Annotated in this window: 195 protein-coding genes, 4 tRNA genes, 3 rRNA genes and 1 pseudogene (2 of these 203 running past the window's edge); 90 read left to right on the top strand and 113 right to left on the bottom strand. The window is 72.6% G+C overall.

Annotation, left to right across the window (positions count from 1 at the left end; all coding sequences use genetic code 11):
• Positions 1 to 126, top strand: partial view of a hypothetical protein gene (locus AC3CCI_RS09475; protein ID WP_488626996.1) — the end only. It extends 210 nt beyond the left edge of the window; only the last 126 of its 336 coding nucleotides appear in the window; its start codon lies off the left edge, out of view; the stop codon is at positions 124 to 126.
• Positions 127 to 193: 67 nt separating this feature from the next.
• Here the strand turns inward: AC3CCI_RS09475 and AC3CCI_RS09470 are convergent, their stop codons facing one another.
• The 8 genes from AC3CCI_RS09470 to AC3CCI_RS09435 all read right to left on the bottom strand — a co-directional run bounded on the left by AC3CCI_RS09470 (position 194) and on the right by AC3CCI_RS09435 (position 11,874).
• Positions 194 to 1,204, bottom strand: coding sequence for a glycosyl hydrolase (locus tag AC3CCI_RS09470; protein ID WP_488626995.1), 1,011 nt, complete (start codon positions 1,202 to 1,204; stop codon positions 194 to 196).
• On the bottom strand, positions 1,201 to 4,014 hold the full coding sequence (locus AC3CCI_RS09465; RefSeq protein ID WP_488626994.1) for a carbohydrate binding domain-containing protein: 2,814 nt from the start codon (positions 4,012 to 4,014) through the stop codon (positions 1,201 to 1,203). Before AC3CCI_RS09465 ends, AC3CCI_RS09470 begins: the two co-directional genes overlap by 4 nt.
• 165 nt (positions 4,015 to 4,179) lie before the next feature.
• Positions 4,180 to 5,148 (bottom strand): ROK family protein, encoded by a 969-nt coding sequence (locus AC3CCI_RS09460; RefSeq protein WP_488626993.1) that lies wholly within the window; start codon positions 5,146 to 5,148, stop codon positions 4,180 to 4,182.
• A 2-nt stretch (positions 5,149 to 5,150) separates the two neighbouring features.
• A complete protein-coding gene (locus AC3CCI_RS09455; protein ID WP_488626992.1) occupies positions 5,151 to 7,649 on the bottom strand; it encodes a beta-mannosidase in 2,499 nt (832 codons plus the stop codon).
• Entirely contained in the window at positions 7,646 to 8,503 is an 858-nt protein-coding gene (locus AC3CCI_RS09450) for a carbohydrate ABC transporter permease (RefSeq protein ID WP_354594982.1), read from the bottom strand. The genes AC3CCI_RS09455 and AC3CCI_RS09450 overlap by 4 nt, the downstream gene beginning before the upstream one ends.
• Positions 8,500 to 9,468 (bottom strand): carbohydrate ABC transporter permease, encoded by a 969-nt coding sequence (locus AC3CCI_RS09445; RefSeq protein WP_488626991.1) that lies wholly within the window; start codon positions 9,466 to 9,468, stop codon positions 8,500 to 8,502. Before AC3CCI_RS09445 ends, AC3CCI_RS09450 begins: the two co-directional genes overlap by 4 nt.
• Entirely contained in the window at positions 9,465 to 10,760 is a 1,296-nt protein-coding gene (locus AC3CCI_RS09440; protein ID WP_488626990.1) for an ABC transporter substrate-binding protein, read from the bottom strand. Before AC3CCI_RS09440 ends, AC3CCI_RS09445 begins: the two co-directional genes overlap by 4 nt.
• 199 nt (positions 10,761 to 10,959) lie before the next feature.
• Positions 10,960 to 11,874 carry a LacI family DNA-binding transcriptional regulator gene (locus tag AC3CCI_RS09435; protein WP_488626989.1) on the bottom strand — a complete coding sequence of 305 codons (915 nt, stop codon included), beginning with the start codon at positions 11,872 to 11,874 and terminating at the stop codon, positions 10,960 to 10,962.
• A 114-nt stretch (positions 11,875 to 11,988) separates the two neighbouring features.
• Here AC3CCI_RS09435 and AC3CCI_RS09430 point away from each other — a divergent pair, with 114 nt between their 5' ends.
• On the top strand, positions 11,989 to 13,218 hold the full coding sequence (locus AC3CCI_RS09430) for an ROK family transcriptional regulator (RefSeq protein WP_354594986.1): 1,230 nt from the start codon (positions 11,989 to 11,991) through the stop codon (positions 13,216 to 13,218).
• Positions 13,219 to 13,410: 192 nt separating this feature from the next.
• Here AC3CCI_RS09430 and AC3CCI_RS09425 read toward each other — a convergent pair.
• Both AC3CCI_RS09425 and AC3CCI_RS09420 read right to left on the bottom strand, forming a co-directional pair.
• Positions 13,411 to 13,483: transfer RNA gene (locus AC3CCI_RS09425), tRNA-Arg, on the bottom strand.
• Between the two features lie 88 nt (positions 13,484 to 13,571).
• Positions 13,572 to 13,862 (bottom strand): hypothetical protein, encoded by a 291-nt coding sequence (locus tag AC3CCI_RS09420; RefSeq protein WP_354594998.1) that lies wholly within the window; start codon positions 13,860 to 13,862, stop codon positions 13,572 to 13,574.
• 159 nt (positions 13,863 to 14,021) lie between these two features.
• Here AC3CCI_RS09420 and AC3CCI_RS09415 point away from each other — a divergent pair, with 159 nt between their 5' ends.
• The 3 genes from AC3CCI_RS09415 to AC3CCI_RS09405 all read left to right on the top strand — a co-directional run bounded on the left by AC3CCI_RS09415 (position 14,022) and on the right by AC3CCI_RS09405 (position 17,011).
• Positions 14,022 to 14,609 (top strand): helix-turn-helix domain-containing protein, encoded by a 588-nt coding sequence (locus AC3CCI_RS09415; protein WP_354594999.1) that lies wholly within the window; start codon positions 14,022 to 14,024, stop codon positions 14,607 to 14,609.
• 8 nt (positions 14,610 to 14,617) lie between these two features.
• A complete protein-coding gene (locus AC3CCI_RS09410; RefSeq protein WP_488626988.1) occupies positions 14,618 to 16,078 on the top strand; it encodes an MFS transporter in 1,461 nt (486 codons plus the stop codon).
• A gap of 72 nt (positions 16,079 to 16,150) precedes the next feature.
• Entirely contained in the window at positions 16,151 to 17,011 is an 861-nt protein-coding gene (locus tag AC3CCI_RS09405; protein WP_488626987.1) for a phosphatase PAP2 family protein, read from the top strand.
• A 192-nt stretch (positions 17,012 to 17,203) separates the two neighbouring features.
• Here AC3CCI_RS09405 and AC3CCI_RS09400 read toward each other — a convergent pair whose 3' ends face one another.
• Entirely contained in the window at positions 17,204 to 18,361 is a 1,158-nt protein-coding gene (locus AC3CCI_RS09400) for a VIT1/CCC1 transporter family protein (RefSeq protein ID WP_488626986.1), read from the bottom strand.
• A gap of 299 nt (positions 18,362 to 18,660) precedes the next feature.
• Between AC3CCI_RS09400 and AC3CCI_RS09395 the strand changes: the two genes are divergently transcribed.
• The 3 genes from AC3CCI_RS09395 (at position 18,661) to AC3CCI_RS09385 (ending at position 20,629) form a co-directional block, all read left to right on the top strand.
• Positions 18,661 to 19,524 carry a DUF429 domain-containing protein gene (locus AC3CCI_RS09395; protein WP_488626985.1) on the top strand — a complete coding sequence of 288 codons (864 nt, stop codon included), beginning with the start codon at positions 18,661 to 18,663 and terminating at the stop codon, positions 19,522 to 19,524.
• A 201-nt stretch (positions 19,525 to 19,725) separates the two neighbouring features.
• Positions 19,726 to 20,238 (top strand): GNAT family N-acetyltransferase, encoded by a 513-nt coding sequence (locus AC3CCI_RS09390; protein ID WP_488626984.1) that lies wholly within the window; start codon positions 19,726 to 19,728, stop codon positions 20,236 to 20,238.
• 16 nt (positions 20,239 to 20,254) lie between these two features.
• Positions 20,255 to 20,629 (top strand): hypothetical protein, encoded by a 375-nt coding sequence (locus AC3CCI_RS09385; RefSeq protein WP_488626983.1) that lies wholly within the window; start codon positions 20,255 to 20,257, stop codon positions 20,627 to 20,629.
• Positions 20,630 to 21,124: 495 nt separating this feature from the next.
• Here the strand turns inward: AC3CCI_RS09385 and AC3CCI_RS09380 are convergent, their stop codons facing one another.
• Entirely contained in the window at positions 21,125 to 21,544 is a 420-nt protein-coding gene (locus AC3CCI_RS09380; RefSeq protein ID WP_488626982.1) for a YchJ family protein, read from the bottom strand.
• A 1,116-nt stretch (positions 21,545 to 22,660) separates the two neighbouring features.
• Between AC3CCI_RS09380 and AC3CCI_RS09375 the strand changes: the two genes are divergently transcribed.
• The 3 genes from AC3CCI_RS09375 (at position 22,661) to AC3CCI_RS09365 (ending at position 25,403) form a co-directional block, all read left to right on the top strand.
• Entirely contained in the window at positions 22,661 to 23,056 is a 396-nt protein-coding gene (locus AC3CCI_RS09375; RefSeq protein WP_354595007.1) for a hypothetical protein, read from the top strand.
• Positions 23,057 to 23,361: 305 nt separating this feature from the next.
• Positions 23,362 to 24,228 carry a metallophosphoesterase family protein gene (locus AC3CCI_RS09370; protein ID WP_488626981.1) on the top strand — a complete coding sequence of 289 codons (867 nt, stop codon included), beginning with the start codon at positions 23,362 to 23,364 and terminating at the stop codon, positions 24,226 to 24,228.
• Between the two features lie 158 nt (positions 24,229 to 24,386).
• Positions 24,387 to 25,403 carry an NAD-dependent epimerase/dehydratase family protein gene (locus AC3CCI_RS09365; protein WP_488626980.1) on the top strand — a complete coding sequence of 339 codons (1,017 nt, stop codon included), beginning with the start codon at positions 24,387 to 24,389 and terminating at the stop codon, positions 25,401 to 25,403.
• Positions 25,404 to 25,490: 87 nt separating this feature from the next.
• Here the strand turns inward: AC3CCI_RS09365 and AC3CCI_RS09360 are convergent, their stop codons facing one another.
• The gene (locus AC3CCI_RS09360; RefSeq protein ID WP_488626979.1) at positions 25,491 to 26,144 is read right to left on the bottom strand and encodes an HAD-IA family hydrolase; all 654 of its coding nucleotides are present in this window, start codon (positions 26,142 to 26,144) and stop codon (positions 25,491 to 25,493) included.
• 58 nt (positions 26,145 to 26,202) lie between these two features.
• Between AC3CCI_RS09360 and AC3CCI_RS09355 the strand changes: the two genes are divergently transcribed.
• From AC3CCI_RS09355 to AC3CCI_RS09345, 3 genes are all read left to right on the top strand, one after another.
• On the top strand, positions 26,203 to 26,607 hold the full coding sequence (locus AC3CCI_RS09355; RefSeq protein ID WP_488626978.1) for a hypothetical protein: 405 nt from the start codon (positions 26,203 to 26,205) through the stop codon (positions 26,605 to 26,607).
• A 410-nt stretch (positions 26,608 to 27,017) separates the two neighbouring features.
• Positions 27,018 to 27,950 (top strand): aminodeoxychorismate lyase, encoded by a 933-nt coding sequence (locus AC3CCI_RS09350; protein ID WP_488626977.1) that lies wholly within the window; start codon positions 27,018 to 27,020, stop codon positions 27,948 to 27,950.
• A gap of 363 nt (positions 27,951 to 28,313) precedes the next feature.
• Complete coding sequence (locus AC3CCI_RS09345; RefSeq protein WP_488626976.1) at positions 28,314 to 28,583, top strand: hypothetical protein; 270 nt, start codon at positions 28,314 to 28,316, stop codon at positions 28,581 to 28,583.
• A gap of 142 nt (positions 28,584 to 28,725) precedes the next feature.
• On the opposite strand, the gene glgX is transcribed toward AC3CCI_RS09345, so the two are convergent.
• Positions 28,726 to 30,783: a glycogen debranching protein GlgX gene (glgX, locus tag AC3CCI_RS09340; RefSeq protein ID WP_488626975.1), complete on the bottom strand. Its 2,058-nt coding sequence runs from the start codon at positions 30,781 to 30,783 to the stop codon at positions 28,726 to 28,728.
• A gap of 203 nt (positions 30,784 to 30,986) precedes the next feature.
• Between glgX and AC3CCI_RS09335 the strand changes: the two are divergent.
• Both AC3CCI_RS09335 and AC3CCI_RS09330 read left to right on the top strand, forming a co-directional pair.
• A pseudogene (locus AC3CCI_RS09335) lies at positions 30,987 to 31,544 on the top strand (hypothetical protein); the annotation flags it as partial.
• Positions 31,545 to 31,760: 216 nt separating this feature from the next.
• Complete coding sequence (locus AC3CCI_RS09330; RefSeq protein ID WP_488628711.1) at positions 31,761 to 32,105, top strand: hypothetical protein; 345 nt, start codon at positions 31,761 to 31,763, stop codon at positions 32,103 to 32,105.
• A gap of 98 nt (positions 32,106 to 32,203) precedes the next feature.
• On the opposite strand, the gene AC3CCI_RS09325 is transcribed toward AC3CCI_RS09330, so the two are convergent.
• From AC3CCI_RS09325 to AC3CCI_RS09315, 3 genes are all read right to left on the bottom strand, one after another.
• Positions 32,204 to 34,117 carry an APC family permease gene (locus tag AC3CCI_RS09325; RefSeq protein WP_488628680.1) on the bottom strand — a complete coding sequence of 638 codons (1,914 nt, stop codon included), beginning with the start codon at positions 34,115 to 34,117 and terminating at the stop codon, positions 32,204 to 32,206.
• Between the two features lie 164 nt (positions 34,118 to 34,281).
• Entirely contained in the window at positions 34,282 to 35,058 is a 777-nt protein-coding gene (locus AC3CCI_RS09320) for a response regulator (protein ID WP_488628679.1), read from the bottom strand.
• Between the two features lie 5 nt (positions 35,059 to 35,063).
• Positions 35,064 to 37,652, bottom strand: a complete 2,589-nt coding sequence (locus tag AC3CCI_RS09315; RefSeq protein ID WP_488626974.1) for an ATP-binding protein — start codon at positions 37,650 to 37,652, stop codon at positions 35,064 to 35,066.
• A gap of 334 nt (positions 37,653 to 37,986) precedes the next feature.
• On the opposite strand from AC3CCI_RS09315, the gene AC3CCI_RS09310 reads away from it, so the two are divergent.
• On the top strand, positions 37,987 to 38,652 hold the full coding sequence (locus AC3CCI_RS09310; RefSeq protein WP_488626973.1) for a TetR family transcriptional regulator: 666 nt from the start codon (positions 37,987 to 37,989) through the stop codon (positions 38,650 to 38,652).
• Positions 38,653 to 38,712: 60 nt separating this feature from the next.
• On the top strand, positions 38,713 to 39,462 hold the full coding sequence (locus tag AC3CCI_RS09305; RefSeq protein WP_488626972.1) for a phosphotransferase: 750 nt from the start codon (positions 38,713 to 38,715) through the stop codon (positions 39,460 to 39,462).
• 74 nt (positions 39,463 to 39,536) lie between these two features.
• Here the strand turns inward: AC3CCI_RS09305 and AC3CCI_RS09300 are convergent, their stop codons facing one another.
• From AC3CCI_RS09300 to AC3CCI_RS09270, 7 genes are all read right to left on the bottom strand, one after another.
• Positions 39,537 to 40,445 (bottom strand): glycosyltransferase family 2 protein, encoded by a 909-nt coding sequence (locus AC3CCI_RS09300; protein WP_354595020.1) that lies wholly within the window; start codon positions 40,443 to 40,445, stop codon positions 39,537 to 39,539.
• Positions 40,442 to 41,833, bottom strand: a complete 1,392-nt coding sequence (locus tag AC3CCI_RS09295) for a PIG-L family deacetylase (RefSeq protein WP_488626971.1) — start codon at positions 41,831 to 41,833, stop codon at positions 40,442 to 40,444. Before AC3CCI_RS09295 ends, AC3CCI_RS09300 begins: the two co-directional genes overlap by 4 nt.
• Positions 41,827 to 43,011, bottom strand: a complete 1,185-nt coding sequence (locus AC3CCI_RS09290; protein WP_488626970.1) for an acyl-CoA dehydrogenase — start codon at positions 43,009 to 43,011, stop codon at positions 41,827 to 41,829. Before AC3CCI_RS09290 ends, AC3CCI_RS09295 begins: the two co-directional genes overlap by 7 nt.
• 100 nt (positions 43,012 to 43,111) lie before the next feature.
• Positions 43,112 to 43,444, bottom strand: a complete 333-nt coding sequence (locus tag AC3CCI_RS09285) for a hypothetical protein (RefSeq protein WP_354595023.1) — start codon at positions 43,442 to 43,444, stop codon at positions 43,112 to 43,114.
• 164 nt (positions 43,445 to 43,608) lie between these two features.
• Positions 43,609 to 43,698, bottom strand: a tRNA-Ser gene (locus AC3CCI_RS09280).
• Between the two features lie 470 nt (positions 43,699 to 44,168).
• Positions 44,169 to 45,542 carry an LCP family protein gene (locus tag AC3CCI_RS09275; protein WP_488626969.1) on the bottom strand — a complete coding sequence of 458 codons (1,374 nt, stop codon included), beginning with the start codon at positions 45,540 to 45,542 and terminating at the stop codon, positions 44,169 to 44,171.
• 150 nt (positions 45,543 to 45,692) lie between these two features.
• Positions 45,693 to 46,754: a glycoside hydrolase family 6 protein gene (locus AC3CCI_RS09270; protein ID WP_488626968.1), complete on the bottom strand. Its 1,062-nt coding sequence runs from the start codon at positions 46,752 to 46,754 to the stop codon at positions 45,693 to 45,695.
• A gap of 240 nt (positions 46,755 to 46,994) precedes the next feature.
• Here AC3CCI_RS09270 and AC3CCI_RS09265 point away from each other — a divergent pair, with 240 nt between their 5' ends.
• Entirely contained in the window at positions 46,995 to 47,294 is a 300-nt protein-coding gene (locus AC3CCI_RS09265; protein WP_488626967.1) for a hypothetical protein, read from the top strand.
• 52 nt (positions 47,295 to 47,346) lie between these two features.
• On the opposite strand, the gene AC3CCI_RS09260 is transcribed toward AC3CCI_RS09265, so the two are convergent.
• The 3 genes from AC3CCI_RS09260 to serS all read right to left on the bottom strand — a co-directional run bounded on the left by AC3CCI_RS09260 (position 47,347) and on the right by serS (position 49,698).
• Positions 47,347 to 47,431: transfer RNA gene (locus AC3CCI_RS09260), tRNA-Ser, on the bottom strand.
• Positions 47,432 to 47,581: 150 nt separating this feature from the next.
• On the bottom strand, positions 47,582 to 48,436 hold the full coding sequence (locus AC3CCI_RS09255; protein ID WP_354595028.1) for an HAD family hydrolase: 855 nt from the start codon (positions 48,434 to 48,436) through the stop codon (positions 47,582 to 47,584).
• On the bottom strand, positions 48,433 to 49,698 hold the full coding sequence (serS, locus tag AC3CCI_RS09250) for a serine--tRNA ligase (RefSeq protein ID WP_488626966.1): 1,266 nt from the start codon (positions 49,696 to 49,698) through the stop codon (positions 48,433 to 48,435). The genes AC3CCI_RS09255 and serS overlap by 4 nt, the downstream gene beginning before the upstream one ends.
• A gap of 98 nt (positions 49,699 to 49,796) precedes the next feature.
• On the opposite strand from serS, the gene AC3CCI_RS09245 reads away from it, so the two are divergent.
• Positions 49,797 to 50,822, top strand: a complete 1,026-nt coding sequence (locus AC3CCI_RS09245; protein ID WP_354595030.1) for a diacylglycerol/lipid kinase family protein — start codon at positions 49,797 to 49,799, stop codon at positions 50,820 to 50,822.
• Between the two features lie 67 nt (positions 50,823 to 50,889).
• Here the strand turns inward: AC3CCI_RS09245 and pheA are convergent, their stop codons facing one another.
• Complete coding sequence (pheA, locus tag AC3CCI_RS09240) at positions 50,890 to 51,843, bottom strand: prephenate dehydratase (RefSeq protein WP_354595031.1); 954 nt, start codon at positions 51,841 to 51,843, stop codon at positions 50,890 to 50,892.
• Positions 51,844 to 51,912: 69 nt separating this feature from the next.
• Here pheA and pgm point away from each other — a divergent pair, with 69 nt between their 5' ends.
• Complete coding sequence (gene pgm, locus AC3CCI_RS09235) at positions 51,913 to 53,532, top strand: phosphoglucomutase (alpha-D-glucose-1,6-bisphosphate-dependent) (protein ID WP_488626965.1); 1,620 nt, start codon at positions 51,913 to 51,915, stop codon at positions 53,530 to 53,532.
• A 90-nt stretch (positions 53,533 to 53,622) separates the two neighbouring features.
• Here pgm and AC3CCI_RS09230 read toward each other — a convergent pair whose 3' ends face one another.
• Positions 53,623 to 54,447: a M15 family metallopeptidase gene (locus tag AC3CCI_RS09230; RefSeq protein WP_488626964.1), complete on the bottom strand. Its 825-nt coding sequence runs from the start codon at positions 54,445 to 54,447 to the stop codon at positions 53,623 to 53,625.
• Between the two features lie 148 nt (positions 54,448 to 54,595).
• Between AC3CCI_RS09230 and AC3CCI_RS09225 the strand changes: the two genes are divergently transcribed.
• The 3 genes from AC3CCI_RS09225 (at position 54,596) to AC3CCI_RS09215 (ending at position 57,638) form a co-directional block, all read left to right on the top strand.
• A complete protein-coding gene (locus AC3CCI_RS09225; protein WP_488626963.1) occupies positions 54,596 to 56,425 on the top strand; it encodes an MDR family MFS transporter in 1,830 nt (609 codons plus the stop codon).
• Positions 56,426 to 56,710: 285 nt separating this feature from the next.
• The gene (locus AC3CCI_RS09220) at positions 56,711 to 57,277 is read left to right on the top strand and encodes a MarR family winged helix-turn-helix transcriptional regulator (RefSeq protein WP_488626962.1); all 567 of its coding nucleotides are present in this window, start codon (positions 56,711 to 56,713) and stop codon (positions 57,275 to 57,277) included.
• A gap of 190 nt (positions 57,278 to 57,467) precedes the next feature.
• Entirely contained in the window at positions 57,468 to 57,638 is a 171-nt protein-coding gene (locus tag AC3CCI_RS09215; protein WP_354595037.1) for a hypothetical protein, read from the top strand.
• 114 nt (positions 57,639 to 57,752) lie between these two features.
• Here the strand turns inward: AC3CCI_RS09215 and AC3CCI_RS09210 are convergent, their stop codons facing one another.
• The gene (locus tag AC3CCI_RS09210; RefSeq protein ID WP_354595038.1) at positions 57,753 to 58,613 is read right to left on the bottom strand and encodes a DNA-methyltransferase; all 861 of its coding nucleotides are present in this window, start codon (positions 58,611 to 58,613) and stop codon (positions 57,753 to 57,755) included.
• Between the two features lie 71 nt (positions 58,614 to 58,684).
• Here AC3CCI_RS09210 and AC3CCI_RS09205 point away from each other — a divergent pair, with 71 nt between their 5' ends.
• The gene (locus tag AC3CCI_RS09205; RefSeq protein ID WP_354595039.1) at positions 58,685 to 58,969 is read left to right on the top strand and encodes a GNAT family N-acetyltransferase; all 285 of its coding nucleotides are present in this window, start codon (positions 58,685 to 58,687) and stop codon (positions 58,967 to 58,969) included.
• A gap of 81 nt (positions 58,970 to 59,050) precedes the next feature.
• Here AC3CCI_RS09205 and lplAB read toward each other — a convergent pair whose 3' ends face one another.
• The 8 genes from lplAB to AC3CCI_RS09165 all read right to left on the bottom strand — a co-directional run bounded on the left by lplAB (position 59,051) and on the right by AC3CCI_RS09165 (position 67,053).
• Positions 59,051 to 60,100, bottom strand: a complete 1,050-nt coding sequence (gene lplAB, locus AC3CCI_RS09200) for a lipoate-protein ligase LplAB (RefSeq protein ID WP_488626961.1) — start codon at positions 60,098 to 60,100, stop codon at positions 59,051 to 59,053.
• 9 nt (positions 60,101 to 60,109) lie between these two features.
• Complete coding sequence (locus AC3CCI_RS09195; protein WP_354595041.1) at positions 60,110 to 60,985, bottom strand: alpha/beta hydrolase; 876 nt, start codon at positions 60,983 to 60,985, stop codon at positions 60,110 to 60,112.
• A 141-nt stretch (positions 60,986 to 61,126) separates the two neighbouring features.
• Complete coding sequence (locus AC3CCI_RS09190) at positions 61,127 to 61,648, bottom strand: PepSY domain-containing protein (protein ID WP_488626960.1); 522 nt, start codon at positions 61,646 to 61,648, stop codon at positions 61,127 to 61,129.
• A 249-nt stretch (positions 61,649 to 61,897) separates the two neighbouring features.
• Entirely contained in the window at positions 61,898 to 63,544 is a 1,647-nt protein-coding gene (locus tag AC3CCI_RS09185; RefSeq protein ID WP_488626959.1) for a HAMP domain-containing sensor histidine kinase, read from the bottom strand.
• Positions 63,537 to 64,214, bottom strand: a complete 678-nt coding sequence (locus tag AC3CCI_RS09180; protein WP_354595044.1) for a response regulator transcription factor — start codon at positions 64,212 to 64,214, stop codon at positions 63,537 to 63,539. The genes AC3CCI_RS09185 and AC3CCI_RS09180 overlap by 8 nt, the downstream gene beginning before the upstream one ends.
• Before the next feature lie 132 nt (positions 64,215 to 64,346).
• Positions 64,347 to 65,099 carry an SDR family NAD(P)-dependent oxidoreductase gene (locus tag AC3CCI_RS09175; RefSeq protein WP_354595045.1) on the bottom strand — a complete coding sequence of 251 codons (753 nt, stop codon included), beginning with the start codon at positions 65,097 to 65,099 and terminating at the stop codon, positions 64,347 to 64,349.
• A 141-nt stretch (positions 65,100 to 65,240) separates the two neighbouring features.
• The gene (locus AC3CCI_RS09170; RefSeq protein WP_354595046.1) at positions 65,241 to 65,660 is read right to left on the bottom strand and encodes a VOC family protein; all 420 of its coding nucleotides are present in this window, start codon (positions 65,658 to 65,660) and stop codon (positions 65,241 to 65,243) included.
• A gap of 166 nt (positions 65,661 to 65,826) precedes the next feature.
• Positions 65,827 to 67,053 (bottom strand): multidrug effflux MFS transporter, encoded by a 1,227-nt coding sequence (locus AC3CCI_RS09165; protein ID WP_354595047.1) that lies wholly within the window; start codon positions 67,051 to 67,053, stop codon positions 65,827 to 65,829.
• 111 nt (positions 67,054 to 67,164) lie between these two features.
• On the opposite strand from AC3CCI_RS09165, the gene AC3CCI_RS09160 reads away from it, so the two are divergent.
• Positions 67,165 to 67,617, top strand: a complete 453-nt coding sequence (locus AC3CCI_RS09160) for a MarR family winged helix-turn-helix transcriptional regulator (protein ID WP_354595048.1) — start codon at positions 67,165 to 67,167, stop codon at positions 67,615 to 67,617.
• Positions 67,614 to 68,996 (top strand): MFS transporter, encoded by a 1,383-nt coding sequence (locus tag AC3CCI_RS09155; RefSeq protein WP_488626958.1) that lies wholly within the window; start codon positions 67,614 to 67,616, stop codon positions 68,994 to 68,996. The genes AC3CCI_RS09160 and AC3CCI_RS09155 overlap by 4 nt, the downstream gene beginning before the upstream one ends.
• Before the next feature lie 152 nt (positions 68,997 to 69,148).
• Here the strand turns inward: AC3CCI_RS09155 and AC3CCI_RS09150 are convergent, their stop codons facing one another.
• Both AC3CCI_RS09150 and AC3CCI_RS09145 read right to left on the bottom strand, forming a co-directional pair.
• Complete coding sequence (locus AC3CCI_RS09150; protein ID WP_488626957.1) at positions 69,149 to 70,183, bottom strand: YdcF family protein; 1,035 nt, start codon at positions 70,181 to 70,183, stop codon at positions 69,149 to 69,151.
• Positions 70,184 to 70,293: 110 nt separating this feature from the next.
• Positions 70,294 to 71,157 (bottom strand): cation-transporting ATPase, encoded by an 864-nt coding sequence (locus tag AC3CCI_RS09145; RefSeq protein ID WP_488626956.1) that lies wholly within the window; start codon positions 71,155 to 71,157, stop codon positions 70,294 to 70,296.
• A gap of 174 nt (positions 71,158 to 71,331) precedes the next feature.
• Here AC3CCI_RS09145 and AC3CCI_RS09140 point away from each other — a divergent pair, with 174 nt between their 5' ends.
• Together AC3CCI_RS09140 and AC3CCI_RS09135 are read left to right on the top strand one after the other, a co-directional pair.
• Complete coding sequence (locus AC3CCI_RS09140; protein WP_488626955.1) at positions 71,332 to 72,453, top strand: hypothetical protein; 1,122 nt, start codon at positions 71,332 to 71,334, stop codon at positions 72,451 to 72,453.
• A gap of 48 nt (positions 72,454 to 72,501) precedes the next feature.
• Complete coding sequence (locus AC3CCI_RS09135; RefSeq protein WP_488626954.1) at positions 72,502 to 73,359, top strand: endo alpha-1,4 polygalactosaminidase; 858 nt, start codon at positions 72,502 to 72,504, stop codon at positions 73,357 to 73,359.
• A gap of 199 nt (positions 73,360 to 73,558) precedes the next feature.
• Here the strand turns inward: AC3CCI_RS09135 and AC3CCI_RS09130 are convergent, their stop codons facing one another.
• Genes AC3CCI_RS09130 through AC3CCI_RS09120 form a run of 3 tightly spaced genes read right to left on the bottom strand, consistent with a single transcriptional unit; the run spans position 73,559 to position 77,075 of the window.
• Positions 73,559 to 74,404, bottom strand: a complete 846-nt coding sequence (locus AC3CCI_RS09130) for a transglutaminase family protein (protein WP_488626953.1) — start codon at positions 74,402 to 74,404, stop codon at positions 73,559 to 73,561.
• Complete coding sequence (locus tag AC3CCI_RS09125) at positions 74,401 to 75,327, bottom strand: alpha-E domain-containing protein (RefSeq protein WP_354595055.1); 927 nt, start codon at positions 75,325 to 75,327, stop codon at positions 74,401 to 74,403. The genes AC3CCI_RS09130 and AC3CCI_RS09125 overlap by 4 nt, the downstream gene beginning before the upstream one ends.
• Positions 75,321 to 77,075, bottom strand: a complete 1,755-nt coding sequence (locus AC3CCI_RS09120; protein WP_488626952.1) for a circularly permuted type 2 ATP-grasp protein — start codon at positions 77,073 to 77,075, stop codon at positions 75,321 to 75,323. Before AC3CCI_RS09120 ends, AC3CCI_RS09125 begins: the two co-directional genes overlap by 7 nt.
• A 188-nt stretch (positions 77,076 to 77,263) precedes the next feature.
• Here AC3CCI_RS09120 and AC3CCI_RS09115 point away from each other — a divergent pair, with 188 nt between their 5' ends.
• From AC3CCI_RS09115 to AC3CCI_RS09100, 4 genes are all read left to right on the top strand, one after another.
• Positions 77,264 to 77,476, top strand: a complete 213-nt coding sequence (locus AC3CCI_RS09115; RefSeq protein WP_354595057.1) for a hypothetical protein — start codon at positions 77,264 to 77,266, stop codon at positions 77,474 to 77,476.
• A gap of 141 nt (positions 77,477 to 77,617) precedes the next feature.
• Entirely contained in the window at positions 77,618 to 77,887 is a 270-nt protein-coding gene (locus tag AC3CCI_RS09110) for a GlsB/YeaQ/YmgE family stress response membrane protein (protein WP_043595797.1), read from the top strand.
• 143 nt (positions 77,888 to 78,030) lie between these two features.
• Positions 78,031 to 78,771: a phosphotransferase gene (locus AC3CCI_RS09105; RefSeq protein WP_488626951.1), complete on the top strand. Its 741-nt coding sequence runs from the start codon at positions 78,031 to 78,033 to the stop codon at positions 78,769 to 78,771.
• 131 nt (positions 78,772 to 78,902) lie between these two features.
• Positions 78,903 to 81,653, top strand: coding sequence for a phosphoenolpyruvate carboxylase (locus AC3CCI_RS09100; protein WP_488626950.1), 2,751 nt, complete (start codon positions 78,903 to 78,905; stop codon positions 81,651 to 81,653).
• A gap of 102 nt (positions 81,654 to 81,755) precedes the next feature.
• Here AC3CCI_RS09100 and AC3CCI_RS09095 read toward each other — a convergent pair whose 3' ends face one another.
• The 10 genes from AC3CCI_RS09095 to AC3CCI_RS09050 form a co-directional block, all read right to left on the bottom strand.
• A complete protein-coding gene (locus AC3CCI_RS09095) occupies positions 81,756 to 82,742 on the bottom strand; it encodes an SDR family NAD(P)-dependent oxidoreductase (protein ID WP_488626949.1) in 987 nt (328 codons plus the stop codon).
• A 50-nt stretch (positions 82,743 to 82,792) separates the two neighbouring features.
• Positions 82,793 to 83,116, bottom strand: a complete 324-nt coding sequence (locus tag AC3CCI_RS09090) for a ferredoxin (RefSeq protein ID WP_488626948.1) — start codon at positions 83,114 to 83,116, stop codon at positions 82,793 to 82,795.
• Positions 83,113 to 84,474 carry an NADH-ubiquinone oxidoreductase-F iron-sulfur binding region domain-containing protein gene (locus AC3CCI_RS09085; protein ID WP_488626947.1) on the bottom strand — a complete coding sequence of 454 codons (1,362 nt, stop codon included), beginning with the start codon at positions 84,472 to 84,474 and terminating at the stop codon, positions 83,113 to 83,115. The genes AC3CCI_RS09090 and AC3CCI_RS09085 overlap by 4 nt, the downstream gene beginning before the upstream one ends.
• Entirely contained in the window at positions 84,471 to 85,184 is a 714-nt protein-coding gene (locus AC3CCI_RS09080; protein WP_488626946.1) for a ferric reductase-like transmembrane domain-containing protein, read from the bottom strand. Before AC3CCI_RS09080 ends, AC3CCI_RS09085 begins: the two co-directional genes overlap by 4 nt.
• Positions 85,181 to 86,269 carry an FAD:protein FMN transferase gene (locus AC3CCI_RS09075; protein WP_488626945.1) on the bottom strand — a complete coding sequence of 363 codons (1,089 nt, stop codon included), beginning with the start codon at positions 86,267 to 86,269 and terminating at the stop codon, positions 85,181 to 85,183. Before AC3CCI_RS09075 ends, AC3CCI_RS09080 begins: the two co-directional genes overlap by 4 nt.
• Positions 86,270 to 86,271: 2 nt before the next feature.
• Positions 86,272 to 86,667 (bottom strand): hypothetical protein, encoded by a 396-nt coding sequence (locus AC3CCI_RS09070; RefSeq protein WP_488626944.1) that lies wholly within the window; start codon positions 86,665 to 86,667, stop codon positions 86,272 to 86,274.
• Between the two features lie 136 nt (positions 86,668 to 86,803).
• A complete protein-coding gene (locus AC3CCI_RS09065) occupies positions 86,804 to 87,430 on the bottom strand; it encodes a CDP-alcohol phosphatidyltransferase family protein (RefSeq protein ID WP_488626943.1) in 627 nt (208 codons plus the stop codon).
• A gap of 271 nt (positions 87,431 to 87,701) precedes the next feature.
• Positions 87,702 to 88,136 carry a hypothetical protein gene (locus AC3CCI_RS09060; RefSeq protein WP_488626942.1) on the bottom strand — a complete coding sequence of 145 codons (435 nt, stop codon included), beginning with the start codon at positions 88,134 to 88,136 and terminating at the stop codon, positions 87,702 to 87,704.
• A 147-nt stretch (positions 88,137 to 88,283) separates the two neighbouring features.
• Positions 88,284 to 89,369: an alkene reductase gene (locus AC3CCI_RS09055; protein WP_488626941.1), complete on the bottom strand. Its 1,086-nt coding sequence runs from the start codon at positions 89,367 to 89,369 to the stop codon at positions 88,284 to 88,286.
• 154 nt (positions 89,370 to 89,523) lie between these two features.
• Positions 89,524 to 90,474, bottom strand: a complete 951-nt coding sequence (locus AC3CCI_RS09050) for an NAD(P)-dependent oxidoreductase (RefSeq protein WP_488626940.1) — start codon at positions 90,472 to 90,474, stop codon at positions 89,524 to 89,526.
• Positions 90,475 to 90,973: 499 nt separating this feature from the next.
• On the opposite strand from AC3CCI_RS09050, the gene AC3CCI_RS09045 reads away from it, so the two are divergent.
• Complete coding sequence (locus AC3CCI_RS09045; protein ID WP_488626939.1) at positions 90,974 to 91,450, top strand: hypothetical protein; 477 nt, start codon at positions 90,974 to 90,976, stop codon at positions 91,448 to 91,450.
• Here the strand turns inward: AC3CCI_RS09045 and recQ are convergent.
• The 4 genes from recQ to AC3CCI_RS09025 all read right to left on the bottom strand — a co-directional run bounded on the left by recQ (position 91,411) and on the right by AC3CCI_RS09025 (position 97,668).
• Complete coding sequence (gene recQ, locus AC3CCI_RS09040) at positions 91,411 to 93,534, bottom strand: DNA helicase RecQ (RefSeq protein ID WP_488626938.1); 2,124 nt, start codon at positions 93,532 to 93,534, stop codon at positions 91,411 to 91,413. The two genes, AC3CCI_RS09045 and recQ, sit on opposite strands and share 40 nt — an antisense overlap.
• Positions 93,535 to 93,565: 31 nt before the next feature.
• Entirely contained in the window at positions 93,566 to 94,528 is a 963-nt protein-coding gene (locus AC3CCI_RS09035; protein WP_488626937.1) for a CPBP family intramembrane glutamic endopeptidase, read from the bottom strand.
• Positions 94,529 to 94,738: 210 nt separating this feature from the next.
• Positions 94,739 to 97,060, bottom strand: coding sequence for a bifunctional metallophosphatase/5'-nucleotidase (locus AC3CCI_RS09030; RefSeq protein WP_488626936.1), 2,322 nt, complete (start codon positions 97,058 to 97,060; stop codon positions 94,739 to 94,741).
• A gap of 188 nt (positions 97,061 to 97,248) precedes the next feature.
• Entirely contained in the window at positions 97,249 to 97,668 is a 420-nt protein-coding gene (locus AC3CCI_RS09025) for a GNAT family acetyltransferase (RefSeq protein WP_488626935.1), read from the bottom strand.
• Between the two features lie 151 nt (positions 97,669 to 97,819).
• Here AC3CCI_RS09025 and AC3CCI_RS09020 point away from each other — a divergent pair, with 151 nt between their 5' ends.
• The 3 genes from AC3CCI_RS09020 to AC3CCI_RS09010 all read left to right on the top strand — a co-directional run bounded on the left by AC3CCI_RS09020 (position 97,820) and on the right by AC3CCI_RS09010 (position 99,985).
• Positions 97,820 to 98,695: a shikimate dehydrogenase gene (locus AC3CCI_RS09020; protein WP_488626934.1), complete on the top strand. Its 876-nt coding sequence runs from the start codon at positions 97,820 to 97,822 to the stop codon at positions 98,693 to 98,695.
• A 2-nt stretch (positions 98,696 to 98,697) separates the two neighbouring features.
• Positions 98,698 to 99,537: a type I 3-dehydroquinate dehydratase gene (aroD, locus tag AC3CCI_RS09015; RefSeq protein WP_488626933.1), complete on the top strand. Its 840-nt coding sequence runs from the start codon at positions 98,698 to 98,700 to the stop codon at positions 99,535 to 99,537.
• Between the two features lie 220 nt (positions 99,538 to 99,757).
• Positions 99,758 to 99,985 carry a PLDc N-terminal domain-containing protein gene (locus tag AC3CCI_RS09010; protein WP_354595076.1) on the top strand — a complete coding sequence of 76 codons (228 nt, stop codon included), beginning with the start codon at positions 99,758 to 99,760 and terminating at the stop codon, positions 99,983 to 99,985.
• Positions 99,986 to 99,995: 10 nt separating this feature from the next.
• Here the strand turns inward: AC3CCI_RS09010 and AC3CCI_RS09005 are convergent, their stop codons facing one another.
• The gene (locus tag AC3CCI_RS09005; RefSeq protein WP_488626932.1) at positions 99,996 to 100,466 is read right to left on the bottom strand and encodes a DUF805 domain-containing protein; all 471 of its coding nucleotides are present in this window, start codon (positions 100,464 to 100,466) and stop codon (positions 99,996 to 99,998) included.
• Positions 100,467 to 100,622: 156 nt separating this feature from the next.
• Here AC3CCI_RS09005 and AC3CCI_RS09000 point away from each other — a divergent pair, with 156 nt between their 5' ends.
• Complete coding sequence (locus AC3CCI_RS09000; RefSeq protein WP_354595078.1) at positions 100,623 to 100,877, top strand: DUF6458 family protein; 255 nt, start codon at positions 100,623 to 100,625, stop codon at positions 100,875 to 100,877.
• A gap of 85 nt (positions 100,878 to 100,962) precedes the next feature.
• On the opposite strand, the gene phoA is transcribed toward AC3CCI_RS09000, so the two are convergent.
• From phoA to AC3CCI_RS08985, 3 genes are all read right to left on the bottom strand, one after another.
• Positions 100,963 to 102,900 (bottom strand): alkaline phosphatase, encoded by a 1,938-nt coding sequence (gene phoA / locus AC3CCI_RS08995; protein WP_488626931.1) that lies wholly within the window; start codon positions 102,898 to 102,900, stop codon positions 100,963 to 100,965.
• A 394-nt stretch (positions 102,901 to 103,294) separates the two neighbouring features.
• On the bottom strand, positions 103,295 to 106,297 hold the full coding sequence (locus AC3CCI_RS08990; protein WP_488626930.1) for an AAA family ATPase: 3,003 nt from the start codon (positions 106,295 to 106,297) through the stop codon (positions 103,295 to 103,297).
• The gene (locus AC3CCI_RS08985; RefSeq protein ID WP_488626929.1) at positions 106,294 to 107,583 is read right to left on the bottom strand and encodes an exonuclease SbcCD subunit D; all 1,290 of its coding nucleotides are present in this window, start codon (positions 107,581 to 107,583) and stop codon (positions 106,294 to 106,296) included. The genes AC3CCI_RS08990 and AC3CCI_RS08985 overlap by 4 nt, the downstream gene beginning before the upstream one ends.
• A gap of 250 nt (positions 107,584 to 107,833) precedes the next feature.
• On the opposite strand from AC3CCI_RS08985, the gene AC3CCI_RS08980 reads away from it, so the two are divergent.
• On the top strand, positions 107,834 to 109,045 hold the full coding sequence (locus AC3CCI_RS08980) for a M20/M25/M40 family metallo-hydrolase (protein WP_488626928.1): 1,212 nt from the start codon (positions 107,834 to 107,836) through the stop codon (positions 109,043 to 109,045).
• 142 nt (positions 109,046 to 109,187) lie between these two features.
• Here the strand turns inward: AC3CCI_RS08980 and AC3CCI_RS08975 are convergent, their stop codons facing one another.
• From AC3CCI_RS08975 to AC3CCI_RS08965, 3 genes are all read right to left on the bottom strand, one after another.
• Positions 109,188 to 110,207 (bottom strand): hypothetical protein, encoded by a 1,020-nt coding sequence (locus AC3CCI_RS08975; RefSeq protein WP_488626927.1) that lies wholly within the window; start codon positions 110,205 to 110,207, stop codon positions 109,188 to 109,190.
• A gap of 205 nt (positions 110,208 to 110,412) precedes the next feature.
• Positions 110,413 to 111,312 carry a methylisocitrate lyase gene (gene prpB / locus AC3CCI_RS08970; protein ID WP_488626926.1) on the bottom strand — a complete coding sequence of 300 codons (900 nt, stop codon included), beginning with the start codon at positions 111,310 to 111,312 and terminating at the stop codon, positions 110,413 to 110,415.
• Entirely contained in the window at positions 111,312 to 112,985 is a 1,674-nt protein-coding gene (locus tag AC3CCI_RS08965; RefSeq protein WP_488626925.1) for an MmgE/PrpD family protein, read from the bottom strand. The genes prpB and AC3CCI_RS08965 overlap by 1 nt, the downstream gene beginning before the upstream one ends.
• A gap of 243 nt (positions 112,986 to 113,228) precedes the next feature.
• Between AC3CCI_RS08965 and AC3CCI_RS08960 the strand changes: the two genes are divergently transcribed.
• Positions 113,229 to 113,921 (top strand): hypothetical protein, encoded by a 693-nt coding sequence (locus tag AC3CCI_RS08960; RefSeq protein ID WP_488626924.1) that lies wholly within the window; start codon positions 113,229 to 113,231, stop codon positions 113,919 to 113,921.
• 145 nt (positions 113,922 to 114,066) lie between these two features.
• On the opposite strand, the gene AC3CCI_RS08955 is transcribed toward AC3CCI_RS08960, so the two are convergent.
• The 3 genes from AC3CCI_RS08955 to AC3CCI_RS08945 form a co-directional block, all read right to left on the bottom strand.
• Positions 114,067 to 115,017 (bottom strand): acetamidase/formamidase family protein, encoded by a 951-nt coding sequence (locus AC3CCI_RS08955; protein ID WP_488626923.1) that lies wholly within the window; start codon positions 115,015 to 115,017, stop codon positions 114,067 to 114,069.
• Entirely contained in the window at positions 115,014 to 116,468 is a 1,455-nt protein-coding gene (locus AC3CCI_RS08950) for an APC family permease (protein ID WP_488626922.1), read from the bottom strand. Before AC3CCI_RS08950 ends, AC3CCI_RS08955 begins: the two co-directional genes overlap by 4 nt.
• 133 nt (positions 116,469 to 116,601) lie before the next feature.
• Complete coding sequence (locus tag AC3CCI_RS08945; protein ID WP_488626921.1) at positions 116,602 to 117,528, bottom strand: proline iminopeptidase-family hydrolase; 927 nt, start codon at positions 117,526 to 117,528, stop codon at positions 116,602 to 116,604.
• A gap of 127 nt (positions 117,529 to 117,655) precedes the next feature.
• Here AC3CCI_RS08945 and AC3CCI_RS08940 point away from each other — a divergent pair, with 127 nt between their 5' ends.
• The 3 genes from AC3CCI_RS08940 (at position 117,656) to AC3CCI_RS08930 (ending at position 121,138) form a co-directional block, all read left to right on the top strand.
• Complete coding sequence (locus tag AC3CCI_RS08940; protein ID WP_488626920.1) at positions 117,656 to 118,456, top strand: FadR/GntR family transcriptional regulator; 801 nt, start codon at positions 117,656 to 117,658, stop codon at positions 118,454 to 118,456.
• Positions 118,457 to 118,687: 231 nt separating this feature from the next.
• Positions 118,688 to 120,415: a glycoside hydrolase family 13 protein gene (locus AC3CCI_RS08935; protein ID WP_488626919.1), complete on the top strand. Its 1,728-nt coding sequence runs from the start codon at positions 118,688 to 118,690 to the stop codon at positions 120,413 to 120,415.
• A 39-nt stretch (positions 120,416 to 120,454) separates the two neighbouring features.
• The gene (locus AC3CCI_RS08930) at positions 120,455 to 121,138 is read left to right on the top strand and encodes a hypothetical protein (RefSeq protein ID WP_488626918.1); all 684 of its coding nucleotides are present in this window, start codon (positions 120,455 to 120,457) and stop codon (positions 121,136 to 121,138) included.
• Positions 121,139 to 121,280: 142 nt separating this feature from the next.
• Here AC3CCI_RS08930 and AC3CCI_RS08925 read toward each other — a convergent pair whose 3' ends face one another.
• The gene (locus AC3CCI_RS08925) at positions 121,281 to 122,186 is read right to left on the bottom strand and encodes a siderophore-interacting protein (RefSeq protein WP_488626917.1); all 906 of its coding nucleotides are present in this window, start codon (positions 122,184 to 122,186) and stop codon (positions 121,281 to 121,283) included.
• Positions 122,187 to 122,409: 223 nt separating this feature from the next.
• Here AC3CCI_RS08925 and AC3CCI_RS08920 point away from each other — a divergent pair, with 223 nt between their 5' ends.
• Both AC3CCI_RS08920 and AC3CCI_RS08915 read left to right on the top strand, forming a co-directional pair.
• Positions 122,410 to 122,958: a MarR family winged helix-turn-helix transcriptional regulator gene (locus AC3CCI_RS08920; RefSeq protein ID WP_354595449.1), complete on the top strand. Its 549-nt coding sequence runs from the start codon at positions 122,410 to 122,412 to the stop codon at positions 122,956 to 122,958.
• A gap of 196 nt (positions 122,959 to 123,154) precedes the next feature.
• Positions 123,155 to 123,661 carry a mycothiol transferase gene (locus AC3CCI_RS08915; RefSeq protein ID WP_488626916.1) on the top strand — a complete coding sequence of 169 codons (507 nt, stop codon included), beginning with the start codon at positions 123,155 to 123,157 and terminating at the stop codon, positions 123,659 to 123,661.
• Positions 123,662 to 123,875: 214 nt separating this feature from the next.
• Here the strand turns inward: AC3CCI_RS08915 and AC3CCI_RS08910 are convergent, their stop codons facing one another.
• The 3 genes from AC3CCI_RS08910 to yczR form a co-directional block, all read right to left on the bottom strand.
• Positions 123,876 to 126,008, bottom strand: coding sequence for a DEAD/DEAH box helicase (locus AC3CCI_RS08910; protein WP_488626915.1), 2,133 nt, complete (start codon positions 126,006 to 126,008; stop codon positions 123,876 to 123,878).
• A 531-nt stretch (positions 126,009 to 126,539) separates the two neighbouring features.
• Positions 126,540 to 129,719: an efflux RND transporter permease subunit gene (locus AC3CCI_RS08905; protein WP_488626914.1), complete on the bottom strand. Its 3,180-nt coding sequence runs from the start codon at positions 129,717 to 129,719 to the stop codon at positions 126,540 to 126,542.
• Positions 129,720 to 129,904: 185 nt separating this feature from the next.
• Positions 129,905 to 131,344 carry a MocR-like transcription factor YczR gene (gene yczR, locus AC3CCI_RS08900; protein WP_488626913.1) on the bottom strand — a complete coding sequence of 480 codons (1,440 nt, stop codon included), beginning with the start codon at positions 131,342 to 131,344 and terminating at the stop codon, positions 129,905 to 129,907.
• A 61-nt stretch (positions 131,345 to 131,405) separates the two neighbouring features.
• On the opposite strand from yczR, the gene yczE reads away from it, so the two are divergent.
• On the top strand, positions 131,406 to 132,032 hold the full coding sequence (gene yczE / locus AC3CCI_RS08895; RefSeq protein WP_354595454.1) for a membrane protein YczE: 627 nt from the start codon (positions 131,406 to 131,408) through the stop codon (positions 132,030 to 132,032).
• Between the two features lie 136 nt (positions 132,033 to 132,168).
• Complete coding sequence (locus tag AC3CCI_RS08890) at positions 132,169 to 134,454, top strand: APC family permease (protein WP_488626912.1); 2,286 nt, start codon at positions 132,169 to 132,171, stop codon at positions 134,452 to 134,454.
• Between the two features lie 53 nt (positions 134,455 to 134,507).
• Here the strand turns inward: AC3CCI_RS08890 and AC3CCI_RS08885 are convergent, their stop codons facing one another.
• Positions 134,508 to 135,506 (bottom strand): LacI family DNA-binding transcriptional regulator, encoded by a 999-nt coding sequence (locus AC3CCI_RS08885; protein WP_354595456.1) that lies wholly within the window; start codon positions 135,504 to 135,506, stop codon positions 134,508 to 134,510.
• Between the two features lie 227 nt (positions 135,507 to 135,733).
• Here AC3CCI_RS08885 and AC3CCI_RS08880 point away from each other — a divergent pair, with 227 nt between their 5' ends.
• The 5 genes from AC3CCI_RS08880 (at position 135,734) to AC3CCI_RS08860 (ending at position 142,516) form a co-directional block, all read left to right on the top strand.
• Positions 135,734 to 136,987 (top strand): sugar ABC transporter substrate-binding protein, encoded by a 1,254-nt coding sequence (locus AC3CCI_RS08880; RefSeq protein ID WP_488626911.1) that lies wholly within the window; start codon positions 135,734 to 135,736, stop codon positions 136,985 to 136,987.
• Between the two features lie 210 nt (positions 136,988 to 137,197).
• Positions 137,198 to 138,286 carry a carbohydrate ABC transporter permease gene (locus AC3CCI_RS08875; protein ID WP_354595458.1) on the top strand — a complete coding sequence of 363 codons (1,089 nt, stop codon included), beginning with the start codon at positions 137,198 to 137,200 and terminating at the stop codon, positions 138,284 to 138,286.
• A complete protein-coding gene (locus tag AC3CCI_RS08870; RefSeq protein ID WP_488626910.1) occupies positions 138,283 to 139,209 on the top strand; it encodes a carbohydrate ABC transporter permease in 927 nt (308 codons plus the stop codon). The genes AC3CCI_RS08875 and AC3CCI_RS08870 overlap by 4 nt, the downstream gene beginning before the upstream one ends.
• 64 nt (positions 139,210 to 139,273) lie before the next feature.
• Positions 139,274 to 141,229 (top strand): glycogen debranching N-terminal domain-containing protein, encoded by a 1,956-nt coding sequence (locus AC3CCI_RS08865; RefSeq protein ID WP_488626909.1) that lies wholly within the window; start codon positions 139,274 to 139,276, stop codon positions 141,227 to 141,229.
• A 348-nt stretch (positions 141,230 to 141,577) separates the two neighbouring features.
• Positions 141,578 to 142,516, top strand: a complete 939-nt coding sequence (locus AC3CCI_RS08860) for a hypothetical protein (protein ID WP_488626908.1) — start codon at positions 141,578 to 141,580, stop codon at positions 142,514 to 142,516.
• A 168-nt stretch (positions 142,517 to 142,684) separates the two neighbouring features.
• Here AC3CCI_RS08860 and AC3CCI_RS08855 read toward each other — a convergent pair whose 3' ends face one another.
• Positions 142,685 to 143,827, bottom strand: coding sequence for an NAD(P)-binding domain-containing protein (locus AC3CCI_RS08855; protein WP_488626907.1), 1,143 nt, complete (start codon positions 143,825 to 143,827; stop codon positions 142,685 to 142,687).
• A 140-nt stretch (positions 143,828 to 143,967) separates the two neighbouring features.
• Here AC3CCI_RS08855 and AC3CCI_RS08850 point away from each other — a divergent pair, with 140 nt between their 5' ends.
• Both AC3CCI_RS08850 and AC3CCI_RS08845 read left to right on the top strand, forming a co-directional pair.
• A complete protein-coding gene (locus AC3CCI_RS08850) occupies positions 143,968 to 144,165 on the top strand; it encodes a DUF3073 domain-containing protein (RefSeq protein ID WP_056227242.1) in 198 nt (65 codons plus the stop codon).
• A 13-nt stretch (positions 144,166 to 144,178) separates the two neighbouring features.
• Positions 144,179 to 144,565, top strand: coding sequence for a VOC family protein (locus AC3CCI_RS08845; RefSeq protein WP_488626906.1), 387 nt, complete (start codon positions 144,179 to 144,181; stop codon positions 144,563 to 144,565).
• 134 nt (positions 144,566 to 144,699) lie between these two features.
• Here AC3CCI_RS08845 and AC3CCI_RS08840 read toward each other — a convergent pair whose 3' ends face one another.
• The gene (locus tag AC3CCI_RS08840) at positions 144,700 to 144,921 is read right to left on the bottom strand and encodes a hypothetical protein (protein ID WP_488626905.1); all 222 of its coding nucleotides are present in this window, start codon (positions 144,919 to 144,921) and stop codon (positions 144,700 to 144,702) included.
• Between the two features lie 179 nt (positions 144,922 to 145,100).
• Positions 145,101 to 146,225 carry a phosphoribosylformylglycinamidine cyclo-ligase gene (gene purM, locus AC3CCI_RS08835; protein WP_488626904.1) on the bottom strand — a complete coding sequence of 375 codons (1,125 nt, stop codon included), beginning with the start codon at positions 146,223 to 146,225 and terminating at the stop codon, positions 145,101 to 145,103.
• 71 nt (positions 146,226 to 146,296) lie between these two features.
• On the opposite strand from purM, the gene purF reads away from it, so the two are divergent.
• From purF to AC3CCI_RS08820, 3 genes are all read left to right on the top strand, one after another.
• Positions 146,297 to 147,757, top strand: a complete 1,461-nt coding sequence (gene purF, locus AC3CCI_RS08830) for an amidophosphoribosyltransferase (protein WP_354595466.1) — start codon at positions 146,297 to 146,299, stop codon at positions 147,755 to 147,757.
• 86 nt (positions 147,758 to 147,843) lie between these two features.
• Positions 147,844 to 148,644, top strand: coding sequence for an ABC transporter ATP-binding protein (locus AC3CCI_RS08825; protein WP_488626903.1), 801 nt, complete (start codon positions 147,844 to 147,846; stop codon positions 148,642 to 148,644).
• Positions 148,626 to 150,200 carry a transporter gene (locus tag AC3CCI_RS08820; RefSeq protein WP_354595468.1) on the top strand — a complete coding sequence of 525 codons (1,575 nt, stop codon included), beginning with the start codon at positions 148,626 to 148,628 and terminating at the stop codon, positions 150,198 to 150,200. The genes AC3CCI_RS08825 and AC3CCI_RS08820 overlap by 19 nt, the downstream gene beginning before the upstream one ends.
• 161 nt (positions 150,201 to 150,361) lie before the next feature.
• On the opposite strand, the gene AC3CCI_RS08815 is transcribed toward AC3CCI_RS08820, so the two are convergent.
• Together AC3CCI_RS08815 and AC3CCI_RS08810 are read right to left on the bottom strand one after the other, a co-directional pair.
• Positions 150,362 to 150,790: a hypothetical protein gene (locus tag AC3CCI_RS08815; protein WP_354595469.1), complete on the bottom strand. Its 429-nt coding sequence runs from the start codon at positions 150,788 to 150,790 to the stop codon at positions 150,362 to 150,364.
• A gap of 198 nt (positions 150,791 to 150,988) precedes the next feature.
• Positions 150,989 to 151,369 carry a sterol carrier family protein gene (locus AC3CCI_RS08810; protein WP_488626902.1) on the bottom strand — a complete coding sequence of 127 codons (381 nt, stop codon included), beginning with the start codon at positions 151,367 to 151,369 and terminating at the stop codon, positions 150,989 to 150,991.
• Between the two features lie 163 nt (positions 151,370 to 151,532).
• Here AC3CCI_RS08810 and purD point away from each other — a divergent pair, with 163 nt between their 5' ends.
• The 4 genes from purD to AC3CCI_RS08790 all read left to right on the top strand — a co-directional run bounded on the left by purD (position 151,533) and on the right by AC3CCI_RS08790 (position 155,593).
• Positions 151,533 to 152,801: a phosphoribosylamine--glycine ligase gene (gene purD, locus AC3CCI_RS08805; RefSeq protein ID WP_354595471.1), complete on the top strand. Its 1,269-nt coding sequence runs from the start codon at positions 151,533 to 151,535 to the stop codon at positions 152,799 to 152,801.
• Positions 152,798 to 153,799, top strand: a complete 1,002-nt coding sequence (locus AC3CCI_RS08800) for a phosphoribosylaminoimidazolesuccinocarboxamide synthase (RefSeq protein WP_354595472.1) — start codon at positions 152,798 to 152,800, stop codon at positions 153,797 to 153,799. Before purD ends, AC3CCI_RS08800 begins: the two co-directional genes overlap by 4 nt.
• Before the next feature lie 331 nt (positions 153,800 to 154,130).
• Positions 154,131 to 154,976, top strand: a complete 846-nt coding sequence (locus AC3CCI_RS08795; RefSeq protein WP_488628678.1) for a VOC family protein — start codon at positions 154,131 to 154,133, stop codon at positions 154,974 to 154,976.
• 41 nt (positions 154,977 to 155,017) lie between these two features.
• Complete coding sequence (locus AC3CCI_RS08790; protein ID WP_488626901.1) at positions 155,018 to 155,593, top strand: GNAT family N-acetyltransferase; 576 nt, start codon at positions 155,018 to 155,020, stop codon at positions 155,591 to 155,593.
• 149 nt (positions 155,594 to 155,742) lie between these two features.
• Here AC3CCI_RS08790 and AC3CCI_RS08785 read toward each other — a convergent pair whose 3' ends face one another.
• Positions 155,743 to 157,245 carry a catalase gene (locus AC3CCI_RS08785; protein ID WP_488626900.1) on the bottom strand — a complete coding sequence of 501 codons (1,503 nt, stop codon included), beginning with the start codon at positions 157,243 to 157,245 and terminating at the stop codon, positions 155,743 to 155,745.
• A gap of 50 nt (positions 157,246 to 157,295) precedes the next feature.
• On the bottom strand, positions 157,296 to 157,811 hold the full coding sequence (locus tag AC3CCI_RS08780; protein WP_488626899.1) for a Fur family transcriptional regulator: 516 nt from the start codon (positions 157,809 to 157,811) through the stop codon (positions 157,296 to 157,298).
• Between the two features lie 131 nt (positions 157,812 to 157,942).
• On the opposite strand from AC3CCI_RS08780, the gene AC3CCI_RS08775 reads away from it, so the two are divergent.
• The 4 genes from AC3CCI_RS08775 to purL all read left to right on the top strand — a co-directional run bounded on the left by AC3CCI_RS08775 (position 157,943) and on the right by purL (position 162,886).
• A complete protein-coding gene (locus tag AC3CCI_RS08775; protein ID WP_488626898.1) occupies positions 157,943 to 159,289 on the top strand; it encodes an acyltransferase family protein in 1,347 nt (448 codons plus the stop codon).
• A gap of 284 nt (positions 159,290 to 159,573) precedes the next feature.
• A complete protein-coding gene (gene purS, locus AC3CCI_RS08770; protein ID WP_354595477.1) occupies positions 159,574 to 159,840 on the top strand; it encodes a phosphoribosylformylglycinamidine synthase subunit PurS in 267 nt (88 codons plus the stop codon).
• Entirely contained in the window at positions 159,840 to 160,535 is a 696-nt protein-coding gene (gene purQ / locus AC3CCI_RS08765; RefSeq protein WP_354595478.1) for a phosphoribosylformylglycinamidine synthase subunit PurQ, read from the top strand. The genes purS and purQ overlap by 1 nt, the downstream gene beginning before the upstream one ends.
• A 35-nt stretch (positions 160,536 to 160,570) precedes the next feature.
• The gene (purL, locus tag AC3CCI_RS08760; protein WP_488628677.1) at positions 160,571 to 162,886 is read left to right on the top strand and encodes a phosphoribosylformylglycinamidine synthase subunit PurL; all 2,316 of its coding nucleotides are present in this window, start codon (positions 160,571 to 160,573) and stop codon (positions 162,884 to 162,886) included.
• A gap of 254 nt (positions 162,887 to 163,140) precedes the next feature.
• Here the strand turns inward: purL and AC3CCI_RS08755 are convergent.
• The 11 genes from AC3CCI_RS08755 to AC3CCI_RS08705 all read right to left on the bottom strand — a co-directional run bounded on the left by AC3CCI_RS08755 (position 163,141) and on the right by AC3CCI_RS08705 (position 177,409).
• Positions 163,141 to 163,212 (bottom strand) — tRNA-Gln (locus AC3CCI_RS08755).
• 55 nt (positions 163,213 to 163,267) lie between these two features.
• Positions 163,268 to 164,203 carry an NAD(P)/FAD-dependent oxidoreductase gene (locus AC3CCI_RS08750; RefSeq protein WP_488626897.1) on the bottom strand — a complete coding sequence of 312 codons (936 nt, stop codon included), beginning with the start codon at positions 164,201 to 164,203 and terminating at the stop codon, positions 163,268 to 163,270.
• On the bottom strand, positions 164,200 to 165,690 hold the full coding sequence (gene gltX / locus AC3CCI_RS08745) for a glutamate--tRNA ligase (protein ID WP_488626896.1): 1,491 nt from the start codon (positions 165,688 to 165,690) through the stop codon (positions 164,200 to 164,202). The genes AC3CCI_RS08750 and gltX overlap by 4 nt, the downstream gene beginning before the upstream one ends.
• A 96-nt stretch (positions 165,691 to 165,786) precedes the next feature.
• Positions 165,787 to 165,903: ribosomal RNA gene (gene rrf, locus AC3CCI_RS08740) — 5S ribosomal RNA — on the bottom strand.
• Between the two features lie 174 nt (positions 165,904 to 166,077).
• A 23S ribosomal RNA gene (locus AC3CCI_RS08735) occupies positions 166,078 to 169,200 on the bottom strand.
• A gap of 470 nt (positions 169,201 to 169,670) precedes the next feature.
• Positions 169,671 to 171,190: ribosomal RNA gene (locus tag AC3CCI_RS08730) — 16S ribosomal RNA — on the bottom strand.
• The 16S, 23S and 5S rRNA genes sit together here, the layout of an rRNA operon.
• A 536-nt stretch (positions 171,191 to 171,726) precedes the next feature.
• Positions 171,727 to 172,743, bottom strand: a complete 1,017-nt coding sequence (locus AC3CCI_RS08725) for a YeiH family protein (RefSeq protein WP_488626895.1) — start codon at positions 172,741 to 172,743, stop codon at positions 171,727 to 171,729.
• A gap of 9 nt (positions 172,744 to 172,752) precedes the next feature.
• The gene (locus AC3CCI_RS08720; protein ID WP_354595196.1) at positions 172,753 to 173,523 is read right to left on the bottom strand and encodes a fumarylacetoacetate hydrolase family protein; all 771 of its coding nucleotides are present in this window, start codon (positions 173,521 to 173,523) and stop codon (positions 172,753 to 172,755) included.
• Positions 173,520 to 174,653: a branched-chain amino acid aminotransferase gene (locus AC3CCI_RS08715; protein WP_056260682.1), complete on the bottom strand. Its 1,134-nt coding sequence runs from the start codon at positions 174,651 to 174,653 to the stop codon at positions 173,520 to 173,522. The genes AC3CCI_RS08720 and AC3CCI_RS08715 overlap by 4 nt, the downstream gene beginning before the upstream one ends.
• 8 nt (positions 174,654 to 174,661) lie before the next feature.
• Positions 174,662 to 175,747, bottom strand: a complete 1,086-nt coding sequence (locus tag AC3CCI_RS08710) for a 3-isopropylmalate dehydrogenase (RefSeq protein WP_354595198.1) — start codon at positions 175,745 to 175,747, stop codon at positions 174,662 to 174,664.
• A gap of 117 nt (positions 175,748 to 175,864) precedes the next feature.
• The gene (locus tag AC3CCI_RS08705) at positions 175,865 to 177,409 is read right to left on the bottom strand and encodes an MFS transporter (protein ID WP_488626894.1); all 1,545 of its coding nucleotides are present in this window, start codon (positions 177,407 to 177,409) and stop codon (positions 175,865 to 175,867) included.
• A 170-nt stretch (positions 177,410 to 177,579) separates the two neighbouring features.
• On the opposite strand from AC3CCI_RS08705, the gene AC3CCI_RS08700 reads away from it, so the two are divergent.
• Entirely contained in the window at positions 177,580 to 178,146 is a 567-nt protein-coding gene (locus AC3CCI_RS08700) for a TetR/AcrR family transcriptional regulator (protein ID WP_488626893.1), read from the top strand.
• A gap of 84 nt (positions 178,147 to 178,230) precedes the next feature.
• Here AC3CCI_RS08700 and AC3CCI_RS08695 read toward each other — a convergent pair whose 3' ends face one another.
• The 4 genes from AC3CCI_RS08695 to AC3CCI_RS08680 form a co-directional block, all read right to left on the bottom strand.
• Positions 178,231 to 179,292 (bottom strand): lactonase family protein, encoded by a 1,062-nt coding sequence (locus AC3CCI_RS08695; protein ID WP_488626892.1) that lies wholly within the window; start codon positions 179,290 to 179,292, stop codon positions 178,231 to 178,233.
• Complete coding sequence (locus AC3CCI_RS08690; protein WP_354595202.1) at positions 179,289 to 179,648, bottom strand: chorismate mutase; 360 nt, start codon at positions 179,646 to 179,648, stop codon at positions 179,289 to 179,291. Before AC3CCI_RS08690 ends, AC3CCI_RS08695 begins: the two co-directional genes overlap by 4 nt.
• Positions 179,649 to 179,788: 140 nt before the next feature.
• Positions 179,789 to 180,214 (bottom strand): organic hydroperoxide resistance protein, encoded by a 426-nt coding sequence (locus AC3CCI_RS08685; RefSeq protein WP_123520388.1) that lies wholly within the window; start codon positions 180,212 to 180,214, stop codon positions 179,789 to 179,791.
• A gap of 64 nt (positions 180,215 to 180,278) precedes the next feature.
• Complete coding sequence (locus tag AC3CCI_RS08680; protein WP_488626891.1) at positions 180,279 to 181,565, bottom strand: adenylosuccinate synthase; 1,287 nt, start codon at positions 181,563 to 181,565, stop codon at positions 180,279 to 180,281.
• 156 nt (positions 181,566 to 181,721) lie between these two features.
• Between AC3CCI_RS08680 and AC3CCI_RS08675 the strand changes: the two genes are divergently transcribed.
• Complete coding sequence (locus tag AC3CCI_RS08675) at positions 181,722 to 183,239, top strand: FGGY family carbohydrate kinase (protein WP_488626890.1); 1,518 nt, start codon at positions 181,722 to 181,724, stop codon at positions 183,237 to 183,239.
• Between the two features lie 62 nt (positions 183,240 to 183,301).
• Positions 183,302 to 184,024, top strand: a complete 723-nt coding sequence (locus AC3CCI_RS08670) for a metal-dependent transcriptional regulator (protein WP_488626889.1) — start codon at positions 183,302 to 183,304, stop codon at positions 184,022 to 184,024.
• A 184-nt stretch (positions 184,025 to 184,208) separates the two neighbouring features.
• Here AC3CCI_RS08670 and AC3CCI_RS08665 read toward each other — a convergent pair whose 3' ends face one another.
• Both AC3CCI_RS08665 and AC3CCI_RS08660 read right to left on the bottom strand, forming a co-directional pair.
• Positions 184,209 to 185,435 (bottom strand): ROK family protein, encoded by a 1,227-nt coding sequence (locus AC3CCI_RS08665; protein ID WP_488626888.1) that lies wholly within the window; start codon positions 185,433 to 185,435, stop codon positions 184,209 to 184,211.
• A 31-nt stretch (positions 185,436 to 185,466) separates the two neighbouring features.
• A complete protein-coding gene (locus tag AC3CCI_RS08660) occupies positions 185,467 to 186,237 on the bottom strand; it encodes a ThuA domain-containing protein (RefSeq protein ID WP_488626887.1) in 771 nt (256 codons plus the stop codon).
• A gap of 152 nt (positions 186,238 to 186,389) precedes the next feature.
• On the opposite strand from AC3CCI_RS08660, the gene xylA reads away from it, so the two are divergent.
• The 5 genes from xylA to AC3CCI_RS08635 all read left to right on the top strand — a co-directional run bounded on the left by xylA (position 186,390) and on the right by AC3CCI_RS08635 (position 192,337).
• On the top strand, positions 186,390 to 187,580 hold the full coding sequence (gene xylA, locus AC3CCI_RS08655) for a xylose isomerase (protein ID WP_354595208.1): 1,191 nt from the start codon (positions 186,390 to 186,392) through the stop codon (positions 187,578 to 187,580).
• A gap of 124 nt (positions 187,581 to 187,704) precedes the next feature.
• Complete coding sequence (locus AC3CCI_RS08650) at positions 187,705 to 188,838, top strand: glycosyltransferase (protein WP_488626886.1); 1,134 nt, start codon at positions 187,705 to 187,707, stop codon at positions 188,836 to 188,838.
• 60 nt (positions 188,839 to 188,898) lie between these two features.
• Positions 188,899 to 189,630, top strand: a complete 732-nt coding sequence (locus AC3CCI_RS08645) for a TetR/AcrR family transcriptional regulator (protein ID WP_488626885.1) — start codon at positions 188,899 to 188,901, stop codon at positions 189,628 to 189,630.
• Positions 189,627 to 190,337, top strand: coding sequence for a hypothetical protein (locus AC3CCI_RS08640; protein WP_488626884.1), 711 nt, complete (start codon positions 189,627 to 189,629; stop codon positions 190,335 to 190,337). Before AC3CCI_RS08645 ends, AC3CCI_RS08640 begins: the two co-directional genes overlap by 4 nt.
• Positions 190,334 to 192,337, top strand: a complete 2,004-nt coding sequence (locus AC3CCI_RS08635) for a YhgE/Pip family protein (protein ID WP_488626883.1) — start codon at positions 190,334 to 190,336, stop codon at positions 192,335 to 192,337. The genes AC3CCI_RS08640 and AC3CCI_RS08635 overlap by 4 nt, the downstream gene beginning before the upstream one ends.
• A gap of 88 nt (positions 192,338 to 192,425) precedes the next feature.
• Here the strand turns inward: AC3CCI_RS08635 and AC3CCI_RS08630 are convergent, their stop codons facing one another.
• Complete coding sequence (locus AC3CCI_RS08630; protein ID WP_488626882.1) at positions 192,426 to 192,842, bottom strand: DUF3151 domain-containing protein; 417 nt, start codon at positions 192,840 to 192,842, stop codon at positions 192,426 to 192,428.
• 60 nt (positions 192,843 to 192,902) lie between these two features.
• Positions 192,903 to 193,613, bottom strand: coding sequence for a TrmH family RNA methyltransferase (locus tag AC3CCI_RS08625; RefSeq protein WP_488626881.1), 711 nt, complete (start codon positions 193,611 to 193,613; stop codon positions 192,903 to 192,905).
• A gap of 76 nt (positions 193,614 to 193,689) precedes the next feature.
• Here AC3CCI_RS08625 and AC3CCI_RS08620 point away from each other — a divergent pair, with 76 nt between their 5' ends.
• On the top strand, positions 193,690 to 194,502 hold the full coding sequence (locus tag AC3CCI_RS08620; RefSeq protein ID WP_488626880.1) for an HAD-IIA family hydrolase: 813 nt from the start codon (positions 193,690 to 193,692) through the stop codon (positions 194,500 to 194,502).
• 67 nt (positions 194,503 to 194,569) lie between these two features.
• Here the strand turns inward: AC3CCI_RS08620 and AC3CCI_RS08615 are convergent, their stop codons facing one another.
• The 3 genes from AC3CCI_RS08615 to AC3CCI_RS08605 are packed head-to-tail and all read right to left on the bottom strand — an operon-like array spanning position 194,570 to position 197,759.
• The gene (locus AC3CCI_RS08615) at positions 194,570 to 197,044 is read right to left on the bottom strand and encodes a septum formation family protein (RefSeq protein ID WP_488626879.1); all 2,475 of its coding nucleotides are present in this window, start codon (positions 197,042 to 197,044) and stop codon (positions 194,570 to 194,572) included.
• Entirely contained in the window at positions 197,041 to 197,592 is a 552-nt protein-coding gene (gene pyrE, locus AC3CCI_RS08610) for an orotate phosphoribosyltransferase (RefSeq protein WP_354595217.1), read from the bottom strand. The genes AC3CCI_RS08615 and pyrE overlap by 4 nt, the downstream gene beginning before the upstream one ends.
• Before the next feature lie 2 nt (positions 197,593 to 197,594).
• Entirely contained in the window at positions 197,595 to 197,759 is a 165-nt protein-coding gene (locus tag AC3CCI_RS08605) for a hypothetical protein (protein WP_354595218.1), read from the bottom strand.
• A 205-nt stretch (positions 197,760 to 197,964) separates the two neighbouring features.
• Here AC3CCI_RS08605 and AC3CCI_RS08600 point away from each other — a divergent pair, with 205 nt between their 5' ends.
• The gene (locus tag AC3CCI_RS08600) at positions 197,965 to 198,801 is read left to right on the top strand and encodes an exodeoxyribonuclease III (protein WP_488626878.1); all 837 of its coding nucleotides are present in this window, start codon (positions 197,965 to 197,967) and stop codon (positions 198,799 to 198,801) included.
• 19 nt (positions 198,802 to 198,820) lie between these two features.
• Here the strand turns inward: AC3CCI_RS08600 and AC3CCI_RS08595 are convergent, their stop codons facing one another.
• On the bottom strand, positions 198,821 to 199,741 hold the full coding sequence (locus AC3CCI_RS08595) for an AEC family transporter (protein WP_488626877.1): 921 nt from the start codon (positions 199,739 to 199,741) through the stop codon (positions 198,821 to 198,823).
• Between the two features lie 100 nt (positions 199,742 to 199,841).
• On the opposite strand from AC3CCI_RS08595, the gene AC3CCI_RS08590 reads away from it, so the two are divergent.
• Positions 199,842 to 200,888: a threonine aldolase family protein gene (locus AC3CCI_RS08590; protein ID WP_354595221.1), complete on the top strand. Its 1,047-nt coding sequence runs from the start codon at positions 199,842 to 199,844 to the stop codon at positions 200,886 to 200,888.
• Positions 200,889 to 201,035: 147 nt separating this feature from the next.
• Positions 201,036 to 201,638 (top strand): nitroreductase family protein, encoded by a 603-nt coding sequence (locus tag AC3CCI_RS08585; protein WP_488626876.1) that lies wholly within the window; start codon positions 201,036 to 201,038, stop codon positions 201,636 to 201,638.
• 58 nt (positions 201,639 to 201,696) lie between these two features.
• Here the strand turns inward: AC3CCI_RS08585 and AC3CCI_RS08580 are convergent, their stop codons facing one another.
• Together AC3CCI_RS08580 and AC3CCI_RS08575 are read right to left on the bottom strand one after the other, a co-directional pair.
• Positions 201,697 to 203,043 (bottom strand): sensor histidine kinase, encoded by a 1,347-nt coding sequence (locus AC3CCI_RS08580; protein WP_488626875.1) that lies wholly within the window; start codon positions 203,041 to 203,043, stop codon positions 201,697 to 201,699.
• Positions 203,040 to 203,693 (bottom strand): response regulator transcription factor, encoded by a 654-nt coding sequence (locus AC3CCI_RS08575; protein ID WP_488626874.1) that lies wholly within the window; start codon positions 203,691 to 203,693, stop codon positions 203,040 to 203,042. The genes AC3CCI_RS08580 and AC3CCI_RS08575 overlap by 4 nt, the downstream gene beginning before the upstream one ends.
• 139 nt (positions 203,694 to 203,832) lie before the next feature.
• On the opposite strand from AC3CCI_RS08575, the gene AC3CCI_RS08570 reads away from it, so the two are divergent.
• The 5 genes from AC3CCI_RS08570 to AC3CCI_RS08550 all read left to right on the top strand — a co-directional run bounded on the left by AC3CCI_RS08570 (position 203,833) and on the right by AC3CCI_RS08550 (position 208,054).
• Positions 203,833 to 204,354 (top strand): hypothetical protein, encoded by a 522-nt coding sequence (locus AC3CCI_RS08570; protein WP_488626873.1) that lies wholly within the window; start codon positions 203,833 to 203,835, stop codon positions 204,352 to 204,354.
• Between the two features lie 82 nt (positions 204,355 to 204,436).
• Positions 204,437 to 205,024 (top strand): hypothetical protein, encoded by a 588-nt coding sequence (locus tag AC3CCI_RS08565; protein ID WP_488626872.1) that lies wholly within the window; start codon positions 204,437 to 204,439, stop codon positions 205,022 to 205,024.
• A gap of 26 nt (positions 205,025 to 205,050) precedes the next feature.
• Positions 205,051 to 206,079, top strand: coding sequence for a peptidoglycan-binding protein (locus AC3CCI_RS08560; protein WP_488626871.1), 1,029 nt, complete (start codon positions 205,051 to 205,053; stop codon positions 206,077 to 206,079).
• The gene (locus tag AC3CCI_RS08555) at positions 206,076 to 206,807 is read left to right on the top strand and encodes an ABC transporter ATP-binding protein (RefSeq protein ID WP_488626870.1); all 732 of its coding nucleotides are present in this window, start codon (positions 206,076 to 206,078) and stop codon (positions 206,805 to 206,807) included. Before AC3CCI_RS08560 ends, AC3CCI_RS08555 begins: the two co-directional genes overlap by 4 nt.
• The gene (locus tag AC3CCI_RS08550; protein WP_488626869.1) at positions 206,804 to 208,054 is read left to right on the top strand and encodes an ABC transporter permease; all 1,251 of its coding nucleotides are present in this window, start codon (positions 206,804 to 206,806) and stop codon (positions 208,052 to 208,054) included. Before AC3CCI_RS08555 ends, AC3CCI_RS08550 begins: the two co-directional genes overlap by 4 nt.
• Before the next feature lie 61 nt (positions 208,055 to 208,115).
• Here the strand turns inward: AC3CCI_RS08550 and AC3CCI_RS08545 are convergent, their stop codons facing one another.
• Both AC3CCI_RS08545 and AC3CCI_RS08540 read right to left on the bottom strand, forming a co-directional pair.
• On the bottom strand, positions 208,116 to 208,730 hold the full coding sequence (locus tag AC3CCI_RS08545; RefSeq protein WP_488626868.1) for a phosphoribosylanthranilate isomerase: 615 nt from the start codon (positions 208,728 to 208,730) through the stop codon (positions 208,116 to 208,118).
• A 30-nt stretch (positions 208,731 to 208,760) separates the two neighbouring features.
• Positions 208,761 to 210,953 (bottom strand): ATP-dependent Clp protease ATP-binding subunit, encoded by a 2,193-nt coding sequence (locus AC3CCI_RS08540; protein WP_354595231.1) that lies wholly within the window; start codon positions 210,951 to 210,953, stop codon positions 208,761 to 208,763.
• Positions 210,954 to 211,185: 232 nt separating this feature from the next.
• On the opposite strand from AC3CCI_RS08540, the gene AC3CCI_RS08535 reads away from it, so the two are divergent.
• From AC3CCI_RS08535 to AC3CCI_RS08515, 5 genes are all read left to right on the top strand, one after another.
• Entirely contained in the window at positions 211,186 to 211,317 is a 132-nt protein-coding gene (locus tag AC3CCI_RS08535) for a hypothetical protein (protein WP_488626867.1), read from the top strand.
• Positions 211,318 to 211,614: 297 nt separating this feature from the next.
• Positions 211,615 to 213,570 (top strand): hypothetical protein, encoded by a 1,956-nt coding sequence (locus AC3CCI_RS08530; RefSeq protein ID WP_488626866.1) that lies wholly within the window; start codon positions 211,615 to 211,617, stop codon positions 213,568 to 213,570.
• 122 nt (positions 213,571 to 213,692) lie between these two features.
• Positions 213,693 to 214,106 (top strand): DUF3060 domain-containing protein, encoded by a 414-nt coding sequence (locus AC3CCI_RS08525; protein WP_354595233.1) that lies wholly within the window; start codon positions 213,693 to 213,695, stop codon positions 214,104 to 214,106.
• Between the two features lie 196 nt (positions 214,107 to 214,302).
• Positions 214,303 to 216,426: a hypothetical protein gene (locus AC3CCI_RS08520; RefSeq protein WP_488626865.1), complete on the top strand. Its 2,124-nt coding sequence runs from the start codon at positions 214,303 to 214,305 to the stop codon at positions 216,424 to 216,426.
• A 154-nt stretch (positions 216,427 to 216,580) separates the two neighbouring features.
• A complete protein-coding gene (locus AC3CCI_RS08515; RefSeq protein ID WP_354595235.1) occupies positions 216,581 to 217,015 on the top strand; it encodes a pilus assembly protein CpaE in 435 nt (144 codons plus the stop codon).
• Between the two features lie 65 nt (positions 217,016 to 217,080).
• On the opposite strand, the gene AC3CCI_RS08510 is transcribed toward AC3CCI_RS08515, so the two are convergent.
• The 5 genes from AC3CCI_RS08510 to dnaK all read right to left on the bottom strand — a co-directional run bounded on the left by AC3CCI_RS08510 (position 217,081) and on the right by dnaK (position 222,491).
• Positions 217,081 to 218,205 carry a class I SAM-dependent methyltransferase gene (locus tag AC3CCI_RS08510; RefSeq protein WP_488628676.1) on the bottom strand — a complete coding sequence of 375 codons (1,125 nt, stop codon included), beginning with the start codon at positions 218,203 to 218,205 and terminating at the stop codon, positions 217,081 to 217,083.
• Positions 218,206 to 218,259: 54 nt separating this feature from the next.
• On the bottom strand, positions 218,260 to 218,697 hold the full coding sequence (locus AC3CCI_RS08505; RefSeq protein WP_354595237.1) for a heat shock protein transcriptional repressor HspR: 438 nt from the start codon (positions 218,695 to 218,697) through the stop codon (positions 218,260 to 218,262).
• A gap of 89 nt (positions 218,698 to 218,786) precedes the next feature.
• Entirely contained in the window at positions 218,787 to 219,782 is a 996-nt protein-coding gene (locus AC3CCI_RS08500) for a DnaJ C-terminal domain-containing protein (protein WP_354595238.1), read from the bottom strand.
• A 157-nt stretch (positions 219,783 to 219,939) separates the two neighbouring features.
• Positions 219,940 to 220,599 carry a nucleotide exchange factor GrpE gene (locus tag AC3CCI_RS08495; RefSeq protein ID WP_354595239.1) on the bottom strand — a complete coding sequence of 220 codons (660 nt, stop codon included), beginning with the start codon at positions 220,597 to 220,599 and terminating at the stop codon, positions 219,940 to 219,942.
• An 11-nt stretch (positions 220,600 to 220,610) separates the two neighbouring features.
• Positions 220,611 to 222,491 (bottom strand): molecular chaperone DnaK, encoded by a 1,881-nt coding sequence (dnaK, locus tag AC3CCI_RS08490; RefSeq protein ID WP_354595240.1) that lies wholly within the window; start codon positions 222,489 to 222,491, stop codon positions 220,611 to 220,613.
• Positions 222,492 to 222,695: 204 nt separating this feature from the next.
• Between dnaK and AC3CCI_RS08485 the strand changes: the two genes are divergently transcribed.
• Positions 222,696 to 224,078, top strand: a complete 1,383-nt coding sequence (locus AC3CCI_RS08485; RefSeq protein ID WP_488626864.1) for an MFS transporter — start codon at positions 222,696 to 222,698, stop codon at positions 224,076 to 224,078.
• A 27-nt stretch (positions 224,079 to 224,105) separates the two neighbouring features.
• Here AC3CCI_RS08485 and AC3CCI_RS08480 read toward each other — a convergent pair whose 3' ends face one another.
• On the bottom strand, positions 224,106 to 225,218 hold the full coding sequence (locus AC3CCI_RS08480; RefSeq protein ID WP_488626863.1) for an LCP family protein: 1,113 nt from the start codon (positions 225,216 to 225,218) through the stop codon (positions 224,106 to 224,108).
• Between the two features lie 135 nt (positions 225,219 to 225,353).
• Between AC3CCI_RS08480 and AC3CCI_RS08475 the strand changes: the two genes are divergently transcribed.
• Positions 225,354 to 226,682 (top strand): GNAT family N-acetyltransferase, encoded by a 1,329-nt coding sequence (locus tag AC3CCI_RS08475; protein WP_488626862.1) that lies wholly within the window; start codon positions 225,354 to 225,356, stop codon positions 226,680 to 226,682.
• On the opposite strand, the gene AC3CCI_RS08470 is transcribed toward AC3CCI_RS08475, so the two are convergent.
• Positions 226,673 to 226,948 (bottom strand): hypothetical protein, encoded by a 276-nt coding sequence (locus AC3CCI_RS08470; RefSeq protein WP_488626861.1) that lies wholly within the window; start codon positions 226,946 to 226,948, stop codon positions 226,673 to 226,675. The genes AC3CCI_RS08475 and AC3CCI_RS08470 overlap by 10 nt on opposite strands.
• Before the next feature lie 228 nt (positions 226,949 to 227,176).
• On the opposite strand from AC3CCI_RS08470, the gene AC3CCI_RS08465 reads away from it, so the two are divergent.
• A protein-coding gene (locus AC3CCI_RS08465; protein WP_488626860.1) for a globin domain-containing protein crosses the window boundary here: on the top strand, positions 227,177 to 227,872 show its 5' portion. 687 nt of this gene lie beyond the right edge of the window; 696 of the gene's 1,383 nt are visible here — the first part of the coding sequence; it begins with the start codon at positions 227,177 to 227,179; its stop codon lies off the right edge, out of view.

Below are 227,872 nucleotides of genomic sequence, written 5' to 3'. Positions count from 1 at the left end.
ACCCCGACGCCCGAGACGCTGGCGCGGGCGGCCGACGCGCTGCGCGAGCACCTCGCCTCGGCCGGCCTGTCGGGCGACGACGTCGTGGTGGCGGTCTCGGCCCGGCTGGTCGACGCGCGCCGCTGACCTCGTGCCGGCGCAGCCTGCGCCGGCACCCCGCCTCCTCGCCCAGCCCGTCCCGTCCTGCCCCGTCCTAGGGAATCGCGACGTCTCCCTGATGCAGGACCCGGGGGTTCGCGTAGGTGTCCTTGATCGCCTGGTGCGTGTTCGCGGACTCGAGCTGCTCGGACCAGTGCATGAACCACGTCCAGTTCGGCTGCGCGGCGAGCTGCGCCGACGTGGGCATCTTGCCGACCTCCGCGAGCGCGACGGGCTTGCCGGCCGCGATGGACTGCATCGTCTGGTACTCGCCTGCACTCGGGAACGCCTTGTACCAGGCGTCCAGGGTGACGACGTCGACGTACGAGCTGCCCGGGTAGTAGCCGGCGAGGCCACCGGCCGGGTTGTCCTGCACGTTCCAGGCCCAGATGAGGTTCGTCATGCCCTTGGTACCAGCGAGGTAGTCGCGGGTGATCTGGTAGAGCTTCGCGGAGCCGGCCGACCCCGAACGTCCACCCCACCAGGCCCACTGCTCGTTCATCTCGTGCAGCGGGCGGAAGACGGCGGGCACGCCCGCGTCCTTCAGCTGCTGCAGGTAGGGGACGACCTCGTCGAGTCGTGACTTCCACGCCGAGTTCAGCGCCGTCCCGTTCGTGGTCAGCTGCGTCCACTGCGCGTCCGTCAGGTTCGCGTTGACGTCGTCCCACGAGCACGACGAGCCGACCGTCGGTGGGCAGACGTGCCAGGTGAGCGAGACGAGCGCGCCGTTCTTCCACTCCGTCTTCGCCTGGTCGACGACCCGCTGCCGGTTCGCCACGTCGGAGGCGGCGAAGAGGAAGTCCCCGCCCCAGAGCGCCGGGTAGACCCCGGTGATGTCCTTGACGCGCTGCGTGTACTGGCTCGGCTGCCCGGCGGGTTCCTTGTTGTGCTGCCCGCTGATGGTCTTCTGGCCCTTGATGCTCGCCAGGTAGTTCAGCACCGTGCTCTTGCCGGTCGGGCTGAACGCCTCGGCCGGGGTCGCCGCGGGGGCGCCCACGGCGAGGACCCCCGCCAGGAGGAACGCGACGCCGGCCCCGAGGGCGGTGCGCTTCGGACGTGCGGTCATGATGCTTCTCCTCGCTCGACCACCGAGGTGGTCGTCGATGCGAACCGACGTCGTCGTGCGGCTCGGAGTGCGGCGACACCGGCGATGACCGATGCCAGGGCGGCCAGGGCGAGCGCCGTGGTCGAGGTCGAGCCGGTGGAGGCGAGACCTGTGGAGGCGGTGGTCGCGGAGGCCGGGACGGTGCCGGTCCCGCCGACGGGCACCGCGCCTCCCGCACCCGACCCCGGACCTGCGGCCGGTCCGGCACCGCCGCCGGGCGTGCCCGGCGTGCCCGGCGTGCCCGGCGTGCCCGGATCGACGGGCACGACCGCGGCGGGGTCGACCGTCGTGACGACGTCGTCCACGAGCAACTCGCCCGCGCCGTCGCCACCGAGGTAGAACGCGAGCTGCGTCACGCTCGACGGGTCGAGGACGGCGTCGCCCGCCCAGGCGGGCGGTGCGAACGCGCCGAAGGGCACGTCGACCTGCTGCCAGCCCTCCCCGTCGACCGTGAGGATGGTCTCGAAGTACGACCCGCCCGCCACGATCTGCACGGTGACGTCGTCACCGGCCGGGGCGCGCACCGACAGCGAGAGGCCGGTGTAGCCCCACCAGTCCTGCGGCTCGGCGAGGGTGCGGACGACGCCCGCGTAGCCGGGGCCGGCGAGGTCGTAGGCGAACCGGCCCGCCTGCGAGCCCGTGGACGGGTTCTCGCCGAGGGTGGGCGTGACGGCTCCGCCACCGGTGTTGCGCACGTAGGTGCCGGCGAGGGCCGCGTCGTCGGCGTACTCCTCGAAGTCCTCCACGCCGAGCGCCTCCGTCGGCAGGGGACGCGTGGCGAAGGCCGCCGTCGTGGGCACGGACGTCGTGGTGCCGACGCCGTTCACGGCCTCGACCGACCAGCGGTAGGTCGTGCCGGGCACGAGGGTGACGTCGGGTCGGTGCGACGTGCCGGTCAGACCGTCGGCCGAGGCCACGACCGTGCCCTCGGGGTCCGTGAGCGCGAAGCGGTAGTAGGCGGCGTCGGTCGCGGCCGTCCACGTGAAGTCCGGCGTCGAGGTGGTGCCCGTCGTCCCGTCGAGGGGCGCCTGGAGAGAGAACGCCCCGGGCGACGTGGTGGGGTCGACGGCCGCGGACCGCAGCGTGGCCCGCGTGAGGTGCGCGTCACCGGTCAGCACGACCCGGACGTGGTCACCGGCGAGGCCGTCGGCCACGACCGAGCCCTCGTCGGAGACGACCGTCGCGGCGGGCACCCAGGTGCTGCCGTCCGCGCTCGTCTCGACGCGGGCGGCGGCCGGGTCGTCGACCCGGAACTCGGCCCGTGTGAGCCCGGCACGCTGCCAGGCCACCGAACCGGACGTGCCGTCCGTCGCGACGACGGACCCTCCGTCGGGGTCGGCCGCGACCGTCACGCCGTCGTGCGCGGACGAGAGGCGCCAGTCCTGGACGGGGTCGACGAGCACGTCGCCGCCGTCCGGGCGGACGACGTCGGACGCGGGCCCGGTCGTCCCCGCGCCGTCGAGTGCCCGGACCCGGTAGGAGGCGCCGGCCGGGGACCCGACGTCGGTGACGGTCCCGGCCGACGCGCCCAGCGCCTCCTCGGTGACGGTCGCCCACGGCTGGTCGGCGACCCGTCGCTCGACGACGTAGCCCGTGGCGCCGGCGGTCCCCCGCCAGGTGATCGTCGAGATGCCCTGGGCTCGCTGCACGCTCGTCACGAGCGGAGCCTCGAGAGGCAGGGCGGGCAGCACGACGCCGATGTCGCGGGCGTACTGGCGGATCGCCTCGGCCCGGGACTCCTCGGACGGCGTCCCGCCGGGCAGGTGGAAGGTGAAGCCGTCGTCGTGGGGCACGAGGCCGGCGCGGTCGTCGTGGCCGAACAGCGACCAGGCGAACATCCCGGAGACGGCCGGGTCCTGGGCGATCGGGCCCAGGAGCGCGGGCGTCGCCGCCGTCGAGGCGTACTCGCCGGCGATGTAGACCTTCCCGGCGGCGGTGACGGTCGCGGCGTCCGCCGAGACGCGGGCGGCCGTCGGCGGGTAGTAGTGGACGTCGACGATGTCGAGCGCCGTCGAGGCGAGGGTGTCGGGGTCGACGTCGAACCGTCGGCCGGCGGCCACGAGCTGCGACGGGGCCTGCCGCTTGATGTGGGCGACCTGCTCGTCGATCCACGGCAGGGTCATGCCCTCGAGTTCGTTGCCGAGTTCCCAGGCCATGATGGTCGGGTCCTCGGCGTAGGGCACGCCCGTCAACGCGTTGGTGCGCCCGACGACGTGGTCGACGTAGTCCTGGTACGCGGCGATCGCCCGCGGGTCCGTGTAGAAGTCGGCGGACTCGAGGCCCAGGGGCGTCGTGAAGTCGCGGTGGCCTCCGTGGTAGTACTCCCACTCGTCGGTGAGCGGCAGGACCAGCCGGATGCCGAGCGATCCGGCGTACGCGACGGCGAAGTCGATCGTGGCGAAGGCGTCGTCGTCGTACTCGCCCAGGCTCGGCATCAGCGCGAGCGTGTTCGCGTCGTCCTGGCCGGTCGAGGTGCCCATGTGCGAGCGGACGACGGTGATGCCGGCACGGTGGGCCGAGTCGAGGGTGTCCTTGATGCGGAAGAAGGTGGGGTGGTCGACCCCGCCGACGTTCTCGTCGAGGCCGAGCCAGTAGACGTTGGCCCCGCTGGCCCGGAAGGTCTCTCCCCCGAGCCGGAGGCGTGACGCGTCCCGGGTGACGAACTCGGTGTTCCGGGTCGTCCACTCGGCGCGCGGCGCGGCGGACGCGGCCTCCGCCTGGTGTGGCGTCAGGGGTGCGAGCGAGCCGAGCAGGACGCCCGTGGCGACCACGGCGCACACTCGGATCGACCGCCTCCGTGTCGGTCTCGAGGTCGTGCGGGACGGATGGTCGTGGCGGGGGTGGTCGGGGTGGCTGGTGGCGGTCGGTGTCGTCATCGGTGCTCAGGCTCCTTCGGCTGTGCGGTGACCAGGGCGGCCCGGTCGGGCCGCCCGGTGTCAGGTGGTGCTGACCAGCCGCCGTGTGTCGACCCGGTTCGGGTCGACCATGTCGGGGCGGTGGACGAGTGCGGCGGCTCCCAGCAGGGGAGCGGCGGATCCGAGGGCGGCCGGGACGACGAGCACCTCGGCGGCGTAGGCGAGCACGGTGGCCCGACGGGCCGCCTGGCGCACCAGGTCGACGTAGTCGGGCACGACCCCCGCGAAGCCGCCGCCGACGGCGACGGCGTCCAGGTCGAGCAGCGTGGTCGTGCCGGCGATCGCCTGGCCGACGGCGGCGGCGGACCGGTGGACGGCGGCCAGGGCGGTCGGCTCACCGGCGGCGCACGACCGGGCGAGGTCCTCGCCCGAGGTCCCGGCCCAGCCGTGGCTCCGGGCCCAGCGGACCGCGCTCGTCCCGGACGCGACGGCCTCGAGCGTCGTCGAGTCGGCGTCGCCTGCTTCCCCTCCGAAGCCCGCGACGTGGATCTGCCCGACGTGTCCGGCGTTCCCCGTCCTGCCCGACACCAGGGCGCCGCCGACGATCAGCCCACCGCCGACCCCGGTCGAGACCACCATCGACATCGAGTTCGCGAGCCCGGCGGTCGCTCCGCGCCAGTGCTCGGCGAGGGCGATGCAGGTGCCGTCCAGGCGCAGCCGGACCGGCAGGGCCGGGAGGCGGCCGTCGACTTCCCGGAGCAGGTCGAACCCGGCGAGCACGGGCAGGTTCTTCGGGCTCACCGTGCCCGCGACGAGGTCGACGGGCCCGGCCGAGCCGATGCCGGCCCCCACCAGCTCGCCGCCGGCGGGGAGGGCGGCCAGGGCGCCGTCGACGACGGTGCCGACGGCGTCCCGCAGATCGGCCCGTGAGGCCGCCGGGCCCGTGGCGGCGCGCACCCGACTGCCCCCGACGATCCGGCCGCCCTCGTCGACGAGGGCGGCCTCCACCTTGGTGCCGCCCAGGTCGACGGCCAGGGCGAGCCCCGACATCGTCAGGCCCAGTCGACGACGAGCTGGTTCGACGTGCGCAGCACGCTCGTCGAGGTCAGCTGGTCGGGGGTGAGGTCGGCGTCGCTCGTCACGCGGAACGTGACGGACTCCCCGGGCAGCAGGGTGACCATCATGTCGTCGACGACGGCGTGCACGTCGACCTTGTCGACGAGCAGCGTCACGTCGCGAGCCAGGGAGGCGCTGGTCACCGCGACGTCGTAACCTCCGTCGACCGCGCTGACGGTCGTCGTCAGCTCGGCGGCGGTCAGGGCCGAGTCGCGCTGTTCGACCGGGAACCACAGCCCCCGCTCGGGACCGACCGTGGCGACGACCAGCTCGCGGGCCGGATCGCCGAAGGCGGCGATCTCGACGGGGATGGCGACCGTGGTGGTGGTGCGGGCGTCGAGGGTCAGGTCGACCGTCGCGGAGGCGAGCACCTCGCCCTCGTAGGAGAGCCTCTGCAGGTCGACCTGCGCCTCCCACGGCTCGGGCGAGTCGTTCGAGACGGCGGCGACGAGGTCGTCGCCGCGCGGCTGGATCGTGACGAGGCGGTCGGCGTAGACGTGCTTGAGGGCGTACAGCAGCGGCTTGGCGCGTCCGTTGCCGTCGACGGCGGCCCACGAGGTGACGGGCCAGCAGTCGTTCAGCTGCCAGACGATCGACCCCATCGTGGTGGGGCTCCACGACCGCCAGTGCTCGATCGCGAACGCGACGGCGTGGGCCTGGTTCAGCGACATCGCCCAGTGCCAGTCCTCGGTGTCGTCGGGCAGCGGGAGGTGCGCGACGAGGCCGTCGGTCAGCTTGTCGTTGCCGTCGGTCGCCTTCTGGTGCCAGATCATGCCGGGCGACTCGGGCGTCAGGGGCGAGTCCGAGATCGACTGCCGGATGGTGGACCAGGTCGCGGGGCCCTGCCAGCCGAACTCGGCGACGAAGCGGGGCACGGTGTCGCGGTAGTGCGGGTAGTCGACGCGGTTCCACAGCTCCCAGAGGTGCACCGAGCCGTGCTCGATCTCGTTCGCCGGTCGGTCGGGGTCGCCCGACCAGGGGCTGCCGGGCGTGTAGGAGCGCTCGGGGTCGAGTTCGGCGACGAGGCGCGGCAGCAGGTCGAGGTAGTAGCCGAGCCCCCAGGTGCGACCCTGGAGGCGCTTCTCCCAGCCCCACTCCTCGAAGCCCCAGATGTTCTCGTTGTTGCCGTTCCAGAGCACGAGGCTCGGGTGCGACATGAGGCGCGTGACGTTGTCGCGGACCTCGGCCTCGACCTCGCCACGGAGCGGCTCCTCCTCGGCGTAGGAGGCGCAGGCGAAGAGGAAGTCCTGCCAGGTCATGATGCCGCGTTCGTCGCACAGCTCGTAGAAGTCGTCGGACTCGTAGTAGCCGCCGCCCCAGACGCGCAGCAGGTTCATGTTCGCGAACTCGGCCTGGTCGAGGCGGGCGGCGACGCGGTCACGGGTGACGCGGGTGACGAAGGCGTCGTCGGGGATCCAGTTCGCGCCCCTGGTCCACACCGGCTGCCCGTTGACGACGACGCGGAAGCTGGTGCCCTCGGAGTCGGGCTCGAGCTCGACGACGACCGTGCGGAAGCCGATGCGGGTCGACCAGGCGGCGGCGGGCCGGTCGTCGACCACGAGGTCGACGGCGAGGTCGTGGAGGACGGCGTCTCCGTGGCCGCGGGGCCACCAGAGGGCGACGTCGGCGACGTCGAGTTCGACGACGGCCTCGGTCGCCCCGGGGGCGACGTCGACGGCGGCCGTGGCGGTCTCGACGCCCTCGGGGCTCGTCACGGAACCGGAGACCGTCAGCGCGGCCTCGGACCCGGCCGCCCGCTCGATCGTGACGTGCGCGCGGACGTGGCCCGCGCCTCCGTCGGTCGTCACGACGGGGCGCACGCTCTCGACGCGGGCGCCCGACCAGGAGTGCAGGGTGACGGGCTTGTGGATGCCCGAGGAGGCGGCGTCGAGACCCCAGTCCCAACCGAAGTTGCAGGCCGCCTTGCGGATGGCGTTGAAGGGGTGGGAGTAGGTGTGCGGGCGGTAGCCGATGTCGAGGCTGGCCTGGTCTGCGTGGGCGACGGGAGAGGCGAAGTGGACGACGAGGTCGTTGTCGCCGTCGACGAGCACCCCGTCGGCGGGGAGGCGGTACGTGCGGTGCTGGTTGACGGTGCGTGCCAGCTCGGTGCCGTTGAGGGAGACCGTGGCGACGGTGTCGAGGCCCTCGAACACGAGGTCGTGGCGGTCGTGGCCGTCGGGGCTCCACGAGAACGTGGTGCGGTACTCCCAGTCGCTCTCGCCGATCCAGGTGACCTTCTGCTCGTTGCGGTCGAGGTAGGGGTCCGGGAGGAGGCCGGCGGCGAGGAGGTCGGTGTGGACGAGGCCGGGCACCGTCGCGGGGACGGACGCCACGGCGATCTCTTCGGGCACCGGGCCGCGGGTCGAGCGGACGGACCAGCCGTCGTGCAGCGGGCGACGGGTCTCGGTCGAGGTGGTGGGGAGGATGGTGGTCACTTGGTGGCTCCTGCCGTGAGGCCGTTGTAGATGTATCGCTGGAGGAAGAGGAACGCGACGAGGGTGGGGACGATCACGAGCAGCGTGCCCGCGGCGATGACCTCCCACTGCGCGCCGAAGGGGCCCATGAAGCGGAACAGGGAGGTCGAGATGACGCCGAGGTCCTGCGAGGGCATGTAGAGGAAGGGGATGTAGAACTCGTTGTAGACCGCGATGCCCTTGATGATGACCACCGTCGCGATGGCCGGCTTGAGCAGCGGCAGGACGATCCGCCAGTAGACGGTGAAGCGGCTCGCGCCGTCGAGCATCGCCGCCTCGTCGAGCGAGACGGGGATCGACTGCATGAACTGCAGGAAGATGTAGATCGCGACGATGTCGGTCCCCATGAAGATGAGGATCGCCGCGCCCCGCGTGTTGAAGAGGTCGAGGGCGCTGATCACCTGGAAGGTCGCGACCTGCGTCGTGACCGACGGCACGAGGGTCGCGAGCAGGAAGCCCCCGAGCACGAGCTTCCGGCCGCGGAAGCGGAACCGGTCGATGGCGTAGGCGGCCATCGTGCCGATCAGGATCGTCCCGACGACCGACACGACGAGGATGATCCCCGTGTTGACGAAGCCCATCAGCATGCCGCCCTGGGTGAAGGCGGTGACGAAGTTGTCGAGGTTCAGCCAGTTGCCGGGCGGGGCGAGCGGGGTCGTGGTCCGGTACTCCTCGTCCGTCTTGAACGCGAGCATGACGATGGTGACGAGCGGGACGAGGGCCGCGAGGCACGCGAGCACGAGGCTGACGTACTTGACGGTCGTCCCGGTGCGGGCGAGGGCGCGCGAGCGGTTCGGCGACGCGGTGGTGGTCACGAGGCGTCCTCCTTCTTCTCGTCGGGGAACAGCAGCCGCTGCACCGCCGTGATGACGAGCACGATGACGAGCAGGACCACGGCCATGGCGGAGGCGAGGCCCACCTTCGAGAAGCGGAACGCGGTGTCGACGGTCTGGATGACGAACGTCTCGGACCCGTTGGCGCCCCCGGTCATGATGTACGGCATCTCGAACGCCGAGAGGGCACCCGCGATCGCGAGGATGAACGACAGGCCGAGGATGCGTCGGATGCTGGGCACGATGATGTAGAGGAACTTGTGCCACGACGTCGCGCCGTCGAGGTCGGCGGCCTCGTACTGCTCGGACGGGACCGACTGGATGGCGCCCAGGAAGAGCACGAAGTTCAGGCCCATGTAGCGCCAGACGCTCGTGGCGGCCAGCGAGGTGTTGACGACGCCGGGGTCGCCGAGCCACTGCGGGGTGTCCTCGACCCCGACCAGGGCGGCGAGGGCGTCGAGGGTGCCGCCGGGGCGGAAGAAGTAGAGGAAGACGAGCCCGATCGCGACCCCGTTGATGAGGTAGGGGAAGAAGATGATCCCCTTGAACAGGTTCGAGAAGCGGGTCCTGAAGCTGAGGAGGGTCGCGAAGTACAGGGCCAGGACGAGTTGGGCGACGGCACCGGCCAGGTAGAAGAGGCTGACGAAGAAGACCTGGAAGATCTCGGGCCGGGTGAAGATCTCGACGAAGTTGTCGAGGCCGACGAACTCCTTGACCGGCGACAGGCCGTCCCAGTCGGTGACGCTGTACCAGAGCAGGTTCGCGACGGGGACGTAGGTCAGGACGATCAGGAACGCCAGCGGCACGACGAGGAAGAGCCACGGGGTGACGCGCGGGCCGCGACGGCCCACCCGCCCGGCCGGGCCGGCGCCGGGGCGGGTGCCCCGGCGCCGGCCGCCGTCGGTGACGGTCGCCGCGACCTCGGGGGGCGAGGCGAGCTGGGTCATTCGGAGACCTTCTCCTGCGCTGCGGCCCAGCGGTCGTTGAGGTCGGAGAAGAACGAGTCCTCGTCGCCGTCGGCGGCGCCGCGGGCGGTGTCGATCAGCTTCTGACGGTAGGTGTTGCCGAAGATGTCGATCTCCGCCTCGTTGGCGATGTCGGTGAGCAGCGCCTCCTTGCCCACCGGGTCCGGGGCCAGTTCGACGTACTGGACGTCGAGGGCGCTGAAGTCCGAGAGGGTGTCGGGCTCGGGGTCGCTCTTGACGGGGCTGATGGCTCCCTGGCTCTCGGCATAGCCGGACTCGTTCGTGAACCAGTCCACCCAGGCCTTCGCGGTCGCCTTGTTGTCGCTGTTCTTGCTGACGCCGAGGACCTTGTCGCTGGCCGTCACCGAGGTGAACCGGCCGTCGACCTGCCAGGGCATCGGCCAGAAGCCGATGTCGTCACGAGAGGCACCGGCGGCCTCGGCGGCGTCCTGCATCTGGCTGACGGCCCACGAGCCGAGGACCATCGAGCCGATCTTGCCCTGGGCGAGGAGGTTCTTGGACTCCTCCCAGTTGGTCGTGGTCGGGTCGGCCTCGCTGAGGCCGGCCTCGACGGTCTGGAAGAGCAGGTCGTCGATCTTGTACTGGTCGGTGCCCTCGGTCCAGGGGGCGTCGTCCTCGGCCATCTCCATGCGGACGTCCGGGCCCTGGGTGGCGCCGAGGTTGCCCTCGATGGTCGCCAGCGGCCAGCCGTCGGCGTAGTTCGTGTAGTACGGGTCGGCGTCGGTCCGGTCGCGGATGGCCTGCAGGTCGGTGAGGTACTCCTCCTGCGTGGTCGGGGCCTCGGTGACGCCGGCGTCGGCCCAGACCTTCTTGTTGACGACCATGCCCATGGCCGAGCCGAAGGTCGAGATGCCGTAGACCTCGCCGTCGTAGGCGCCTGCGTCGACGAAACGGTACTTCTCGCCCATCTCGTCGACCGTGCCGAGGGGCTCGAAGAAGCTCGCGTACTGGTCCTTCGTGACGTTCGAGCTGGGGATGAGCAGCGCGTCGCCGTAGTCCTTCGAGTTCAGGCGGATCTTGACGTCGCCCTCGTAGTCGGTCAGCGCCTCGAACTTCACGCTCGTGCCCGGGTACTTCTCCTCGAACGCCTTCGCGTAGTCGGCGAACGTCGTGTCGACGAGGTCGGTGCGGTTGGTGAGCACCGTGATCTCACCCGAGGGGGCGCCGTCGTCGTTGGACGCCGACGAGCAGCCGCTGAGGCCGATCGCGGTGAGCGAGACCATCGCCATGCCCATGAGTGCTGTCTTCTTCATGCGTGCGAACTCCTTCGTTCGTGGGTGCCGGCGAGGTGCCTCGGCCGTTCTTTCCGGCAGGTCTCGTCGGGTGCGAGCTGGTCGGGTGCCCCAGCTTCGCCCGCGGCGTCATGCTCTGTCAAGACTTTGATTATTAATTTATGCAGGATGGCGTGATGGAGAGGGGCGCATGGGACGGGGTGACGCCGCTCTCGAGACGTCAGGGGGCGGGCGGGCCGGTCGTCGCCCGGGGCACGAAGACGATGGGCGGCGCCTCGAGCGTGGGGGGCCTCTGGCCGTCGAGCACGGCCAACACCGTCTCGCCCACCATCTCGCCGATCCGCTGGACGTCGTGGCTGAGGGCCGAGAGCGGCGGCTCGGAGAGCTGGCACTGCGCCGAGTCGTCCCACGCGACGATCGAGAGGTCGCCGGGCACGCCCAGTCCACGGCGTCGCGCCTCGGCGAGCCCACCGAGGGCCATGAGATCGTTGTCGAAGACCACCGCGGTCGGGACGCCCGGGGCGCCCTCGACGGCCCGGTCGTCCGGGTCGCCGCGTCCGTCGAGGAGTGCCGAGAGGGCTCGCTCGCCCGACTCGAACGAGTAGTCGCCCGTCACCGTCGCCGCGGTCAGCCCGCGATCGTCGCAGACCGACGCGAAGGTGTCCCGGCGCGCGACGGAGTGGGCGAGGCGAAGCGGTCCGCTGACGTGGGCGAGACGGACGTGACCCAGCAGGGCCAGCGCGTCCACCGCCTCCTCGACGGCGACGTCGTCGTTCGTCCAGACGGCGGGGAGCCCACTCGAGATCGCGGGCGACGAGACCGAGATCGCGGGGAGCTCGAGCTCGGCGACCAGGGCCACCCGCGGGTCGTCGACGCTCAGGTCGACGAGCACGACGGCGTCCACGACGCCCTCGGTCGACCACCGGCGGCACAGGTCGAGCTCGGCCTCCCGGTCGGCGAGGACCCGGAGCAGGACGGCGTGGCCCCGCGGCCGCACGACGCGGTCGAGGCCGGCGGTGAGCTCGTGGAAGTACGGCTCGGCCCCGTAGATCTCGCTGGGACGCACCAGGGTCAGGCCGATCGGCCGCGGGAGGCGCGACGGACGGTCGCTCTCGGTCAGGGTCGCGTCTCGCATCGCCTCGTCCTCCTCGGCCCCGATCACGGTGCCGTGCGCTCTCTCGTGACCGCTATCGTGTCACCGACGCGGGCCGGCACCACACCAGGGCTCGCCCGAGGTACGGAGGACGACGTGGCCAGACCCGAGTCCTCCGCGTCCGGGCCGGGCAGCAGGGCACTCGTCGTCGACGTCATCCGTTCGTCCGGCCCCATCAGCAGGGTCGAGCTGACCTCGACGACCGGCCTCACCCAGCCGAGCATCTCGAACATCGTCCGCAGGTTGCTCGCCGAGGGCATCGTCCGCGAGAGCGGTCGGGTCGCCTCCGGCGGCGGCAAGCCCCGGACCCTCGTCGAGATCAACCCGGGCGCCCTCTACGCCGTCGGCGTCCAGCTCGGCTACGAGTCGATGACCTTCGTCGCCACGGGGGCCGGCGGAGGCATCGTCGCGCGTCAACTCGTCGACGGGGCGTCGCTCGACGCACCGGACGAGGTCACCGACCGGCTGGTGGCGCAGTTCGACGCCTTCGTGGACGCCGCCGGCATCTCGCGGGCGTCGATCGCCGGAGTCGCGGTCGTCGCGCCCGGCCCGCTCTCGGCGGACCACGGCGCCATCCTCCGATCGCCGACGCTGAGGCGATGGGAGGGCTTCTCGCTCCGGGACAGGCTCTCCGAACGCCTCGACGTCCCCGTCCTGATCGACAACGACGCCGCGGCTGCCGCCGTGGGCGAGTTCTGGACGCGTCGCGTCCCCCGCACCGAGACCTTCGCCGGCATCTACATGGGCACGGGCCTCGGTGCGGGCATCATCATCGACGGGGCCCTGTACCGCGGCGCGAGCTCGAACGCCGGCGAGCTGGGGCACCTGTCCGTCGACCTCGACGGCGAGCCGTGCTTCTGCGGGAACCGCGGCTGTGCGGAACGGTACGCGGCACCGGCCGCCGTCCTGCACCGGGCCCGTGAACGGTCGGGATTCCTGACCGGCCTCGGACTCGCCTTCGAGGAGCACACCGTGGCCCAGGACTTCGACCGCCTGGCCCGTGCCGCGGTGGGCGGCCACGCGGTCGCCGCAGAGCTGATCGCGACGTCCGCCCGCTACCTCGCCGCCGCCGTGGTCTCGTTCGTCAACGTGCTCGACGTCGACCGACTCGTGCTCTGCGGCCCGAGCATCGCGGTGGCCGGTTCGGTGTACGCCCGCGCCGTCCGTGATCGGCTGGCCGAGAGCGCCTTCGCCCGGCAGTCGCATGACGTCCGGGTCGAGCTGGCGACGAACCCTAGGGACTCGGCGGCCATCGGCGCGGCGGCCCTGGTCCTGCAGAGCTCGGTCGCCCCCGGCCACGGACCACGGCTCGTCCGGCCGACCTGACCGGCCGCCCGCGCCACCCGGTGCCCCGCGCCGGAAGCGGCCAGACAAGCACCGAAGACGAGAAAAGCCCCTGCCGCGTAGGGCACGAGCCGTGCTTTTTCGCGCCGGAGGCGCACGCCGCTGGAGGCGGCCAGACAAACACCGAAGACGAGGAAAGCCCCTGCCGTGTTGGGCAGGGGCTTTCGAGTCGCGTGCGCCTGGAGGGACTCGAACCCCCAACCTTCTGATCCGTAGTCAGATGCTCTATCCGTTGAGCTACAGGCGCGTTTCGTTGGCCGATTGGCCAGAGGAAACACTACACGAGGGAGGCGCGGGGCGCGAATCGAGGCCGACCCGCGCCTCCTGGGCTCGCGTCAGTAGGTGTGCTTGCCCTCGCCGTCGCCCTTGTAGTCGCCGATCAGCTCGTCGACCTCGGAGGCGTCGGCCTGGCCGGGCCGGCGCGTGGGGACGGCGTCCTCAGCCGGACCGTCGTCGAGGCCGCGCGAGCCGGTGCCACCGTCGGGGTGGTTCTCGCTGGTGATCTCGACGGGGCGGTCGTCCCGCTCGCCGACGGTGTGGTCGCCGTGACCCTCGCCACTGCTGTTGCCGCTGCGTTCGAGCTCGGTCTCGTCGGGGCCGTGCGGGTCGTCCGGGGTCTTCGTCATCGGGTTCCTCCTGCGGGCCGGGCCGTCCGGCTGCCGTGCTCCGAGCATGCGCCGCCGCCCCCTCCCCCGCCCGCGACACCCACCACACTCTCGGTTCGCCCCGCCGCCAGACGCACAAGACTCGTTGCGCAACGCTTCTTGTTCATCTAGGGTCAGGGCATGACCCCGCGCGAGACCTCCCGCAGCACCCTCACCGACGCCGCCTCGATGCGGGTGCTCGCGCACCCGACGCGGTTGCGCCTCCTCGGCCTGCTGCGCGAGCGGGGCCCGCAGACCGCCGCCCAACTGGGCGACGCGGTCGACGAGGCCCCCGGCACCATCAGCTACCACCTGTCGAAGCTCGCCTCGATCGACCTGATCGGCCCGGCCGAGCGACCGACCGCCGACCGCCGCGAGCGCTGGTGGCAGGCCACGACGCAGCTCACGAGCTGGGAGCCGGCCGACCTGCTCGACGACCCCGACCGCCTCGTCGCGTCGTCCGCCCTGCAGAAGTCGATCGCCCAGGCCTACGCCGCCCGCTTCGTCGAGTACATCGACGCCACGCCGGCCCTGCCCCGCGAGTGGGTCGCGGCCGGGGCCAGCGGCGACCGCAGCCTGCGGTTGACCGTCGACGAGCTCGCCGGGCTGCGCGGCGAGCTCGAGTCCGTCGTCGACCGCTGGCTCGACGCGAGCGCCGCGCACGACCCCTCGGTCGACGACGGCGCCGAACCGGTCGTCCTCGTCTACCAGGCCTACCGACGCCCCTGAGGCCCGTCGTGAGCGAGAACGGACGAGCCGAGGAGGCGCGGGTCGCCGACAGCGCCCCTCACGACGGTCGTCGCCGCGGCCGCCACCCCGGAGGGACGGACGGCCCGCCCGACGCGCACGACGGGGACGACCGCGCCCCCGCCGCCGAGGCCGCTCGCGGCGTCCGGACCTCCCACTCGGCCCGGGTCGCCCTGTCGTCACTCGTCGCCGCCCACGCGATCTCGCAGACCGGCAACGTCGTGACCGCCTTCGCCGTCCCCTTCTACGTCCTGGGCCTCGGCGGGTCGGGGGCCGAGGTCGGCCTCGCGGCGGCGTTCGCGACGGCTCCGGTGATCGTCGGCGGTCCGCTCGGCGGCGTGGTCGTCGACCGGGTGGGGCACCGCCGGGCCGCGATCGTCGCCGACTTGGTGAGCGGCGCCTCCGTCCTCTCGATGCCCGTGCTCGCCCTGACCGTCGGGTTGCCGTTCTGGGCGCTGCTGGCACTCGTCTTCGTCGGCGGGCTGCTCGACACCCCGGGGCAGACCGCCCGCCGGGTCATGCTGCCCGGGCTCACCGAGCGCGCCGGGGTGCGCATCGAACGGAGCGTCGGGCTGCTCGACGGGTCGGAGCGCTTCGCGAAGTTGATCGGAGCCTCGCTCGCGGGGCTGCTCGTCGCCGCCGTCGGTCCCATCGCGTCCCTGTTCGTCAACGCCGCCACCTTCGCGATCTCGGCCGCGCTGACCCGGGCGCTCGTCCCGGCGCCCGATCCGGCACGGACCGGCTCACCGGTCGCCGTCGCCGCCGATCGCACGACCGACGACCCGGTGACCGAGCCGGCCCGCGCCTCCTACCGGGCCGACCTGGCCGAGGGCGCCCGCTTCGTCGTGCGCGACCCGCTGATGCGGCTGCTCGTCGCCCTCGTGCTGGTCACCAACCTGCTCGACGCGGCTCGCGGGTCGACCCTGCTGCCCCTCTACGCGAACGACCGACTGGGAGGCGCGGCCGCGTTGGGACTGCTGGTCGCCACCATGGGCGGGTGCGCCCTCGCCGGCAACGTCGCCTTCGGCTTCGTCGCCCACCGGGTGCCGCGGCGCGTCACCTTCGTGGCGTGCTTCGCCCTGGCCGGTGGCCCCTCGAGCCTGGCGTTCGCCCTCGCGGCGCCGCTCCCGTGGCTGGTCGCCGCGACCGCCCTCTCGGGCCTGGCCGCGGGCGCGCTCAACCCGATCCTCGGAGCCGTCGAGCTCGAGCGCGTGCCGGAGCACCTCAGGGGGCGCGTGTTCGGCCTGCTCAACGCGGGTGCCTGGGCCGGCATCCCGGCCGGTGCCCTGCTGGGCGGCCTGGCGGCCGACACGATCGGGCTGACGGTCGCCTTCGGCATCGTCGCCGCGGTGTACACCCTGGTGACGCTGACCCCGCTGGCCGGCGGGCCGTGGCGTCAGATGGAGCGCCGCCCGACGGGAGCCGGCCCACACCCTGCACCCCCGCTGTGAGTCACGGCGGCCCCGGCGCATCGGCAGGTCGGACCGAGCCGGTTTCCAGGCGGCGTGTAGTTAGCTCGTCCGGTGACCGCTCAGCCCACCCTCTCGACGACCCCGGCCGTCCGCCGACGGGTCACGGGCCGTTGGGTCGTCGCCTCGTCGGCGTCGCTCGTCGTGCTGGCGGGCGTGTACACGATCGCGGTCCTCACCGAGGCCGGGCAGTCCATCGAGGACAGCATCCTGCGCTCGGTCGACGGCACCACGCTGCTGCAGTCGGGCGCGGCCCTCGACGCGATCTCTCCCCCGGCCGTGCTGCTCGTGGTCGGCGTGACGATGGTCGTCGCGTTCCTCCGCCGCCGCCCGGGGTCGGCCCTGCAGGCCGGCGTGCTCATCGTCGGCGCGACGGTCACCACGCAGGTGCTCAAACAGCTCGCCCCGCGCCCCGAGCTGACCGGCGAGATCTACGGCAACAGCTTCCCCAGCGGTCACGTCACGGTGGCCGTCGCCGCCGTGCTGGCCATCATGACCACGTTCGGTCGGCACGTCCGGCCCCTGTTCTTCATGATCGGTGCGGCGTTCGCGGCCGTCGTCGCCGAGCAGACCGTGGCCTTCGGCTGGCACCGGTGCAGCGACGTCGTCGGGGCCTGCGCGGTCGCCCTGCTCTGGCTCGGCGTCGTCCGCATCGCCGCCGCCCGCCTCTCGCGCGACCCCCGCGGCCGCGACGACGTCGGCCCTCGCTCGCACGGGGCCACCTCTGTCGTGCTCGGCCTCGCCCTCGTCGTGTGCCTCACGCTCTCGGGCGCCATCTGGAGCATCGGCATCGGCGCCGACATGAGCCTCACGACCTCGACCGGGCAGGGCGTCCTGATGGGCGCGCGCCTGGCCGCCGCCGGGGTCGTGCTCGTCACCTGCTGGATCGCCTGGAAGCTCGACCGCAAGGCCTGACGGCCCGTCGCCGTCGGCTCGGCGCGCGCTGCCTGACGGCCTGACGGCTCGACGCCGTCGGCACGGTGCGCGGCACCCGTCGGCTCGGCCCGCGAGGCCGTCGGCTCGGCCCGCGGCACCCGTCGGCTCGGCCCGCGGCACCCGTCGGCTCAGCCCGCGGCACCCGTCGGCTCAGCCCGCGAGTCCGTCGGCTCAGCCGGCGGCGCCCGTGCCGAACAGCAACCCGAGCAGGTACGTCACGGCGGCCGCGCCGAACCCGATGCCGAGCTGACGCAGCGCACGCTTGAGCGGACTCGCGCCCGACAGCAACCCCACGACGGCGCCCGTGCCGAGCAGCGCGACGCCGACGAGGGCGGCGGCCACGACGACGGCCGTGATCCCCGACAACCCGAACAGGTAGGGCAGCACCGCGATCACGGCCCCGGACGCGAAGAAGCAGAAGCTCGAGGCGGCAGCCCCGAACGCCGTGCCGAGGGTCTCGTGGGTGGCGGGTTCGTCGGCCGAGCGCGCCTCCTGGTCGGGGGCGTCGGCCCAGCCGGCCGTGGCGGCGCCCGGCGCGGCGCCCGCAGGAGGCGCGCTCGGCGACGACGCCCCTCGCCCCGCGCCCGCCAGCACCTGCCGCGCGTGGGCCTCGGCCTCGTCCGGCGACATGCCCCGCGCCCGGTACACGAGCGCCAGCTCGTTGGCGTCGACGTCGAGGTCGGGCAGCACCTGCCGTGCCGTCGGGTCAGGCGTCGAGGCGTCGAGCAGTTCGCGCTGCGACCGCACCGAGACGTACTCGCCCGCCCCCATCGACAACGCACCGGCGAGCAGCCCCGAGAGTCCGGTCAGCAGCACGACGTGGTTTGCGACGCCCGAGGCGCTGATGCCCAGCACGAGCGCGAGGTTGCTGACGAGACCGTCGTTCGCCCCGAACACCGCCGCGCGGAACGACCCCGACAACCGGTTGCGTCCGCGTTCGGCGAGCCCTCGCACGACCTCGCCGTGGATGCGTTCGTCCGCGGCCATCGCGTCCGTGGCGTCGGCGTCGGTCGCGTAGGGCGAGCGCGCCTCGGCGCTCTGCACCAGCGCGAGCACGAAGATCGAGCCGAAGCGCCGGGCGAGCAGGCCGAGCACGCGGGTGCGCAGGTCGGTGCGGGCCGGACGCCCGACGTCGTCGCCCAGCAGGTCGACCCAGTGCTGGGCGTGACGCCCCTCGGCGTCGGCCAGGGCGAGCAGGATGGCGCGCTCCTCGCCGTCGCGACGACGGGCGAGGTCGCGGTAGGTGGACTCCTCGGCCCGCTCGTCGGCGAGGTAGCGGCGCCAGCGGCGCAGGTCGGCCGGGGTGCGGGTGCTGGTGCTGGTGGGCATGCGCTCAGTATCGCCGCCACCCCGCCCCCGCGGCCGGCGCCCGACCCCTGCCTGGGTGCATCGTTCGCCGCCGGAACCAGGGGTCGGTCTCGACCGCCCCCGAGCCACCCCCGCGACCGGCGCTCAACCCCTGCCTAGGCAAATCGCTCGCCGCCGGAACCAGGGGTCGGCCTCGACCGCCCCCAAGCCACCCCCGCGACCGGCGCTCAACCCCTGCCTAGGCAAATCGCTCGCCGCCGGAACCGAGGGTCGGGCCGACACAGGGTCGGGCCGGCCGCTCACGCGGGTACGGTCGACCGGTGCCCCCGCCCACGACGCCGCCCCCACCGCGCTATCTCGGCGTCGACCTCGCCTGGCGCGACTCGACGCCCGGGCGTCCGGCGAACGAGACCGGCCTGGCCGTGATCGACGCCGAGGGCACGGTGCTCGACGCCGGCTGGGCCCGCGGGGTCGACGAGGTCGAGGCCTGGGTGCTGCGCTGGTCGACGCCCGGGTCCGTCGTGGCCGTGGACGCGCCCGTGCTCGTGCCGAACGCGACGGGCATGCGGGCGAGCGAGCGGCTCGTGGCGCGGGCCTACGGTCGGTGGCACGTCTCGGCCAACGCGAGCAGCGCCTCCTTGCCCTGGCTCGGCGGACGCACCCTCGGCGAGCGCCTCGAACGCGCCGGCGGCGTCTACGACGACGGCGTCGTCCCCCTGCCCGCCGACGCCGTGGGGCACTTCGAGTGCTACCCGTACACGACGCTCGTCGGCATGGTCGAGCTCGGCTACGACGACAAGCGTCCGCGGTACAAGCGTCCCGACCTGACGCTGCCCAAGGAGGCGCGGCGCGTGGCCCGGGCGGCGGCCTGCGACGAGCTGCTGCGCCGGCTGGGCGCGCTGAGCGGGGCCGAGGTTCCGGTGCGCCTGGCGTCGCACCCGGTGTCGGCCACCCTGCTCGACGAGCCGTCGCCGCTCGTCGACCGCGCCTACAAGCACCGCGAGGACCTGCTCGACGCACTCGTCTGCGCCTGGACGGCCGCGCTGCGGGCCCGCACGCCCGAGCGCCTGCAGGTGCTCGGCGTCGACACCGAGCCGGACGAGCGCGGGAGGCGCGCGACGCTGCTCTCACCGGCCCGCCCCGAGCAACGGCTCGGCCCCGCCCCCGTGGCGCGGCTCGGCTGAGGGGCATCCCGTGCCTCCCGCCGTGACGGCCCCGGGGCGCGACCCGACGGGATCACCCGACCCGCGCCTCCCGGCGTGAGGGCCCCGGGGCGCGACCCGACAGGGCGACCCGACCCGCGCCTCCGGGGCGCGACCCGACGGGACGACCCGACCCGCGCCTCCGGCCGTCGACTCGTGCCGGCCGTGTGGCAGGCTGACGGCATGCCCGCACGACCCGTGACCGTCCGCCGCACGACCGCCGACGACTGGCAGCGCGTCCGCGACCTCCGCCTCGCGATGTTGGCGGACACGCCGATCGCGTACGGAGAGACGCTCGCCGTCGCGCGTCGCCACGACGAGGCCGAGTGGCGGATGCGCGGCGCCCGGGGCGAGGCCGAGCACGGCACCTCGCTCATCGCGATCGACGACGGGACGGGCGACTGGGTCGGCGCCATGGGCGGCTTCCTCCAGGCGGCCGGGCAGCCCCTGCTGGTCGGGGTGTACGTGGCTCCGTCGCATCGTGGCCGGGCGGCCGGCGTCACCGACCTGTTGCTCGACGGCGTCGAGGCCTGGGCGGCGACCGAGGGCGACGCCCTGCGCCTGCACGTCCACGAGCAGAACGAACGGGCCATCGCCTTCTACCGGCGTCGCGGCTACGAGCCGACCGGGCACACGAACGCCTACGCCCTCGACCCGACGGCCCGCGAGCTCGAGATGCTCGCCCCGCTGCGCTGACGGCGCCGACCGACCCGTGGCGAGCTCGTACGACGTCTTCTTCGAGGGTCCGCACGACGAATCGCGGCAGCTCGTCGAGCGGACGCTGATCGACCAGGGATTCACGTTGTCGCTCGACCCGGACGGCAGCACGCGGGCGGTCCGGGGCACGCTCGTCTCGACCCTCGCCCTGCGGGCCTTCGCCGGACGGCAGCAGCTGTTGACGCTCGGCGTGCGCTGGTACGTGGACGACCGCGGGCGCCTCGTCGCCCGGGTCGTGCACGCGTCGAGCACGTCGGTGCTCGGCGGGCCGGTCGGCGTCGTGCGGGCCCAACGGGCCGTCGGCGGGCTCGTCCGGTCACTCGAGGCCGTCGCCGCGGGACGCCGGGCCGCGGCTCGCCCCGAGGGCTGACGGGACGCCCTGGCCCCCGGGCACGCCACCGGCCCTGTCCCCCGAATCACACGCGGTTGCACCCGTGCCTGTGAGGAGCGTCCACGTCTGAACCGCACCATGTCGTGCGGCCTAGCGTTCGTCGGGATGGAGGGCGCGAGCTCTGCATCGGTGTCGTCCGGACCGTGGGTCCCTGCCCGTGAAGCTCTCCCTGCGGCCCGGCGGCGTCACGGAGAGGGCGCCGGGCCCGACGGACCCGACGTCCTCTTCGTGACGCCCGACGCCCCCGTCCCCCGACCGGCCGTGTCCGCGGGCCCGGGCCGCCGCCCTTGGGCGCGTGCGGGCGCGGGTCGACGCGCGCGGCGGCGTCTCAGCCCGCGTTGTCGCTGCGTCGCGGCTCGCTACGTCGCTGCGTCGCGGCTCGCTGCGTCGCGGCTCGCAGCGTCGCGGCTCGCAGCGTCGCGGCTCGCGCCGTCGCGGCCTCGCTGCTTCGCTGCGTCGCTGCGTCGCGGCGTCTCAGCCCACGGTGCCGTCGACGTAGAGCCACCGCCGGTCGACCCGGACGAACCGGCTGACCTCGTGCTGCACCCCGGCCCCCTCGGCGTCGCGGAAGTGTGCCTCGAACTCGACCGTCCCGTCGTCGTCGAACGGCCCGCCGGCACGCGTCCGCACGATCTCGAGCCGGAACCAGCGCGTCGCCGGATCGACCTCGAGCGTGGCGGGCCGGGTCGTCGGGTGCCAGGTCTCGAGCAGGTAGGAGGCGCGGGCGAGCGCGAAGGCCGAGTACCGCGAGCGCATCAGCCGCTCCGCCGTCGGGGCTGCCACCGTGCCGTGGTGCGCCGGCCCACAGCACGACCCGTAGGTCTCGCCGCTGAGGCAGGGGCAACGCGCCGAGTCGTCGAGGTCGCGGCCGTCGGCGGGAGCTGCGGGAAGCATCAGGCCATTCTGCGGCACCGCGCCCACCGCGCCGCGCCGCCCCGCCCGCCGCACGCGCCCCTCCCCCTACCCCTGCTCCCTCCCCCACCCCCCTGCCGGAAATTCCTCATCCCTGTCGCGGCCCGACCCGCCCCCCGCCGATCCCGGCACCCGGCCGCAGCACCAGCCAGGAATTGCCCGCACCCCCACCGACATGGCACCCGGTGCGAACTCCGACACCGACACCGACACCGGCGCCGGCCCAGCCCGGCTCCGCTCCGCTCTGCTCGGCTCCGCTCTGCTCCGCTCCGCTCGGCTCGGCTCGGCTCGGCTCGGCTCCGCTCGGCTCGGCTCCGCTCCGCTCGGCTCGGCTCGGCTCGGCTCGGCTCGGCTCCGGCCTCGGTCTCAACCCCGCCTCCGCCCCGGCACCGACTCGACGTCGGCCCCGGCCCGCCTCCCAATCCGACGCCCTGACGGCAATTCCTTCCGGCTGTCGCGGCCGCACCCGTCCCCCGCCGATCCCAGCACCCGGCCGCAGCACCAGCCAGGAATTGCCCGCACCGACGCCGACAGGCCACCCGGTGCGAACACCGACAGCGACACCGGCGCCGGCCCCGCCCCTCCTCGCCTCGCCTCGCCTCGGCTTCGACCCGCCTCCGCCCCGACCCCCTGGCGGCAATTCCTGGTTGCTGTCGCGGCCGCACCCGTCCCACGCCGATCCCGGCACCCGGCCGCAGCACCAGCCAGGAATTGCCCGCACGTCGCCGACGGGGAGAGGGGCAGCGACGTCGACGGGGAGAGGGGCACCGACGCCGACGGTGAGAGGGGCAGCCACGTCGACGGGGAGAGGGGCAGCCACGCCGACGGTGAGAGGGGCAGCGACGTCGACGGGGCCGGCGAGAGGGGTGGCGACGCCGACAGGGCCAGCGAGACGGACAGGGACGTCGAGACCCACGTCGACGTCGACGTCGGACCGAGGCCGTCAGGGCTCGGGCATGCTCCCGGTCGGGCCGGGCGGGCTACACCGAGGTCGGGCCCGTGGCGCACCGACCCGGCTCCCCAATCCGGGTCGCACCCCAACAGGCCGCCCCCGCACTGGGCGTCGCCCGGACCTCCCCGACCTGGCACGGTGAGGGGGTGACGAACTCTCCGACCACCGCCTCGCACCCCGTCCACGAGCAAGAGCTCGTGTTCGCCCACGTGCGGGCCGTGCTGGACCCGGGGAAGACCGGCCGCGTGCTGCCCCGACTGTCCCGCCGCAAGACCGCTCGCGCCCTCGCGTCGGCCGGGTTCTGCAACCTCACCGGCGAACCGGTCCGCGCCGCCGCCCTGAAACAGGACGGGACGCAGTTCTTCGACCGCTCCGAGACCGTCCTCGTCGAGACCCTCAACACGGGTCGACGGTTCTACGGCCTGTTCGTCGAGCCGACCTCGCCGAGCCACGAGGACTGGGCGACCGTCACCGGCATGTTCGCCGAGCTCGGCCGCCGCGTGCACGGCCGCCTGGCCCCCGCCGACCAGTTCCGCGGCTGAGGCCCCGCGCCCCGCCGCCGCGCCCCAGCCCCAGCCCCAGCCCTGACCCCGGTCCCAGTCCCCGGCCCCGGCCCCGGCCCCACTCCGCACGAGGCAGGCGAGGCCGCACCACGTCCGCGTCGTCGAACCACCCCGGAGCGTGGTTCGACGACGCGACGCAGGTGCGACCCCGCCGACCCCGCCGACCCCGCCGACCCGGCCGACCCGGCCGACCCAGCCGACCCAGCCGAGCACCCTCGCACCCGCCGCCCCGCACGCCCATCCGCACCCACCCGCCCCCGCCCCGCACCCGGTAGCGTCGCGGCATGCACGCCCTGCCACCCGGAGCCCTCCGCATCGTCCACCTCAGCGACTCGCACCTGCTCGCGGACGGGGCCCTGCACCAGGGCGTCGTCGACACGGTCGAGGCGCTCGACCTCGTGCTGGCGGAGGCCGCGCGGGTCGAGGGGGTGCGACTGCTGGTGGGGTCGGGTGACCTGTCGGACGACGGCAGCCGCGCCTCCTACCGGCACCTGCGCGAGCGCACCGACGCGTGGGCCCGTGCGGCCGGCGCCGAGGTCGTGCTCGTGCCCGGCAACCACGACGTGCGCGCGGGCTTCGCCGAGGTGCTCGGCGGTGACCCGGCGGGGCCGCTCGACCTCGTCCGCGAGGTGGACGGCTGGCGGGTGATCGGGCTCGACACCTCGGTGCCCGGGGCCGGGTACGGGCTGGTGCGGCCCGAGCAGCTCGCCCGGTTGCGCGACGAGCTGGCCACGCCGGCCGCACGCGGCACCGTGCTCGTGCTGCACCACCCGCCGATCGCCGCGCCGACGACCCTGCACGAGTCGCTCGCCCTGCAGGACCCGGAGGCGCTGGCCGCGGTCCTCGAGGGATCGGACGTCCGCGTCGTCCTCGCCGGGCACTACCACCACCACGTCGTCGGCCACCTCGCGGGCGTTCCCGTGGTGGTCGCGCCCGGGGTGGCGAACGACACGGACGTGCTGGCCTCCGTCGGCACCGAGCGGGCCGTGCGCGGCTCGGGCTTCGTGGTGGTCGAACTGTCGGCCGAGGGAGCGGTGCGCTCGACCGTGGTGCGCGCGCACGAGCCGCGCGACGGCGACGAGGTCTTCGTGCTCGACGAGGCCGCCGTCTCGCGCATCGCCGCCGAGGCCGGAGTCCCGCCCGCCGGCTGACGCGCGCCTCCCCACCGCCCGTCCGGCCCCGCCGCCCCGTCCCGCCCCGCCGCCCCGTCCGGCCCCGCCCCCAGGGGCCGCGCGTAGGCTCGGCCCAGGTCTGCCGCCCACCCGGGGTCGGCGCGAGGCCGTTCGTCGAGTCGTGAAAGTGAGACCCCATGCGCGTGGTCGTCGTCGGAGCCACGGGCAACCTGGGCACCGCCCTGCTGACCCGTCTCCAGGCCGAACCCGAGGTGACCTCGCTCGTCGGCGTCGCCCGACGGGGTCCGCGCATGGCGACGCCGCCCTACGGCGAGGTCACGTGGTTCTCGATCGACGTCGGGGCCGACGACTCCCCTCTCGCGCTCGAGCGGGCCTTCGCCGGGGCCGACGCCGTCGTGCACCTCGGCTGGGCCCTGCAGCCGAGCCACCGCAAGGCCGTCATGTACCGCACGAACGTGATCGGCACGTCGCACGTGCTCGGCGCCGCCGCCCGGGCGGGCGTGCCTCACGTGCTCGTCGCCTCGTCGGTGGGCGCCTACTCGCGCGGGCCCAAGGGGCGCCGGGTCGACGAGGGCTACAAGACGAAGGGCGTCCGCCGGTCGAGCTACTCGAAGCACAAGGCGATCAACGAGCGCGTCATGGACGCGTTCGCCGAGCAGCACCCCGAGGTCACCCTGACCCGCATGCGTCCGGGGCTGGTGTTCCAGGCCGCCGCCGCGAGCGAGATCGTCGGGCTGTTCGTCGGCCGCTGGGTGCCCACCCGCTGGATGCAGCGCGTGCGACCGCCGTTCGTGCCGCTGGCCCCGCGTTTCGTCTCGCAGGTCGTGCACGCGAGCGACGTCGCCGACGCGTTCTGGCGGGCGATCGACCGTCGCGCCGGCGGCGCCTTCAACCTCGCGGCCGAGCCCGTCGTCGACCCCGACCTCATCGCGAAGGCCTTCGGCTCGCGCCTGCTGCCCGTGCCGTACCGACTGCTGCGCGCGATCGTGCAGCTGACCTGGCTGGCCCGCCTGCAGCCCACCGAGCCGGGCTGGCTCGACATCGCCGCGAAGATCCCGGTCATGTCGACCGAGAGGGCGCGCACCGTGCTCGGCTGGACGCCCCGCCACACCTCGGACGAGACCCTGCGCGAGTTCGCCCACGCCCTGGCGCAGCGGACGAACCACGAGGGGTCGCACCCGCTGCACGGCTGAGGCCGCCGCCAGCCCTGCCAGCCCTGCCTGCCCCGAAAGCCGTGCGGGCCGTGCGGGCCCGCCGACCGCAGCGGCCCCGCGCACCCGCTACGGCAGGCCCAGCTCGATCACGCCGTCGTCGAGCACCCGCACCGTCACCTCGCCGTACCCCGTGATGCGGGGCAACCCGTCGGCGGCGGGCCCGTCGTGGTCGCCCACGACGACGACCGAGGCTCCGGAGGCGCGGGCGGCCTCGAGCCCCGCCGCGGCGTCCTCGAAGACGACGACGTCACCGGGGTCGACGCCCAGCAGCTCGGCAGCCAGCAGGTAGCCGTCCGGCGCGGGCTTGCCGACCGGGACGTGCTCGGACGCCAGGACGACCGCCGGCCAGGGCACCCCCGCCTCGGCCATGCGCGACCGGGCCAGGTCGAGGTTCGCACTCGTCACGAGCGCCACCCGGTCGCTCGGCAGGCCCGCCACGAAGGCACCGGCCCCGGGCATCTCGACGGTGCCACCGCGACCGTCGGCCTCGACGGCCTGCAGTCCGTCGGTCAGCGCCCGCGCCTCGCCCTCCGGCAACCGGGGCAGGAACCGCCGCACGGTGTCGTGGGTCTGCCGTCCGTGGGCGAAGGCGAGCAGCTCGACCACGTCGAGGTCGTGCTCGGCCGCGAAGTCGGTCCAGATGCGCTCCACCACGGCGGTGGAGTCGACGAGCGTGCCGTCCATGTCGAACGCGATCGCGCGGCAGGTCAGTGTCGTCATGCCGCCAGTCTGCCCCGGCGCACATGCGGCACGCACCCCGGCGGCGTACCGTGCGCGCATGCACGATGACGAGCACGACACCACGACCGGTTCCACTCCGAGCGACACCTCCGCGACCACCGACGGGGTCGGGTACGCGGGCACGGCCGACACCGCGCCGGACCGTCGCGACAGCGACGACCCGACGGCGGACTTCCCGCGCAGCGAGGAGACCACCGCCGAGATGCAGCGGTCGGCCACCGAGGACTCCCCCGCCGTCGACTCCGACACCGACCTCGACGCCGTCCAGGCGCTGCCCGGTGAGGGCGGCCCGGACGACGGTGGCGACATCGAGGTCGACCCCGACGACCTGAACCTCTCGGGCGACTCGATCCCCGGGCACCCCAAGCCCGGCGAACCCGACCCGGCCGACGACGCCACCCCGACGAACCCCAAGCCCGGGCCGCCGAAGCCCCGCGGCTGACCCCGCGAGCGGCTGGCCCCGTGAGCGGCTGACCCCGCCCGCGGACCGACCACGAAGGGCCGCACCGTCTCGACGGTGCGGCCCTTCCGCGCGTGTGGTGTGGTGCCGGGTGAGCCGCCCCGTGAAGAAGCTCTCAGCCCACCGGGCACCACGCGCCCACCATGGGCGGGCTCGCTCACGGTACCTCCGCCGCCTGGGGGCGCAAGGGGTGGGGGCGCGGGGAAATGCCTGGTCAGGGCCTCGAATTAGCTAGATTGCCTAGTCATGAGGGCACCATCTCCGGACGTCGTCCGACTGCGCGGGTCACTCCCCGCCGCGAGGTCGCGTGAGCGTCTAACCTCTCGCCGCCGAGCGACTTTCCACAGCCTGTCCACAAAGCGAAAACCGCGACCCGAGGTACGGTCGAGGACGTGACCGACCTCGCTGCCGACGCCTCGCCCACCTCCGAAACCGCGCCTCCTGCCCCCGTGCTGGTGGTCATCGAGCGGGCCCGGGCCGGGGCCGTCGGCGAGGGCCGCGGGTGGCGCGTCGCCGACGCGGCCGAGCCCGTCGTCACCGCCATCGACCTGGGCGTGACGCGGGGCGACGGCGTCTTCGAGGCGTTCGGCGTCGTCGACGGCGCGGTGCAGGCGCTCGAGCCGCACCTGCGCCGCCTGGCCCGCTCGGCGGCCCTGCTCGACCTGCCGCCCCTCGACCTCGACCTCATCCGCGAGGCCGTGCTGGCCTCGGCGGGCGCCCACGCGCCCGTGCCGTTCGCCCTCACGAAGCTCATCGTCACCCGCGGCCTCGAGGGCGTGCCCGACAGCGAACCGACCGCCTGGGCACGGACCGAGGCGTTCGAGGACCACGCCGCCGAGCGTCGCGACGGCATCCGCGTGGTGTCGCTCGACCGGGGCTACCGGCACAACGTCGCGACGACCTCGCCGTGGCTGCTGCAGGGGGCGAAGACCCTGTCGTACGCCGTCAACAAGAGCGTCCTGCGCGAGGCCGCCCGCCGTGGGGCCGACGACGTGCTCTTCGTCAGCAGCGACGGCTACGCCCTCGAGGGCCCGTCGGCCTCGCTCGTCGCCCGCTTCGGCGACCGCTTCGTCACGCCGCGCACCGACCAGGGCATCCTCGAGGGCACGACGCAGGAGGCCGTCTTCGACGCCCTCGGCGCCCTCGGCCACGAGACCGCCTACGAACTCGTGCCGCTCGACCGCGTCCGCGAGGCCGACGGGCTGTGGCTCGTCTCGAGCGGCCGGCAGATCGCCCCCGTGTCGGCGCTCGACGACCGGGCCTTCGCGATCGACCACGAGCTGACGACGTCGCTGGTCGAGGCGCTCTGGGCCCGGCGCGCCTGACGCCGGCCGAGACGCCCGCCGGCCCACAGCCCGCAGACCCTCGGGCCCACAGCCCACCGGCCCACCGGCCCACCGGCGACCGGTCGGCACCCGTCGACGCGCCTCCCGGCGTTCGAACAGATGTCCACCTTGCGAACGCTGTCCCGGACGATGGTGGTGATCACCCGGCGACCTGCGAGAGTTCGGAACGCGTCGATTCACGGCGACGCGACCCGCACCACCCCGTTCCTCACGCGGTCGCAGGGCCGCAGAGATGAGAACAATGAACATCGTCCACGCCTCCGGGCACCACCCCCTCGCGCACGACCTGGCTCCGACCGAGCCGATCGACATCAGCGCACTCCTCCTGGCCGAGGCCTCGGCATGAACGCCGCCGACCTCGCCCGCCTCAGCCACGACCAGCTCGTGGCTCACGTCCGTCGCTCCGTCGACGTGACCGGTCACTACGTGGCCGACCGTCGGGTGCCCGCCGCCCGCATCGAGGTCTACCCCAAGCGTCGACGTGACGGCCGGTCCCACCGGTCGCACGCCGACCGTGAGCCCGTCGTCTGCGGCACCGTCGTCGACATCACGCCGGGCCCGCGCTACGCGGACTTCTTCGCCCCCGCGGCGCAGCAGCTCGCCACCGCCTGACCACCGGTCGGCCCCGCGCCGACGCACCTGACGACCGTCGTCCCCCCGGGGCGGCGGTCGTTCTCGTCGGGGGCGGACGCAGGAGGTGCGGTGCCGGTCCTCGGGACCCGCACCGCGCCTCCTGCGCGCACGTCGTCGACGCCTAGGAGGCGCGGCTCCGCAGCAGCGTGAAGCTCGCGTCGCGCACGAGCAGCGTCGTCACGGCGCCCTCGACCTGCTGGCCGGGGTCGCTCGAGGCGGCGAGCTCCCACTCGCCGTGGGGCGCGTCGGGCACGTTGAACTCGACGACGCTCGTCGAGCCGTTGACGAGGTAGGCGAAGGCGTCGGCGTCCTTGTGCGTCAGCACGAAGGTGATCGCCTTGTTCTCGCCCTGCTGCCAGTCACCGCTCGAGAACGAGTGGTCGTCGGCGCGACGCACCTGGACGTGGTCGTCGCTCTCGACCTCGGGTGCGTAGCGGAACCAGTCGGGGCGCAGGGCCGGGTTCTCGCGGCGCAGCGCGATCAGCTCGGTCGTGAAGGCGAGCAGGTCGCGGTCGGCGCGCTCCCAGTCGAACCACGAGATCTCGCTGTCCTGGCAGTAGGCGTTGTTGTTGCCGCCCTGGCTGCGGGCGATCTCGTCACCACCGAGGATCATCGGCACGCCGGCGCTGAGCAGCAGCGTGCCCAGGAAGTTGCGGCGTTGGCGGTCGCGGTACTCGTTGACCGCCGGGTCGTCGGTCGGGCCCTCGGCGCCGCCGTTGAACGACTTGTTGTCGCTCTCGCCGTCCTGGCTGTCCTCGCCGTTCTCCTCGTTGTGCTTCTCGGCGTAGCTCGTCAGGTCGGCGAGGGTGAAGCCGTCGTGGGCCGTGACGAAGTTGACGCTCGAGAGGGGCGAACGACGGTCCGCCTCGTACACGTCGGGGCTGCCGAGCACGCGGTCGGAGAAGGTCGAGAGCACGCCGGGCTCGCCGTTCCAGAACTCGCGGACGTCGTCGCGGAACTTCCCGTTCCACTCGGACCAGTCGGCGGGGAACCCGCCGACCTGGTAGCCCGCGGTGTCCCAGGGCTCGGCGATCATCTTGACGCTCTGCAGCACCGGGTCCTGGTGGATCAGGGTGAGGAACGCGCTGTGCTCGCTGGCCTCGCCGCCCTGACGGGTCAGCGTGGTGGCGAGGTCGAAGCGGAACCCGTCGACGTGCATCTCGGTCACCCAGTAGCGGAGGCTGTCCATGATGAGGGCGAGGGCCGCCGGGTGGCTGACGTTCAGGCTGTTGCCGGTGCCGGTGGTGTCGAAGTAGTTGCCCTCGTCACCTTCGACCAGGCGGTAGTAGGCCGCGTTGTCGATGCCCTTGAACGAGATCGTCGGGCCCATGTGGTTGCCCTCGGCCGTGTGGTTGTAGACGACGTCCATCCACACCTCGAGGCCGGCCGCGTGGAGGTCCTTCACCATCTGCTTGAACTCGGCGACCTGGCCGCCGCGGGTGCCGGCGGCCTTCGAGGCGTACTCGTCGTGCGGGGCGAAGAAGCCGATCGAGTTGTAGCCCCAGTAGTTGCGCAGGCCCTTCTCCTCGAGGTGGCTGTCCTGCACGAACTGGTGCGTCGGCAGCAGTTCGACCGCGGTGACGCCCAGGTCGGTGAGGTGCTTGATCGCGGCGGGGTGGCCCATGCCGGCGTAGGTGCCGCGGATGTCCTCGGGCACGTCGGGGTGCGTCTGCGTGAAGCCCTTGACGTGCACCTCGTACACGACGGTGTCCTCCATCGCCGTCAGCGGGCGCTGGTCGTCGCCCCAGTCGAAGTCGCGGTCGGCGACGACGTTGCGGGGCATGGCGGCGGCGGAGTCCGTGTCGTCACGCTTCTCGGGCTCGTCCATGTCGTGGCCGAAGACGGCCTGGCCCCAGTCGAAGGTGCCGTCGAGGGCGGTCGCGTACGGGTCGAGCAGCAGCTTGTGCTCGTTGTGACGGAGGCCGGCCGCCGGGTCCCAGGGGCCCGCGACCCGCAGGCCGTAGCGCGAGCCGACCCGCGCCTCCTCGACCACGGCGTGGAACACGTGGCCGGTGCGGTTCGTCAGCTCGAAGCGGTGCTCGGCGCCGCCGTCGGCCTCGTCGTCGAACAGGCAGAACCAGACGTGGTCGGCGGTCTCGGAGTACACGGCGACGTGGGCGCCGCCGTCGGGCAGGGGCGTCACGCCGAGGGGGTAGGGCAGGGAGCGGGAGTCGGTCATGCTCCCAGCAGTACAGGAGGCGCGGTGCCGACGGCCAAGCTGAGCGCCGTACCCCGCCCGCCCGCTCTACCCCGCGCCTGCCCCGCCTGCCCCGCCATGAACCCTGTCAACGAAGATGAACCACGTTTTCACGGGGTTCATCTTCGCGAACGGGGTTCTTCGTGTGAGAGCCGCGACACGCTCGCCTTCTCCACAGGCCGAGGATGACCGCCTCCGATCCCCAACCGAGGAGGCGCGACTGCGGTTCCCGACGTCCCGCCGGCCAGGCTCGCGTCATGTCCCACCTCGAACCCCTCCGGTGTCCTCTGCTCTTCACCTCGACCCACGGGGCGACGACCCGCGAGGCACGGCAGCTGCAACTCCGATCCCGGAGGGGGGCGTTGGTCCGCGTGCATCAGGGCGTCTACGCGGATGCCCGGGACTGGCGCGAACTCGACGCGCGAGAACGCCACGTCGTGCTGACCAGAGCGGTCGTCGCCGGTCTCGACCCGCAGTGCACGGTCTCGCATGCCTCCGCCGCGGCGTGCTGGGGCCTGCCTCGGGTCCACGACGACCCCGGGGACGTCGTCACCGTCGTCGATCCGCGACGCACGACCGCCAGGCGCTCGACCCACCTCCTCCGACGACCCGGGTCCGTCCCCTCCGACGACAGGGCGGAACTCCACGGCCTGCTGCTGACCTCGCTGGAACGGACCGCCGTCGACGTGTCTCGAACGGCCTCGTTCGCGGACGCCGTGATGTGCCTGGATGCCGTCCTCCGTCGCCTGGTGATGCCTGACGGGCACCGCACCGGCGCCGTGGTCCAGGCCGAGTTCGAGCGGGCCCGTGCCGACATCTCGTCTCGGCTGGGTCCGGCATCGAGTCCGGGCGGACGAACCGCTCGACGCGCCCTCGCGTTCTCGTCCGCCTGGGCTGAGAACGGAAGTGAGAGTCTCCTGAGGGTCGTGCTCTTCGAACTGGGCCTGTCATCCGTCGAGTTGCAGAAGGCCGTCGAGGTCGACGGCCTGTTCGTGGGGCGCTGCGACGTCTTCCTGCGGGCCTTCGGCGTCGCCATCGAGTTCGACGGCCACGTCAAACTGACCGATCCGGAGATGCTGGCGGGACGGACGCCTGCCGAGGTCGTCAGACAGCGGGGGCGGCGGGACCGACGCCTCCTGCGCCACCCCGAGATCCGTCACGTGGTGCACTGTGAATACGCCGACCTGGTGTTCCCCGAGAGACTGGTCGAGTTGCTTCGTGCGGCCGGTGTCGCGATCGATCCGCGCCGTGTGTCGGCTGCCGCCCGGATCGCGGGACGGCGCTTCTCAGGAACGTCCGCATGAACCCCGTTCACGAAGATGAACTCCGATTCATCGGGGTTCATCTTCGCGAACGGGGTTCCAAGCTGGTCGCCGACGGGCAGGGCAGGCGGGGCGCGGGGCTAGCTGACGTGCACGTCGGGGCGGCGGCCGCGCGCGGGCTCGGCCCGGCGCAGCACCTCGCGGGTCACCGGCGCGACCTCGCCCACCCCGGTCAAGAAGAAGCGCCCCATGTTCGACAGCGGGTTGCCCTCGGTCCACTCGAAGTAGATGTCGGGCACGATGCCGGTCTCGTCGCGGATCGCCAGCAGCACGCTCGCCAACGCGTTCGGCACGGCGCCGCTCGTGGTGCGCAGCACGCGGTAGCCGTGCACGGCGTGACCGGTGACGACGAGGTCCTCCTCGAAGTTCGACGAGTCGCCCTTGTGCACCTCGACGAAGATCACGGGCGAGCGCTGCGGGATGCCGCTGTACTTCCGCTCGGCCAGGAGCTTCTTCTTGTAGATCTCGGCGACCTCGCGCCCCGGTTCGTGGGCGATGACGCGGATCGTGCCGTACTCGTCGGCGTCCTCGCGCACATACGACAGCGCGGCGTCGTCGAGCGTGACCGACGTCGCCCGCAGCTGGAACGACCGTTGCACGCGCGAGACGAGCGACATCGCGAGGATGCCGATGATGAAGATCGCGGCGATGCGCACGCCGTCGGGGCGCTCGACCACGTTGGTGATGGTCGTGTAGACGAACACCAGCGCCACGACGCCGAAGCCGATCGTCCGCTTGCGCTGACGGGCGCGTCGCGCCGACAGCGTCACGGCCACGGAGGCGCTGGTGATCAGGACGAGCACCCCGGTCGCGTAGGCCCCGCCCTGGGCGTCCACGTCCGCCTCGAACACGATGGTGATGACGAACGCGACGACCGTGAAGACGATCACGAGCGGGCGGACCGCGCGGGCCCACTGCGGCGCCATGCCGTAGCGGGGCAGGTACCGCGGCACGAGGTTGAGCAGACCGGCCATGGCCGATGCTCCGGCGAACCAGAGGATGCAGATCGTGCTGACGTCGTAGAGCGTGCCGAAGCCGTCGCCGAGGTACTGGTGCGCGAGGAACGCCAGGGCGCGCCCGTTGGCCGACCCGCCGGCCTGGAACTCCTGCTGCGGGATCAGCAGGGTCGTGACGAAGCTCGACAGGATCAAGAACGAGCTCATGATGATCGCCGCGGTGGCCAGCAGCCGTCGCGCCCCACGGATGCGCCCGATCGGCTTGGCCGGGGTGTCGGTCGGGTCGCCGGTGATCTGGGGCATGACCGCCACGCCGGTCTCGAAGCCCGACAGGCCGAGCGCCAGCTTCGGGAACACGATCAGCGCGATGCCCACCATGACGAACGGGTTGCCGTGCTGCACGGTCAGGGCGTCCCACCAGTTGCCGATGACGACGGGGTTCTCCCCGATGTGGAACAGCGAGACCGCGATCACGACGAGGTTGAGCGTCAGGAAGACCGCGACGAGCACGACGGCGATGCCGATCGCCTCGCGGAACCCGCGCAGGAACACCGCGGCGAGCAGCGCGACGAGCACGAGCGTCAACGGCACCTCGGCGCCGTGGAACCAGGCCGGCGCGAACGGGTTCTCGACGGCGTGCGCGGTCGCGTCGGCCGCCGACAGGGTGATCGTGATCATGAAGTCGGTGGCCGCGAAGCCCAGCAGCACGAGCACGAAGAGCTTGCCACCCCACCAGGGCAGCAGGCGTTCGAGCATGGCGATCGAGCCCTCGCCACGTGGGCTCTCACGGGCGACCCGGCGGTACACCGGCAGCGCGCCGAAGAGCGTGAGGAGCACGAGCACGATGGTCGCGAGCGGCGAGAGCAGGCCGGCCGCGACGGCGGCGATGGCCGGCTGGTAGCCCAGGGTCGAGAAGTAGTCCACGCCGGTCAGGCACATCACCCGCCACCACGAGTGGGTCTTCTCGGGCACCTCGGCGTGCGGCCCCTGGTGCGTGCCCGCGGTCTCGGTGAGGCCGTGCAGCAGCCAGCTGCGCATGCGCTGCCTGGTCGCGTTCGGGGTCGCGGGTTCGACCCTGGCGGGTGACTCGGGGTGCGCGGACACGGGTTCCTCTCGGACGTGCGGAGGGCGCACCGGCCGGGAGGCAGGCACGCACCTCCTCACGTTAAGCCTCGCGCGCCTCCCGGCGGTGACCCCTGGCGTTAGGAAGTCGTGAGGATCGACGGCCCGCCCGGCCGGTCGACGTCGCCGACCGCGACGTCGTCGGACGCCGGGCCGCCGTCCGGCACGAAGCGGTAGCCCATGCCGAGCACGGTCACGAGGTGGCGGGGTGCGGCCGGCACCGGCTCGAGCTTCTTGCGGAGTTGGGCGAAGTAGAGCCGGAGGTAGCCGGTGTCCTTGGCGTGGAACGGACCCCAGACCTCGGTCAGGATGGCCTCGCGGGTGATCAGCTTGTCGGGGGCGTGCAGCAGCAGCTCGAGGATCTTCCACTCGGTCGGCGTCAGCCGGACCGACTCGCCCGCACCCGCACCCGCACCCGCGTGGCGCACCACGGTCTTCGCCGCCAGGTCGACCTGCACGTCGCCGAACGACACCACGGGCTGTTCGTCGTCCGCGCCCGACGGCAGGCGGCGGGTCTGCGCGCGGATGCGGGCGAGCAGCTCGTCCATCGAGAACGGCTTGGTGACGTAGTCGTCGGCTCCCGCGTCGAGGGCCTCGACCTTGTCGGCGGCGTAGGTGCGACCCGAGACGACCAGGATCGGCACGGTCGACCAGCCGCGCAGCCCCTGGATGACCTCGACGCCGTCGAGGTGCGGCATTCCGAGGTCGAGCATCACGAGGTCGGGGTGCCGGCTCGCCGCCAGGTCGAGCGCCTCGCGTCCGTCGGCGGCCGTGACGACGTCGTAGCCGCGCGCGCCGAGGGTCACCTTCAGCGCCCGCAGGATCTGCGGGTCGTCGTCGGCGATGAGGATCTTCACGGCGCTCACGTGGCCGACCGTACCCGATCGTCGTCGGCCGGTCCGACCGACCCGGGCACCGCCGGGCCGTTCGCCGCGGGCCCCTGCACCGCCGGCCCCTGCACCGCGGGCAGCCCCACCACCATGGTCAGTCCCCCGCCGGGGGTGTCGTCCAGCGCGAGCGTGCCGCCCATCGCGTCGACGAACCCCTTGCTCAGCGCCAGGCCGAGCCCGAGCCCCGTGCGGTTGTCGGTGTCGCCGAGGCGCTGGAACGCCACCATGATCTCGTCGCGCCGTTCGACCGGCACCCCCGGCCCACGGTCCACGACGCGCAGCTCGACGCGGTCGCCGAACGCGCTCGTCGAGATGCGGACCCCGGTGTCGGGCGGCGAGTGTCGCAGCGCGTTGTCGAGCAGGTTGACGACGACGCGTTGCAGCAGCACGGGGTCGGCACGGACCGCCGGCACCGTCGCCCGCAGCGCCAGCTCGACGTCGGCGGGCCCGAGGCCGAGCTCGTCGAGGGCGCCGAGCACGACCTCGTCGAGGTCGACGTCGGCCGGGCTCACGGCGAGCGCCCCCGCCTGCACCCGGCTGACGTCGAGCAGGTCGGTGACGAGGGTCGAGAGCGAGTCGAGGCTCTCGTGCGCGGTCGAGAGCAGCTCGTCACGGTCGGCGTCGCTCCAGGTGACGTCGGTCTGCCGCAACCCGCTGACGGCGGCGGTCGCCGCGGCCAGCGGGCGACGCAGGTCGTGGCCGACGGCGGCCAGCAGGGCGCTGCGCATGCGGTCCACCTCGGCGAGCGGGGCGACCTGCCCCGCGGCCCGACTCAGCTCGGAGTGCTCGAGGGCCGCCTCGACCTGCGCCGCGACGACGTCCAGGAGGCGCCGGTCGGCCGCCTGCAGCTCGGGTCCCGTCAGCTCGAGGGTCGCGTCGGCGCCCGCGGCGATCGCCGTGGTCGTGTCGCCGGGGGCCCCGGGTGCCGGGCGTCCCGCGTCGGCGAGCCGCGCCTCCCCGACCTGGACGCCGCCCTGGACGACCCGGACGCGGGTCATGCCGAGCGCCTCGCGGGTGCGCCCGATGAGGGCCTGCAGGGCGTCCTGCCCGCGCAGCACGCTGCCGGCCACCGTGGCGAGCAGCTCGGTCTCGGCGAGGGCGCGGGCCGCGGCCCGGCTGCGGCGCGCGGCCTGGTCGACGACGTAGCTGACGATCGCGGCGTTCAGCACGTAGAGCACGAGGGCGGCCAGGTGCAGGGGCTCGGCGATGGTCAACTGGTAGATCGGCGCGATGAAGAAGAGGTCGAGCGTCACGCCCGACAGCAGCGCCGCCAGCAGGGCCGGCCACAGGCCGCCCGTGACGGCCACGACCACCACGAGCAGCTGGAAGACCAGGACGGTCCCCGCGATGCCGTCCTCGGAGCGGTGGCCCGCCATCAGGGCCGTGAGCAGCGGCCCGGCCACGAGCGCGAGCACGAAGCCGGCCAGGACGCGGCCCCGGGACAGCGCCCCGCCGAGACGCGGCAGCACCCGTTCGCGACCGGCCGAGGCGTGGGTGACGATGTGCACGTCGATGCGCCCCGACTCGCGGATCACCGTCGAGCCGATGCCGGGACCGGTCAGGGCTGCGGCCAGGCGACCGCGGCGGCTCACGCCGATGACGAGCTGCGAGGCGTTCACCCCGCGGGCGAAGTCGACCAGGGCGCGGGGCACGTCCGAGCCGACGACCTGGTGGTACGTGCCGCCGAGCTTCTCGACGAGGGCCCGTTGCGCGGCCAGGGCCCCGGGTGTCCCCCGGCGCAGGCCGTCCTGCGCGCTGACGTGCACGGCGACGAGCTCGCCGCCGGACGACCGGGCGGCGATGCGGGCGCCGCGGCGGATCAGCGTCTCGCCCTCCGGCCCGCCGGTGAGGGCGACGACGACGCGTTCGCGGGCCTCCCACGTGCTGTCGATGCCGTGTTCGTCGCGGTAGGCCTTGAGCGCGCTGTCGACCTCGTCGGCCAGCCAGAGCAGCGCCAGTTCACGCAGGGCCGTCAGGTTGCCGAGTCGGAAGTAGTTCGAGAGGGCGGCGTCGACCCGGTCGGCCGGGTAGACCACGCCCTCGGCGAGCCGGTCGCGCAGGGCCTGCGGCGCGAGGTCGACGAGCTCGACCTGGTCGGCCGCGCGCAGCACCGCGTCGGGCACGGTCTCGCGCTGGGTCGCCCCGGTGATGCGTTCGACCACGTCCGTGAGCGAGTCGACGTGCTGCACGTTGACGGTCGAGACGACGTCGATGCCGGCGTCGAGCAGTGCTCCGACGTCCTGCCAGCGCTTCTCGTGGGTGGACCCGGGGGCGTTCGTGTGGGCGAGCTCGTCGACCAGCGCGAGCTGAGGTGCCCGCGCGAGCACCGCCTCCAGGTCGAGCTCGTCGAGCGTGACGCCGCGGTGCTCGACCGATCGACGGGCCACCACCTCGAGGTCGCCGACCAGAGCCGCGGTCGCCCGGCGACCGTGCGTCTCGACGACGGCCACGACGACGTCGACCCCCTCGGCCCGGAGCCGCGCGCCCTCTTCGAGCATCGTGTACGTCTTGCCCACGCCGGGTGCCGCCCCCAGCAGCACCCTCAACCGCCCTCGCCTCATGTGCTCAGCCTGTCACCCCCGGAGTCGCCGGACGAGCGCACGGGAGAACCGCGCAGGACGAGAACGCCGGAGGGCGGCACGCGGGCGGAGCGCACGGGAACGCCCCGTGACCGCGGGGGCCACGAGGCGTGTGTCTCGAGAGGACCAGGACCCCGCTCGTGGTTCAGCAGGAGGGTCGCACCCGACGCGGCCCTTCGCGATCTCACGGAGGTCTTGTGCCCGGTGCCTCTCGAGGCCGTCCGACCCGAATCGGACTCTTGAAGGATACGCGATCCGGGCACGCCGTTGCCCAATGGGCATGGATATTCTCAGGAAGTCGCGGCACGATGGTCCGATGCAGCAGACCTCGGCACGCGACGGCCAGCCCCGATTCGTGGCCGAGGCCGTCGGCGGCCGCGACGAGAAACGCCGGGCGACCAGCCGCGGCCTCGCGGACGCGGCCTTCCGGCTGGCGTCCGAGAGGGGCTTCGACGGCTTCGTCGTCGAGGACGTCACCGCCCTGGCCGGTTACTCGAGGCGGACGTTCGCGAACCACTACTCGTGCAAGGAAGACGCCGTGGCGTCGGTGCTGCTCAACAAGGCCGGCGCCGCCGTCGACGCGTCCGACCTGTCGGCCCTGGCGACGTTCCAGGGCACCGACATCGACCTGCTCGAGCTGCTGCTGCTCTCGGCGGTCGACACCCAGCTGTGCGACTACATGATCAGCCTGCGGCACCTGCTGCGGACGCACGAGCCCCTGCTGCCCTACGTGCTCGCGGTCGGCGTCCCCATGACCGAGCGGGTCGGCGACGTCATCGCCCTCGCCGTCGGGCCGTCGCGCGACCCCCTGACCACGTCGTTGCTGATCCACTCGACCTGGGGCGCCGTCATCGCCGTGCTGCGCGGCGTCTACGACCCGTGGGCCGACACCACCACCGACGACGAACGCGTCGAGGCGTTGCGGGCCTACTGGGTGACCACCTTCGACCGGTTCCGCACGGGCTTCGGCCCGGTCGCCTGACCCGTGGCCGACGAGGTGCCGATCGGCGAGGGGCCGGCCGACGCGGTCCCGACTGACGCGGTGCCGACCCACGCGATGCCGGCCGGCGAGGTCCTGGCCGGGGGCAACATGAACGCGGTCGTCCGTCAGGGTGACACGGTCCTGCGCGTGGCCGGCCCCTGGACGCCCACCGTCCACCGGCACCTGGCCTACCTCGCACGCGCGGGCGTCCGCGGCATCCCCCGGCCGCTCGGCATCGAGGACGGCCGCGAACGCCTCAGCTTCGTCGACGCCGAGGTGCCGGTCTACCCCCTGCCCGACCACGTCTTCACCGACGAGGCCCTGGCCGAGGGTGCCCGGCTGCTGCGGCGGCTGCACGACGCGAGCATCGGCTTCGGACTCGACGGCGCCGTCTGGCAGGCACCGGCGAAGGTGCCGTCCGAGGTGATCTGCCACAACGACTTCTCTCCCCACAACCTGGCGTACGACGCCGACGGGCACGTCGTCGGCGCGATCGACTTCGACTTCGCCTCGCCCGGTCCCCGCCTCTGGGACCTCGCCCACTACGCCACCCGCGCCGTCCCCCTGACCGATCGCACTCCCCCGAACGCGCCCGGCCCGGCCGACGCCGAGCGCCGCGTGCGCCTCCTGCTCGACGCCTACGGCAGCGACGCCACCTGGGACGACGTGCTGCGGGTCGCGATCATCCGCCTGCACGACCTCGCCGAGATGAGCCGCGACAAGGCGGTCGAGCTGGGCAAGCCCGAGCTGGCGGCCGATGCGGACGGGTACGAGCGCGAGGCCGCGTACCTGGCGACCGTCCGCGACTGAGCCGCACGCGCCTCCCGGGGGCGTCGACGCCTCCGTCGGCGCGGCACCGCCGTCAGGAGGCGCGGGTCGGCCCGTCAGGCCAGCAGGTCGACGGCGAGGTACCCCGCGTAGCCGCCCGACGTGCGCCCGTCGCGTCGTCCGGAGGTCAGCACCTCGCCGACGTCCGAGGCGACGAGCGTCGCGCCCGCGGCGCGCAGCCGGTCGACGAGGTCGTTGTCCTCGTGCAGGTCGACGGGGGCGAACCCTCCGACGGCCCGGTACGACGAGGCCCGCACGCCGAGGTTGGCGCCGTGCACGTGGCCGTTCGGTCGGCCCGGCGTGTGCCGTCCGGTCCACGCCGCGATCTGCCGGGGCGAGAGGTCGGCGAAGTCGGGACGCACCGTGCCGATCACGACGTCGGCCCCGGCGGCGGCTCGGTCGAGCTGGTCGTCGATCCACCCGACCGGGACGACCGAGTCCGCGTCCGTGCAGGCGAGCCAGACGGCGTCGAGCGGCAGGTCGCCGGGCGGCAGGTCCTCGGCCCGCAGGTCGCCGGCGGGCCGGTCGTCGGCGGGCGACATGTCGTCGGGCAGGGCACCGGCGTCCGCTCCCTCGGCGGCCACCCCGAGCGCGGCCACTCCGAGCGCGGCCAGGGCCGCGTCGACCCCGACGGACCGGGCGACGCCGACACCCCGGGCGTCGATCTCGACCACCTGCACGTCGGGGTGTGCCCGGGCGGCCGCGACCGTGCCGTCGGTGCAGGCGTCGGCCACGAGGACGACGACGACCCGCGCCTCCGGGTGCGTCCGGGCCGTGTGCCGACGGGCGCGCTCGACGCCGTCGAGGGCCCGTGAGACGAGCGCCTCCTCGTCGTGTGCGGGCACGACGACCGCGACGGCCCGCACGGGGTCGGTGCGCCCGTGGTCGGTGCGTCCGAGGGCGTCGGGCACGGGAGCGTCCGGCACGGGCCCACCGGACCCGGTGCGATCCGTCGCGTCGCTCATCGCAACCCCGTCCGCTGGGCGACCGACCGCGGGTCGCGCGAGAACACGTCGAGCACGAAGTCGTCCTCGACGTGGTGCGAGACCCGGTGGAGGCGCGGGTCGGCCCCCAGCCGGGCGTGCACCTCGTCCGCGCCCTGCCGGAAGTCGCCCTCGGGCTGCAGCCAGTGGCAGGCCACGACGTCGCCGTCGTCGGCGAGCCCGTCGACGATCGAGTCGACGAGCCGCCCGAACGCGTCGGGGGCGAGGTAGTAGCCCACCTCGCTGAGGACGACGAGGTCGAAGGTGCCCGCCGGGTAGTCCCGCGCGGCGTCGGCCTGCTCGACCGTGACGTGCGGGAGGTTCGCGAGCCGCTCCCGCGCGGCCTGCACGGCCACCGACGACACGTCGAGGGCCAGCAGGCGGTCGGCGGCCGGGGCCAGGTCGCCCGTCAGCACCCCGATCGAGCAGCCGACCTCGAGAACGTGGCCGTAGCGCTCCCGCGGCAGCGACGCGAGGGTCAGGGCACGCTTGCGCCGTTCGTACCAGCGCGTCGTGACGCGCCAGGGGTCGGCCCGGCGGGCGTGCGTCCGGTCGAACGTGGCCTCGGTCGCGGCCGCCCGCCCGGTCGGGCCCGCGGTCTCGTGCCCGTCCAGGACGAACACCTCGCGTCCACGGGCGAAGTGCCGCTCGAAGACCGGGTGCAGCACGGCTGCGTCCTCGGGTGCCGACGACAGCGGTCGACGCTGCGACGCGTAGGCCGCGAGGGCGGAGCGCTTCGCCGCGTCGGCGGCCGCGTCGAGCGGGACGAGCCTCATCGACGACCAGGGGACGTCCGGGTGGTCGGGCGATCCCCAGTGCCAGAGCCAGATCGGGTACTGCAGCAGACGGGGCGCCGCGACGCCGGCCTCGTCGACCAGCTCGGCGGCGATCTCGCCGAGAACCCGGTGGTCGCGGTGGCCGTCGCCGCTCCAGGGGGCGACGAGCACTCCGTCCGGCCCGGGCAGCAGGGGCCGCAGCCGTTCGGTGACCTCGGCGCGGGCCTCGCGCACGGCCCCGTCGGGCACGGCCCACCGGACCAGCTCGACGTCGTGACCCAGCAGGCCGACGGCGACCCGCGCCTCCTCGGCCCGCGTCGCGACGAGGCTCTCGGCGTCCGTGGACGACCCGGGGTGCGAGGCGGCCCCGTCGGTGACGACGACGACCGTGACCGGCAGGCCGCGGGCTGCGGCATCGGCGATCAGCCCACCGGCGCCGAGCGTCTCGTCGTCGGGGTGGGCGGCCAGCACGACCAGTCGCGACACCGTGGCCGGGTCGACGGCTCCGTCGAGCGGCGGCAGGGCGAGGAGGCGCGGGTCGGCCTCCCAGGTCTCGACCGGGGTGCCCGGCGCGCGACCGTCGAAGCTCACCACGCGGGCTGCCCGTCCGAGAGGGCGTCGCGCAGCAGGGTCTGGCCGAGCGAGGCGTCGTCGCGTTCGCCGTGGTGCTGGCGCAGGTACAGCTCGAGGTCGGCGACGCGCTTCGCGTGGGCCGCGTCGGTGGCGAGCGGAGCGGGGCCCAGGGCGCGGGACGCCCGGGCGAGCACCTCGTCGCAGGCGTGCGCGACCGTGCCGCGGACGCGCTTCGCCAGCAGGCGCCCCGCGTCGCCGGTCGCCTCACCGGCGTCGACGAGGTCGGCCGCCTCGACCAGCGCCCGACGGGCGTCGGCCAACCGCGTGTCGACGAGGCCGAGGGCCTGCAGGAGGTGCGGGTCGGCCGGACGCCCCGGCGTGCGACCCGAGGCGGTCACCGCCGCGGCGAGCAGCGTGCGGGCAACCCCGACCGCGCCGCCGTACCAGCACGCGGCGACGCCGATGCCGCCCCACGAGAAACCGGGGCGCTCGAGGTACCAGCCGGGTGCGCCGACCTCGTGCGCCTCGACGTCGTCGAAGGCGACCGGGCCGGACGGGATCTCGACGAGGCCCCTGGCGTGCCAGGCGTCGGCCTCGACCGTGACCCCCGGCTGGCGCAGGTCGACCGAGAACAGCCGCCGGTCGTCGCCGACCCAGGCGGTGATCAGGGCGCCGTCGACGGTGCCCGCGAGGGAGCACCAGGGCTTCGCGCCGGTGAGCGACCAGGCGGGGGCGGCGTCGGTGGCGTCGGCGGACCCGGGCCCCGTGGCCGGGCGTGCCTCGGCGACGAGACGGACGCCGGGGCCCTCGGCGGCGAACACGCCCCAGGTGAACGAGTCGTCGGCCCGGGCCCGGGCGGGCAGGGGCGAGCGGTCGGACGCCGCACGGGCGTCGCCGGCGTGCTGGTCGAGGATGGCGAGCGCGTCGAGGTGCGGTTCGGCGGCCCGGGCCGCACCGAGGTCGTGCGCCGCGAGCGTGGCGAGGGCCTGCCAGAGGTCGGCGGTCGACCCGAGCCCCGGCAGCGCGCCGTGGCGACCGAGCTCGACCGCGAGGTCGAGCGCTGCGCCCACGGACGGTGCCGCTCCCGATCGCAGCCGGTCGACGACGAGCGCGGTGGCCGTTCCGACGACCGGGCCCGCGCCTCCCAGGGTCACGGGGGTCACGGCCTCGGTCGGGTCCGGAGGCGCGGTGGAGGTCATCGTGCCGACGCTAGTCGGTCAGGCCGGGCTTGGCGGACCCTTGACAAGCGGAGACCACGCCGGTCCCGACCCGGCGAGAGTCGACGACGCCTGTCGGCGATCAGAACTCGTCGGTGTCGAGTGGGATGCCCTCGGCCGGTTCGGTGGACTGCGGTTCGACGCCCCGCAGCCGGTCGATGCGCGCCTCGATGTCGTCCACCAGGCCCGGGTCGTCGATCTCGGCCTCGTCGGTCTGCTCTTCTGAGACGAGCATCTGGCTCGCCGGGCCGAGCAGGATCTGGAACCGCTGGTGCAGGCCCGCGCGATCCCGGCCGGGGAGGTCGACCATGTCGGACTTGTTCTTCATGGCCAGGGCACGCGCGTACTCGACGACGGCCGCCGCGATCGTGTCGCCGGTGACCATGTACTCGTCGGTGTAGTGGATGCGTTTCACCCGGGGGCCTCCTGCGGTCGTGACGGGCGTCCGTCGCCGATCACGCTACGCCGGAGGCGACTGGGAAGGCGCCGCCCCGGGGGACACCCCGGCACCGGGTGAGGGCAGAAGAAAAGCCACCCCGGAACGTCTCTGGCGAGAGAGAGGACCGACGTGGCTTTCCGCGGAGCCGGTGGGATTTGAACCCACGGTTCCCACAAAGGGAACTCCACCTTAGCAGGGTGGTGCACTAGGCCGAACTATGCGACGGCTCCATGCGGCTCGCGAGCGAACGCGCAGGGACCAGCATAGCGGCCCGCGGGCCAGATGCCGAACCGGGGCGGGCGGTGACAGAACCACCCTCGCCCCACCCGCTCCGGGGGCCGTGATCGGGTTGTCGGCATTTGTGCCGACACATAGAGTACCCCTGACGCCGACGACGGCCGAGGGGCCGGGGCCCGACAGCACGGGCCCGTTCACCCTTGCCGAACACGCCCTCCGACGGTCGCCGCGTCACGTGCCCCACCAGCGAGCGCCGCACCCGAACGGCGGCGTCCGAGGGGCTCGTCGCCGGCACCGACGCCGGCCTCCACACCCCCCTCGGTGCCGACCCCCTGATCCCGGCACCGCGGGGTTCTCATGCGCGCGCGTTCGGGCCGCCGCGTGAGGTCACCGGTCGTCCCGGCGAGTTGGTTACTCGCCGGGACGACTCTCGGGCGGCGCGCCTCTCCCCGACGGTGCACGCCTACTTCGAGCCGAAGGCCACCGAGCAGGTCTGGTCGGCGGCCGTCTGACCGGTCAGCCCCTGGATGACCTCGGTCGAGGGTGCCGAGGTCTCGGTGCCCGTGCCCTGGTCGGCGGGCGCGGCCGTCCCGGCCGGAGCCGACGACGTCGGTGCGGACGCGGCCGGGGCGCCCGTCGCCGCCGGCGCCTCGGTCGCGGCCGGGGCCGTGCTCTCGGAGCCGATGCCGGTGCTGCCCTCGGGGATCGAGAAGGGCACGTCGCTCTTGATCGCGTCGAACAGCTGGTTCGCGACGGCCGTGTCCGGTTGCACCTTGCCCGCGTAGACCCCGGTGCCGCCGGTCGTGCCCGGGTACTGCACGAAGTTGACGTCGTCGAGCGGCAGGTCACGCAACGCGAGTCCGATCTGCACCATGGTGTCGATCTTCGTGAGGCCGTCGGACAGGGTCATGTTGCTCGCCGCCGCACGGGCGAGCGAGTAGAGCTTGGTCGGGTTGCTCAGGGTGTCGGCGCTCTTGACCGTGCGCAGCAGCGACGAGAGGTAGACCTGCTGGCTGCTGATGCGGCCGAGGTCGGAGCCGTCACCGACGCCGTGCCGGGTCCGCAGGAAGGCCAGGGCGTCGGCACCCGAGAGCACCGACTCGCCCGCGGGGATGTCGAGGCCCGTGTAGCGGTCCTTGATCGGGGTGGCCGCGCACACCGGGACGCCGCCGATGGCGTTCGACATCTCGATGACGCCGTTGAACGAGATCATCCCCGCGAAGGGGATGTCGAGACCCGTCAGGGCCGACACCGTCGAGGCGACGCAGCTCAGTCCGCCGTACGAGTAGGCCTCGTTGATGGGCCGGGCCGCCATGGCCGAGTAGTACCCCGAGCCGTCCTCCTTGGCGCAGGACGGGATCGGCACGACCATGTCGCGCGGGATGCTGACCGCCGTCGCGTTGCTGTGGTCCGCCGAGACGTGCAGCAGGATGTTGACGTCGTTGAGGGTGGCGTCGCGCTTGCCGAAGGCCCCCTCGTCCTGGCTGGCGTCGTTGTCGGTGCCGACCACCAGGATGTTGAACCCGCCCTCGTACTCGCTGATCGAGGGCGGCGCCGCCTTGTTGGTCTGACCCTTCGCGGCCTGCAGCTCGACACCCGTGCCGAGGTCGCTGCGCACCTGGTACGCGGCGATGGCGCCGACCGAGGCGCCGCTCACGAGCAGGACCGCCACCGAGGCGGCGACGACCTTCGTGACGGCCCGCACCGCGCCTCCGTCCTTGAGCCGCCCGTGCCGGGCCACGCCCGTCGACGCGGCCGCGGGGCGGCGCCAGAACGGTGACTTCTGGGGTCGGGCGGCTCGGCGGCCACGGCCGGATCGGTCGCGAAGGTCGCTCACGCGGTGTCCTCTCGGTCATCGAGGGCGCGAAGCACCCGGACCCGACCGACGGGACTGACTCGGTCTCGTCGATCCGGTGGGCGGGATCGCGCCGTTCGGTGTACGGGCAGGTGAAGATTGTACGCAGACTGCCCTGGGCGGCCCCCGGGGTCAGCCGACCTTGCGGTTCGCGACGAGGTCCACCGCGTACGAGGCGTGCCACGTGCCGGCCCGGGGGCCGCCGTTGCACTCGCCGTCGCTCGCCCCCGGCGTCTTGATCCAGAGCAGCGCGTCCAGCTTGGTCGTGCCGCCCTGAACCGACGGCGCCGACCCCAGACCGGCACCGGGGGCGTTGCACCACGTCCCCTTCCACCCGCGGCCGTTGCGCGACGTGTCGATCACGTAGCGAGCGCCTCCCGCCGCCTGCGAGACCTTGTCGGCGTAGGCACGCTCGGCCTCGACCGGGTAGTAGTTCGAGACGTTGGTGGCGAAGCCCCGCGCCCGGTCGACGCCCGCCGCCTTGAGGCGGGCGGCCATGGTCTGCGGCGGCACCCAGTTCGAGTTGCCCGCGTCGATGTACGCCGGCACCCCGGCGGCGGCGAGGGCCTTGACGGCCGAGGCGATGGTCGCCTCGCGCCCGTTCGTCTGGGTGGGGCAGTTGCTGATCAGCGCGAGGGCGTCGGGCTCGACGACGACGACGGCACGGTGGCCCGAGAGGCGCGAGGCGACGAGCTGGTTCCAGCGCAGGTAGGCCGCGTTGTCGGCCGAGCCGCCCGCCGAGTGGCTGCCGCAGTCGCGGTTGGGGATGTTGTAGGTGACGAAGACCGGCGTCGTCCCCTTCTTCTCGGCGGCGGCGACGGTCGCGTCGATCTTCTTCACGAGCTGCGCGTCGGTGAACCAGCCGCCCAGCCAGGTCGCGACCGACTGCTGGGCGATCGTCCTGGCCGCCGAGGCCTGGGCGGTGCGCCCCTGCGCCGAGAGCGTGGTCGCGGCCCGCGCGGCCTCGCCGTTCGTGTCGACGAAGAGGCCGCCCTTGTAGAGGGTCGCGCTGCTCGCGGTGCGGATCGTCTGCGGCGTGGTCGTGGCGGTCGAGCGGGTCGCGGCCTTCGACGTGCTCGTCGGCGCGGGGCCCGCGGCGTGGGCGGCGGTCGGGGTGGCGGCGAGGCCGGCCACGAGGGCGACGGCGGCGCCGATGACGACGGCGGCGCGGGTCGTCGGGGTCATGTGGGTCATGGGTGTCGGTCCTGGTGTCGAGGGCCCGGGCGGTGTTCGGCCCGCCCGGGGTGCCGACCGGTGCGGGGTCGCAACGGAGGGCTCGAACAGTGCAACACGAGGCCGCGACCGCGTTCAGCCCCTGTTCGGGGGGACGGGCGGTCCCCTTCGGGGGGCACGCCCGGTCGCCGCCGGGCCGGACCTGGGACACTGGACCGGCGGTCGCGCACGCTCCCGCACGCACCGGCCCCGGAGGACCACATGAACGGCGAGACCAACCGAGACGCGTGGCGCGACTCCGTCGAGACCTGGCTCAAGGGCGACGAGCGCAACGACGTCTTCGACGCGTACCTCGACTGGTACCGCGCGCCCGTCATCGCCGACACCGACGACTGGACCCGCGACTTCTTCGTGCTGCCCGCCGTCGGCTCGGACGTGCTGCACAAGCACGCCGGCTTCGTCGACGGCGACTCCCCCGTCTCGGTCGACGACACCACCTGGCACGAGCTCAGCACCCTGATCGGCGAGGCCTTCTCGACCTACGCCGCCACCAAGCACTGACCCCGTCGACCCCAGGAGGCGCGGGCCGGCCCACCGGCGCGCGTCGTCTCTGCGGAGGGCGTGGGATTCGAACCCACGAGACATCTCTGCCCACTTGTTTTCAAGACAAGCTCCATCGGCCGCTCGGACAGCCCTCCCGGTGACCAGGCGATCCACGCCGCCACGATGTGGACGAAACGCCATCTTTTCTCGTGGCGTTCTGTCCATCTCGTGGCGGGATGCGTGCACCCGGCAACTGGCGCGAGTCTAGCGGACGCCCCCGGCCGCGTGCCGGGCGATCGGCCCGCTCAGAGCGTGGCGAGCACCTCGGCGAGCCCGTCGTCGAGGTCGCTCGACGTCTGCTCGCCGGCCGCGGCCACGACGTCGTCGGGGGCCTGGCCCATGGCGACGCCGCGCCCCTCGGCGGCGGCCCAGCGCAGCATGTCGATGTCGTTGCGCCCGTCGCCCGCGGCGAGCACCTGCGAGCGGGGCACGTCGAGCCACCGACGCACGCGCTCGAGGGCCGTGGCCTTCGAGACGCCGTCGGGGGCGATGTCGAGCCACGCCGTCCAGCCGACGTTGTAGTTGACCTGCTGCAACCCCATGCGCTCGACGACCTGCAGGAAGTCCTCGGTGTCGTGGTCGGGCGAGACCACGACGACGCGCGTGGCGGGACGCCCGACGAGGTCGTCGAACTCGACCTTCTCGGCGTTCAGGGCCGCCGCCGCGGCGGGGAACGTCCCGCAGTACCGCAGCAGCCCCTCCTGGTCCTCGACGGCGTAGCCTGCGCCGGCGTCGGCCAGGGCCTCGCGGATCGTCGACAGCACCTCGGTCGGGTCGAACTCCTCGACGTGGACGCGCCGGTAGCCGGACGGGGCCGACTCGTCGCGCCCCAGGGTGATCGCGCCGTTGGCACAGACGACGTAGTCCGAGACGAGGCCGAGGCGCTCCATGACGGGCAGGGTCATCGACACCGACCGTCCGGTCGCGATCATGACCTGGTGACCCTCGTCGTGCAGTCGCGAGATCTCGCCGAGGACGGCCTCGGAGATCGTGCCGTCCTCCGGCATGATCGTGCCGTCGACGTCGAGCGCGACGAGCCACCGGTCGGTGGCGGCCACGGGCTCACGGTCGGGCCGGGGTGCGGCGGCGGCCTGGCTCATGCGACCGGCTCGATGACCTCGAGGCCGCCGAGGTAGCCGCGCAGCGCCTCGGGCACGACGACCGAACCGTCGGCCCGCTGGTGGGTCTCGAGGATCGCGACGAGCCAGCGCGTCGTGGCGAGGGTGCCGTTCAGCGTCGCGACGGGGGCGGTCTTGCCGCTCTCGGTGCGGTGGCGGGTGTCGAGGCGGCGGGCCTGGAACGTGGTGCAGTTCGACGTGCTGCTGAGCTCGCGGTAGGTGCCCTGCGTCGGCACCCAGGCCTCGATGTCGAACTTGCGGGCGGCGCTCGAGCCGAGGTCGCCGGCCGCGACGTCGATGACGCGGTAGCTGAGCCCCAGGGCCTGCATCATCGTCTCTTGGAACCCGACGAGGGCGTCGTGCTCTGCCTCGGCCTGGTCGGGGTGCACGTAGCTGAACATCTCGAGCTTGTTGAACTGGTGCACGCGCAGGATGCCCCGGTTGTCCTTGCCCGCGGCGCCGGCCTCGCGGCGGTAGCAGGTGGACCAGCCGGCGTAGCGGATCGGGCCCGCCTCGACGTCGAGGATCTCGTCCGCGTGGTACCCGGCGAGCGCGACCTCGCTGGTGCCGGTGAGGTAGAGGTCGTCGGCCGGCAGGTGGTAGACCTCGTCGGCGTGCGAGCCCAGGAACCCGGTGCCCGCCATGACCTCGGGCCGCACGAGCGTCGGGGTGATCAGCGGCGTGAAGTCGTTCGTCAGGGCCAGGTCGAGGGCCATGTTCATCAGGCCGAGCTCGAGGCGGGCGCCGATGCCCCGCAAGAAGTAGAAGCGCGAGCCCGACACCTTCGTGCCGCGCTTGATGTCGATCGCGCCGAGCCTCTCGCCGAGGTCGGCGTGGTCGAGGGGCTCGAAGTCGAAGGAGGGGCGGGTGCCGTGCTCGCGCAGCGTCACGAAGTCCGCCTCGCCGCCGGCCGGCACGCCCTCGATGATGAGGTTGCCGATGCCGCGCGCGGCCCTGTCGAAGACCGCGTCGGCCTCGTTCGAGGCGACCTGCGCCTCCTTCACGCTGGCGGCGAGCTGCTGCGCCTGCGCGACCAGGGCCTTCTTCTCGTCCTTCGGCGCCTTGGCGACGGTCTTGCCGAAGGCGTTCTGCTCGGCGCGCAGTTCTTCGAACGCGGCGATCGCCGCGCGTCGTGCCTGGTCGGCCGCCACCGCGTCGTCGACGAGCGACTCGGAGTCGCCCCGGGCCCGCTGGCTCTGCTTGACGAGGTCGGGGGATTCACGAAGCAACTGGGGATCGATCACCCGCCCATCCTAGGCAACGGCACCGGCCCGGCCGACGATCTGCACAGAGGCTCCGCCACTCCGTTACCTCGCCGGGTCGCGTCCAATACGCTCGCCCCATGACCGCCACCTCCCCTGCCCCCGCCGAGCGCGCCTCGGCGCCCGAGCCCGAGACGGCTCGCCAGACCGCCGCGGTCGTCTACAACCCGATCAAGGTCGACCTCGACGCCATCAAGACGGCCGTCGGCCGGCACGAGTTCTCGAACGACTGGGCCCCGACCAAGTACTACGAGACCAGCAAAGAGGACCCGGGCGGAGAGGTGACGAAGCAGGCCCTCGCCGACGGCGCCGACATGATCATCGCGGCCGGCGGCGACGGCACCGTCCGCGCCGTGGCCGAGGCCCTGCAGGGCACCGACGCGTCGCTGGCCCTGCTGCCCTCGGGCACCGGCAACCTGCTGGCCCGCAACCTCGAGCTCTCGCTCGACAACCTCGACGACTCGATCGCGACGGCGTTCAGCGGTCGCGACCGCGAGATCGACCTCGGCGTCGTCGACATCGAGCGCGAGGACGGTTCGCGCGAGACCAAGGCGTTCGTCGTCATGGCCGGCGTGGGCCTCGACGCGAAGATGCTTGCGAACACCAACGACGAGCTGAAGAAGCGGGTCGGCTGGCTCGCCTACGTCGACGCCATCGCCCGCGCCCTGCGCGACGACAACAAGATCGAGGTCCGCTACGAGCTCGACGACGGCGGCCGCAAGACGATGCGCGCCCACACGATCATCGTCGGCAACTGCGGGCTGCTGCCCGCCAACATCATGCTGCTGCCCGACGCCGCGATCGACGACGGCATCTTCGACATCGTCGCCCTGCGCCCAGAGGGCTTCTTCGGCTGGGTGCAGATCTGGGTCAAGATCGTCTGGGAGAACGGCGTGCTGCGCCGCACCCACGTCGGCCGTCGCATCCTCGCCGCGAACAGCCGCGAGGTCCGCACCCTGCGCTACAACAAGGGCAAGAAGCTCGTCCTGCGCCTCGACTCCCCCCAGGACTTCGAGATCGACGGCGACTCGGTCGGCAAGGCCGTCGCCCTGCGCGCGGTCGTCGACCCGGGCGGCCTGACCGTCCGCGTGCCCGCCGACGCCTGACCCGCCGACCGACGACGCCCCCGCACCTCGACCCGCCACGGCGGCCGGGGGCGGGGGCGTCCTCGTGTCAGCGCAGCCCGGCGACGAGACCCCGCAACCAGTCGCGGGCGTCCACGAACGCCTCGTCGTCGTACCTCGACGAGACCTCGACCGGTGTGCCGTCGGCGCGCGGGTACGAGCCCAGGAACGTCACGGCCGGGCTGAACCGCTTGAGCCCCAGCAGCGCGTCGGCGACGCGTTCGTCGAGCACGTGCCCCTCGAGGTCGATGACGAAGCGGTAGCGGCCGAGCGCGTCGCCGATCGGACGTGACTGGATCAGGCTGAGGTTGATGCCGCGGGTCGCGAACTGCTCGAGCATGTCGACCAGCGCGCCCGAGCCGTCGGTCGGCAGTTCGACGATCAGGCTCGTCTTGTCGGCGCCGGTGGCGGGCGGCACGGGCACGGTGCGGCTGACCAGCACGAAGCGCGTGACGGCCTGGTCGTTGTCGCCGATCTCGCGGGCGAGCACCTCGAGGTCGTGGTGGTCGGTGATGCCGGGAGGCGCAACCGCGGCGTCCGCGGAGCCCCCGGCGCCCCCCGCCTCGAGCAACGACGCGGCGGCGGCCACGTTCGACGAGGCGGGGAGGTGCCCGTGGCCCGGCAGGGCGCGTTCGAGCCAGCGGTGGGTCTGCGCGTAGGCGACCGGGTGCGCGTTGACGAGCCGCACCTCCTCGAGGCGCGTCCCGGGGCGGGCCACGAGCACGAAGTTGACGCGGACCAGGTACTCGCCGACGATGCGCAGCCCGGGCACGGTGGCGAGTGCGTCCTGCGTGGCGCTGACCCCGCCCTCGACGCTGTTCTCGATGGCGATCATCGCCGCGGTGCTGACGCCCGAGACGACGTCGGCGAGCGCCTCGCCGACGTTGTTCACGCTCTTCCAGGTCGCGCCGACGGCCTCGGGCACCTGCTTCAGCGCCGCCTCGGTGAAGGTGCCCGCGGGGCCGAGGTAGCTGTAGGTCGTCGAGGAGGCGCGGGTCGGCATGTCGAGGAGCCTACTGAGAGCCGCCCGCACGCCGCGACGGAGCTCGGCGGCTGGTGCCAGGATGGCCCCATGACCGACCGTGCCGGAACCCCCGCAGAAGCCAGCGACCTGATCGACCCCGAAGCGGTCTCGGCCGCGTACTACGACCTCGTCCCCGACGTGACGAAGGTCGAGCAGAAGGTGGTCTTCGGCACCTCGGGCCACCGCGGCTCGTCGCTCGACGCCGCGTTCAACGAGACCCACATCGCCGCCATCACGCAGGCGATCGTCGAGTACCGCGCCGGGCAGGGCATCACCGGCCCGCTCTTCATCGGGCGCGACACGCACATCCTCAGCGGTCCCGCCGAGCGCACGGCCGTCGAGGTGCTGACCGGCAACCACGTGACGGTGCTGGCCGACGCCGAGGGCGGCTACGTGCCGACGCCCGCGCTGAGCCACGCGATCCTCGTCTACAACAACGACCCGGCGAACACCGACAAGGCCGACGGCATCGTCGTCACCCCGAGCCACAACCCGCCCCGGGACGGCGGCTTCAAGTACAACCCGCCGCACGGCGGCCCGGCCGACAGCGACGCCACCACGTGGATCGCGAACCGCGCCAACGAGATCATCGCCGCCGGCAACGTGGACGTGAAGCGCGGCGTCGGCACGCCCGGTCGCCACGACTTCCTGCGCGGCTACGTGGGCGATCTCGTCAACATCATCGACATCGACGCCATCAAGGCGGCCGGCGTGAAGATCGGCGCCGACCCGCTCGGTGGCGCGAGCGTCGAGTACTGGGGCGCGATCCGCGACGTCTACGGCCTCGACCTCACCGTCACCAACCCCGGCGTCGACCCGACCTGGCGCTTCATGACCCTCGACTGGGACGGCAAGATCCGCATGGACCCGTCGAGCCCCTCGGCCATGGCCAGCGTGGTGCACCGCAAGGACGAGTTCGACGTGCTGACGGGCAACGACGCCGACGCCGACCGTCACGGCATCGTCACGCCCGACGGCGGCCTGATGAACCCGAACCACTACCTCGCGGTGGCCATCGACTACCTCTACACGCACCGGCCCGAGTGGCGCGACGACGCGGCGGTCGGCAAGACCCTCGTCTCGTCGAGCATCATCGACAAGGTCGCCGAGTCGCACGGGCGTCGCCTGTGGGAGGTCCCGGTCGGCTTCAAGTGGTTCGTCCCCGGCCTCGTCGACGGCTCGGTCGCGTTCGGCGGGGAGGAGAGCGCCGGCGCGTCCTTCCTCCGCAAGGACGGCACCGTCTGGACGACCGATAAGGACGGCATCCTGCTGGCGCTGCTCGCGAGCGAGATCATCGCGGTCACGGGCAAGACCCCGTCGCAGCTGTACTCCGAGCTGGTCGAGAAGTTCGGCGACCCGGTGTACCAGCGGGTCGACGCGGCCGCCACCAAGGAGCAGAAGACCCGACTGGGCAAGCTCGACGGCGACGCCATCGAGGCCACCGAGCTCGCGGGCGACCGCATCACGGCCAAGCTCAGCAAGGCCCCCGGCAACGACGCGGCCGTCGGCGGCGTCAAGGTGGTCACCGACAAGGCCTGGTTCGCCGCCCGCCCGAGCGGCACCGAGGACGTCTACAAGATCTACGCCGAGTCGTTCGAGGGCCCCGAGCACCTGGCGCGCGTGCAGGCCGAGGCCAAGACGATCGTCGACGCGGCGCTCGGGGCCTGACCGACCGGGCCAACGGCCCACACCCCAGGAAGTCGCCGAGACCCCCACCCGCGGGTGGGGGTCTCGGCGACTTCCTGGGGTGTCAGGGGGTCAGCCGGCGTAGTCGGGGGCGGCGGGCAGGCCGAAGAACTCCTCGAGCGTGGTGACGCCCGTGTCGTGCATCTCGGTCGCGAGGGGCACGCCGACGTACCGGAAGTGCCAGGGCTCGTAGGTGAAGCCGGTCACGGCGACCTTGTCGGCCGGGTACCGCAGCAAGAACCCGAATCGCCACGCGTTCGCGGCGAGCCACCGCCCCTGGGTCGTGTCGCCGAAACAGGCCTGCAGGGCACAGCTCAGCGGCACCGGGCTGATGTCGAGGGCGAGCCCGGTCTGGTGCTCGCTGAAGCCCGGGCGGGCGCTCTGGGCGTCGGCCTGGGCCTGGCCGAGGCGTTGCACCCAGCCGGCGTAGACGCTCACCTGGGTGTCGTACGAACGGTAGGCGCTCTGCACCTGGAACGCCCCTGCTCCCTCGGCTTCGCCGGCCTGGAACATCGCGACGACGGCGGCCGCCGGCTCGGCCCGCAGCGTCGGCGGGTTCTGGTGCGCGACGTCGGGCGTGACGAGGTCGGTGGGCGCGTAGTCGACCGGATCGAGCGGACGCAGCTTGTCGCTGACGACCCACAGGCTGGCGGGGTCGTCGACCGACAGGGCCGTCTCGTCGAACGCGGGTGTCGTGGGGGACGTGGGAGGCGCCTCCTCGGTCGGGGTCGGGGCCTCGGTGGCCGTCGGCGTCGCGGTCGCGGCCGACGTGGTCGCCGTCGACCCGGACGGGCCGGGGCCGGGCGGACCGCCCGAACAGGCGGCGAGCAGGCCCGTCGCGAGGACGGCCGCCAGGACGGTCACCGCGGGGCGCGGCAGGAGGTGGCGTCGAGACATCGCGTCGAGCCTAGTCACGGGCGGGCCGACGGTCACGCGGCCGGCATCGGCGGCTCGATCCCTCTTGTTGTCGGAAGCTTGCTCGTGAAGTAACTTTGCGTTCTGCGCAACGTCGCGTCGAGTCCCCTCCCCCTGACAGGAAGACACCATGTCGAGCGCTGCCTCCGCCCCCACGACCACGGCCCCCGCCGAGCGCGAGGGCCTGATGACCCACCGTCAGATCCTCTACGTGATCTTCGGGCTCATGGCCGGCATGTTCCTCTCGGCCCTCGACCAGACGATCGTCGGCACCTCGATGCGGACGATCGCCGACGACCTCGACGGGCTCAGCCTGCAGGCGTGGGTGACCACCGCCTACCTGATCGTGTCGACCATCTCGACGCCGATCTACGGCAAGCTCAGCGACATCTTCGGCCGCCGCCCGTTGTTCTTGATCGCCATCTCGATCTTCCTGCTCGGGTCGGTCGCGGCCGGCTTCTCGGAGAGCATGTACCAGCTGGCGATCTTCCGGGCGATCCAGGGCATGGGTGCCGGCGGCCTGATGGCGTTGCCGCTGACGATCATGGGCGACATCCTCGCCCCGCGCGAGCGCGCCAAGTACCAGGGCTACTTCCTGGCCGTGTTCGGCATCTCGAGCGTCATCGGGCCGCTCGTCGGCGGGCTCTTCGCCGGTGCCGACCAGATCCTCTTCGTGACCGGCTGGCGCTGGGTCTTCCTCGTCAACGTGCCGATCGGCGTCGTGGCGCTCTTCATCGTCGTGCGTTTCCTGCACATCCCGGGTCAGAAGCGCCGCGAGAACGTGCGCATCGACTGGTTCGGCGCCGCGGCCGTCATCGTGGCCGCCGTGCCGCTGCTGCTGGTGGCCGAGCAAGGCCGCATCTGGGGCTGGAGCTCGCCCGGGGCGTTCGCCTGCTACGTGATCGGGGCCGTCGGCATCGTCGCCTTCGTCGTGATCGAACGGTCGATGGGCGACGACGCGCTGATCCCGCTCAAGCTCTTCCGCAACCCGACCTTCTCGATGGCCACCGTGCTCGGCGTGCTCGTCGGCTTCGGCATGTTCGGCGCCCTGCTCACGGTGCCGCTGTACCTGCAGCTCGTCAACGGCGCCACGCCGACCGAGAGCGGGTTCCAGATGCTGCCGATGATCGCCGGCCTGATGATCTCGTCGATCGTCGCCGGCCAGCTCATCTCGCGCACCGGCAAGTACAAGGTCTTCCCGATCACGGGCACGGCCTTCATGGCCGCCGGCTTCTTCTGGTTCACGAACCTCTCGTTCGACAAGCCGTACTGGTTCATGATGGTCGGCATGCTGCTGGTCGGCCTGGGCCTCGGGCAGCTGATGCAGACCCTGACCATCGCGTCGCAGAACTCGGTCGGCCCCCGCGACATCGGCGTGGCCACGTCCGCCTCGACGTTCTTCCGGCAGATCGGCGGCACGCTCGGCACCGCGGTGCTGTTCTCGGTCCTCTTCAGCCGCATCCCGCAGACGATCGCCGCCGCGTTCGCCGATGCGAGCCTGCAGGGACGCGCCCAGGCCGCCCTCGCCGACCAGTCGGTGCTGTCCGATCCGGCGAACGCCTCGATCCTCAAGCTCTACCAGGCGGCCGGCAGCGGAGACACGTCGCAGGTGAGCGGGGCGCTCGACGGCAACACGTCGTTCCTCAACACGGCCGACCGGCGCCTGGCCGCACCGTTCCTCGACGGGTTCGCGAACGCGGCCGTCACCGTGTTCTGGGTGGCCCTGGCGGTCGTCCTGGTGGCCTTCGCGCTGAGCTTCTTCCTCAAGGCGACGCCGCTGCGCCAGAAGTCGGCCATCGACGAGGCGGCCGACGACGCCCGTGCCGCCGTCGCCGCCGACGCCGCGCTCTCGGCCCAGGCCGCCGCCGCGCAGACCGGCTCGCTCGTCGCCCCCGACACGGGGTCGATCGACGTCGTGCCGGCCGGTGAGCGTCGCGACGACGCACCTCCGCGGGCGTGACGAGGGCGCCCGCGGGGTCACCGAAGAGCCCCGACCGTCGCCGGATGCCCGCGAGCTGGTGTCGCGAGGCGGCAACCGTCGGGTAGCGTTCCTCCGACGGCGTTTCGACGCCGAACGGATCGTCTCGTGTCCGGCGTTCCCTGCCCGTGAAGCTCACGCGGGAGGCGAGACGACCGAAGGCCGCACGCCCACCGGGCGTGCGGCCTTTCTCGTCGGCCGAAGAAACGCCTGGTCGGCGAAAAATATTTAGCTAGACGGGCTAGCGAGGCGGGTTAGACTCACCGCATGCCCGATCAGCACGCCACCGCCGCACCGTTCGACGCGTCCGGTTACTGGTACAGCAGCAGCACCGAAGAACGCGGCGTCACCGTGCTGAACACCCTGCGCGCCTACCGCGCGGCCGAGGTCGCCATGCGGGCCCGCACCCGCAAGTCGATGAAGATGAACGACACCGACCTCGCCGCCCTGAGGTTCCTGCTCCGGGCCCAACGCCGGGGTGACAGCGTGACCGCCAAAGAACTGGCCACGCAGCTGAAGATCACCTCGGCCTCGACCTCGGTGCTGATCAACCGCCTCGTGGCGAGCGGACACATGCTGCGCCACCCGCACCCGTCCGACAAGCGCGGCGTGCTGCTCACGGCCACCGGCGAGTCGAACTCCGAGGTGCGTGACACGATGGCCGCGATGCACGCGCGCATGATCTCGACGGCCGAGTCGCTCGACCCCGACCAGGCCGCCGTCGTCGTGGGGTTCCTGCAGCGCATGACGGCCGCGATCGAGATCGACGACCACCACGTCGACGACGCCGACCGGCCGGCCCCGGTGGCCGAGGCGGGCGACGCGACCTCCTGACCCGCGCCTCCCGGGGGTCGCTCGACCGCCGGCGTCAGCCGTTGTGCGAACAACCGGTGAATTGTCTAGACGGACTAGACGCAGGGTGCCAGGCTGACCGGACGACGCCGGTTCACGGCGGTGTCGTGACCGTCAGAAGCACTTCCACCGTTCCGCCAGGCAGCGCAGGGTTGCCGGAGACGAGCCGAACATGACCACCATCGACGTCGCCCGCAGCGACCGCCCCACCCCCCGCAGCACCTTCTCGGAGGTGCGCGACACCGCCCGCCAGCGGACGCTCGCCGTCATCGCCACGGCCGCCACCGGCGCGAGCGTCAGCCTGGTCGCCGCCCTCGTCCTCGCCCTCGGCGCGGTCCGATGAGCACGTCGCCGGGCCTCTCGGCCCAGCAGATGCAGGGCCTCACGCACGAGCAGCTCGTGTCGTTCGTCCGCGGCTCGGTCACGACCGTCGCCTCGGTCGCCGACCTGCACGCGGTCAGATCGACTCGACCCGCGCCGACGGCAGCCGCCTGCGCATGACCCCCACCGCCTCGTCGTTGCTGTCGACGAGCAGGTAACGCCGCCCCAGGGCCTCGGCCACGGCGCCGGTCGTGCCGCTGCCGGCGAAGAAGTCGAGCACCCAGTCGCCCTCGCGACTCGACGCCTGCACGATGCGTCGGAGCACCCCCTCGGGCTTCTGCGTCGGGTAGCCGGTCTTCTCGCGGCCCGTCGGCGACACGATCGTGTGCCACCACACGTCGGTCGGCAGCTTGCCGCGCGCGACCTTCTCGGGCGTGACGAGGCCCGGCGCCATGTAGGGCTCGCGGTCGACGCTGGTCGAGTCGAAGTGGTAGCGCTTGGGGTCCTTGACGTAGACGAGGATCGTGTCGTGCTTGGTCGGCCACCGGTTGCGGCTCTTCGCGCCGTAGTCGTAGGCCCAGATGATCTCGTTCAAGAAGCAGTCCCGCCCGAACAGGGCGTCGAGCAGCACCTTGGCGTAGTGCGCCTCGCGGTAGTCGAGGTGAAGGTAGAGCGTGCCGTCGGGGGCGAGCAACCGCCAGGCCTCGGCGAGGCGCGGCTCGAGGAACGACCAGTAGTCCTCGAACCGGTCGTCGTAGCCCATCAGGTCGCCGCGGATGCGCTCGTACCGCACGCCCTTGAAGCCGGCGACCGAGGTGACCGAGTCCTCGGCGCTGCGCACCGACGTGGTGGAGCGGCGCCGTTGCTGCCGCCCGGTGTTGAACGGTGGGTCGAGGTAGACGATCGTGAACCCGCCGTCGGGCAGCCGGGCCGTCACGTCGAGGGCGTCGCCGTGGACCACGAGGCTCGGGGAGGCGCTGGTCCAGTCGAGGGGCATCCGTCCATTCTGCTGCCTGCCGGGCACCGGCACGTGCCCGATCCCCGGCCGGGGGCGCGTAGCGTGTCGGGATGACCACCGAGGTAGAGAACCGTCCCACCCAGAACCAGTACGCCCTCGTCGAGGACGGCGAGACCGTCGGCTTCGCGGCCTACGACGTCGTCGGCCACGAGATCCGCTTCACCCACACCGAGATCGAGCCCAGTCGCCGGTCGGCCGGCCTCGGTGCACGGCTCGTCCAGGGCGCCCTCGACGACGTCCGCGAGAACACCGACCTGAGGGTCGTGCCGCTCTGCCCGTTCGTGGTCGACTTCGTCGAGGACCACGTCGACTACCGCGAGTTGCTCGACCGCTGACGACGGCCCGGCCGCCGGGGCCGGACCGACCGCCGGGGCGGGTCGGGAGGCGCGGGTCGCCTCGTCCGCGCCCGTCCGGGCTCAGGGCACGCGCGCCAGCCACTCGGGCGTCGCGAACTTCGAGGTCACGAGCTGCTCGGCCTTCTCGAGCTCGGCCTCGGTGACGTGCCCCTCGGTCGCGCCGTAGAGCCCGGTGAAGGTCTGCTTCAGGCGCTCGATGATCTCGGCGCGGGGCAGGCCGGTCTGGCTGCGCAAGGGGTCGACGCGCTTGGCGGCGCTCGTCGTGCCCTTGTCGCTCATCTTCTCGCGTCCGATGCGCAGCACCTGCACCATCTTGTCGCCGTCCATGTCGTACGACATGGTGGCGTGGTGCAGCAGGGCGCCGTTGCCGAGCCGCTTCTGCGCGGCCCCGCCGATCTTGCCCTTGGCGCTGGTGATGTCGTTGAGCGGCTGGTAGAACGCGTCGATGCCGAGCGATTTGAGGGCGGTGATGACCCACTCGTCGAGGTAGGCGTACGAGTCGGCGAAGCTCATGCCCTGGACGAGCTCGCCCGGGGCGTAGAGCGAGTAGGTCACGATCGACTGGGCGTCCATGAACATGGCACCGCCACCGCTGATGCGCCGGACGACCTCGAAGCCGTGCGTCGAGGCGGCGTCGAGGTCGACCTCGTTCTTGAGCGACTGGAAGCTGCCGATGACCACGGCCGGCTGGTCCCACTCCCAGAAGCGCAACGTGGGGCCGCGGCGACCGGCACCGACCTCTTCGGTGAGCACCTGGTCGAGGGCGAGGTGCAGGTTGGGCGACACCGGGGCGTCGTGCACGATCTGCCAGTCGTAGTCGCGCCAGTCGGTGGCCTTCGAGAGGCTTCGGCGGATCGCCACGGCGATGGCCTCCGGCGTGAAGCCGAGCAGGACGGCGTCGTCCGGCAGGCCCTGCCTGATCGCCGCGGCGATGGTGGCAGCGTCGGACTCGACCGGCAGGCCGTTGACCGCCCGGTCGATGGCGTCGAGCGCCGTGTCGGGTTCGAGGAAGAAGTCGCCCGCGAGTCGGAACCCGGCGATGCGGCCCTCTCTCACGTCGAGGTCGACGACCACGAGCTTTCCGCCTGGGACCTTGTACTCACCGTGCATGGGGGCAGCCTATGCCCGCTGTCCGACGCGCTCGTCGAGCCATCGCACCAGGTCGGCCACGACCTCGTCGCGGTTGGTCTCGTTGAAGACCTCGTGCCGGGCCCCGTCGTAGACGATCAGCTCGACGTCGCTCAGCCGACTGCGGTTCACGTAGGCGTCGGCGAGCTTGCGGGCGCTCTCCTCGCCGCCGAGGGTGTCGTCGCTGCCGACCAGGATCAACACGGGCGGATCGGCGTCGAGCGACCGCGACGGGCGACCGAACAGCCGCAGGGCGTCGCGGTAGCCGAACAGGTCGACGACGGTCGCGACGGTCATCAGGGGGTCGGCCTCGGCTCGTTCGACGACGCCGCGATCGCGGCTGAGCCACTCGTAGCCCGTGCCGCCCTCGTGCGCGTGCCGAGCGTTCAGGTCGCCGCCGTTCATGCTGCCGGGCATCCGGTACGCCGTGCCGCTCAACACGACCGCGTCGAAGAGCGACGCCCGGCGGTCGACGATCTTCTGCATCATGAGCGAGCCCCACGAGTGCCCGAGCCCGACGAGCGGCAGGCCCGGGTTCTCGGCACGGGCGATGCCCGCCAGCTGGACGACCTCGGCGATCGTGCCGCGCAGGCCCGACGGCCCGAGCCGTCCTAGCTTGGCGTGATCGCCGTCCCACTGGCCGAGGCCGGTCTCGCCGTGCCCCAGGTGGTCGTCGGCGTAGACCGTGTAGCCGGCTCGCACGAGGTCGTTCGCCAACCGTTCGTAGCGCAGCGCGTGCTCGGCCACCCCGTGGGCGAGTTGCACGACGCCCCGCGCCGAGGCGGCACGCCAGACGTAGTAGTGGACGGTGACGCCGTCGGCGTCGACGAAGGTGAAGTCGCCTCGGGCGGCGGAGAAGGTCGGCATGGGTCGAGTCTTCCACCCGGCGCCGCGTCCTCCCCCACGACGGCACGACGGGCCGCCCCCTCGCGGGTGGCGGCCCGTCTCGGTGGCGGCCCGTCTCGGTGGCGGCCCGTCGTGACGCCGGGTCGGTCGGACGACGTCGGCTCAGTGGTCGTCGTCGTCGTGGCCGTGGTCGTCGTCGCCGTCGTGGTCGTCGACGCGCGAGCCCGAGTGGTGACCGGAGTCGTCCGCCGGCACCGGGGTCGGCGTCGTCACCGACCCGCGCCGCGAGTCGTCCGCCAGGGGCGTCGGCGTCGCCGCCGAGCCGGGCGAGTCGTCGCCCGCCACCGGGGCCGGCGTCGTCACCGACCGCGACGAGTCGTCGTCGACGCGGCTCGACGTGACCGCGTAGTCCCCGTCGAGCAGCACCTTCGCCTCGCGACCGTCCGGCAGCACGATCTCGACCTCGTAGCCGACGAGTCCGTCGTCGAGGGTGTCCACCTCGGTGACGGTGCCGCCGCCGGTCTCGGCGAGCGCCGCCTCCTGGGCCCGGTCGCGGCTCTGCGTCGACACGTGGTCGTCGGAGCCCGAGGCGATGGCCACGCCACCGCCCCCGAGGACGAGCACGCCCGCGATGCCACCGGCGATCAGCAGGGACTTCTTCGTGGTGAGGGTGTTCTTCAGCATGGTGTCTCCGTCCGTGGGGCCGCGGTGCGGCCGGTCGATGCCGCTCTGTCGAGCGGGTGACCACACCCTCTCGAGCGGGCACTGAACCCGTGCTGAAGCCACCTGAAGAACCGTTCAGGAGGCGCGGGTCGGCCCGGTCGCGCGCCCTCGACCCTGCGCACCGCGTTTCGTGCACTGCACCCCGCCCAGACCCGGCGTCGTGCACGAAACGCGGTGCCGGGCCGTGGAGGGCGGGGGGAGGCGCCCGACTCAGGCCGAGCCGGCGGGCAAGGTCACCACGAAGCGGGCACCACCGAGGGGGGAGGCCGTGACCGACACCGCGCCTCCGTGGACGCGGACGATCTCGCGCACGATGGCGAGCCCGAGGCCGCTGCCGCCCGAGTCGCGGGTACGGGCCTCGTCGAGGCGCACGAAGCGTTCGAACACCCGCTCGCGGTCGGCCTCGGCGACGCCCGCGCCGTCGTCGTCGACGGTCAGCGCGACGCCGCCGTCGTGCTCGGACAGGGCGACGGCGACGCGCGATTCGGCGTGGCGGGCCGCGTTGGCCACGAGGTTGTGCACGACCTGGCCGAGCAACCCCTCGTCGCCGTCGACCCGTGCGGGGCCCACGGCGGTCGCGTCCACGCCGAGCCGGCCGCGGCCGTCGACGGTCGGTGCGTCCCGCAGCCGGGCCGTCTCGGCGACCACGAGGTCGTCGAGGTCGACGGGGCGACGCGTGACCCCGAGGGCGCCCTCGTCGGCCCGCGCGAGGACCAGCAGGCCCTGCACGAGCGCCGTCAGCCGCGCCTCCTCGCCGAGGACGGTGCCGGCGAGCGCGGCGCCGTCGATGCTGCCGGGGTGCAGCAGGGCGACCTCGGCGTGCTGGCGGATCGTCGCGAGGGGGGTCTTCAGCTCGTGCGAGGCGTCGCCGACGAAGCGCCGCTGGGCCGTGGCCGACGAGTCGAGCCGGTCGAGCATGCCGTTCAGCGTGTGCGCGAGGCGGGCGATCTCGTCGCTGCCGCCCGGGTCGGGCAACCGGTGCGACAGGCTCTGAGCCGTGACCGAGTCGACCTCGCGCCGCATCGACTCGACCGGGCGGAGGGCCCGGCCCACGACCAGCCACGTGGTGACCCCGAGCACCAGCAGCGCCACCGGGATCGCGATGCCGAGCGTGACGAGGCTGGCGGAGGAGGCGGCGCTCGCCTCCCCGAAGGAGCGCGCGGCGACGACGGCGTACTCGGTCGTGACCGTCTCGACGGGAGTGGTGGCCGCCTCCGGGCTCACCGACGCGTCGTCGGAGGTCGCCGCGTCGGTGCCGGAGTCGTCGCCACCGGAGTCGTCGTCGGACCCCGTGCCGCCGCCGGAGTCGTCGTCGGACCCCGAACCGCCGCCCGAGTCGTCGTCGGACGACTCCGACGGGGTCGGCGTCGGGGTCGCCTCGGGAACGACGGGGGTGGGCGTCGGCGTGCTCTCGACCCCCACGTCCTGGCGTTCGACCACGAAGTCGCCGCCGTCGAGGTCCACGCGGTCGCCCGAGGCGGCCGACGCGATGGACGAGGCGAGGTCGGTGAGGTCGTCGTCTCCGCCCGAGGCGAGCACCCGCCCGGACGCGTCGGTCACCACGACCAGCGATCCGTCGGCCTCACCGGCGACGGCGACCGACGGGGACGAGCCGAGGGCGAGCGCCGACACGGCACGGTCCACGTCGGCCGAGGCGGCCTGACGCGGGGCGTCGGCGAGCACGGCCTGCTGCACGAGCGCGAAGACGAGGGTGAAGAGCCCGAGGGTCAGGGCGACGGCGAGCACGGCGGCCGACGTGATGCGCGACCGCAGCGACGCCCGCCGGGCCCGGCCGCGCCCGCCGCCGACGGTCGGGTCGAGCCCCGCGACGCGGTCGCGACCGGTCCGCTCAGCCACCCCGCGCCTCCAGGCGGTACCCCGCCCCGCGCAGCGTGACGATGGCCTCGCGGCCGAAGGGCCGGTCGACCTTGTTGCGCAGGTGCCGCACGTAGACCTCGACGATGTTGGGGTCGCCCTCGAAGTCGTCGTTCCAGACCCCGTCGAGGACCTCGCGCTTCGTGACCACGCTGCCGGCGTGCCGCATCAGGAACTCGAGCACGGCGAACTCGCGGCTGGTCAGCTCGACCTCGACGTCTCCGCGGTGGACGCTCCGCGAGGCGGGGTCGACACGCAGGTCGCCGGCTTCGAGCACCACGGGGCGTTCTCGGGCGCCGCGGCGGACGAGGGCCCGCAGCCGGGCGAGCAGCACGGCGAACGAGAACGGCTTGGTGAGGTAGTCGTCGGCGCCGGTGTCGAGGGCCTCGACCTGGTCCCACTCGCCGTCCTTGGCGGTCAGCATGATGACGGGAGTCCAGTCGCCGCCCTCGCGCATCGCCCGGCAGACGGCGTACCCGCTCATGCCCGGCAGCATGATGTCGAGGACGACCACGTCGTAGCTGCCCTCTCGGGTCCGCCAGAGCCCGTCGGTGCCGGTCCCCGCGACGTCGACCGCGATGCCCTCGGCCTCGAGACCGAGCCGCAGCCCGTCGGCCAGTGTCGACTGGTCCTCGACGACGAGCACGCGCACGGTGGCCCTCCCTCGGTCGCGCGGGTGCGCGTCGTGCCCATCATGGCGGGCACGCGCTGAAGCGGGGCTGAAGCGGGACGGCAGGAGGCGCGGTGCGGGACCGCCCGCACCGCGCCTCCTCGGACTCCGACGTCAGTGCGCCGAGTAGCCGCCGTCGACGAGGTGGTAGCTGCCGGTGACGAACGAGGCCTCGTCGCTCAGCAGGAACAGGACGAGGGCGGAGACCTCGGCGTCGGTCCCCAGGCGGCCGGTGGCGTGCTGCGCCTCGAGGTACGAGAGGGCGTCGCCGTCGAGCGACGAGCGCACGAGGGGCGTGTCGATGAAGCCGGGGCCGACGGCGTTGGTGCGGACGCCGCGCTTCGAGTACTCGAGGGCCGCGACCTTGGTCAGGCCGACCAGGGCGTGCTTGCTCGCGACGTAGGCCGCGTTCTGCGCGATGCCGACCGAGCCGAGCACCGAGCTCATGTTGACGATCGAGCCGCCGCCGGCCTCGACCATGGCGGGCAGCTGGTAGCGCAGGCCGTAGAAGACGCCGTCGAGGTCGACGGAACGGACGCGGTCCCAGGCGGCGATGTCGTAGTCGCCGATGTCGGCGGCCGGTGCGCCGATGCCCGCGTTGTTGACGGCGAGGTGCAGGGCGCCGTAGGTCGACTTCGCGAACTCGACGGCCGCCTCGGACTGCTCGGGCTTCGCGGTGTTCTGCTCGAACGCGACCGCCGTGCCGCCCGCGGCGACGATCTGGTCGACGACGCCCTGCGCCGCGTCGAGCTTGATGTCGGTGACGACGACCGAGGCGCCCTCGGCCGCCAGGGAGCGCGAGATCGCGGCGCCGATGCCGCTCCCCCCGCCGGTGACGAGTGCCGTCTTGTCGCTGAACCGTGCCATGGTGCGTGCCTTCCTCGATCGTGGCCGACCGTCGGGGCCGGTCGGGCTCGTCGACGAGCCCGCCTGCGAACATACGCTTGCATGGAGTTCGGGGCAACACGTGTCGTTTTGCCGCGCGAGCGCGCGACCGCCCGGCCGGGCTCAGGCCGCTGTGCCGCCGATGTTGACCATCCAGTGCTGGCCGTACCGGTCGTCGAGCATGCCGAACGAGTCGCCCCACGGCGCCTGCGCCAGGGCCTCGTGCACGGTGCCGCCCACGGCGAGCGCGTCGAACCAGCCCGTCAACGCGGCGGCGTCGTCCGGGCCGCCGAAGAGCGACAACGACACGCTGCTGGCCTCTTCGAGCGGGTACGAGTCGGGCCGGTCGGCTCCCATCAACAGCAGGCCCGACGGCGTCTGCAACTGACCGTGCATGACCTTCTCGGCCTCGGCGGGCGTGCCGACGCCGAACTCGCCGAACGTGCTGAAGGTCGGCGTGCCGCCGAAGACCGTCGCGTAGAAGTCGAAGGCCTCGCGCGTCCGGTCGCGGAACGCCAGGTACGGGGTGAGTTGCACGGTCACGGTGTCCTCCTCGGGTCGCGGCGCCGGTCGACGTCGAGCCCAGGGTGGCACCGCGCCGCCCGGCGCACCACCCCCCGTCGACCGCAGGAGGCGCGGGTCGCGCCGCCGACCGCAGGAGGCGCGGGTCGCGCCGTCGACCGCAGCAGGCGCGGGTCGCGCCGCCGGGTCAGGTCGCCGGGCTGCCACCTCGCGACGACGCCCACGCCTGCACGGCCAGCCCGGTGGCGATGAAGCCGAGCATCAGCGCGCCCATGACGACGGCGGTGCCGCCGAGTGCCCCGGCGAGCGGGGTCGCCGCCCCGCCGAGCCCGAACTGGAGGCCGCCGGCGAGCGCGGCGGCGGTGCCCGGCGCCCGGTGCCCGAGGGCCTGCGTCAGCGTGATCGACCCGGGGATCACCCAGCCCCAGCCCGCCGTCACGAGGGCCAGCGCCGGCCAGACGAGCGCGGGGCCGAGACCCGTCAGCGCGCCGACCAGCACGAGGGCCGAGCCGACCGTGCAGGTGACGAGCCCCGCGGTGAAGAGGTGGTCCTCGGCGAAGCGCCCCACGAGCCGGCGGAACACCAGGGTCGAGGCGATCATGCACGAGGCGTTCGAGGCGAAGACGAGCGTGTAGAGGCCCTCGCCGAAGCCGTACTGCTCCTGGAAGACGAACGACGACGTCGCGATGTACGAGAAGAACCCGATCGTCGCCGCGCAGCCCGTCACCAGGTACCAGCGGAACCTCGGCATCGCCAGCAGGGTGCCCATCCGCCGCAGGGACGCGAGCAGCGAGCCCGCCCCCGGCTCGGGGTCGACGAGGGTCTCGGGCAGGCGACGCGCGGCGGCCCAGGTCAACGCCGCCCCGAGCACGGCGAGGACGACGAACGTCGCCCGCCAGGTCGACACCGAGAGCACGACGCCGCCGACGAGCGGCGCGACGACGGGCCCGACGGCGTTGATCGCGGCGAGCGTCGCGAAGAGGCGGCTGCGCACCAGCCCCGTCGTCGAGTCCCCCACCATGGCGCGGGCGGCCACCGAGCCCGCCGCACCGCCGAGGCCCTGCGCGACGCGCGCCACCACGAGGGTCGCCGCGTCGGGGGCCACGGCGCAGGCGATCGAGGCGAGGGCGAACAGGAGCGTCCCGCCCAGCAGGACGCGCCTCCTGCCCCGCCCGTCGCTGATCGGCCCGATCACGATCTGGCCCACGGCGAAGGCGACCAGGAACGCCGTGAGACTGAGCTGCACCTCGGCCGTCGTGGCGCCGAGGTCGCGCGCGATCGCCGGCAGGGCGGGGATGTACATGTCGGTCGCGAACGGCGAGATGCCCACGATGAGCGCCACCGTCAGCACGGCCCCCCGCCCGGACAGCCAGGAGGGGCGGGTCGGCTCGGCCGGGACGTCGTCGTCGCTCATCGATCCGAGCCTAGGCGCACGCCGGTGCCGTGCCGCCTCCGGGTGCCGCGCATCGCACACCCCGCACCCAGACGTTTACTTAGCCGAACTAAACGAGTATCGTGGCCCGCGATGACCGACTCCGCGCCTCCCACCGCTCGGGCCCTGCCCCACGCCCAGCTCGCCACCGACGTCCGTGGGGCGGTGCTGCGCCTCGCCCGGCGGCTGCGGCAGCAGAAGGCCGACGCCGACGTCACGGACGCCCAGATGGCCGCACTCGGCTACGTCGTGCAGAACCAACCGCTGACGATCGGGGCGCTGACGGCGCACGAGGGCGTGACTCCCCCGTCGATGAACCGCACCGTCGGCAAGCTCGTCGACGCCGGCCTGCTGCGCCGCACCGTCGACGACGACGACAAGCGGCGCGTGCTGCTCGAGACCACCGAGGCCGGGGCGGCGTTCGTCTTCGAGACGCGGCGGCGTCGCGACGAGTGGCTGCTGCCCCGCCTCTCGGCCCTGACCGCCGACGAACGCCGCACCCTGGCCGAGGCGACCGACATCCTTCGGAAGCTGACCCGCTCGTGACCGCGATGTTCCGCAGCCTGTCGCTGTTCAACTACCGCCTCTGGTTCGCCGGGGCCCTCGTCTCGAACGTCGGCACCTGGATGCAGCGCACGGCGCAGGACTGGCTCGTCCTCACCGACCTGACCGACAACGACGCCACGGCGCTCGGCATCACGATGGCGTTGCAGTTCGCGCCGCCCATCCTGATGGTGCCCATCACCGGGCTGATCGCCGACCGCTTCGACCGTCGACGCCTGCTGATGGTCACGCAGCTGAGCATGGGCCTGCTCGGGCTCGGCCTGGGCCTGCTCGTGCTGACCGACAGCGTGCAGCTCTGGATGGTCTACCTCTTCGCCCTGCTGCTCGGCGTGGCCGCGGCGATCGACGCTCCGGTGCGACAGAGCTTCGTGTCCGAGCTGGTCCCCCCGGGGCACCTCACCAACGCCGTCAGCCTCAACTCGGCCTCGTTCAACGGCGCCCGCCTGGTCGGACCGGCGGTCGCGGGCGTCCTGATCGCCACGATCGGCACCGGCTGGGTGTTCGTCATCAACGCCGGGTCGTTCGCCGCCGTGCTGCTGTCGCTGCGGTTCATCCGGGTCGCCCAGCTCGAACTGAAGCCGGCCGTGTCGCGGGCGAAGGGGCAGATCCGCGAGGGGTTCCGCTACGTGCGGTCGCGGCCCGACCTGGTCGTCGTGTTCGTCATGGTCTTCGTCATCGGCACCTTCGGCCTGAACTTCGCGATCTTCACCTCGACCATGGCGAGCGTCGAGTTCGGCGTGGACGCCAGCGGGTTCGGCCTGCTGTCGTCGTCGATCGCCGTGGGCTCCCTGGTCGGCGCCCTGCTCTCGGCCCGCCGCGAGAGACCCCGCTGGCGGGTGCTCGTCACCGCGGCCCTCGCCTTCGGCGTGACCTCCCTCGTCGCGGCGGTCATGCCGACCTACTGGAGCTTCGCGGCCGTGCTCGTCACCGTGGGGCTCGCGTCGATCACGCTGATGACGACGGCGAACGCCACCGTGCAGCTCACGACGGCACCGCGCATGCGTGGCCGCGTCATGGCGCTCTACATGGCCGTCTTCACCGGCGGCACCCCGCTCGGAGCCCCGGTGGTCGGCTGGGTCGCGAACGTGGCCGGCCCGCGCTGGGCGATCGGGGTCGCGGCGGCGTCGGGCTTCGTGGCCGCCGGCGTCGCCATCGCGTGGCTCGTGCGCGGGCAGCACCTGCGCGTCCGGCGCGTCCACGACGGCGAGCCCGATCCCGTCACCGGCGCCCTGCCGGTCCTCGGCGCCGGCAGGTTCCACTACCGACTGCAGCACGACGGCGACGGGGCGGCCGTCCGCGAGCGCGACGAGGCCGCGACCGACCTCGCGGTGGACGAGGGCACGGCGACCCGGCCGTCCTGAGCGTCGGCGCGGCCCTGCGCGGCGCGGCGCGACGCGATGCCACGCGACCGCAGGAGGCGCGGTGCCGGGCGACCGCAGGAGGCGCGGTGCCGGGCGCCCGCAGGAGGCGCGGTGCCGGCGCTCCCCTCACCGCGCCTCCTCGGCGGCCCCGGTCAGGCGTGCAGCGACACGACCCAGGCCGCGATCAGCACCACGAACGGGGCCACGAGCAACAGGTTCAACGCCTTGTGCTCGACCATGACGGCCACCCACTCGCGCAGGAAGGCGCTCGGCACGTAGTAGGCGGCGGTCGGCGACGCCACGACGTCGGCGCTGCTGCCCGTGTCGCGCGCCAACAGCGCCGCCCGCAGCACGTGGTAGTCGTTGGTGACGACCAGGGTCGAGCCCTCGCGCGCGGCCTCGGCGAGCACCCGTCGGGACAGCACGAGGTTCTCGCGGGTGCTGCGCGAGGCGGTCTCGGGTCGCACGTCGGCCGGGTCGGCCCCGTGGGCGACGAGGTACTCGGCCATGGCCTCGCCCTCGGGTCGGGGCTCGTCCGCCCCCTGGCCGCCGGACGGCACGAGCAACGGCCGACGCGTGCCGTCCGGGGCGGAGCGGTAGATCGCGAGGGCCCGATCGAGTCGGCTGCGCAGCAGCGGCGGCACCTCGCCGCGGACGAGCCCCGAGCCGAGCACGATCACGGCGTCGGGCAGCTCACGTTCGCGGGGTCGGGCGTAGACGAGCGACCAGAGGGTGAAGGCGGCGAAGGTGGCCGCCGCGTACCCCGAGACGAACACGATCACCAGGGCCAGGACGAAGACGACGTCCTGCAGCACGGGCACGGTCGTCCGGCCGGCCGCCACCACGATCGTCACCACGAGGAACGGCACGCCGATCAGGGCGAGCCCGGCGAGCAGCGAGAGGAGGTTGCCGAGGCTGCGCCCCTCGGACCGCAGCATCGTGACGCCGTTGGCGATCGCGAAGACTGCGAGAGCCAGCACGAGCACCGGCACGAGGGCGACCGCGAGGACGATCAGCAGGGCGAAGGGCGGGAAGACCGCGACGAGGACACCTGTCGCGGCGACGAGGCCGAACCCGCCGGCCATGAGCAGGAACACCCCGTTGCGGAACCGCCGGGCGTCGCGGCGTCGCGACACGACGAACAGCGGCAGGAAGACGACGGCGATGCCGGCCGAGATCGCAATCATGCGCCGAGGCTACCCAGGCGAGACCCCAGGACGTCGCCCGGACCCCGCTGCGCGCACGGGGGTCTCGGCGAGATCGTGGGGTCTCGGCGGGCGGGGCGTCAGCGGGGGCGTCAGCGCTCGAAGAAGTCGCCGAGCCCGGGGAGCCGGAACCCCTCGCCGAGGCTGCCGAGCTGGTCGCCGAGCCCACCGACCTGCTCGCCCAGGCCGCCGACCTGCTCGCCGAGGCCGCCGAGGTACTCCTCGCCGCCGGCGGTGAGGCCGTCGAGCCCCTCGAAGCCGAAGCCGTTCGTCAGCTGGTCGAAGTCGATGCCCGAGGCAACGGCGTCGCCCAGCAACGGCAGGGCGACGCTGCTGACGGCGGCCGCGCCGGCGACGGCGACGGCGAGGCCCGCGACGCCGGCCACGCCCGCACCGACCGCCGCACCCGCCGCGACCTTGCCGCCCGTGCTGCCGAGCACGCGCTTCATGAGCCCGGGGTGCGCCGTCTCGCCCCGGGTCGCCGCGCGGGCGAGGTCGGCGGGCGCGCTCGAGGCGGGGCGCTCGCCCGCGGGCACCTCGGCGCTCAACCGGGCGAGCACCTGCTGGCGCTGCTCGGGCGTGAGGCGCTCGAAGGCGTCGCGGTGCACCTGCTCGAGCTGCTGCGGCGGCGCGGTCTGCAGCAGGTAGTCGTACTTGGCCAGGGCCGCGCGGTCGGCAGCCGACCCCTGCGGGGCGTGGCCGCCGGTGCCCGGACGTCCGACGCCCTGCTGGTGCTGCGGCTGCTGGTGCTGCGGCTGCCGGGGCGCGCCGTACCCGCCGGGCTGGGGCTGCTGCCCGTTCTGACGGTCGTCGCCGGTGACCTTGTCGGAGACCTTGCGCACCATGTCGCGCCAGTCGGTCGAGCCGCCGGACGCGCCACCGCGGCCGGACGAAGAAGAGGACGAGTTGCCGAGCGCACGAGCGGCGGCACCCAGGAGACGGTCGAAGTTGGCCATGCGCCCGATCCTCTCGACCCAGCATCCGAGAAGCCCCCGCAGAAGCCGAGCATCCCCCGGGAGCGGCGCGTCCGACGCCGCGGGTTACGGTCGAGCCCCCCTCGGGGTTACATTCGCAGGGGACATCCGCCCGGACCGACCGTCGGTGAGGCGTCCCGCGCCAGGAGGTGTCGCATGGGCAAGGCAGCAGTCACGGGCTGGATCGCGCTCGTCATGCTGGTCTCCGGTGCCGCGCTCGTCCTGGCCGCGACCTTCCGGTTGGCGAGCGTGGGGCTGTTCTCGGGCGGGTTCATGCCGCTCGGCGAACTCGACTTCGTCACGGTCGGCATCTGGCTGCTGGGCGCCGCCCTCGCCGTCGGCGGTGTCACCGTCGCCCTCGTCGGCCTGGCCGACCGCGTGCTGGGAGCCCTCCCCCACGACGACCCGGCGCCGGTCGCCGCCGACGAGCGCTCCGCGGCCCCCTCGCCGCTCACGACCGCCCCGGCATCCCGGGAGGCGCGGGTCCCGCCCGCCGGACGACCCGCGGTCGCCGCCTCGCTCGCGTCCGCCCCCGTGGTCGCCGCCGTCGCCGCCCCGACGTCGCCTCTCCCCGCGACCTCGGCCGCGGCCGCAGGCGTGGCGGCACGGGCCGACACCGCGACGCCGCTGCCCACCACGACGCTGCCGACGCCCGGGGACGCACCCACCGAGACCACCACGGCGACGACGACGGGCGACCAGGCTCCGGCCGCGCCGACCCTGGCCGACCGCCTCCGCCCCGCCCTGTCGACCGCCGCCGCCCACGTCGCCGCGGCGGCCCGCACGGTCGGCGACGCCCTGGCCCGGGCAGGTCGGGCGACGGCGCGTGCCGTGCGTCGCGCGTCGCGCGCGACCGTCGCCTGGGCACGGCGCACCACGCCCGTCGTCGTCGCCTGGTTCCGCACGACGGGAGGCACCGTCGCGACCCATGCCCGACCGGCCGCCCGCTCGACCTGGGACGGCGTGCGCCACGGCAGCCGGGCCACGGCGGCCGGAGCCGTCGTCGCCGCCCGGGCCACGGGGGCGACCGCGCGCCGCGCCTCCTCGGCCGCTGCCGCCCGCGCACGCGAGAACACCCGCACGCTCGCGGCCGCCCGGGCCGCCGCCCGCCAGGCCGAGCTCGACCGCGAGCAGGCCCGTGAGGCCGCGCGCCTGGACTTCCTGGCCTCGCGGCGGGCCCCGGCCACGACGCCGACGACGGCCGCCGCGGCGATGGCCGGCCCGGTCGACGCCGCCGTCAGCGAGCAGGAGTCGGCCCCCCTCACCCACAGCGTCTGACGCCGTCGCCCGGCGGTGTCGCAGTGCCTCCTCCCCTAGGCTCACGGCATGCGCGCACCCCTCGGACTCGTCGGCCTCGTCGTCCTCGGGCTGGCCCTGGCGGGGTGCACCTCGGCCGGGGCCGGAGCCGGTGGCCCGGCCGAGCGCGCCTCTGCGTCCGCGGCCCCGGCGGTCGACGGCGTCGAGCTGCCGCCCGAGGGCGCCCGCTTCGACTACCAGCTGGGAGGCGCGTCGACCGTCCCCGACGGAGCCACCGTCGTCGCCCGCGACAGCACCGACGACCCCGCCGAGGGCGTCTACGGCATCTGCTACGTGAACGGGTTCCAGACCCAGCCGGGCGTGGAGTGGCCGACGGACCTGCTGGTGCGGACGGCCGACGGCGAACCCCTGGTCGACCCGGGCTGGCCCGACGAGCACCTGTTCGACCTGTCGACGGAGGCGGTGCGGCAGGCCGTCGCCGAGCGTCAGGCGTCGACGATCGACGGCTGCGCCGACTCGGGCTACCGGGCGGTCGAGTTCGACAACCTCGACTCGTGGACGCGGTCGGACGGAGCCTTCGGCGAGGACGACGCGGTCGCCTACGCCACGCTGCTCGTCGCCCGGGCGCACGCCGCGGGGCTGGCCACGGCCCAGAAGAACACCGCCGACCTGGGCACCCGCGGGCGCGACGAGGTCGACTACGACTTCGCGGTCACCGAGGAGTGCGACCGCTACGACGAGTGCGCCGCCTACACCGACGTCTACGGCGGGCTCGTGTTCGACGTCGAGTACACCGACGACCTGCGCGGCCCGGTCGCCACGGTGTGCGCCCGGGTCGACGCGCTCGACCCGGCACCCTCGACCATCGTGCGCGACCGCGACCTGGTGCCGGCCACCGACCCGGCCCACGTCTACACGGCCTGCTGACCCGCGCCTCCTGCGCTTCGGCCCCCGCGCCGCACCCGCGCTCTCCGCACCGCGTTTCGTGCACCACACCGTGTCTCGACGCGGTGCGGTGCACGAAACGCGGTGCGGAGCGGAAGGCGTGGCGTGGCCTGGCGTGGCGCGGTGCGGAAGGTGCGGCGCGGCGTGGCGACGCACGCGAGCCGCGACGGCGGGGCCGCCCCTACGCCTCGCGGGTGATCTCGACGGTGACGAAGAGCTCGCTGTTGGACGAGCCGGCGTAGACCCCGCGCAGCGGCGGCACGTCGCGGTAGTCGCGGCCCTGGCCGACGACGACGTGTCGTTCGCCGATGTCGATCAGGTTGGTCGGGTCGTAGCCGTGCCAGGTGCCGCAGAAGAACTCGACCCAGGCGTGGGACTCGCCCGTGACCGTCTCGCGCAGCTCGGCCGAGGGCTTCGGGTGCAGGTAGCCGCTGACGTAGCGCGCCGGGATGCCCGCCGCGCGCAGTGCGCCCACGGTGACGTGGGCGATGTCCTGGCAGACGCCGGCCCGGGCGGCCCACGACTCGGCGGCCGTGGTCTTCACGTTGGTGACGCCCGGCAGGTACCGCACCGCGCCTCCCACGGTCTCGCAGATCGCCATCGCGGCGGCGCACGGGTCGGTGTGCGCCGCGCGGGCGTCGGTGCCGACCGCCGCGAGGTCGGCGGGAGGCGCGGTGAGGGGCGTCTGCTCGAGGTGCTCGACGAACGAGGTGCTGGCCCCCGCCACCGACGCGAGGTCGGCCCACGAGATCGTCTCGGCCGGATGCGCCTGCGGACGGACCTCGACGAGCGAGGTCGCCGTCAGCGAGAGCTGCCGGTGCGGCAGCAGCACCTCGAACGACGACACCCGGGTGCCCCAGTAGTCGACGTACTCGTGCGAGGCGGCGACCGGCTCGATGCGCAGGTGCGACGAGAGGACGAACTGGCCCTCGGTGTGCGCGGGCAGCATGCGGGCCTCGTTGTAGCTCGCGACGGCCTCGCCCTGGTACGAGAACCCGGTCACGTGCCGGATGCGCAGCCGGCTCACGACCGCTCACCCACCCAGGTCGGAGCCGCGCTCGTCGGGAAGTACCGCTGCCGGATCGCCTCGGACGCGGCGCTCGTGGCGGCCTGCACGGTGTCCATCTGGCCCGGCAAGTCGTCGAGGATCTCGCCGATCGGCCGGAACTCGAGCTCGCTGCGCATCTGCCCGAGGATGCGCACACCGCTGTCGGACGCGGCGACCCGGTGGGTCGTCGGCTCGACCTCGCGCAGGCACGACTCGGCCCGGCTGATCGCGAAGAGCACGCTGCGGGGGAAGAGCCGGTCCAGCAGCAGGAACTCGGCGGCGTTGCGGGCGCTCGGCACGCCCCGGTAGGTGCGCAGGTAGGCCTCGTAGGCGCCGCACGACCGCAGGATCGTCGTCCACGACGGGCCCGACGCCTCGGTCAGCGTGCGGGTGGCGAGCAGGCGTGCGGTCATGTCGGCCCGCTCGATCGACCGGCCGAGGGTGAAGAACTGCCACACCTCGTCGCGGCTCGTCGCGCTCTCGATGATGCCGACGGCGAGCGCGCTCCGTTCGCGCACCCAGGCGAAGAACTCGTGCACCTTGTCGTCCGCGACCTTGCGGGGCATGCGGGCGCGCGTCGTGTTGAGGCACTCCCAGAGCTCGGTCGAGACGATCTCGCGGGCCCGGCGCGCGTTCTCGCGGGCGGCACCCAGCGAGTAGGCGATCGAGGCCGGGTTGTGCCGGTCGACGGCCAGCATCGACAGCACGTCTCCGCGGGCCAGGTCGCCCTCGGGGGCGTCGCTGCCCATCACGGCGAGCAGGCTGCGGCAGGCGACGTCCTCCTCGATCCACGGGTCCTCGAGCAGCAGCTGCAGGTGGACGTCGAGGATGCGCGCCGTGCCGTCCGACCGCTCGATGTACCGGCCGATCCAGAACAGGCTCTCGGCGATGCGGCTCAGCATGATGGCCCTTCGGTCGGGGTGGCTGCGTGGTCGTCGGGCGGGGACGCAGGAGGCGCGGGGCGTCCTCGCGACCCCGGCCGCGCCTCCTTCGCCTGTTGCTGTTGTGCCTGCTGGTCGTTGCGCGGGTCGTCCTGGGGTGCGTGGTCGGGGCTGTGGTCCGCCGCCGCGGCGGCGGCCTCGGCGACCTGCTCGGGCGTGATCACCGGGATCGACTGGGTCGGGGTGGTCTGCTCGGCGATGAGCGCGCTGACGTCGTGCCCGGCCCAGGCGTTGACGTCGCCGCCGACGATCCAGGTGTCCTTCGAGCCACCGCCCTGGCTGCTGTTGACCACGAGCTGCCCCTCGGGCAACGCGACCCGGGTGAGGCCGCCGGGCAGCACCCAGACGTCGTCGCCGTCGTGCACAGCGAACGGACGCAGGTCGGCGTGCCGGGGGCGCAGGCCGTCGTGGACCAGGGTGGGGATCGTGCTGAGCTGCACCACGGGCTGGGCGATCCAGCCGCGGGGGTCGCGCTGCAGCTGCGTGCGCAGGTCGTCGAGCTCGCGTCGACTGGCGGCGGGCCCGACCACGAGGCCCTTGCCCCCCGAGCCGTCGACCGGCTTGACCACGAGCTCGTCGAGCCGGTCGAGCACCTCGTCGAGGGCGCCGGGGTCCTCGAGCCGCCAGGTGCGCACGTTCGGCAGCAGCGCCTCCTCGCCCAGGTAGTAGCGGATCAGCTCGGGCAGGTACGTGTAGACGAGCTTGTCGTCGGCGACGCCGTTGCCGACCGCGTTCGCGATGGTCACCGTCCCGAGGCGCGCGGCCATCAGCAGGCCGGGCGAGCCGAGCACCGAGTCCGCCCGGAACTGCAGCGGGTCGAGGAACTCGTCGTCGACCCGGCGGTAGATCACGTCGACGCGCTCGGGCCCGCCGGTGGTCCTCATGAAGACGCGGCCGCCCGAGCAGTAGAGGTCGCGGCCCTCGACCAGCTCGACGCCCATGAGACGGGCCAGCAGGGTGTGCTCGTAGTACGCCGAGTTGAAGACACCCGGCGTCAGCACCACGACCGTCGGCTCGTCGACGCCCGACGGCGCGCTCTTCTTGAGCGCGGCGAGCAGGCGGTTCGGGTAGTCGCCCACCGGGCGCACCCGCATCGAGACGAACAGCTCGGGCAGCGTCTGCGCCATGACCCGGCGGTTCGAGATGACGTAGCTCACGCCGCTCGGGACGCGGACGTTGTCCTCGAGCACCCGCCAGGCCCCGGCCTCGTCGCGGATCAGGTCGATGCCGCTGACCTGGATGCGCACGCCGTTGGCGGGGTCGATGCCGCTCGCCTGCCGGTGGAAGTGGCTCGAGCTCGTGATCAGGCTCGCGGGGATGACCCCGTCGGCGATCGCCGTCTGCGGGCCGTAGACGTCGGCGAGGAACGCCTCGAGCGCCTTGACGCGCTGCTTGACGCCCCGCTCGACGGTGGTCCACTCGGCGTGCTCGACGACGCGGGGCACGGCGTCGAGCGGGAAGGGGCGCTCCTCGCCGGCGAAGTCGAAGGTGACGCCCTGCGCCAGGTACGAGTCGGCCAGGGCGGCGGTCCGGCCGCGCAGGTCGTCCTGCGTCATGCCCTCGAGGGTGGCGTGGATGTCGTGGTACGCCCGGCGGGGCGTGCCGTCGGGCTCGAACATCTCGTCCCACGCCGTGGCGGTCGGACGCGACCCGGCCGGCCGGGCCGCGGCACCCGTGGTGGTCGCGTATCCCTCGAAGAGCTCACCCATGGCTCGACGCTAGCCAGGGGGTGTTGCCGGGGTGTTTCGGTCGTGCGGCGAGGGCGTGACGCCCGAGCGCCGACAGGACGGATGCGAACGCCGCAAGCGCAAGACCCGACCGATTTGTAACAGAGAACTCCCAGGAGGAATAGCGTCACCGGCGAACGACAAGAACGTCCCACCGGGAGGACCACCACATGCGCTTCAAGTACCTCGTCATCGCTCTCATCGCGTTCCTCGCGTACACCTACGGCGCCAAGGCCGGAAAGGGCCGCTACAAGGAGATCAGCAACTTCTTCGGCTCGTTCTGGAACGACCCCAAGGTCAAGAAGGCGCGTGCCCAGGCCAAGAAGGACGTCACGAAGGCCCGCAAGGCCGCCGTGAAGAAGGCTCGCAAGGCCTCGCACTAGTCCTCCCCGCCACGGAGACCGAAGGAACGACCTTCCTGAGGACTCCGACCGTGCGGCCGTGATCACAGACCCCGCTGGCACGCACCCGACCGTCTCAGCAGCAACAGCGCAACCCGCGCACCCAACGAAAAGGAACACATCATGGGCTTCCTCGCCTTCATCCTCCTCGGCCTCATCGCCGGCGCCATCGCCAAGCTCATCCTCCCCGGCCGTCAGGGCGGCGGCTGGATCGCCACCCTGATCCTCGGCGTCATCGGCGCCCTCATCGGCGGTTGGATCGGCGGCGCCGTGTTCAACGTCGGCTACGACGGCTTCTTCAGCATCCAGAGCTGGATCATCGCCATCCTCGGCGCGCTCGTCGTCCTCGTCATCTGGGGCTTCATCACCGGCCGCAAGGGCAGCCGCGCGTAAGCAGCTCCCCGCACCAGGCAGAACGGGCCGTCCCCTCGGGGGCGGCCCGTTCCGTCGTTCGCGGGACGGGTCGCCCCGGAGACGAGAGCGGGTGCGGGTGCGGGTGCGGGTGCGGGTGCGGGTGCGGGTGCGAGACTCGGGGCATGTGGACGCAGAACCGGCCCGACCCCGATCTCGAGGTGCCGGAGGCGGTGGTCAGGGCCGCAGGCGGCGACACGATCACCGCGGTCTGGCGCAACGAGGCCGGCGGCACGACCTACCGTCTGGGCGACGGCCCGTCCCGACGCTTCGCGAAGTGGGCACCCCACGGCAGCGGACTCGACCTGCACGGTGGGGAGATGCGGCTGCGCTGGGTGGTCGAGTTCACCCCCGCCCCCCGCGTGCTCGAGATCGGCGGGGACGACGTGGGCGAATGCCTCGTGACGGCGGGCCTCCCGGGGCGCAGCGCCGTCGACCTGCTCTGGGCCGCCGAGCCGGCGATCGCCGTGCGCGAGGCGGGACGGGGGCTGAGGCGGCTGCACGACGCCTTGCCGGTCGACGAGTGCCCCTTCAGCTGGTCGGTCGACGACCGGATCGCGACCAGCGCGAAGGCCCGCACCGCGCCTCCCGGGCTGGGTGACCCTCCGCCGATCGACCGGCTCGTCGTCTGCCACGGCGACCCGTGCGTGCCCAACACCATGATCGGCGACGACGGCCTCTGGTCGGGGCACGTCGACTTCGACGCCCTCGGCGTCGCGGACCGTTGGGCCGACCTCGCCGTCGCCACGATGAGCCTCGGCTGGAACTACGGGCCCGGCCACGAGCAGGCCTTCCTCGACGCGTACGGCGTCGCCGACGACCCCGTCCGCACCGAGTACTACCGGGCGCTCTGGGCCGCGACCTGAGCCGGGGCGCGCCGCACCAGCTGCCCCGAGCCGGGCACCACGCCACGTTCTGGACACCGCGCCACGATTAAACCTGGCGCGGTGACCAGAACGTGGCGTCATGAAGCGCCCGGGTCGTCCAAGATGGTGCGGTGACCGACATCGAGACCACACGACGACACGACGGCAGCCGCGACGACATCAGCGGCGCCGTCGACGGCAGCCTGCGTCAGGACGTCAGCTACCTCGGCAGCCTGCTCGGCCGGGTGCTGCGCGAGTCCGGCGGCGACGAGCTCTACCGGGCCGTCGAGGACGTCCGCGCGGCCGTCATCGCCGCCTACGAGGGGGCCGACGGCGCGAGCCTCGACGACGCCCAGCGCCTCGTCGACGCGCTCGACCAGGGCCTGGCCGAGCAGGTCGCCCGTGCCTTCACCTGCTACTTCCACCTCAGCAACCTCGCCGAAGAGCACCACCGGGTGCGGGTCCTGCGCCGCCGTGGCAGCGAGGCCAGCGGTGCCGGCGACTCGGTCTCGGCCACGCTGCGCCAGCTGACCGAGGAGGTCGGGGCGGACGAGGCCTCGAAGCGACTCGACGCGTTGCGCTTCCACCCCGTCCTCACGGCCCACCCGACCGAGGCCCGTCGTCGTGCGGTCGCGTCGAGCATCCGGCGCATCAGCGACCTCATGACCGACCGCGACCGGCTCGAGAACGACGTCGCCGTGGCCGAGGCCGAGCGCCGGTTGCTCGAGGAGGTCGACACGCTCTGGCGCACCTCGCCGATCCGCACCACGCGGCCGACCCCGCTCGACGAGGTGCGGACGGCCATGAGCATCTTCGACCAGACGTTGTTCGAGATCGTGCCGCAGGTCTACCGCCTGCTCGACGACCGGCTGCTCGGCGAGGCCGCCGGCCGCGAGCCCGCCGTGGCCCCGGCCTTCATGCGCCTCGGCACCTGGATCGGCGGCGACCGTGACGGCAACCCGCACGTCACCGCCGAGGTCACGCGCGCCGCCGCCGACATCGCCGCCGAGCACGTCCTGCTCGGCCTGCACCGGGCGACCACCCGCATCGGCGGCACCCTCACGCTCGACGAGGCCGAGACGCCGGCCTCCGACGACCTGGTGGCCCTCGCGGAGGCGCAGCGCCGGATGGACGCGGACGTCGCGTCCCGCATCGGCGTGCGCTCGCCCCACGAGCTGCACCGCCGCGTGCTGATGTTCGTCGCCGCGCGCATCGACGCCACCCGCCGCGAAGGTGCCGCGCTCGCCTACGGCCACCCCGACGAACTGCTCGCCGACCTGCGCGTCGTCCAGCGGTCGCTGCGGGCCGCGGGCGCCCACCGCAGCGCCAACGGCGACCTGCAGGGCCTGGTCTGGCAGGTCGAGACCTTCGGCTTCCACCTCGCCGAGCTCGAGGTGCGCCAGCACTCGCAGGTGCACCGCACGGCCCTGGGCGAACTGCGCGCCGCCGACCCGGTCGCGGGCGCGTCGCACGAGGCGGGTGCGGCGCAGGCGACCGACGGGGCGCAGGCGACCGACGGCGACGTCGAGACCGACGCCGCGCCTCCTGCCCGGTCCGAGATGACCGACGAGGTGCTCGCGGTGTTCCGCACCGTCGCCGACCTGCAGAAGCGCTACGGCGTGCGGGCCGCGTCGCGCTACATCGTGTCGTTCACGCAGTCGTCGGCCGACCTCGCGAACGTCTACGAGCTGGCCGAGCGCGCGATGGGCGACGAGCCGGCCCCCGTGCTCGACGTGATCCCGCTGTTCGAGACGTTCGCCGACCTCGAGGCCAGCACGCGCATCCTCGACGAGGCGCTTCGGACCGAGGCCGTCCAGAAGCGGCTCGAGGCGACGGGCCGTCGCCTCGAGGTGATGCTCGGCTACTCGGACTCGTCCAAGGACGTCGGGCCCGTCTCGGCCACGTTCGCCCTCTACGCGGCGCAGGCGCGCATCGCCGACTGGGCCGCCGAGAACGACATCGAGCTGACCCTCTTCCACGGCCGCGGCGGAGCCCTCGGGCGCGGCGGAGGACCGGCGAACGAGGCCGTGCTGGCCCAGCCGCCGGCCTCGGTCGACGGCCGCTTCAAGATCACCGAGCAGGGCGAGGTCATCTTCGCCCAGTACGGCAACAAGACGATCGCCGCCCGGCACGTCGAGCAGATGGCCGCCGCGACGCTGCTGGCCTCGAGCCCGTCGAACGAGCAGGCGAACGCGACCGCCGCGGACCGGTTCGCCGACGTCGCCGAGACCATGGACGTGGCGTCGCGCGAGGCGTTCTTCGGCCTGGTGAAGGCCGACGGCTTCGCGTCGTGGTTCGCCGCCGTCACCCCGATGGAGGAGGTCGGCCTGCTCGCGCTCGGCTCGCGCCCGGCGCGACGGGGCCTGTCGGTCGAGTCGCTCGAAGACCTCAGGGCGATCCCGTGGGTGTTCGCCTGGACCCAGGCCCGCATCAACCTGGCCGGCTGGTACGGCCTCGGCTCGGCCCTGGAGGCGGTCGGCGACCTCGACCGGCTGCGTGAGGCGTACGCGACCTGGCCGCTGTTCTCGGCGATGATCAAGAACGTCGAGATGTCGCTCGCCAAGACCGACGAGCACATCGCCCGCGAGTACCTGGCCCTGGCCGACCGCGACGACCTCGCCGGCCGCGTCCTCGACGAGATGGCCCGCACCCGCTCGTGGGTGCTCGCGGTCAGCGGCCACGACGAGGTGCTCGACGGGCGCCCGGTGCTGAGCCGTGCCGTCCGACTGCGCTCGCCCTACGTCGACGCCCTCTCGCTGCTGCAGCTGCGCGCCCTCCGGGCCATCCGCCGCGCCGGCGGCGGTGACCCGGCGGACGCCGACCACCGCCTCCTGCTGCTCAGCGTCAACGGCATCGCCGCCGGACTGCAGAACACCGGCTGAGCCGCGGGGCCCGACCGCAGGAGGCGCGGGCCGGTCTCGAGGACCGGCTCGCGCCTCCTGCGTTCCCGGCCCGCGGTGTCGCCGGGCCCGCGGTCTCGCCGGTCAGGCGAGCAGCTGCTCGCTGAGGGCCCAGAGGCGGTCGGACTGCTCGGGGTCGAGGGCGTAGTCCTTGACGCCGCGGCCGGGCGCGTCGTCGCGGAAGGGCTCGGCCTCGGCGACGTCCTCGAAGTACCGCGCGCCCACGCCCTCGACGAGCGGGTGGACGGCCGCGAAGACCGACGTCGCGGCCCCCTGCTGCGTCGACTTGAAGGCCGGGTTGGGCGTGCCCTCTTCGTCGATCCAGCCCCGGTCGAGCATCTCCTGCTTCGGCAGGTGGCGCTGCAGGGGCGTGATGATGCCACCAGGGTGCACGGCGTTGGCGAGCACGCCGTCGTCGGCCCAGCGCTGGGTCACGCCGACCGCGAAGAGCGAGTTCGCCGTCTTCGACTGCCCGTAGGCCGCCCACGGGTCGTACTCACGGCGCTCGAACATGACGTCGTCGAACACGACCGGCGAGCGGTGGTGGCCCGTCGAGCTGAGCGACACCAGGCGCGAGGGCGTGCCCGAGGCCTGGGCACCGGCGACGAGGGCGTCGCGCAGGGCGTTCGCGAGCGCGAAGTGGCCCAGGTGGTTGTTGCTGAACTGGAGCTCCCAGCCCTCGGGCGTGCGGGTCTCGGGCGTGGCCATGACGCCGGCGTTGTCGATCAGCACGTCGAGCGGACCCTGCCACGCGTCGGCGAAGGCCTGGAGGGTGTCGCGCTTCTCGAGGTCGAGGATCGCGGCGCGGACGGAGCCCGGGCCGACGGCGGAGCCCGTGCCGCCGCCCGCGCCCGTGCTGGCGCGGATGTCGGCGACGGCCTGTTCACCCTGCTCGGGGCGGCGGACGGCGAGGGTGACGTCGGCGCCGGCGGCCACGAGGGACCGGGCGGTCTCGATGCCGATGCCGGACGCGGCGCCGGTCACGACGATGCGCGTGCCGGTCAGGTCGAGGCCGTCGACGACCTCGTCCGCGGTGGTGGCGGCGCTGAAAGGAGTGGTGATGCGAGTCATGGCCTCGACGCTACGCCCGGGGGTCTCGGGTGCCTCAGGCGGCCGGGCGGTCACGGCAGGGGCAGGGGCCGGAGGCGCAGGGCGGCCCTCGGGCACAGGGCGACGGCGTCGCGGGCGGCGTCGACGAGCTCGGGCGGGACGGTGACGTCCGAACGGGAGGCGGGTGGCTGGCCGACGGCCACGGGGTGGCCCCACTCGTCTCGTTCGAGCAGTTCGGGCAGCAGCTCGGTGCAGAGTCCGCGCCCGTCGCAGAGGGTCCAGTCGACGTGCATCGACGCGGCCGCACCGCGGACCCGGCCCGACCGGCCCGGACCCGCGGCTCCGACCGGCCGCGGTGACGACGGGGTGCCCCGGCCGAGGTCGAGGGCGCTCATCGTCCCTCCCCCGGTCGGGTCGGCGTCGCCGACGGCACGCGGGGACCCGGGCCTCCGGCGAGGCACCGCCCCTCGAGGTGGTGCCGCACGTCGTCCGCGAACGCCTCCAGCGTGCTGAACACGAGTCGGGCCGTGCCGTCGGGGTGGTGGCACGACCCGCGCCCGGTGACGAGTCCGGCCAGCCGGGTCACCTCTCCGGGCAGCCACGTCGCGCGGTCGCCGCGGGCCAGCCTGCCGAGCACGTCGGCCAGCCGGGGCAGGCCGTTCAGGCACGGTCCGCACTGCCGGGCCGACTGCCCCGCCAGGTACGTCGTGATCTCGGCCGCCGCCGCGAGTCCGCACCCGTCGGCGGTCAGCGCCCAGACGATGCCCGCCCCCGGCGAGGCACCCCAGGGGTGCAGGGCCTCGCGCGTGAAGGGCAGGTCCAGGGCCCCGACCGGCAGCCACACGCCGTGGAACCCGCCGACCAGCACCGCCCGCAGCCGCGACGGGTCGACGCCGGCGGCCTCGACGATGCGGCGGAGGCTCATGGTGCCGGTGACCTCGAGGACCCGACCCGCGCCTCCCGGGGTCGCGGCCGTCGCCATCGGCGACCACCCGTCACCCCCGCTGACGGTGACCATGCGCGTGCCCGGCTCGGCGGGCGCGCCCACCGAGCGGAACCACGCGACCCCGAAGCGCGCCACGAGGGCGAGCTGGGCCAGCGTCTCGACGTTCTGCACCAGCGTCGGTCGACCGCCGACGCCGCTCGTGGTCAGCCGTGCGACCCGGTCGGACGGCACCGCGGGACGGCCCTCGACGGCGGCCACGACCGCGCTCGCCTCACCCGACAAGAAGGTGTCGGGCGCCTCGACGAGGGTCACGTCCGACGCGTCGCCCCGCTCGCGGAGCGCGGCCTCGACCACCGGCAGGAGGCGCGGGGTCGTGTAGAGGACGACCTGCGAGGCTCCCACGGTCGCCGCGGCCAGCAGCAGCCCGTCGAGCACGAGGTGCGGGGCCCGGCCGAGCAGCGTGGCGTCCTTGCGGCTGAGGGGTTCGCCCTCGGCACCGTTGCCGACGACCACCGCGCGGTGCCGCCCCCGGGCGGCCGGACCCCGGCGGCCCTGCTGCTCGGCGCGGGCGGCCGCGAGCTTGCGCCAGGTCGCGAAGTGGGCTCCGCCTCGGCCGTCGAGCCCTGCCCCCTGCAGCTCGGCGATCAGGTCGGGGCCCGCGTGGTCGAGGGGCAGCGGCCCGAACGCCTCGAGGTGCGCGGCGAGCGACGGGTCGGCGGCGGTGAAGAGCCGACGGACGCCGTTCGGGGCCGGGTGGCGGGTGCCTCCCGCCGGGGACGGCACGGGCGGTGGGGCGAGGGTGGTCATCGGGGCAGCCTCTCGACGGGGTGGGACGGCACGGGGCGTGCCACGGCAGGGGGTGTGGTCGGGGACGGGGCAGCGGATGTGGTCGGGGAACCGGCCCACGGCGTGCGTTGCGTCGGCGTCCAGCCGGTCGGGGGGACGGACCCGAGGTCGCGCGGCGTGGCCCGGGGCCGCCGCCGGGTGCCGAGCTCGACGAAGCGCGTGCTCAGCCGCCACGCGACGGATGCGACGACGGCCACGGTGCAGAGCCCGGCGAGCGCGAGGAACCACGCGTCGGTGCCGTTCGTGCCGTTGCCGATCGCGTGGGCGAGCGCCACGGGCCAGAGCAGGTAGGTGCCCCAGTGCACGGCGCGGAACACGCGGCGGCCGACGTGCCGGCGCAGCATCCCGGTCAGGGCGATCGCGATCGTCAGGTCGAGGGCGAGCGTGCCGAGTCCCTGCCAGAACGGCCGGAAGTCGCCGAAGAAGGGCACGACGGTGTCGAGCAGGGTCAGCTGCGCGTAGGGGTCGAAGAGCAGCGCCACGACGTGGACCAGCAGGAACGCGGTCGCGAACAGCGACACGTTGCGGTGCACGAGCGTCACCGAGAACCGGGGCAGGCGGGCCAGCGGTCGACCCGAGCGGGTGACGACGCCGAGCACGACGGCGGCGGTGAAGAGCACCAGGGCGGCGACGCCCGTGCCACGGCCGAGGGCCCAGAGCGCCTCGGTCACGAGCCGCTGCCCCCGTCGACCTCGGCGGGCCAGCCGCCGGTCACGACGACGCGACCCCGCGAGTCGACGAGTCGCGCGGGGGCGGCGAGCGAGGTGAGCCAGGCGACGGCGCCGAGACCGCGCACGACCGCGGCCGTGCTGAGCGTGTTCGCCCGCAGGCAGGTCGCGGCCGCCACCGTGACGCTGCGCCAGACCGGAGCCGCCGGCACGCCCCACCGCGGGTCGAGGATGTGGTGGACCGGTCGCCCGCCCGAGGTCCACCGCCGCTTCTGCGTGCTCGAGGTGGCGAGGGCGTGGCCGGGCGCGAGCTCGATCGTGGTCGCGGGGTCGGTCGGCAGGTCCTGCACGTCGACGCCCCAGCTCGACCGGCCGGCGGGGGCGGGGCCCGCCGTGGCGATGTCGCCGCCGAGCGAGACCAGCACCCCGACCCCGAGCTCGTCCGCGACGCGTCGGGCCGCGAGGTCGGCGGCGACGGCCTTGGCCGTGGCTCCGAGGTCGAGGCGGACGCCGGCGGGCACGGTCAGGACGCGCCCGTCGAGGCGGACGTCCGGCCAGGCCGGCGCACGACGGGGGCCGGGAGCGAGGGTGACCCCCTCGGCGACCGTGAGCGACGCCGGGGCCGGTGCCGCGCCTCCTGCGGGATCGGCAGTCGGCACGCCGTGTTCGTAGCCGAGCGCGACGAGGTCGGCGCCGAGGGTCGGGTCCACGTCACCGTCGGTGTCCCGGGCGGCGACGAGGGCGGCGTCGACCAGCCGGGCGAGCATCGCGCTCACCTCGACCCCGCCGACCGGCGCGGGGCCGAGCCGACTCAGCTCGGAGTCCTCGCGGAACCGGCTGCCGGCCCGCTCGACCGCCCCGGTGACCTCGTCCACGATCGCCGCGGCGTCGTCGAGGAGGCGCGGGTCGGCGACCACGAGACGGGCGTCGGTGGTCCAGAGGGTCCAGTCGCGGGTGGCGGTCGGGTCGGTGCGGAGGGGCGGGGTGGTGCGGAGGGTCGGGGTGGTGCGGCGGGTCGGGGTGGTGCGGAGGGTCGGGGTGGTGCGGGTGGGCGGGGTGGTGCGGGTGGGCGGGGTCGAGGTCGGCATGGTCACGACCCCGAGCTGCGGGCCTGCGAGCCCTGGCCGGTGCTCGGCTGGACCGGCGTCGTGACGGCACCCGAACTGCCCGAGTCGGTGCTGCCCTGGTCGGTGCTGCCCGAGTCGGTGCTGCCCGAGTCGGTGCTGTCCTGGTCGGTGCTGCCCGTGTCGGTGCTGCCCTGGTCGGTGCTGCCCTGGTCGGTGCTCGTGCCCGAGTCGGCGCTCGTGCCGGACTGGCTGCTCGACGTGTCGCCGGTCGTCGAGGCCGAGGCGTCGAGGCTGCCGGCGACGAACACGCCGACCGACGTCGCGCCGGCGATCGCGACGGCCGAGAGCCCCACCGCGGTGGTGACGGTTCGGGCGCGACGTCGTCCCGTGTCGCGGGTGGTGTCGGGGGTGCGGTCCATGGCGGCCTCCTGGTCGGTGAGGTCTCCACCTTCCGGCCCCGGGCTTTGCGCTTCCGATGCGCTCCCCATGAAGCAGCCGCCGGGTCGTCGTCGAACGTGTGCGTCCTCGAATCCCACCCGGGCGACGTCGGGAGGGTCAGGCCGTGCGGCGGGCGCGCCGCAGGCGGACGAGCGCCGCGGCGTAGAGGACGGCCGCGAGCCAGTGGCCCACGAGCCCGACCCAGAGCACCACGAGCCCGACCGTCCGGCCGACGGCGCCGGCGTCGGCGAGCGGGGCCGACGCCGCGCCTCCTGATCCGCCGAACTGGTCCACGAGCGCCGCCGCGACCAGCACGAGCAGCAGTCCGACGAAGATCAGGGCCGTGCGGATCTTGCCGACCCAGGTCACGGGGAACGACGCCCCGGCGAGCACGAACAGCGCGTAGGCACTCAGCAGGAGGTCGGGCACGAGCAGCAGCGGCAGCACCGGCCAGGGCACGAGACCGCCGGCGACGAAGGCGATGACCACGACGATCACGGTGATGCGGTCGGCCACCGGGTCGAGCCACCTGCCGAGCTCGGACGTCGTGTTCGTCCGACGGGCGATGAACCCGTCGAGGAAGTCCGTGACGAAGACGACCGCGATGACGACCATCGCCGACCAGTAGTGCTGCCCGACGATCAAGACGAGGAACACCGGCAGCAGCAACAGCCGGGCCGCCGAGATGGCGTTGGGCACGGTGCGCCACTCGTCCTGCCGGAACAGCTTGTCGACGAGCGTCACGAGGCCCCCTCTGCACGGTCGCGCGGACGATCGGCACGGTCGCACCGATCACACCCGAGGAGGCGCGGCTCGCGCCCCCGAGATCGCTCCGAGTCTACGGGTGGTCGCCTCCGCCCCGCCGTCCCGGCCCCGGCTGCCCCGCCCTGCCCTGCCCCGCCCTGCCCTGCCTGCCCGCCCGCCACGCGACCCGGGCCGCGGGGCACCGCGTTTCGTGCACGGCACCGCGTCTAGACGAGGTGCCGTGCACGAAACGCGGTGCGCAGCGGCGGCGTCAGGCGGTGCCGTACAGCGCGTCGGGCAGCTCGCGCGTGAAGATCTCGGCGGTCTTCGGGCCGACGCCCTTGAGGTCGGTCAGCCGTCGGGTGAGCTCGGCCCGGTCGGCCGACGACCGCACGAGGTGGTTCACCGAGCCCCAGTCGGAGTCGACCCGGCCCATGACCTCGTGCAGCTCGTCGCTCATCACGTGGTCGATGCGCGCGTAGCTGCCCTCGTCGAGCAGCCGACGCAGCCCCTCGTGGTCGTGCTCCGCGAACCGCGCGGGACTGGTCAGCCCGTGGTCGATCAGCACCTGGTAGGTGTCGGCCGCCACCTCCTGCTGCACGGGGCGACCGAACAGGACGCTCGCGAGCAGCCAGCGGTAGAGCTGCTGCGGCGAGCCCGCACTCAGGTCGATGCCGAGGTCGGAGGGGTGCTTGACGTCGCTCATGCCGACCTGTCTACGCCCGGTGCGCGGCCCGGGTGACGCGACCCGCGCCTCCTCGCTTCGCCGGCACCGCGTTTCGTGCACGGCACCGCGTCTAGAGGCGATGCGGTGCACGAAACGCGGAACGGGGTCGGCGCCGCAGGTGACCGACTAGCGGTCGGCGTGCTGCAGCGTCGGGTAGTCCGTGTAGCCCTCGGCGCCGGCCGCGTAGAACGTGTCGGGGTTCGGCTCGTTGACCTCGTGGTCGCCCTGCCAACGCTCGACCAGGTCGGGGTTCGCGATGGCGAAGCGACCCACGGCGACGGCGTCGGCCTGGCCGTCCGCGACCTCGGCGATCGCCTCGTCACGCCTGGTGATCTGCCCGAAGCCGCTGTTCGCGATGAAGGCGCCGCCGAACCGGGTGCGGAGGTCCTGCACGAGCTCGCCGCGCAGGTCGGCCTGCAGGATGCTCAGGTAGGCGAGGCCGAGCGGAGCGAGTCCCTCGACGAGCGCGCGGTAGACGGCGGTCACGTCGGCGACGTCGGTCTCGACGACGTCCTGGATGTTGTGCATGGGCGACAGGCGGATGCCGACGCGACCGGCACCGATCGCCTCGGCCACGGCGGTCGCGGTCTCGATCGCGAGGCGGGCGCGGTTCTCGGGGCTTCCGCCGTACTCGTCCGTGCGCACGTTCGACACGGGCGAGAGGAACTCGTGCAGCAGGTAGCCGTTGGCGCTGTGGATCTCGACGCCGTCGAGCCCGGCCTCGAGCACGGCGCGCTTCGACGCGGCGACGATGTCGGCCGTGACCTGGCGCACCTCGTCGGTGGTGAGGGCGTGCGGCACCGGGAAGTCGACCTTGCCCGCGGCGGTGTGGACCTGGCCGTCGATGGCGACGGCGCTGGGGGCGACGATCCGGTCGGTGCGGGTGATGTCGGTGTGCGAGACGCGGCCGCCGTGCATGATCTGCATGACGATGGTGCCGCCCTCGGCGTGCACGGCGTCGGCGACGCGCTTCCAGCCGGCGACCTGCTCGTCGGTGACGATGCCGGGCTGGCCGTCGTAGGCCTTGGACTCCTGCGAGGGCCAGGTCCCCTCGGTCGTGATCAGACCGAAGGAGGCGCGCTGACGGTAGTGCTCCACCACGACGTCGCCCGGAACGCCGTCGTCGCCGGAGCGCAGACGGGTGAGGGGCGCCATGACGACGCGGTTGCGCAGCTCGAGCTGGCCGAAGGTGGCGGGAGAGAAGAGGTCCAAGGGTGGTCCTTCCGAACGATGACGCGCCCTCGGGCGGGGGCACCCGTGGGGCAACCGGGCGGCCGCCCGCGGCATTCCCCGACGCAGCGGATGCTCGGACCCCGGGGAGTCGCCGAAGGACGACGTCCCGCGCGGGTCGGGTCGCGCCGCCGCCTCAGGCCTGCCGGTCGAAGCCCGCCCGCACGGCGGCGATGTCGTCGTCGCCGTGGCCCCGGTCGGCGGCCGTCGCGTAGACGTCGGCCAGGGCCTCGATCAGCGTCGGGTCGAACGACGTGCCCCTCGCGGCCTCGCGCATCAGTCCGAGGTCCTTGCGGAGGCCGTCGAGCGCGAACTGCGCCGGGTACTCGCCGGCGATCATGGTCGCTCCCTTGAGGTGCGCGTACGGGGTGTCGGACTGGCCGCCTTCGATCGCGTCGAGGAAGAGCTGCGGGTCGAGGCCCAGGGCCTCGGTCAAGGCGAGCGACTGCGCGGTCGCGGCGGTGATGCTCGCGATCCAGGCGTTCGCGGCGAGCTTGAGCGCCGTGCCGTGCCCGACCGTGTCGCCCGCGACGACGGTCTTCGACCCCATCGCCTCGAGCACGGGCCGCACGACGTCGAGCAGCCCCGCCTCACCCGCCGCGAGCATGACCAGCTTCCCGGTCGCGGCCGGCTTCTTCGTCCCGAGCATCATCGCCTCGACGAGCCGCAGCCCCCGCTGGCCGGCGACCTCCACGACCCGGGCCGTGTCGGCTTCGCCGATCGTGCTGGCCTGCAGCCAGACCGCGTCGGGCCCGGTCGCCTCGGCCCCGTCGGCCATCACCTCGAGCACCGCGTCGCCGTCGAACAGCACGGTGACGACGACGTCCGCACCCTCGACCGCCTCGCGGACCGCGTCGACGACGGTCGCACCGTCGGCCGCGAGCGGCTCGGCCTTCGACCTCGTGCGGTTCCAGACCGTCACGTCGAACCCTTCGCGCAGCAGTGTGCCCGCCACGCCCTGACCCATGATGCCCGTCCCGAGCACAGCGACCTTCATGGCCCCGACGTTACGCCGGGGCCGGACCGGTGGCCCCGTCCGGGATCGGTCCGGGATCGGTCCGGGATCGGTCCGGCGGCGCCCGGTCACCCGCGGACGCCACACCCCGAGGCTGCCGCACCCACGGGCCGCGGGCCAGGGGTGAGGGGGCCGGACGATCGAGGGACGTGGGCACGCCCCTCGGCGACCGAACCGCCCCGCCGTCGACGGCCCGGCTCGCCCGCCCTCCTCACCCGCAGGCTCCGACCGACCACCCCGACCACCCGATTCGGGGAACAACGGGTGTCCCCCTCAGGGAGGATTGCCGCTCGGGGACCTGCCCCCTATCGTCGTAATCCGACCGAAACGGGACGACCGTCCTGTTCGGAGGGTGTCCCCGATCCCGAACGTCAGGGACCCGATCGAGGTGCGGCAGCGCAGCCGCACGCCGCAGCCGGCCCGAGTCCGCGACGGCCCGACGGCCCGCTCGACGAGCGGCCCGAAAGCCCGACGGCCCGATCCGTCGTCGCGCCCGCACGGACGCCCCGCCCCGCCCCGAACCTCCGAGACCACGACACCGACGACGAGACGACACGAGAGGACGACGACCATGGACGACGAGTCGGTCATCGACCGCCCCCGGCGCCTGTCGCTCGTCTTCGGCGCGGCTGCGGTCGCCTACGCCTTCTTCGCCGTGACGAGCATCGTCGGGGCCGGCACCTCGGTCGGGGTCGGACTGGTCGCCACGGTCGTCGCGACCGGCCTCTACGGGCTGTCGGCCCTCGTCTGGCTGGCCCTGGTGGTCGTGGCCGTCTCGGCGGCCCGGCGGTCACGACGACCGGGCGGGGTCGACGCGGCGAGCACGCGGTTCATCGGCGTGGCCCCACCGGTGGGCGGTGCCGTGCTGCTGGCCGCCGCCTACGTCGCGCGGATGAACGGACAACCGTTCTTGGGGGGCTTCGAGGCGATGGTGATCACGACCGCCGGCCTGGTCGTGCTGTCACGGCGGTTCACGGCCCTCGGCTTCGGGTCTGCCGAGAGCGTGGATCAGCGCCAGTCGTCGGGCGGCGGCGGCGCGTCGTCGTAGGGGTCGAACGGGGCGTCGGAGGGCAGATCGTAGAGATCGTCGCCCGGGACCTCGGGCACCTCGTCGACCGCGACCGGTGCCGCCGACCGCGGGGCACGGCCCACGATCGGACCGGACGCCCGGGCCGACCGGGCAGGACGGGCCGTGGACCCGCCCGTCGGGGCCGACGACGGCGTCGGGGACGCCCCGGCGGCCGCCGCCTCGGCCGGTGCCGTGCCGCCCACGACGGCGAGCACCTGCTGACCGTAGGTGTCGAGCTTCTTCTGGCCGACGCCGCTGATGCCGGCGAGCTCGTCGAGCGAGCCGGGCCGCTCGGACGCGATGCCCCGCAGGGTGACGTCACCGAACACGACGTAGGCGGGCACGCCCTGGGCCCGGGCGACGCCGGCGCGCCACTCTCGCAGCGTCTCGAACAGGGCCGCGTCGTCGCCCGTGAGCTCGGCGGCACCCCGCGACGAGCCCCGGCCGGACCCGGCCGAGCCGCCTCGTGCCCGAGCCGCACGGGCCGGCCGGTCGGGCTCGCGCCGCAGCCGGACGGTGCGTCCGCCGGACAGCACCTCGGCCGCCGCGTCGGTGAGCAGCAAGGTGCCGTAGCCGTCGGGCGAGACGGCCAGCAGCCCCTGGGCGAGCAGCTGCCGCACGACGCCGCGCCACTCGACGTCACCGAACTCGGTGCCGATGCCGAAGGTCGACAACTGGTCGTGCCGGTTCTGGACGACCTTCGGGGTCGACTTGCCGAGCAGGATGTCGACGATCTGGCCCGCACCGAACTGCTGGTTGCGTTCGCGCTTGAGTCGGACCACCGTCGAGAGCAGCTTCTGGGCGGGCACGGTGCCGTCGAGCGACTGCGGCGGGGTGAGGCACGTGTCGCAGTTGCCGCACGGCGTGCTCGCCTGGCCGAAGTAGCCGAGCAGTTGCACCCGCCGGCACTCGACCGTCTCGCAGAGGGCGAGCATGGCATCGAGGTGGGCGCTGAGCTTGCGGCGGTGCTCGGCGTCGCCCTCTGACTGGTCGATCATGCGGCGCTGCTGCACCACGTCTTGCAGCCCGTAGGCCAGCCAGGCCGTCGAGGGCAGTCCGTCACGACCGGCACGACCGGTCTCTTGGTAGTAGCCCTCGACCGACTTCGGCAGGTCGAGGTGCGCGACGAACCGCACGTCGGGCTTGTCGATGCCCATGCCGAAGGCGATGGTGGCGACCATGACGATGCCCTCGTCACGGAGGAACCGCGACTGGTTGCGTGCGCGCGTCCCGGCGTCGAGACCCGCGTGGTACGGCAGGGCCGCGATGCCCTGTTTCACGAGGAACTCGGCCGTGCTCTCGACCGACTTGCGCGAGAGGCAGTAGACGATGCCGGCGTCGCCGTCGTGCTCGGCGCGGATGAAGCGCAGCAGTTGTTGCTGCGGGCCGTCTTTCGCCTCGATGCGGTACTGGATGTTGGGCCGGTCGAAGTCGGCGACGAAGTGTCGCGCGTCGTCGAGGTCGAGGCGCCGCGAGATCTCGCGGTGGGTGGTCTCGGTGGCGGTCGCCGTCAGGGCGATGCGCGGCACCTCGGGCCAGCGCTCGTGCAGCACCGAGAGCTCGAGGTAGTCGGGGCGGAAGTCGTGCCCCCACTGGGCCACGCAGTGCGCCTCGTCGATGGCGAAGAGCGAGACGTGGCCGCGGTCGAGCAGCGACTTGGTCGAGTCGAGCTTCAGCCGTTCGGGGGCGAGGTAGAGCATGTCGAGCTCGCCCGTGACGAAGGCCTGCTCGACGGCACGGCGGCTGTCGGGGTCTTGCGTCGAGTTGAGGAACGCCGCCCGGACGCCGACCGCCTCGAGGGCGTCGACCTGGTCTTGCATCAGTGCGATGAGCGGCGAGACGACGATGCCCGTGCCGTCACGGACGAGGGCCGGCACCTGGTAGCAGAGCGACTTGCCGCCACCCGTGGGCATGAGCACGAGGGCGTCGCCGCCCTGGACCACCTGGTCGATGATCTGCGCCTGTTGACCGCGGAACTCGTCGTAGCCGAACACGCGGTGCAGCACGTCGAGGGCGGCGGCGGGCGCGTCGGGGGCCAGGGCGGGCGAGGCGGGTGGGGTCACGCGACGAGTCTACGAGCGGGCACCGACGTGGTCAGCCGACCCGCGCCTCCTGGGGACGGTCGTCGGACGCGGGCGGGCTGGGGACGAGGGATTCGGAGCGGACCGTCACGAGCCCCGAGCGCCGAGACGCCCGCAGCACCAGCCAGACGTAGAGCGGCGTCGACACCACGGTCACCGCGAGCGCGAGCGGGCTGCCGTCGCTCGACTCGACGCCCGCGTACGGCGCCGACAGCAGGAACAGCACGGTGTTGTTGAGCACGTGCGCCACGATCGCCGCCTCGAGCCCGCCCGTGCGCCAGGTCAGGTAGGCCGCGGCGACGCCGAAGACGGCGACGTCGAGCATGCCCCACGCGTTGTAGTCGTGCCCGAGGGCGAACCCGACCGTGGGCAGCAGGATCGCCGCGATCGGGTACCGCAGCCACGAGCCGATCGTCTGCATGGCGAGACCTCGGAAGGCGTACTCCTCGGCGGTCGCCTGCAGCGGCGTGACGACCAGGATGACGACGACGGCCCAGACCAGCGTGTCGGCCGGCGTGGTGACCGGGCCGGGGCTGATCGGCTCGCCCGAGAGGGGCGGCACCACGAGGTAGCTGAGACCCACGGTCAGCGCCATGAACGCCAGCCCCGGCACGATGCAGCGCGCGAGCCAGCGCCAGCGCAGCCGCCCTGCGACGCTCGACAGTCGACCGACGGCACCGGGGCCGACGATCAGGGTGCCGAGCATGATCGCCGGCAGCATGACCGCGATCGAGGCGAGCGTCGTGAAGAGCACGAGCGGGTCGGCCGCGGCCAGTGCGTCGCCGTCGATGCCGCGCTGCAGTCGGGCGGCGGCCTCGGGGCCGCCCACGGCCGTGGTCGCACCGAGGACTCCCACGTAGACCACGACCGACGCGAGCAGGTACGTCACGGCCGCGACGACCGCGGCGAGCAGGGGCTTCCACCAGCGGTACGAGGGCAGCGACCGGAACAGGCGGTGGTAGGCGAACGTCGTCACGCCACGAGAGTACGGGAGGCGCGGCGCCGGACCCCGGGACGCCACGAGGACGCGGCGCCGGACCGCGACGGCACGAGGAGGCGCGGCGCCGGTCGGTCGCCGGTCGCGCGCCCCGGGCGGGCCGGCGGGGGCACCACGAACCGGACGCCGCACCACGGGGTCCCGTGGTGCGGCGTCCGGTCGACGGTGCGCTGCGGTGCCCGGTGGGCGTCAGCCCTCGCGGGACGTCGTCGTCTCGCGGAGACGACGACGACGGGTGACGACCAGCGCCGACCCTCCGGCCAGCATCAGGGCGAGCGCGGCGAGGGCGGCGAGGCCCAGGCCGTCCTGGCCCGTGAAGGCCAGTGAACCGTCCGCGTCACGCACCGTGCCGGCGGGCGTGGTGCCGGGGCCGACGCCCGAGCCCGTGCCGGGCGTGGTGCCGGGGACGGTGCCACCGGGGGTCGTCACCGGAGGCGTCGTGCCCGGGTCGGTCGGGTCGGTCGGGTCGGTCGGGTCGGTCGGGTCGGTCGGGTCGACCGGCGCCGCGGCCACGGCGGCGAGCGACACGGGCGCCGTGAAGGTCGTCCCCGTCTCGGCGACGGTGAACAGCAGCTGGCGGGTCTGCGCGGCCGAACCGGCGGCGATCTCGGGGATCGTCACGGTCAGGGCGGCCTGCCCCTGCTCGTCGGTGGTCGACACGACGGTGCCGTCGATCGTGGCGGAACCGACCTCGACGCCGTCCAGGGTCGCGGTCACGGTGCCGGTCGTCGGGCCGCCGTTGCTGAACAGCAGCGACGACAGCGAGTAGTCGACGGTGTCGCCGGCCTCGTAGCCCCCCTCGGGGGCCACGGGTGCGGTGACGCCGACGGCCCGCTGGGCGAGGTCGGGCGAGACCGACGGGTTCGCCGCGAAGTAGTCCACCTGGCTCTGCAGGTCGACCTTGCCGCTGTCGGCCTTGGCCGAGGCGCCGTTGAGGGCGGTGAAGTTGTCGCCGCCCGAGGCCAGGAACGAGTTGACCGTCACCTCGTAGGTCGCGGCCTCGTCGAGCGGGGCGCCCTCGAAGGTGATGTCGCCGACGTGCGACCCGGCGGGCGCCGCGGGGTCGTAGGTGTAGGTCAGCCCCGCCGAGACGCCGAGCTTGAGGAACGGACGGGACGACCCCGCGGGCTGCCACTGCTGCTCGAGCGTCTGCCGGAGCTGTGCTCCGGTCAGCGTCGAGACGACCAGGGTGTTGGCGAACGGCTGGACGGCGGCGGCCTCCTGGAAGGTCACGCGGCCGTCCGGGTCGACGGTCGTGTCACCGCTCGAGGCGAACTTCAGGTCGGCGCGGAGGCCGCCGGGGTTCATGAGGGCGATCTGCGCACCGTTCTCGACCGTGGCCGCGAGCTGGGCGTCGGCGACCAGGTTGCCGAGGGTCGACTCGCCTCCTCGGTTCTCGGAGCCGTCGAGCTGCTTGGCGCGCAGCAGGTCGCCGGTGATGGTGCCGACGGGCTTGCGGCCCTCGACGGCGGCGACGGCCTCGGCGTCACGGACGATGCCCGCGACCGTCGGGTCGGGCTCGGCCGACTGGTAGAGCGGCACGAGCGAGCTCGTGACGGTCGCCTCACCGGTCGAGTCGTCGTACTGGACGACGAGGTGGCTCAGGTTGGCGCCGTAGCTGCCGGTCTGGACGACGGGGCGCGGTTTCGTGCCCCCGGTCGGGACGATGTCGGTGAAGTCGTAGGTCTGGTGCGTGTGCGCCGAGAGGATGGCGTCGACCGAGGGCGAGACGTTCTTCGCGATGTCGGCGAACTCCGAGTCGCCGGTGGCGTCCGATTCCGCCGCCGACGCGTTGCCCTCGTGCACGAGCAGGACGATGACGTCGGCCTCGCCGTTGGCGTCGGTCTCGACGCCGTCGGTCAGCTCGGCCGCGGCGTCGTTGACGGAGTCGACGATGTCGCGGAACTCGAGGCCCTCGACGCCGGCCGGGCTCACGAGCTCGGGCATCAGCTCGGTGATGGCGCCGACGAAGCCGACGCGGACGCCGTCGACGTCCTTGACGAAGTAGGGGTCGTAGGCGCGCTCACCGGTCGACGTCCGGTAGATGTTGGCGTTGACGTAGGGGAAGTCGCTGTTCGCCGTGACGCGACCGTTGAAGTCGTCCTGCCCCTTGTCGAACTCGTGGTTGCCCGGCGTGCTCACGTCGAGGCCCATGGCGTTGAGCGCGTCGAGGGTCGGCTCGTCGTCCTGGATGAACGAGGTGAAGGTCGACGCCCCGATGTTGTCCCCCGACGAGACGAACAGGGTGTTGCCGGGGTTCGCCGCCCGGAACTCGTTCACCTTGCCGGCCATGACGGCGGCACCGGCGGTCGGTGACGACTCTTGCGCGAGGCGACCGTGGAAGTCGTTGATGCCGAGGATGTCGATGGTCGTCGTCGCGGCCTGCGCGGGGACGGCGGTCAACGTGCCGAGGCAGAGGGCGCTGACGGCGACGCCGACGAGGGCGGCACCGCGGACGCGCCGCCGGCCTCCCGTCGGGGTGGACTCGGGTGACGGGGGGCTGGTGCGCATGGGCGTCGGGGCTCCTGGGGAAGACGGGTCGGTCGTGACGGCACCCCCCGAGAAGGGGGCACCGCACACGACCATAAGTTCTCGCCGGGAACCCGACAAGAGTCCGCCGAAGATCGTCACATGTTGTTCATCCGGCGACGGTCGGGCACCCGACGAGCGACCGCCACGCCGGGGCCGACCAGCCCGCCTCAGTCGGCGATCAGCCGCTTCCCCATGCCGAACGCGTCGTCGACCGAGTACCCCAGGTGCTCGTAGAACGCCCGCACCCGTTCGTTGCCGCTGCGCACCTGGAAGTTCGCCTTCGGGCACCCCAGGGCGACCAGCAGGCGTTCCACCTCGGCCATGAGCTGACGCCCGAAGCCCTGGCCCTGGCGGTCCGGGTCGACGGCGACGTAGTAGACCCAGCCCCGGTGGCCGTCGTAACCGGCCATGGCGGTGGCGACCAGCGCCTCCTCGTCGTCCACGCCGACCAGGAACAGCTCGCGCTGGACCGTCAGCTTGCGTTCGATGTCGCGTCGCGGGTCGTTCCAGGGACGGGTGAGGCCGCAGCGCTCCCAGAGCGCCACGACGGTCTCGGTGTCGGCTTCGTCGAAGGGTCGGATCTGCATGCCTCGACCCTGCCAGACCCCGGAGCCGAGGAGGCGCGGCGCCGGTCGCGAGCGCCCCGCACCGCCTCGGGCCCCTCGCGTCGTGGCCCCAGGGGCCTCGCGTTAGGGTGGGTCGTCGTCCGAGCCGCGGGCGTCAGGAGGGGGTCCACCCGTGACCGACGCTCGTCGCCGTCTCGCCGTCCTGGGGTCGCCGATCGAGCACTCCCTGTCGCCCGTGCTGCACCGCACGGCCTACGAGCACCTCGGCCTGCCGTACGACTACGACCGCGTCGAGGTGACCTCGGGCGGGCTCGCCGCCTTCGTCGACGGCCTGGACGCGAGCTGGCGCGGGCTGAGCCTGACGATGCCGCTCAAGCGCGAGGTGCTGCCCCTGCTCGACACGGTCTCGCCGCTGGCGGCACGGCTCGGCGTCGCGAACACCGTCGTGATCGACGACGACGGTCGTCGGCACGGGCACAACACCGACGTCGACGGCATCGTCCGCACCGTCGAGGGGTTCCACGACGCGCGACCCGCGGCGGCGACGATCCTCGGCGGGGGCGCGACGGCCCTGTCGGCCATGGCCGCGGCGTGGGACCTCGGCGCCCGCTCGTTCTCCATCCACCTGCGCAACCCCATGCGGGCCGGCGAGCTGACGTCGCTCGCGGGCGAGCTCGGGGCCGACGTGATGATCGCGCCCCTCACCGAGCTGCCGTCGCTCGGGCCGCTCGACTTCGTCATCAGCACGCTGCCCGGTGGCGCGGCCGACGACCTGCACCTCCGCCCGAGCAGCGCCTCGTCGGTCCTCTTCGACGTCGCGTACGAGCCGTGGCCGACCCGGCTCGCGTCCCGCTGGCTGTCCGACGGCGGCCTCGTCTTCAACGGCCTCGACATGCTCGTCGAGCAGGCACTGGGCCAGGTGCGACTCTTCTCCGGCCTCGCCCAGGACGAGCCGGTGGCCGACGAGGCCGTCCTGCGCGAGGCGATGCGCGCCTCCGTCGGCTTGCCGGTGTCGGGGCGCTCCGCGACCGACAGCGTGGTGGGCTGACCGTGGCCGCACCGTCGCCGGTGTCGATCGGCCGCCTCGTGCTCGGCAGCGGACGCCCCGCGGTCTGCGTGCCGCTGGTCGCCCGCACCGCCGACGCCCTCGTCGAGGACGCCTCGGCGCTCGACGCCGACACCGCAGAGCTGGTCGAACTGCGCATCGACTTCGTCGACGCCGCCTTCGTCGCCGCGCCCGACCCCGACGGTCCCGCGAGCACCGGCACCCGGTCGACCGGGCACGCCGACCTCGACCTGGTGGCCGACGTCGTCCGGCGGGTGCGCGGGTCGCTCGACGCCGACCTGCCGCTGCTCTTCACGCTGCGCACCGGTTCGGAGGGCGGCGAACGCGACGTCGCCCCGGCCACCTACGACGCCGTGCTGCGTTCGGCGATCGGCACCGGCCTGGTCGACGCGGTCGACGTCGAGATGTACACCGACCCCGACCTGCTGGGCGGGCTGGTCGACGCGGCCCACGACGCCGGCCTCGTCGTCGTGATGTCGTCGCACGACTTCAGCGGCACCCCCGCGCAAGGCGAGATCGTCTCACGCCTGCTCGAGCAGCAGGAGAACGGCGCCGACGTGGTCAAGTTCGCCGCCATGCCCTCGAGCACGGACGACGTGCTGACCGTGCTGCGGGCCACGGCCGAGTTCCGCGCCGGGGCCGGACTCGTGCCCGCGATCACCATGTCGATGGGGCCCCTGGGGGTCCTCTCACGACTGGCGGGCGAGACGTTCGGGTCGTGCGTCACGTTCGGGTCGGTGGGGGCGACGAGCGCTCCCGGCCAGGTGCCGGCGGTGGGGCTGCGCGCGGCGCTCGAGCTGGTGCACGCGGCGCGACAGGGCTGACCGGACCGGTCGACGACGGGCGGAGCAGGGCTCCGGAGGCCCGGCCGTCGGGGCGTCCACCACCGGGAGACGAGCGACGGACGTCGCTCTACGGGACCACCACGGCGGTCGGGCCCACCGGAGTCCGAACAGAGTAGCGGGCGGTCGCGCGGCCTCGGAACCCCCCGGCGCCAGGTGGGCGCCCCGGACGTCGGGCCCGATGCGGTGCCATCCTGTGTCGATGGGTTCTCACATCGTCATCATCGTCGGCGTCACCGTGCTGCTGCTCGCGCTGTGGATCTACACGGCGACGACCATCTTCTCGTCGCGGGGGCTCACCTCGGGTGGCAAGACCGGCTGGGCCGTGTTCTCGTTCGTCCTGCCGCTGATCGGCCCCCTCGCCTGGCTGGTCTACGGCAAGGCCGCCGCCGACCGCTCGGCCGCGGACTGGACCGAACCGCGCCTCTGACGGCGCTCGGTCAGGCGGGCCCCGGGTACTGGCGCTCGCCGCCCGTGTCGAACCGCTCGCCCGAGGCGCGCGACGGCAGCAGCGACATGACGAGCAGGGTGAGCCAGCCCAGCACCGGCAGCAGGTAGAAGAGCACGTACCAGGCGGTGAAGCCCCCGTCGTGCAGACGCCGCGACTGCAGCGCGACGGTCGGCAGGAAGCTCACGACCGACCACAGCACGACGACGACGCCCTGGGGGTCGATGTAGGTCCAGTCGCCGTCGTCACCGCCGGCCCAGGTCGACGTGCCGCCGCTGCCCGTGGCCCAGGCCTGCAGCGCCCCCTGGAACACGAGGGAGATGACGAACCACCACCAGTACTCGCTGCGACTCGCCCGCCCGTGGAACGTGGCGTACTTCCGCCAGAACCGGACGACGGCGACCTTCGGCGAGGCGCGGTGGTACGGCTGGTCGAGGGGCACGGGGCCGACGGCTCCGGTCATGGGGACTCCTGCGGGCTCGGGTGACGGGCGTCACCATCCTCTCAGCGCATCCGGCCCGTCGTGGCCGCCCGGCCCGGCCCGTCGGTACTGTGGGGCCCGCCGACCTCGCGTCGGCGCAGCCGCCCACCCGGGGCGACGCAGGACGAAGGAGACCCCATGAGCATCGGCGGCGGAATTGCCTTGATCGTGATCGGCGCGGTCCTCGCGTTCGCTCTCGACTTCCAGGTCGCAGGCATCGACATCCAGCTGATCGGCTACATCCTCATCGGGGCCGGCGTGCTCGTGACGATCCTCGGCATCGTCTTCGCGTCGCGTCGTCGCTCGACCGTGTCGACCACCCGCAGCGCGGTCGACCCGGCCACGGGCGAGCGCGTCGAGCGCCGCTCGACCGACCGCGACCCGCTGGTCTGATCCCCCGGGTCGGACGCGACCCGAGAACGCAGGAGGCGCGGTGCCGGCTGGCACCGCGCCTCCCGTGTGTCGAGGCCGTGGGCGGCTAGAGCTGCACGCCGTCCTGCGCGGACGCCGCACGGTGGCGACGGCGCAGCACGAGCGCGGCACCCGAGCCCGCGAGCATCAGGGCGAGCAGCAGGGCGGGCAGGGCGTCGGAGCCGGTGAACGCGAGGGGGCCGCGTCCGTCGCCTGCCGTGCCCGCGCCTCCTGCGCTCGCACCGTCGGCGGGAGCCGCGGCGGGCGGCGTCGTCGGAGCCGGGGTGACGGCGCCCTCGACGACCGCGACCGTCGCGGTCAGGGTCGTGCCGCTCTGCGTGCCGGTCAGCGTGATGGTGTAGCTGCCGGGTTCGAAGGGAGCCGTGACCGTGTAGGTCGCGACGCCGTCGACCACGTCGGCGATCCCGAGGTCGGTCACGGTGCCGTCGACGTCGAGCGTGCCCGTGACCTGGCGGTCGCCGGCGAGGCCCGCGGTGCTGACCGGGAACTCGGCGCCGGGGGCGACCTCGGTCGGAGCCGAGATCGTCGCGGCGGCGCTCAGGCCGTCGAGGTCGCGGTCGAGCTGCAGCGCGTTCACGATGGTGAAGAAGTTGTCGGTCTGGTCGATCAGGCCGACGACGTTCGCGGCACCGGGGCCGTAGCCCGCGACGCGCAGCTGCGTGCCGGTGTGCTGCTGCGAGCCACCCGCCGCGGCCGTGCCGTAGGCGATCTTCATCGTGGTGCCGTCGACCGTGGTCAGCGCCGTGCTGAGCGTGGCGGGAGGCGTGGAGTCGACGATCTGGCTCGTGTGGGCGTGGTCCGCCGTGACGATGACCATGGTGTTCCCGTCGGCCTCCGCGAAGGCGAGCGCGGACTGGACGGCCTCGTCGAGGTCGAGCACCTCGCCGATCTGACCACAGGCGTCGGCGCTGTGGTCGCGCTTGTCGATCGAGGCACCCTCGACCTGCAGGAAGAAGCCCTGGTCGCCGGTGTCGAGCAGGTCGATGGACTTCTCGGTCAGCGACTGCAGCGAGAGGCCGGTCGACAGCCGGTCGGGGTTCGGCTGGCAGGTCTGCGGGGCCTGGTCGGCGCCACCGACGGTCGCCGTCGTCGCCGCGTAACGGGTCGGGAAGTTGCCGTCGGTGAACGTGCCGAGCACGGGCTGCGCCTGGTCGGCGGCCGTCAGGGCGTCGAGGCCGGCGGCGTCACGCACGACCTGGTAACCGCGGTCCTGCGCCTGGGCGAACAGGGTGTCGCCCTGCCACTGACCGGCGCGGGCCGTCTGACCGAACGAGGCCGCGCCTCCTCCGAGGGTGAGGTCGGCGCGCGTGCCGATGATCTGCTCGCTGATCGAGCCGAGGCCGCCCTGGTCCAGGGCGTCCGCACCGCACTGCGTGACGCTGTCGGGGCCGTAGCAGCTGCGGGCGGCGACGTGCGCCGCCTGGACGGCCGGGGTGGCGTCCTGCAGCTCGGCGGTCGACACGTTGCCGGTCTTCTTGCCGTTGGCCTTGGCGATCTCGAGCAGGGTGTCCTGCGGCACGCCGTCGACGTCGACCGAGATGGCGTTGTCGTAGGTCTTCGTGCCGGTGGCCCAGGCCGAGCCGGTCGCGGCGGAGTCGGGCACGTAGTCGGGCTTGCCCTTGTTCGCGCCGTCCCGGTAGACCGAGTACGTCGTGTACTGGCCGGTCAGGGGCAGGGCGTCGATGCCGGGCAGCGACCCGCCGGCGCCGTACGCGTAGTTACGGGCCGAGGTGATCTCGCTGTCGCCCATGCCGTCGCCGATCAGCAGGATGACGTTCTTCGCGGGCCCCGACTTCACCGAGTCGAGCAGCAACTGCGTGCTGTCGTCGATGCTGCGGGCGGCACCACCGTTCTGGGCGACGTTCGCGGGCGTGGCCGCGAACGCGGCGACGGGGCTGAGGGCGAGGGCGGCGACGGCGGCCGTGGCGAGGGCCCCCGTCGTCAGGGCCGTTCGCCGGCGGCGGTTCGGTGTGGTCTTCGGCACGGGTCTGCTCCTGTGATCGTGATCGTGATCCGGTCGCCGCGCGACGAGGTCGTCACGGGGCGGGGATCAGCAGACTCCTGCCGGGTGGCCGCCGCGTGAACGGGGGCGCATGATCCGGTGAACACCCTCGGACGGGGGTCGTCGCGCCTGCCCCGCTCGGCCCCACCCCCTCATCCGGCGTTAAACCCCTGCCTAGGCAAATCGCCTAGCGCCGGAAGCGCGGGTCGCACGACCAGCACGGCCAGCGCGGCCAGCCCGGCCAGCGCGGCCAGCGCAGCCAGCGCGGCCAGCGCAGCCAGCGCGGCCAGCGCGGCCAGCGCGGCCAGCGCGGCCAGCGCAACCAGCCCGGCCAGCGCGGCCAGCGCAGGCAGCGCAGCCAGCGCGGCCAGCGCCCTCAGCCGACCGTCGAGCGCAGCACCGACGACCCGTCGGGCCGACGGCGCACCTCGACGCGGTCGGCGATGCGCTGCTTGAGCTCGTCGACGTGGCTGACGATGCCGATGACCCGGCCCGAGGCGCTCAGGCGGCCGAGCTCGCCCATGACGGCGTCGAGGGTGTCGGGGTCGAGCGAGCCGAACCCCTCGTCGACGAAGAGGGTGCCGAGCTCGAGCCCGCCGGCCTCGGCCTGCACGACGTCGGCGAGGCCGAGGGCGAGGCTGAGCGAGGCGTAGAAGGTCTCGCCGCCCGAGAAGCTGCCCGGGTCGCGGGTGGTGTCGGTGGTCGCGTCACGGATGACCAGCGAGAGCCCGGTCTTGCGCGACCGTGACCCGACCTCGCGCTCGTCGGACGAGGCGAGCTCGTACCGCCCGCTCGACATCACCGACAGCCGGACGTTCGCGGCGGCCACGACCTCGTCGAACCGCCGCAGCAGCACGTAGGTGCCGAGCGTCACGCCCTTGACGTTCTCGCCGGTGGACGCACTGGCGAGGTTCGCCATGCGCACCACCGCCCGGGCGTGCTCGACGGTGTCGTCGGCGGCGGCGGTCACGGCCTCGAGGGCACCCAGCGCCTGCCGCGACCGCTCGGCCCTGTCGCCGGCCCGGGTGGCCCGGTCGGTGACCTCGTCGAGCTCGGCCTCGACCAGGGCCAGGGCCTCGACGGCCGACTCGACGTCCGCCGTCTCGTCACCGGTCAGCACGGCGACCTCGGGCTCGGCGAGGCCGGCCTCGACGACGGCCCGTTCGCGCTCGTGGGCCGACACGCGCGCCTCGAGGGCGGCCAGGTCGCCTGCCTCGAGGGCGGCGTCGGCGACCTGGTCGACGTCGTCGAACCCGCTGCGCTCGAGGGCGGCGACGAGCTCGGCGCGTCGGACGGCCGCCGCGTCGGACGCCACGTCCGCAGCGTCGAGGAGGGTCAGGAGGCGCGTGTCGCGGTCGACGCCGTCACCCACCGATGCGGTGAGCTCGGCGACCGTCGGGGCCCGACCGTCGAGCAGTCGCGCGATCTCGGCCTCGTCGTCGAGCACGGCGCGTCGGTCGGCGGCGACGCGCTCCCGGCCGGTGGCGGCCCGTTCGCGGAGGTCGTCGAGTTCGGAGCGCAGCCGGTCGACCTCGTGGTCGTGTGCCGCGAGGGCCGCGTCGGCCGCCGCGACGGCGGCCCGGGCCCGCGTGGCCTCGGACACGCGCAGGGCCAGCCCGGCCAGCTCGGACTCGACGTCGTCGCGGGTCAGGTCGCCCAGGGCACGGCGGGCCTCGGCGACCCGCCCCTCGGCGGTCGCGTGCCGGGCGGCGGACTCGCGCTGCCGCGCCTCGGCGGCGCGGGCGATCAGCGACGCGGCCTCGACCTGGTCGTCGGTGGGGTGCTCGGCCCGGAGGGACGCGGGGGCCGGATGCTCTCGCGAGCCGCACACGGGGCACGGGTCACCGACGCCCAATCCCGCGGCCAGGTGGCCCGCCATGCCTTCGATCTGCCGACGGCGGAGTCCGGCCTCGTCGTCCAGGGCCCGCAGGGCCGCCGCCGAGTCGTCGGCCAGTCGTGCGGACGCCGCGTCGACGGCCCGACCGAGGGCGTCGAGGTCGTCGAGGTCACGCAGGCGGAGCCGTGCCTCGACCGTCGCCTGCTCGGCGGTGGCGAGGTCGGTCGACCTGTCCGCCAGGGCCTCCCGCTCGACGAGGAGCGAGGCCCGGTCGGCGGGGGCCGCGACCAGGCGGTCGTCGAGCTCACGGCGGCGCCCGTCGGCGTCGACGAGTGACTGCTCGGCCGCCTCGAGGGCAGCGCGGCGACCGGGCAGGGCTCGTTCGGTCCGGGCCGCCTCGGTCAGGAGGGCGAGTTCGGAGAGCCGGGCGTCGCGACGTGCCACGAGTTCCGCGCGGGCCGGGGCCCCGCCGCCTGCGGCGGACCCGGGTCCGTCGGCGTCCGGGACGCCGCGGGTGGCCTCGGCCAGCCGCGACGCCGTGTCGCGCTCGGCGTCGGCCGCCCGCGCGACCGCGGCCAGGGCGTCGGTCACGCTCGCGGCCCGTCGAGCGGCGTCGACGCGCCCTCGAGCCGCGGTGATCTCGACCTCGCCGTCGTCGAGGCGGGCCCGCCGGACGATCAGGTCGGCCCGCCGGTCGAGTGCGAGCCGCAGCGCCCGCACCCGGTCGAGCGCTCGACGGGCGGCGTCGCGCGCCTCGAGCACGCGAGCCCGCCCGATCGTGGCCTCGGTCGCCTCGACCTCGAGGGCTTCGAGCAGGGCGGCCCCGCGGTCGTCGGTCAGGGCCGCGTCGAGGGCGTCGACCTCGAGCCCGCTCGCTTCGAGCAACCGCGCGCGGGCCAGCTCGATCTCGCGGTCGGCCGCGGCGACGGACGCGTGGGCGGCCTTGCGCTGCTCGACCAACTCGACTGTCGTGCGCTCGTAGATCTCGGTGCCGAAGAGCGACTGCAGCACCTCTTTGCGCTTCTCGCCCGTCGAGCGGAGGAAGGCGGCGAACTCGCCCTGGGGCAGGACGACCGTCTGAACGAACTGCTGACGGGTGAGCCCCAGGATGCGCGAGATCTCGGCCCCGGCCTCTTGGGTGCTGATCGAGACGATCTCGCCGTCGACGGCGTCGGGAGACGAGAGGCGCCACAGCTTCGCCGTCGCGTTCGCCGGCGTCGTGCCGGTGCCGCGCGCCTTGGGTCGCCGGTACGCGGGGGTCCGGCGGATGCGGTGGACGCCCGCACCGTTCTCGAACACGAGCTCGACGAAGGGCTCGACGTCGGGAGCGGCGTGGTGGCTGCGCAGCCGGTCGGGTGTCGACGCCGAGCCGGCGAGCCCGCCGTAGAGGGCGAAGACGACCGCGTCGATGATGGTCGACTTGCCCGAGCCCGTGGGCCCCTCGAGCAGGAAGGTGCCCGAGGCGCCGAGGGCCGCGAAGTCGATGCTGTGCTCACCCGCGTAGGGCCCGATCGCTCGCAGGGTCAGTCGGTGCAGGTTCACGCGCTCACCTCGCTCGCCCTGGCGGCCTCGTAGGCGGCTCGGACGACGGCGAGCTCGGCGTCGCTGGGCGCCCCACCCGAGGCGAAGGCGACGAAGTCGGCCGCCACCTCGATCGGGTCGGACTCGGCCGTGACGGCGGCGAGCGTCGGGGCGTCGACCGCGCCGACCGGGGTGTGGTGGATGGCCAACGCGTGCGGGAAGCGCTCGGCGACGCGTGAGTAGAGGCGCTCGGGGTGGACGGGGTCGGTCACGAAGACCCGCAGCCAGGCGTCGCGCAGGTCGTCGTGGCGCCCGTCGAGCAGGGCGTCGAGGGTGTCCGTCACCTCGGCCAGGCGCCTCGGCACGGGAGCGGGGACGAGCTCGACCGAGACCGAGCCGTCGGCGGCCAGGTCGACGATCGTCGTGGACTTCACCTGGTGGCGTTCGCCGAACGAGAAGGCCAGGGGCGAGCCCGAGTAGCGCAGGCGCCCCGACGCGCCGACCCGTTGCGCCCCGTGCAGGTGGCCGAGGGCGACGTAGTCGACGCCCTCGAACGCGGTCGAGGGCACCGAGTCGACGCCGCCGACCCGGATGTCGCGCTCGCTCTCGCTGCGTTCGGGTGCGGTCGTCCCGTCGACCTGCTCACCGGGTTCGACGTCCTCACCGGACTCGACGGGCCGGGCGTCGCCGTCGGCGCCGCCCCCGACGGCGCCACCGCCGCTGCCACCGCCACCGGGCACCGGGGCCCGTGCGGCCACCACGAACGCGTGCGCCAGCACGACCGACCGCGTGCCCGGCCGTCCGGCGAGGTCGTCGCGCACGCGCTGCATCGCCGCGCCGACGACGGCCGCGTGCGAGCGAGGCAGGGGCTCGTCGGACCCCGCCGGGGCGAGCGACCGGCGCACGCTGTCGGGGTCGAGGTAGGGCAGCCCGTAGAAGGCGACGGGGCCGTCGGGGTCGTCGACGACGACGGGGTCGTCGAGCAGGTCGACCGATGCCCGCAGGTGCAGCCCCGGCCGCATCAGTTCGGCCGCGAACCCGAGTCGCACCGCCGAGTCGTGGTTGCCCGGCGTGACGACCACGGTGGCGTGCTCGGTCAGCCCCGCGAGGGCCCGACCGAGGAGGCGCACGCTGGGCACCGCGGGCACGGCCCGGTCGTACACGTCACCGGCTACCACGACGACGTCGACCGAGCGCTCGGCCACGAGCGCGACCAGGTGGTCGACGAACGCCTGCTGGTGCTCGTGCAGGTCGACCCCGTGCAGCGTGCGACCCAGGTGCCAGTCGCTGGTGTGCAGGATGCGCACGGGGCCCCCTCTTCGGTGTCGCGGTCGGTGCGGCAGCTGGTGCCGTCGTCGGTGCCACCGACTGTATCGGGGGCCTCCGACAGAGCCGGGTGCACCTCCTCGGGACCGGCACCGCGCCTCCTCGGGGACCGTCACCGCGCCTCCTCGGGACCGGCACCGCGCCTCCTCGGGACCGGCACCGCGCCTCCTCGGGACCGGCGCCGCGCCTCCCGGCCGGTCGCCACCACGCCCGCGGGAGTGAGATGGTCAGATGCCCGCGAACCGCGACGGGCCCGACGAGAGCGAGACCGTGAGCCCCGACGCCCTGCAGCCCGACCAGGTCACCGCCCTGCGCCGCGAGGTCGAGGCGCGCCTCGACGCGATGGTGGCCGACCTGACGACCTACGCGAGCCTCGAGACGCCGTCCGACGACGTCGACCTGCTCGAGGCCGGGCTCCGCTGGATCGAGGCCTGGCTCGGCGAGACGGTGGGGCCGCCCGCCGACCGACGCGTGCACGTCGTCGAGGGCTACGGGGACACCGTCACCCTCGACTACCCCTCGCCCTCGGGGTCGACCGAGTGGGTCTCGGCTCTGTGTCACTACGACACCGTGTGGTCCGAGGGCACGACGGCCGCCTGGCCCGTGACCGTCGAGGGCGACCGCATGACGGGCCCCGGCGTCTTCGACATGAAGTCCGGGCTGATCCAGCTCGGCAACGCCCTCGCCGTCGGCGACCGGCTGGGGCTGCCCCGTCCGAACGTGCGGCTCCTCTTGAACGGCGACGAGGAGGTCGGCAGCATCGCCTCGCGCGAGGCGATCGAGCGTGAGTGCGGACGAGGAGGCGCGGTGTTCGTCTTCGAGTCCGCCGCCGACGGCGCCGTCAAGACCGCCCGCAAGGGCGTCGGCATCTTCGAGGTCGAGGCCTTCGGGGTCGAGGTGCACGCCGGGCTGCACCCGCGCTCCGGTGCGAGCGCCGTCGACGAGATCGCCCGCATCGTCCTGGCGCTGCACGCGGCCGCCGACGTCGACGCCGGCACGTCGCTCAACGTGGGAGTCCTCCAGGGCGGCACCCGCACCAACGTGAAGGCCGGCTACGCCCGGGCCATGGTCGACGTCCGCGTGACCTCGACGGCCGAGGCCGAGCGCATCGAGCGGGTGTTCGCGGGGCTGACCGCCCACGACCCCGAGGCCTCGGTGACGGTCACCGGCGGCTGGAACCGACCGCCGATGGAACGCTCGGCCGCGACGGGCGCACTGTACGAACGCGCCGCCGGGGTCGCCGCGTCGCTCGGCTTCGAGCTGCGCGAGGTGTCGGTCGGCGGTGCGAGCGACGGCAACTTCGCCGCGGCGCTCGGCCTCGCCGTGCTCGACGGGGTCGGCGGCGTCGGCGGTGGCGCCCACGCCCGCCACGAGTGGATCAGCGTGCGCGGCATGGTCGAGCGCACCGAGTTCGTCGCCGCCCTGCTCGCCGACCTCGCCTGACCGCACCGCACGTCGCCGCACCGGACGGCTGCGCACCCCGCCGCACCGCCGAGTGGACACGACACCGCCGCACGTCACGGCGTGCTGTCCACTCCGGGGTTCGCTGCCAGGGCGCCGCCCAGCCCGTGCCGACAGCGCACCCTCACGACCACGAGGCCTGGGCCCGGCCCGGCCGCAGCGGCACCCCGCCACGCCGCACGATCGCCGCCAGCCGTCGCGGGTCGAGCACGTCGTCGATGTCGCACCTCTCGACGCGTCGGACCCGGCCCGTCGCCAGCAGCCGAGCCTCGCGCTTCTTCTCACGTCTGACGACCTCGGCCGGGGACGACCCCGCGAGCATGCGAGGGTCCGAGTACTTGCCGAAACCGTCGAACTCGAGCACGAGCCCGAACGCGGCGAAGAAGAAGTCGCATCGTCCGACGAATCCACGGGCGTCGAAGAACTCCTCCTGGAGGATCGGCGGAGGCGCACCGAGCCGATGCAACGCGACTCGCACCAGAGACTCCCCGCCGTTCTCGGACAGGGGCGTGGCGAACGACACCGCCCGCTCGAGTCCCAGCTCACCCCGTCGTCCGACCGTGCGGTCAGCCATCGCCCCGAACCGGAGGCGCAACTCGTCGCGCAGATCGTCGGTCCGGGCGCGCATCTCGTCAGTCCTCGGAAGCCGACCGGCGACCATGAGCCGACGACGCATCACGCCGTCGAGACAGAGGACGCCGTCGTCGAACCCGGACGACCTCGCGACGTCGTAGGCGGTGCGCACCTCGCTCGTGACCAGCAGGCCGCCGACCGGCTCGACCTCGTCGTCCTCGAGACCGACCGCGTGTTTCACGAGGACCGGCGTGCTCTGGGTCGTGGCCCGACGCCGGTCGATCACGTGCACCCGACGCGGGTCGCCCTGGACGCTCGGCAGCCCGTGGACGGCGACGGCCGACCCGTGGGACACGACGCAGTCGGCGGGGAGCGCGGACACGGCGGCCCGCACCCGGACGACGTGGCGACGCCAGGGCCTCAGTCGTGCCCAGTCCTCCGTCGGCACGTAGACGCCTCGTCGGACGCGGACGAGTCGTCCTGCGGCGGCGTCGCGTCGCAGGGCGCGCGCCTCACGTGACTGGGCACCCGGCGTGGCGGAGAAGATCAGGTCGGGGAGGTCGTCGTCCATCCGTCGATGTTCGGCGGCCGGTCGAAGCCGGCCGCGACTCCTGAGCCTTCTTGTGGATGACCGCCCGCCTACCGCACCCTGTGGACGATACGACCTGGGTGCGTCGAGAACCGCCGAGTGGACAGCACGCCGCCGCACGACGCGGTGCGCTGTCCACACGGCGGTGTCCGGCACCGGCGCCGGCGTCAGGAGCAGCCGCGGCCGACTACCCCTCGAGCGTGAAGTCGTAGACGCCGGCGTCGAAGCGGGCGTAGCCGGGGTAGTCGATCAGCTCGTAGAGCTCGGCCCGGGTCTGCATCGTCGGCACCTGCGACTCGAGCGTCCCCTCGGCGGCCAGGGCGTCGAGCGCCCGCGACGCCGCGCCCATCGCGGCGCGCATGAGCGACACCGGGTGGATCACCATGCTCACCCCGACGTCGTGCAGCTGCTGGTGGGTGAAGAGCGCGCTCTTGCCGAACTCGGTCATGTTGGCGAGCACCGGCACGTCGAGCGCCGAGCAGATCGCCTCGAACTCGGCGAGGTCGGCCATCGCCTCGGCGAAGATCGCGTCGGCACCGGCGTCGACGAGGGCGCGCGCCCGGTCGACCGCCGCGTCGAGCCCGTCGATCGCCCGCACGTCGGTGCGCGCCATGATGACGAGCGACGGGTCGCGGCGAGCGTCGACGGCGGCCCGGATGCGGCCGGCGGCCGTGGCCGCGTCGACGACCTGCTTGCCGTCGAGGTGGCCGCAGCGCTTGGGGTTGACCTGGTCCTCGACGTGCAGCCCGGCCACGCCCGCGGCCTCGAGGGCCTGGACGGTGCGGGCGACGTTCATCGGCTCGCCGAACCCGGTGTCGGCGTCGACGAGCACGGGCAGGTCGGTCATCGACGCGATCTGCCCGGCCCGGGTCGCCACCTCGGTCAGCGTGGTGAGGCCGATGTCGGGCAGCCCGAGCTCGTTCGCCATGACGGCGCCCGACACGTAGACGCCGTCGAAGCCCTTCTGCTCGATGAGGCGGGCGGTCAGCGGGGTGAACGCCCCGGGGAACGTCATCGTGCGCTCGTCGGCGAGCCCGGCCCGGAACGCCGCGCGCTTGTCGGCCGCGGTCACCGTCGAGTACAGCATCAGAACAGCCCGCCCGGCTGGGCCGCGGCACCCGCGAGGGCGTCGGGGGCGACGATGCCGAGCTGTCGCACCTCGTCGGCCGTCAACGAGGGGAGGCGCGTGGCCAGGTCGACGAACCGCTCGACCTCGGCGTCGGGCAGCACGTCCTCGGCCAACGTGCGGAACTTGCGCACGTAGTCGTCACGACCGAAGGGCCGCGCCCCGAGTGGGTGCGCGTCGGCGACGGCGATCTCGTCGACGAGCGTCGTGCCGTCGACGAACTCGACCTCGATGCGGCCGCCGAAGGCCTTCTCGGCCGGGTCGGTCGAGTGGTACCGGGCCGTCCACGCGGGGTCCTCGGCCGTGGTGATGCGCTGCCACAGCTCGACCGTGTCGGGCCGCTGTGCGCGGGCCGGCGCGTAGCTGCGCTCGTGGTGCCACTCGCCGTCCTGCAGGGCGACGGCCACGATGTACGGGATCGAGTGGTCGAGCGTCTCGCGGCTGGCCGTCGGGTCGTACTTCTGCGGGTCGCCCGCGCCCGAGCCGATCACCACGTGGGTGTGGTGGCTGGTGTGCAGCACGATGCTCCGCACCCGCGACGCGTCACGCAGCTCCGGGTGCGAGCGGCCCAGGCGACGGGCCAGGTCGATCCAGGCCTGGGCCTGGTACTCGGCGGAGTGCTCCTTCGTGTACGTGTCGAGGATGCCGCGCTTCGACGCCCCCGGTGCCGGCAGCGGCACGTCGTACGACCCGGTGGGCCCGTCGAGCAGCCAGGCGATCACGCCGTCCTCGCCCTCGTAGATCGGGGCGGGGCTGCCCTGGCCGCGCATCGCCCGGTCGACGGCCTCGACCGCGGCCTTGCCCGCATGGGCCGGCGCGTAGGCCTTCCACGACGAGATCGCGCCCTTGCGGGACTGCCGCGTGGCGGTCGTCGTGTGCAGCGCCTGGCCGATCGCCTGGTGGACGACCTCGGTCGACAGCCCGAGCATCGTGCCGAGCCCGGCCGCGACCGAGGGGCCGAGGTGCGCGACGTGGTCGATCTTGTGGGCGTGCAGGCTGATCGCTCGGACGAGGTCGACCTGCACCTCGTACCCGGTCACGATGCCGCGGAGCAGGGCCGCGCCGTCGAGTCCGCGGTGCTGTGCCACGGCGACGAGCGCGGGGACGTTGTCGCCCGGGTGCGAGTACTCGGCGGCGAGGAACGTGTCGTGGAAGTCGAGCTCGCGCACGGCGACCCCGTTCGCCCAGGCGGCCCACTCGGGCGAGACGGGGTGCTCCGGCGCGACGCCCGTGACCTGCGAGCCCGCGCCTCCCGTGGTCGGCGGGTGCGCCAGCGCCTGGTCGCGGGCGACCGCGACCGGGGCCCGCAGCAGCGACGCGGCCGAGACCGCGGCGTTGTCGATCAGGCGGTTGATCACCATCTCGGTGACGTCGTCGTCGATCGGGGCGTCGTCGGTCGCCAGCGCGGCCAGGCGCCAGGCGAGCTCGTCCTCGCGGGCCAGCGGCTCGTCGCTGCGGTGCACGCGCACCGTGTGCACCACGAGGTCGGCCGCCGACGTGGTCGGCCCGGTCGGCCCGTCCGATGCGGCCGACGCCCCGGACGAGGAGGCGCGGGTCACGTCGCCCCCGCCGCCCGCGTCGGTCGTCGCCCCGGCCTCGTGCTCGTGCTCGGACGCGTGCTGCTGCGTGCTCATCGGCCACCCTCTCTGGTGGGGCGGGCCTCGTCGTGCCCGCCGTGCGCCGTCGTCGGTGACGGCCGTGTCGTTGCCGACCAGTCTCGCATCCCGTGCCGGACCGGCGACGAGCCACCGCCGTGACACGATCGTGACCCGCCCGGGCTCCAGGTCATCCTGCAGGACGAGTCCTACGGGCAGACAGGTCGGTAGCGTCGGAGCCGACGGGCGACGGCCGTCGACGACGATCAGAGGGGCACGACCATGAGGCACACGGCGATCACCACGGGGGCGACCATCGGCCTCGTCCTGGCCCTCGCGACGGGCTGCACGACCGGCCCCGGCGGCGCGACCCCCGACCCGTCGGCGTCCGGCTCGGCGTCGACCGGTCCGACGTCGACGAGCACGGCCGACCCGTCGAGCACCCCCTCGGGCGCGCCGACGCCCGAGCCGACCGCCTCCGATCCCGGCGGGTCGGCTCCCGTCGCCCTGCCGACCGACTGCACCGACATCGTCGACCAGGCGACCTACGCCTCGACCTTCGGCGACATCCCCCTCAACCCGGTCGAGTTCGGCGGCTCGGGCACGAGCTCGGGCGTGGTCACGCCGACCACCCCGCCCGCCGGGGCCGGTGCGCGCGACGTCGTCGCGGCGGCCACCGAGCTGTCCTGCCTCTGGCGCGACCCGCGCTCGGACGTCTCCGGCATCTCGGTCGCGATGGGGCACCTCGAACCCGCGGCCGGCGCCGCGGCCCTCGACGGCTTCGCGTCGCAGGGCTACACCTGCACCGCCGTCCACGACGGCCGCAGCTGCCAGCTCGTGACGCCCGACCCGCAGTACCCGGTCGACCGCACGCAGACCTACTGGGTGCGCGACGACGTCGTCGTCACCGTCGACCAGACGAACGTGCCGACGGACGACCTGATCGGCTCGATCGCGACGCGCCTCTGGGGCTGACGCCGCGCCTCCTCGGCCGGCGCCGCGCCTCCTGAGCCTGTCGCACCGTCTCCTGGACGTCGCACCGCCGGATTCGGCGGTGCGACGTCCAGTCGGCGGTGCGGTGAGGTGCGACGCCGCGCGACGCGACGCCGCACGACGAGCGCTAGAGCACGCTCTTGGGGACGCGGTGCAGCGTGACGGCGCCGACGGCGGCGAACGGGTGCAACGGGTCGGGTGCGGCCGACCCGGTCGGTCCGCCGAGCCGCGAGTGCCCGACCGCGCTCAGCACGGCGTAGGCGTCGCCGCGCGACCAGCCGTGGTCGTCGACCAAGAACGAGAAGGCGTCCTCGTAGCCGCGCCGGACGCTCTCCTGCACCGGGTCGCCGAGGCCGACGAAGATCCAGTCGTCGGCGGTCTCGATGCGCGGCGCCCGCAGCCCGAGCCCGGGCACGAGGTCGATCGAGACGACGGCGGTGCCCTCGGCCTCGATCGCCACGAACGACGACTCGCCCTCGGCCATGATCGCGTGCACGTCGCCGATCGAGAGGTACGCGCCCTCGACCATCACGGGCAGGTAGACCGTCGAACCGACCGTGCTCTCGGTCACGTCCATGTTGCCGCCCTGGGGGTACGCGGGCATGATCGTCGAGTTCTCGCCCTCGGCGGGTGCGGTGCCCATGCAGCCGATCATCGGCCGCGCCTCGAAGACGTGCCGGTCGGTCACGTGCACCCCGTCGGAGTCGATCGGCACGCGACGGGTGAACATCTCGTCGCCCATCACGTGCTGCAGCGCTCCCGACCCGGGCAGGCTGACCGACCAGCCGTGCTCGATCAGCCGGATCTCGTGCACCGTCACGGCGAGCGCGTCGCCCGGCTGCGCACCCTCGACGTACACCGGGCCGGTGACCGGGTTGATCGGCACCGACAGCTTCGCCAGGTCGTGGTGGTCGTGCAGCTCGGCGTAGACGGCGTCGCTCGTCTCGAACCCGATGCGCTCCCCCGTGCCGGGCTCGATGCGCAGCGCGGGCTCGACCGAGGCCGTGAAGCCCGGGCGACCGTGCTCCTTGCCGAGGAAGTGGTCGATGCCGTCGGCGGCGGCCTCCGGGGCGCTCACGCGTCGTGCCGTTCCGAGTCGGCCGCGGGGGTGGCGGTGACCGCCTCGTCGTCGCCACCCTGGCCGAGGGTCGGCGCCGCGCCTCCTCGGCTGCGGTAGTAGACGAACACCCCGGCGCCGACGACGAGCCAGATCAGCCCGCCGATCTTGGCCGCCGGTGCCGCGTTGACGAGCACGTAGCCGATGATGACGAACCCGACCACGGGCACGACGAGGTGCAGCAGCCAGTTGCGCGACTTCTTCTTGACGACGTAGTGCACGACGACCGACGCGTGCAGCATCAGGAAGCCGAAGAGCGCCCCGAAGTTGACGAGCGACGAGATGACGTCGATCTGTCCGACGAACACGATCACGAGCACGGCCGAGAGAGCCGACACGACGAGGATCGCGGCCTGCGGCACCTGGCGCGTGTTGATCCTCGACAGGAACGCCGGCAGCTGCCGGTCACGACTCATCGAGAACAGCAGGCGCGAGGTCGCGGCCTGCGCGGCCATGGCGTTGGCGATGCCGACGGCGAGCACGTTGACGACGAAGAACGCCGTCGCCCACCCGCTGTTCGACGCTTCACGCACCAGGTCGAAGAAGGCGTTGCCGGCCTCCCCCTCGGGGAACGAGTCGCGGCCCGCGGCGAGCGCGCTGGCCAGCCAGGTCTGCAGCACGAAGCAGAACGCGACGATGAAGAGGGCGATGATCATGGCCTTGCCGGCGCCGCCCCGCTTGCCGGTGCTCTCCTCGGCGAGGGTCGAGATGCCGTCGAAGCCCAGGAAGCTCAGCACGGCGATCGACAGGGCCGAGGCGATGAGGGGTGCGGTGACCTTGCTGGAGTCCCAGACCGGGTCGGTCGTGAACTCGGCGCCGGGGATCGTGCCGCCGTTCAGCGCCGTCACCGCGATGATGACGAAGATCACGATGAAGACGACCTCGATCGCGAGGAACACCCGGTTCATCAGCTTGATCGAGCTGATGCCGAGCAGGTTCACGGCGGTGTTGATCGCGACGAAGACCAGCGCCCACATCCAGCGGGCGGTCCCCGGGAAGATGCCGATCATCGACTCGGCCGCGAAGACGTAGAGCAGCGTCGGCACGAGCAGGTAGTCGAGCAGGATGGCCCAGCCCGCGAAGAACCCGGCCACGGGGTGGATGCCCCGCCCGACGTACGAGAACACCGATCCGGCCAGCGGGATCGACTTCGCCATCTGCGCGTAGGCGAGGGCCGTGAAGATCATCGCGACGAGGCCGACGAGGTAGACCAGCGGCACCATGCCCGACGACGCGTTGTAGACGGTGCCGAAGATCGCCCAGGGCGCGATCGGCACCATGAAGATCAGGCCGTAGATCAGCAGGTCGGCGGTCGAGACCGACCGCTTGAGTTCTTGCTTGTAGCCGTACTGCTCGAGTTGCTGCTGGTTGCTCAGCTCGCCGCCGTCGGCGGCCTTCGTGTGCAGGGACATGATGTGCTCTCTCGCTCGGGTGGGGACGGGGTCGGTGCGGTGGGGAGGCGTGGCCCACGCCGGTTCGGGGGGCGCGGGCCACGCCGGTCGGGAGGCGCGCGTCACGCCCGTCAGGAGGCGCGGGTCACGCCGGTCAGGAGGCGCGCGTCGCCTCGGCGGGGGCGTCGTGCGACGCGAGGAACCCGGCGACGACGGCGCGGAACGCCTCGGGCTGCTCGAGGTGCGAGCAGTGGCTGGCCCCGGCGAAGACGTGCGAGCGGACGTCGGCGATGCCGTCGACGAACGGCTGCCACGTGGCGGGGGTGGCCTCGTCGTGCTCGCCGGCGACGACGAGCGTCGGCGCGGTGATCGACGGCAGGCGGTCGACGATCGTCCAGTCGCGCATCGTGCCGATGACGTGGAACTCGTTCGGCCCGTTCATCGTGTGGTAGACGGTCGGTTCGGCCTCCATCTGCTCCTCGCTGTCGACGAAGTCCTGTGGCATGGGCACCACGCGGCAGACGTGACGCTCGTAGAACGCCTGGGTGGCGGCGAGGTACTCGGGGTCGGTGGTCGTGCCGTCCGCCTCGTGGCGGGCCAGCGCCTCCCGGGTGTCGGCCGGCAGCTGCGCGCGCAGCTCGGCGGCGCCCTCGACCCAGAGCTGCATGGACGCGGGCGAGTTGCAGATCGCCAGGCTCACCAAGCCGTCCGGTGCCGTCACGCCGATCTCGGCGCCCAGCATGCCGCCCCACGACTGGCCGAGCAGGTGGTACCGCTCGAGGCCGAGGTGGGCGACGAGGGACTCGAACTCGGCGACGAACAGGCTCGCCTGCCAGAAGTCGACCGGGGCGTCGGGCAGGTGGGTGCTGCGGCCGCAGCCGAGCTGGTCGTAGTGCACGACCGTGCGGCCGGTCTCGTCGGCGAGGGCCTCGAGGTTGCGCAGGTAGTCGTGGGCCATGCCCGGGCCGCCGTGCAGCACGACGAGCGGCAGCGCACCGTCGCGCGGCTCGTCGGGCGTGGTGACGCGGTACCAGGTCTCGGCGTCGTGGAACGGGGCGGTGCCGGTGGTGATCGTGGACATGCCGGTGAGCATGCACCCGCCTAAGGTCTCGCGACAAGACCTTTCTCGATGCCTTAATCTGCTCGTAACACGACGGGACCCCGGCCGCTCCACGCACGACGGCTCGGCGAGCCGGGACGGGGACGCGATGAGCCAGGACGACAGCCGAGGAGGCGCGGGCGGCGCACGCCCGGACGCCGCGGTCGACGGCGCCCTCGGTGGCGCGCTCGGGGCGCCCCTCGCCCCCACGACCCGCGTCGACGACATCACCGACCGGCTCGTCACGGCCATCACGATCGGCGAGTACCTGCCCGGCTCGCGCCTGCCGGCCGAGCGCGACCTCGCCGCCTCGCTGCGGGTCGGCCGCATGACCGTCCGCGCCGCCCTGGCCCGACTGGTCGAGCAGGGGCTGATCGTGACGCAGCGCGGGCGCGGGGGCGGCTCGTTCGTGCAGGCGGCGACGCCCGGCTCCGGGGCCGACGTGGTGCGCCGCACGCTCTCGGCGCGCTGGTCCGACCTGCGCGACACGAGCGAGGCGATCAGCCGACTGCACGGCGTCGTCGCCGAGACCGCCGCCGAGAACCGCTCCGACGACGACGTCGACCGCCTGCACGACCGGCTCGCGCGCTATCGCGACGCCCCGTCCGGCCTCGCGTCGCAACAGGCCGACGAGGCCCTGCACGTCGCGATCGCCGAGGCCGCGGGCAACGCCACGCTGCGCGGGGTGCTGTTCGACCTCGAGGCGCGGGTGAGCTTCTCGGCCCCGGCGCACCTCTGGGGCGGGCCGGAGGGCATGCGCGAGATGGAGTTGCGGGCCCTCGCCGACCACGAGGCGCTCGTCGCCGCGATCTGCGAGGGGCGGGCCTCCGACGCCGCGGCCATCGCCCGGGAGCACGTCAAGATCGACCTCGAGCTGATCGAGCGCGAGCTCGGCCGCGCCGCGCCCTGACCCGACCCGCGCCTCCCGCCTGACCCAGCCCGCGCCTCCCGCCCCACCCCCTCGGCCGGCGCACAACACCTGCCTAGGCAAATAGTCCACCGCCGAACGCGAGGGTGACCCCGCCCTGCCGACCCGCGCCTCCCCGCCCGACCCCCTTGACCGGCGCACAACACCTGCCTAGGCAAATCGCCCACCGCCGAACGCGAGGGTGCGCCGCCCCGGCCGTGACAGGCTGAGCCCGTGAGCGACTCGACGACGAACGACACCACCCCCACCGCCCCGCCCGCCTGGTGGACGACCGCGACCGTCTACCAGATCTACCCGCGCAGCTTCGCGGACTCGAACGGCGACGGCGTCGGTGACCTCGGCGGCATCCGGCAGCGGCTCGGGCACCTGCACGACCTCGGGGTCGACGTGATCTGGCTGTCGCCGATCTACCGCTCGCCCCAGGCCGACAACGGCTACGACATCAGCGACTACGACGACGTCGACCCGCTCTTCGGCACGCTCGACGAGTTCGACGCACTCGTGGCCGAGGTGCACGCGCTCGGCATGAAGCTCGTGATGGACCTCGTCGTGAACCACACGAGCGACGAGCACCCCTGGTTCGTCGAGGCCCGTTCGTCGCGGGACTCCCCGAAGCGCGACTGGTACCTCTGGCGCGACCCGTTGCCCGAGGGCGAGGGGTCGGACGCCGCCGGCACGCCCGGGGCCGGCACGTACCCGACGGCGTGGCGCAGCGCCTTCAGCGGCCCGGCCTGGACCCTCGACGAGACCACCGGTCAGTACTACCTGCACATGTTCGCGTCGAAGCAGCCCGACCTGAACTGGGAGCACCCCGACCTGCGTCGCACCGTCTTCGACATGATGAACCGCTGGCTCGACCGGGGCGTCGACGGGTTCCGCATGGACGTGATCAACCACATCGCGAAGGAGCCCTCGTCGCTCGCGCCGGGTGCGGCGCACTTCGTGATGGGCGGGCAGATCCACGACCACCTGCGTGAGATGCACCGTGAGGTCTTCGCGCACCGCACCGACCGCGAGCTGATCACGGTGGGCGAGATGCCGGGCGTGACCGTCGACGACGCGAAGCTCTTCACGGCGGCCGACCGGCACGAGCTCGACATGGTCTTCCAGTTCGAGCACGTCGGCCTCGACCACGGCCCCGCCTCGAAGTTCGACGACCTGCCGTTCGACCTCGTGGCCCTCAAGCGCTCGCTGGCGCGCTGGCAGGAGGGCCTCGCCGACCGGGGTTGGAACAGCCTCTACCTCGGCAACCACGACCAGCCCCGCTCGGTGTCGCGCTTCGGTGACGACGACCGGTACCGGGTCGAGTCGGCGATGCTGCTCGCGACCGTGCTGCACCTGCACCGCGGGACGCCCTACGTGTACCAGGGCGACGAGATCGGCATGACGAACGCCGGGTTCACCTCGATCGACCAGTACCGCGACATCGAGTCGATCAACTGGTACGACGAGTCGGTCGCGGCCGGTGCCGACCCCGAGGCCCTGCTCGAGGCGTTGCGTCTCCGCAGCCGCGACAACGCGCGCACCCCGGTGCCCTGGTCAGGAGGCGCGGCGGCGGGATTCAGCACCGGCACCCCGTGGATCGAGCTGGTCGCGAACGACGACACCGTGGACGTCGAGTCCGACCGGGCGGCCGGCGACCGCTCGGTGTTCGAGCACTACCGGCGCCTGATCGCGCTGCGCAAGGAGTCGCCGGTCGTCGCGCTCGGGTCGTTCGAGCTGCTCGCACCCGACGACGAGCGGCTCCACGCCTTCACCCGCACGCTCGGCGACGAGCTGCTGCTCGTCCTGGCCAACTGGTCGGGCGAGCCCTACGAGCTCGATCCGGCCCTGCACCCGGCGCTGCGGCGCCGCTCGGTGCCGCAGGTCGTGATCGGCACCCGGCCCGGCGCCACCGGCCTGACGCTCGCGCCGTGGGAGGCCCGCGTCCTGCGCGGCTGACCCGCACCTCCCCTCGCGGACCCCGGTAGCGTCGGTCGGGTGAGCGATCCCGACGACGCGCCCGCGCCTCCCGACGGCCCGACCGAGCCCGACCCGGCCGATCCCGACCCGGCACCCGCCGAGCTGCCGCACGGCTGGGTGCGCATCGGCCGGCGCCGCTGGTGGTCGACGTGGGTCGGGGTGACGTCGTTCGCCATCGTGTTCGCGGCGCTCCAGGGCACGAGCATCTTCGCCCGCTTCGTCGAGTCGAGTGCGCCCACGCTGGTGTCCCTGTCGTTCGGGGCCCTGGTCACCGCCGCCCTGTTCGGGCTGGTCACGGTGATCCGCAACGCGCGGTACCCGCAGCCGTGGGTCGATCTCGACGCCGATCTGCTGCGCGCCGGCCGGCGTCGGTCGATCCCGCTCGCCTCGGTCGACCGTGCCGTGCTGTCGACGACGATCGCCGGGACGGGGGTCCGCGTGCTGATCCTGCGCGTCGTGGCCCAGGAGGCGCGGGTCGAGTTCATCCTGCGCGACCGGAAGGACGCGACCCTCGACCCGACCTCGACCGCCGTGTTGGCCGAGGCCCTGCGCCGCACCTCCATCGCCATGCCGACGTCGATCCACGACCCGAGCGGACGCTTCGCGCGCTACAACTTCCCCGGCCACGTCGGCCGCGACGACGCCGTCGCCCTCGTCGAGCACCCGCCCGCCACCGGGGACCCGCTGCCCGCCGCCTGGTGACCGGCGCCTCCCCCGCTCTCGTCCGCGACCGGGTCGCACCACCGTCGTGTCGTCGAACCACGCCGGACGGTGGTTCGACGACCACACGGTGGTGCGACCTCACGGCCGGGCCCCCGCGCCGCGCCCATCCGCGACCTCGGCGTCAGCGCTTCCAGTACCCCGAGAACGTGATGCGGTCCTTCGGCAGGCCCGCCGCGTGCAGGTGCCGTCGACCGCGGGTGGCGAGCGCCGACTCGCCGACGACGTACGCGTAGGCCCGCGGGTCGGCCGCCGACCGGGACAGCAAGGCGGCGAGCGCCCCCTCCCCCGGAGCGACCGCCCCGGCGTCGCGCCCTCCTCGGCCGCCGCCGTCGACGCCACCGCCGTCGACGTCGTCGCCGAACGCGGCCGCGTCGAGCTCGTCCCGCACCACCCACGTCACCTCGACGCCCTCGGGTGCGTCGAGCGGCCGCACGTCGGCGCGCGTCGGCACCTCCTGGATCACCGACCCCACGGAGGCGCGGTGCAGCGACCGCACGATCCCCTCCGTCCCCGGCAGTCCGGTCTCGTCGGCGACCAGATGGATCTCGGAGGCGTCGTCGGGGGGGTTGAAGAGCACGCCCTGGTCGAGCAGGCCGAGGGCGTCGCCGGGACGGGCGGTGCTGGCCCAGATCGCCGCGCCTCCTTCGAGCTCGCCGGACCCGCCGCGGTGCAGCACGAAGTCGACGTCGAGCTCGGCGCGCGAGGCGGCGACGTCCGGCCCCGACCCGGCCGGCCGGAACTCGCGCACCGTGTAGTTCGCGCAGTGCGGTCGCTCGGCCTCGGGGATCGCCAGGTACTGCGCGTACCAGAGCGAGGTGCTGGCCCGCGGCAACCTCAGCGAGTCGCTGCCGGGCTGTGGCAGGAACAGCCGGAACCACTGGTCGAAGCCCATGTCGCCGAACTCGTGCAGATCGTCGCCGACGACGGTGACCCGCTGGAAGCTCGGCGAGACGCGTTCCGAGCGCAGCACCTCGAGACGGTGGACGCGGGGGTCGGCGGGCTTGACGGGCGATCGACGGGTCGACATGAGGTAAGGCTAACCTAATCTTTTGGTCGATGGACCGCTCGGACGGGGTGCCGACCCGACCCGTCGGCCGACCACCCAGGGCGCAGGCCACGCGGTGCAGGTGATTCGAGACTCGAACAACTCACCCGACGAGCTAAACTGAGCCCTCCCCGGGGTCGCGGGCCGCGCCTCCCCGTCCTCTACCTCGTCCCCGTCCGCCTCCGTCGCCCGCAGAGAGCCCGCCATGACCGACGTCTCGCCCCAGCCGCCCGCGGGCTCCGCTCCTCCCCTCGACGACGAGGGCCAGCTCGACGTGACGCTGGTGCTCGAGGCCTACCGGTCGCTGCAACAGCAGGGCGACCGCGTGCAGAAGCTCGTCGCCGACTTCTTCGGCATGGGGACGACCGACCTCCGGTGCCTGACCTTCATCGCGAACGACCACGACACGACGCCGAAGCGGGCGGCCGAGTTCCTCGAGCTGTCGACCGGAGCGACCACCAGCCTCGTCGACCGACTCGAGGGCGGCGGGTACATCACCCGGCAGCCGCACCCCTCCGACCGACGAAGCGTGCTGCTCGAACTCGCCCCGGCCGGACGAGAGGCCATCGACCAGATCGACGAGTTCTACCGTCGCGCGTTCCGCGACGCGGTCGACCCGAACCACCTCGACTTCCTGGCCGTCGCCATGCGGGCCATCGGAGACTCGCTGACGCGCACGGCCGCCGAGGGCGAAGCCGTCGCGGGCGACGCTGCCGCAGCCGAGGCTGCCGCGGGCGAGACCGCCGACGCCTGAGCCCGGGCGAGCCTCGGACGCCGGGTCGCACCACCGTCGCGTCGTCGAACCACCCGGGACGACGGTTCGACGACGCGAGCGTGGTGCGACCCCGAGCCCCGAGCCCGGCGGCGAGGCCGACCGGAACGCGACGACGCCGACCGCGGCGCCGCGTCCGGTCGGACCCGGCGCCCGCGGCCGGTCGTAGGGTGGGCCGATGACCCCCTCGGACGTCCTCCTCGAAGCCTTCTCGCGCCTCCCGGCCGTGGCCGAACGGGCCGTCGCCGGCCTGTCGGTCGACGACCTCGCCTGGCGCCCCGACGCCGAGGCGAACACGATCGCCTGGCTGGTCTGGCACACCGCCCGCGGGCAGGACGTCCAGATCGCCGACCTCGCGGCGTCCGACCAGGTGTGGACCGCCGACGGCTGGGCCGAGTCGTTCGCCCTGCCGTTCTCGCCGGCCGAGATGGGCTACGGCATGTCGCCGTCCGACGTGGCCGCGGTGCGGGTCGACGCCGAGCTGCTGATCGGCTACCTCGAGGCCGTCACGCTGCGGACGCGGGCCTATCTCGAGGACCTCGACGGCGCCTCCTACGACGACGTGGTCGACGACGCGTGGGACCCGCCGGTCACCGCGGGCGCCCGCCTCGTGAGCATCCTGGCCGATTGCGTGCAGCACCTCGGCCAGGCCTCCTACGTGCGCGGCCTGCTCGACCGCCGCTAGCCCCGGCGCCTGCCGCCCGCCGCGCCGAAGCCCCAGGAACCCGCCCAGCCCCCCACGCGCGCACGGGTGTCTCGGCGACTTCCTGGGGTCTCACGAGCGCCCGAGCACGACGAAGGACCCCGTTCCGATCGACGAACCCGCGAGCTGCGGGGTCCATCGATCGGAACGGGGTTCGAGAGCAGGAGGCGCGGTGCGCGCCCCTGAGGACGGCTCGCTAGGCCTGCACGCCCGCGAGCTCGTCGATCAGGCGATCGCCCGATCGGGCCTCGATCATCTCGGCGTCGATCTCGGCGCGGTCGAGCAGCTCTTCCATGCGACGGCGGCGCTGACGCGTGATGAGCGTGACGACGGTGCCCTCCTTGCCGGCGCGGCCGGTGCGGCCGGAGCGGTGCATGTAGGTCTTGTACTCGTCGGGCATGTCGGCCTGGACGACGAGCTCGATGTCGTCGACGTGGATGCCGCGGGCGGCGACGTCGGTGGCGACGAGCACGTTGACCTTGCCGCTGGTGAGCAGCTGCAGGTTGCGCGTGCGGCGGGCCTGGTTCAGGTCGCCGTGCAGGCTCGTCGAGCGGATGCCGGCGTCCTCGAGCTGGTCGGCGAGCTGCTCGGCGAAGGCGCGGGTGCGGGCGAAGACCAGGGTCTTGCCGCTGCCCGAGGCGAGCTGCTCGATGACGGCCGTCTTGTCGCGCTGCTCGATCAGGAGCACGCGGTGGTCGATCGTGGCGCTGGCCTGGTCCTCGCCGGCGACCTCGTGGACGGCCGGGTCGACGAGGAACTCGTCGACGAGCTTCGCCACGCCCTTGTCGAGCGTCGCGCTGAAGAGCAGCTTCTGGGCGCGCGCGCCGTCGGGGCGGACGGTCGCGGTCTCGCGGATGATGCGCTGCACCGGCTCGAGGAACCCGAGGTCGCACATGTGGTCGGCCTCGTCGAGCACGGTCACCACGACCTCGCTCAGGTCGAGGCGCCCCTGGTCGATCAGGTCTTCGATGCGCCCGGGGGTGCCGATCACGATGTCGACGCCGCGGTTGAGCGCACCCACCTGGCGCTGCTGCGGCACGCCGCCGTAGACCTGCGTGGTGAAGAGGCCGACCGACCGGGCGATGGGCTGCACGGTGCGGTCGATCTGCATCGCGAGCTCGCGGGTCGGGGCGAGGATCAGCGCGCGGGGCTTGCGGCCCATCTTGCGGTTCTTCGCGCCGTTGTTCTCCATCAGCTTCTCGACCAGCGGGGCGCCGAAGGCGATCGTCTTGCCCGAGCCCGTGCGGCCGCGGCCGAGCACGTCGCGCCCGGCGAGCACGTCGGGGATCGTCGCCGCCTGGATCGCGAACGGGGCGGCGGCGCCCATCGAGGCCAGCTGACGCTCGATGTTGTCGCCGAGGCCCAGGTCGCCGAAGCTCACGCCCTCGACGTCGGCCGCGGTGACGACCTCTGCCTTGAGCTTCTCGAGCTTGACGTCGTCCTCGGGCGAGTAGTGGGTCACCGCGTCGCGCTTCGGGTAGAAGTCGCTCGACCGGTCGCCGACGCGTGCCGTGCGGTCGCCGCGGTCGTTGCTGCGGGGGGCGCGGTCGAAGCTGCGGGCCGGGCGGGCATCGCGGTCGAAACCGCCGGAGGCGCGGCCACCGCGCTCGGGACGGTCACCGTACGAACGCGGCGAGCGGTCGTCACGGGCGGGGCGGGAGTCGCGGTCGAAGCTGCGCGCCGGACGGGCGTCGCGGTCAAAGCTACGCGCCGGGCGGGTGTCGCGGTCGTAGCCGCCGGAGGCGCGGTCACCGCGCTCGGGACGGTCACCGTACGAACGCGGTGCGCGGTCGTCGCGCGAGCGGTCGTCACGGGCAGGGCGGTCGCTGCGGTCGAAGCTACGGGCGCCGCGGTCGTCGCGAGGAGCGCGATCGTCGCGGGCGGGGCGGTCCGAGCGGTCCCACGAGCGGGGACCGCGGTCGGAGCCGCGGGCGGCCTCGCGTCCGCCGTCGCGGCCGTAGCCGCGGGCGGCCTCACGGCCACCGTCGCGACCGAAGCGCGGGGCGGCCTCGCGGCCACGCTCGCCGTTGCGGCTGTCGAAGTCACGGTTGCCGAAGCGGTTGCCGCCGGCCGACTTCTCGCGCGGCTCCCAGTTGGGGCGACGGTCGTCCGAGCGGGCGGCGCCGGGGGCACGGTTGCCGCCACCGTCGCGGGTGCCGAACTCGCGGCGACCGCGCTCGGCGCGCTCGCTCGCGTCCCAACGCTTCTTGGGAGCCGGGGCCCCGACCTCGTCGGCGCGGTGGCCGCGGTGCTTGGGGCTCTTCGAGCCGGCCTTGGGAGCCCCGCCGGTGCGGTCGGTGCGCGGGCGGGAGTTGTCGTAAGGAGACATGGAGGAGTTCTTTCCGGGCTTGTCAGAGATGACGCGAAGAAATACCCGGGCAGCCGTTGACCAGGACCGTTCACAATCGTGAATTCATCCCGTCGTGACTCGACGGGAATCCGGCCCACAAGACGTACAAACCCTCGTGCTGTTCAAAGCTGTGCATGATCGGCACCCGCAGGTGCCGATGTGCTCGCGCCACAGGCGCGGTGTCTTGAGCCGACCCACCTACGATACCCGAGCCTCCGGCGAACCGGAAGCCCCGCCTCCTCGTGTGCGATCGGCGAGCGGAGCCCCGCGGCACGCCATCACGGTCGAGTTCGCGCCCGTCGGGCCAGCGCGTCGGCCCGTCGGGCACGGACTCGCCCGCCTTTCCGGCACGTGTCGGCGCCGAACCCGACCCACCTGCCGCATCGCGGCGTACCGAACCCGACCCGCGAGCGGGCCGACACGCCGCTCAGGTCCTGCTCTGGGGGGCGTGTGCACGGCCCGTCGCCGCGACGTGCACGGCCACGGCCGCACCCGGCACGCCAGCCGAGGTCACGCCCCGGTGGCAGTCTGCTCGGTCACCTCGGCCGCCTCGGCCGCCTCCTCCGGCCGAGCCTCCGCCGCACGACGATCGGCCCGGCGTTCGCCGATGCGTTCGTACAGGTAATAGATGACCGGCAGCACGACGAGCGTCAGCACCGTGGACGACACGAGCCCGCCGATCACGACGATCGCCAGAGGCTGCGAGATGAAGCCGCCGTGCCCGGTGACGCCGAGCGCCATCGGGGTGAGGGCGAAGATCGTGGCCGCCGCCGTCATGAGGATGGGCCGCAAGCGTCGCGACGCCCCCTCGAGCAGGGCCTCGCGCACCCGCAGCCCCTTCTCGCGGTACTGGTTCACCAGGTCGATCAAGACGATCGCGTTGGTCACGACGATGCCGACCAGCATGAGCACGCCGATGAGCGACGCGACGCCCAGGGGGACGCCCGAGGCCAGCTGCAGCAGGATCGCCCCGGTCGCCGCGAACGGGATCGACACGAGCAGCAGGATCGGCTGGACCAGGCTGCGGAACGTCGCCACCATCACGATGTAGACGATCAGGATGGCGATGAGCACGGCGAGGAAGAGCTGCGAGAACGCGTTGGCCTGGTCGGCCGTCGCCCCGCCGATCGTCGCGTCGGTGCCGTCCGGCAGGTCGACCGCCGCGACCGCGTCCGACACCTCGGTGCCGGCGGCCGAGAGGTCGTCGGTCGAGGGCGTGATGGTCACGGTCGCCGAGCGCACGGCGTCGGTCGTCGTGACCGACGTCGGCCCCGTCGTCTGCTCGACGGTGGCGATCGAGTCGAGTCGCACCGGCCCCGTCGGGCTCGGCAGCTCGAGGGCCTTCAGCTCGTCGACGGTCGCCGGCGGGGTCGGGTCGACGGTGTACACGTCGACCGAGCTGTCGTCGATCTCGAGCGACCCCACCCTGACGGGCTGGATGGCCTGCGACACGATGCCGCCCACGGCGACCTCGCTGTAGCCGAGCGCCGCGGCGGCCGCGCGGTCCACCTGCACGCCGATGATCGGCTGGGCCGCCTGCAGGTTCGAGCTCGCCTCGGCGGTGCCGGGCAGCCCCTCGACCTTCTTCAGCACGGCGTCCGTCGCGGTCTGCAGGCTGTCGGGGTCGGGGGCGGTGACGTCGACGGTGATGTCGTTGCTCGTGCCGAAGCCGCTCGAGGCCGACACCTCGATCTCACCGGCGTCCGCCACGTCGGCCAGCTGCGACCGCACGTCGGCCTGCAACGCGTCCTGGTCGGCGCTCTCGTCGGTGGTGATCGAGTAGGTGACCGTGCTGTCGCCGGAGCCGCCGAGGAAGCTCGCGATCGACGTGCCGCTCGACCCGATGGTCAGCTGCACCGTCTCGACGCCCTCGACGCCGTCGAGCACCTGCTCGACCCGGTCGGCGGCGTCGGACTGGGTCTCGAGGCTCGACGCGGGCGGCAGGGTCTGCGTGACGGTGAAGGTGTTCTGGCCGCTCGCCCCGAGGAAGTTCGTCTTCATGAACGGGATGACGGCGCCCGTGCCCCCGAGCACGAGCAGCGCGACGAGGATCGTCACGACCGGCCGCTTCAGGGTGCCCCGCAGCACCGGGACGTACGCACGACGCAGGCGGTCGAGCGGCCGGGCGTCGGACGGGTCGGAGGCGCGGGTCGTCAACGACTCCACCGTCGCGCCCTCGACGGCCGCGGCCTCGGCGCCCGGCGCGTGCTTGTGGGCCCTGGGTGCCCGGAGGAACCAGTACGCCAGCACCGGCACGATGGTCAGCGCGACGAACAGCGACGCGACGAGCGCGATCGTCACCGTGAGGGCGAAGGGTCGGAACAGCTCGCCCGTGATGTTGCCGACGAAGGCCAGCGGCAGGAAGACCACGACGGTGGTGACCGTCGACGCCGTGATGGCCCCCGCGACCTCGCGCACGCCGACCGTGATCGCCGCGAGGCGGTCGACGCCCGCGGTGAGGTGCCGCTTGATGTTCTCTATGACGACGATCGAGTCGTCGACCACCCGGCCGATGGCGATGGTGAGGGCGCCGAGGGTCAGGATGTTCAGCGTGTAGTCCGCCGCCTGCAGGCCGATGAACGTGATGAGCACGCTCGTCGGGATGCTGATGGCCGTGACGATCGTCGACCGGATCGACAGCAGGAACACGAGGATGACGACCACGGCGAAGACCAGGCCGAGCAGCCCCTCTTCGGCGAGGGAGTCGATCGACTGCTGGATGAACGGCGCCTGGTCGAACACGACGGTCAGCTCGACCCCGTCTCCCAGGTCGGAGGCGAGGCCCGGGATCGCGTCGCGGACGGTCTTCGACACGTCGACGGTGTTGGCGTCGAGGGTCTTGGTGACGGCGACCGTCAGGGCGTCCTGCCCGTCGACGCGGCTGATGGACGTGACCGGTGCACCGGTGAGCTGGACGTCGGCGACGTCGCCGATCGTGGTGGCCGAGGTGGCGTCGAGCAGCGGCAGGGCACGGATCTCGTCGACGCTGGTCAGACGCTGACCCGCCTGGATCGACAGGGTCTTGCCGTCCTGCGTGATGGTGCCGCCGGGGATCAGCGTGCCGTTGGCGTCGAGGGCGTCCTGGAAGGCGGCGGTCGTCAGCCCTCGGGCCGCGAGCGCCGTCTGGTCGGGCGAGATGGTGACTCGCTGGCCGGCGTCGCCGTAGATCGAGGCCTCGCGGACGCCGTCGAGCTTCTGCAGGTCGGGCACGGTGACGTTCGTCAGGCGGTCGACGAGCGCCTGCGAGTCGGCGGCGTCGTAACCGGTCACGGCGATCTGGATGACCGGCAGGTCGGCCAGGCTGCCCGTGACCACCTGGGTGTCGACGGAGTCGGGCAGCGTCAGGCGGTTGATGGCCGACTGGATCTTCTGCTCGGCCGAGTCGAGGTCGGTGCCGTAGGTGAACTCGGCCGACACGGTGCTCTGCGAGGTGCTCGACGTCGCCGAGGTGCCCTCGAGCCCGGGGATGATCTGGACGGCCTGCTCGATCGGCGTCGAGACGTCCTCGTTGACGACCTCGGGCGTGGCGCCCGGGTACGAGCTGACGATCGCGATCTGTGGGAACTGCACGTTCGGTGCGAGCTCTTGCTTGAGCGAGGTCAGGGCGATGCCGCCGAAGACGGCGACGACGATGGTGACGAGGGCGATCAGCGCGCGGTTGCGCAGGCTGAAGACGGACAGCAGGTGCACGGTGCTCCGGTGGTGAGGGGAGAGCGAGGGGAGGCGGGGCGGACGACGTCCACCGCGCCTCCATTGTCACCAGCCTCTCTGGGAACTCGCGGCGGCTTCTTGCACGCCGTGCAGGACGACGACAGCTCGACCGGGTGGGGAGGAGTCGATGCCCGGCACGGCCGAGGAGGCGCGGGTCGAGCCCCTCAGACCACCTCGGCCAGCAGCGGCGAGGCCGGCGCCTGCACCCCGTCGACGCCGTCCCACGCGGCGCGCAGGGCGGCCAGCGCGCGGTCGGTGTCGCTGTCGGCGTACGAGAACGGCACGCGCAGGAACCGCTCGAAGGCCCCGTCGACGCCGAACACCGGCCCCGCGGCGAGCAGCAGCCCCTCGCGGCGCGCCGCCAGGGTGAGCTGCGAGCTGACCGGCGCCCCGAGCCCCACCCAGGTGGTGAGCCCCCCGGCCGGCGAGGGCACCTGCCACGACGGGAACTGCTCGCGCAGGCCCCGGACCACGCGGTCGCGACCCCGTCTCAGGTGCCCGGCCCGCGCCTCCAGCACGCGGTCGAAGTCGCCGAGCAGCTCGGCGACCACGAGCTGCTCGAGCACGGGCGTGCCGAGGTCGCCGGCCGAGCGGGCGCGCACGAGTCGGTCGACGAGCGGGCGCTCGGCCCGGATCCACCCGATGCGCAGCCCACCCCAGAGCGACTTGCCCACCGAGCCGATCGAGACCGCCGGGTCGTACGCCGCCATCGGCAGGGGGGCGTCCCGACGCTCGTCGATCGCCATCTCGGCCATCGTCTCGTCCGCGATCACGACGGTGCCCTCGGCCGCTGCCGCCTCGAGGACGCGCACGCGCTGTCCGGCGGGCATGGTCGCCCCGGTCGGGTTGTGGAAGTCGGGCATGAGGTAGACCACCGGCGGGCTCGTCCGGCGCAGGGCCTGCATCAGCGACGCCTCGTCCCAGCCGTCGTCGACGGTCACGCTGACCGGCACGAGCCGGGCGCCGGCGCCGCGCAGGGCCTCGAAGGCGTGCGGGTAGCCGGGCGCCTCGACCACGGCGCGGTCTCCGCGCGAGACGAGCACCCGCGCGAGCAACGCGATGGCGTGCTGTGCCCCCAGAGTGACGACGATCTGGTCCGCGCTCGTCGCGAGCCCTCGTCGCCGGTACCGTTCGGCGATCGCCTCCCGCAGCACCGGACGCCCGACCGGGTCGTAGCCCGGGTCGTCGAGGTAGGCACCGAGCCGACCCGCCGCACGCTGGGCGGCCTCGGCGATGCCGTCGACCGCGGGCAGCGCCGCCTTGGTCAGGTCGAGCAGCCCGTCGGTGGTCGTCGGGCGCGGCACCGACGCGCGCGCCGGCAGGCGGACGACGCTGCCGCTGCCGCGCACGCTGTCGACGTGCCCGGAGTCGCGGAGGGCGGCGTAGGCCGAGGCCACGGTCGTCCGGCTGACCCCGAGGTGCGCGCAGAGGTCGCGCTCGGACGGCAGCCGGGTGCCGACCGGCAGCCGGCCGTCGAGCACGAGCAGGCGGATGCGGTCGGCGAGCGCGAGGTAACCCGGAGCCGAGGAGGCGCGCCACGAGTCGAGCAGGGCGTTCAGCGCCCGGGACGAGACGGCGGTGGCACCGTGGTCGAGGTTGGTCACGCGGCCACCCTAGGCCGATTGGCCTCTTGCCACCAGGCCACTCGGCGGATTGGATCGTCGCATGCTCTTCTCCCGCCGCCTGCTCCAGCTGTTCGTCGGCCTGACCGCCTACGGGTTCGCCATCGCCCTCATGGTGCGGGCCGGCATCGGCGTCGCCCCGTGGGACGTCCTGTCGCAGGGTCTCTCGCAGCACACCGGCCTGTCCTTCGGCACCGTCACGTTCGTCACGAGCCTCGTCGTCCTGCTGCTCTGGATCCCCCTGCGCCAGCGCCCGCGCTTCGGCACGCTCGCCAACACCCTGATGATCGGGCCGGTCGCCGACCTCGGCCTGCACGTGCTGCCGCAACAGACCGTCTGGTGGGCGCAGGGGCTGACCTTCGCGGGCGGCCTGCTGCTGCTCGCGGTGGCCAGCGGCCTCTACATCGGCGCCGACTTCGGCCCGGGCCCGCGCGACGGCCTCATGCTCGGGCTGCACGCACGGCTCGGCTGGCGGGTGGGCGTCGCCCGCACCGTCATCGAGGTGACGGTGCTCGCCGCGGGCTGGCTGCTCGGCGGCCAGGTGGGCGTCGGGACCGCCGCCGAGGCGCTGCTGATCGGGCCGCTCGTCGCGGTCACCCTGCCGCTGTTCGCGCGGCGCCGGGTGGCGACCTCCGTGGCCGTCCCGGCCCGCGCCTCCTCGTCCGTCTGAGCGGCGCCGCGGCGGGCGGTGACGCGAGCCCGGCCCCCAGCAGTACGAACCGGTTCGGACGAACCCTCCCTGACCGGGAATAAACCGCCCGCGAGCGAAGTTGACAGCCCCTCGCACGGGAGTAGAGTCGCCGCTCGTGACCAACGACACCCGGTCGCCGAAGCGCTGGCTGATCGGTGAACCCCTCCCCTCGGAGAAGCTCGAGGGGCAGCTGCTGCCGAAGCACCTCGCACTGCCGATCTTCGCGAGCGACCCGCTCAGCTCGGTGGCCTACGCGCCGCAAGAGCTGCTGATGATCCTGCTGATCGGCGGGCTGGGGTTCCTCACGCTGGCCCCGTGGGTGGCCGTGGCCGTGGTCGTGCTGCTGCTCGTCGTCGTGGCGTCGTACCGTCAGCTGATCAAGGCCTACCCGTCGGGTGGCGGCGACTACGAGGTCGCCCACAAGAACCTCGGCGAGAAGGCCGGCCTCGTCGTCGCCTCGGCGCTGCTCGTCGACTACGTCATGACGGTGGCCGTGTCGGTCGCCTCGGGCGTCGACAACATCATCTCGGCCGTGCCCGAACTGGCGCCGGTGCGCGTCGAGCTCGCGATCTTCTTCGTCGTCCTGCTGGCGGCCGTGAACCTTCGGGGCGTGCGCGAGTCGAGCAAGGCCTTCGCCGTCCCGACCTACCTCTTCGTGTCGAGCGTCTTCGTGATGATCGTCATCGCCCTCGTCCGCACCGCCCTCGGCGACCCGCCCGTCGCCGAGAGCGCCGACTACACGGTGCAGGCCGACCAGCTCACGCAGGCCGCGTTCGTGCTGCTGCTGCTGCGCGCCTTCTCGAGCGGCTGCTCGGCCCTGACCGGCGTCGAGGCGATCGCCAACGGCGTGCCCGCGTTCCGCCGCCCCAAGGTGCAGAACGCCCAGAAGACCCTCGTGCTGATGGGCAGCATCGCCATCGTGCTCTTCGCCGGCCTGGTCGCCGTGGCCCTGATCGCGAAGGTGCACTACGCCGAGGACGCCTGCGACCTGCAGGGCTTCGTCGACTGCGCCACGACCCCGCAACGCAGCCTCATCGCCCAGATCGCGAGCGCCGTCTTCGGCGGCGCCCTGTTCGGCATCCCGTTCTACGTGATCCAGGCCTGCACGGCGGCCGTGCTGCTGCTCGCGGCGAACACGGCGTTCAACGGGTTCCCCCTGCTCGGGTCGATCCTGGCCCGAGACCAGTACGCCCCGAAAGCGCTCAACACGCGCGGCGACCGGTTGATCTACTCGAACGGCGTCATCGTGCTGGCCCTCGTGGCCTGCGCCATCCTGCTCGTGTACCAGGCCAGCGTCACCGGCCTCATCCAGCTGTACATCATCGGCGTCTTCGTCTCGTTCACGCTCGGCCAGACCGGCATGGTGGTGCACTGGACCCGCATGCTGCGCGAGGGCTGCGCCGACCGCGGAGCCGTCTACCGCGCCCGCGGCATCAACGCGTTCGGCGCCCTGCTGACGGCGTCGGTGCTGGTCGTCGTGACGGTGACGAAGTTCACGCACGGCGCCTGGTTGGTGTTCGTCATCATGCCGATCCTGTTCGTGCTGATGCTCGGCGTGAACCGCTACTACCGCGACGTGCTGGTCGAGATCGAGCCCGACGCCACGACGCAGTTCGGCTCGCACGGCGACCACGCCATCGTGCTCGTGGGCACGATGCAGAAGCCCGTGCTCAAGGCCCTCGACTACGCCATCGCCGCCCGTCACGAGTCGCTCGAGGCGATCCACGTCGGCATCGACGACGAGGCCACGGCGCTGCTGCAGCGGCAGTGGGCAGAGCAGGACATCGACGTGCCGCTGCGCATCGTGGCCTCGCCGTACCGCGACATCAGCATGCCGCTCATCAAGTACATCAAGGCCCACCGCGAGGAGCACGGCAGCGAGGTCGTGACGGTCTACACGCCCATCTACATCGTCGGCCACTGGTGGGAGGCCGCCCTGCACAACCACAAGAGCCGCCGCATCCGCCAGAAGCTGATGCTCGTGCACGGCGTCACGATCTCGCTCGTGCCGTGGCTGCTCGACTCGTCCGAGGTGCTCTACGGCCGCCGGTCGCGGCCGATCCCCGGTCAGGACCGTCGCGGTGAGCCGATCCGGCCCCGGCCCGTGCCGCGCCGCGTGCTCGAGCCGGCCGGTCGCCGGTCGGGCGCAGTCGGTGGCGCCCTGGGTGCCGACGCCGGCCCCGAGGGCCGTGCCGGTGCGGCGGTCGAAGGAGGCGCGGTGCAGCGAGGCCTGGACGCCCAGCCCGCCCAGGACGGCTCGGCCGGCTCGAAGCCCGGGCCGAAGCAGACGCCCCGCGCCCCGGGGTCGGCCAAGGGCAACCGCGGAGGCGGTGCCGCCGCCCGCAAGGCCCGCTCGGCCGCCCGCAACTCGACCGGCACCGCCCCCCGCAAGAAGAAGTAGCCGCGCCTCGAGGGCCGTCAGCCCCTCGAGGTCCGTCAGCGCCTCGAGGGGCGTCAGCGCCAGATCGTGCGCGGCCGCAGCAGGCGGTGCCGCGGCTCGCTGTCGTCGAGCAGCAACGACAGCACGGCTCCGGCGACCTCGACGAGCGGCTGTTCGACGCTCGACAGGCCGAGTGCCGAGGCGACCGGGGTGTCGTCGTAGCCCACGACGGGCACCGACGAGCCGAGCACCACGGACGCCCCGAGCGCGAGGGTGTCGCTGGCGCACACGACGGCGTCCACGGCCACTCCCGCATCGAGCACCGCGCGCACGGCGGCCGAGGCGAGGGGCACCGAGTCCTCGACGGCCAGGTCGAGCGCGTCGATCGAGACCGGGTCGAGCGCGCCCCGCGACCCGAGGGCGTCACGCCACCCGCGCCTCCTGTCGTCCCCGGCGCCCGACCCCTCAGGCCAGCCGAGGAAGGCCACGTGCGTCGCGCCGCCGGCCAGCAGGTCGTCGGTCGCCGACGCGACGCCGGCCCGGCCGTCGACGTCGACCCAACGGTGCTGAGGGTCGCCCATGTCGTCGAGCCCCCAGGGGCGGCCGAAGGTGACGAAGTCGGCGCCGGCGTCGATCAGCCACTCGGTGCGCGGGTCGTCGAAGAAGGTCGAGGTGAGCACGAAGCCGTCGACGTCGGCGCCGTCCAGCAGGCGGCGGAACTGCGCGATCTCGTCGTCGGGTCCGGCCGCCGTGTACAGGAGAATGCGGTGGTCGCGGGCGTCGGCCTGCTCGGTGACGGCGTGCAGGAAGCGGTCGAGCACGGCGCCCGAGATGCCGTTCTGGACGGGGTCGAGCCGGATGCCGATGGTCGAGCTCTTGCGGGTGCGCAGCCGTCTCGCCGAGGCGTGCGGTCGGTAGCCGAGGTCGGCGATGGCCCGCTCGACGCGTCCCCGCGTGTCGGGGCGGACGATGTCGGGCGAGTTGAGCACGTTCGAGACGGTCTGCCGCGACACCCCGGCGACCGAGGCGACGTCGCTGACGGTCGGGAGGCGCGGTGCGGGCACCCGAGTCATCTCGCCCTCCGCCCCGGCGCCGGTCGGCGGCCTCCGGTCACGTTACCCCAGGGCCCGACGGCCCCCGGCGCCTCGGGCTTGACACCCGCGGGGCGGCCTGCCTACTCTGACACCACGGATTTGATCGATCAAATCACACCCGCCCGACCCGTTCCACGCGTTCCACCCGGCACCACTCCCCGACCACAGCACCAGCACCATCGCAACGACGCGACGAGAGGCCCACCATGCGACGACGCACGACCCGCCTGGCGGCAGCAGCCGCCCTCACGACCATCACCGCCCTCGGCCTCACGGCCTGTGGCTCCGGTTTCAGCGAGGGGTCGGGCGCCGCGAGCGGCGGCGCCCTCACCAGCAGCGACGACTCCTTGACCGTGCTGATCGGCTCGAGCGGCGACGCCGAGACCAAGGCCGTCACCGACGCCGTCTCGAAGTGGTCCGACGACTCGGGCACCGACGCCGAGGTCAGCGTGGCCTCCGACCTGCCCCAGCAGCTCAGCCAGGGCTTCGCCTCGGGCAAGCCGGCCGACGTGTTCTACGTCTCGACCGACACGCTCGCGGGCTTCGCGGGCAACGGCAGCCTGCTGGCGTACGGCGACCAGCTCGCCAACGAGGGCGACTTCTTCCCGACCCTCGTCGACAGCTTCACGCTCGACGACCAGTTCTACTGCGCGCCCAAGGACTTCTCGACCCTCGGCCTGATCATCAACACCGACATGTGGGCCGCGGCCGGCCTGACCGACGCCGACGTCCCGACCGACTGGGACTCGCTGAAGACGGTGGCCGCGAAGCTCACGACGGCCGACCACGTGGGCCTGGCGTTCAGCCCTGAGTACGCCCGGGTGGGCGCGTTCATGGCCCAGGCGGGCGGGACGGTCACCAACGCCGACGGCACCGAGGCGACGCTGGACTCGTCCGAGAACGTCGAGGCGCTGACCTACGTGAAAGACCTGCTGACCAGCGGCGACGCCGCCTTCTCGAGCGACCTCGGCGCCGGCTGGGGTGGCGAGGCCTTCGGGACCGGCAAGGCCGCGATGACCATCGAGGGCAACTGGATCACCGGCGCCCTCACCAACGACTACCCCGACGTGGCCTACCAGGTGGCCGAGCTGCCCGCCGGCCCCGGCGGCCAGGGCACGCTGCAGTTCACGAACTGCTGGGGCATCGCCGCCGACAGCCCGAACCAGCAGGCCGCCGTCGACCTCGTCGAGCAGCTGACGAGCACCGACCAGCAGCTCGCCTTCGCCGACGCGTTCGGCGTCATGCCCTCGATCCAGTCGGCCGCCGACACCTGGAAGTCCGACAACCCCGACCAGGCGGCGTTCCTCGACTCGGTCGAGTTCGCCCAGGGCACGCCCACGCAGGACGGCTCCGCCGCTGTGATCAGCGACTTCAACTCGCAGCTCTCGGGCCTGAAGGACGGCGACCCGAAGACGATCCTCGAGTCCGCGCAGAAGAACTTCGAGGCGATCCTCCAGTAGCCCCCCGGGCACCGCGCCTGCCCCGGCGCGGTGCCCAGGACTCCCTCCCCGGCGACGGCACGGGCGGGGCCGCGACGCGTCCTCCCCAGGGTGGTCGCGCCTCCGCCCCTCCCCCGTCCGACTCCCGCCTCCCCGCGCGAGCGCCCGCCTCCGCGACCATCGAGGAGGCGCGACCCACCGACCCGAGACAGCGCACGAAAGGCAGTCCCCATGACCGCGATCTCGACCAAGGCCCCCCGCCGGCGACGTGCCGCCTCGCGGGGCGAGGGCCTCTCGGGCTGGCTGTTCGTCTCGCCCGTGCTGATCGTCCTCGGCCTCTTCCTGGCCGTGCCCGTGCTGATGGCCCTCTGGGTCAGCGTCTCGGACTGGACCGGCCGGGGCTCACCCTTCGCGGCGGGCGTGGGCTTCGTCGGGGCGCAGAACTACCGAGAACTGCTGGGCGGCGGTGGCCTGGCCGAGCGCGACTTCGGCCTGAGCCTCCGCAACAACGCCTGGTACGTGCTCCTCGTCGTGCCGATCCAGACCGCGGTGTCGCTGCTGCTCGCCGTGCTGGTGAACCGGCAGGTGCTGCGCGGCCGGGGGTTCTTCCGCACCGCGTTCTACTTCCCGTCGGTCACCAGCTCGGTCGCGATCACCGTCCTGTGGCTGTTCCTGTTCTCGCAGAGCGGGGCCGTGAACAAGCTGCTCTCGTTCGTCGGCATCACCGGGCCCGCGTGGTTCAACGACGCCAGCGGCGTGCTGCACAACCTCCTCGCCGTGGTCGGCGTCACGCAGCCCCCGGCCCTGCTGGCCGACCACACCGCCCTCGGCGTCAGCTGGTGGGACTGGCTGGCCGGGCCGTCGGTCGCGATGTCCGCGTTCATCCTGATGGCCGTCTTCACCACCAGCGGCACGTTCATGCTGCTCTTCCTGGCGGCCTTGCAGAACCTCGGCGGCGACGTGCAAGAGGCCGCGATGATGGACGGCGCGAACGGCTGGCAGCGCTTCTGGCGCATCACGCTGCCGCAACTGCGACCGACGCTCTTCACGGTGCTCACCCTCGGCCTGATCGGCACCTGGCAGGTCTTCGACCAGATCTACACCGGCACCCAGGGCGGCCCGCAGAAGACCACGCTGACCCCCGCCTACCTCTCGTACACCTCGGCGTTCGGCGATCAAGAGTGGGGTCGCGGCGCGGCCATCGCCTTCGTGTTGTTCGTCATCATCGTCGCGTTGACGATCCTGCAGCGCATCGTGCTGCGCGAACGGGCGGTGTCGAAGAGACGCACCCGCCTCTACACGACGGGAGTCGAGCGATGACCACCACCGCACCGATCGCCGACCGGGTGAACCCCTCCTCGCCGGTCGCGCCTCCCCCGGCCTCGCCGCGCCCCGTCGGCGCAGAACCCCGCGGCACGCGACGCATCGCGGGCACCTCGGTGCTCTACGCCGTGCTGATCGTCATCGCGGCGGTCTACGTCCTGCCGTTCCTGATCAACGTGGCGACGTCGTTCAAGACCGACCCCGAGGCGGCCTCCGACCCGCTGGCGCTGATCCCGATCACGCCGACGGTCGCCGCCTACCGGCAGTTGTTCCTGAACAGCGACTTCCCGACCTGGTTCCAGAACTCGGCGATCGTGACCATCGTGGTGACGCTCGGACGGGTCTTCTTCAACTCGCTGGCCGGCTACGCCCTGGCGCGGCTGCAGTTCCGGGGGCGCAACGTCATCTTCGTGCTGCTGATCGGCGTGATGGCGGTGCCGACGGTCGTGCTGCTCATCCCGAAGTTCCTGGTCATCAACCAGCTCGGCATGTACGACTCGTACTCGGGCATGATCGTGCCGCTGCTGACCGACGCCGCCGGAGTCTTCATCATGAAGAACTTCTTCGAGTCGATCCCCCGCAGCGTCGAGGAGCAGGCCCGCATCGACGGCGCCGGCACCTTCCGGGTGTTCTGGTCGATCGTCCTGCCGATGGCCCGGCCCGCACTCGTGACGATCATCATCCTGTCGTTCCAGGGCTCGTGGAACGAGCTCTCGCATTTCATCGTGTCGACGCAGTCGCCCGAGCTGACCACCCTGACCAAGGGCGTCGCGAGCCTCGCCTCCGGGCAGCTGAGCCAGGGGTCGCAGTACCCGATCAAGCTCGCGGCCGCCGCGGTGATGACCATCCCGGTCGCGATCGTCTTCTTCGTCTTCCAGCGCCGCATCATGAACGCCAGCGCCGGGGCGGTCAAAGAGTGACCCGCACCGCGACCCCCCACCCCGTCGCCCCCTCGCCCGCCACCCGGAGCCCCAGGAGCCCCCGATGACCCAGACCTCCCCCCTCGACTCCGACCACGCCGGCCGATCGGCCCCGACCCCCGGCCTCCAGCCCTTCCTCGCCGCCGAGACGGTCGTCCTGCGGGCCCCCGCCCAGGCCTGGTCGGCCGCCGACGGCTCCATGGGGGCGGCGACCATCCACGGCGTCTACCTCGGCGACGTGCGCCTCGTCGCCGGGCACGGCCTCACGGTCGACGGCCTCGTGCCCGAGCACGTGGCCACCGTGCCCCTGGGCGCCTCGGCCGTCCGGTTCGAGTCCCTGCTGCGCGGCCTCGACGACGCCGGAGCCGACCCCGACGTGCGCCTGAGCTCGCTCCGCGACGTCACGACGACGGGCGTGCACGAGCGCCACACGATCACCTCCCGGCTCGACCGCGAGCTCACGGTCACCGTCGCCGCCACCCTCCGCCCCGACGCCTCGCCCATGGACCACGTCAAGGCCGGCCTCGTGGGTGACCCCGTGGGCGACGTGACGCTCGCCCCTGACGGCACCCGCGCCTCCTGGCGGGCCGAGGGCGTGCTGGTCGACCTCGAGACCCGAGGAGGCGCGGTGCGGCAGGCCCCCGCCGGCCTCGTCGTCGAATGGGTCGCCGTCGTGCCCGCCCGGGGCTCGGTGACGGTCGGCCTCGACCTCGTCGCCACCGCGCCCGACGCCGTCGTCCGGGGCGTGCGCACGCCGCTGCACTGGGCCGACCTCGACCCGGCACCGCGCGACGACCGTCTCGCCCGCTGGGTCGACCGGGCCCGCGACGACCTGGCGGCGCTCCGCCTGACCACGACGACGGCGCCCGACGACGTCTTCTACGCCGCCGGTGCGCCCTGGTTCTTCACGCTCTTCGGCCGCGACTCGCTCTGGGCCGCCCGCTTCACCCTGCCCCTCGACCTCACGGTCGCGGCCGGCACGCTGCGAGTGCTGGCGGGCCTGCAGGGCACGCGGCACGTGCCCGAGACGGCCGAGCAGCCGGGCAAGATCATGCACGAGCTGCGTCAGCAGACCCTGACGATCCCGGGTGAGGACGTCAGCCTGCCGCCGCTCTACTACGGCACCGTCGACGCGACGGCGCTCTGGGTCTGCCTGCTGCACGACGCGTGGCGCTGGGGGCTGCCGGCCACCGAGGTCGAGGCGCTGCTGCCGCACCTCGAGGCGGCCCTGGCCTGGATGCGCGACTCGGGCGACAGCGACGGCGACCTGCTGCTCGAGTACGTGGACGAGACCGGGCACGGCCTGGCGAACCAGGGCTGGAAAGACTCGGGCGACAGCGTCCAGTGGCGTGACGGCACGCTCGCCGAGGGGCCGATCGCGCTCTGCGAGGTGCAGGCCTACGCGTACGAGGCGGCGGTGCACGGGGCCGACCTGCTCGACGCCTTCGGCCGAGAGGGCGGCGACGGGTGGCGCGACTGGGCGGGGCGCCTGCGTGACCGGTTCCGCGCCTCCTTCTGGGTCGACGACGCCGCGGGCGCCTACCCGGCGATCGCGCTCGACGCGGCCAAGCGGCCGGTCGACACGGTCACGAGCAACCTCGGGCACCTGCTCGGCACCGGACTCCTCGACCCCGACGAGGAGGCGCTGGTCGCCCGCCGCCTCGTCTCGCCCGAGCTGCTCAGCGGCTTCGGCCTCCGCACCATGTCGACCGACAGCGCCGGCTACTGGCCCCTGAGCTACCACGGGGGCAGCGTCTGGACCCACGACACGGCCATCGCGGTCCAGGGTCTCGCCCGTGCGGGGTTCCCGGCCGAGGCGGCCCTGCTCGCCGACGGGCTGCTGTCCGCGGCGCCGGCCTTCGACCACCGCATGCCCGAGCTGCACTCGGGCGACTCGTCGCGCGAGGTGCCGTCGCCCGTGCCGTACCCCGCCTCGTGCCGCCCCCAGGCCTGGTCCGCCGCGGCCGCCGTCGCCGTCTGGTCCGCCACGCACGACGTCCACCCGCCCCGCCGCCCCTGACCCGCCCGGCCCCGGTGCCGGCCGACCCCGCGTTCCGGCGCTCAACCCCTGCCTAGGCAAATCGCCCACCGCCGAACCACGGGGTCACACGCCCACACCTTCCACCCACCCCCTGTTCCGGCGCTCAACCCCTGCCTAGGCAAATCGCCCACCGCCGAACGACAGGGTCACACGCCCACACGCCCCACCCACCCCCTGTTCCGGCGCTCAACCCCTGCCTAGGCAAATCGCCCACCGCCGGACGAGGGGGCGGCCAGCGGTCCTCCCCACGAGCGCGATGTTCGCCGTTCTCCCCAGCCCGACGTCACTCACACGGACCCCGTGTCGCGGAGCGCCAGCATCGACCACATGAACCGCCCACCTCAGCTCGTCGACGAACTGCTCACCTCGTCCGCCCTCGTCCGCTCCGGCCTGGACGACCGGCACCTCAGGCACGCGGCGGGTCGCGGCCTCCTCACCCGGGTGTCGAGAGGGGTCTACCTCGACACCACACGATGGGTCGAGCTCGAACCCGAGGGCCAGCACGCCCTCCGGGTCCACGTGCTCCTGCGGCGGTCGTCTCCGCGGCTCGTCGCGTCGCACTCCTCAGCGGCCGTCGTGTGGGGTCTTCCCCTGTTGCACAGGCCTCCTCCTGAGGTGCACGTCATCGATCCAGGCCGTCGGACGAACTCCCGCAGCAGCACGATGGTGCGGCACGCCCTCCCGCTGCACGACGACGAGCGCGTCGCGCTCGACGGTCTGACCGTCACCTCGTCGGCCCGGACCGCCGTCGACCTCGCCCTCGCCCACGGGCTGCACGCCGGGTTGATGGCCTACGACCACGGCCTGCGCGAGGGCCTCTTCAGCCGTGAAGATCTGGCGGGGTGTCTCGCTCGTCGTCGTCGTTCTCCGAGACGGAAGACCGCCGAGCTGTGTCTGCAGCTGGCCGACGAAGGTTCGATGACGCCGATCGAATCGGCGAGCGCAGCCACGTTGCACCTGCTGGGCCTTCCCCGGCCCGTCCGCCAGGAGCCGTTCTCCGACGAGCGGGGAAAGATCGGCGAGGTCGATTTCTGGTTCCCGCAGTTCGGCGGGGTCGGAGAGGCCGATGGCGACGTGAAGTACACGAGACCGGAGATGCGAGGTGGGCGAGACCCCGCGCAGGTGGCACTCGACGAGAAGAACCGTGAAGACCGCATCCGCGCCGTTCCTCGCGTGCGGCACTTCGGTCGATGGGGCTTCGCGACGGCGTCGTCCCCTCCGAAGCTCAGGGCCCGGCTCCGTGCGGTCGGGTTCCCGCTTCTGTGATCGTGCGTCTCGAGAGCGGACTCGACGTCGCACTCGCCGACGGCGCCGGACGGCGCCGGACGACGCCCGACGGCCCCGTCGCCGACGGCGCCCGACAGCCCCCGCGGCCCCGTCACCGGTGGCGCGCAACTCCCATCTCGTTGACGATGCATGCCGTCAGCCGTGACCTCACCGGCGGCGTGCCGCGTCGCTCTCCGACAACCGCGCGACGACCTGCCGGGCGATGGCGCGCCCCGCCCGGTTCGCCCCGATGGTGGACGCCTGCGGACCGTATCCGGCGAAGAACAGCCGCGGGTCGAGGGTCGAGGCCCCGCCCTCGACGCGGACCCCTCCGTCGGCCGACCGCAACCCGAGCGGTGCGAGGTGCCGCAGCTCGGGCCGGAACCCCGTCGCCCACACGATGGCGTCCGCGTGGGCGAACGCGCCGTCCGCCCACCGCACGCCGTCCGGCTCGATCGATGAGAACATCGGCCGTTCGACCAGCAGGCCGCGCTCGACGCCCGAGGCGAACCGCCGGGTGCGGGGCACGCCGGTTCCGCTCACGATGCTCGGCAGCGCCTGGCCCGCTCGGGCGGCGCGGTCCTGCGCCGTCACCGCCGCGACGGCCGACTCGACGTCGAGCTCGCCCTGGTCGAGCCAGTCGACGGGTCGACGCGTCACCCACGTGGTCGAAGCCGCCACGCCCTCGAGCTCGAGGACGAAGCCGATGGCGCTCGTGCCCCCGCCGACGACGACCACGTCGAGCCCGGCGAGTTCGGACGCCGCCCGGTAGTCCGACGTGTGCAGCTGCCGGCCCGCGAACGTGTCGCGCCCCGGGTACCACGGCACGAACGGCGCCCCCCACGTCCCGGTCGCGTTCACCACGACCTCGGCCCGCACCGCACCCGAGTCCCCCGCCTGCTCCGCCCCCGAGGAGGCGCGCCTCGCCCACCGCACCGAGAACCCGCCGCCCAGCCCGGTCACCCCGGTCACCTCGACCGGGCGCCGCACGTCGAGCCCGAGTGCCGCCTCGTAGCGGGCGTACTGCTCGGCGACGACGTCACGTGCCGGTGCCGACCGGTCCGCCGAGTCGAAGCCCAGCCCGAGCCCGGCCATGCCGGGCAGGTCGTGGACGCGGTGGGCGGCACCCAACCGCAGGCTCTCCCAGCGGTGCTGCCAGGCACCTCCCGTCCCGGGCCCCCGGTCGAGCACGACGAGGTCGGGGCCGACCTCGAGACCGAGGCGCCGCAGGTACCACGAGACGGACAGCCCGGCCTGCCCCGCGCCGATCACGACGACCCGCGTCCGCTCGTCGCCGCCACCAGAAGTCATCCCGACCATCATGCCCGCCCCGGGCGGCGGCCGGGGCTAGGGGTACATGATAAGATCGGTCCAGTTTTGCAACAGTCACCTGTCGGCAGTTCCCGGTTCGTCCGACACCGTTTCCGGGCCGAGTTCAGAGGGGGTCACGCATGGGGCGCGGCCGTCAAAAAGCCAAGCACACCAAGGTCGCCAGAGAGCTGAAGTACTTCAGCCCTGACACCAACTACGGTGCACTCGAAAAAGAGTTGGCGACGAAGAACGACTCCGGCGACGAATACGTCGACAAGTGGGCCGACGATTTCGACGACGAATACGACACCGAGCACGACCAGAACAAGAGCGCCTGAGGCCTGACCGCTGATGCCTTCTTCGTCCTCGTCGCTCGTGTGGGAGCAGGTCGTCGTCGATTCGAGCGACCCCGCGCGGCTCGCCCGCTGGTGGGCCGACGCGCTCGGCTGGGTCGTCGTCTCGACCGGTGACGACGAACCCGAGATCCGTCCGACGCCCGACACGTTGCCGGGTCTGTTGTTCGTCCACGTCCCCGAGGCGAAGACGGTCAAGAACCGTCTGCACCTCGACTTCCGGCCTTCCCCGGTCGACGGCCAGACCCGCGAGGCCACGCAAGCGGTCGAGGTCGAACGCCTCGAGTCGCTCGGCGCGGTCCGCGCGCAGGTCGGCCAAGACGACGCCGACGTCTCGTGGGTCGTGCTCGCCGACCCCGAGGGCAACGAGTTCTGCGTCCTCTGACCCCAGACGCACGGCGCCCGTCGCGATGCGCGGCAGGCACGACGACGGCCCCTCGATCTCGAGGGGCCGTCGTCGCATCCACCGGCCTCACCGGCGGGATCGCCGGTCGAGAGGCGCCCGTCAGGAGGCGCGGGTCAGCGTCCGACGAGCGTCGCGACCGCGGGCAGCAGCCCCACGACCAGCAGCAGGATCATGCCACCGGCGGTGAGGGCGGCGACCTTGCGGCCGCCGGTGACCGGTGACGCGTCCGAACGGAGCGGAGCCGGCTCGACGGGCACGCGGCTGACCCGGGCGCTCCGGGGGGCGGCGACGGCCGTGCGGGAGACGGGCGAGAGAGGGATGCGGGTGGTGGTCATGGGTCGACTCCTTCGTCGTCCGATCTGACGTCGTCGTCAGCGCGCCCGGCACGGGCGTCCGCCCATCGTACGTCCGCCGGCGCGCGAACGCCATCCAGCTCGTTCGACCGAGGCACCGTCCGGCGCGCACGGTCGCCCCGCGGCAGCCGACCACCCCGGGGCGCCGACGCGACCCGTCGTCAGCCGGCGTAGTCCCCGACGAGTCGCACCGCGCCTCCGTCGACTCCCTTGGCGCCCTGCTCGAACCCGGCCAGGTCGCGCCCACCGGTCGAGACCGTGCCGACGGGCCAGGTCGCGATGCCGTCCGCCTCGAGGGCCGAGGCGACGGCGGCGGCCTGCGACGCCGCGACGACGGCGATCATGCCGATGCCGAGGTTCCAGGTGCCCTCGCTCGACTCGAGGGTCGAGCCGGCCAGGCCGCTCAGCACGCGGAACACGGGCAGCGGCGACCAGGTCGACCGGTCGACCTCGGTCCACGAACCGCGGGGCAGCACGCGGGCCAGGTTGGCCGCGATGCCGCCACCGGTGACGTGGCTGAGCGAGTGCACCGCACCGTCGAGCGCGGGATCGTCGAGGACCCGCAGCAGCGGCGACGTGTAGAGCCGGGTCGGTTCGAGCAGCGCCTCGCCGACGGTGCCCGAGAACTCGGGCAGGGCGTCGTCGTAGCCGAGGTCGCGCGAGGCCAGGATGTGCCGCACGAGCGAGAAGCCGTTCGAGTGCAGGCCCGACGAGGCCAGGGCGAGCACGACGTCGCCGTCGCCCACGAGGTGCGGGCCGAGCTGGCGCCCCGACTCGACCGCGCCCACCGCGGCGCCCGCCACGTCGTAGTCGTCGGGGCCGAGCAGGCCGGGGTGCTCGGCCGTCTCGCCGCCGACCAGGGCCGTGCCGGTCTCGCTGCAGGCGCGGGCGATGCCCTCGACGATCGAGGCGATGCGCGTCGGCACCACGCGGCCGCAGGCGATGTAGTCGGTCATGATCAGCGGCCGGGCGCCGACCACGACGATGTCGTCGACGACCATGCCCACGAGGTCCTGCCCGATCGTGTCGTGCTTGTCGAGCGCCTGGGCGATGGCCACCTTGGTGCCCACGCCGTCGGTCGAGGTGGCGAGCAGCGGACGGTCGAAGTCCTTGAGGAACGACACGTCGAACAGCCCGGCGAACCCGCCGAAGCCCCCGACGACGCCGGGGCCGTGCGTGGCGGCGACGGCGGCCTTCATCAGCTCGACCGCGCGGTCGCCGGCGGCCGTGTCGACCCCTGCCGCGGCGTAGGAGGCGCTGGTCGAGTGGGCTGGGGAGGTCGCCATTCGTTCATCCGTTCGGTGTCGCTCTAGACTGTCGCGGTAACCCCAACTCTACGGTCTGGAGCCAGATCCGCATGTGCGGCATCGTCGGTCTCGTCGCGCACGAGCCAGCAAATCAACTCGTCTACGACTCGCTCCTCCTGTTGCAGCACAGGGGGCAGGACAGCACCGGGATCGCCACCGCCGAAGGTGGCATCTTCCACGTGCACAAGACCAAGGGGCAGGTCCGCGAGGGGTTCCGCACCCGCGACATGCGCGCCCTGCTCGGCACCATGGGCCTCGGCCACGTGCGCTACGCCACCAAGGGCGCGGCCAGCAACGAGCAAGAGGCGCAGCCGTTCTACGTGAACGCCCCCTACGGCATCGTGCTCATCCACAACGGCAACCTGACGAACACGCGAGAGCTCACCAGCGAGCTCTTCCACGTCGACCGGCGACACCTGAACACCAACAGCGACACCGAGCTGCTGGTCAACGTCCTCGCGCACGAGCTGCAAGAGCAGGTCAACGGCAGCGAGCTCGACCCCGAGCAGATCTTCGCGGCGGTCAGCCGGGTGCACGACCGCGTCCAGGGGTCGTACGCCGCGATCGCGATGATCGCCGGTCACGGACTCCTCGCCTTCCGCGACCCGTTCGGCATCCGCCCGCTCGTGCTCGGCCGCCGTCTCGCGGCCGACGGCGTCCGCGAAGAATGGATCACCGCCTCCGAGTCGCTCGTCCTCGAGTCGGGTGGCTACGAGATCGTCCGCGACGTCGCCCCCGGCGAGGCCGTCTTCATCTCGCTCGACGGACAGATGGTCTCGAAGCAGTGCCACGCCAGCCCGCGCCTCATCCCCTGCTCGTTCGAGTACGTCTACCTGGCCCGCCCCGACTCGATCATGAACGGCATCTCGGTCTACGACGCCCGCCTGCGCCTCGGCAACCGGCTGGCCGACACGATCGCCGCGCACTCGCCCGTCGGCGACATCGACGTCGTCATGCCCATCCCCGACTCGTCACGGCCCGCGGCCATGCAGGTCGCGCAGAAGCTCGGCATCGAGTACCGCGAGGGCTTCTACAAGAACCGCTACGTCGGCCGCACCTTCATCATGCCGGGGCAGGCCGAGCGCAAGCGCTCCGTGCGCCAGAAGCTCAACGCCATGTCGAGCGAGTTCAAGGGCAAGAACATCCTGATCGTCGACGACTCGATCGTCCGCGGCACCACCTCGCGCGAGATCGTCGAGATGGCCCGGGCCGCCGGCGCGAACGAGGTCACCTTCACCTCGGCCGCTCCCCCGGTGCGGTTCCCGCACGTGTACGGCATCAACATGCCGTCGCGACACGAGCTCGTCGCGCACGACCGCAAGATCCCCGAGATCGCCCGCGAGCTCGGCGCCGACCACCTCATCTACCAGGAGGTCGCCGACATGCAGGCCGCCATCACCGAGGGCAGCGACGTCACCGAGCTCGAGATGAGCTGCTTCACGGGCGACTACGTCACGGGCACCGTCAGCCCCGAGTACCTCGCCTGGGTCGAGGCGAACCAGCTCAGCTAGGGCACGGCCCGGCCCACCCACGCCTCGCCCGGGCTTCCACCCGTCGGGGGAGGCGCGGCGTCGGCGGGCGTCCCTAGGCTGGGGCCATGAGCGACGTCGGCATGCCCCGCCCCGAACCGACCGCGACGCCGACCGCGTCCGCCCTGCAGATCACGGGCCTGCGCAAGGCCTTCGGCGACAAGGTCGCCGTCGGCGGCATCGACCTGACCGTGCCGTCCGGGTCGTTCTTCGGCCTCGTGGGCCCGAACGGCGCCGGCAAGACGACGACGCTCTCGATGGCCACCGGGCTGCTGCGTCCCGACGCCGGGCGCATCGAGGTGCTCGGCGTCGACGTCTGGTCCGACCCGACGCACGCCAAGTCGCTCGTCGGCGTGCTCAGCGACGGCATCTCGCTGTTCGACCGCCTCACCGGCGAGCAGCTCGTCACCTACCACGGCCTGCTCAACGGCATGAGCCGCGAGACGACGGCCCAGCGGGTCGGCGACCTGCTCGACCTGCTCGACCTCCGGTCGGCGGGCGGCACGCTCGTCGTCGACTACTCCGCGGGCATGACCAAGAAGGTCGCGCTCGCCTGCGCGCTCGTCCACGCCCCGCGCCTCCTCGTCCTCGACGAGCCGTTCGAGTCGGTCGACCCGATCTCGGCCGCCAACATCCGCGACATCCTGCACGGCTACACGCAGAACGGCGGCACGGTCATCGTGTCGAGCCACTCGATGGACCTCGTCCAGCGCATGTGCGACCACGTCGCCGTCATCGCGTCCGGGCGGGTGCTGGCGGCCGGCACGACCGACGACGTGCGGGCCGGCTCGACCCTCGAAGACCGGTTCGTCGAACTGGTCGGCGGGCGTCAGCACAACGAGGGGCCGTCGTGGTTGCGCACCTCCTGAGCCTGCGCTGGCGGGTGCTGCTGAACGGCTTCAAGCGCAGCACCTGGCAGATCGTCGCCGCCGTCCTGGGCGGGCTCTACGGCCTCGGCGTGCTCGCCGCGGTCGTCGCCGGGCTCGTCGCCCTCGCCTTCGCGCCCGAACGATGGGCCTGGACGGCCGGCGTGCTCGGCGGCTCGCTCGCCGTCGTCGGCTGGGTCGTCGTGCCGTTCGTCGCCCGGGGCTACGACCAGACCCTCAGCGTCTCGAAGCTCCGCCAGTTCCCCCTGCCGGCCGACCGGCTGCTCGTGGCCCTCTTCGTCACCGGACTGCTGGGCATCCCCGGCATCGTCACGCTCGTCGCCGCCCTCGCGACGACCTTCAGCTGGGTGCAGCACCCGCTGTCCGCCGTGCTCGCGCCGTTCTGCGGGGTGCTCGGGGTCTTCGTCTGCGTGGCGGCGTCCCGCGCGGTCGAGACGGCCACCAGCGCCCTGGGTGCCAAGCGCCGCTACCGCGAGCTGATGAGCGTCGCGATCTTCGTGCCCCTGATCCTCGCCGGCCCCCTCATCGGCCTGGTCGGCCAGGGCCTCAGCTCGATCGGCGACGACCTGCCCCGGGTCGCCCACGCCCTGTCGTGGAGCCCCCTCGGTGCCGCCTGGTCCATCCCGGGCGACGTCGCGCTGGGCCGGCCGGGCGAGGCCGCCCTCAAGGCGCTGATCGCGCTGGCCACCCTCGGAGTGCTGCTGCTGCTCTGGCGGCGGGGGTTGGCGACGGCACTCGTCGCCCCGCCCGCCGTCACGGCCACCGCGGCGTCCAAGGGCCTCGGCCCCTTCGCCCGCTTCCCGGCGACCCCCACGGGCGCGGTCGCCGCCCGAGCGGCCGTCTACTGGCTCCGCGACCCGCGCTACGGGGGCTCGTTGATCGTCGTGCCCCTGATGCCCGTCCTCGCCCTCTTCCTGTCGTTCTCGCTCGAGACGACCTGGCCCCTGTTCGCCATCGGCCCGGCGGTCGCGGCCCTGCTCGCCATCACCCTGGCCGCCGACGTCTCGTACGACGGCACCGCCTTCGCCGCCCACCTGTCCACCGGGTTGGCCGGCTCGGCCGACCGGGCCGGGCGCGTGCTGACGCTGTCGTTGTTCGCCGTGCCGGCGGTCGTCCTCGCCACCCTCGTCCCCCTCGCCGTGATCGGGCGGGTCGACGCGGCCCCGGCCTTGCTCGGCGTCGGCCTCGGGCTGCTCCTGACCGGCTTCGGGGTGTCGAGCGTGGCTTCGGCCCTCTACCTCATGCCCGTCCCGGCGGCGGGCGAGAGCCCGTTCAAGTCCCCGCCCGGTGCCAGCGTCACGTCGGCGCTCGGCCTCTACGCGTCCTGGGCGATCGTCTTCGTGCTGTCGCTGCCCGAACTGGCGCTCGGGGTGGTCGCCCTGGTGCAGGGGTCGGTGCTGCTGGGGCTGGTCACCCTCGTCGTCGGGGTCGCCCTCGGGGCCGTGCTGATGCTCGTCGGCATCCGACGGGGTGGACGCCTCCTCGACACCCGTGGGCCCGAACTGCTCACACGCCTGCGTCGAGCCCGAGGGGCCTGATCGGTCGATCGCCGTCGGCGTCGCTGCCCGCCACCGACGACGAGTCGCCGTACGTCCGTCGGACTCCGTCGGTCTCGCCGCCCGTCGACGACGGGTCGCCGCACGTCCGTCAGACGCGGTCGGCGTCGCCGTCCGTCAGACGCGGTCGGCGTCGCCGTCCGTCAGACGCGGTCGGCGTCGCCGTCCGTCAGCGAGGGCCGGTCGACCGGGGCCTCGTCGACCGGGGCCTCGAGCCGCTCGCGCTCGACCTGGACGCGCTTCGCCCCGCGACTCGTGACGCGTTCGGCGACGATGGCCACGAGGCAGCCGACCGTGCCGCCGATCGTGAGGCCCCAGAGCGAGATGTACCCGTAGGTCTGGGCGACGCCCTCGCCCGAGTCGAACGGGAAGAGCGAGGTGACGACCAGCGACACGACGACCCCGAGGGCGGCGCCCATGATCAAGAAGACGGGCACCTTCGGTGCGCGGCGGACGGTGACCTCGTCGCGTTCGACGACCGACTCGACCACGGGCCCGCGGGGCTCGGACACGGGCTCGTCGGGCTCGACGCCGGGCACGGGTCGCTGCTGGTCGTCGGGTGCGTTGGTCACCCGCCCATCATCCCAGAGGCGGCCGACGGCCGCCGCCGCCCGTCTCGACGTCGAGCAGGGCCGCCGCCCCGTCCGATCCCCGCCCCGCCGACCGAGTGGGCAGGACATGCTCCCCAGGCCCTGACGAAGCGCACCTCCTGCCCGCTCGGCGCCAGGGGCGGCGGCACGCGGCTCGGCTCGGAGCCCGGGAGGCGCGGGTCAGCCCCGCTGCCAGGCGATCGGCACGTAGCCGGTCAGGTCCGCCCTGCTGCCGGAGGCCGACACGAGTGCCCCGGCCCGCGCCTCCTGCCAGCTGAGGTCGCCGGTCGCGAGTCGGACGAAGGTCGCGGCGTCGGTCTCGACCACGTTGGGCGGCGTGCCGCGGGTGTGGCTGAGCCCCTCACGGAACTGGACGGCGCCGAACGGCGGCACCCGCACCTCCACGGTGGCCCCGGGCTCACCGTCGGCGAGCACCTGGAGCAACCAGCGGACGGCCGTCGCGGTCACGGGCCGGGGCGCCACCCCGCCCTCGGCGAGCGCCGCCCGCACCTCGGCCACGGCGGCCGATCCCGCCGCGTCGTCGATCCGTGCCCTGGCCATGCGCCCACGCTACCCGCGCCTCCCCGCACCATGCCGCGCCTCCCGCACCGCCCCGCACCGCGCCGCGCCTCCCGCACCGCCCCGGCCCGCGCCTCCCCGCACGGCACCGCGCCTCCGCCGTCCGGACTCGGCACCGCGGCGGACGCTCGGTAGGCTGTGGCCCGTGCGAATCCTCGTCCTCGGTTCCGGTGCTCGCGAGCACGCCATCATCACCGCCCTGTTGCGCGAAGACGCCGGTCACGAGATCGTCGCGGCTCCCGGCAACGCGGGCATCGCCGACCAGGTCGGCATCGTGCACCTCGACCCGTCGAACGGCGCCGTGGTCACCGAGTACGCCCTCGAGAACGACGTCGAGCTGGTCGTCGTCGGCCCCGAGGCGCCGCTCGTCGCCGGTGTCGCCGACGCGCTCCGCACCCGGGGCATCCCGGTGTTCGGGCCGGGCAAGAAGGCCGCGGCGCTCGAGGGCAGCAAGACCTTCGCTAAACGGATCATGGACGAGGCCGGCGTGCCGACCGGCCGCGCCACGCGCGTCGGCACCCTCGACGAGGCCGTCGCCGTGCTCGACGACCTCGGCTCGCCCTACGTCGTCAAGGCCGACGGGCTCGCCGCCGGCAAGGGCGTGCTGGTCACCGACGACCGCGACGCGGCGATCGAGCACAGCACGTACTGGCTGCAGCACGGGCCCGTCCTGGTCGAGGAGTTCCTCGAGGGCCCCGAGGTCTCGCTCTTCTTCGTCAGCGACGGCCACACCGTGGTGCCCCTCAGCCCCGCGCAGGACTACAAGCGCCTGCTCGACGGCGACGCGGGCCCGAACACCGGCGGCATGGGCGCGTACTCGCCGTTGCCCTGGCTGGCCGACCGGTTCGGCAGCGAGAAGGACTTCGTCGACGAGGTGCTCGACACCATCGCCACCCCGACCGTGCGCCGGCTCGAGTCCGAGGGCACGCCGTTCATCGGCCTGCTCTACGCCGGCCTCATCCTCACCGAGCGGGGCGTGCGCGTCATCGAGTTCAACGCGCGCTTCGGCGACCCCGAGACGCAGGTGGTGCTGCCCCGGCTGCTCACGCCGCTCAGCGGCCTGCTGCTCGCCGCCTCGACCGGGTCGCTCGGCAACCACGAGTCGCCCCGGTTCTCGTCCGACGTGGCGGTCACGGTGGTCCTCGCGAGCGAGGGCTACCCCGAGGGCGCGGTCAGCGGTCGCACCCTGCACGGGCTCGACGACGCGACGGCCGTCGCCGGCGTCCACCTCGCCCACGCCGCGACCGCCCGCCTCGACGACCGTCTGATCGCCACGGGCGGGCGGGTGCTCAGCGTCGTGGCGCAGGGTTCTGACTTCTCCGAGGCGCGCGGACGCGTCTACGACGCCCTGCACCGCATCGAGCTCGAGGGCGGCCAGTACCGTCACGACATCGCCGAGCGGGTCGCCCGATGAGCGGCGCCGACGGGCAGACGCCCGCGGCCGCCGTCACTCCTCCCGACGACGCCCCCGCAGGAGGCGCGGGTCACCAGGCCCCGCCCGTCACCCCCGGCACCCCCCTCCCCCTCGACGGCTGGACGCCCGTCTACTCGGGCAAGGTGCGCGACCTCTACGTCCCCGCGCCCGTGGCCGGCTCGGTCGGCGACGCCGCGACCCTCGACGACACCGAGCACGTGCTCGTCGTCGCGAGCGACCGGGTCAGCGCGTTCGACCAGGTGCTCGAGCCCGGCATCCCCGGCAAGGGTGCCCTGCTCACGCAGCTCAGCCTCTGGTGGTTCGCCCAGCTGACGACCGTGCCGAACCACCTCGTCGACCCGACCACCGCCTCCGTGGCGCTGCCGGCGCAGGTCCGCGACCGGGCGATGCTCGTGAAGCCGCTCGACATGTTCCCCGTCGAGTGCGTGGTGCGCGGGTACCTCGTCGGCAGCGGCTGGAAAGAGTACGAGCAGCACGGCACGGTCTGCGGCATCCCGTTGCCGACCGGCCTGCACGACGGCGACCGCCTGCCCGAGCCGATCTACACCCCGGCCTACAAGGCACCCCTCGGCGAGCACGACGAGAACGTCTCGTTCGAGCGCACCGTCGAGCTGGTCGGGGCCGAGACGGCGGCGGCGCTGCGCGACCGCTCGCTCGAGATCTACCGGCTGGCGTCCGCCGTGGCCGAGGCCCGCGGGGTGATCCTCGCCGACACGAAGTTCGAGTTCGGCGCGGACCGCACCACGGGCGAGATCACGCTGGGCGACGAGGTGCTCACGAGCGACAGCAGCCGCTACTGGGACGCCCGGGTCGACTCCGCGGGCGACCGCACCCAGAGCTTCGACAAGCAGATCGTCCGCGACTGGCTGTCGGCCGACTGGGACGGCACCGGCGAGCCCCCCGCCCTGCCCGACGACGTCGTCGCCCGCACGGCCGCCCGGTACCGCGAACTGATCGAGCGCCTGACCGGCAGCTGACCCGGCCCCCGGCCTCGGCGGCCCCGCCCCGCACCGCCTCGCCTCGCCTCCACACCGCGTTTCGTGCAGCGCACCGTGTCTAGACCCGGTGCGCTGCACGGAACGCGGTGCGCTCTCGGTCGGGAATGCACGACGCCGCCAGCCGGTTCCGTTCGATGACACGTCACCGACCGGGTGACCATCCGACCCGAGCAGACCGAGGGCCCCCATGACCGACACCTCCGCGACCGACGCGACCCGCGCCTTCTCGTCCTCCGCAGCCGACGCGTCAGCGACGCGACCGCGGGCGTCGGGTGCCCGCGCCGCCGACCTGCTCGCCGCCGACACCGGCATGGGAGCCGTCACCCTCCGCGTCGCCGACCTCGACGCGATGACCGCCTACTACCGCGACGCGGTGACGCTCACCGTGCTGGTCGCCGACCAGGCGGCGGGTCGCGTCGTCCTCGGACGCGGCGCGACCCCGATCGTCATCCTCGAGCACGCGCCCGAGCTCAAGCACGCCGGGCCACGCGAGGCCGGGCTCTTCCACACGGCGATCCTGTTCGAGACCGAGGCCGACCTGGCCGCCGCCGTCTACAGCGTCGCGACCCGCCACCCGGGCACGTTCACGGGCAGCGCCGACCACCTCGTCAGCAAGGCCTTCTACTTCACCGACCCCGAGGGCAACGGCATCGAGCTCTACTGGGACCGCCGGCGCAACGAGTGGTCGTGGACCCACGGTCAGGTCGACATGGCGACGCTCGCCCTCGACCCCAACGCCTTCGTGCAGCAGAACGTCACCGAGGAGGCGCTGGCCGGCTCCGCATCACGTCCCGCCACGGTCGGCCACGTGCACCTGAGCGTGGGCGACGTCGAGTCGGCCCACCGGTTCTACGTCGAGCAGCTGGGCTTCGAGACGACCACGCGCTTCGGCCCGCAGGCGCTGTTCGTCAGCGCGGGCGGCTACCACCACCACATGGCGATGAACACCTGGACCAGCGCCGGCGCCGGACGCCGCCAGCTCGCCCTGGGGCTCGGCCTCGTGCGCATCGAGGTGCCCACCGCCGACGACCTGGGCGCCCTCGGCGAGCGCCTCGGCCACCACGGCGTCGCCACCCGCGACGACGGGCGCGTGCTCGGGTTCGACGATCCCTGGAACAACCAGCTCGAGGTGACGGTCCGACCGCAGTCGAGGTAGCCCTCGGTCGCCGGCGGGGCCCCCGTCGCTACGGTGGGTCCATGTCCGACTCCGATGCCGCGCCTCCCGTCTTCTCGACCGTCCGCGAGGGCGACCTGACCCTCGACGACCACGAGGCGGTCGCCGCGATGCTCGCCCGGGCGTTCCCGAGCTACGACCACTGGTACGCCGGAGCCCGCAGCTGGGCCGGCATGCAACCCGAGCTGCGCGTCGTGGCCCGCCGGGGCGACGTGGTCGTCGCGCACGCCGGACTCCGGCGTCAGTTCGTCACCGTCGGCGACACCGACCTGCTGGTCACGGCGGTCGGCATGGTCGCCGTCTCGCCGACGCTGCAGGGCACGGGCGTCGGCGGCGAGCTGCTGCGCCGGGTCGACGCGGCGTTGACCTCGCTCGACAGCGCGGTCGGCCTGCTCGAGACCGGCGACGACGTCCAGGGGTTCTACCGACGCGGCGGCTGGTTGCCACTCGACGGGCTCACGGCGCACTACACGGCGTTCAGCGCCGACGGAGCCGGCGTCCTCGTCACCCAGGACCACGGCTGGCTGCTCCGCGAGGGCACGCGCACCCTCGCCGACTGGCCCGCCGGCGAGCTGCACTGGAACGGCCAGATGGTCTGACGCCGCCACGGCGCCACGCCGCCACGGCACGCCCGAGCCCGGTCGGTCCGCCAGGCCCGCGCACGTCCGGGCGACGAGCCGGGACGCCGAGGAGGCGCGGCTCCCGTCGAACGGGAACCGCGCCTCCTCGGGTCTGACGCGGTGGCGGACTACGCCGGGACGCCGACCTCGATCGGGTCCTCGTTCGAACCGGGTGCCTCGGGCTCGACGCCCGCCCGGACCCGCTGGCCGAGCGTCGCGTCGACGTTCGTCCAGTACTGGTAGACGCGCTCGCGCAGGGCGGACTGGGTCACCTTCGAGACGTGGCCGACGATGTTCTGCACGAGGCGGTCGCGCTGGGCGTCGTCCATGACCTCGCGGACGAGCGTGCCGGCCTGGCCGAAGTCGTCGTCCTCGGGGTGCAGGGTCGCCGCCGAACGGACGAGCTCGCCGTCGGCCTCCCATCCGCCGGTGTCACCCGCGGCCTGCGGGTCGGCCGCGGGGCCGCCCACCGAGTTGGGTGCGTAGACCGGTGCGGTGGCCTCGCTGAAGTGGTAGCGCGCGGCGCCGTCCTTCGAGTACGAGTGCACCTCGGACTTGGGCATGTTGACCGGCAGCTGCTGGTGGTTGACGCCCACGCGGTAGCGGTGGGCGTCGGCGTAGCTGAAGATGCGGGCGAGCAGCATCTTGTCGGGGCTGGCCGCGATGCCGGGCACGAAGTTCGACGGCGCGAAGGCGGCCTGCTCGATCTGCGCGAAGTAGTTCTCGGGGTTGCGGTTCAGCGTCATCTTGCCGACCTCGATCAGCGGATAGTCGCCGTGCGGCCACACCTTGGTCAGGTCGAACGGGTTGAAGCGGTAGCCGGCGGCGTCCTCGTACGGCATGACCTGCACCGACAGCGTCCAGGTCGGGAAGTCGCCGCGCTCGATCGCCTCGGAGAGGTCGCGGATGTGGAAGTCGGCGTCCTCACCGGCGATGCGGTCGGCGTCGTCCTGCGTGAGGATCTCGTTGCCCTGGTCGCTCTTGAAGTGGTACTTGACCCACGAGCGCTGGCCCTCGGCGTTGATCCACTGGTAGGTGTGCGAGCCGAAGCCGTCCATGGTGCGCCACGAGGCGGGCAGGCCGCGGTCACCCATCAGCCAGGTGACCTGGTGGGCCGACTCGGGCGACAGGGTCCAGAAGTCCCACTGCATGTCGTGGTCGCGCAGGTGCGACCCGGGGAGGCGCTTCTGCGAGTGGATGAAGTCGGGGAACTTGATGCCGTCGCGGATGAAGAAGACGGGCGTGTTGTTGCCGACGAGGTCGTAGTTGCCCTCGGTCGTGTAGAACTTCAGCGAGAAACCGCGGGGGTCGCGCCAGGTGTCGGGGCTGCCCTGCTCGCCGGCGACGGTCGAGAAGCGCGCGAGCATCTCGGTCTCGACGCCGGGCTGGAAGAGCGCGGCACGCGTGTAGCGCGAGACGTCGCCGGTCGTGACGAACGAGCCGAAGGCCCCGCCGCCCTTGGCGTGGACGATGCGCTCCGGCACCTTCTCACGGTTGAAGTTCGCGAGCTTCTCGACCAGCTTGTGGTCGTGCAGCACGATGGGGCCGTCGGCGCCGACCGACTGCGAGTGCTCGTCGCTGGCGGCGGGGGCGCCGTTGTCGGTGGTGGTGATCTTCTTCGCGTCGGTCATGTGTCCTCTTTCGTTCGTGGTTCGTCGTCGTGGGAAGTGAGGGGGGCGGGTCAGTTCGTCGGACCGGTCGCGACCGGCGTCGCCGCTGCGACGGGGGACGAGGAGGCGCGGGTCGGCTCGTCGCCCTCCGCCCCGTCGGCCTCGGCCGCCCGACAGGCCGGGCACAACCCCCAGAAGGTCACCTCGGCGGTCTGCACGAGGTACCCGGAATCATGCGACGGGGTCAGGCACGGCGCGTGGCCGACGACGCAGTCCACGTCGGCGACCGACCCGCACACCCCGCAGACCACGTGGTGGTGGTTGTCGCCGGTGCGCAGTTCGTAGAGCGCCGCCGAGCCCGCCGGCTCGATGCGGCGGACCAGCCCCGCGCCGGTCAGGGCGTTGAGCACGCCGTACACCGCCTGCACCGACGTGCCGGGCAGGTCGAGGGCGACCCGGGCGAAGACCTGCTCGGCGGCCGCGTGCGGCGCGGGCTCGAGGGCGCGCAACACGGCGAGCCGGGGCTCGGTCACGCGCAGCCCGGCGGAGCGCAGCGCCTCGCGGGGGTCGACGGTCGGATCGGTCATGTGCCCAGTCAACCACTTTCTTGAGCAGATCAAAACAAATGAGTCGTCCTCGGAGGCTCTTCCCGGGCTTCGGGGCGCCCGACCTGTGGACAACCACTCCCCGGCGCCCTCGGATCGCTAGCGTCGTCGACATGAGCACCACCGCCACGACGCCGTCGTCAGCCGCCCCCGCCGTCCCCCCGGGGCGCGACCTCGTCGTCGACCTCGCCCGCGTCTTCTGCGTCCTCCTGGTCGTGGCGATCCACGTGATGATGGTCGGCGTCGCCGTCGACGACTCGGGGGCCGTCGTCGCGAACCAGCCGCTGCAAGAGCAGTCGTGGTTCCCGCTCTCGACCTGGGCCGGGCAGATCATGCCGCTCTTCTTCGTCGTGGGTGGTTTCGCCAGCGCGACGGCGTGGGCGGGGGCGCGACGACGCGGGGCGGACGCGGGCGACTTCGTCCGCGGTCGACTGCTGCGGCTCGCCCGGCCGGCAGCCGCCGTGTTCGTCGTGCTCGCCCTCGCCCTCGCCGTCGCGACCGCCGTCGGCGTCGACCCCGCGTTGATCGACGTCGCGGCCACCGGCGTCGGCACGCCCTTCTGGTTCCTCGCCGCCTACGGCATCACCCAGCTGTTCGTGCCCGTGATGGCGCGGTTGCACGCGTCCCGTCCCTGGGCGACCCTGTCAGCCCTCGCCGTGGCCGCCGTCGTGGTCGACGCGGTCCGGTACGGCACCGGCGTGACCGAGGTGGGCCTGCTCAACCTCGCGTTCGTCTGGCTGTTCGTCCAGCAACTCGGCTTCGCGTACGCCGACGGGCTCTTCGGCCGGACGCCGCGGCTCGTGCTGGTGGCCGTCGCCGCCCTGGGCTACGCGTCGCTCGTGCCCCTGACGACGGCGGGCCCCTGGTCCGACGACATGCTGCGCAACCTCAACCCGCCGACCGTGCCGCTGATGGTGCTCGGGGTGGCGCAGATCTGCGTGCTCTCCCTGGTGCATCCCGTCCTGTCGCGCCTGATGTCGACCGCCCCGGCCCGCACCGTCGTCTTCGCGCTCGGCAGCCGCGGCATGACGATCTACCTCTGGCACCTCCCCCTGCTCGTCGCCCTGCTCGGGGTGCTGCTGGCCCTGGGCGGCCCGCTCCCGCAGCCCGCGACGGCCACCTGGTGGTGGACCCGCATCCCGGTCTGGGCCCTCGTCATCGGGCTCGCCTGCCTGGTGTCGGTGGCGACGGCACGGTTCGAGCTGCCCCCGCGAGCGCTCCCCGAGGGCAGGCGCCGCGCCTCCTGGTGGTCGATCGGGGTGGCGGCCGTCCTCGTCATCGGCCCGCCGTTCGACGTCATGCAACAGGGGCTCGACCTGCGCAACGCCGTCGCCGGGGCCGTCTGCCTGCCCGTGGCCATCTGGCTGCTCGGCCGGTCGCGCCCCGTCGGCGAGCTGCCGCTCGCGTCCTCCGCATCGCCTCGGGCCGTCTCGCAGAGGGGCGGTGCCACGGCGGGGTAGACGCCCGGCCGACGGGGGGATCGGCCGGGCGTCCGGCGGTCTCGGGGCGGATCAGGAACCCGTCGACCGGAAGCGAGACGGAAGACCCGATCACGAGGCCCGAACTCCGTCCGCTGACACCACTGTGCGGCTCGATCCGATGATCCGGCTGACAAGACCCTCGCATTCTGCTGACGATCGCCGGAAGCGCCCCTCGGGCACCTCCGTCACCACCACCGGGAGGCGCGCGCGGCTGCCGTAGACTCGTCGCGTCCACCCGTTGACGCCTCTGCAGGAGTAAACCAGTGCCCACAATCGTCGTCGAGGTCATGCCCAAGGCTGAACTGCTCGACCCCCAGGGCAAGGCCGTCGCCGGCGCCCTCTCCCGTCTCGGCAAGGGGGCGTTCACGGACGTCCGCATCGGCAAGCGCTTCGAGGTCACGGTCGAGGGCGAGGTGACCGAGGCCGTCCTGGCCGACGTCCGCGAGCTCGCCGACGACATGTTCTCGAACTCGGTCATCGAGGACGTCGTCTCGATCACCGTCGCCGACGACGCCACCACGACCCGCTGATGCGCGTCGGCGTCGTCACCTTCCCCGGCTCCCTCGACGACCGTGACGCGCAGCGCGCGGTCCGACTCGCGGGCGGCGAGCCCGTCGCCCTCTGGCACGGCGACCACGACCTGAAGGGCGTCGAGGCGATCATCCTGCCCGGCGGCTTCAGCTACGGCGACTACCTGCGCGCCGGCGCCATCGCCTCGTTCTCGCCGATCATGGCCGACGTCGTCGACGCCGCGAACGCGGGCATGCCCGTGCTGGGCATCTGCAACGGGTTCCAGATGCTCGCCGAGGCCCGCCTCGTCCCGGGCGCGCACACCCGCAACGCTCACCAGCAGTTCATCCGCCGCGACCAGCGCCTCGTCGTCGAGAACGCCCGCACCGACTGGACGAACGGCTTCACCGAGGGTCAAGAGATCACGATCCCCCTCAAGAACGCCGACGGCCGTTTCATCGCCGACGCCGAGACCGTCAAGCGGATCGAGGGCGAGGGCCAGGTCGCCTTCCGTTACGTCGGCGTCAACCCGAACGGTTCGATGGACGACATCGCCGGCGTGACCAACGCCCGCGGCAACGTCGTCGGCCTCATGCCGCACCCCGAGCACGCCGTCGAAGAGGGCTTCGGCCCCGACACCCCCGCCGCGATGTCGAGCGGCGTCGACGGCCTGACCTTCTTCACGTCCGTTCTCGAGAGGGCCCTCGCCAAGTGACCGACCAGACCGACCGCGCCCCGCACGACGCCGAGATGATCGACGTCCGCCCCGAGGGCCACGTGCCCGACACCGTGGCGAACGCCGCGGCGACGCCCGACCGCGAGCAGCCCTACGGCGCCCTGGGCCTGAAGTCCGACGAGTACGAGAAGATCCGCGAGATCCTCGGCCGCCGCCCCACGAGCGGCGAGCTCGCCATGTACTCGGTGATGTGGAGCGAGCACTGCTCGTACAAGTCGAGCAAGATCTACCTGCGCCAGTTCGGCCAGAAGGTCTCGCCCGCCATGAAGAAGAACCTCATGGTCGGCATGGGCGAGAACGCGGGCGTCGTCGACGTCGGCGGCGGGTGGGCGGTCACCTTCAAGGTCGAGTCGCACAACCACCCCAGCTACATCGAGCCGTTCCAGGGCGCCGCCACCGGCGTCGGCGGCATCGTCCGCGACATCATCTCCATGGGTGCTCGTCCCGTGGCGGTCATGGACCAGCTGCGATTCGGCGACATCGACGCGGCCGACACCGCCCGCGTGGTCGACGGCGTCGTCGGCGGCATCAGCTTCTACGCCAACTGCCTCGGCCTGCCCAACATCGGTGGCGAGACCTACTTCGACGCCGTGTACCAGGGCAATCCCCTGGTCAACGCGTTGGCGGTCGGCGTGCTGCGGCACGAAGACCTGCACCTGGCGAACGCCCGGGGCGTGGGCAACAAGGTCGTCCTGTTCGGTGCCCGCACGGGCGGCGACGGCATCGGCGGTGCGTCGATCCTCGCCTCCGACACGTTCTCGTCCGGTGGGCCCACCAAGCGCCCGGCCGTCCAGGTCGGCGACCCGTTCGCCGAGAAGGTGCTCATCGAGTGCTGCCTCGAGCTGTTCCGCGACGAGCTCGTCGAGGGCATCCAAGACCTCGGGGCGGCCGGCATCAGCTGCGCCACCTCCGAACTCGCCTCGAACGGCGACGGCGGCATGTTCATCGAGCTCGACAACGTCCTGCTGCGTGACCCGTCGCTGACGGCCGAAGAGATCCTGATGAGCGAGAGCCAGGAGCGCATGATGGCCGTCGTGCGTCCCGAGAAGCTCGACGCGTTCCTCGCCGTCGTGGCGAAATGGGACGTCGAGACGAGCGTGCTCGGCGAGGTCACCGACACCGGCCGACTGGTCATCAACTGGCACGGCGAGGAGATCGTCAACGTCGAGCCTCGCACGGTCGCCGTCGACGGCCCCGTCTACGAGCGTCCCGTCGCCTACCCGAGCTGGATCGACGCCCTGCAGGCCGACGGTGCGTCGTCGCTGCCCCGCCCCACCGGCAACGCCGTGCTGCGCGAGCAGTTCCTCGAGCTGCTCGGCTCGCCCAACCTGGCCGACAAGAGCTGGGTCACGAACCAGTACGACACCTACGTGCTCGGCAACACGGCGCTCAGCTTCCCCGACGACGGCGGCATGATCCGCGTCGACGAAGAGACCGGTCTCGGCTTCGCGATCGCGACCGACGCGAACGGCCGCTACTGCCAGCTCGACCCCAAGCAGGGCGCGCGCCTGGCCCTGGCCGAGGCGTACCGCAACGTCGCCGTGACCGGTGCCGTGCCGGCCGCGGTCACCGACTGCCTGAACTTCGGCAGCCCGGAGGACCCCGAGGTCATGTGGCAGTTCTCGCAGGCCGTCGAGGGCCTCGCCGACGGCTGCCTCGAGCTCGAGATCCCGGTGACCGGCGGCAACGTCTCGTTCTACAACCAGACCGGCACGAACCCGATCCACCCGACGCCCGTGGTCGGCGTGCTCGGCGTGATCGACGACGTCGCGAAGCGCATCCCGTCGGGCTGGCAGGACGAGGGCGACAACATCTACCTGCTCGGCACGACCGCGCTCGAGCTCGACGGCTCGGCCTGGGCCGGTGTCGTGCACGACCACCTCGGCGGCCGTCCGCCGGCGGTCGACCTCGCGGCCGAGGCCCGTCTCGCGCAGCTGCTGCACGCCGGGGGCGACCAGTCGCTCATCGCGGCCGCGCACGACCTGAGCGACGGCGGCCTGGGGCAGGCACTGGCCGAGGCGGTCCTCCGTTTCGGCGTCGGTGCGCGCGTCTGGCTCGGCGAGGTGCTCGAGCGCGACGGCATCGACGTCGCCACGGCCCTGTTCAGCGAGTCCACGGGCCGCGTCATCGTCTCGGTCCCCCGTGAGGACGACGTGCGCTTCCGCGGTCTGTGCGAGGGACGTGGCTACCCCGTGGCGCGCATCGGAGTGACCGACGCCGAGTCGGGCACCCTCGAGGTGCAGGACGTCTTCACGGTTGCGATCGACGAGTTGCGGAGCACGCACCGCGGCACCCTGCCGGCCCGTTTCGGAGCAACGATCGGCGAGTAGGCCCCCGTTCCTCCCCGATCCGGGCGAGTCCGTCGGAACCGGTCGTCAGCAGACGACCGACGTCCACGGACTCGCCCGTCTCCGTCTCAGCGCCCTTCCGGCCGGCGCATCTCGGCCCCCCGTTCGGCGAAGCCCTGCCCCTGCGGCCGGCGAAGCTCGGCCCCCCGTTCGGCGAAGCCGAACACGCCGCCGGAGGCGGCCAAACCAGCACGAACAGCAATGCCCCCGGACCAAAGGTCAGGGGGCATGCATTGCTGGGGTACCTGGACTCGAACCAAGAATAACTGAACCAGAATCAGTCGTGTTGCCAATTACACCATACCCCAATGACAACGACCGTCAGGTCTTCGTCACTGCTCGGCCCATCACCTGGACCGACGTCTACTGTACAGCATCCGCCAGGTGCTCGAGGCCACCGATGAGGTCGCGGTTGATCACCGCGGCCACGCGTGCCCCGTCACCGGCGGCCACGATCAGTTGCTGTGGGCCGGGGGCGGTGCTCTCGCCCGCGGCGTAGAGCCCGCGCACGGACGTGCGGCCGTGTCCGTCGACGACGAGCAGGCCGTCGTCGTCGAGATCGGCCCCGGTCGCGGCGACGTAGTCGAGCGCCGCCGACCATTCGGGCCGCACGAAACCACCGGCGCGGGGCACGGTCGTCCCGTCCTCGAGCACGACGCCGCGCATGCCGTCGCGGTCGCCGTCGATGCTCGTGACCCGTCGCCGCTCGACCCGGATGCCGCGGGCGGCCAGGAGCTGCTCGTCGTCCGCGCCGACGACGTCGGACCCGTGGGTGAAGACGATCAGGTCGTCGGTCCACTGCGACAGCAGGAGGGCCCGCTCGGTCAGGTCGGGGTGCTCACCGATCAGGGCGAGGGGCTGGTCGCGTTTGTCGTACCCGTCGCACTCGATGCAGCTGTGGACGTACGTGCCGTAGAAGGCGCGCAGCTGGCCGACGTCGGGCAGCGTCTCGCTGAGACCGGTGGTCACGAGGACGACGCCGGCCACCGCGGACGACTGCTGCCCGCGGAACTCGCACGACACCTCGAACCCACCGTCGACGGGTCGCACGTCGGTCGCGAGCGTCTGCCGGTGCTCGGCGCCCTCGTAGCCCAAGAACTCGTCACGCCCGAGCTTGCGCAGCTCGAGGGGCGAGATCCCGTCGCGGGTGAGGTAGCCGTGCGACAGCAGCGTGGCCGAGTTGCGCGGCCGGTTGCTGTCGATCAGCAGCACGCGGCGTCGGGCACGGACGAGGTTGAGCGCCGCGCTCAGCCCCGCAGGCCCTCCCCCGATGACGGCGACGTCGTAGCGCTCGGTCATGGTCGCTCGGCGAGGGCCGTCAGGCGGCGGAGCGTCGACTCGCGGCCGAGGATCTCCATCGACTCGAACAGCGGCGGGCTGACCCGTCGCCCCGACAGGGCGACGCGCAGCGGCCCGTACGCGACCCGGGGCTTGAGCCCCAGCTCGTCGACCAGCGCCGCCTTGAGGGCGGCCTGGATGGGCTCGTGCGTCCAGTCGGTCACGCCCTCGAGCGCAGCCGAGGAGGCGCGCAGCACCTCGCCGGACCGCTCACCCAACGAGCCCAGCGCGTCGTCGTCGTACACCAGCTCGTCGTCGCCCACGAAGAGGAACCCGAGCATGCCGCGAGCCTCGGAGAGCAGCGTCATGCGCTCCTGGACGAGGGGCGCCGCCAGAGCCAACACGGACCGTTCGGCCGCGGTGGGAGGCGTGCTGACGATGCCGTCGAGGTACGGCAGGAGGCGCTCGGTGAAGTCGTCGACCTCGAGCAGGCGGATGTGGTCTCCGTTGATCGACTCGGCCTTCTTGACGTCGAAGCGAGCGGGGTTGGGGTTGACGTCCATCACGTCGAAGGCGGCCACCATCTCGTCGATGGAGAACACGTCGCGATCGTGGGTCAGCGACCAGCCCAGCAAGGCCAGGTAGTTGACGAGCCCCTCGGGGACGAAGCCACGATCACGGTGGTGGAAGAGGTTCGATTCGGGGTCGCGCTTGGAGAGCTTCTTGTTGCCGTCGCCCATGACGTACGGAAGGTGCCCGAAGCGCGGGACGAAGCTCGTGACACCGAGCTCGACGAGTGCCTCGTAGAGGGCGATCTGGCGAGGCGTCGACGACAGGAGGTCTTCACCACGCAGCACGTGCGTGATGCCCATCAGGGCGTCGTCGAGCGGGTTGACGAACGTGTACAGCGGGACGCCGTTCGGGCGCACGACCACGAAGTCGCTGAACGAGCCGGCGGGGAAGGTGATCTCACCACGCACGAGGTCGTCGAAGCTGAGGTCGCGGTCGGGAACCCGCAGGCGAAGTGCTGGTTGGCGCCCCTCGGCACGGAACGCGGCGCGCTGTTCGTCGGTCAGGTCACGCTCGAAGTTGTCGTAACCCTGTTTCGGGTCGCGACCCTTGGCGATGTTGCGCGCCTCGATCTCTTCCCCCGTGGCGAAGCTCTCGTACAGCAGCCCCCGCTCGAGCAACTGGTCGATGACGCCCCGGTAGATGTCGTGGCGCTGCGACTGGCGGTACGGTCCGTGAGGCCCACCGGCGTCGACGCCCTCGTCCCAGTCGATGCGGAGCCACCGCAGCCCGTCCAGGATCTGCTCGTAGCTCTCTTCGCTGTCACGAGCTGCATCGGTGTCTTCGATGCGGAAGACGAGCTTGCCGCCCGTGTGCCGGGCGTAGGCCCAGTTGAAGAGGGCGGTTCGGATGAGGCCGACGTGCGGCGTACCGGTGGGCGAGGGGCAGAACCGCACGCGCACATCGGTGCCGGTGGCGGTCGAGAAGGGAGCAGACATCGATGACGATCTTACCGGCGGCCGGCCCCGTGATCAGCGTTAAACGCAGAAAGGCCCCTTCCGAAGAAGGGGCCTTTCTGGTGTATCCCAAAAGGAGTCCGGCGGTGTCCTACTCTCCCACAAGGTCCCCCTTGCAGTACCATCGGCGCTGAGAGTCTTAGCTTCCGGGTTCGGAATGTGACCGGGCGTTTCCCTCTCGCTATGGCCGCCGAAACATCTACCACACACCATGCCTGGTGGTGAAGTCTGTTTCAGACCATGCGCCAAACCGTAAGGTGTGGCGTCTTGTCTGTGTTTAGTTGTTGTGTGTTTCGTTGTTCCCGACCGTATTTCGGGAACCACATAGTGGACGCAAGCAGCTTTCCCCCGCCTCTACAGGGAGGGAGTGTTGTCAAGTTATCGGCTTATTAGTACCGGTCAGCTCCATGGGTCGTTAGTCCCCACTTCCACATCCGGCCTATCAACCCAGTAGTCTAGCTGGGAGCCTCTCACCCCGAAGGGTATGGAAATCTCATCTCGAAGCCGGCTTCCCGCTTAGATGCTTTCAGCGGTTATCCGTTCCGAACGTGGCTAATCAGCGGTGCCCTTGGCAGGACAACTGACACACCAGAGGTTCGTCCATCCCGGTCCTCTCGTACTAGGGATAGATCTTCTCAAATTTCCTACGCGCGCAGCGGATAGGGACCGAACTGTCTCACGACGTTCTAAACCCAGCTCGCGTACCGCTTTAATGGGCGAACAGCCCAACCCTTGGGACCTACTCCAGCCCCAGGATGCGACGAGCCGACATCGAGGTGCCAAACCATGCCGTCGATATGGACTCTTGGGCAAGATCAGCCTGTTATCCCCGAGGTACCTTTTATCCGTTGAGCGACAGCGCTTCCACAAGCCACTGCCGGATCACTAGTCCCGACTTTCGTCCCTGCTCGACTTGTCAGTCTCACAGTCAAGCTCCCTTGTGCACTTACACTCGACACCTGATTGCCAACCAGGTTGAGGGAACCTTTGGGCGCCTCCGTTACTTTTTGGGAGGCAACCGCCCCAGTTAAACTACCCACCAGGCACTGTCCCAGAACCGGATCACGGTTCGTAGTTAGATATCCAAAGTGACCAGAGTGGTATTTCAACAATGACTCCACCTGAACTAGCGTCCAAGCTTCACAGTCTCCCACCTATCCTACACAAGCCACTCCGAACACCAATACCAAGCTGTAGTAAAGGTCACGGGGTCTTTCCGTCCTGCTGCGCGTAACGAGCATCTTTACTCGTAGTGCAATTTCGCCGAGTTCGCGGTTGAGACAGCTGGGAAGTCGTTACGCCATTCGTGCAGGTCGGAACTTACCCGACAAGGAATTTCGCTACCTTAGGATGGTTATAGTTACCACCGCCGTTTACTGGGGCTTAAATTCTGAGCTTCGCTTGCGCTAACCCTTCCTCTTAACCTTCCAGCACCGGGCAGGCGTCAGTCCGTATACATCGTCTTGCGACTTGGCACGGACCTGTGTTTTTAGTAAACAGTCGCTTCCCACTGGTCTCTGCGGCCTTTCCCGCTCCGGGAGTAAATCCCATCACGGTTCCGGCCCCCCTTCTCCCGAAGTTACGGGGGCATTTTGCCGAGTTCCTTAACCACGATTCTCTCGATCTCCTTGGTATTCTCTACCTGACCACCTGAGTCGGTTTGGGGTACGGGCGGCTTGAACCTCACGTCGATGCTTTTCTCGGCAGCATAGGATCACTGATTTCCCCCAATCGGGGTACGCATCGGATCTCAGGCGCATTGACGACGGATTTGCCTATCGTCAGCCCTACATCCTTACACCAGGTTCACCTTACGGATACCATCGCCTGGCTCAGCTACCTTCCTGCGTCACACCTGTTAATACGTTAACCGCACCAGCATGGGGTCGAGCGTTAGACCGGCCGGCATCACCCCGAAGGGATCCACTCAGCCGGGTTAGGACTCTTAGCACCACTGGATTAGCTTGGGCGGTTCTTCGCCGGTACGGGAATATCAACCCGTTGTCCATCGACTACGCCTGTCGGCCTCGCCTTAGGTCCCGACTTACCCAGGGCGGATTAACCTGGCCCTGGAACCCTTGGTCTTTCGGAGGACGGGTTTCTCACCCGTCTTTCGCTACTCATGCCTGCATTCTCACTCGTGTGGCCTCCACGGCTGGTTTACACCGCCGCTTCACTGGCCACACGACGCTCTCCTACCACTCCGTACGACTGAACCACGAAGGCTTGTCTATAATACGAAATCTACAACTTCGGTGGTGTGCTTGAGCCCCGTTACATTGTCGGCGCGGAATCACTTGACCAGTGAGCTATTACGCACTCTTTCAAGGGTGGCTGCTTCTAAGCCAACCTCCTGGTTGTCTATGCAACTCCACATCCTTTCCCACTTAGCACACGCTTAGGGACCTTAGTTGGTAGTCTGGGTTGTTTCCCTCTCGACGATGAAGCTTATCCCCCACCGTCTCACTGCTGCGCTCTCACTTACCGGCATTCGGAGTTTGGCTGACGTCAGTAAGCTTTTGGGCCCCATCGGCCATCCAGTAGCTCTACCTCCGGCAAGAAACACGCAACGCTGCACCTAAATGCATTTCGGAGAGAACCAGCTATCACGAAGTTTGATTGGCCTTTCACCCCTATCCACAGCTCATCCCCTCAGTTTTCAACCTAAGTGGGTTCGGTCCTCCACGACGTCTTACCGTCGCTTCAACCTGGCCATGGATAGATCACTTCGCTTCGGGTCTAGGACATGCGACTGTATCGCCCTATTAAGACTCGCTTTCGCTACGGCTACCCCACACGGGTTAACCTCGCCACATATCGCTAACTCGCAGGCTCATTCTTCAAAAGGCACGCTGTCACCCCTACAAGGAGGCTCCAACGGTTTGTAAGCAAACGGTTTCAGGTACTATTTCACTCCCCTCCCGGGGTACTTTTCACCTTTCCCTCACGGTACTTGTCCGCTATCGGTCATCTGGGAGTATTTAGGCTTATCAGGTGGTCCTGACAGATTCACACGGGATTTCTCGGGCCCCGAGCTACTTGGGATACCCATTCAGCCAGCGCCAGCATTTCGGCTACGGGGTTCGCACCCTCTATGACCAGCCATTCAAAGCTGTTCGCCTATACTGCGCTGTAACTGCTCCTGTCCGGCAGAACAGGACAACGGGTCCCACAACCCCGACCATGCAACGACCGCCGTCTATCACACATGACCGGTTTAGCCTCTTCCGATTTCGCTCGCCACTACTGACGGAATCACTGTTGTTTTCTCTTCCTGTGGGTACTGAGATGTTTCACTTCCCCACGTTCCCTCTACCCGCCCTATATATTCAGGCGGGAGTCACCAGACATAACGCCTGGCGGGGTTTCCCCATTCGGAAATCCTCGGATCAGGGCTCGATTATCAGCTCCCCGAGGCTTATCGCAGATTTCTACGTCCTTCTTCGGCTCCAGATGCCAAGGCATCCACCGTTTGCTCTTAGAAACTTGACCACAAAGTTGCTGCCAGCCAAAGACCGGCAGCGTCAGTGTTATCTCATTCGCCAACCACACCCCGAAGGGCGGGTTGGTCTAAGAAATTGCACTTAGTATCACAAACAACAACCAACCCGAAGGCCGGCAATTCTTTGCGACTAAGATGCTCGCGTCCACTGTGTAGTTCTCAAAATACGGGCGGCACCATGATCACCCTGCCATTGATGCAGGACTTTCATGGCCCAGAGGTAAAACCCCCACACCAAGTGTGGGTGCTTGGTCCCTCAGGACCCAACAGCGTGCATGCCCTCCACCTTGAACACCCTCACCTTCCAGACACCACGAAGGTGCCGTACTAGCGCTGATGCTCTCCGCGAAGAGCCATCGTCAATGTTCCACCCATGAGCGCCGGCCGAAGACATTCGCTTCGAAACCGACTTGACCCGAAACTCCCCGTGTAAACAGCGGGGCGGGTACATGCTCCTTAGAAAGGAGGTGATCCAGCCGCACCTTCCGGTACGGCTACCTTGTTACGACTTAGTCCTAATCACCGATCCCACCTTCGACAGCTCCATCCACAAGGGTTAGGCCACTGGCTTCGGGTGTTACCGACTTTCATGACTTGACGGGCGGTGTGTACAAGGCCCGGGAACGTATTCACCGCAGCGTTGCTGATCTGCGATTACTAGCGACTCCGACTTCATGAGGTCGAGTTGCAGACCTCAATCCGAACTGAGACCGGCTTTTTGGGATTCGCTCCACCTTACGGTATCGCAGCCCTTTGTACCGGCCATTGTAGCATGCGTGAAGCCCAAGACATAAGGGGCATGATGATTTGACGTCATCCCCACCTTCCTCCGAGTTGACCCCGGCAGTCTCCTATGAGTTCCCACCATAACGTGCTGGCAACATAGAACGAGGGTTGCGCTCGTTGCGGGACTTAACCCAACATCTCACGACACGAGCTGACGACAACCATGCACCACCTGTATACCGACCTTGCGGGGCGACCATCTCTGGACGTTTCCGGTATATGTCAAGCCTTGGTAAGGTTCTTCGCGTTGCATCGAATTAATCCGCATGCTCCGCCGCTTGTGCGGGCCCCCGTCAATTCCTTTGAGTTTTAGCCTTGCGGCCGTACTCCCCAGGCGGGGAACTTAATGCGTTAGCTGCGACACGGAGACCGTGGAATGGCCCCCACATCTAGTTCCCAACGTTTACGGCGTGGACTACCAGGGTATCTAATCCTGTTCGCTCCCCACGCTTTCGCTCCTCAGCGTCAGTTACGGCCCAGAGATCTGCCTTCGCCATCGGTGTTCCTCCTGATATCTGCGCATTCCACCGCTACACCAGGAATTCCAATCTCCCCTACCGCACTCTAGTCTGCCCGTACCCACTGCAGGCTGGGGGTTGAGCCCCCAGATTTCACAGCAGACGCGACAAACCGCCTACGAGCTCTTTACGCCCAATAATTCCGGACAACGCTTGCACCCTACGTATTACCGCGGCTGCTGGCACGTAGTTAGCCGGTGCTTTTTCTGCAGGTACCGTCACTTTCGCTTCTTCCCTACTAAAAGAGGTTTACAACCCGAAGGCCGTCATCCCTCACGCGGCGTTGCTGCATCAGGCTTTCGCCCATTGTGCAATATTCCCCACTGCTGCCTCCCGTAGGAGTCTGGGCCGTGTCTCAGTCCCAGTGTGGCCGGTCACCCTCTCAGGCCGGCTACCCGTCGTCGCCTTGGTGAGCCATTACCTCACCAACTAGCTGATAGGCCGCGAGTCCATCCTTGACCAAAATTCTTTCCAACTCCTAGCCATGCGGCTGAAGCTCGTATCCGGTATTAGACGCCATTTCTAGCGCTTATCCCAGAGTCAAGGGCAGGTTACTCACGTGTTACTCACCCGTTCGCCACTAATCCCTGGAGCAAGCTCCAGTTCATCGTTCGACTTGCATGTGTTAAGCACGCCGCCAGCGTTCGTCCTGAGCCAGGATCAAACTCTCCGTAAAAGAAAAAACAGCACAACCGGAATAGGCCATGACTGCTGAATTTGATGCTGACTAAAGAACAAAACAATCTGACGATTGTTGTTGTCCATCAATCTCAAAGAAACCTATACACCACTCACAACCCCACCAAACGGTAAAGCCACAAGCAATGCCAGGGTATAATTTGGCATTTGACAATGTGCACGCTGTTGAGTTCTCAAGGACCAAACGCACCGGGGACCCAGCCTGAGTAGACCTTTGCCCTGGGCAGTTCTGTAACCTTCTTGCACTGACGATGATCTCAAGTCCGTGCCGATGTCCCTTGCGGAACGAGCCGTAACTCTACATCATCTTGTTCAGTGTTCGCAACTCGCTTGGTCCGAGGCTGTGAAGCAACTCGAGGACTTGGAAGTTGGTCCCGCTTGAGGCCGGAGGATCTTCGCTCCGCCGCACCTTTGGGGTGACGAGTGATTACTTTACACACGACCTGGCGGGTGTGACCAAACCTCCGTGCATCCCGGGCGTGTCGCGCCGCCGATGCCCGGAATTCCGGGGTTCTACCCCAGCGGCAGGACGAGCACCGCCCCGAGCGAGACGGTGGCGATGACGATCCAGGACGCGAGACCGACGAACACCGCGCGACCACCGGTGCGGACGAGGCGCTCGAGGCGGATGCCCGACCCGAGGCCGACGAGCGCGAGTCCGAGCAGGACCGACTGGACCGTGCCCGCGGTCGAGAGCAGCGCCTCCGGAAGGGGGACCACCGTGCGGACGAGCACCATGGCCGCGAAGCCCGCGACGAAGAGCGGGACGATCGGCGGGCGTGCTCCGCCGTCGGCGCCCTGCCGGCGGACGACCGTCGAGGTGATCGCCACGACGGGCGCGAGCATCAGCACCCGCGTGAGCTTGACGACCACCGCGACGGCGAGAGCCGCGGCGCCGGCGGTCTGGGCGGTGGCCACCACCTGGCCGACGTCGTGCACGCTCGCCCCCACCCAGGCGCCGAACTCGAGGTCGGTCAGGCCCACCCATCCGCCGACCACGGGGAGGACCGCGATGGCGAGGGTGCCGAACAGCGTGACGAGGGCGACGGGGGTCGCGGCGTCCTTGCCGCGGTCGCGGGTGACGGCGCTCATGGCGCCGACGGCCGAGGCTCCGCAGATCGAGAAGCCGGCCGCCAGCAGGAGGGGCTGGTCACCGGGCAGTCGGGCCCATCGCCCGAGCAGGTAGGTGACCGCGAAGGTCAGCACGAGGATCGCGACCACGACGACGATCGTCACCCAGCCGAGGCCGGCGACGTCGACCAGGCTGAGCTGGAGGCCGAGCAGCACCACCCCGATGCGCAACAGACGCTTGGCCGCGAGGGTGAGTCCTGGCCCCCAGCTGCCGTCGAGTCGCGGGCGGAGGGGCCGGACCTGGGCGACGGCGATGCCGAGCAGGACGCACCAGGTGAGCACCGGCACCGCCGGCAGCAGGAGGTGCAGCACCCAGGCCACCCCGTAGGCGACCCCGGCGAGGGCGAGCCCCGGCACCGACTGCGCGCGCGAGGGCGCGGCGACGGCGGACGGGCTCACGGGACGGGCCTAGACCCGGTTCTTGGCGGGGTTGATCAACGAGCCGATGCCCGAGATCGCGACCTCGACGGTCTGGCCCGAGGTGAAGGGGCCGATGCCCGAGGGCGTGCCGGTCAGGATGACGTCACCGGGCAGGAGCGTGAAGACGTCGGTGACGTACTCGATCAGCTCGGGGATCTTGTGGATCATCTGCATCGTCGACTCGCGTTGCATGACCTCGCCGTCGACGCGCGTCTCGATCGTCGCGTCGGTCCAGTCGAACTCGTTCTCGATGTACGGCCCGAGCGGGAGGAAGGTGTCGTAGCCCTTGGCCCGCGTCCACTGGCCGTCGGCGTTCTGCACGTCGCGCGCCGTGACGTCGTTGGCCACGGTGTAGCCGAACACGACGTCCTGGTAGTCCTCGGCCTTGACGCGCTTGGCGATCGAACCGATGACGACGGCGAGCTCGCCCTCGAAGTCGACCCGCCCCACGTCGGGCGGCAGCTGGATCGAGTCGCCGAAGCCGATGACCGTCGTGTTCGGCTTGAGGAACAGGATCGGTGCCTCGGGCGCGGACTGACCGAGCTCGTCGGCGTGGTCCTGGTAGTTGAGGCCGACGCCCACCACCTTGGAGCGTGGGATCACCGGCGCGAGCAGCTTCGCCTGACGCAGGGACACCCGCTCGCCCGTGGTCTCGTACCCGCTGTACATCGGGTCGCCGGCGAGGACGATGAGCTCGCGCTCGTCGACGATGCCGTAGCGGGGGTCTTCTCCTGGCGTGGCGAAACGGGCGATCTTCACGCGTCGAGCCTAGTCATCCAGCCGTGGACGTCGGGACGACGGCCGTACTGGATGTCGGTCAGCTCTTCGCGGAGCGACATGGTCAGCTCGCCGCCGGACGCGGCGGGCGAACCGATGTGGATGCCCTCGCCCTTGAGCTCGGCGATGGGGACGACGACGGCGGCCGTGCCGCAGGCGAAGACCTCGACGATGTCGCCGGACTCGACGCCGTCACGCCACTCGTCGATCGTCACGCGCCGACGCTCGACGCGGTGCCCCCTGGCCTCGGCCAGCTCGAGGATCGAGTCGCGCGTGATGCCCTCGAGGATCGAGTCGCTGTCGGGGGTGACGAGGGTGCCGTCCTTCTTCACGAGCACCACGTTCATGCCGCCGAGTTCTTCGATGTAGGCGCTCTCGGACGAGTCGAGGAACAGCACCTGCTGGCAGCCGTTCTCGTAGGCCTCTTGCTGCGGCAGCAGTGACGACGCGTAGTTGCCGCCGGTCTTGGCCGCGCCCGTGCCGCCCTTGCCCGCGCGGGCGTAGTTCGTGGTCAACCAGATCGAGACGGGGGAGACGCCACCGCTGAAGTAGGCACCCGCCGGGCTCGCGATGACGTGGTACGACACCTCGTGCGCGGCGCGGACGCCGAGGAACGCCTCGGTGGCGATCATGAACGGTCGCAGGTACAGGCTCGTCTCGGGCGCCGAGGGCACCCAGTCGAGGTCGGCCCGGACGAGCTGGCGGACCGACTCGACGAAGTCGTCGGTGCTGAGCTCGGGCAGCGCCAGCCGGCGGGCCGAGCGCTGCAGGCGTCGACCGTTGGCGTCCGGGCGGAACGACCAGACCGAACCGTCGGCGTGGCGGTAGGCCTTCATGCCCTCGAAGATCTCTTGCGCGTAGTGCAGCACCGAGGCGGACGGATCGAGCTGCAGCGGGCCGTACGGGTGCACGGACGCGGCGTGCCACCCGTCGGCCAGGGTCCACTCGATCGTGACCATGTGGTCGGTGAAGTGCTTGCCGAAGCCGGGGTCGCTGAGGATCGTCTCGCGCTCGGCGTCGTCGCGGGCCGTCTCGGACGGCGTCAACTCGAACTGCAGGGGGAAGCCGGCCGGGTCGTCGGTCGGGGCGGAGACGTGGTCGGTGGTGGTCATGATGCCCTTCAGGCGGAGGCAGACGGGGACAGGGTGCGGACGCGGTCGGCGATGGCCGTGCCGATCTCGGCGGTGCGGCGGGCGGGCAGCGACGACTCACGCGAGGCACGGTCGGCGACGTCGTCGTCGACGGCCCGGGTGACGCGGGCGGCGGCCTCGGGCAGGCCGAGGTGTTCGAGCAGCAGGGCGACGGAGAGGATCGCCGCGGTCGGGTCGGCCTTCTGCTGGCCCGCGATGTCGGGGGCCGAGCCGTGCACCGGTTCGAACATGCTCGGGAACGCCCCGTCGGGGTTGACGTTGCCCGACGCCGCGAGGCCGATGCCGCCGCTGATGGCGCCGGCGAGGTCGGTGAGGATGTCGCCGAAGAGGTTGTCGGTGACGATGACGTCGAAGCGGGAGGGGTCGACGACCAGGTGGATCGTGGCCGCGTCGACGTGCTGGTAGTCGACCGTCACGTCGGCGTACTCGGCCGCGACGGCGTCGACGGTGCGCTGCCACAGGCTGCCCGAGAAGACGAGCACGTTGGTCTTGTGCACGAGGGTCAGTCGGCCCCGGCGACTGCGCGCCTTCTCGAAGGCGAACCGCACGACGCGCTCGACGCCGTAGGCCGTGTTGACGCTGACCTCGTTGGCGATCTCGTGCGGCGTGCCCTGCCGGAGCGCGCCGCCGTTGCCGACGTAGGGCCCCTCGGTGCCCTCGCGGACGACGACGAAGTCGACCTCGCCGGGCGACGAGAGCGGCGAGGGCACGCCGGGGTGCACCTTGGTCGGCCGCAGGTTGACGTAGTGGTCGAGGGCGAAGCGCAGCTTCAGCAACAGGCCGCGCTCGATGATGCCCCCGGCCAGGCGGGGGTCGCGCGGGTCGCCTCCGACGGCACCGAGCAGGATCGCGTCGTGCGACGCGACGGCCGCGAGGTCGTCGTCGGTCAGGACGTCGCCCGTCTCGAGGTACCGTGCCGCACCGAGCGAGAACGTCGTCACGTCGAACGTCGCGTCGTCACCCGCCGCGACCTCGAGCACCTTCAGCGCCTCGGCGACGACCTCGGGGCCGATGCCGTCTCCGGGGATGGCGGCGAGTCTGACGGTGCGGGGCATGGTTCTCCTGGCGTCTCGGGGGGCTCGCCACACTTTACCCGTGGCCGCGGCGGCCGCGGGGGCCGCGAGGCAGGGGCCGGTCCACCCGTGCCGGGGTGGCCCGGTCGAGGCGGGGCTTCAGTCGGCCGAGGAGGCGCGGCGCAGGGTCGTGAGCGCGACCACCACCGCGGCGACCATCACCAGGGCCCCGACCCCGGCCGTGACGACGAGCCCCTGGTCGAAGGCGTCGGTCGCGGCGTGCAGCAGGGAGCCCGCGAGGTCGTCGGGCAGCCCGGACGAGACCGCCACCGCGCCTCCCAGGGTCTCGCGGGCGGCCTCGCCGACCTCGGTCGGCACCCCCGCCGGGACGACCAGCGCGCCCCGGTAGATGGCGGTCAGCATGCTGCCGAGCACGGCGGTGCCGAGCACGGCGCCGACCTCGTAGGCGGTCTCGGACACCGCGGACGCCGCGCCCGCCCGGTTCGCGGGCACGGCCGCGATGATGAGGTCGTTCGAGATCGTCTCGGCCGCGCCGACGCCCAGCCCGACGAAGGCGAAGGCCACGACGAAGACGACGACCGGGGCCCCGGCGCCGGTGGCCCAGACCGCCGCGTAGGCCAGGGCGGCCGAGGCGAGGCCGAGCGCGACGATGGTGCGCGGGCGCAGCCACCGGACGACCCGCACGACGCCGAGGCCGGCCAGGATCATGACGACGAGGCCGGGGACGAGCGTCGTCGCGGCCTGCAGCGGACGCAGGCCGACGACCAGCTGCAGGTGCTGGGTCGTGAAGAACAGGAAGGCCACGAGCGCCACGACGGCGAGCAGGTTCACCATCACCGACCCGGCGAACACGGGGTTCGTGAAGAGGCGCACGTCGAGCAACGGACGCGGGCGAGCGAGCTGGCGGCGGACGAACAGCCAGCCCGAACCGACGCCGACGACGGCCAGCACGACGACCGGCCAGACGAGGCCGTCGGTCGCGAGCAGCTTGATCGCCGCGACGACCGGGGCCATCGCCGCCAGCGAGAGCACGACCGACAGCGGGTCGGCCGGCCCGGGGTCGGGGTCGCGACTCTCGGTCAACAGCAGCGGGCCCGCGATGACGAGGGGGACGAGCACGGGCACGGCGATCAGGAAGACCGATCCCCAGGCGAAGTGCTCGAGCAGCACGCCGCCGACGATCGGCCCGAGGGCGGAGCCTGCGGCGAAGCCAGACGCCCAGACGGCGATCGCGAGACGGCGCTGCTCCCGGTCGAGGAAGGTGCTGCGCAGCAGCGACAGCGTCGCCGGCATGATCATCGCCCCGAAGAAGCCCAGCACGGCGCGGGCCGCGATCAGGTGCTCGGCGCTGGTCGAGAAGGCCGCGAGCACCGAGACGACGGCGAAGCCGCTCGCCCCGATCAGCAGCAGCTTGCGGCGACCGAAGCGGTCGCCCATCGACCCCATCGCCACCAGCAGCCCGGCGAGGACGAGCGAGTACACGTCGACGATCCAGAGCTGCCCCGCGGCGCTCGGCTGCAGGGCGGTCGAGATCTCGGGCAGGGCGAAGCTCAGCACGGTGTTGTCGACCGAGACGAGCAGCACCGGCAGCATCAGCACGACCAGCGCGGCCCACTGACGTCGGCCGGCCCGGGGCGGGACGCCGGTCGGGCTCGTGACGGGGACGGAGGCGGGGCGGGTCATGGTGCTCTCTCGAGATCGGTCGGTCGCGATGCGACGGGGCGGAGGTGGACGACCGAGGGTGCACCTCGGTCGCGGCGATCGGCCGGCTCCGGCAGCAGACGTGGCCAGGAGGCGCGGGTGCTGACCGTCCGGACGGTACAGTTACACCGTCCAGACGGTACAGTAACAGAATGAGCCCCCGACCGTCAGCCCGAGAGTCGATGCTCGACACGTTCGAGGCGCTCGTCGTCGACGAGGGCGAGCGTGCCGCGACCTTCGACGCCGTGGCCGCCGCCGCCGGGGTCTCGAAGGGCGGGCTGCTGTACCACTTCCCGACGCGCGAGGCCCTGGTCGACGCCCTCGTCGACCGGCTCTCCACCCTGCTCGACGACGACGTCGCCGCGATGACCAGCGCCCCGGAGGGCGTCGTGGACTACTTCGTCCGCACCTCGTCGCCCGCGGCCATCCCGGCGGACGACCCCCTCGACCGGTGCATCACCGCCGTCTCGAACCTGGCGGCCAGCGGCCGGCACCCCAGGGCCCTCGAGGCCCTGACCGCGATGCAGGCCCGCTGGCACCAGGTCGTGCTGGACTCCGTCGGCGACCCCGCGGTCGCCCGGGTGGTGTCGCTCGTGTCGGACGGGCTGTACTTCACGCCGCGGCCGTTCTCGCCGAGCGAGTCGGGCGGCGACCCGAGGCACGACGCGTCGATCGACGACGTCATCGCCGTGCTGCAGCGGCTCGTGCCGCGCGCCTGACCCGCGCCTCCTCGGTACTCGGGCCCCCCGCCGAGATGGTGTTGCGCGAGGGTGGGCGTCGGCCGACCCGTGGGGCCCCGGCGGTCAGACGGCGACGATGCAGGCCGGGCTGCCGGTGGTGAAGAGGTCGACGGGGGCGCCGGGCAGGCCCGTCGCCTCGTCGAGGGGCAGCACCGAGACGGTGTCGGACCCCTGGTTGGCGCAGTAGAGCAGGCCGTCGGCGATGGCGAAGTGGCGCGGCCAGGCTCCACCGCAGGGCACCTGGCCGACCAGGCGCAGCCGCGTGGGCTCGGCCCCGTCGGAACCGCCCTCGGTGTCGACCGAGGGCTCGAGCACGCTGATCGTGTCGCGGCCGCGGGTGGCGACGTACACGCGCGAGCCGTGCACGGCGAGGTGCGACGGGAGGTCGCCCTGCTCGTTCGGCTCGCCCTCGACGACGGCCACCGAGTACGCGACGACGAGTTCGTCGCCCTGACGCCGGAGCACGTACAGGCGCGCGTCGAGTTCGCCGACGACCAGCAGGTCGTCGCCGAGCCGGGCGAGGTGCCGCGGGCCCGAACCGGCGGGCATCGCGTGGACGGCGACGACCGACGGCTCGAGCGTGACGGTGTCGACGGTGATCTCGATCAGCCGGTCGGTGCCGAGGTCGCTGACGACGTGGGTGCCCCACGGGGTCGGGACGATCTGGTGGGCGTGCGGCCCCCCTTGACGCTCGACGACGGGGCCGGAACCCGCCGGGAGCGCGACCGAGGCGGTGACGCGTGTCGGGTCGGTGGCCTCGGAGCTCAGCACGCCGAAGGTGCCGCCGGCGTAGTTGGCCACGAGGAGGGCGTTCGAGGCCGGGTCGTGCGCGATGTGACAGGGCGAGGCCCCACCGGAGGCGGCGACGCCCGCCTCGACCAGCCGTCCGGCCGCGATCGTGTACGAGAGCACGCGCCCCTCGGTCGTCTCGGCGACCGCGTGCAGCGCCCCCTCGGTGACCACGAGGAACGACGGGTCGTCGGCCTCGACGACCTGCCCGGCCTGCCAGCGGCCGTCGGCCCGCGAGCGTTCGAGCACCGTGATGCCGGTGCCGTGACCACCGCTGACCGCCGTGTACGACCCGACGTACAGCCGCTGCGGGGCGTCCGCCCGGACGTCGCTCACGACCGGCTCGCGCCGAGGTCGTCGCCGGCGGCGATCCGCTCGTGGTGGTGGATCACCTCGGCGACGATGAAGTTCAAGAAGGACTCGGCGAAGGCCGGGTCGAGCTGGGCCTCTTCGGCCAGGCGCCGCAGGCGCTGGATCTGCACGCGTTCACGCTCGGGATCGCTGGCGGGCATGCCCGCCGCCGCCTTGAGCAGGCCGACGGACTGCGTGTACTTGAACCGTTCGGCGAGCATGTGCACGAGCGCGGCGTCGATGTTGTCGATGCTCTGACGGATGCCCGAGAGCTCGTCGATCGCGCCCTGGTCGGCCGAGCTGAGGGGGCTGTCCGCCCCGAGAGGACTGTCGAGTGCCATGGACCGACCCTATCGGCGACGTCGGCGACGAGGCCGCCGACGGCCCGCCCGCGGACGAAGGAGGCGCGTCCCGCTCTCGCAGGACGCGCCTCCTTCTCGGCCGGGTGCGGCCGGGTGCGGCCGGGTGCGGCCGGGTGCGGTCAGTCGACCAGCGTCAGCGTGACCTCGACGTTGCCTCGCGTGGCGTTCGAATACGGGCACACGTGGTGCGCCGCGTCCGCGAGCTCCTGTCGGCGCCCGGGCTCGACGTTCGGCGTGTAGATGTCGAGCTCGACCGCGAGGCCGAACCCGCCCTCGCCGTTGCCGCCGATGCCGACGCTCGCCGATACCTCGGCACCGGTCGTGTCGACGCCGAGCTTCTTGCCGGCGCCGTGCATGGCGCTGAGGAAGCAGGCGGCGAAGCCCGCGGCGAACAGCTGCTCGGGGTTGGTGCCCTCGCCCGAACCGCCCAGCTCTTTCGGCGGACGCGTGTCGAAGTCGAGTCGGTCGTCTTCGCTGCGGACGTGGCCGTCACGACCCCCGCCGGTGGCGTGGGCGATGGCGGTGTAGGCGATGTCGAGTGTCATGAGGAGAAGACCATACCTAGATTCTGGGAGTTGGCTCGGGGGCGGGTGAGTGTGGTAGCGCGGCTCAGCCGAGCAGGTCGTGACGCTGCACGATGGCGTCGCGACCGGGGCCGACGCCGATGGCCGAGATGCGGGCGCCGCTCATCGCCTCGACGGCGAGGACGTAGTCCTGGGCGGCCTTCGGCAGGTCGTCGAACTCGCGGGCGCCGGTGATGTCCTCGCTCCAGCCGGGGAACTCCTCGTAGATCGGCGTCGCGTGGTGGAAGTCGCTCTGCGAGACGGGCACCTCGTCGTGACGGACGCCGTCGACGTCGTACGCCACGCAGACCGGGATGGTCTCGAGTCCGGTCAGCACGTCGAGCTTCGTGAGCACGAAGTCGGTGACGCCGTTGATGCGGGCCGTGTAGCGCGCGATCGGGGCGTCGTACCAGCCGCAGCGACGCGGACGGCCGGTGGTCGTGCCGAACTCGAAGCCGTTGGCCCGCAGGAACTCTCCCGAGGCGTCGAAGAGCTCGGTCGGGAACGGCCCGGCACCGACGCGGGTGGTGTACGCCTTGACGATGCCGATGACCCGCTCGATGCGGCCCGGGCCGATGCCCGAGCCGGTCGAGGCCCCGCCGGCGGTCGCCGACGACGACGTGACGAACGGGTACGTGCCGTGGTCGACGTCGAGCATGGTCGCCTGACCCGCCTCGAACAGCACGGTCTTGTCGGCCTCGAGCGCCTGGTGGATCTCGAGCGCGGTGTCGGCGACCATCGGCTTGAGGCGCTCGGCGTACGACAGCAGCGACTCGACGACCTCGTTGACCTCGATCGCCCGGCGGTTGTAGATCTTGACGAGCAGGTGGTTCTTCTGGTCGAGGGCCGCCTCGACCTTCTGCCGCAGGATGCCCTCGTCGAAGATGTCCTGCACGCGGATGCCGACGCGGTTGATCTTGTCGGCGTAGGTCGGCCCGATGCCGCGACCGGTCGTGCCGATCTGGCGCTTGCCGAGGAAGCGCTCGGTCACCTTGTCGAGGGTGCGGTGGTAGTGCGTGATGACGTGCGCGTTCGCGCTGACCCGCAGCCGCGAGACGTCGATGCCGCGGGCGATCAGTGCGTCGAGCTCGTCGAACAGCACCTCGATGTCGACGACGACGCCGTTGCCGATGACGGGCGTGACGCCGGGCGAGAGGATGCCGGAGGGCAGCAGGTGCAGCGCGTACTTCTGGTCGCCGATCACCACCGTGTGGCCCGCGTTGTTGCCGCCGTTGAACTTGACGACGTAGTCGATGCGGCTCGACAACAGGTCGGTGGCCTTGCCCTTGCCCTCGTCGCCCCACTGGGCTCCGATGATCACCACTGCTGGCACGGGTCTCTCCTCACGTCGGGGGAACGCACCGGGTGAGGTGCACTTGAGTCTACCGGCAGCCGCGTCCGGGCCGCCCGGTGGCGGTCGGGAGGCGCGGTGCCGGTCGACCCGGCGGCACCGGTGGCCATTTGTGGTTTCTTACGACAAACTGTGCCCATGAGTCTCGTCGCCGGGGTCGACTCCTCGACCCAGAGTTGCAAAGTCGTCGTCCGTGACCTCTCGACGGGCGAACTCGTCCGTCAGGGGTCGGCCGGGCACCCCGAGGGCACCGAGGTGCCTCCGGCGGCCTGGTGGGAGGCGCTGCTCGCGGCGATCGCGGACGCCGGCGGACTCGACGACGTCGCCGCCCTCTCGATCGCCGGGCAGCAGCACGGGCTCGTCGCCCTCGACGCCGACGGGCGCGTCGTCCGCGACGCCCTGCTCTGGAACGACACCCGCAGCGCGCCTGCCGCCCGCGACCTGACCGCCGAACTGGGCGCGGGCGCCTGGGCCCGGCGCACGGGGTCGGTGCCCGTCGCCTCGTTCACCGCGACGAAGCTGCGCTGGCTGCGCGACGCCGAGCCCGAGGCCGCGGCGCGGGTGGCTGCGGTGGCCTTGCCGCACGACTGGCTGACCTGGCGCCTCCTCGGTTTCGGCCCCGCCGACGAGAGCCCGCTCGGGCCCGACCTCGACGCCCTGGTCACCGACCGCTCGGACGCCAGCGGCACCTCGTACTGGAGCCCCGCCGCCGAGGGGTACGACCTCGACCTGTTCGAGCACGCCTTCGGCCGCGCGGCTCGCGAGGCGCGCGGCGCCGGGGAGGCCGGCGCCGACGCCGACGCCGGCACCGATGCCGACGCCGATGCCGACGGGCGCGTCGTGTTGCCGCGCGTGCTGCCGGCCGACGCGGCGGCCGGGACGACGGTCGCGAACGGCCCGGTGCCCGCCGGCGTCGTCGTCGGCGCCGGGGCGGGCGACAACGCCGGCGCGGCCCTCGGGCTCGACGCCACCGTGGGCGACCTCGTGATCAGCATCGGCACGAGCGGCACGGCGTTCGCCGTCACCGACCGCCCCGTCACCGACCCGAGCGGCACCGTGGCGGGCTTCGCCGACGCGGCCGGCGGCTACCTCCCGCTGATCGCCACCTTGAACGCGGCCCGCGTGCTCTCGTCGATCGGCGGGCTGCTGGGCGTCGACCACGACGAGCTGGCCCGCCTGGCCCTGGCGGCCGAACCGGGCGCCGGTGGCGTCACGCTCGTGCCCTACTTCGAGGGCGAGCGCACCCCCGACCTGCCCGACGCCACGGCCACCCTGTCGGGCCTGACCCTGGCGAGCTCGACCCGCGAGAACCTGGCGCGGGCCGCCGTCGAGGGCATGCTGTCGGCCCTCGCCGACGGCGCCGCCGCGGTCCGCCGACAGGGGGTCGAGGCCAGCAGGGTGCTGATCATCGGCGGGGCCGCCCTGAACCCCGCGGTGCAGGCCGTCGCCCGCCAGGTGTTCGACCTGCCCGTCGTCGTGCCCGAGCCCGGCGAGTACGTCGCCGACGGTGCGGCACGGCAGGCCGGCTGGGCCCTCTCGGGGACGCGACCGACCTGGGCGCCGGCGACCAGCGCCTCCTTCGACTCCGACCTGCGCCCCGCCGTCGGCGAGCGCTACCGGGCGGCGCAGGGGTTGGGGTCGCTGCCGCGACCGTGACCCGGCGCGCGCCGGGGCGTCACCACGCGGGAGGCGCGGGTGGCGGCGTCTAGGATCGGGCCATGCCCAGCGACCCGGCCAGCACGCGCACGACCATGGCCGAGGACTACCTCAAGGTCATCTGGAAGGCCGAGGAATGGGCCGTCGAGGGGGCCGACTCCGGCATCTCGACCAACGAGATCGCCGCCACCCTCGGGGTCAGCGCCTCGACCGTCTCGGGCAACCTGCGCAAGCTGCACCGCGACGGCTACCTCGACTACGAGCCCTACCGGCGCATCGCGCTGAGCGACGAGGGTCGGGCGATCGCGGTGTCGATGGTCCGCCGGCACCGCCTGATCGAGACGTACCTCGTCGAACGGCTCGGATACGGCTGGGACGAGGTCCACGACGAGGCCGAGGTGCTCGAGCACGCGGTCAGCGACCGGCTGCTCGACCGCTTCGACGTCGAGCTCGGGCACCCGACGGCCGACCCGCACGGCGACCCCATCCCCGCGGCGGACGGCACGGTCGTGCGCCCGCCCGCCCACCCGCTGGGCGACTTCGTCGAGGGCGAGTGCGGCTTCGTCGTGCGCGTCTCGGACGACGAGCCCGAGCTGCTGCGCTACCTCAGCTCGCTCGACCTGCGCGTCGGCGCCCACGTCCGGGTCGGCGAGCGCCGCGACTACGCCGGATCGCTGCAGGTCGTCCTGACCGACGCGCACGACCGGGCGGTCGGCAGCGTCGAGCTGGCCGGCGTCGCGGCGTCGTCGGTCTGGGCGAACTCCGAGCCGCACACGCACGCCTGAGCCCTGCGGGCTGCACCGCCCGGCCACCTGCTGGCCTTCCTGCCTGCCGGCCTGCCTGCCGTCCGGTCTCGGCGCCTGGCCGCCACGACGTACACACTCCGCCACGCGATGGCGTGGCGGAGTGTCGATCTCGTGGCGGGATGTAGGACGAAGGCGCGGGCCGGACGAGGAGGCGCGGGCCGGGTCAGGAGGCGCGGGCGGCGGAGGCCGGGTCGGCCAGCACCGACGCGAAGGCGAGCTCGGCGGCGCCGATGGTCAGACGGTCGGCGCCGAGCGCGGCGCGGACGAGGCGGACGCCGTCCCGGGCGCCGGGCAGGGACTGCGAGCGGACCCGCTCGGCCAGGCGGTCGGGGTCGGCCGCGTGCAGCGACCCGAGGAACCCTCCGAGCACGATCAGCTCGGGGTTGAACGCGTTGACGACGCCGCGCAGGGCGACGGCCAGGAAGTCGATCTGGCGTCGGACCTCCACCGCGACGGGCGACCCGGGCTCGGCCCCCGCGAGCGCCGCGTCGAGCCGATCGGCCTGACCACGGTCGAGCCCGGTGACGGCGAGCAGGCGGGCCTGGCCGACCTCGGTCTCGAGGCACCCGACGGCGCCGCAGTGGCACACCCGACCGGACGAGTTGACCAGGGTGTGGCCGATCTCGCCGGCGTAACCCCCGACGCCGGTCATGGGCCGTCCGTCGAGCAGGACTCCCCCGCCGACGCCACTGGCCCCGCCGTTCAGGAAGACCAGGTCGCCGACCCCGCGGCCCGCACCGAACCGGCCCTCGGCGATGGCTCCGAGCGACGCGTCGTTGGCGGCGTCGGTGGGCAGCCCCGTGGCAGAGGCCAGCACGGCCGCGAACGGTTCGTCGACCCACCCGAGGTGCGGGGCGAGCCGCACGACTCCCCCGGTGGCGTCGACCAGGCCCGGCACGGCGACCCCGACCCCGACGACCCGCACGTCGGACGCCAGCGTCTCGGCCCGGAGGTCGGCGATCACGGCGGCCGCGACGCGCGCCGCGTCGGACGCCGTCGGCACGTCGGCGGTCTCTCGCCGCACACGGTGCTGGACCGCCCCGTCGAGGCCGACCACGCCGACGGTGACGGCGTCGATCTCGGGGTTGACGGTCAGGGCGACGACCCGTGCGCTCGGGGTGACGACCGGGCTCGGGCGCCCGACCTTGTTGCTGCCGACGGGGTCGCTCTCGACGACGAGCCCGAGCTCGACCAGCTCGCCGACCAGCGCCGCGATGGTCGACCGGTTGAGCCCGGTGGCCTGGGTCAGGGCCGACCGTGACGCGGGCCCGTCGACGTGCACGAGCGCGAGCACGGTCGCCAGGTTGGCCCGTCGCACCCGGTCGAACCGTGCCCCGAGATCGGGTGGGGTGGACAACGTGGTGGTCGGCGCCGGCGTCGGGTCTGCCATCGTCACGTGCCTCCTGGGTCCACGACCGAGGCTAGCGGCCCGGCTCGGCCCGGTCGTCCGATCGCACCCGGCCGTCCGATCGCACCCCGTCGTCGCGCAGGGCCTCGTCGTCACGTGCAGCCCAGAGCAGGCTGCGCTCCACCAGGGTCCGCACCGTCGGGTGCTCGAGCACGTCGACCGAGTGGCCGGGGGTCACGACCGCCATCCGGCCGCGGCCCCAGCGGCGCGTCCAGACGGCGGGCGAGGTCACGGGACGGCTCCAGGGGTCGCCGACCCGCGCCTCCCGGGTCGTCGTGGCGAGCACGTCGAGGAGGTCGTCGTGCAGCAACCAGTACTGCTCGGTGACGAGCTCGAAGTCGGTCAGGCCCCGCGTGATCGGGTGGTCACGGGCGGCCTCCGTGAAGCGGATGACGTGCGGCACGAAGGCGTCGTGGTCGCCGGGCGCGGTGTCGTCCGCCGGCCGACCGGGATGCGCGGCGAACTGCGCCCCGACCAGGTGCAGGTAGTCGGCGTCCGCCCGGAACGAGTCGACGACCCCGCCGTGCCAGCCCGCCAGGCCGGTGCCCGCGGCGACGGCCGCACGCAGGCCCGCGGTGGCCTCGGGCTCGATCGAGCCCGTCGAGACGCACTGCAGGACGAGGTCGGCCCCGGCCATCAGGCCGGCGTCCGCGTAGACGTCGGGGTCGTCTCGCAGGACGACGTCGAAGCCGGCCCGTTCGAGGAAGGGCACGAAGAGGTCGGTCGCGGCCTCCGGGTCGTGGCCGGGCCAACCGCCGCGCACCACCAGCGCCGTCCGTGTCATGTCCGCTCCCCTCGTCGCCGGGAGGCCCCGGCACGGGTCCACGGTACGCGGGGCGGCGATCTCGGATCGGACGCGGTCGCCCCCTTGCCAGGCAGGCCGCGCGCGGATATGTTCGTACTCGCAACAAACGCACTCGACGATGAGGAGACACCATGGCGACCACCCCCACCCGCGAAGACAAGTTCTCGTTCGGCCTCTGGACGATCGGCTACAACGGCTCGGACCCCTTCGGCGGCCCCACGCGCCCCCAGCTCGACGTCGTCGAGGCCGTCGAGAACCTCGACCGCCTGGGCGCCTACGGCCTGACCTTCCACGACGACGACCTCTTCGCCTTCGGCTCGACCGACGCCGAACGCCAGAAGCAGATCGACCGCCTCAAGGGCGCGCTCGACGCGACCGGCATCGTCGTGCCCATGGTCACCACGAACCTGTTCAGCGCACCCGTCTTCAAGGACGGCGGCTTCACCTCGAACGACCGCGGCGTCCGCCGCTTCGCGCTGCGCAAGGTGCTGCGCAACATCGACCTCGCCGCCGAGCTCGGCGCGAAGACCTTCGTCATGTGGGGCGGCCGCGAGGGCGCCGAGTACGACAGCGCCAAGGACGTCCAGGCCGCCCTCTCGCGCTACAAGGAGGGCGTCGACATGCTCTCGCAGTACGTGCTCGACAAGGGCTACGACCTGCGCTTCGCGATCGAGCCCAAGCCCAACGAGCCCCGCGGCGACATCCTGCTGCCGACCCTGGGCCACGCGATCGCGTTCATCGAGACGCTCGAGCACCCCGAGATGGCCGGCGTGAACCCCGAGGTCGGCCACGAGCAGATGGCCGGGCTCAACTTCACCGCCGGCATCGCCCAGGCGCTCTACCAGGGCAAGCTCTTCCACATCGACCTCAACGGCCAGCGCGGCATCAAGTACGACCAGGACCTCGTCTTCGGCCACGGCGACCTGCAGAACGCGTTCTCGCTCGTCGACCTGCTCGAGCACGGCTCGCCCCAGGGCGGCCCGACCTACGACGGCCCGCGCCACTTCGACTACAAGCCCTCGCGCACCGAGACCATCGAGGGCGTGTGGGAGAGCGCGGCGGCCAACATGCGCATGTACCTGCTGCTCAAGGAGCGCGCACAGGCGTTCCGCGCCGACCCCGAGGTGCAGGAGGCGCTGCTCGCCAGCCAGGTCGCCGAGCTGTCCGTCAACACCCTCGCCGACGGAGAGGGCTACGAGCAGCTGCTCGCCGACCGTGCCTCGTACGAGGACTTCGACGCCGACGCCCACTTCGGCGGTCACGGCTACGGCTTCGTGCGCCTGCAGCAGCTCGCCCTCGAGCACCTGATGAACGCCCGCTGACCCTCGGCTCGCACCCGTCGCGACATGCCGCCCCGTCCTCGGACGCGGGCGGCATGTCGCGTCTCGTCACCCCTGCGCCGGTGTGCGCTACCGTGCTGAGCACCCCGACCGAACGGACACCCGAATGCCCGCACGCCCCCGCCGCAGCTCCGGCCGCCCCTCCGTCGCCGTGATCGGCACCCGTGGCTACCCCAGCTACTACGGGGGCTTCGAGACCGCCGTCCGCCGCATCGCCCCCGCCCTGGTGGACGCCGGCTGGGACGTCACGGTCTACGGTCGCGACGGCTCGACCCGCGACGACGACCCCTCGAGGGACCGCCGCGTCGTGTCGCGCCTGACCAAGGGCGTCGAGAGCAAGTCGCTCAGCACGCTGAGCTACGGCCTCACCGCCGTGCTGGACGCGCTCGTGCGTCGCCCCGACGCGGCGCTCGTGATGAACGTCGCGAACGGGTTCTGGCTGCCGCTCCTGAGGCTGCGCGGCATCCCCGTGCTCGTGAACGTCGACGGGATCGAGTGGGAGCGGGCCAAGTGGGGGCGTGCGGCCAAGACCGTCTTCCGCCTCGGCGCCAAGGCCAGCGCCCGCTTCGCGAACGGCCTGATCTGCGACGCCCGCGAGATCGTGCGGCGCTGGCAGGCCGACTTCGGCGTCGAGGGCCTCTTCATCCCCTACGGCGGCGACCCCGTCCGCGAGTTGCCGGTCGAACCCGGGCAGGCGCATCGCGGCTACGCGCTGGTCGTCGCCCGGTTCGTGCCCGAGAACACCGTCGTCGAGTTCGTCGAGGCGGCCCGGACCATCGCCGAGCGCCACCACGTGGTGATCGTCGGGTCGACGGGCTACGGCGGAGAGCTCGACGACCTGGTGCGTCGCCTGGCCGACGAGGACGACCGGGTGACATGGCTCGGCCACGTCAGCGACGACGACCGCCTGCACGCGCTCTGGCAGCACGCCGGGGCGTACTTCCACGGCCACAGCGTCGGGGGCACGAACCCCGCCCTGGTGCAGGCCATGTTCGCCGGGGCACCCGTCGTCGCCCGCGACACGGTCTACAACCGCGAGGTGCTCGACGGCGCCGGCGTCCTCGTCGCGCCCGAACCCGCGGCCATCGCCGCGGCCGTCACGGCCCTGCTCGACGACCCCGCCGAACAGGAGCGCCTGAGCGCCGCCGCCCTGGCCCGCGCCTCCGACGCCTACACCTGGCAGTCGGTCTGCGACGCCTACGAGGAGGCGCTGCGAGCGACCCTGCCCCGCTCGCGCTGACCGGCGATCACGACACACGAATAAGTTGCACATGCCTGTGCAAGATCGTACGATGGGGGCATGTCCGATGCCGATGCCTCCGTGGGCGCCGCCCCCGTTCGCGCCACCCGCGCTCCGCGACGTGACGCCGCCGCCAACCGCGACGCGCTGATCGCCGCCGCCGCACTGCTGCTCAACCGCGATCCGGCCGTGTCGCTCGAGGCCATCGCCGCCGAAGCCGGCCTGTCCCGACGCTCGGTCTACGGCCACTTCGCCACCCGCGACGACCTCGTCCGCGAGGTCAGCCTGCGCGGCGCCGCCCGCATCGGCGTCGCCGCCCGCCCGGCCCCCATCGCCGACCCCGTCGTCCAACTCGCCTCGCTCGCCGCACGCCTCTGGGCCGAGGTCGAGCACGTGCGCGTCATGGCGCAGCTGACCGTTCGCGGCCCGATGGCCCACGAGGTCGGCGAAGCCCTCGCCCCGTTGCGCAAGGCCGTCCGCGACCTGGTGCGCCGCGGCGTCGAGTCCGGCCGCATGCGCGACGACATCGCTCCTCGCACGCTCGCGCACCTCGTCGAGGGTGCCGCCCTGTCGGTGCTCGACGAGGCGACCACCCAGCGGCTCAGCCGGGCCGAGGGCCACCGGCTCGTCATGCTCGCCGTGCTCGGCGTCGTGGGCCTCGACTGGCGCTCGGCCGGCGAGCTCGTCGCCTCGAGCCCCGAGCTCGCCCTGCCGGCCGCACCGCCGACGTCACCGCCGACCGGCACGGCGTCGCCCACCGGCACCCCCTCCCCGACCGGAGGACCCGCATGAGACTCGAACTGCACGGCGTCGCGATCGGCGAGGGTCCGGGCGCGGCCCTGCCCCCGCTCGACGTGGTCGCCGACCGGTGGACACCCGGCTTCGTGGCCGTCGAGACCGAGAACGCGCCCACCCTCGCGGCACTCGTCGCGGGCGGCCGCATGCACCCCGAGAGCGGTCGGGTCACCGTCGACGGCCGGTCGGACGACGCGGCGATCCGCGCCTCCTTCGCCCTCGTCGACACGCCGACCGTGGCCGAGCCGTTCGCGGCGCTGACCGTCACGCAGGTCGCCCGCGAAGAACTGGCCCTGGCCGGGTCGCGGTCGGACAAGGCCTCGGCACGCCTGCTGCTCGACGAGATCGGCCTGCGCGAGCACGAACGGACCCGCCTGGGTGCCCTGCCGACCGAGCTGCGCGTGCGCCTGCTCTGCGAGCTGGCCGTGCTCCGCCCCGAGGTGCGGGGCCTCGTCGTGACGACCCCCGAGCGCCACGGCGGCGACGTCGCGGCGTGGCTCGCGGTGGTGCACGACCTCGTCGGCCGCGACTACACCGTGCTGACGATCACCGGATTCGCCGCCCTCGCGACGATCGAGTCGCTGCCGACGCCGGACTTCGCCCCGGCCGTGCCGGCCGGGACCGACGCCGCCCTTCCCGCCTCCCCCGACGACACCGCGGTCGCCACCACCCCCGACACCTCCGTCGAAAGCGACCAGCCGTGAAGATCCTCGCCCTCGTCCGTTCCGAGCTGCAGCGGCTCACCGCCACGCCGCTCGCCCGCCTGGCCCTCGTCGCCCTGATGACGGTGCCGTTGCTGTACGGCGGCCTGTACCTCTGGGCCAACCAGGACCCCTACGACAAGCTCGACCGCATCCCCGCCGCGTTGGTCAACGCCGACGCCGGCACGACGGTCGACGGCGAGGCCGTGAACTACGGCGACGAGGTCACCGACCAGATCACCGACGGCGGCGACTTCGACTGGCACGTCGTCTCGGCCGCGCAGGCCGCGGCGGGGCTGCGCGACCAGACCTACGACTTCACCTTCACCATCCCGCAGGACTTCAGCGACGACCTGACGTCGGCGGGCGGCGACGACCCGACGCGCGCCCGGATCACCCTCGCGACGAGCGACGCGAACAGCTACCTGTCGTCGACCATCGCCGAGCAAGCCGCGAAGACCATCCGGGCCTCGGTGACCGAGAAGGTCGGCAAGGAGGCCGCGAGTCGCCTGCTGGTCGGCCTCGCCGACGTGCGCACGAACCTCGGCAGCGCGGTCGACGGCGCGAACCAGCTCGTCGCGGGCACCGGCTCGGCCGTCGCCGGGGCGGACCAGCTGGTCGACGGCGCGGCCGACGCGGCCGCGGGCGCCCACACCCTGGCCGACGGGACGGACCAGCTCAGCTCGGGGGCCGCCACCCTGGACACCGGGCTGCAGACGCTCAAGACCGGCACGGCCGACCTGCCCGCCCAGACCCGAGCCCTCGCCGACGGTGCGGCCCGGGTGGCGGCCGGCAACGACGCACTGGCCACCGGGGTCGGCGACGCGGCCAGGACGAGCGCGGCCGCGGCCGCCGCCCTGCCCGCCGCACAGCAGCAGGCCCGGCAGCAGATCGCCGCGGCCCTGACCGAGCAGGGCTACACCCCCGAGCAGATCGAGCAGATCGCCGCGACGTTCGCCCCCGCCACCGACTCGCTGACGACCGCCCTGCAGGACGCGAACACCCAGCTGCAGGGCCTGAACACGCAGGTCGGACAGCTCTCCGCCGGTGCGGACCAGGTCTCGTCCGGCGCCGCGACGCTGGCCGCCGCGACCCCGGCCCTGACGCAGGGCATCTCGTCGGCCGCCGCCGGCTCGTCGCAGCTTGCGACGGGTGCGGCGAGCGCCGCCTCGGGCGCGTCCACCCTCGCGACCGGGCTCGACACCCTGAGCACGGGCTCGACCACCCTCCGTGACGGCATCGTCAGCCTCGACACCGGCACGACCCAGCTGCGCGACGGCCTGCAGAACGGCCTCGGCGAGATCCCCGCGAGCACCGAGCAGACGCGTGACGACCAGGCCGGCGCGATCAGCGACCCGGTCTCGGTGACGGACGACGCCCTGACCAGCGCGGGCACCTACGGCGCCGGCCTCGCACCGTTCTTCATCAGCCTCGCCGCCTGGATCGGCATGTACGCGCTGTTCCTGATCGTCAAACCGATCTCGAAGCGGGCCATCACGGCCGTCAAGGCCCCCGTGCGCATCTCGCTCGCCGGCTGGCTGGCCCCGGTCGTGCTGGGCGTCGTGCAGATGGTCGCGCTCTACCTCGTCGTCACGCAGGCCCTCGGCTTCGAGGTCGCCCACCCGCTCGGCATGATCGGCCTGATGGCCCTGGCGTCGGCGGCGTTCGCGGCGATCATCATGACGCTCAACGTCTGGCTCGGCAGCGTCGGTCAGTTCTTGGGGCTCGTGCTGATGGTCGTGCAGCTCGTCACGGCCGGGGGCACCTTCCCCTGGCAGACCCTGCCCGCCCCCCTGGCCGCCCTGCACTTCGTGCTGCCGATGAGCTACGCCACCGACGGCCTGCGCCAGGTGATGTACGGCGGCAGCACGGCGGCCGCCTGGGGCGACGCGGGCGTCCTCGCGGCCTGGCTGCTCGGCGCCCTCGTGCTCTCGTGGGTCGCCACCGCCCGCATGACGCGGGCACGGACGCTCCGCGACCTGCGCCCCTCGCTGATCGGCTGAGCCACGGGGTGGCGGCGACCGCCACCGGGGACGCAGGAGGCGCGGGTCACCCGACCCGCGCCTCCTGCGTCCCCGACGGCGTGGGCCGTCAGCCCGCCTGCGCCTCGAGCGTCGGCAGGACGCTCGGGTCGGCGTCGTCGAGGAAGGTCGTCAGGCGCTCGACCTCGTCGACCTCGCCGATGGCCGAAGCCCCCCGGCGGAGCGCGAAGAGCGACCGCAGGACGCCGCGGTTCGGCTCGTGCGACCACGGCACCGGGCCCTGACCGCGCCAGCCGGCCTTGCGCAGGGCGTCGAGCCCACGGTGGTAGCCGACGCGGGCGTAGGCGTAGGCCTCGAGGTCGGCGCCCCGGGCCGCGGCCTCGTCGCTGAGCAGGGCCCAGGCCAGGGACGACGTGGGGTGGGCGGTGACGACCTCGGCCGTGGTCAGGGTCTCGAGGTCGGCGACGACGGCGGGTTCGGCGGGCAGCCGGGTCTCGGGCACGCCGAGCAGGTTCGTGGAGGACATGCCGACCACGCTAGCGGCGCAGGCCGACGGCCGACGCCGGTCGGCGTGGCGACGGCCACCTCAGAACCGGTGCTGGCGCACCCACTCGTGCATGACGATCGCGCCGGCGGCCGAGGCGTTGATGCTGCGGGTCGACCCGAACTGCGAGATCTCGATCACGGCGTCGGCCGCGGCGATCGACTCGGGGCTGAGCCCCGGCCCCTCCTGCCCGAAGAGCAGCACGCAGCGTTCGGGCAGGGCGTACGTCTCGATCGGCACCGACCCCTCGACGTTGTCGACGGCGAGGATCGGCAGGCAGGCGTCTCGGGCCCAGGCGACGAACGTCGCGACGTCGGGGTGGTGGACGACGTGCTGGTAGCGGTCGGTCACCATGGCGCCGCGCTTGTTCCAGCGGCGGCGACCGACGATGTGCACGGTGTCGGCCGCGAAGGCGTTCGCGCTGCGCACGATCGAGCCGATGTTCATGTCGTGCTGCCAGTTCTCGACCGCGACGTGGAAGGGGTGCCGGTGCGAGTCGATGTCGGCGACGATCGCCTCGATCGTCCAGTACCGGTAGCGGTCGACGACGTTGCGTCGGTCGCCGTCGCGCAGCAGGTCGGGATCCCAGTGGTCGCCCTCTGGCCACGCGGCCTCGCCACCCGGCCACGGCCCGACCCCGTGCTCGGGGTCGACGGTCGGCTCGGGCGGGTCCGTCGGCTCGGGCGGGTCCGTCGGCTCGGGCGGGTCGGTCGGCTCGGGCGGGTCGGGGGCGCGGTCGTCGTCCTGGGGCACCCGACCAGGGTAGGCGTACCCGACGGGCTCGACCCGCGCCTCCTCGGCTCGCAGAGCACCTCGCTAAGGTGACCGCATGGGTACGCGTGAAGACGTCGAATGCTGGCTGACCGACATGGACGGCGTGCTCGTGCACGAGAACCACGCACTGCCCGGGGCCGCCGAACTCATCCAGCAGTGGCAGGACGAGGGCACGCCCTACCTCGTGCTGACGAACAACTCGATCTTCACGGCGCGCGATCTCGCGGCCCGGCTGCGGGCGTCGGGGCTGGACGTGCCCGAAGAGCGCATCTGGACGAGCGCCCTCGCCACGGCCGACTTCTGCCGGTCGCAGATGCCCGGCGGCTCGGCGTTCGTCATCGGCGAGGCCGGCATGACGACGGCCCTGCACGAGGCCGGTTTCATCATGACCGAGACGAACCCCGACTACGTCGTCGTCGGCGAGACCCGCAACTACTCGTTCGACTCGATCACCAAGGCGGTGCGGCTGATCCTCGGCGGTGCGCGCTTCATCGTCACGAACCCCGACGCCACGGGCCCCAGCGCCGACGGCGTGCTGCCCGCGACCGGCGCGATCGCGGCGATGATCTCGAAGGCCACCAACAAGGACCCCTACGTCGTCGGCAAGCCCAACCCCATGATGTTCCGGTCGGCGATGAACCGCATCGGCGCCCACAGCGAGAACACCGCGATGATCGGCGACCGCATGGACACCGACATCATGGCCGGCATCGAGGCGGGCCTGCACACGATCCTCGTCATGACGGGCATCAGCGACCAGGCCGAGATCGACCGGTACCCGTTCCGCCCGAACGAGATCCTGGCCGGCGTGCACGAGCTCGTGCGCAGCGAGCCCTTCGAGTCCGACGTCGTGCCGTCCGAGGCCTGACCCTTCGACGCCGTCGGCATCCTGCGGGGTGCCCCGGGGCCGAGGAGGCGCGGGTCGCGTCGGGAGGTCAGCCCGCGGCCGTGGTCGCGACGAGGCTCGTCGTCAGCGCCTCGCCGCTGCTGCGGTCGACGAAGCACGAGTAGGTGCGGTCGCCCGCGTCCCACGACTCGGCGTCGGGCGGGTAGCTCGCGAGCAGCTGCACGTCGGGGTAGGCCGCCGCGGCCTGCCGGTCGAGGGCGTCCGAGCCCGTGCAGAGCAGGTTCATCTGGCTCTGCAGCACGTCGGCGCCGGGGTAGGCGTCGCCGTCGAGGGTGCCCAGGCGCGTGAGCTGCGCGGCGTGCGGCTGCGAGCAGTCGGCGACCTCGTAGTCCTGCTGCCACGCCGACTCGAACGTCGAGAAGCACTCGCCGCCCTGCAGGTCGGCGTACGAGTGGGTGCCGGCGGCGAGCGGGCCGGCGGGAGCGACCTCGGCCGCCGGCTCGGCCGGGGCGGCGGTCACCGTGCGCGCCGCGGTGGGAGTGCCGGCCGCGGCCGGGTCGGTCGCGAGGTCGGCCGGGGTGGCGAACGACCGCGAGATGGCGAACAGCGCGGCGAGCAGCAGCACGATGACGAGGCCGACGGCGACGCCGGCCGCGACCTTGTGCCGACCGACCCAGTCGGCGAGACCCGACCCACGGGCCGGACGCGCGGTGGGCACGTCGGCCGGCCGCGTCTGCGGGACGAACACGCCGGCGCCGCCGACCTCGCGCCGCGGCCGCTCGGGCGTCGGCCAGGCGGCGGCGCGCTGACCGGAGGTGCCGGGCTCGGAGCCCGCGACCGAAGCCGACAGGCCCGGCAACGCCTGGGTCTCGGCCCGGGCGTCGGGCTCTGCGTCGGGGCGGTCGTCGACCGCCGACCGAGGAGGCGCGAACAACCCGGTCGCGGTCGTCACCTCGTCCCCGTCGTCGTCGATGTCGTCGTCGATGTCGAGGCCGTCGTGCTCGGTGCCGGCGGCCGGGCCGCGGTCGGCACGGGGGTCGTCGAGTTCGGGGGCGATGTCGCCCAGGGTCGGAGCGGCCTCGTCGTGGACGGTCGCCCCGTCGTCGGGCACGGCACCCGAGCCGGAGAGCGTCCAGGCACCCGCCGCCGGGGCGGCGTGTTGCGGCTCGGGCTCATCGTCCGCGGCCGGGCGGGGGGAACCGGACGACACGACGCCGAGGAGCTCGGTGAAGGTCGGTTCGCGGTCGTCGGCGTCGGCGGGGGCCTCGACGGTCCCGTCGTGGTCGGCGGAGGGACCGGTCGATCGAGCGGCCGGCGGGACGGGCGACGCGCCGCCGAGCGGGGGCACACCGGTCGTCCCGGGGACGGCTCCCCCGGCAGCGGCCGCGGCAGCGGCGGCGGCCTCGGCCAGGCGCCGCTCGCGGCGCGTCATCTCGTGGTGTTCCTCGACCCACCACGGCGCGTCGGCACCGGACGGCGGGGCGGCGGCCTCGGTGGACGCGGCATCGGCGGGATCGGCAGGCGTCGGCTCGGTGGACTCGGCCGACGTGGACTCGGCCGACGTGGACTCGGCGGTGACGTCCGGGGCGGCGGCGGGCCAGGCGTCCGCGACCTCGTCGCGCGGCACCTCGTCGTCGGGGACGTCGTCGTCCGGGACGTCGTCGTCAGGGACGTCGTCGTCAGGGAGGTCGTCGTCAGGGAACCGAGGCTCGGGCTCGGCCTGCTGCAGGACCGCGGTCCGGGGCTCCCCTTCGGGTTCCGGCGCGGGTTCGGGTTCGGCCGTCGGTTCGAGACCGGCCGCGGTCTCCGGCTCCGACTCGGACGCCGCTTCGGGCTCGGCCGCGGTCTCCGGCTCCGACTCGGACGCCGCTTCGGGCTCGGGCTCGGGCTCGGGCTCGGGCTCGGGCTCGGGCTCGGGCTCGGGCTCGGGCAGAGCGTCCCAGTCGAAGGTCCGGGGTGCGGACGCCTCCGACCGCGGTGCCGAGATGAGGGCGGTGAAAGGCCCCGGGCCAGCCGTGCCGTCGGGCTCGGAGTCGCGGTCGGACGCAGCCTCGCGGTCCGACGCGTCCACGGCGTCGGCGGCCACGGGGTCGGCGTCCCCGTCGTCCTCGACGACCGCCGGCTCGTCCGGCACGGGCACCGACGACGGGGGCCGAGGCGGCTCGACGGCACCGCGCAACGCGCCCAGGTCGAGGGCCTGGGGGTGGCCGGAGGTCTTGGGCGGCGGTGAACCGGCCGGGGCCTCGGGCACGACGAAGGGCAGGGCCGTCGTCGACCCGGGCGCATCGCCCGACCGGGCGTCGTCCGCTCCGTCGTCGACAGCAGGACGGAATTCGGGCAGGTCCGCGACGGGGACCGCCTCGGTCGGCGGCAGGTCGTCTCCCCGGGCGGGGTCGTCTCCCCGGGCGGGTGCGTCGGGTCCGGGGGCTGCGTCGGCGTCGCGACCCGCGCCTCCTTCGCCGTCGTCCGACGATCCGTCGAACTGCGCGGCCAGCCAGTCGCTGGCGTCGTCCGGCTCGCGGCCGGTGTCGCCCTCGTCGTGGCCCCGCCGGTCGTCGCTCACGGCGCCAGCCCGAGGTCTTCCAGCCCGATGGCGGCGTAGTAGGGGTAACCCGCGGCCTCGATCACCTCGCGGGCACCGGTGCTGCGGTCGACGACCACGGCCACGGCCGCGATCTCGGCGCCGACCGCCTCGAGCGCCTTGGCGGCGGTGAGCGGCGAGCCGCCGGTGGTCGAGGTGTCCTCGAGCACGACGACGCGCTTGCCGGCGAGGTCGGGGCCCTCGACCTGCTTGCCGCGGCCGTGGTCCTTCGGTTCCTTCCGGACGACGAAGGCGTCGTAGTCCTTGCCGAGCGCCACGCCCTGGTGCAGGACGGCCGCCGCGATGGGGTCCGCCCCCATCGTCAGGCCACCCACGGCGAAGACGTCCGGAACGTCGGCGATCAGGTCGACCATGACCCGACCGATCAGCGGCGCGACCCGGTGGTCGAGGCTGACCTTGCGCAGGTCGATGTAGTACGTCGCCTTCTTGCCGCTGGTCAGGGTGAAGTCACCGTGGAAGACGGCCTCGGAGCCGATGTAGTCGATGAGCTGCGTGCGTGCGTCGGTCACGGTCACCCATGGTAGTTCAGGCGTCGCTGCGTGAGGTGGTGCAGGTCGGACCAGGCCCCCGGGGGCACGAAGAAGTCCTCGTACCGCACGACGCGGTGGGTGGCCAGGGCCGCCAGGCGCGCGTCGACCGAGGCCGCCGTCCGACCGGGGTAGCGCTCGATCCGCACGGGCTCGACGCCGGGCGTCCTGGTGTACCGGCTGGTGCGACCCCGTCCGTCCGGAACTCTGCATCTCTCATCCGACATGAGGACAGTCATACCCGCCCGGCGGTCAGAAGGGAAGGATTTGGTTGCCCTATGGGCAACGAAAATGCTGAGAGGGGTACACGGCCGGCCGGATCGGGACGAGGGTCGGGCCGGTACCGTGGTGGTCATGCGCGTCGCGACCTACAACGTCAACTCCGTCCGAGCCCGCGTCGGGCGCGTCGTCGACTGGCTCGTCCGTGAGGACGTCGACGTCGTGGGCCTCCAGGAGATCAAGTGCAAGCCGGAGCAGTTCCCGTACGACGCGTTCCGCGACGCCGGCTACGAGGTCGAACTGCACGGCCTCAGCCAGTGGAACGGCGTGGCCTTCGCGAGCCGGCTGCCGATGGAGGACGTCGAGATCACGTTCCCCTCCCAGCCCGGCTTCGCCAAGGGGGCCGAGGGGCCCGACCAGCCCAAGGAGGCGCGCGCGATCGGCGTCACCGTCGGGGGCGTCCGCCTCTGGAGCCTCTACGTGCCCAACGGCCGCGAGCTGGACGACCCGCACTACCGCTACAAGCTCGACTGGCTCGCCAAGCTGGCCGACGAGACCGAGGGCTGGCTCGCCGCCCGCCCCGACCAGCCCCTCGCCCTCATGGGCGACTGGAACGTCGCCCCGCTCGACACCGACGTGTGGGACGTGTCGGTCTTCGAGGGGCACACGCACGTGAGCCAGCCCGAGCGCGACGCCTTCTTCCGGTTCGACGAGGTCGGGCTGACCGACGTCGTCCGCCCCCGCCTGCCCGAGGGCTACACGTACTGGGACTACAAGCAGCTGCGCTTCCCGAAGAACGAGGGCATGCGCATCGACTTCGTGCTCGGGTCGAAGCCGTTCGACGACCTCGTCACGTCGGTGGCCATCCACCGTGACGAGCGCAAGGGCGACGCCCCGAGCGACCACGTGCCGGTCGTGGTCGACCTCGACCTCGAGACCGAGCTCGACGACGACCGCCCGATGATATTCTGACCCTCGGGGTCGGTCGCCGTCAGGCGAGCAGCGCGGCCACCAGCACGAGGACGGGCACCGAGAGGATCGTCGTCGCCAGCACCGTGTCACGCGCGACCACGACTCCCGTGCGGTAGCGCTGGGCGTAGTTGAAGACGTTCTGCGCCGACGGCAGCCCGGCGAGCACGACCGCCACGAACAACTCGTCGCGGTCGAAGTCGAACACGAAGGCGCCGAGCAGCCAGGCCGTCACCGGCATGACGACGAGCTTCAGCACGACCGCCACGGCGATGTCGGCCCGCCCCTGCCCCGCCTGGAACGGCTTCGACCCGTGCAACGACATGCCGAACGAGAGCAGCACGACCGGCACGGCGGCGCCTCCGACGAGGGCGAACGGCTCCATCACCGCGGCGGGGATCTCGAGGCCGGTGACCGCGACGACGACGCCGAGGGCCGAGCCGATGAGCAGCGGATTGGTGAACGGGCGGGCGATGGTGCGACCGAGGCTGCTGCCGCGGTTCGTCACGGTGTCCATCACCGCGAGGACGACGGGGGTCAGCACCAGCAGCTGGTACAGCAGCACCGGCGCGACGAAGGTGGCGCTGCCCAGCACGTAGGTGGCCACCGGCAGTCCGATGTTGTTCGCGTTGACGTACGCGCCGCCCATCGTGCCGATCGTCGTCTCGGCCGTGCCGCGCTTCAACACGAACCGGAGCACCACGACCGAGATCACGGCGGCCACCAACGACGCCAGGGCCGACACCACGAGGAGGCGCGAGAACAGCACGTGGACGTCGGCCTGCGAGATCGTCGAGAACAGCAGGCACGGCGTGAGGACGAAGAACACCAGCCTCGAGAGCACCTGGTGCCCTGACGCACCGAGCAGGTCGATGCGGCCGACGACGTAGCCCGTCGCGATGACCACCCCGATGATCGCGAACCCGATCAGCACTCCACCCATGGCGTCCATCCTGTCGCATGCCGGTCCGGACGACGACGCCGGCCGGGCGCGGACGAGAGCGGAGGCGGGGCGGCTGCCACCGAGGCGGCAAGATGGCCTGGTGACCCGCCTCCACGATCCCGCCGCCCACACCTTCGCCAGCGACAACTACGCCGGGGCCCACCCCGAGGTGCTGCAGGCGATCGTCGACGCCGCCGGCGGCCACGTCGGCTCGTACGGCGCCGACCCCTACACGCGACGGCTGGCCGAGGTCGTGGTCGACACCTTCGGCGAGGGCGCCGCCCTCGACCCCGTCCTCACCGGCACCGGTGCGAACGTCGCCGCGTTGCAGGCCCTCACCCCGCGCTGGGCCGCGGTGATCTGCGCGACGACCGCCCACGTCTACACCGACGAGGGCGGTGCCCCCGAGCGCCTCGGCGGCATCAAGCTGCTGACCGTCCCCACCCCCGACGGCAAGCTCACGCCCGAGCTCGTCGACCGGCAGGCCCACGGTCGGGGCGACCAGCAGCGACCGCAGCCGCTCGCCGTGACGATCACCCAGAGCACCGAGCTCGGCACCGTCTACACGCCCGACGAGATCCGAGCCGTCGCCGACCACGCGCACTCGCTCGGCATGCGGGTGCACCTCGACGGCGCCCGGCTCGCGAACGCGGCCGCCGCGCTCGGGGTGTCGCTGCGGGCCCTCACACGGGACGCCGGGGTCGACTCGGTCTCGTTCGGGGGCACGAAGAACGGCCTCGTCCTCGGCGAGTCGGTCGTGACCTTCTCCGAGGAGGCGCGGGCCGGCCTGGTCTTCGTGCGCAAGATGGACGCGCAGCTGGCCTCGAAGATGAGGTTCGTCTCGGCGCAGTTCTTGGCGATGTTCGACGGCGACCTGTGGCGGCGCTCGGCGACGCAGGCGAACGCGATGGCCACCCGGCTCGCCGCGGGCCTGGCCGACCTGCCGGGCGTGACGATCACGCAGGCGGTCGACGCCAACGCCGTCTTCGTCGTGTTGCCCCCGGCGGTCGTCGAACCGCTGCGGGCGGCGCACCACTTCTACGACTGGAACCGGGCCACCGGCGAGGTGCGCCTGATGTGCTCGTTCGACACGCGCGACGAGCACGTCGACCGGTTCGTCGACGACCTCCGCTCGCTCCTCGCCTGATCGGTCCCCTCCGCCACGCCCCCCACCCCGGTGAGGCGTCGCCGACGAGCCGGGAATCCCGCACGACGAGCGCGGGTTGACCCGTGCGGCGGCCCGACGACGCGCCTCCTCGTCCCGTCCCGTCCCGTCCCCCAGAAAGCAGGCATCATGTCGATCTCCGAGACCACCGCCCCGTCCACCCTCCGTCGCGCCGACACGCGCGTGCCGCTCGTGCCGCTGCTCGAGGAGCGCTGGAGCCCCCGCTCGTTCGACGCCACGGCGACCATCAGCGACGCCCAGCTCGACGCCCTGCTCGAGGCCGCCCGCTGGGCCCCCTCGGCGTCGAACCAGCAGCCCCGACGCTTCGTCGTCGCCCGCCGCGGCACCGCCGACTTCGACACCCTCGTCGGCGCGCTCGTCGGCTTCAACGCCGCCTGGGCCGACAAGGCCTCGGCCCTGATCGTCGGCATCGCCGAGACCTCGACGGTCGAGGGCGAGGTGCGCCCCTTCGCCCGCTACGACCTCGGCCAGGCGATCGCGCACCTGACCGTCCAGGCCCACGCCGAGGGCTTCCACACCCACCAGATGGCCGGCGTCGACTTCGACGTCGTGCGCGCCGCCTTCGAACTGACCGACAACCTCGAGCCCGTCACCGTGACGGCCGTCGGGGTCGTCGACGAGGCCGACAAGCTCGCCGAGGCCCTGGCCGAGCGCGAGGTCGCCGAGCGCACCCGCCTACCCCTCGACGAGCTGGTGCTCCGCCGCAGCTGACCCGGGACGACGGCGGGTCGACCCGGCCCGCCGTCGCGGTCACCTGAGGACGACGCGGTCACCGGACGACGACGTGCAGCCCACCGCTCGGGCGCGGCGCGACCTCGACGGTCCAGCCGTGGGCCCTGGCGATCGACGCCACGATCGCGAGGCCCAGTCCGCTGTGCGGCGCCGCGGGTGCGCTGACGCACCGGCGGTCGTCGCCGTCGGCGCGGACGAAGGGTCTCGTGAGGGTCTCGGCGGCCTCGTCGGGCACCCGGCGCCCGGTGTTCTCGACGACGAGCACGGCGTCGGGCCCGTCGGCCACCCGCACCCACCCGCCGGGCTCGTTGTACTCGACGGCGTTGGCGACGAGGTTGCGCACGAGCTGCTGCAGGAGCACCTCGTCGGCCTCGACGCTCGCCTCGTCGCCGACCTCGACGCGGACGTCGACCAAGGAGGCGCGGGCCGCGTCCGCGAGACCCGTCACCACCCGGTCCGCCACCGCGCGCAGGCCGACGGTCGCCCCCGCACCCGCCAGCCCCCGGTCGGCGGCCGCCAGGGCGAGCAGGCTCTCGACCAGGTGCTCGCTGCGCCGGTTCACCTCGAGCAACTGGTCGCGGACGGCCGCCACGTCGGCCGTGGCCGGATCGTCGAGGCCGATCTGCAGGGCCGCGCGCTGGACCGCGAGCGGCGTCCGCAACTCGTGCGAGGCGTAGGCCACGAACCGCCGCTGCGACTCGAACGAGGCCTCGAGGCGGTCGAGCAGGTCGTCGATCGTGTCGGCCACCCGGGCGATCTCGTCGCGGGGACCCTCGAGGGCGATGCGCTCGTGCAGCGTGGTCGCGGTGACCCGCCGGGTCGTGGCGACGACCTCGTCGAGGGGACGCAGCATGCGGCGACTGACGATCAGCCCGACGCCGCCGGCCGCGAGCGCCACGAAGACCGTCCCGACCGCCGACCAGAGCACCTGCTGACCACGGGCCAGGGCGGCCACGCCGGTCGCCACCTCGAGCCACGCCTGCTCGCCCGGGGCGTCGTCCCCGCCGGTCGAGGCGCCCGTCGCGTCGGGGACGAGCGCGACGCCGTCGGGGGCGGCCTCGGCTCGACCGGACGACGGAGTGGTGCCGTCCCCCGACGTCGAGGCGCCGGGTGCGCCGCCGAGCAGGTCGTCGGCGGCCTCGGGCGGGATCGTCACGAGGGCGGTGTCGCCGATCTGCCGCTGGACCACGGCGAACTCGCGGTCGACCCCCTGGCTGGTCGCCCAGGCGACCCCGGCGAGCACGAGGGCGCAGAGCCCGGCCGAGACGGCCCCGAAGGTCACGGCGACGCGCAGGCCGATGCTCCAACGACGGGGGTGCCAGCCGGCGAGCGACGCGCCGACGGACCCGCCCCGGCCGGTCGCGGGCGACGCGCAGCCGGTCACAGCCGGTACCCCCGCCCCGGCACGGTCGTGATCGGGTCGGGCGCCCCGAGCTTGCGGCGCAGCTTGCTGACGGTGACGCGCACGGCGTTGGTGAACGGGTCGATGTTGACGTCCCAGACCTTCTCGAGCAGGTCCTCGGCGCTGACGATGCGGCCGTCGGCCGCCAGCAGCACCTCGAGCACCATGATTTCTTTGGTCGACAGCCCGAGGTCGCGACCGCCGCGCGTGGCCGTGTGACGCGCGACGTCGAGCACGAGGTCGCCCGATCGCAGCACGGGCGGTGACGCCGGCGCGGCCCGCCGGCCGAGGGCCCGCACCCGAGCCACGAGCTCGGGGTACTCGAACGGCTTGGCGAGGTAGTCGTCGGCGCCGTTCTCGAGACCGGCGACCCGGTCGGTGAGGTCGCCGGCCGCCGTGAGCATCAGGATGCGCGTGCCGCCGCCCCGCTCGGCGACCCGGCGGACCACGACGTCGCCGTGCAGGCCGGGCAGGTCGCGGTCGAGCACGACGACGTCGTAGTCGTTGACGCTCAGGAGCTCGTAGGCGTCGTCCCCGCGGTAGGCGGTGTCGACCGCCATGGCCTGACGGGCCAGGCCCGCCGTCACGAGGTCGGCCAGGGCCCGCTCGTCGTCGACCACCAAGACGCGCATCGCGACCCCCTCGGACCTGTGGACAGATGAGCATCAGATATTACACCCGATGATGTTTCGTCGAGATAACCTCCCACGGCCTCGTCGCGAAACATGCCGGTCGGTGGACTGGGGGCCGTCCTGACGAAAGGGAATCCCCATGACGACCACGCGCCTCCCCCGGTTCCGACGACACCGCCGCCGGGTCACCGCCGCCCTGCTCACCACCGGTGTGCTCGTGCCCGCCCTGCTCACGGGCTGCAGCTCGGCACCCCCGTCGGCCTCGGGCACGACCGCGGCCGCGTCGAGCGACGCCGCCCGCGTCGGGCAGTGCGTCCGCGACCGCGGCTACGACGTCGACGACTCCGACTTCTCGTCACCGGGTCGCTACCCGGCCCCCGAGGGGCTGAGCCCCGACCGCATCGAGGACTACGACCGGGCCGTCGGCGAGTGCGCGGCGGGCACCTCGCTGGCCGCCCCCTCGGCCGACGGGGCGACCGCCCCCGAGTTCGAACGGCAGTTGCTGGCGCTGACCGCCTGCCTCCGGGACGCGGGCTACCCCGACGTGGCCGACCCCGTCGACGGCGTCTGGTTCCCCGACCCCGCCCGCGAGGACGACGCGGCGTACCAGGCCGCATCCGACGCCTGCGGCGAGCAGGTCGGTCTGCGGTCCGCGAACTGAGCCCGGACCGACCCACCCGACGGGGTTCCGACGACCCGGTTCCCGTCCCTCCCGCCCCAGCCCCACCGAAGGAGACCCTCCCATGACCAGCACCACACCCTCCCGACACCGCGCCCGCCTCACCCTCGCCCTGGCGGCGACGGCCCTGGTCGCCCCCGCATTGCTCGCGGGGTGCGCCCCGAAGGCGTCCGGCGACCCCGACGCCGCGTCGACCGGGGTCTCGAGCAGCGAGTCCGCCGAACTCGGCCGGTGCCTGCGCGACGCGGGCTACGACGTCGACGACCCCGACCTCAGCCAGGGCATCATCATCGCCCCACCCGACGGTGCCGACCAGGACGCCTACTCGGACGCCTTCTTCCGGTGTGCCGACGAGGTCGGCGGAAGCCTGGCCGGCGCGGACGACCCCCTGAGCGCCGACGACATCGCCGCGTTGCAGAAGGCCAACCTCGAGGTCGCCGCGTGCGTCCGCGAGAAGGGTTTCGAGGACTTCCCCGACCCCGTCGACGGTGAATTCGACCTCAGCTTCGGCACGGGCGACCCCAGCCCGCGCGACGCGGCCTACTTCGCCTGCGACGCCGAGTTCGGCCCCTACGGCGACCGCGACGGCGACGACGCCAGCGGTGGCGACCCCGGCACCGCAGGCGGCAGCACCTCGGCGGACGAGAAATGACGCGGCGACCAGCCCGGGCGGTGAGGGTGACCGTCACCGCCCTGGCCTGCACCGTGGGCCTGCTCGCGATCGCGGGGTGCACGACGACCGCCGACGGGGCCTCCTCGACCGCGTCCGCGGCAGCCGCCGCCGCCGACCGGGCGACCACGCCGGTCACCCGGGGCGACCTCGTCGACGGCAAGCGCGTCCCGGGCACCCTCGGCTACGGCACCCCGGTGCCCCTGACGTCCGCCGGCTCGGGCACGGTGACCTGGTTGCCCGGTTACGGCGACACCATCGGTCGCGACGGGACCCTCTACAGCGTCGACGAGGTGCCGGTGCGGTCGATGCACGGCACCGTGCCGCTCTGGCGAACGCTCGAGCAGGGCCTGCGCGGCGCCGACGTCGACCAGCTGAAGGACAACCTGCGGGCGCTCGGCTACGACGTCGCCGACGACGACCGCTTCGACGCGGCCACGCAACGGGCCGTGCTCCGGTGGCAGAAGGACCGCAGCCTGCCCCGCACGGGCACCCTCGGCGCGTCCGAGATCGCCTTCGTGCCGGGCGACATCCGGGTCGACGCCGCGAAGGGGCGGGTGGGCGACGCCGCCGGCGAGGCCGTCTACGGCTACACCTCGACGACGTTGCTCGCCTCGGCGTCGGTCGCACCCAGGGACCTCGTGCGCTTCCCCGCAGGAGGCGCGGTGCAGGTCGAGCTGCCGGACGGCACGCAGGTGCCGGGCACCGTGCAGTCGATCGGAGCACCGTCGGGCGACGACGAGTCGGACGACGGCGACGAGGTGGTCGTGCAGGTCCGGCTGGACGCCGCACCGCCCGAGGGCGTGAGCACGTCGAGCACCGTCACCCTGGTCGTCGTCGGCGAGAAGCGCGAGGGCGTGCTCTCGGTGCCGGTGACCGCCCTCGTCGCCGACGCGGACGGCTACGCCGTCGAGGTCGTCCGGCCCGACGGGACGTCGGAGGAGGTGCCGGTCAGCACCGGCTTCTTCGCCGAGGGACGCGTCGAGGTGTCGGGCGACGGGATCGCCGAGGGCACCGAGGTCGTGGTGCCCTCGTGAGCGGCTCGTGGGACGTGACGACGACGGACGAGGCGACCCGCGCCTCCTCGGGGCCCGACGTCGGGGGCGACGACGTCGTCCTCGAGCTGAGGGGAGCCACCAAGCGGTACGGCTCGCTGGCCGCGCTCGACGGGGCCGACCTGGTCGTGCGCCGCGGTGAGTTCGTCGCCGTGGTCGGCCCGAGCGGGTCGGGCAAGTCGACGATGCTCAACGTGATGGGCACGCTCGACCGGCCGACCGAGGGCTCGGTGCGGGTCGCGGGCCACGACGTCGGCGACCTGTCGGACGACGACGTGTCGCGGCTGCGGGCCGAGCACATCGGCTTCGTGTTCCAGCACTTCCACCTCGCCGCGGGGGCCACGGCGACCGAGAACGTCGCCGACGGCCTGCTCTACGCCGGGGTCGCCCGCGGGCAGCGCGTCGCCCGGGCACGCGTCGCCCTCGAGAAGGTCGGGCTCGGGCACCGGCTCGGCCACAGGCCGCACGAGCTGTCGGGCGGCGAGAAGCAACGCGTCGCCATCGCGCGAGCCATCGTGGGCGACCCGACGCTGCTGCTCGCGGACGAGCCGACCGGCGCCCTCGACTCGACCTCGGGCGCGTCGGTGCTGCAGCTGTTGCACGACCTCAACGCGGGCGGCACGACGATCGTCGTCATCACGCACGACCTCGGCCTCGCCGCGTCGCTGCCGCGCCGGGTGCACGTGCGCGACGGGGTGGTGTCGTCGTGAGCGCCGCCTCCGCCTCGGCCGCGGCCGCGGCCCCGGCGTCGGCGGGCCGCACCCGAGCACGCGCCGGCCGGGTGTCGCCACGCGACCTGCTGGGCCTCGGAGTCTTCGGCCTGCGCACGCGTCCGACCCGGGTCGTGCTCTCGGCCCTCGGCATCGCGATCGGCATCGCCGCGATGATCGCCGTCGTCGGCATCTCGTCGTCGAGCCAGGCCGCGCTCGACCGGGTGCTCGCGGGGCTCGGCACGAACCTGCTGCAGGTGCGACCCGGCCAGTCGCTCAGCGGTGACGACGTCCCGCTGCCGGTCGACGCCGTCGGGGTGCTCGACCAGCGGTCCGACGTCGAGCAGGCGGCCGGCGTCGGTCGCCTGACCGACGAGGGCGTCTACCGCAGCGACCGCATCCCGGCCGCGGCGTCCGGCGGCATCGCCCTCACGGCGGTGCAGGGCGACCTGCTCTCGGTGCTGCGGGGGCAGGTCGCGTCGGGCACCTGGTTCGGCGCGGCCCCGGCCGAGCTGCCCCGGGTGGTGCTCGGGGCGACCGCGGCGGCCACCCTCGGCATCGACGAGGTGGCGCCGACGACCCGGGTCTGGATCGACGGCCGCTGGGTGGCCGTGGTGGGCGTCCTCGCCCCGATCCCCCTGGCACCCGACCTCGACAACTCGGCGTTCGTGCCCGCGGCCGCGGCCGCCGAGCAGTTCGGCTTCGACGGGCACCCCACGCAGGTCTACGCCCGGGCCGACCCCGCGCGGGTGGGGGCGGTGCGCGACGTGCTCGCCCGCGCGGTGAACCCCGAGAACCCGGCCGGCGTGGCGGTCAGCCGCCCGTCGGACGCCCTCGCGGCGCAGCAGGCGACCGAGGACTCGTTCACCGGCCTGCTGCTCGGCATCGGCGGCGTCGCCCTGCTCGTCGGCGGCATCGGCGTGGCCAACACGATGGTGATCACGGTGCTCGAACGGCGGGCCGAGGTGGGCGTCCGCCGCGCCCTCGGCGCGCGACGGCGCCACATCCGCGACCAGTTCCTGGTCGAGTCGCTGCTGCTGTCGCTGCTGGGCGGCACGGCGGGCGTGCTGATCGGCGGTGCCGTGACGGCGGCGTTCGCGCTCTCGCAGGGCTGGCCCGTGGTCGTGCCCGTGTGGGCCGTCGGCGGCGGTCTCGCCGCCACCGTGCTGATCGGCGGGCTGAGCGGCCTCTACCCCGCGTCGCGGGCGGCCCGCATCCCGCCGACGTCGGCCCTGGCCGCGGTCTGACGGCGCTGGCCGCGGTCCGACGGCGCAGCCGCGGGCGGCGGCTCAGTCGCGGCCCGGCGGCTCAGCCGCGGGCGGCGGTGACGAAGGCCTCGATCAAGCCGACGTCCTTCACGCCGCGCGACGACTCGACACCCGAGCTGACGTCCACGCCGGTCGGGTGCAGGGCGGCCACCCGCTCGGCGACGGTCTCGGGGTCGAGTCCCCCGGCGAGCAACCACTCGCCGGGGGGCGGGCTCGCGAGCAGCGGTGCCGGGTCGAACGCCGTGCCCGAGCCAGGGACCGCCGCGTCGACCAACAGGCGGTCCTGGTCGAACGCAGCCCGCGCCTCCTGGGCCTCGGCGGCGTAGTCGGCGGCCGAGACCGCCCGGATGACCCGGAACCCGGCCGCCTTGACCGCCGCGACGTCGGCCGGCGTCTCGTCGCCGTGCAGCTGGACGGTCGACACCGAGGAGGCGCGGGCCAGCTCGAGCACCCGCCCGATCGCCTGGCCGCGGAACACGCCCACGGTCTCGACGCCGTCCGGCACGCGCGCCACCAGCGTGCGCGCGACCTCGGCGTCGATCGTGCGGGGACTGCCCGGCGCGAGGACGAACCCCACGGCGTCGACACCGGCCCGCACGGCCGCGTCGACGGTCTCGGGGGTGGACAACCCGCAGATCTTGACCCAGACGCTCATGACGACAGTCTGCCCGTCGTCGACGCGCGCTCAGGCACCGAGGTCGTCGAGATCGTCGGGCGTGGGCTCGCGGGGTTCGTCCCGCACGACGGTCAACGACTCGCCGCCGTCGGCGACGTCGACCCGGACGGTGTCACCGTCGACGACCTCACCACCGAGCAGCGCCATGGCCAGGCGGTCGTCGATCTGACGCTGCATGAGCCGGCGCAGCGGGCGGGCGCCGTAGATCGGGTCGTGGCCGCGCTCGGCCAGCCAGGCCCGGGCGTCGGGGGTGACGGCGAGCGACAGGCGGCGGTCGCCCAGACGGCGGCCGAGGCGGTCGACGTAGAGCGAGACGATCTGGCCGAGGTCGTCGGCGCTGAGCGTCGAGAACACCACGATGTCGTCGAGCCGGTTGACGAACTCGGGCTTGAACGCCTGACGGACGAGCCCCTGCACGAGCTCTTCTTTCTCGGGGTCGCTGAGCGACGGGTCGGTGATGACCTGCGAGCCGAGGTTCGAGGTGAGCACGAGGATCGTGTTGCGGAAGTCGACGGTGCGCCCCTGGCCGTCGGTCAGCCGGCCGTCGTCGAGCACCTGCAGCAGCACGTCGAACACCTCGGGGTGCGCCTTCTCGACCTCGTCGAGCAGCACCACGCTGTAGGGGCGACGCCGGACGGCTTCGGTCAGCTGGCCGCCGGCCTCGTAGCCGACGTAACCAGGAGGCGCGCCCACGAGGCGGGACACGCTGTGCTTCTCGCCGTACTCGCTCATGTCGATGCGGACGAGCGCCTTCTCGTCGTCGAAGAGGAAGTCGGCGAGGGCCTTGGCGAGCTCGGTCTTGCCGACGCCGGTCGGCCCCAGGAAGAGGAACGAACCGGTCGGGCGGTCGGGGTCGCTGATGCCCGCGCGGGTGCGTCGGACCGCTTCCGAGACGGCCTGGACGGCCGCCTTCTGACCGATGAGGCGCCTCCCGAGCTCACTCTCGAGGTGCAGCAGCTTCTCGGTCTCGCCGCTGAGCAGCCGCCCGACGGGGATGCCCGTCCAGGCGGCGACGACCTCGGCGATGTCGGCGTCGGTGACCGAGTCGCTGACCAAGCGGTCGTCCGACTTCTCGAAGGACTCGGCGTCGGCGAGGCGCTTCTCGATGTCGGGGATGCGCTCGTAGCTGATGCGGGCGGCGTCTTCGTACCGGCCCTCGCGCAGGGCCCGGTCGGCGTCGATGCGGGCCTCGTTGAGGTCGCTGCGCAGGGTGCCGACGCCCTGCAGGGCGGCCTTCTCGGCCTGCCACCGGGCGTTCAGGGCGTCGTAGGCGGCCTGTCGCTCGGCGATGGTCTCGCGCAGGGTGGCGAGGCGGGCCTGCGAGGCGTCGTCCTTCTCCTTCTTGAGGGCGAGCTCTTCGATCTGCAGCCGGACGAGGCCGCGGTAGAGCTGGTCGAGCTCGACGGGCGACGAGTCGATCTCCATCTTGAGGCGGCTGCCCGCCTCGTCGACGAGGTCGATCGCCTTGTCGGGCAGCTGGCGGCTGGGGATGTACCGGTTCGACAAGGAGGCGGCGGCCACCAGGGCACCGTCGGTGATCGTGACCCCGTGGTGCGCTTCGTACCGCTCTTTCAGGCCGCGGAGGATCGCGACGGTGTCCTCGACGCTCGGCTCGCCGACGTACACCTGCTGGAACCGCCGTTCGAGGGCGGCGTCCTTCTCGATGTACTGGCGGTACTCGTCGAGGGTGGTGGCGCCGATCAGCCGCAGCTCGCCGCGGGCGAGCATGGGCTTGAGCATGTTCGAGGCCGCGACCGAGCCCTCGCCGCCGCCGGCGCCCATCAGGGTGTGCAGCTCGTCGATGAAGGTGATGACCTGGCCGTCGCTCTTGGTGATCTCCTTCAGCACGTCCTTGAGGCGCTCCTCGAACTCGCCGCGGTACTTCGCGCCGGCGACGAGGGCGGCCAGGTCGAGGCTGATCAGCCGCTTGTCTTTGAGACTGTCGGCGACGTCGCCCTCGACGATGCGCTGGGCGAGCCCCTCGACGACCGCGGTCTTGCCGACGCCGGGTTCGCCGATCAGCACGGGGTTGTTCTTGGTGCGCCGGGTGAGCACCTGGCTGATGCGTCGGATCTCGGCGTCGCGGCCGATGACCGGGTCGAGCTTGCCGCTGCGGGCGATCGCCGTGAGGTCGACGCCGTACTTCTCGAGCGCGGACTTCTGCTTCTCGTCGGAAGCGGGGGCACCCTGCAGGTTCGCCATGGGTGGTGCCTTTCGTGGAGGTGACGGACAGGAGGCGGTGGCCCACTCGTCGGGTCGAAGTTGAGTTGGCCTGACTCAAGTTTACGACCAGGTCGCCCTGAGCGCCAGGGCTGCGCAATGTGGGCGTCACTCATCTCGTGGTTGAAATATGTACATTGAGGATGTAGTATTTCTGTTGTTTTGTTTCTCGCCTGCCCTCCCGGTGGGCCGACCACGAAAGACACACACTCACATGAAGATCGCAAAAGCCGGGGCCGCGTTCGGCCTCGCCGCGGTGACGCTCGCGTCGTCGCTCTCGATGGGGGCGGCGGCGAACGCTGCTCCCGACACCTCCGCAAGCCGATTCCTCGCACCGTTCGTCTAAACTTTCAGCGGCCTGAACGGTTACGTCGCTTACGACCGGGACTTCGCCCAGGGAGAGAAGGTGCCAACCTACGAAGAGGCGAAGAAGAATGCGGCTCTCTACGTGTTCCCTGGGATCGGAACCAAGGGGCCCATCACCTCGGCCAACGGCCAGTGCCTGGTCGGACACGACCAGACGGCCAAGATCGAGCTCGAGACTTGCGATGTGTCCAGTGCCGATCAGGTCTTCTCTGTGGCATCGAACGGACGCATCACATCACGGTGGGGCACTACCTTCTACTTCAACGAGAGCTCGGGCTTGAAGCTCTCCACGAACACTAGTTACAACGATCGCCTGGCGAGCTTGGACGATGCCACTGCAGCAGCCACGGCCCTGAGCATCGACGTGTACGAGCGGACGGCCATGGTCAAGGGCTACGCCGAGCCGGGTACGGTGGTGCGCGTCAAGGGAGCGGGAACGAACAAGACCGTGCAGGCCGATGTGACCACCGGCGAATGGAGCACCACGGTCAAGGGTCTCGCCCTCGGAGAGAACGCATTCACGTTCGAGTCGTTCGACGAGGACAACCAGTCCGTTGGCAAGTACTCGTTCACGGTGGACATCCCCGTGACGGAGCTGGGCGCGACGGTGAAGTCCACGAGCGTGTTCGACGGGACGGCCGTGGTCGAGATCACCGGCACCCCCGGCCTGTCGCTGGACTACCAGGGCCGAGACGTCGAGCTCGACCGCGACGGCAAGGCGACCGTGACCGTCGACGGCCTGAGCACCGGTGCCAACACGGTCCGGTTCCAGCAGTACGAGGGCGGCAAGCAGATCGGCGCCGACCTCGACTACGACATCCAGGTCGTCGTGGCGAACATCACCGCGAAGGCCGAGTTCGACAGCCGCGGCAACGACCACGACGCCATCGTCTCGGGCACCGCCGAGCCCAAGGCCGACATCCGCGTCGTCGACGACAACGGCCTCGAGACCACGACCACCGCCGGCGACGACGGCTCCTGGTCCACCCCCGTCCCGGCCCCGGGTGCCGGCATCCAGGGCTTCGAGGCCAGCCAGTCGATCAAGGGCACGGACGCGGGCTCGTACGACGTGACCCTGAACTACGGCGCGGAGGTCGACATCACCTCGCCCCGGGCCGACAGCAACTGGGCCGGCGGCGACCTGACCATGCGCGGTGACGGCCAGTACGAAGCCGCCGTCGAGATCACCGAGAAGGGCAGCGACACCGTCGTGGCCTCGGCCACCGGCATCAACAACGGCACCTGGTCCGTCAAGGTCCCCGACGTCGACGGTGACCACAAGCACACCTTCACCGCCACGATGCACTCCAAGGGCAACCTCACCACGACCAACACGATCGTGCTGAACCCCGACAAGGACGAAGCCGAGACGGCCGCCCCCCTGGCGCTGACGAACCCCGACGCCGCCCAGCTCGCCGCCGGCTACACGCCCAACGCCGCGTACACCTTCCGCGGCACCGGCAAGCCGAACTCGACCATCACGGTCGAGAACCTCAAGGGCATGAAGCTCGGCACCACCACCGTCGACGACAAGGGCACCTGGGCCTGGACCCGCAGCAACATGGGCACCTACAACTGGAGCATGAACTTCGTCCAGGACAAGGGCACGGCGGGCGAGCAGACCGTCGCCCTGACCGGGTTCAAGCCCGGTGCCGAGACGCCCAAGCCCGGCACGCCCGTCGTGATCACGAACCCCGCCGACGTCAGCGTCGGTTACACCCCGGGCGGCTCGTTCACCTTCACCGGCACCGCCGCACCCGACACCGCGATCACGGTCGAGAACGCCGTCGGCATGAAGCTCGGCGCGACCACCACCGACGCCGAGGGCGACTGGGCGTTCACCCGCACCAACATGGGCACCTACAACTGGACGATCCACTTCATCGCCGACAAGGGAGGCGCCGACGAACAGCGCGGCATCCTCACCGGCTTCAAGCCCAACCCCGACGCCGGCCCCGTCCAGGTGACCAACCCCACCCCCGCCCAGATCGCGGCCGGCTACACCGCGAACGCCGCCTACACCTTCGAGGGCACCGGCACCCCCGGCAAGACCATCACGGTCCAGAACCTCAAGGGCCTCGTCCTCGGCACCACCACCGTCGCCGACAACGGCACCTGGTCGTGGACCCGCACCAACATGGGCACCTACGTGTGGTCCCTGGACTTCGTCCAGGACGCCGGCACCGCCGGCGAAGCCACCGCCCCCGTCAGGGACTTCGCCCCGAAGGCCTGACACCCACCCCGAGCACGACGCGTCCACCCACGCGGTGAACCCGTCGAGCCCACCCCGAGGGCGGTGCCCCGCGCCGCCCTCGGGCCCCCTGCCCGCACCATCGAGACGAAGGCCAACCCGCCATGACCACGAAACCCCTCCTCGCCACCGCGCTCGCCGGTCTCGCCCTGCTCGGCGCCCTGACCGGCTGCACGAGCACCCCCGACACCGCCGACCCCCTGCCCACCCCGACCGGTCAGCCCGACAACGAGTGCGTCGACGGCATCGCCTACCTCCAGTTCACCGAGACCGACACCGACCTCTCGCTGCCGGAGGGCTGCAGCACCGTCATCGTCCTCGGCGACGGCGGCACCGCCACCCTCGGCCCCGTCGACGACCTCTCGGTGATGGGCGACGGCAACACCGTGACCCTCGACAGCGTCCACCGCATCGATCCCACCGGCAACGACAACACCATCACCTACGGCGGCGACGCCCCCGAGATCCTCGGCGACGACACCACGAACGGCACCGGCAACACCATCACGGCCGGCTGACGCCCCCACGGCACGACCGACCGAGCACGACCTGGCGGCCGGACCTCACCGAGGTCCGGCCGCTTCCGTCTGCCCGGCGGCACCGTCCAGGGTCGCCCCCCGGGGCACGCGACAAGGCGTGGGTCGTGAATATCGCATACCATGTGATGTGTTTGTTGTTCACCGCCCGTCGGGCCGACCACGAAAGACACACACCATGAAGATCGCCAAGACCGGGGCCGCACTCGGCCTCGCCGCGCTGACGCTCGCGTCATCGCTCTCGACCGGGGCCGCCGCCGGTGCCGTCTCGACGACGGACCCTCAGGCCGCGAAGGCACAGAAAGGCGTCCGTCTGGTGTTCCATCGAGGTGCGACACAGTTCGACTACCTGTTCAAGAACGGTTCTTACACACAGGCGGGGACCGCCGATTCCCTCGCTACGGCGCTGAGCAAGACCGCCTCTTTTCCCATCAAGGCCAGGAAGAGCGGCTGGTTCCAGCTGCAGGACGTCTCGGTCACCGGCGCCTGTCTAGGAATCGGCAACGCGAACGGCGCGCTGACCGGAGTCAACTGCGACACCGCGGCCAGCTGGATTCGAGCCACCGACTCCGTTCTCCAGTTCGAGAAGTACCCATCGACCAAGGTCACCGGCAAGTACGGCGTCTGGATGGCCACGAGCAACTCGACGTCATCCGTCTCGATCCCCCTCGTGGCGGGCGCAGCCGACATCGGGGCCTCCTACGCTGACACCCTGAGCGTCGACGTGTACGACCGCACGGCTGTCGTCAAGGGACATTCCGAGCCGGGGGCGGTGGTGCGCGTCAAAGGTGCGGAGACGAACAAGACCACCCAGGCCGACCCGACCACCGGCGAGTGGACCACGACGGTCAAGGGACTCGCCCTCGGAGAGAACGCCTTCACGGCCGAGTCGTTCGACGAGAACAACGTGTCGCTCGGCAAGTCCCCGTTCACGGTCGACGTCCCCGTGACGGAGCTGGGCGCGACGGTGAAGTCCACGAGCGTGTACGACGGGACGGCCGTCGTCGAGGTCACCGGCACCCCCGGCCTGTCGCTCGACTACCAGGCCAGGGAGGTCGAGCTCGACCGCGACGGCAAGGCGACGGTCCTCGTGGACGGCCTCACGCAGGGGTCGAACATCGTGACCTTCCAGCAATTCGAAGGCGGCGAGCAGATCGGCGCCGACCTCGACCACGACGTCCAGGTCGTGGTCAGAGACATCACCGCGAAGGCCGAGTTCGACAGCCGCGGCAACGACCACGACGCCGTCCTCTCGGGCACCGCCGAAGCCAAGGCCGACATCCGCGTCGTCGACGACAACGGCCTCGAGACGACGACCACCGCCGGCGTTGACGGCTCCTGGTCCACCCCCGTCCCGGCCCCGGGTGCCGGGCTGCACACCTTCGAGGCCACCCAGTCGATCAAGGGCACGGACGCCGGCTCGTACGAGGTGACCCTCAACTACGGCGCCGAAGTCGACATCACCTCACCCCGCGCCGACAGCAACTGGGCCGGGGGCACCCTGACCATGCGCGGTGACGGCCAGTACGAAGCCGCCGTCGAGATCACCGAGAAGGGCAGCGACACCGTCGTGGCCTCGACGAGCGGCATCAACAACGGCACCTGGTCCGTCAGGGTCCCCGACGTCGACGGCGAGCACAGGCACACCTTCACCGCCACGATGCGCTCTCAGGGCAACTTGACCACCACCGACACCATCGTGTTGAACCCTGACGAGGACGATGCCGAGACGGCTCGCCCCCTGGCGTTGACGAACCCCGACGCCGCCCAGCTCGCCGCCGGCTACATCCCCGACTCCGCCTACACCTTCCGCGGCACCGGCACCCCGGGCAGACTGATCACCGTGGAGAACTTCAAGGGCCTCCGCCTCGGTGCCACCATCGTCGACGACAAGGGCGTCTGGGCCTGGACCCGCAGCAACATGGGCACCTACAACTGGAGCATGAACTTCGTCCAGGACAAGGGCACGCCGGGCGAGCAGACCGTCGCCCTGACCGGCTTCAAGCCCGACCCCGACGCCGGCCCCGTCCAGGTGACCAACCCCACCCCCGCCCAGATCGCGGCCGGCTACACCGCGAACGCCGCCTACACCTTCGAGGGCACCGGCACCCCCGGCAAGACCATCACGGTCCAGAACCTCAAGGGCCTCGTCCTCGGCACCACCACCGTCGCCGACAACGGCACCTGGTCGTGGACCCGCACCAACATGGGCACCTACGTGTGGTCCCTGGACTTCGTCCAGGACGCCGGCACCGCCGGCGAGACCACCGCCCCCGTCAGGGACTTCGCCCCGAAGGCCTGACACCCACCCCGAGCACGACCGAGCGGCCGGACCTCCCGAGGTCCGGCCGCTCGCGTCCGTCCGGCAATCGCAGCAGACATCGGCGCGGGCCTTTGGACCAGCCGGGGACACGGGCATCGCGGACAGCGGTTCGCGGGCGGTGCACGATGGCCCGGTGCTCGATCATCGACTCGCCCGACGGCTGCGCGACGCCGGCCTCCGGTGGCGACCCCGGCCCGGTGACCGCTTCGTCCTCGAGACCGAGGGCTTCGAAGCCGACGTCTTCACCCTGAGCGACATGACCATCGAAGCCCACGAGTACCCGACCGGCACCGTCCTCGGGTTCAACGGCACCACCGAATGGGCACTGGACTCCGTCGCGGCGGCCGACGCCCTGTGGCTGCCCCGCGAGGACCAGCTGCGCGAGCTGCTCGGGCCCGCGTTCGTCGGCCTCCACCGCACCCCCGGCGACGGCGGCACGGGCGGGTACGAGGTGCGCACGCGCGTGACCGGCACGGACGAGACCGTCCCACACCGCGCCTCCGAGGCCGAGGACGCCTACGCCCAGGCGCTGCTGGCCTACATCGACGCCTCGCTGCGGCTCGACTGACCCTCGACGGGCGCGCGTCCGTCCACCGTCAGGACGTCCAGGGCGCGGCCGGTCGGCGCCCTCGATCAGACGGTCGGCGCCCGCCGGGTCGACCGCGTGACGATGAACTTCGCATCGCGCGAGACCTGCTCCGTCGGGCCGACGGTCCGCTCGAGGTCGGGCCGGTAGCCCAGCGGGGAGTTCCAGACGCACCAGAGCTCACCGCCGGGACGCAGCAGTCGGGCCGCCGCCACGAACAGCTTGTGGGCGATGCCCGCGTGGACCGTGGCTCCCACGTGGAAGGGTGGGTTCAACAGGACGAGGTCGGCCGAGGCCGCGGGCAGGCTCGCACCCGCGTCGTCGCGAGAGACGCGGACCCGCTCGGCGACGCCGGTGGCGGCCGTCGTCGCCCGGGCCGACTCGACCGCCGCCCAGGACTGGTCGGTCGCGACGACGCGCGCCTCGGGGCGCGCGAGCGCGAACGACGCGGCGAGCACCCCGGTGCCGCAACCGAGGTCGACGACGTCGAGGCGCTCGGGTCCGACGCGGTCGAGCACCGCGAGCAGGCGGCGGGTGCCGATGTCGATCGTGCTGCCGGCGAACGCCGCGCCGTGCGCGACGACGACCAGCTCGCCGTGCTCCGACGCCTTCGGCCAGGTGCTCCGGGCACCCGGGCGCGGGGACGTGGCGGTCAGCACGCGCGACTTCTGGCGGGCGAGCCCCGCGGTCACCTCGCCGAAGTGGCGGCGCAGGACGTCGTTCATGGCCAGGGTCATGTGCTTCACGCGCCCGCCGGCGACGAGCCGCACCCCGGGGTGGGCGTGGGCCGCCACCTGCTCGGCGATCTCGTCGAGCGCGTCGAGGCCACGGGGCAACTGCAGCAGGACCGTCCGCGCGCCGGCGAGCAGGTCGGCGTCGAGCCCGTGGTGGCTCCAGGTGACCGGGAGCTCGAGCCGCTCGGCGTTCGCCGCCAGGGCCAGCTCACCCGAGAGGGAGTCCTGGTGCACGCGCACGGGGTGCCCGCCGACCAGCTCGGCGGTGCCGAGGGTGAGGGCGCCGTACCGGTCACCGATCACGACGACGTCGTCCGACCGCGAGACGAGCGCCTCGCGCGCCGTGTCGAGCAGCAGCCGGTCGGTGGCGTCATGCGCGACGAGCTCGGGTGCCTCGACGTCGGGCCATCGGCGGAGCCGGTCGAAGTCGATCACCAGGCCACGCTAGCGGTCGCCGGCACCCGCACCCTGCGGCCGGGCGGGCCCGGGCCGTCAGCGCAGCGGCCGCCACACGACCACCGACGTCTGGCGCGTGGGTCGCGTGCCGTGCTTGAGCGGGACGACCCCGCCCTCGCCCGCGGCGAAGACCCGTGCCCCGGGCCGGTTGACCAGCTCGTCGGCGAGGGCGCGCTCGAGTTCGCGGACGCGCTTCTGCAGCGACGTCACCTGGTTCTCGAGTTCGAGGACGCGCCTGATGCCCTCGAGCGACACGCCCTCGCCGCCCAACCGAGCGATCTCGCGCAGCTGCACGACGTCGCGCATTGAGTACCGACGCGACTTGCCGGCCGTGCGCTGCGGCACGACGAGGCCGAGCCGGTCGTACTGCCGCAGCGTCTGGGCGTGCAAGCCGGACAGCTCGGAGGCCGTCGCGATCGCGAAGAGCGGGGAGTCCTCGTCCAGCGGGGCGGCGTGCGGTTGCGGGCGGTCCATCTGCTGCTCCTTCGGCGGTGTCGTGGCGCCGGGCGGTCAGGCGCGGGCCGCGCGGTCAGGCCCGGGTCGATCAGACCAGGCGCGGGCGGTCAGGCCCGGGCGCGGGCGATCAGGTCGTCGCGGGGGTTCTCGGCGGGCAGGGCGGCGGCGAGCGCCTCGACGGCCTCGCGGGCCTTGTCGTTGAGGTGCGCGGGCACGGCCACCTGGACGGTGGCGAGCAGGTCGCCCACGCCGTCCTTCGCGTGGACGCCGCGCCCCTTGACGCGCAGCACGCGTCCGGACGGGGTGCCCGGCGCGACGCGGAGGCGCACCGGGTCGCCGCCGAGGGTGGGCACCTCGATGGTCGCCCCGAGGGTGGCCTCGGCGAAGGTGACGGGCACGTCGAGCCGCAGGTTCTTGCCGTCGAGCTCGAAGACCGGGTGCTTGCGGACCGCGACGGTGAGCACCATGTCGCCGGCCTCGCCGCCGTCGGGGCTCTGCTCGCCCCGGCCGCGCAGCTTGATCTTCTGGCCGTCGTGCACGCCCGCGGGGATGCGGACCTTCATCGGCTTGCCGTTCGACGCCTGCAGCGTGATGGTCTCGCCGACGATCGCGGTCTGGAAGTCGAGGGTCGTGCTGGCCGTCATGTCACGGCCCTTCGACGGGCCGCCGAAGCCACGGTAGCCGCCGCTGGTCTGGCCGAAGCCGCCACCGCCGAACATGCCGCCGAAGATGTCGTCGAACCCGCCGCCGCCGCCCTGGCGGAACTGCGTGCGCTGACCGCCCTGGTTGAACATGCCGCCGAAGACGTCCTCGAACCCGCCACCCGAGCCTCCGGGGCCGCCGCTGCCGGCCGTGAAGCGGGCACCGTTGCCCATCGCCCGCACCTGGTCGTACTCACGGCGCTGCTCGGGGTCGGAGAGCACCGAGTTGGCCTCGCTGATCTCCTTGAACTTGGCCTCGCTGGCCGCGTCGCCCGGGTTGCTGTCGGGGTGGTGCTTGCGCGCGAGCTTGCGGTAGACCTTCTTCAGCTCGGCCGGCGTGACGTCTTTGGAGACGCCGAGGACGGCGTAGAAGTCCTTGTCGAACCAGTCCTGACTCGCCATGCGGCACCTCCTTCCTTGACTGGAGGTCACCGACCGGCGGTGACCTGGAGAGAACGGGGGAGGCGGTGGGCACCTCGTCGAGGAGCCCACCGCCGGTCGCGACTCGCGTCGCAGGGGGTGGTGACGGACGGCCCGGGGGCCGCCCGTCACCGGGGTGTCACTGCGGGGTGTGCACCGCGACCTTGGCGGCCCGGATGACCCGGTCGCCGATCGTGTAGCCCGGCTCGATGACGTCCGCGACGGTGTTGACCGTCACGTCGGCGCTCGGCAGCTGGACGAGGGCGTCGTGCTTGCTCGGGTCGAAGACGTCGCCCTTCGCGCCGATCTGCGTCAGGCCGAACTTGTCGAGCCCCCCGCGGATCTTCTGCGCGATGACGGTCATCGGGCCCTCGGCGAGATCGCCGTGCTGTTCGGCACGGGCGAGGTCGTCGAGCGCCGGCAACAGCGACCGGACGACCTCGGCGACCACGGCCTCGCGGTTCGCCTCACGGTCACGCTCGACGCGCCTCCGGAAGTTCACCAGCTCGGCCTGGGCCCTCAGCATGTCTTGACGCATGTCGGCCACGAGGTCGGCACTCGCCGCGTCGAGGATGGCCTCGTCGTCGGCGCTGAGCGTCTCGGTGCCCTCGGGGGCCCCGGCCATCGCCTCGGCCGCGGCCTTGGCACCCGCCGGGGCCCCGGCGTCGGCCGGGACCTCGACGTCGGGCGCCTCGGCGTCGACGAGCTCGTCGGGGTCGACCACGTCGGCCGTGCCCCCGTCTTCGGACGGGGTCGCGGGACGCGGCTCGTCGTCGGGCGTCTTGTTCTGGTCAGTCATGCCGACCGCCTCTACTTCTTGTCGTTGTCGTCGTCGTCCACGACCTCGGCGTCGACGATGTCCTCGTCGTCACCCTGGGCCTGGCCGTCGGCCGGAGCGCCGTCGGTGCCCGCGGCACCCGCGGCGCCGGCCTGGTCGGCCTGGCTCTGCGAGTAGATCGCCTGGCCGAGCTTCTGCTGGCTCTCGTTGAGCTTGTCGAACGCGGGCTTGATCGCGGACTCGTCGTCACCGGCGAGCGCCGACTTGAGCGAGTCGACGTCGGCCTGCACCTCGGACTTGACGTCGGCGGGCAGCTTGTCGTCGTTCTCCTTGATCAGCTTCTCGATCGAGTAGACGAGCTGCTCGGCCGAGTTGCGGGTCTCGTTGGCCTCGCGACGCGCCTTGTCCTCGGCGGCGTTCTCTTCCGCCTCGCGGACCATGCGCTCGATGTCGTCCTTCGACAGCGACGAGCCGCCCGAGATGACCATCGACTGCTCCTTGCCGGTGCCCTTGTCCTTCGCGGACACGTGCACGATGCCGTTGGCGTCGATGTCGAACGTGACCTCGATCTGCGGCACGCCACGGGGGGCCGGGGCGATGCCGGTCAGCTCGAAGGTGCCGAGGTTCTTGTTGTCACGCGTGAACTCGCGCTCGCCCTGGAAGACCTGGATCGCGACGGACGGCTGGTTGTCGTCGGCCGTCGTGAAGGTCTCGCTGCGCTTGGTCGGGATGGCCGTGTTGCGCTCGATGAGCTTGGTCATCGCGCCGCCCTTGGTCTCGATGCCGAGGCTCAGCGGGGTGACGTCGATCAGCAGGACGTCCTTGCGCTCGCCCTTCAGCACGCCGGCCTGCAGGGCGGCGCCCACGGCCACGACCTCGTCGGGGTTGACGCCCTTGTTGGGCTCCTGGCCACCGGTGAGCTGCTTGACGACCTCGGTGACGGCCGGCATGCGGGTCGAACCACCGACGAGCACGACGTGGGCGATGTCGCCCACCTTCACGCCCGCCTCCTTGATGACGTCGTTGAACGGCTTCTTGGTGCGGTCGAGCAGGTCGCTCGTCCACTGCTCGAACTGCGAGCGCGAGATGGTCTCGTCGAGGTTGAGCGGGCCCTCGGCCGTCAGGGTGAGGTACGGCAGCTGGATGCTGGTCGAGGTGCTCGACGACAGTTCTTTCTTGGCCTGCTCGGCGGCCTCTTTCAGGCGCTGCTTGGCGATCTTGTCGGTCGACAGGTCGACGCCGTGGGCGTCCTTGAACTTCTTGATCAGGTGCTCGACGATGCGGTTGTCCCAGTCGTCGCCGCCGAGGCGGTTGTCACCCGAGGTGCTGCGCACCTGAATGGTCGAGAAGTCCTCGTCCTTGCCGACTTCGAGCAGCGAGACGTCGAACGTGCCGCCACCGAGGTCGAAGACGAGGATGAGCTCGTCTTCCTTGCCCTTGTCGAGGCCGTAGGCCAGGGCGGCCGCGGTCGGCTCGTTGATGATGCGCAGGACGTTGAGGCCCGCGATCTCGCCGGCCTCTTTGGTGGCCTGGCGCTCGGAGTCGTTGAAGTACGCCGGCACGGTGATGACCGCGTCGGTGACGTCCTCGCCGAGGTACTGCTCGGCGTCGCGCTTGAGCTTGCCGAGGATGCGGGCGCTGATCTCTTGCGGGGTGTACTTCTTGTCGTCGATCTCGACCTTCCAGTCGGTGCCGACGTGGCGCTTGACCGACGCGATGGTGCGGTCGACGTTGGTGACGGCCTGGCGCTTGGCGGTCTCGCCGACCAGCACCTCGCCGTCCTTGGTGAACGCGACGACCGAGGGGGTCGTGCGCAGACCCTCGGCGTTCGCGATGACGGTGGGCTCGCCACCCTCGAGGACGCTGACGACCGAGTTGGTGGTGCCGAGGTCGATTCCTACTGCACGTGCCATGTGCGATTTCTCCTTCGTGGTGCGGTGTGACGAAAGCCTTGGGGGCCGGCCTTGAGTCGGCCAGGCTCAACTTTACTCACCTCGCCGCCGAGGTCAAGCTGTGAACCTGAAAGTTGAGCCAGAACGGCTCAACTCCCGATCGTGCCGTGACGGACGAGGAGGCGCGGCCCGCGTCGGTCACGTCCGCCCACTATGTTGACCCCCATGACCGCAGCGCAGACGCTCGCCGACAGCAGCCCGATCCCGCGTCGACGGGTCGTGTCGTGGGCCCTGTGGGACTGGGGCTCGGCCGCGTTCAACGCCGTCGTCACGTCGTTCGTCTTCAGCACCTACCTGGCCAGCGGGGCCTTCGTCGACCCGGCGGTCGTCGCCGCGGCCGGCGACGACACCCGCAACCCCGCCCTGGTGCTGGCCAAGGCCGAGAACGCGACGGTCATCTCGACGGCCCTGACGATCGCGGGCGTGCTGATCGCCCTGCTCGCGCCCGTGCTGGGCCAGCGCAGCGACGGGTCCGGCCGACGCAAGCTCTGGCTGGCGATCAACACCGGCCTGGTCGTCCTGGCGATGCTGGCGATGGTGTTCGTCGCCCCGGCGCCGGGCTACCTGGTCTTCGGCGCGGCCCTGCTCGCGGTCGGCAACCTCTTCTTCGAGTTCGCCAGCGTCAACTACAACGCCATGCTCGTGCAGGTCTCGACGCCGAGGACCATCGGCAAGGTGTCGGGCTTCGGCTGGGGCCTCGGCTACGTCGGCGGCATCGTGCTGCTGCTGCTGTTGCTCGTCGCCTTCTTGCAGAGCTTCGGCGTCGAGGGGCGCGGCGGCCTGCTCGGCGTCGCCACGGGCACCGCGGGCGGCTCATGGGACGTCCGCCTGTCGATCGTCGTCGCCGCCGTGTGGTTCGCCGTGTTCGCCGTGCCGGTGCTGCTGTCGGTGCCCGAGCTGCCCGCCACCGCCGCGAGGGCCCGGGTGGGGCTGTGGCGCTCGTACCGCCTCCTGGGGTCGACGATCGCGAAGCTCTGGCGCACCAACCGCCAGGTGCTGCTGTTCTTGCTGGCGAGCGCGGTCTTCCGTGACGGGCTGGCGGCCGTGTTCACCTTCGGCGCGATCATCGCGGCCCAGGTCTTCGGGTTCTCGCCGAGCATGGTGATCTACTTCGCCGTCGGCGCGAACCTCGTGGCCGGCATCGGCACGTTCGTCGGCGGCTGGCTCGACGACCGCCTCGGAGCCAAGACGATCATCGTCGGGTCGTTGATCGGCCTCGTGGCCGCGGCCTTCGCCGTGCTCGCCATCGGCACCGCGACGAACCTGTTCTGGGTGTTCGGCCTGGCCCTGGCGCTCTTCGTCGGACCGATCCAGTCGGCGAGCCGGTCGTTCCTCGCCCGCATCACTCCCCCGGGCCGCGAGGGCGAGGTCTTCGGCCTCTACGCGACGACGGGCCGGGCCGTCAGCTTCTTGGCGCCAGGGCTCTTCACGGTGTTCGTCGGCGCGACGGGCGACACCCGCTTCGGCATCGTGGGCATCGCCCTCGTCCTGCTGGCCGGTCTCGTGCTGATGCTGCCGGTCCGGGCGACGCAGCGGGCGATCGACTGAGGCCGCGAGGCCCCGTCGACCGGCCCGTCAGCTCGCCGGCGAGACCGAGGAGGCGCCGGCCAGGTAGTCCGCGACCGTGTCGTCGCGCAGGGCCTCACGCAGGGCGTAGAGCCGGTCGACGTCGAACGAGACGTAGGACTGCCCGTCCGCCGAGGTGCCCCCGCCCGACGTCGCCATCGTGAACGTCGACAGGTCGGACGGCCTCAGGCCACGGGCGCTCCAGGCGATCTCGGCCATGCGGGTCGGCGTCAGGCCGGCGTCGACGGCGACGTGGTCGGCGGTCGCGGCGACGAACGCCGAGAGGGCGGCCGGGTCGGTGAGGGTGTGGCGGTCGAGCACACCGCCGACGAGACCGCGGACGAAGGCCTGCTGGTTGCGCACCCGCTGGTGGTCGGCCTCGGCGAAGGACTTCCGTTCGCGGACGAAGGCGAGGGCCTGCTCGCCGTCGAGGTGGTTCTCACCCCGGACGAACTCGTGGCCACCCGCCCGGAACGCCCGCTCGCTGACGACGTCGACGCCGCCGAGCGCGTCGGTCATCGCCTCGAAGCCGACGAAGTCGATCTCGGCCACGTGGTCGATGCGGGTCTGCAGCAACTGCTCGACCGTCTGCACCGTGAGGGGCACGCCGCCCCAGCTGTACGCGGCGTTGATCTTGGCCATCCCGTGACCCGGCACGTCGACCCAGGTGTCGCGCATGATCGACATCACGTAGGCGGCGCTGCGGTCGGCCGGCAGGTGGACCAGCATCATCGAGTCCGAGCGCCCCGAGGCCCCCGCGACACGGGTGTCGGAGCCGAGCAGCAGCACGTCGAGGGCCCCGTCGTCGACCGGCGCGGGCCGGTCGGCCTCGGCCGGGAAGGGGGACGCGATCGTGGTCGCGCCGTCGTCCCACGTGCGGGCGAGGTGCGCCAGGTACCCCGCCCCGACGCCGAAGACAAGCACGGGCACCCCGACGAAGACGACCAGGGCGGCCACGAGGGTGGCGACGACGCGGCGACGACGCCGACGGCCGCGTCGACGGGCCGACCGCTCGCCTCGGGACGGCGGCGCGTCGGTGGTCGCGGGCCCGGCGAGGCCGAGTCGGTCGAGCGCGTCCCCGGCGGGGGCGGCGGGTCCGGACGGGTGCTGGTCGGAAGTCATCCTAATATTGTATTTCACATCCGAGAATGCGACAAGGTGCGGGACGGGAGGCGCGGTGACGGCCGGCACCGCGCCTCCCGGAGGCTCCGCCTCGCGGACGACGACAGCGTCGGCGGTGGTCCGTAGGCTGGCCCGGTGAGCACCCTCGACGACGACTACGACATCCGCACCTTCGCGGCCGCGCTCGACCCCGAGGCGGGCGACGGGTCACCCCGCGCCGACGCCGCGACCGCCGCCTGGGTCGCCGCCGAGTCGATGGGGTTCCACGAGCCCGCGGCGGACGACGACGCCCTGGGCCGCTCCGCCCGGCGACTCGTCGCCGACGGTCGGCGCCTGACCGGCGTCTACCGTCGAGACGCGAACCCGGGCTCGCTCGACGCCGAAGGCCGCCCCGTCGCCACGTTCACCTCGTTCGACAAGACCTTGCACGTCGGCGGCGGCCGCCTCGTCGAGGCCGACCTCGTCGCCGGCGTGACGGTCCAGCCGACCCACCGACGCCGCGGCCTGCTGCGTCGCATGATCACCGACGACCTCGCGAGGGCGAGGTCGGCGGGCACCCCGGTCGCCGCGCTCACCGCGAGCGAGGGCTCGATCTACCGTCGTTTCGGCTTCGGCGTGGGCGTCCGCGAGCGCACGATCGAGGTCGACGTGCGACGGGCCGGCGGCCTGCTGAGCGAGCCCGAGGGCAGCACCGAGCTCGTCACCCCGGCCTCGCTGACCGAGACAGCACCCGCCGTCTTCGCGCGCTTCCACCGCCGCACCCCGGGGTCGATCGACCGTCACGAGGGCTCGTGGGACAACGTGCTCCGCCGCGAACGGGCCGACGGCACCCCCGACCCCGCCGTCCGGGCCGCGGTCCACCGCGACGCGACCGGGGCGGTCGACGGCTACGTCACCTACCGGGTGGACTCGATCGGCGGGGGCCCGGGTTCGACCGGCACGCAGACCCTCGTCGTCATCGACCTCGTCGCCGCCACCGACGACGCGTACCTGGGGCTGTGGCAGCTGCTGCTCGCCGTCGACCTGGTCGCCACGGTGCGGTACCCGAACGCCCCGCAGCACGACCCCCTCGCCCACGCGCTGGTCGACGGGCGAGCGCTGACGATCGTCCACGACGAGGACCACGTGTGGTTCCGCGTCCTCGACCCCGTCGCCGCCCTGCAGGCCCGGCCGTGGGCCGCCGACGGCGTGGTGACCGTCGCGATCGGCGACTCGCTCGGGCACGCGGCGGGCACCTACCGCATCACGAGCGAGGGCGGCGACGCCACCGTCAAGAAGGCCGCCGTGCGCCGTGCCGACCTCGAGCTCGACGTCGCGACGCTCGGCTCGCTCTGGCTCGGCGGCTTCGACCCGGTCACCCTGGCCGCGGCCGGCCTCGTGCGCGAACGGCGGAAGGGCGCCGTCGCCCGGCTGCGGGCGATGCTGACCCCCGAGCGCCCGGTGCACGGCATCACCTACTTCTGACGCCGCGCCCCTCCGGCCACCCCGGCCAGGGCACCGGCCGTGCCGGCCAGCAGCATGATCGTGGTCGCCGTCGCCAGCTCTCGCGGGTCGGCCGCGAGCGACCGGAAGCCCGCGACCAACGTGGCGGGGCTCACCGCCGCGCCCCCGCGGGTCGAGAGCACCATGACGGTGCCGCCACCCACCACGCTGGCCGACGCGGTCACGGTGGCGGCGACCACGGCGCGGGCGACGGGTCGGTGACGGAGCAGGGCGAGGGGCGACAGCACGGCGGCTCTTTCGACGGAAGAGAACGTGGGTTATCTATATCACGCCCCGCCCGCACCGGGCACACGCACGCGTCACCTCGGCCCCCCGGCACGCCGAGCCGAGGAGGCACGAGGTCGTTCGACGCCGAGCCAACCGTCAGGGGGCGCACGGGGCCGCACGCCAGAATCGGCTCGAGGTGCCGCCCCGGCGACCGGCACCCTCGTCACCCCGAGAGCGGAGGGACCCGCATGGCGAGCACGGCCCAGCTGCGAGCGCTGCGCGCCTCGCTGCCCGTCGTCGCCGAGCGCGCCCCGGCCCTCGCCGACGACTTCTACCGCCGGCTGTTCGCGGCCCGTCCCGACCTGCTGCGCGACCGGTTCAACCGGGGCGACCTGGCCCAGGGGCGGCAGCAGCGCGAGCTGGCCCGCACGATCGTGGCGCTGGCCGAAGCGGTGCTCGAGGCGGCCCCGGGGTCGACGTGGGCCGCGGACGCGGACCGGCACCGCGCCTCCTCGGGTGGCGGCGCAGACCGGCACCGCGCCTCCCCGGACGGTGGCACCGCCCGGCAGGCGGGGGCGCCGACCCTCGCCCCCGCGACGCCCGGCGAGATCGTGTCGCGGCTGGCCCAGCGGCACGCCGCCCTCGGCGTCACCCGCGACGAGTACGACCTGTTCGGTCGGCACCTCGCCGAGTCCCTCGCCGCCACCCTCGGCGTGGAGGCCACCCCGGCGGTCGTCGACGCCTGGGCGGAGGTGTACCGCGCGGCCCGCGACGAGATGGTCGCGATCGTCGAGGCGATCTACCGGCAGGCCGACCTCGAGCCGGGCGAGGAGTGGCGCGAGGCCCTCGTGACGGAGCGGCGGGTCGAGGCCGAGGACGTCGTCGCGCTGACGCTCGTCTCGGCCGACAGCGAGGCCCTGCCCCGGTACCGCGCGGGCCAGTTC

The organism is Frigoribacterium sp. CF331, assembly GCF_057787905.1.
This window is presented reverse-complemented; position numbering and strand designations above follow the sequence as displayed.

Coding starts and splice junctions, on each gene's coding strand:
- AC3CCI_RS08670 (WP_488626889.1), top strand. CDS start 183,302: ATGCCCAGCGACCCGGCCAGCACGCGCACGACCATGGCCGAGGACTAC.
- purL (WP_488628677.1), top strand. CDS start 160,571: ATGATCGACGTCCGCCCCGAGGGCCACGTGCCCGACACCGTGGCGAAC.
- AC3CCI_RS08840 (WP_488626905.1), bottom strand. CDS start 144,921: ATGACCACCACCCGCATCCCTCTCTCGCCCGTCTCCCGCACGGCCGTC.
- AC3CCI_RS09190 (WP_488626960.1), bottom strand. CDS start 61,648: ATGCTGAAGAACACCCTCACCACGAAGAAGTCCCTGCTGATCGCCGGT.
- AC3CCI_RS08940 (WP_488626920.1), top strand. CDS start 117,656: ATGAGCCAGGACGACAGCCGAGGAGGCGCGGGCGGCGCACGCCCGGAC.
- AC3CCI_RS08645 (WP_488626885.1), top strand. CDS start 188,899: ATGTCCGATGCCGATGCCTCCGTGGGCGCCGCCCCCGTTCGCGCCACC.
- AC3CCI_RS09440 (WP_488626990.1), bottom strand. CDS start 10,760: ATGAAGAAGACAGCACTCATGGGCATGGCGATGGTCTCGCTCACCGCG.
- AC3CCI_RS08790 (WP_488626901.1), top strand. CDS start 155,018: ATGTCCGACTCCGATGCCGCGCCTCCCGTCTTCTCGACCGTCCGCGAG.
- AC3CCI_RS08845 (WP_488626906.1), top strand. CDS start 144,179: ATGCCTTCTTCGTCCTCGTCGCTCGTGTGGGAGCAGGTCGTCGTCGAT.
- AC3CCI_RS09310 (WP_488626973.1), top strand. CDS start 37,987: ATGCAGCAGACCTCGGCACGCGACGGCCAGCCCCGATTCGTGGCCGAG.
- AC3CCI_RS08690 (WP_354595202.1), bottom strand. CDS start 179,648: ATGGCACTCGACAGTCCTCTCGGGGCGGACAGCCCCCTCAGCTCGGCC.
- AC3CCI_RS08700 (WP_488626893.1), top strand. CDS start 177,580: ATGAGCCCCCGACCGTCAGCCCGAGAGTCGATGCTCGACACGTTCGAG.
- AC3CCI_RS09095 (WP_488626949.1), bottom strand. CDS start 82,742: ATGACTCGCATCACCACTCCTTTCAGCGCCGCCACCACCGCGGACGAG.
- AC3CCI_RS09415 (WP_354594999.1), top strand. CDS start 14,022: ATGACCCCGCGCGAGACCTCCCGCAGCACCCTCACCGACGCCGCCTCG.
- AC3CCI_RS08915 (WP_488626916.1), top strand. CDS start 123,155: ATGACCCCCTCGGACGTCCTCCTCGAAGCCTTCTCGCGCCTCCCGGCC.
- AC3CCI_RS09225 (WP_488626963.1), top strand. CDS start 54,596: ATGTCGAGCGCTGCCTCCGCCCCCACGACCACGGCCCCCGCCGAGCGC.
- AC3CCI_RS09230 (WP_488626964.1), bottom strand. CDS start 54,447: ATGTCTCGACGCCACCTCCTGCCGCGCCCCGCGGTGACCGTCCTGGCG.
- AC3CCI_RS08660 (WP_488626887.1), bottom strand. CDS start 186,237: ATGACACGGACGGCGCTGGTGGTGCGCGGCGGTTGGCCCGGCCACGAC.
- AC3CCI_RS08650 (WP_488626886.1), top strand. CDS start 187,705: ATGCCCGCACGCCCCCGCCGCAGCTCCGGCCGCCCCTCCGTCGCCGTG.
- AC3CCI_RS09270 (WP_488626968.1), bottom strand. CDS start 46,754: ATGACCCACATGACCCCGACGACCCGCGCCGCCGTCGTCATCGGCGCC.
- AC3CCI_RS09060 (WP_488626942.1), bottom strand. CDS start 88,136: ATGAGCGACGTCAAGCACCCCTCCGACCTCGGCATCGACCTGAGTGCG.
- AC3CCI_RS09380 (WP_488626982.1), bottom strand. CDS start 21,544: ATGCTTCCCGCAGCTCCCGCCGACGGCCGCGACCTCGACGACTCGGCG.
- AC3CCI_RS09470 (WP_488626995.1), bottom strand. CDS start 1,204: ATGACCGCACGTCCGAAGCGCACCGCCCTCGGGGCCGGCGTCGCGTTC.
- AC3CCI_RS09290 (WP_488626970.1), bottom strand. CDS start 43,011: ATGACCTCCACCGCGCCTCCGGACCCGACCGAGGCCGTGACCCCCGTG.
- prpB (WP_488626926.1), bottom strand. CDS start 111,312: ATGCTGTACTCGACGGTGACCGCGGCCGACAAGCGCGCGGCGTTCCGG.
- AC3CCI_RS08875 (WP_354595458.1), top strand. CDS start 137,198: ATGACCGCGATCTCGACCAAGGCCCCCCGCCGGCGACGTGCCGCCTCG.
- AC3CCI_RS09355 (WP_488626978.1), top strand. CDS start 26,203: ATGCACGATGACGAGCACGACACCACGACCGGTTCCACTCCGAGCGAC.
- AC3CCI_RS08485 (WP_488626864.1), top strand. CDS start 222,696: ATGACCGCAGCGCAGACGCTCGCCGACAGCAGCCCGATCCCGCGTCGA.
- AC3CCI_RS08675 (WP_488626890.1), top strand. CDS start 181,722: ATGAGTCTCGTCGCCGGGGTCGACTCCTCGACCCAGAGTTGCAAAGTC.
- AC3CCI_RS09210 (WP_354595038.1), bottom strand. CDS start 58,613: ATGCCCCTCGACTGGACCAGCGCCTCCCCGAGCCTCGTGGTCCACGGC.
- AC3CCI_RS08945 (WP_488626921.1), bottom strand. CDS start 117,528: ATGTCCACGATCACCACCGGCACCGCCCCGTTCCACGACGCCGAGACC.
- AC3CCI_RS09140 (WP_488626955.1), top strand. CDS start 71,332: ATGGGCAAGGCAGCAGTCACGGGCTGGATCGCGCTCGTCATGCTGGTC.
- AC3CCI_RS09160 (WP_354595048.1), top strand. CDS start 67,165: ATGACCGACTCCGCGCCTCCCACCGCTCGGGCCCTGCCCCACGCCCAG.
- gltX (WP_488626896.1), bottom strand. CDS start 165,690: ATGTCTGCTCCCTTCTCGACCGCCACCGGCACCGATGTGCGCGTGCGG.
- AC3CCI_RS08965 (WP_488626925.1), bottom strand. CDS start 112,985: ATGAGCACGCAGCAGCACGCGTCCGAGCACGAGCACGAGGCCGGGGCG.
- AC3CCI_RS08585 (WP_488626876.1), top strand. CDS start 201,036: ATGTCGATCTCCGAGACCACCGCCCCGTCCACCCTCCGTCGCGCCGAC.
- AC3CCI_RS08980 (WP_488626928.1), top strand. CDS start 107,834: ATGCCCGCGAACCGCGACGGGCCCGACGAGAGCGAGACCGTGAGCCCC.
- AC3CCI_RS08640 (WP_488626884.1), top strand. CDS start 189,627: ATGAGACTCGAACTGCACGGCGTCGCGATCGGCGAGGGTCCGGGCGCG.
- AC3CCI_RS09120 (WP_488626952.1), bottom strand. CDS start 77,075: ATGGGTGAGCTCTTCGAGGGATACGCGACCACCACGGGTGCCGCGGCC.
- AC3CCI_RS08825 (WP_488626903.1), top strand. CDS start 147,844: ATGAGCGACGTCGGCATGCCCCGCCCCGAACCGACCGCGACGCCGACC.
- AC3CCI_RS09110 (WP_043595797.1), top strand. CDS start 77,618: ATGGGCTTCCTCGCCTTCATCCTCCTCGGCCTCATCGCCGGCGCCATC.
- AC3CCI_RS08910 (WP_488626915.1), bottom strand. CDS start 126,008: ATGTCTCCTTACGACAACTCCCGCCCGCGCACCGACCGCACCGGCGGG.
- AC3CCI_RS09070 (WP_488626944.1), bottom strand. CDS start 86,667: ATGGACCGCACCCCCGACACCACCCGCGACACGGGACGACGTCGCGCC.
- AC3CCI_RS09365 (WP_488626980.1), top strand. CDS start 24,387: ATGCGCGTGGTCGTCGTCGGAGCCACGGGCAACCTGGGCACCGCCCTG.
- AC3CCI_RS09150 (WP_488626957.1), bottom strand. CDS start 70,183: ATGATTGCGATCTCGGCCGGCATCGCCGTCGTCTTCCTGCCGCTGTTC.
- AC3CCI_RS09265 (WP_488626967.1), top strand. CDS start 46,995: ATGAACGGCGAGACCAACCGAGACGCGTGGCGCGACTCCGTCGAGACC.
- AC3CCI_RS08925 (WP_488626917.1), bottom strand. CDS start 122,186: ATGTCGACCCGTCGATCGCCCGTCAAGCCCGCCGACCCCCGCGTCCAC.
- AC3CCI_RS09460 (WP_488626993.1), bottom strand. CDS start 5,148: ATGTCGGGGCTCGCCCTGGCCGTCGACCTGGGCGGCACCAAGGTGGAG.
- AC3CCI_RS08535 (WP_488626867.1), top strand. CDS start 211,186: ATGAAGATCGCAAAAGCCGGGGCCGCGTTCGGCCTCGCCGCGGTGACG.
- AC3CCI_RS09195 (WP_354595041.1), bottom strand. CDS start 60,985: ATGCCGACCTTCTCCGCCGCCCGAGGCGACTTCACCTTCGTCGACGCC.
- AC3CCI_RS09435 (WP_488626989.1), bottom strand. CDS start 11,874: ATGCGAGACGCGACCCTGACCGAGAGCGACCGTCCGTCGCGCCTCCCG.
- lplAB (WP_488626961.1), bottom strand. CDS start 60,100: ATGCACGGTGAGTACAAGGTCCCAGGCGGAAAGCTCGTGGTCGTCGAC.
- AC3CCI_RS08870 (WP_488626910.1), top strand. CDS start 138,283: ATGACCACCACCGCACCGATCGCCGACCGGGTGAACCCCTCCTCGCCG.
- AC3CCI_RS09220 (WP_488626962.1), top strand. CDS start 56,711: ATGCCCGATCAGCACGCCACCGCCGCACCGTTCGACGCGTCCGGTTAC.
- AC3CCI_RS09085 (WP_488626947.1), bottom strand. CDS start 84,474: ATGACCACCCTCGCCCCACCGCCCGTGCCGTCCCCGGCGGGAGGCACC.
- AC3CCI_RS08545 (WP_488626868.1), bottom strand. CDS start 208,730: ATGAGCGTCTGGGTCAAGATCTGCGGGTTGTCCACCCCCGAGACCGTC.
- AC3CCI_RS08595 (WP_488626877.1), bottom strand. CDS start 199,741: ATGGGTGGAGTGCTGATCGGGTTCGCGATCATCGGGGTGGTCATCGCG.
- AC3CCI_RS08810 (WP_488626902.1), bottom strand. CDS start 151,369: ATGGCCAGGGCACGGATCGACGACGCGGCGGGATCGGCCGCCGTGGCC.
- AC3CCI_RS08800 (WP_354595472.1), top strand. CDS start 152,798: ATGAGCGGCGCCGACGGGCAGACGCCCGCGGCCGCCGTCACTCCTCCC.
- AC3CCI_RS09135 (WP_488626954.1), top strand. CDS start 72,502: ATGCGCGCACCCCTCGGACTCGTCGGCCTCGTCGTCCTCGGGCTGGCC.
- AC3CCI_RS09420 (WP_354594998.1), bottom strand. CDS start 13,862: ATGACGAAGACCCCGGACGACCCGCACGGCCCCGACGAGACCGAGCTC.
- AC3CCI_RS09105 (WP_488626951.1), top strand. CDS start 78,031: ATGTGGACGCAGAACCGGCCCGACCCCGATCTCGAGGTGCCGGAGGCG.
- pheA (WP_354595031.1), bottom strand. CDS start 51,843: ATGCCGACCCGCGCCTCCTCGACGACCTACAGCTACCTCGGCCCCGCG.
- AC3CCI_RS09315 (WP_488626974.1), bottom strand. CDS start 37,652: ATGAGGCGAGGGCGGTTGAGGGTGCTGCTGGGGGCGGCACCCGGCGTG.
- AC3CCI_RS08850 (WP_056227242.1), top strand. CDS start 143,968: ATGGGGCGCGGCCGTCAAAAAGCCAAGCACACCAAGGTCGCCAGAGAG.
- AC3CCI_RS09245 (WP_354595030.1), top strand. CDS start 49,797: ATGACCGCCACCTCCCCTGCCCCCGCCGAGCGCGCCTCGGCGCCCGAG.
- AC3CCI_RS08880 (WP_488626911.1), top strand. CDS start 135,734: ATGCGACGACGCACGACCCGCCTGGCGGCAGCAGCCGCCCTCACGACC.
- AC3CCI_RS09075 (WP_488626945.1), bottom strand. CDS start 86,269: ATGCCGACCTCGACCCCGCCCACCCGCACCACCCCGCCCACCCGCACC.
- glgX (WP_488626975.1), bottom strand. CDS start 30,783: ATGACCGACTCCCGCTCCCTGCCCTACCCCCTCGGCGTGACGCCCCTG.
- AC3CCI_RS09165 (WP_354595047.1), bottom strand. CDS start 67,053: ATGAGCGACGACGACGTCCCGGCCGAGCCGACCCGCCCCTCCTGGCTG.
- AC3CCI_RS08620 (WP_488626880.1), top strand. CDS start 193,690: ATGGGTACGCGTGAAGACGTCGAATGCTGGCTGACCGACATGGACGGC.
- AC3CCI_RS08705 (WP_488626894.1), bottom strand. CDS start 177,409: ATGACCCGCCCCGCCTCCGTCCCCGTCACGAGCCCGACCGGCGTCCCG.
- AC3CCI_RS08710 (WP_354595198.1), bottom strand. CDS start 175,747: ATGCCCCGCACCGTCAGACTCGCCGCCATCCCCGGAGACGGCATCGGC.
- purF (WP_354595466.1), top strand. CDS start 146,297: ATGTGCGGCATCGTCGGTCTCGTCGCGCACGAGCCAGCAAATCAACTC.
- AC3CCI_RS08785 (WP_488626900.1), bottom strand. CDS start 157,245: ATGACCGACGCGAAGAAGATCACCACCACCGACAACGGCGCCCCCGCC.
- AC3CCI_RS08630 (WP_488626882.1), bottom strand. CDS start 192,842: ATGTCCTCCACGAACCTGCTCGGCGTGCCCGAGACCCGGCTGCCCGCC.
- AC3CCI_RS08505 (WP_354595237.1), bottom strand. CDS start 218,697: ATGGACCGCCCGCAACCGCACGCCGCCCCGCTGGACGAGGACTCCCCG.
- AC3CCI_RS09390 (WP_488626984.1), top strand. CDS start 19,726: ATGCCCGCACGACCCGTGACCGTCCGCCGCACGACCGCCGACGACTGG.
- AC3CCI_RS09300 (WP_354595020.1), bottom strand. CDS start 40,445: ATGAGCGACGCGACGGATCGCACCGGGTCCGGTGGGCCCGTGCCGGAC.
- AC3CCI_RS09370 (WP_488626981.1), top strand. CDS start 23,362: ATGCACGCCCTGCCACCCGGAGCCCTCCGCATCGTCCACCTCAGCGAC.
- AC3CCI_RS08600 (WP_488626878.1), top strand. CDS start 197,965: ATGCGCGTCGCGACCTACAACGTCAACTCCGTCCGAGCCCGCGTCGGG.
- AC3CCI_RS09145 (WP_488626956.1), bottom strand. CDS start 71,157: ATGGCCAACTTCGACCGTCTCCTGGGTGCCGCCGCTCGTGCGCTCGGC.
- dnaK (WP_354595240.1), bottom strand. CDS start 222,491: ATGGCACGTGCAGTAGGAATCGACCTCGGCACCACCAACTCGGTCGTC.
- AC3CCI_RS09205 (WP_354595039.1), top strand. CDS start 58,685: ATGACCACCGAGGTAGAGAACCGTCCCACCCAGAACCAGTACGCCCTC.
- AC3CCI_RS09325 (WP_488628680.1), bottom strand. CDS start 34,117: ATGCGCAGCTGGCTGCTGCACGGCCTCACCGAGACCGCGGGCACGCAC.
- AC3CCI_RS08565 (WP_488626872.1), top strand. CDS start 204,437: ATGACCAGCACCACACCCTCCCGACACCGCGCCCGCCTCACCCTCGCC.
- AC3CCI_RS09445 (WP_488626991.1), bottom strand. CDS start 9,468: ATGACCCAGCTCGCCTCGCCCCCCGAGGTCGCGGCGACCGTCACCGAC.
- AC3CCI_RS08500 (WP_354595238.1), bottom strand. CDS start 219,782: ATGGCGAGTCAGGACTGGTTCGACAAGGACTTCTACGCCGTCCTCGGC.
- AC3CCI_RS08525 (WP_354595233.1), top strand. CDS start 213,693: ATGACCACGAAACCCCTCCTCGCCACCGCGCTCGCCGGTCTCGCCCTG.
- AC3CCI_RS08885 (WP_354595456.1), bottom strand. CDS start 135,506: ATGACTCGGGTGCCCGCACCGCGCCTCCCGACCGTCAGCGACGTCGCC.
- purM (WP_488626904.1), bottom strand. CDS start 146,225: ATGGCGACCTCCCCAGCCCACTCGACCAGCGCCTCCTACGCCGCGGCA.
- AC3CCI_RS08750 (WP_488626897.1), bottom strand. CDS start 164,203: ATGACCGAGCGCTACGACGTCGCCGTCATCGGGGGAGGGCCTGCGGGG.
- AC3CCI_RS08920 (WP_354595449.1), top strand. CDS start 122,410: ATGACCGACGTCTCGCCCCAGCCGCCCGCGGGCTCCGCTCCTCCCCTC.
- AC3CCI_RS08780 (WP_488626899.1), bottom strand. CDS start 157,811: ATGACCGATCCGACCGTCGACCCCCGCGAGGCGCTGCGCTCCGCCGGG.
- AC3CCI_RS08495 (WP_354595239.1), bottom strand. CDS start 220,599: ATGACTGACCAGAACAAGACGCCCGACGACGAGCCGCGTCCCGCGACC.
- purQ (WP_354595478.1), top strand. CDS start 159,840: ATGCGCGTCGGCGTCGTCACCTTCCCCGGCTCCCTCGACGACCGTGAC.
- AC3CCI_RS09045 (WP_488626939.1), top strand. CDS start 90,974: ATGGACGACGAGTCGGTCATCGACCGCCCCCGGCGCCTGTCGCTCGTC.
- AC3CCI_RS09025 (WP_488626935.1), bottom strand. CDS start 97,668: ATGCAGATCCGACCCTTCGACGAAGCCGACACCGAGACCGTCGTGGCG.
- AC3CCI_RS09215 (WP_354595037.1), top strand. CDS start 57,468: ATGACCACCATCGACGTCGCCCGCAGCGACCGCCCCACCCCCCGCAGC.
- AC3CCI_RS09360 (WP_488626979.1), bottom strand. CDS start 26,144: ATGACGACACTGACCTGCCGCGCGATCGCGTTCGACATGGACGGCACG.
- AC3CCI_RS08540 (WP_354595231.1), bottom strand. CDS start 210,953: ATGGCGAACCTGCAGGGTGCCCCCGCTTCCGACGAGAAGCAGAAGTCC.
- AC3CCI_RS09010 (WP_354595076.1), top strand. CDS start 99,758: ATGGGTTCTCACATCGTCATCATCGTCGGCGTCACCGTGCTGCTGCTC.
- AC3CCI_RS08685 (WP_123520388.1), bottom strand. CDS start 180,214: ATGACACTCGACATCGCCTACACCGCCATCGCCCACGCCACCGGCGGG.
- AC3CCI_RS09175 (WP_354595045.1), bottom strand. CDS start 65,099: ATGGCACGGTTCAGCGACAAGACGGCACTCGTCACCGGCGGGGGGAGC.
- xylA (WP_354595208.1), top strand. CDS start 186,390: ATGGCGACCACCCCCACCCGCGAAGACAAGTTCTCGTTCGGCCTCTGG.
- AC3CCI_RS08575 (WP_488626874.1), bottom strand. CDS start 203,693: ATGCGCGTCTTGGTGGTCGACGACGAGCGGGCCCTGGCCGACCTCGTG.
- AC3CCI_RS08860 (WP_488626908.1), top strand. CDS start 141,578: ATGAACCGCCCACCTCAGCTCGTCGACGAACTGCTCACCTCGTCCGCC.
- AC3CCI_RS09115 (WP_354595057.1), top strand. CDS start 77,264: ATGCGCTTCAAGTACCTCGTCATCGCTCTCATCGCGTTCCTCGCGTAC.
- AC3CCI_RS08865 (WP_488626909.1), top strand. CDS start 139,274: ATGACCCAGACCTCCCCCCTCGACTCCGACCACGCCGGCCGATCGGCC.
- AC3CCI_RS09000 (WP_354595078.1), top strand. CDS start 100,623: ATGAGCATCGGCGGCGGAATTGCCTTGATCGTGATCGGCGCGGTCCTC.
- AC3CCI_RS09005 (WP_488626932.1), bottom strand. CDS start 100,466: ATGACCGGAGCCGTCGGCCCCGTGCCCCTCGACCAGCCGTACCACCGC.
- AC3CCI_RS08960 (WP_488626924.1), top strand. CDS start 113,229: ATGAGGCACACGGCGATCACCACGGGGGCGACCATCGGCCTCGTCCTG.
- AC3CCI_RS09400 (WP_488626986.1), bottom strand. CDS start 18,361: ATGCCCACCAGCACCAGCACCCGCACCCCGGCCGACCTGCGCCGCTGG.
- AC3CCI_RS08520 (WP_488626865.1), top strand. CDS start 214,303: ATGAAGATCGCCAAGACCGGGGCCGCACTCGGCCTCGCCGCGCTGACG.
- AC3CCI_RS09090 (WP_488626948.1), bottom strand. CDS start 83,116: ATGAGCGCCCTCGACCTCGGCCGGGGCACCCCGTCGTCACCGCGGCCG.
- pgm (WP_488626965.1), top strand. CDS start 51,913: ATGACCGACCGTGCCGGAACCCCCGCAGAAGCCAGCGACCTGATCGAC.
- AC3CCI_RS09345 (WP_488626976.1), top strand. CDS start 28,314: ATGAACGCCGCCGACCTCGCCCGCCTCAGCCACGACCAGCTCGTGGCT.
- AC3CCI_RS08665 (WP_488626888.1), bottom strand. CDS start 185,435: ATGGCAGACCCGACGCCGGCGCCGACCACCACGTTGTCCACCCCACCC.
- yczE (WP_354595454.1), top strand. CDS start 131,406: ATGCTCTTCTCCCGCCGCCTGCTCCAGCTGTTCGTCGGCCTGACCGCC.
- AC3CCI_RS08950 (WP_488626922.1), bottom strand. CDS start 116,468: ATGTCCCTGCACACGAAGGCCGCCGACGGCGGCGAGCTGAGCAACCAG.
- AC3CCI_RS09030 (WP_488626936.1), bottom strand. CDS start 97,060: ATGCGCACCAGCCCCCCGTCACCCGAGTCCACCCCGACGGGAGGCCGG.
- AC3CCI_RS08855 (WP_488626907.1), bottom strand. CDS start 143,827: ATGACTTCTGGTGGCGGCGACGAGCGGACGCGGGTCGTCGTGATCGGC.
- AC3CCI_RS09125 (WP_354595055.1), bottom strand. CDS start 75,327: ATGCTGAGCCGCATCGCCGAGAGCCTGTTCTGGATCGGCCGGTACATC.
- AC3CCI_RS08775 (WP_488626898.1), top strand. CDS start 157,943: ATGAGCACCACCGCCACGACGCCGTCGTCAGCCGCCCCCGCCGTCCCC.
- AC3CCI_RS08715 (WP_056260682.1), bottom strand. CDS start 174,653: ATGACCACCACCGACCACGTCTCCGCCCCGACCGACGACCCGGCCGGC.
- AC3CCI_RS08795 (WP_488628678.1), top strand. CDS start 154,131: ATGGGAGCCGTCACCCTCCGCGTCGCCGACCTCGACGCGATGACCGCC.
- AC3CCI_RS08570 (WP_488626873.1), top strand. CDS start 203,833: ATGACGACCACGCGCCTCCCCCGGTTCCGACGACACCGCCGCCGGGTC.
- AC3CCI_RS09255 (WP_354595028.1), bottom strand. CDS start 48,436: ATGAGCCAGGCCGCCGCCGCACCCCGGCCCGACCGTGAGCCCGTGGCC.
- AC3CCI_RS08975 (WP_488626927.1), bottom strand. CDS start 110,207: ATGGACGACGACCTCCCCGACCTGATCTTCTCCGCCACGCCGGGTGCC.
- AC3CCI_RS08480 (WP_488626863.1), bottom strand. CDS start 225,218: ATGACTTCCGACCAGCACCCGTCCGGACCCGCCGCCCCCGCCGGGGAC.